The organism is Aeromonas enterica, assembly GCF_054052465.1.
On the sequence record NZ_JBSTYL010000005.1, the window covers coordinates 57672 to 271941 of the forward strand.

Here is a 214270-nt window from a genome sequence, read left to right on the forward strand (position 1 = left end):
TCTTGCTCCAGCACCCAGCCGTGGTGGTCACGCAACTGGCTGACAAAGCCCGGATGATGGGCACCAAGGGCCCACTGCTCCACCTGCGCCTCGCTGTAGTGCTCGGGGCCGCGTTGGCGCACCGACTGCTCGAACAGGGTGAGCAGAGCGGGGATATGCTGTTCGGTCAGCGGGCCTATCTTGGGCTGCTCTGGCATGATGTGGCTCACAGTGTTGGTGCTTGTGGTCGTTTGGCCTTGGGCAGGCCGGCGATGACCCGCTCGTAGGAGTGGTGCACCCAGCCTTGCCAGAGATCGTCGGCCAGGGTATCGCTCAGGGTTACCGTATTCCAGTGCTGCTTGTTCATGTGCCAGCCGGGCTTGACCTCGGGGTGGATCTCCCGCAGCAGCAGGGCGAGGTCGGGCTCGCATTTGAGGTTGATGGTGAGCGGCTCTGCCTGCCAATCCACCAGCGCAAACATCTTGCCGGCGATGCGATAGACCAGGATCTCCGGGCCGAAGGGGGTGTCCTCCTGAGTGCCCGGCAGGGTCAGCAGAAAGGCTCTCAAACTCGTCAACTCCATGGTCACGCTCCTCGCCAGTTGCCATGCAAACGTATTTTTTAGATGAAAATATCTGCTAAGATGCGCGCCTACTATACCCCAATGCCGTCGATGAGGGAGTCGCAAGATGCTGTATCACAAGACCTTCGAGCTTGGCCCCGACAGGGATTGGGTGGTATTCGTGCACGGCGCGGGTGGCAGTTCCTCCATCTGGTTCAAGCAGCTGCGCGCCTATCGCGAGCACTTCAACGTGCTGCTGCTGGACCTGCGTGGCCACGGTCAGTCCCATCAGCTGCAACAGGTGGTCAAAGGCCATTACAGCTTTCGGGAAGTGACCGAAGACATCGTTCGTCTGCTCGATCATCTCAATATCCGCCGCGCCCATTTCGTCGGCATCTCCCTCGGCACCATCCTCATTCGCCATCTGGCGGAGCTCTGCCCGGAGCGGGTCAAGAGCATGGTATTGGGCGGCGCCATACTGCGGCTCGACATTCGCTCCCGGGTACTGGTGCAGCTGGGGCGCCTCGGCCAGCACATTCTGCCCTACATGTGGCTCTACCGGTTGTTCGCCTTCATCATCATGCCGCGCCAGCACCATCAGGAGTCGCGCAACCTGTTCGTGCGCGAGGCCCGCAAATTGTGCCAGAAGGAGTTCAAACGCTGGTTCCGCCTCGCCACCGAGGTCAACCCGCTGATGCGCTACTTCAAGGAGCGCGCCCTGCCGATCCCGACCCTCTATGTGATGGGGGAAGAGGATCACATGTTCCTGGCGCCGGTGCGCGAGCAGGTGGCCCGCGATCCCTACAGTCAGCTCGAAATCATCGAAAACTGCGGCCACGTCTGCAACGTGGAGCAGCCCGATCACTTCAATCGTCAATCCCTGGCGTTTCTCTCTACCCAGGCGAGCGTATTGCCCGTCGCGCCGCTAGAGGCCTGATCCCACCCATCCCGGGTTAGTGCAGTCCCCTCAGACGAAGTAGTGGGCGATATCCAGATAGCGCTGGCGGATATGCTCGATCAGCAGCCGGATCTTGCGCGGCGGCTGGCGGGTGAAGGGATAGACGGCATAGACGCCGAGTTTCTTGCCCACCTGATCGGGGAAGAGATCCACCAGTTCGCCGTTCATCAGATCGTGATAGACCAGGCAGCGCGGCACATAGACGATGCCGCGTCCCCCCAGCGCCGCCTTGCGCAGGGCGCCGGCGTTGTCGGTGCAAAAGCTGCCGGAGACCGACAGCAGATAGTTGCCGTCCTCCCCCTTGAAGGCCCACTCCGATGCCCCCGTGCTCTGGTAGGCGTAGCGCAGACAGTTGTGTGCCAGCAGATCGCCCGGTTCGCGCGGCGCCCCAAAGCGGCGCACGTAGGCGGGGGCGGCGCAGATCACCCACTGGGAGTCGAGGATGTGGCGGGCAATCAGGCTCGAGTCATCCAGATAGCCGGTGCGGATCACCAGATCGAACCCCTCTTCCACCAGATTGACGAAGCGGTTGTCCAGCGACATCTCCACCGTCAGCCCCGGGTGCTGCTGGCAAAAATCGGCCACCGCATCGGCCAGCAGCAGCTCGCCGGAGATGGTGGGCACCGACATGCGCACATGGCCGCTCACCTTTTCACCAAATCCCGCCACCGCGTCGAAGGCGTCCAGTGCGGCGGCCTTCACATTTTTGGCACCCTGATAGAGCTCCTTGCCCGCCTCGCTCAGGGTGAGGCGGCGGGTGGTGCGATAGAGCAACTGCACCCCGAGTTCTTCCTCCAGGCGGCCAATCCGTTTACTAACTACCGAATTTGTAATGGAATTTTGTTCAGCTACCTTGCTGAATGAGCCAGCTTCCACCACTTGGGCGAAGAGAATGAGGTCGTCTGTACGAGCCATATTGATCAACTTTTGGAATGAATGTTGTTCATTATTTCCATATATCGCGAAAAAGGAACAGAGTAAGGTCACGTCCGATTAACAAAACAACAACAAGGTGCGCCTCTGCACCGCTCGGACAAGGATGCAATGATGACAGACACACTGCTGGCCCTGGTGGCCTTCTCGCCGATCCTGGTGGCCGCCGTGCTGCTGGTCGGTCTCAACTGGCCCGCCAAGCGCGCCATGCCCATCGCCTTTCTATTGACCGTCTTGATCGCCCTGTGGGGCTGGCAGATGAGCCCGACCCGGGTGCTCGCCTCCACTTTGCAGGGGTTGGTGATCACGGTGACCGTGCTCTGGATCGTGTTTGGCGCCATCCTGATGCTCAACACTCTCAAACACACAGGCGCCATCACCGCCATTCGCGGTGGCTTTACCAATATCTCGCCGGACCGGCGCATCCAGGCCATCATCATCGCCTGGTGTTTTGGCGCCTTTATCGAAGGGGCCTCGGGCTTTGGCACCCCGGCCGCCATCGCCGCCCCCCTGCTGGTAGCCATCGGCTTTCCGGCGCTGGCCGCCGTGCTGCTCGGCATGATGATCCAGTCCACCCCGGTATCATTCGGCGCAGTGGGCACTCCCATCCTGGTGGGGATCAACAAGGGGCTCGACAGCCAGGCCATCGGCCAAACCCTGAGTGCCGGTGGCAGCAGCTGGGATGTCTACCTGCAGCAGGTGACCACCAACGTGGCCCTGATCCACGCCACCGTCGGCACCCTGATGCCGGTACTGATGGTGATGATGCTGACCCGCTTCTTCGGTCGCCATCGTAGCTGGACCGAAGGGCTCTCCATCCTGCCGTTCGCCCTCTTCGCCGGACTCGCCTTCACCGTCCCCTACGCCCTGACCGGCATGCTGCTCGGCCCCGAGTTCCCGTCCCTCATCGGTGGTCTGGTAGGGCTGGCTCTGGTGATAACGGCGGCGCGAGCCGGCTTTCTTGTGCCCAAAACCGGGTGGGATTTTGCCCCTGAAACAGAGTGGCCGATTGAGTGGCTGGGCTCCCTCAAGCTCGATCTCAAAGAAGCCGCAGCCCGCCCCATGTCGCTGCTGCTGGCCTGGCTGCCCTATGTGGCGCTGGCGCTGTTGCTGGTGGCGAGCCGGGTGAGCCCGGAGTTCAAGGCGAGCCTGTTGTCGGTGAGCCTCGCTTTCAGCGATCTGCTGGGGGAGAAGGGAATAAGCGCGTCGATTGAGCCGCTATACCTGCCGGGGGGCCTGCTGGTGCTCTGCGCCCTGCTGACCACCCTGCTGCAATCGCGCTCCTTCGCCCCCTTCGGGCGGGCGCTGGGGGAGTCCAGCCGCACCCTGATTGGCGCCGGCTTCGTGCTCATTTTCACCGTGCCCATGGTGCGCATCTTCATCAACTCAGGCGTCAACGGGGCGGAACTCGCCAGCATGCCGGTGACCACCGCCAATTTTGCCGCCGGGCTGGTGGGGGAGTTCTTCCCGGCATTGAGCGCCACCATAGGGGCGCTGGGGGCCTTTATCGCCGGCTCCAACACCGTCTCGAACATGATGTTCAGCCAGTTCCAGTTTGAGGTGGCGCAGACGCTCGGCGTGTCGACCGCGGCCATGCTGGCGCTGCAGGCGGTGGGGGCGGCGGCCGGCAACATGATCGCCATTCACAACGTGGTGGCGGCGTCGGCCACCGTGGGCCTGCTGGGTCGCGAGGGGGAGACGCTGCGCAAGACCGCGCTGCCCACCCTCTACTATCTGCTGGCCACCGGCCTTATCGGGTTGGCGCTCATGTACAGCTTCCATATCTCTGATGCCCTGCTGCAGTTGAAGTAAAAGGAGAGCAAGCAATGAAGGTAATGCGGGTCTATCCGGCCAAGCCGGCCGATGTCTATCTCTACGCCACCTGTCTGGTGGACCTGTTCGACCCGGTGGCGGGGCTCGATGCCATCGCTCTGCTCGAGCGGGAAGGGGTAAGGGTGCACTTTGTCGAGAAACAGACCTGCTGCGGGCAGCCGGCCTACACCTCGGGCCATGAAGAGGAGGCGCGCCAGGTGGCGCAAAGCCAGATGGCGCTCTTCCCCGAGCCATGGCCGCTGGTGGTGCTGTCGGGCTCCTGCGGCGGCATGATGCACCATCACTATCGCCGGCTCTTTCCAGAGAGCCGCCAAGTGGCCGATTTCTGCGAGCGAGTGTTCGAGCTGACCGAGTTTCTGGCCCAGATTTGCCGGGTGCGCTGGCGCGGGGTAAGGGCGGCGAGCATCGTGATGCACACCTCCTGCTCGGCCAGACGCGAGATGCAGGTGCACAGCCGGGCCCGCGCCCTGCTGGGTCAGCTTGAGGGCGTCACTCTGCACGAGCAGGCCTACGAGAGCGAGTGCTGCGGTTTTGGCGGCGCCTTCTCGGTGCGCCACCCCCACATCAGCCAGGCCATGGTGGAGGACAAAACCCGCCACCTGCTGGCCACCGGTGCCGACATCCTGGTGAGCGCCGACTGGGGGTGTCTGCTGAACATCAAGGGCTCCCTGGCCTATCAGGGCAAGATGCTGCCCGCCATGCATCTGGCCAGTTTCCTGCTCGCCCACAGCGAGCCGGTGTCAGAAAAAGAGGGGGCACATCATGAGTGAGCACGCCAAGTATTCGCCGCGCCGCTTCCATCCTCAGGCCGAAGCCGCCCTGGCCGACCCTGTGTTGCGCCAGAACTTTCGCGGCGCCATGGATTACCTGCGCGACAAGCGCCGCGATGCTTTCGCCGATCCGGTCGAGGAGGAAGCGGTGCGCGATGCCGCCGAGCAGATCCGTCAGCGTTGCCTGTCGCGCCTGCCCGAGCTTTTGGAGCAACTCGAAGCCAACTGCGAGCGCAACGGCATCAGGGTGCACTGGGCCCAGACGCCGGATGAGGCCAACGCCATCATCCTCGGCATTGCCCAAAGGCACGGGGTAAGTTCCATCGTCAAGGGCAAGTCCATGGTGAGCGAGGAGGTGGGCTTCAACCACGAGATGGCGCGTCACGGCATCCGCTGCCTTGAAAGTGACATGGGGGAGTTCATCGTCCAGCTCGACGGCGATACCCCGTCCCACATCATCATGCCCGCCATCCACAAGAACAAGCAGGAGGTGAGCGACACCTTCGCTCATAACCTAGAAGGCTTCACCCCTACCACGGACGTGGATGCGCTGATCCAGACCGGACGGCGGGCCCTGCGTGAAGAGTTTCGCCGCGCCGGCATGGGGCTCTCTGGCGTCAACTTCGCCGTGGCCGAAACCGGCAGCTTGTGTCTTGTCGAGAACGAGGGCAACGGACGCATGTGCACGACAGTGCCGAAAGTCCACGTGGCCATCACCGGCATCGAGAAGGTGGTGGAATTTTTTAGCGACGTGCCGCCCCTTTACAGCGCCCTGACCCGCTCGGCCACCGGCCAGGCCATCACGACTTATTTCAACGTCATCAGCGGCCCGCGCCGGGCAGGGGAGCAGGACGGCCCGGACGAGGTGCACCTGGTGCTGCTCGACAACGGCCGCAGCCAGGCTTACCTCGACGAGGAGCTGCGCAAGACATTGCAGTGCATCCGCTGCGGCGCCTGCATGAACCACTGCCCGGTCTACACCCGCATCGGCGGCCACGCCTACGGCACCATCTACCCGGGTCCCATCGGCAAGATCATCTCCCCCCATCTGCTGGGGCTGGAAAGCACCCAGGATCTGGTGACCGCATCGAGCCTGTGCGGTGCCTGCGGCGAGGTGTGCCCGGTGCGCATCCCCATTCCCGACATTTTGCAGCGCCTGCGCCGAGAGGCCAAACACGACGCTATGCCTGACCACGAACCGCTGGCGGGGCAGGGGGCGGCCAAGAGCCGGCTCGAGACTCTTGCCATGCAGGGCTTTGCCTTTGCCGCCACCCACCCGCGCCTCTATCATGCCGCGACCGGTGTGGCCGGTCGCCTGCGGGGCTTGATCCCCAAACACTTGGGCCCCTGGACCCAGTGCCGCGAGGCCCCCAAACCCGCCCCCCAGAGCCTGCATGCCCTGCTGCGCCAGAAGAAAAAGGAGTCCTGAGATGTCGAGCAAAGAGGCCATATTAAGCCGCCTGCGCGGCGCTGCCACCCCCATTGCCCACGCCCCCCATGGCTGGCAGCCCTGGCGCGGGGCAGATGACGGCGCACGGCGCGAACGCTTCCTTTCTGGGATCACCGCCAGCCACGCCGAGATCCTCACCGTCAAGGAGGCAAACCTTGCCCGGGATCTGAGTGCCTGGCTGGATGGCGAACAGATCAAAAACCTGGCCTGTGGCCAGGGGGGCCGCTGGCAGGAGTCGGTTGTGACCGCCTGCGCCGGGCGATCTGTATTGACCCCGACGGGGGAGTTTGCCGGCTGGAAAGACGACCTGTTTGACGTCTGTCAGGCGGGCATCACCCACTGCGCGGGCGCCATCGCCGATACCGGCAGCTTGGTGTTGCTACCGGATGGCGGCGAGCCGCGCACTATTTCGCTTGTGCCCCCCTGTCATATCGCGCTGCTGGCGGCGTCCACCATCGCCGACAACCTGGCGGGGCTGGTGGACGCCGGGCGCTGGCAGCAGGCCATGCCCACCAATCTGCTGCTGGTCTCCGGCCCCTCCAAGACCGCCGACATCCAGCAGACCCTGGCCTACGGCGCCCACGGCCCGAGCCGCCTCTTGGTAGTGCTGGTGGAGGATTGCTGATGCCCTGGAACCAATTTGACGCCGCCGTGCTCTCGCGCATCCCGCCGGAGCGCCTGGTGAGCGATCCTGACTTGCGCCTCGCCCACGGCACGGACGCCAGCTTCTACCGGCTGGTGCCCGAGCGCATCATGCGCCTCGACTCCCTCGATGAGGTGCGCTTCGTGCTCGGGGTGTGCCGCGAATTGGGCCTGCCGTGCACCTTTCGCGCCGCCGGCACCAGCCTCTCGGGCCAAGCCCTGAGCGATTCGGTACTCATCACCCTGACCGACAGCTGGCGCGGCCACCGCATTCTGGACAAGGGGGCGCGCATTGCCCTGCAACCCGGGGTGATCGGCGCCGATGCCAACCGCTATCTGGCGCCTCTGGGCCGCAAGATTGGGCCGGATCCCGCCTCCATCAACGCCTGCAAGCTTGGCGGCATCGCCGCCAACAACGCGAGCGGCATGTGCTGTGGCACCGCCCACAACAGCTATCACACATTGCACGCCATGACCCTGCTGCTTGCCGATGGCTCCGTGCTGGACAGTGGCGATCCGCAAAGCCGCGCCGCCTTTGCGGCCAAGCGCCCTGAGCTGCTCACGGGGCTCACCGCCCTGCGCGCCGAGGTGCTGGCGAATGAGGCGCTTGCCGCCAACATTCGCCACAAGTACCGGCTCAAGAACACTACCGGCTACGCCATCAATGCCCTGCTCGACCATGAGGACCCCATCGATATCCTCACCCACCTGATGATCGGCTCGGAGGGGACCCTCGGCTTTATCGCCGAGGTGGTGCTCGATACCGTGCCGGAATACCCCCACAAGGCCTCGGCCCTGCTGGTGTTTCGGGACGCCGAGCAGGCGTGTCTGGCCACCTCGCGCCTGAAAAGCGCCCCGGTGGCGGCGGTGGAGCTGATGGATGGGCGCTCCCTTCGCTCAGTGGCGGGCAAGCCCGGCCTGCCGGACTTTATCAAGACGCTGGATCTGGCTGCCTGCGCCTTGCTGATCGAGGTGCATGGGGAATCGAAAGAGGAGCTGGTCGATCGCTGCGAGCAGGTGATGGGCATGGCCGCCGAGTTCGTTCAGGTCGCCTCTGTGCCCTTTACTGGCGGCAGCGCCGGCCTCTGGGCCATTCGCAAGGGGCTCTTCCCGGCGGTGGGGGCGGTGCGTACCACCGGCACCACCGTCATCATCGAGGATGTCGCCTTTCCCATCGAGCGTCTGGCCGAAGGGGTGGCAGGGCTGCAGCAACTGTTCGATCGCTTCGAGTACGGTGAAGCCATCATCTTCGGCCACGCGCTTGAGGGGAACCTGCACTTCGTCTTTACCCAGGGGTTTGATGATCCGGCGCAGGTGGCCCGTTACGGCGCCTTTATGGATGCGGTGGCAGAGCTGGTCGCGGTGCGCTTTGGCGGCTCGCTCAAGGCCGAACACGGCACCGGCCGCAACATGGCCCCCTATGTGGAGCTCGAATGGGGGCCGGAGGGGATGGCGCTGATGCGGCGCATCAAGGTGCTGCTGGACCCCGATGGCCTGCTCAATCCCGGCGTCATCATCAACGACGACCCCAACGCCCACCTGGCCCACCTCAAGCCCATGCCGGCGAGCGATGCCATCGTCGATCCGTGTATCGAGTGCGGCTTTTGCGAGGCGGTCTGCCCCTCGCGCACCTTGTCACTGTCGCCGCGGCAGCGCATCGTGCTCTACCGCGAACTGGCCCGCCGCGCCCGCGCCGATGAGCCCTCCAACCAGCTGACCCGGCTGTTTGATTATCAGGGCATCGACACCTGCGCCGCGACCGGGCTCTGCGCCGATCGCTGCCCGGTCGGCATCAATACCGGTGCGCTCATCAAGAAGCTGCGCACTGACAAATACCGGCGCTTCGTGCCCATCGCCCGCTGGAGCGCCGATCACTTCGCCGGCGTTACCCGCACGGCCCGTGGGGCCCTCGGCCTCAAAGCCATTGCCGGCAAGCTGCTGGGGGAGAAAGCGCTGGCCGGATTGGTGAGCGGGGTTCGCCATCTGAGCCGTCAGCGCACGCCCGCCTGGCTGTCGACCCTGCCGGGCCCGAGCCGCTATCGGTGGCCGTCAGGGGAGGGGAGCAGTGATGGATCCATCGAGCGCGCTGTGGTTTATCTACCTTCCTGTGCCAGCCGGGTATTCGGCCAGCAGGAGGATGCCCCGTCACTACCGGACGTGGTGTTATCCCTGCTAAATAAAGCGGGTTGCCGGGTGATAGTGCCGCAAGGCATCGAGGGGCTCTGTTGCGGCATGCCCTATGACAGCAAGGGGATGGTCGAGGTGGCTGCCGCCAAGCGTACTGAGCTGGTGGCGGCGCTGTGGCAGGCAAGCGAGCAGGGGCGCTGGCCCGTGCTGCTCGACACCAGCCCCTGCGTGCAACGGCTGCTCGACACCAGCCCCTGCGTGCAACGGCTGCTCTCGGGGACGCTCGGCAAGAGCCTTCGGGTGTTTGAGCCCGCTACCTTTGTGCTGGAACACCTGCTGCCCCACCTTGAGCTGACCCCCATTGATGAGACAGTGATGCTCCATATCACCTGCAGCAGCCGGCGCATGGGTCTGGGGGAGAAGATGCTGGCGCTGGCCCGCGCCTGCGCCCGCGAGGTGATCGTGCCTGAGCATATCCAGTGCTGCGGCTTTGCTGGCGACAAGGGGCTGATGACCCCGGAGCTCAACGCCGCCGCCCTCGCCAGCCTGCCCGCCCAGGTACCCAGCGATTGTCGGCAGGGATTCAGCAACAGCCGCACCTGCGAAATGGGGCTCAGCCAGCACGCCGGCATTCCCTATCACAGTATCCTTTATCTGGTGGATCAGGCAGCGAGATAGGAAAACAACAACGGCAGGATAAATATCCTGCCGTTTGACTCAAGGAGTTTCATAATATCTATCCAATCCTGACACATCTGGCTCAGAAAGATGGGTGTCCAAGATATACTGTGAATTCACCTTGCGCAGTTTGGTAAGATTATAGTGCGTAGGCCAAGGGGCCATTTAGGCTAATAAACTGCCTAAGCTCTTGAAGTGATAAATTTATTTCAATAGAGCCCTCTGCACCTGGGGCTACTTCATACTCATCGAAGCATAGAGTTAAATAATGGCCATCGAAATAGTAACATTGATCATCTTTTAAACCTTCAAAATATTCCCCATACCCTCTAGCTTTAAGGGCTTTGTCTGCAAGTTTATCTACGCCTTCCTTGTAACCGGCGACAAAAAGATCTTTAAAATAAATTTGGCCGCCAGTAGTTATGTTTATGTTCGAGCTTACAATTGTATTTCCAGCTCCGCCTGCGCCATGAGAATAATATGTTCCCTTATATAGAACACTTAGTAAATTACCTTCCAATGCATATTTTTCAGTTGTCACAAACCAGTTTTCTTGTTCATATTCTACATCTACACGTGCAGCATGTTTCAAATGTGCATTAACTCTATCTTCTATCAACTGATCTGATAGTCCTGATATCTGAATATAATCAGCTTTAACTTCGGCAGTCCACTCTGGATTGGTTGGATTGGTTGGATTGGTTGGATTGGTTGGATTGGGCCGCTTATACTCTAGTTTTTTCTTCTGAAACGTAACATTATTGCCAGTTTTGTCCAAGGTTGACTTTTGGAGTATCAATGAAGTGAGGTTTTGCTTACAACTGCGCACGTCGGTAAGTTGCCCAGCTAATTCATCGTAGGGGACTCCTTCAAATTCACTAATATTTGACTTATAGTTACCATCAGCGGTTACAGTACCACCAATTAATTTTACAAGAGCTTCTCCTTGTCCTTTAAGTTGAGCTGTTATTTGTGATTGTGTAACTTTACCGCTAGCATGAATTTCTTCACATTGCCGTGAAGCGAAGTCTGCAATTTCATCGAGTGTTGCGGACTGCAATGACGAAGATGAAAAAAGCACAAAAGGTAGGCAGTGAATGATCTTCATAAATTCTCCTCTTTTTTAGGTGTGAAAAGTTTCAAAAAATAACAATATAATATGGGTTGTGTTTATTTTACATTCTTTTAATTACACTCAAGATTTTCTAAAAACATCTTAAACAAGAGGTTTTTGTATAGTGGGGAACTAAACTGGCATGTCCTTAAGAAGAGTTACACCACCTTGGTGCAAATAGTTTTTTAATGCATTGAGTTATATGTATAAAGTAGTCTTGGGAACTATAATGGAATATTGTAGTATTATTATGTAAGGGACTTTCTAGTATCTGCATTGTATATATAAGAGCCATAATTTGATTGCAGTACACATAACTGGTGGCCATCATTGCACTACCTTGTTTATTAGAAAATATATCTTTTCTACACAGGATAGCTACCGCACTGGGTCTTACCTCCCAGTGCGTAACGATTAACCAAATTGAAGAGTAATACCTCGTAAGTGAGCCTCGGTTACTTATTGTGCTGAAAGGGCTGGATGCGTATGGTACCAAATTTAGATCTATTTGTTGAGCAAAAGGTCTTACTGAGGCGGGGGATTGACACGTTATTTTGATGAGGATCAGAAAGCGAAGCGGGGGAGGCAGTTTGGAACTGAGCGTAATGGAAACGGTGCACAGAGATAGTAATGCGAAGCAGGCTTAACCCTCGCATATAAAAGCAGAGAAGAAACGCGGCAGGCCCTTTGCTCAATACCCCGTCATCTCCAGATAGCCAACTCCCTTGGCATCTCCCGAGACAGAGACCGCCCCCTCCCAGTAGTCAAAGCGCCCCGTCATGGCCTGATCGGGCTGGCGCGCCTGAATGGTGAGCGTCATATCGGCGGCTTCCAGTTGCCACTCGATGGGGTAGGCTTGCCCCTTGGGGCCGCGCCAGGTCTTGCCGGGGGTGAGGCGGATGCGATCTGGGCTTAATACCCGACTGCTGCCATCGCGCTCAATTAGGATGCCGTAGCGGTTCTCCGGCTCGGTGCGTCCGGCCTTGGTGCGCAGGCGAAACAGCATCAGCTCGCGGCCATCTTCAAATTGCAGCGAAAACCAGTCCCAGCCCGATTGCCACTGGGCCAATACCGAGCTGCTCCACTCGTGATCAAACCAACCCTCACCGCTGACGTTGCGGATCTCACCATCCAGGGTCAAGGTGCCGCTGATGGTCAGGCGCGGGTAGGAGTAGTAGAAGGAGGCGTTGCCCGGGCTCTTCTCGCTGTAACCCTGTTTGCCCTGCAGTACCGCCGGCTTGGCGGCGCTCACCTGCAAATCAAGATCCCCCGCCTTGCTCTGCACCTTGAGGGTGGCGGGAAAGAGCGATTCCCCTTGAGAGGCCAGCACCCACTCTTTCAGCCAATACTGACCGCCGCTGGCACCGGCGAGCCCTGGCCCCTGGCGGCTGGTGCGCTCGTCCTGCTGGTGGCTGCCTTTGCTCAAGTCAGTGATGGCAAACTGGGCCAGCCAGAGCTGGGGAGCAAGCCAGGGGTTGTCGGATTTTATCTCCTGCTCGATGCCTTGCCTGAACAGGGTCCACTGCATGCCGTAGCCGCGCCCCTGTTCGTCTTTCAGGTTGCCGGTGAGATACCACCACTCGGAGCGGTAGTTGGGGTGGGCACCGTGATCGGTGGGCAGGTTGATGGACTGACCCGGCAGGGCCTTTTTGAAGTGATCGTTGCCGCCGCCAAGGATGGCGCCCAGATCGTTGGCACTGATCCCGGTGCCATACAGGGTGCAGATCAGCGCCAGCGACCAGATGTTGAATGTTTTCATACCACTCTCCTTGCGGCGTACCAGGAGGCGAGGGCGCCACAGACGGGGGCGAGCAGGAGCGCCGTGACGGCGTGCAGGGGGGCGGCCTCGAAGGCCAGCCGCCAGCCGAAGGCGCGGGGGTTGACCACCTCAATCAGCACCCAGGCAAGGCCATAGCCCACCGGCAGGGCCAGCAGCGCGGTGAGCAGCCCGAGGCCCGCCCCTTGCCACACCAGCAACCGGCGGCAGTGGCGGGGGCTCAAGCCAAGGCTCTGCAGGGTCTGCAACTCGCCGCGCCGGGCCAGCCCCAGCACCATGAAGGCCGAGCCGATGCCGACGAAGGCGATCCCCAGGATCAGCAACTTCAGTAGCTCGGTCACCACGAAGGTCTGGTCGAACACCTTGAGGGCGGCGGCGTGGATGGCAGGGGCGGGCAACAGGTTCACCCGCTCGCCAAACTGGGCCCGCAGGTGATCGGCGAGGCGATCCACGTGCGGGCTGAAGAGGGCCAGGGATTGCACCTTGCCCCCTTCGAAGGCGTGCAGTATCTGCCCCTTGTCGCTGCCGTAATCCTGATAGATGCCGGTGACGGTGAACGTTCGCGCCCCTTGCTCGCCGCTCACCTCAAGGCTTTGGCCCACCTTGACCCCTAGGCGCACCGTCAGCGGTTCGCTCGCCAGCACCTCGTCGGGGGTGGCGGGCCAGCGTCCGGCCAGCAGCGGATAGGCGGCTTTGAGCTCGGGGATAAAGTCCATCTGCGCCCACTCGATGGGCTGCCCCTGCCAGCGGGCCGGGTGCACCGAGCGGCGCGAGGCAGCGCGCACGTCCGGCGCGGCGAGAATGGTGTTGAGGGTCTGCTCGCTCAGGGCGCCCTTGTTGCCGGCCACCCCCTTGGGAGCGGTGACATAGAGATCGGCGGCCAGGCGCTGGCCGAGCCAGATCTCCACGCTCGAGCGAAAGCTCGACACCATGACGCCGATGCCGATGGCCGCCGCAATGGCCAGTTGCAGCGCCATCACCGCGATGGCGGTGCGATCCAGGTGATAGAGGGTTTCGGCCACCCCGAGCCGGGCGTTGAGGGAGCCGTACTCGCGTCGGCGCAGCCGGCCCAGCACGGCGCGCAGCACATCGGGCAGGGCGAGCGCCATGGCCAGCAGCCAGCCGCCTGCCACGAAGAGGGCGCCGCCAAGCCCGGTTTCTGGCCGCCATAGACACAGGGCGCAGAGCAGCAAGATGACGATGGCGAGCTCCCGACGTGGCCAGGGATGAGCCGGCGGGCGGCTGTTGCCTTCTCGCAGCTCAAGGGGGGATTGGCGCAGCAGTTGCCACCAGCCGGGCAGGTTGGCGGCCAGCGTGCCAGCCAGGCCGATCACCAGCGCCTTGCCAAGGCTGGCGGGGGAGAGGCGCAGCAAGTCGATGGGGTTGGGGCCATAGAGATCGGCCAGTGCCTGGGTGAGCTGCCCCATCAGGGCGAGGGCCAACAGGCTGCCGAGCAGCAGCCCGAGCAGGGTACCGATGCTGGCGAGGATCAGGATTTCCAGTGCCAGCCAGCGCAGCAGTCGGCGCGGCGGCATGCCGAGGATGATGAGCTGGGCCAGCTGGGGGCGGCGCACGCTCTGCACGAAGCGCTGGGCGTTGAACACCAGAAAGAGCCCCACCGCCATGGCGAGCAGGGAGAGCGCCGTGAGGTTCAGAGCCAGCGCATCGCCGAGCTGGCTGGCATCGAGCGCCGGGCTGATGGGCTCAAGCCACAAGGGCTGGGCGGCGAGCCCGGTTCCCTGCGCAGCCAGCAGGGCGCGTTGCAAGGCAGTGGCCTCTTGCTCGCTTAGTTTGAAGACGATGCGATCGAGTCGCCCTTCCTTGCCCAGCAGGGGCTGGGCGAGGCCGATGTCGGTCACCAGCAGCCGCTCCATGGGCACGGCGCCGGGCTCGAAGGTGCCGGCCAACGTGAGGGTCAGCGGGCGGGGGGGCGCCCCTTCACCGCCACCCAGCACGAAGCGGCGGATCTGGCCCGGTTGCCAGCCAAGGCGGCTCGCTTCGGGGGCGGCCAGCCAGACGCTGTCGGTGCGATTTAACGAAAAGCTGGGGTCGGTATCCGGTGTGGCACCAAACAGCTGGCGCAGGGGGCCGGGGTTGAACAGATCCATCCCCAGCAGCTGGAAGCTGCGCCCCTGCTCGTCCTTGAGCCAAGCGTGCAGCTGCGGCATGGCATTGAGAGCGGGCAGGCTGCGCACCAGTTTGACGTAGAGCTGCTCGTCCAGCCCGCCGTCCGGCGCTAGCCGGTAGTTCGCTTCCCCCGCCAGCTGGCTGCGGGCGGCGACGAAGTTGGTGCGGGCGCTGTGGTTCAACAGCTCGATGGCCACCACCAGGGAGACCCCGAGGGTGAGCCCGACCAGGCTCATCAACAGCAGCCAGGGGTGAGCGCGATAGAGGCGCAGCAGCGCCTTGAGCGGCAGCGGCAACATCACTGCCCTCTGTGGCGGGCGTCAGTCATGGCGGCTCCCCTTGAGCGCGACCAGCTGGCCCCCTTCAAGGCGCAGCACCCGATCCGCCAGGGCGCCATAGGTGGGGTTGTGGCTCACCAGCAAGAGCCCGGCGCCGGTGCCCCGCACCGCCGCCATCATCAGTGCCATCACCTGCTCGGCGTTGTGTTCATCGAGACTCCCGGTGGGTTCGTCGGCGAGCAGCCACTGGGGCTGGTGAATGAGGGCGCGGGCCAGCGCCACCCGCTGGCGCTGGCCGCCGGAGAGTTGCTCCGGCCAGGCGTGGCGCTTGTGGGCGAGATCGAGGCGTTCTAACAAGAGGTCAATTCGTGTCTCATCGCGTGGCAGGCCGTTGATGGCAAGCGGCAGGCAGAGATTCTCCTCCACGTTCAGGGTCGGCAGCAGGTTGAAATCCTGATAGACGATGCCAAAGTGGCGGCCGCGCAGGCGAGCCCGATTGTCCGGGGACTGATTGTCGAGGCGGGCCTCTCCCAGCCAGATCTCCCCCTCATCCGGGGGGATGAGCCCGGCGATCAGGTTGAGCAGGGTCGACTTGCCACAGCCGCTCTGCCCCAGCAGCAAGGTGATCTCGCCGGCGGCCAGGGTGAGATCCAGATGATGGAAGAGCGGCAGGCGTTCACTGCCGTTATCGAAGCTTTTACAGAGGTTGCGCAGGGTCAGCATGGGATAACCGCTTGATGGTCAATGGCTTTCATTATGCTATCTACGCTACCACGGTCGGGAATGATCAACACGCCTCGCAGCTGATCAAGAGCGCCAGTTAGTGATCACCCCAGCAAAAGAGGTGAGGATCCTTGCTGGATCCCGCTTGCCAGAGGTGGTTAGAATAGGAGCTTCCATGGGTCACAGGATGAGCAAGGATGTTACACAAGCAAGTCAGTTTTATCATCGATAGCAAGGGCAACAAGCAGGCTGCCGTCGTCCCCATCGAGATTTATAACGAGCTGATGACCCTGCAAAAGGCGCTCTCCGACAACAAGCCGGGGGAGCGCGAGCTGTACCACTTCAATGGCAAGGGTGCCGAGGCCCACGGATATCCGGTGGGCAAACGGCAAAATCCCGGCTTCATGGTGCTGGCGGGCTCCACCGCCAATGGCGAGGATGCCGCCTCCCTGCGCGAAGCCGTGATCGAACTGCGTCAGGAGTTGCTGGGCAAGGGGATCCTCACCACCCGCAGCGAAGGCGGCCTGGTGTTCACCGCCGATCAGCTGTTCAACAGCCCGAGCCTGGCCGCCAGTCTGGTGGCAGGCAACAACCGCAGCGGCCTGGATGCCTGGCAAAACAGTGCCGGTTACACTCTCAAACAGTCGGGCTTTGGCAAGAAGTAATTTCCCGAAGGTGCCGACGCTGGGCCTCCCTGCCGCTCCCGGAGACCGCACAACGGACATGAAAACGCCGCCCTCTTTGGTGTTGAAGAGGGCGGCGTTGTCTTGTCTGGGGTTTATTTCTTGCCAGTCAGCAGCCAGTAACTGATGGCCGAGCCAAAACCGCAGCTGGCGATGGCGATGGCCATGGGCAGCGGGGACGTTGGCGGATTGAGGTTGACCAGAATGCCCACCACGGCGCCTATGCCAAAGCGCAATGTGCCGGCCAGGGCCGAAGCCGTGCCCGCGGATTGAGGGAAGTGACCCATCAGGCCCGTCATGGCGTTGGCCCCCACCAGACTGATATGACCGACGAACAGCACCACCGGGATGACGATGCCCCACAGGCCACCGGTCTGACTCCAGGCGTTGTAGATGAGCAGGGCGCCGGCGCAGGGCAGCATCAGCAGGCCGTATTGCAGCATGCGCTCGGCGCCCACCCCTTTCACCAGCCGGCTGTTGACGAAGGTGACCACCATCATCAGCAGGATATTGAGGCCGAACAGCCAGCCGTAGTGCTCGGTCGGCACCTTGAAATACTCGATGTAGACGTAGGGTGAGGCACTCAGGAAGGCGAACATGCCGGAGCTGGAGAGGGAGCCGCACAGCACATAGCCCATGGCGCCGCGATGGGTGAGCACACCCCAGTAGTTTTTCAGAATTTGGCCGAGCTTGAGGGGCTGGCGATGTTCAGGCTTGAGGGTCTCCTGGATTTTCCACTGCATCACCACGCAGATGAGCAGACTGATGCCCACCAACAGCCAGAAGATCACCCGCCAGTTGCTGTGGGCGCTGATGTAACCGCCCACCACGGGCGCCACCAGCGGCGCCAGCGTCATCACCAGGATGACGAACGACATGGCGCGAGAGAAGGCATCCTTCTCGAACAAGTCGCGCAGCAGGGCATTGACCACCACGGAACCGGCCGCACCGCCCGCCGCTTGCAGCATGCGCCAGGCCAGCAGTTCAGGCAGAGAGTCCGCCATGGCGCAGCCCACCGAGGCGATGGCAAACATCACCAGTCCCGCCAGGATCACCGGCTTGCGACCATAGCTGTCGGCGAGCGGTCCGTAGAACAGCTGGCCGATGGCGAAACCACCGAGGAAGGCGCTGATGGTGAGCTGAGCCCCGTCGATGCTGGTGGCCAGATCCCGGGCGATGGCCGGAATGGCGGGCAGGTACATGTCCACCGCCAGCGGCGTCAGGCCGGCCAGGGCGCCAAGCAGGATAAACAGAAAACGGGGAGAGAGGGGGGCGTGGGGCATAGGGTGTCCGGTTGTCTACCTTGGTTGCGCAATGCAGGGAAACAACGAGTCTATCAGCTTTCACCACGCCGGGCATGGCGTTCCTGCGCCTCGTCACCGTGACCGGGCGGCCCTGACCTTGATGATGATACCAGCCAGTGCCAGCCACCAGATCAGCCAGGCCACCAGCGACAAGCCATAACCGAGGCGCTCCGGCCAGCGGGCACTCAGGGTCACGGTGAGCTGGTAGTTGCCGGCGGGCACCCGGACCTGCAACAGTCCGTTGGGGGTATTGTCGACGATCAGGGACGCATCATCGTCGATCCTGGCCTGCCAGCCCGGATAGTAAAATTGGTGCAGCACCAGAGTTGCCGGGCTCCTGGCATTCACGGTTAGTACGATATCGCGGGGATGCCAGTTCAGGATCTGCCACGTTACGCCCTGCTGCTGTGTGGTGATCTCGGGCTGGAACTCATCCTTCCAGGCCAGCAGGGTAGGGGAGAATAGGCTGCGGGGTACCTGTCTTGGCCGGTATTCCCGGGCGCTGCGCTTGCTGTCGAATTCCGCATCCAGCACGGTTTTCTCCGGACGCTGGGTGAGGGGGGACGCGTGAATATAGATCGCCTGCGATGCCATGGTGAGGGTGAGCAGCCCCCACCAGAGCCACTGCCAGGGACGATGGGCGGGAGGCGCCAGTGCCACCACGGCCACGGTGGCGATGACCAGGACAAGGTTGAAGCGCCAAGGGAATTGCACCAGTTGCAAAGGCATGAGCAACTGCCAGAGTGGTTCACTCACTGAGAGCATCATGAGAAAGCAGACGGTGCCGATCACGCCCCAGCTTTGCAGCTCGGGATGATGGGGTGCACGAGTGGCGGCCCACGCCACCAGCAACAGGACGAGGGTCAGCATGCTCAGCCAGGTGAGGTGACCGCGAAAGCGCCAGTCATCCAGGCTTTGGGGAAGGCGATCGAGAAAATTGCGCTGAAACTCGAAGATGCCGGTACGCATTTGTTCCATGGAGATCGCCCCCTGATCCAGCAGGGCGGGCAACAGCAGCAGGCTTGCCATGGCCAGTCCCCATCCCTGTGCCAGCAGGCTGGACCAGATGGGGCATATCGTTTGATTGTGCCAAGCCTGCAGCAGGCTGCGTACCGCCAGCAACACCAGGATGATCAGTAGGCTTGGCAGGTGGGAAAGCGCCAGCATGGCCACGGCGAAAGCCAGCAGGAGCAAGCCGAAGGGGGCATGTTTGAATAGCCTGTCCTGCCCCAGCATGGCCAGTGGCACCCAGACGAAGGCCCAGCTTTCGGCCAGTGCAAAGCGGGCATAGATGTCGATGGCCAGATGGTAGGGGAGCGCCATGTAGAGCAGGCTGGCCCCCAGGGCTCGCCGGGGGGACGCAAAGGTGCGCAGCCAGAGATAGGCAAACAAACCCGAAAGCCAGAGTGCCAGGCTGCTGCTCCAGAGCAACGGTGTCATGGCCTCGTGGTCGAGGGGCGTGGGTCCGGCGAACAAGGCACTGACATAGTAGGGCAGGGGAGGATAAAAGAAGAAGGTGGGGCTGCCAAAGCCGCCATTCATGGCCATCAGCCAGCGAGGATAGAACTCCCCCTGCCACAACTGAACCGCAAAAAAGTGGCTGGAGAGCAGATGATGAAACAGATCATGCCCCTGGCTGCCACCGCGTAGCCAGAAGAGCAACAACATGAGACCTGTGGCTATCAGCAATATCAGGGGAATGCTGTAGCGCGTCAGCAATCCGTACATATCGGGACTCGCTGGTGATGGCCGCAGGGAGAGTCGGGTCGATACGCCGGCTCCCTTCTGCGTCTGACGTTCTACCAGAGGCCAGCATCCCTCTACTTGGTGGAAATGGCAAGCCAGAGGCCCGGCTCGGCGCGAAAGCGGGGTGCAAACCAGATCTGCCGGTTTGGTGCGGGCAGGTCGCCAGCCAGGATGGGCCGTCGGCTGAGGCGACAGGCCCCTTCGGCAAGCGCAAGGGCCGCATCCCCTTTGTACCAGCCGTCGGTGACGGGCAGGGCCGTGGTTTCGCGCAGCAGCCTGACTCCCCACTGGGTCACCAGCGCCGGGCACGCCCGCTCGGCCAGCTGTGCCGCTTGCACCATGGCGGGCGGCTGGGGAGAGGTGAGGGTGATACAAAACAGCAGCAGGGCTGCCAGGGTGGCAAGCCATTCGGCGCGGCGCGGCAGCCAACCTGTCAGTAGCACTATGCCGAGCAGGGTGAGGGGCGCCAGATGGCGGGGATTGTCCGGGTTCTGGCCAAACAGGGTCCAGAGCAGCAGGGCCAGCCAGCCAAGATACCATACCTGCTTGGCTGGTGCGGCCTTGCGCCGAACCGCCGGCCAGAGCGGCATCAGCAACAACCCCATCGGCAGCGGCCAGAGCGGAGTGAACTGCGCGCTGAAGGTGCGGGCCCAGCTCAACAGCCGATCACCGTGGGCCGCCGCCGTGTTGCCCCAGAGAGTAAAGTGGCCATCGGTAAAGCGCAGCCCTTCGCTGAAATAGGCCAGGCCATCGGCCTGCCAGACAAACAGCAGGCTGAGCAGCCCCACCATCGCGATAGGAAGCACAAACCGGATCCGCTCTCCCTTCTGCTCCATCCCTAGCCAAAGCGGCAGCAGGGCCAGCATGAAATAGGAGGGACGCAGGGCCAGCAGCAGGCCCACCAGCAGGCCGCCCAACGTCAGTTTGCGATGCTGCAAGGCCAAGAGAGCCCCGAGCCATGCCGCCAGCGCAGGCCCGTCCGAGAGGCCGGAGAGCGCCAGCGTCGGCGTCAGCGGCAGGGCCAGCACCAGCAGCCAGACGGGGGCCAGCAGGCTTTGGCGCTGCCACAATCTGACCGCGAGATACGCCGCGAGCGGCGCCAGCAGTCCTGTGCCCATCAAGCTTGCCCACTGCACCGCGCGGGCCGGATCATCAACGGCCAGATTGATCAGTCGCGCCAGCCAGATAAAGGCGGGGTAGCCCGGAAAGTGGGGCGAGAACTCCAGCACGCTGAAGCGCACCACTCCGTGGGCAAAGTTCAGGGCATCGTCGGAGTCGAGGGCCACCGGAAAAGCAAGCAGCCAACCCAGCCAGACCAGTTGCAGCAGGATCAACAGCCAGAGGGGGGGTGAGCAGGGGGAAACCCAACGCCGAGACCTTGCCTTCCCCCTCATCTCCAACCCTTCTCCCGCCGGGGGATGAGGGGGCAAACCGGTGTCCGGGTGCATTTATCGGCAGGCTGTGCGTAGGGTGGGTAGAGCGAAGCGAAACCCACCGTTTGTCGAAGCGCGGTGGCGCAATGATTGGCAGATGGTCATCAGAGCGGTGCCAGCACGGCCATCAGCGCTTTTTCCGCCTCGGCGAAGGCGGTGGCATCGGCGAGCTTGGCACCTACCCCGAATACCCCCGGGTTGCCGATGGCGTCCAGCACCCTGGCCAGCGCCTGGTCGGCGGCCTTGCGATCCCCTTCACTCAAGGAGGGGAGGATCAAATCGAGGAAGCGCTTGCTCTTGACCACCAGCACCTTGGCGGTCTGGTAGTCGCCAAGGTTCTGGCTGGCCCCCTCGAGGCGGCGCTCGATCTCCGCCTTGTAGGCCCGGTTGAGCAGGGCAGCGGTGGCGGCGGCATCTTTGGCCTGAATGGCAGCGGCCAGCGGTGCTTGCAGCTCGACCTTGTGGTGCTCTTCCAGATAGGTCAGCTCTTCGGCGATCTCGCTCAAGGTGGCGCTGGCATCTTTGCCGTCAGTGGCGGCGCCGAGCAGCGCCTCGCGCGCATCGATCAGCGGCTCCTTGCCGGTGGCGGCGTAGGAGTACGCCTGGGCTTGTCCGATACCTGTCAGCAGCGGGCCCGTCAGCAGGGCAAGGGCAAGTAAACCTGGTCGGATGGTCATCCTGTTCTCCTTGTTGTGCCAATGGCGCGGCGGTCAGGCCACGCTCTGGGTTTCGATCACGGTGTTTTCGTTGCGATGATTGAAGATGGCATGCCGTCTGTCCACCCCGTCGATCACCATGTCGGCGGCCATCATCCCCATCTCCATGGCGGTGTCGGTGAAGATGTAGCGGAATGTCCCCTGACGGCCGCTCATGATGAGGTTGGCTATCGGCATCAGCGCCTGAATAGCGGCGTTGCGGCGTGCCTGATAACCGAGATCCATCAACGGATAAGCGTACTCGCTGCGCGCCTCGAAGGTCTCATCGCCAAGCTTGGCGGTATCGACACCAAGGCTGGCAAGATCAGCGGTGACCCGGCCGCGCAGATCGGCCAGCGGCGCCTGCCAGGTGGCATCCCCCGGGTTGCAGGGGATCTCCAGCATCACGGATGTTTGCCCCATCGGCGCCATAAAGGGGCTACGGCGGCGCGGTTCCTGCAGACGGGTGGCCAGAATATGGGGGTCGGAGAGGTACTGCCAGGTGTTGTCCGACAGGTTCTCCTGTTTGAGCGGCATATTGACGAAACGCAGGGATCGGTAGTGCAGATCGCACGGCAAGCCCAGATGCTGGCAGGTGAGCGGCAGCGGCAGGGTGGAGATCACCTGATCAAATTGCTCGCTCTGCTCCACGTTATCTTGTGACCAATAAACCCGTTCGATGCGGCCATCGGTCTGCTCGAGGCGGGTAATGGTGGCGTTGGTCTTGAGTTCGACTCCCTCTGCCATCAGCCGCTCGCCCAGGGTGGTGAAGATCTGGCCGAAGCCGTACTTGGGGTAGCGGTACTTGCGGGCATAGGTGCGCACCGAGATGCTGCCGTTGCGCCTTGGCAGCAGGCGGCGCGCCACGTCTTTGAGATCGATCAGGCTGATGCGCTGGCCGGCCCAGTCGGCGGAGAGCCGGTCAGGGTTGATACCCCACAGCTTGGCCGTGTAGCCCTCGAAGAACTGGCGATAGAGGGTGCGGCCGAAGTGGCTCTGGATCCACTCGGCAAAGCTCGCCTTGTCAAAGTCGTCCGGCTTTTTGGCAAAGGGCAACAGCAGCAAGTCTTTCACCGCGCCAGCCATCAGCGGCAGAGGGGCTGTCTTGATCAGGTTGGTGAGGTTCAAGGGGTAATCATAGGTGCGCCCGCCAAAGCGGATCACGCTCTTGCGATCGGCGTGGAGCAGATCGTCCCCCATCAGTTCGTCGATAAAGGCAAGTAGCTCGGGGTTCTTGGTGATGAAGCGGTGACCGCCGTAGTCGAAGCGATAGTCGCCATCCTTGCCAGCAAAGGTCTGGGTGGCGCACATGCCGCCCACCACGGGTTCCTGCTCGAACAGGGTGACCGCAAAACCGGCCTGGCAAAGACGCCAGGCGGCCATCAAACCGGCGGGGCCTGCGCCCAGTACTGCAATCTTCTTGTTGTCGCTCATGACTGTGTATCCGAAAAATCTGGCTGAAGAGAAAAGGGAAAGAGGGTGAAAAAGGCGGCCCTATCCCGTGAGCCGCCTTGCCATATCCAGAGCTCGTAAAGAAGCGGGCTTACCCCTGGACTTTGGGGCGATAGTTGCGATGCCAGACGGTGACGAAGACCAGCAGATAGGCGGCCCAGGTCAGCAACTGCAAGCCGGCCGGTGAGGCATTGTAGCCAAACAGGGCGCGCAGGAAGGTACCGAATACCCCCTGATCGTCGAGAATGTGACTGATGTTGAACACAGGCGTCGTCCAGAGGGTGATGACCCCCGCCGCCTGCAACATGTTGACGGCGGACGACAGCAGCCCGGCGGCTATGATGATGATGAGCAGACCGGTCCAGCGGAAGAAGGGGGCCAGCGCCACCTTGCGAGTGGAGCGCAGCAGCCCCCACACCAGCACCACAGAGATCAGCAGCCCCGCCAGCGCCCCCATCAGTCCCTCGTGCAGATCCACCCCTTGCCCGGAGTAGACCAGGGCCGAGAAGAAGAGCACGGTTTCAAACCCTTCGCGCATCACGGCCAGGAAGGCGAGCAGCACCAGACCAAACAGGTTGCCGCCGTCGATGGCGGCATCGATGCGCGCCGTCATGGCCCCGACCTGGGACTTGGCCTGCTTCTGCATCCAGACCGCCATGTAAGTGAGCACCAGGGTGGCGAAAATCAGGATCCCCGCCATCAGCAGGTGGTTGTAGCGCTCGCTCTCGAACTGGCTCACCACCACCTGAAACAGGAAGGCGACCACCAAAGAGGCGACGAGGCCTAACCCCACCCCCAGATAGATGAACTTGTTGTAACGGCTCGCCCCCAGCTTGGCGAGATAGGAGAGGCAGATGCCTACCAGCAGAAAGGCTTCCAGCCCCTCGCGCAGGGTAATGAGAAAACTTGCAAACATCAGGATTCAGGCTCCGTGTCAGGCGTAGGGGAGGTGGGTTGCAAGGTGAGTTGCAACCGGTTGAGCATCACTATGGGTGGCTCCGGGAGGCTCGGCTCGGCGGCGCGCACCGCATCATTGACCCACTTGGGGTAGGTGCGGAAATTGAGTCTGATATCAGCCTTGAAGGGCCCCTGGGCATCCGCCGGCAGTGGCCAGGCTTCATCGCGCCAGCCATCGGCCGGGATGCGGGTATCCGCCAGCAGCTTGGCGTAACGCCAAAACTTGAGCCCCACCGGCTTGCCCTCAGCATCGCCGAATACTTTTCGAAACAGCCGCGCGTCCTCGGGCACGGCGCCATCCACCGGCTGGCCACTTTGGAGCACCGTCTTGCCGCTGGCGTCGGTGACCGTCAGCTCCAGCCAGAGTTCGCGAAAATCGGCGACCCCGGTGGGCAGGGCGTGGCCGGCGCCGGTATTGGCGACCCGCACCACCAGTTGGCGGCGCTCGGCAGCCCCTTCGATGCGGGCCGAAAGGGGTTCGATACGGGCAGAGAGGGTAGAGCTTGAGCGGAGCAGCGCCAGGCTCTCTTGCTCGAGGGTTGCACTTCTCAGCCCCACCAGCTGGTGCTGGGCGCCGGTGAAGTTGTGGCGATAGAGCCGTTCTTTCACTGTGCCGTTTTCGGTGGACTGGCCGGCCACCGGCGCGCCGCCGTTGCCCGGCTCCGGGTTCATGTGGCAGTCGATGCAGGTGCGCCGCTTGGCGGGATCGGCCGCCTTGGCGAAGCTGGAGTTCTCCCACTCGTCCCAGGTATTGACGATGTTGGCGCCGGTGCCGGGGGCAAACTCGTTGTGGCACGACTTGCACAGGGCCGCATCCCGGTAGAAATCCTTCTGGTAAGAGGCCTTGTGCATGGCGGGGCGGGCGTTGATCTGTCGCTCCGCCAGCCAGTGCTGGAGGCTGCCACCGGCGGCATCCTCGAACACATAGCTCTCGCGGTCTTTCAGATTCACGGTAAAGGCGCTGTTGCCGCCGGCATCCTCGAGCCGGGTGATGCGATGGCAGAGCACGCAGCCGGTGCCTTCCTCTACTACGGGCTCGCCTTTCTGGTGGGCCGCGATCAGCGAGGCGCCGCCCTGCTCGAACATATGGGAGCCCTTGGGCAGATCCATCTGGCCTGTCATCACCTGCTGGGGCATATGGCAGCCCTGACACCACTGGCCAAACGCTTCCCCTTCGGTTTCACGGGCCAGCGCCTGCACCACCTTGTAGTAGGGGTGGGAGTTGCCCATCAGCCGGTGGTTGCTCTCGCTCCAATCTTTGAAGGCCTGTTGGTGGCAGTTTTGGCAGGAGGCTGAGTTGAGCCACTCCTTCGGGTGAGTGGTTGGCGCCTTGGCGGGATCCGTGCGCGGTGCATCGAGCCGCAGCCAGTTGGCGAGATAGGGGAGGTTGCCATCGGCGGTGACGAAGGCGTGTAAGTCCTCCATCATCGCTTTCACTTCCGGTTGCGGCCTCGCGGGGTCAACAGGCTCGGCCCCATCGCGGGTGTCATGGCCCATGCCGCCCTGGGTCTGCTGGGTCATGCGCAGGTATTCGCCGATAAAGTCCCCCGCCACCATGTTGGCGAGATTGGCGTGACCATTGATGGCGTTGTCACCGCTCTTCTGGCGATGGGCTGCCATCAGATAGCGGTTGGTGAAGTTGAACCCATCCAGATGGCAGGAGTTGCAGCTCATCCAGTTGTCCCCCGCCATGGGGAAGCGTGAGTTTGCGGCGGTGTTGCCAAGGTTGAATAGCCGCTCGCCGCGCTGAAGCGGCTCGGGACGGGGATCTGTCTCTACCAGCTTGGCGAAGTGGGGAACATCCACCGTGACCCGGGCAAACGGGCCGCTGCCGCCGCTATTAAGGCGGGTGAGATCCTGCCCCATGGCGTTGTGTACCAGAATGTGGTCGCCGTCGATCAGCAGATCCCGCGGATTCTGGCCCGGCAGGTGGCGAAGGAGCTGGGTCGCCTTGGCGCCCCCCTGGAACTTCTTGCGGCGGTGGCGGTTGCTGTTCTGCTTGCCGCTGCGCGACAGGTCGAACACCAGCAGATCTTCCGAGCCCGCCTGGGTCAGATAGACCCGCTTGCCATCGGCGGCGAAGCGCGCCGCAAACGGGTTGGAGACGATCTGGCTGCGGTTGCCGACGCTTGGCAGGTTGATCTGCAAAAAGAGCTGCTTTCTTTCATCTACCCGCTCTTTCTCTTCATCGAGATTTATGATGGAGACTGCCGGAAAGACGGTGCTCTGAAACTGGAAGGGGTGATCGAAACTCCACAGCACGTGGGGTAGCCAGGCTTCGCTGCCATCGGGGGAGAGGGCGATGCCATCGAGCAGGCGTGGCAAGCCCTGAGAGTCGCTTGGGGTGGCGCTGTGAGTCTCGGCCAGGGTTATTAGCCGCGGTTTGGGCAGGGTCGTGCCTTTGGCATCCTTCTCAAGCCTGGCGAGATCATAGATGGCGAGCTGGCCGGTCATGGCGTGGGTGAGCAGCAGGCGATCGTCGTCGGTCAAGGCCAGCCCGCGCGGGGTCTCGGCAGTGGCCACATCCAGCTGCAAGTTGCCCGCAGTGTCGTAGGCTTGCAGGCGACCGGCTTCAAACAGCGTGACCCAGAACCACTTTCGCTTGGGATCGAAGATGACGCCGTAGGGTCTATGGCCGGTGGGGATCGTCTTCGCAAGCGTAAGATTATCACCCAGCAGCAGCAGCCGATCGCCGCTGTAGTCGCTGACCAGCAGGGTGCCGTCGCCGGCGCGCGCCAGCTGGCGCAGATCGCCGCCAAATTGAGCCTCTTTGAGACGCTTGCCACTGGTACGTTCAAGCAGGGTGACAGAACCTGCGCTGAGGTTGGCGGTGACGAGGCGCGGGCTCTTGCCCTCTTCATAGGCGATCATGGCCGCGCCCATCTGTTGGGCGCTGGCAATTGGACTTCCCAGCAGCAGGAAGAGGACCGGCAGACAGGATAAGAACAGCTTCAGCATGGGATCAAGAGCGCCATTTCAAGATGGTCCAGCGCCAGGCGTGGCGCAGCACCAGGGGTGTCAGTGCCAGGGCGCTCAGCCAGTGTGCCCAGCTGGCGAGGTTGCCCATGCCATCGCCCGGGGTACCGTGCAGGATCAAGATAAGACCGCTACCAAGGCAGACCAGTAGCAGGCCTTCGATAATGCGACCGGTAGTGCGCAGGAAGGGCTTGCGGCTCTTGTTCAGCAGGCTGCGATGGGAGAGCCAGAAGGCGCCAAACAGCAGCGGAAACAGGGTGAGGGAGAGCATTAGATGCAGCAACAGATTCCAGCGTGCCAATGACCAGTGAGGGGTCAATGGTTCCCACAACAACAGGCCGGAGAAAAACATCAGATAGAGGGAGCCCTCGGCGGCCTGATGGTGATAGGCCAGCCATTGCCCGAACTGTCGTGGTGAGAGGGAAAGGCTTGTCATAGATGCTCCAACGCCCGGGCAGTCCAGCCCGGGAGAGAAAGTTTACAGTGCAGTAAAGGTAATGAAAAGAGTTATCAATTCTACTCTTGATGAATAAATTCTGAATGAAAACAGGGCTGGGTTACTTGTGATCCGCCAGCCGTTCCGTGATGGCGTAGATGAGCGCTGCGGTGGAGAAGGCGAGAAACACGATTACTGACCACTTCATTTCGATCTCGTTGCCGGTACCATCGTTCAGGAATGCTTTGAGTACCTCGATCCCGGCGATGGTGACCAGGGAGTTGATGACAATGAGTTTGAGGGACGCGAAGGTGATCTTGCTGAGCCAGTTGTTACCAAGTGCCTCGCGCTGCTCCGGCGTCTTGATGAACTGCACATAACCGCAGATAGCCACCAGGATCAACATTTGCGCCACCAACACGAAGTCCACCAGGGTCAGTACCCCTGTGATGAGATCCAGATAGTGAATATCGATAATGTCGCGGCACAGCTCATAGAGTTGCATGGCAAATTTCACCATCAGCAGAGCCACGCAAACCAGAATGCAGACATAAAAAGGGAACATCATCAACCGGCTGCCATTGAGCATGACGTTGAATCGACGCATGGAAACTCCTGAGTAGGGGAAAATTGTGCTGATTATGGCGCGAAACCGGCGGTCAGCGAATGTTTTTGACTGGCATCGTCGCAAGGGCGTCAGCTATCACGCTGAGCTCAGCTTGTACGCTGGGTGGTATATCTGGGATACATGCCCGGTTGTTATTCGATGTTGATGTGGTCCTTGGTGTCGGCATCGCTATCGAGCCACACGTTTTCTTCCGTCAGACGGCGATCGCCCTGAATGGTGAAGGTGAGGGTGCCTTGTTTGAACAGCCGTGCACCATCCGCGCGCTTGCCTTGACCGGCTTGCCATTGACCCAGACCTGTTCCTTGTCATCGGCTCGGATCGTGGCAACGGTGGCGCCTTTGCTGTTTTTGGCCACCCATTGGCCGGCATAGGGAGTCAAAGCTGCTTTGGCATTCGTATTCACGTGCGGGGTCGTGCTGCCAAAGTTGGCCTTGGCGTTCTCGGCCTTGCCCTTGGTGATATCGCACTCTTGCAGTTCGGAGATCTGGGTACCGCCGGCGTGTTCGAGTTGCTGACGGTATTTGGCACTGATGGCATGGACTTGGGTGAGCAGGGCTACGCTGTGTTCTCAAAGTGAACGAATTTCAGTCACAGCCATTTTCAGCCAAGAATTGAGCCCTTAAAGATGCCCAATTTAGTCGCTTTGAAGTGAGCAAGTGTTGTATTTCTGGACAGAAGGCTGTTTTCGACATGTCACATTTTATATTTATTAATTTTAGTGGAAATTAATAAGCTCAATAGCAGACCAAATAAGATCTCAGCTTCATGATTCCTTGTGAATCACCTTACCTGATCCATACCATAAATCTGAAACATGCTTTTTCAGACAGTCGTAGCTTTCATCGTTGTATCTATCGTCAGTGGGGAACGTTCAATCACCACTTTGGCACGGCGGGTGCCGTTTGGGTTTGTGGCGATGTTCTGATTAGTGTTTCTAATATTATAAATAGTTATTAGAAGACTTATTTTTATTCCATCTCATAACAACCAACTAAATGTATAATAAATGAATGTTATCTATATGTCTGATTTTAAAGGCCACAAATTATTCTGGTCGCCAGTATGTAACTGGTAACTAAGTTGTTGAACAAAACTGCATATCAGTCACATCGATTTGTGACTGCACTATATTTAAGCCGCAGGTCAGGCAAGAGGTTTTTATGAAGTTTGTTATTACTTTATTTTTAATATTATACTTCTCATTTGCTACTGCTGGTGACAAGCCACTTCACTTTGCGTTGTTTACTCAACGGGCAGAGGGAGATGCTTTTTGGGGTGTGGCAGAAAATTTTGCGAAGGCAACTCAACAACAACTAAATGTTAAGATTACTGTTTATTACGCCCATGGCAGTAAGCAGAAAATGCTGGAAAACTTACAAATAGCCAATCGTGATCATGTCGATGCAGTATTGTTTCCTAACTTAAAAATGTCTGCTTACGACCTGATCGAACAGGCTGAAAGTTTGCATCTACCCGTTTTTCTTTTTAATGCTGATATTGAAGAGCGTCATCGTAAAACGTCTGGAAATCCAGGTCAATTTTTCCACTACTGGCTAGGAAGTATGATGCCTGACGACGAAAATGCAGGCTATCTTCTTGGAAAGCAATTAATAGGACGTGCCCGTCAATTGACGTTAAATGAAAAAAATGGACATGTTTATATTGTGGCAATAAACGGAACAATAACAGACTCTCCGGCAATAGATCGTCTTAACGGCCTAAAGCGTGCCATAGCAGAAGATGGCAATGCAACTCTGCAACAATCAGTTTATTCCTTTTGGGAAAAGGACATCGCTCGAACACAAGCAACACATCTACATTTACGCTACCCGAATGTGCGAGTCTTTTGGGGCGCTAGCGACCTAATTTCGATCGGTATTAGCGAGTCATTGTCTCAAAGTGGATGGATTCAGGGTAAAGACTATGTTACCGGTGGGATTGATTGGTCTCTAGAAGGTCTTAAGGCTATTCAGAAAAATCAAATTCAAACTAGTATAGGAGGGCAATTTATGGAAGCTGCCTGGGTTGTCATCATGTTGCATGATTATTTTAATGGTATACCGTTACCAATTGAAAATAATTTAAAATTCAACTCAAAGATGGTTTTACTTCCATCTCGATCACTCCCTATATTACTTGATAGGCTTATGCATGATAAATGGGGTGATATTGACTTTCGTCATTATTCCAGATTTTATAATCCTCAAATGAAGGAGTATCAACTCGATCCTACGGCTATTCTTAAGGACTTGGAATCCATACATAACAATAATCAATGAATAGCGATGAAACAATACCTTAGTATATCTCTGGATAAAATGGCCTTTACGAAAGCCATGTGGGCTGTGTTCTTAAAGTGATGATAATATAAATTTGTATGTTCTCAAAAGCTTAAAATCTATGTCGCGTCTCGCCGTTATCAGTTGATCGATGCACGAAAAGGGCTTGAATAGATCCTTTTTACTCGTCGTCGTTTGAGCAGGCTCCCTACTCGCAAACCAGGCTAGGTACTCGATGGCACTCTCTGGAGCCTTCATTTCTGTGCTCCTTGGCGAAATCTAGAACGTTTCGGCCCATGGAATTCTATCAACAACACCTTTCGCTGTTGGTAGAGCACAGGCCTAAATAGATACCATCCTTGAAGCGTTGCAACTGCATCTCAATGAAGAAGGGCTCGTCGACTTCGACCTGTGGTGCCTTACGACTACAATGTCAGGGCGCCCAAAGATGCAGTTGGAGCACGTAAAGAACACCCCAGTTAACCAAGCTCTTGGCCACCGATGTGGCGATTTTGGCAGTAAAGTCCACTTAGCCACAGATGGTCATGGTTTGCCGCAGGGTTTCTGCCTCAGTTACTCAAGGGTATTAATTGTGGACAGACTTTCGTCCTGTACTGTGTCAACGGCCACCCGTTGTCACTGGGGCTTGATATGGGGGATATATCGGGTTGTGCCGTGCGGCAACCTATGGGGGGAGTGTGAGGGCCAAGACGACCTGATACGCCCGCGACACAGAGCAAGCGAGATACATATGACAAGCATAAAAAAGCCCAGTCCTGAGACTGGGCTTTGGAATTTGGCTCCCTCGACAGGACTTGAACCTGTGACATACGGATTAACAGTCCGCCGTTCTACCGACTGAACTACGAGGGAATTGGCTCCTCCTACTGGACTTGAACCAGTGACATACGGATTAACAGTCCGCCGTTCTACCGACTGAACTAAGGAGGAATTGCCTGTCTCGTTGAGACGGTGCGGATATTAATAGCCTGTTGACCGAGTGTCAACCCGCGACCCGACGCAAAAATGGAATATGGGCCTGTTTGCCCAAAACTTGGTCGTTGTGGACTATTTTCAGCACAATCAGCAGCTTGAAGTGGACCTTTGCCTGCCACTTTTTCGTTTTGACACATCCGTGACTGGCCGCCCTCAATGGCGAGTCACACGGGTGGCTCGTTGAATGGCGGCGTATTGTGCCAAAGAAATGAAACCATGACGCAGACTCGGCAGGATGCGGTGTGGCTGATCGGCGGAGCGTGCTGGGCACCATCAAAATTTAGTTAGCAGGCGAAGTGAAAGATCGGCGTAATGGTGAGAAAAGTCGGGGATATGTGAGAATAAACGGCAATTTTGCGTGGTAACTGTCATTCATTGATCCCACCCATCGAAATATTTCATCGGCTGAGGTATGGTTGCTCAGGATACCATCGCCGTGTCGACAGCTCTGCCGGCCCTTGATGATGATCGGGCGCCGGTTCAATCCGGCCTTTGTCTCCCTCTTCTGGTATTACGACATACATGCACAACCAAGCTCCTTTGCAAAGCGTGAAGCTGGCCATTGCTTTACGCCAATCCTGTATTGATGAACCTTATAGCCTTCCCCGCTTTGGTCGCGATCTGATCGCTGGCATCACGGTCGGCATCATCGCCATTCCGCTGGCCATGGCACTGGCCATTGCCAGTGGTGTGCCGCCACAACATGGTCTCTACACCGCCATCATAGCCGGCATCGTCATCGCCGTGACCGGCGGCTCCCGCTTCTCCATCTCGGGACCGACTGCCGCCTTCGTGGTGATCCTCTATCCGGTGGCCCAGCAATTTGGCGTGGGCGGCCTCTTGATGGCGACCCTGATCTCGGGTTTCTTTCTAGTGGCCATGGGGGTGGCCCGACTTGGGCGCCTCATCGAATATATTCCGCCCTCGGTAACGCTGGGCTTTACCGGTGGTATCGCTATCGTGATCGCCACCTTGCAGATCAAGGATTTCTTCGGTCTGCATATAACCGAGATGCCAGAGACCTATATTGGCAAGGTCGAAGCGCTGGTCCATGCCCTGCCAAGCTGGCAATGGGGAGATACGCTCGTCGGGATTGCGACACTGGCCGTGTTGTTGCTCTGGCCACGGCTGCGGTTGCCGGTTCCCGGTCACCTGCCCGCCGTACTGGTGGGGGTGGGACTGGGGTTTGGTCTGCACTATTTCGGGGTTGATGTGGCCACTATCGGTAGCAAGTTCAGCTATACCCTGGCCGATGGCACTCAGGGCATGGGGATCCCGCCCATAGCCCCGACCCTGGTGATGCCGTGGGCTCTACCCGGGCCGGATGGTTCACCGGTTGAGTGGAACCTTGCCGCTATCGAACGCTTGCTCCCCGCCGCATTCTCCATGGCGATGCTGGGAGCCATCGAATCTCTGCTCTGCGCCGTGGTGCTGGACGGCATGACCGGCCGCAAACACAGCTCCAACGCCGAGCTGGTGGGGCAGGGGCTTGGCAACATAGTTGCCCCCTTCTTTGGCGGCATCACAGCTACCGCCGCTATTGCCCGCTCCGCCGCCAACGTGCGGGCGGGGGCGACCTCTCCCATCTCCGGCATAGTGCATGCGCTGGTGGTGCTGGCGGCCATCCTGGTGCTGGCGCCCTGGCTCTCCTGGCTGCCGCTCTCGGCCATGGCGGCCCTGCTGCTGATCGTCGCCTGGAACATGAGCGAGGCGCACAAAGTGGTGGAGCTGGTACGTCGCGCCCCCAAATCCGACGTGCTGGTGCTGCTGGTTTGCCTATCGCTCACCGTCATCTTCGACATGGTGATTGCCATCACCTTCGGGGTGATCCTGGCCTCACTCCTGTTCATGCGTGAAATCGCCAAGATGACCAAGCTGCACGATCTGGCGGATCACAAACGTTATGCCCACGAAGTACCGTCAGACGCCTTGCTCTACAAGATCAACGGTCCCTTGTTCTTTGCCGCCGCCGAGCGGGTCTTTGGCGAGCTGGTGGCCCAAGTCAAGGGACACAAGCTGCTGGTATTGCAGATGGAGGCCGTTTCCATTCTGGATGCGGGGGGCCTCTCCGCCTTCCTGCAATTTGAGAAGCAGATGGCCAAGGCCGGGGTGCAACTGCGGGTCGCTGAATTGCAGTTTCAGCCGCTCAAAACTCTGGCGCGCGCCAAGGTGCGTCCCGTACCCGGTCAGCTGGAGTTTTATGGCTCGCTGGAAGAGGCATTGAAAGGCGAACACAGCCACGAACAGCCGGCAACATGATCAAATGGGATGCAGGAGTGACAAGATTTTGCACAGTTGGCTCGGTTCTTGAGCAAACAGACTGAAAACCGCAAAATTGCGTTGACCACAAGATACTGCATCCCTTACATTACGCCCCGTCGCCGCAGCATGACCAGCAAGCGATGGTGCAACTCAGGCACCTGAAAATGTGAGAAAAATTTGGTGAGGTGTCCGAGTGGCTGAAGGAGCACGCCTGGAAAGTGTGTATACGGCAACGTATCGAGGGTTCGAATCCCTCCCTCACCGCCAAACGAAAACCCCAAGTGATTTAATCACTTGGGGTTTTTCTTTGTCTGAATTTTTTGATATGTCGTTCAGCAGGCCATTACATTAGATGTGGGCTGGTATGCGACCTCGTTGAATTACTCTGGATAATCATCATTGATGCGCAAGGGGTTTAAACCCACTGGCTTTTATTATCGATTCTCTCTGTGCGTTGTAGTTCGCGCCATTGGCGTGGCGAGTAACCGGTCCAACATTTGAACTTGCGACTGAACACTGCAATATCGGCATAGCCTAGGTTCAGTGCCAACTCGGTGATACTGAGCCGGCTGCACTGCAAATATTGCTGAGAAATTTCCAAACGAGTGTCCTGCAAGAGTGTGTTAAAACTGCTGCCCTGCAGTTTAAGACGTCTTTGTAGTGCGCGGCTGTGCAGGCCAAGAGCGGCGCTGACCCTTGAAACAGTGCATTCGCCACTGGGTAGCAAGCTGTTGATAACATCGCGAACTTGCGCTTGCAGATTGTTGGGATAATGGGCTTCAAGGTATTGGATCCGCTGTTGAAAATACTCGCGGATCAGCGTTTCATCCGGACGCGGCTTGAGTACCAACCAACTGGCTGGGAAGCGCACACCATTCATATGACTGTTGAATATCGGCTGATCGCCGCCTGACCATGATCCCGCTGTCGGTTTCGCCTGCTGCAGGTGTAACTGAAGTTGCGGACTTGTATTTCCTGCCAGATAGCGGACAGCACTATGGAGCTGGGCGCAGCTCAATTGCATCAGTTGCACTAAACCCATGGGGCTACTGAAATCAAAGTCGATGTGAAACTCCACTTGATCGTCATGGTGGTGTTTTATCAGACGTGAGCCGTGGGCATGCAAATGAAGGTGTTGGCCAGCAAAGGCCAATGCCTCTCCGAGACTCGGCTGCTGATGGCTGGACAAGGCCAATTCTCCGAAGACCAGCTGATTCTGGCCGACCGCCAGTCGCAAACCGAACCGTGGCTCTTGGCAAAGGTGGGCGCTGATATCCAATAGCGTCGCCAAGTTAGGATAAGCCAAGTAGGTATTGGGCTGGCGTAATTGAGCAGGGCTGAAGCCTGCTTGATGCAAAATCTCGACGGGATTTTTGCCCAGCTGGCTGACAAGTTTCTCGAAACCTTCAATAGCACCGCTGCGTATTAAAAACATGACATATCGCTCGTCCTCTAATAACACACCTAGATCAGTCACTAGATATCAAATGAGTGTCATATATTGTCAAGTTATCAATGACCTTTCCTGACTAAAATCATTTTCGCTGCGGTTTTTGGCGGCACCATCAACAACTACCTTGGAGAAAATGATGAGCGATATACAAAATGCGGCAATGGAACTCTTGATGACCATGCAAGCGGGTCCTGTGGTGGCACGTGACGATGCGCGCGAGGCGACGTTGCTGCTTGATGCAGACCTACCTCATGTGTCTCTACCAGATGGTTCAACCCTGCAAGTGTTGCATGTAGACCTCAATCAGAATCTGTGGATTGTACGCAACAGGTTCAAGCCAGGTTTTTGCGTAGACACTCACTACCACACGGGGCCGGTCTATGCGGTCACCCAGTCGGGCGAGTGGTTCTACCAAGAGTATCCGGACAAAGTGAACAAGGCGGGTTCCTATCTGTTCGAGCCAGCTCATTCGATCCATACCCTGACCGTTTCCCCGGATGCCAAGGAAGATGCGGTGGTCTGGTTTGCCATCTTTGGCAGCAACGTCAACATCAATGCCGAGGGTAATGTGGTCAGCATCATAGACGCCAAGAAGATCCTCGCCGCTTACCGTGCACTCTGCTCATTGGAAGGCAAGAGCTGCGACAAAGTCATCGTGATTGGCGAATAAGGGTCCCAATGAGCCACTTGACCACCGCGTTTGTTATCGGTGCAGGCGGCTTCATCGGCCGCCATCTGGTACACCAATGGTGCATTGCCTCGCCAACGCCGCTGGGGTACTGGCTCCCAGGAGTTTGCCCCACTTTTGTGGTGCGGGCACTGGCTCCAACGCTTGAGATTGTCGGGCACTTGCTGAGACAGCTGCAGCGCCCCTTGATCACGCGGCAGGCTTATCGACTGACAGGTGGACCCAATGTGTTTTCCACTGAAAAGAGTCGGTGCCTGCTGGGCTATGCGCCGGTAATGCCCTTTGAGGTTGCCATGAAGGAATTGGAGGCGCATTTTTCCACCCGTAAGGGCCAGCAAATATTGCAAGCATGACGTATTTCGCAGTTTTGCTCAGGCTTGCCTTTGCATAAAAAAAAACACAAGAGTGCAACACATGAAGAATTGGCAGTATGGGGCTCCCAAGAGGGCCTATATATCCGGCGGTGGCAGTGGCATAGGTTTGAGCCTCACCAAAGCCTTGCTGGCCGATGGCGCCAGTGTCGCGCTTTTTGACTTGCAAGTCAGCGATGAAGTACTTGAGCAATTGCGCGATCTTTGCAACGGCAACCAGCAAGTTATCGTTTTGTTAGTGGATATCACAGACCCATTGGTGATAGAAATGGCCATAGGCAAGGCTGTTGCCAAATTGGGTGCACCGGATTTTGCCTGTAATTGTGCCGGTATTCTGCGCACTGCCGTGTTCACCGAGATGTCTTATGCCACCTTCGAGCAGGTGATCAGAGTCAATTTGCTCGGTAGCCGAAATTTCTCAGCCGAGGTACTAAAACACATGGAGAGGGGGGGACACCTGGCGCTGGTGGCATCACTTTCAGGGGTAGTCGGCAGTTATACCCAAGCGGCCTATGCCGCGTCCAAGTTTGGTGTGGTCGGACTGGCTGAGGTGTTACGAACTGAACAGAAGCTACTGGGCATAGATGTTTCCGTAATATGCCCAGGCGAAATACAAACCCCACTGCTGGCTTATGAACGTCAGCATGGTAACCCCATCACCAAGACACTGAATGAGTTTGCCGGTGTCCTCTGTGTTGAGGACGCCGTGGCCGGGATCCTTGCTGGACTGAGAAAGCGCCAGTTTATGATTACTCCCGGTTTCAGGGCCAAATTCACCCGGGCGCTAGCACGCAAATGCACCGGCTTTTTTCACTGGCTGGTTGATCGCAATCTGGCCAGAGCCTATGCCCAAGAACAGAAACAGACTCGTCAGCGGGCCCCATAACCCTAAAACGAGAGCGAAAACTATAGGTAATGTTTGTTTACCCAGACCCTGTTTGGCTCTGTTACATCAAACGGGGGTGCCAGATGATTCGGCGCTATGAGTGCCCCGGACTTTCGGGGAAGTTACCGAGTGACACGACTTGCCAATGATGCTGACTGGAAGGGAATGGTGATGAGCAGATCATCACGCTTTCTATTCGTTCCGTTCACGCCGCGTTGGTTTGGGAAACAACCCTCGTGGAACCTGCTCATGAGTGAGCGTGATAGCGGGCAGTTGCAAACTCTGTCATGAGCAAAAAGTTGCGTTCATCTTGGTCTCAATAACCAAGAGTGCAATGTTTTGTAGGGATATATTCCAATTACGCAACTAATTGCGCCATTAAGATGGGTGGCGAATGTGGGTTGTAGTTAACTGGTTGTTTTATATGTGGAAAATGTTTGGCATGGTCACTGCTAATAGATTTGGTCGAGTGCTATCTCATTTCACCAATCTATCAGGAGTATACCCATGCCAACTCCATGTTATATCAGCATCGAAGGTAAAACTCAGGGCAATATCACCGCCGGTGCCTTCACTTCCGACTCCGTCGGCAACATCTTCGTACAAGGTCACGAAGACGAAATGCTGGTACAAGAGTTCCAGCACGTTGTCACCGTGCCGACTGACCCGCAATCCGGTCAGCCTGCTGGCCAGCGTGTCCACAAGCCGTTCAAGTTCACCGTCGCGCTGAACAAAGCCGTGCCGCTGATGTACAACTCCCTGGCCTCCGGCGAGATGCTGCCGAAAGTGACCCTGAAGTGGTACCGCACCTCCATCGAGGGCAAGCAGGAGCACTTCTTCTCCACCGTGCTGACCGATGCCACCATCGTCGATATCGACTGTCAGATGCCTCATTGCCAGGATCCAGCGAAGTCCGACTTCACCCAGTTGCTGCAGGTCTCCTTGGCCTATCGCAAGATCGACTGGGAGCACACCGTTGCCGGCACCTCGGGGGCAGACGACTGGCGCGCGCCGCTCGAAGCGTAACGGGACACACAAGGGCACTGCTTGCGGTGCCCTTTTGTCATCTGCGTATTTGACGAGTACCTGCAGTCGCTTGTTATCCGCATTTCCATCCAGCGATTTTTTCTTATGTCTGTTTGCTCTGCGCAAGCGGGCACAAGAAAAAGGACGAGTTCACGTCTTGCCGCACGCCGTCAAGGGCGTGCGGTAGCCATGGTGTCAGAAACGCCGGGGCGATGGCGGATTTCTCACACGGTTTGAATGGCTCCCGAATGTGCGGGGCCGCATGACATCTCAGGGGCGTTCACCGATGGCCGACAGCACAGGATTACAATTTACCGTCAAGGTGGGGGTGCTGCCCGAGAGCACCTTCGTGGTGGCGGAGTTTGCCCTGGAAGAGGGGCTCAACCAGCCATTTCGCCTGCGCCTCGAGCTGGCAAGCCCCGAGCCCGACGTGGATTTCGGCGCCGTGCTGGACCAGCCCTGCGAGCTCTTGGTGTGGTACAACGGCGAGCTGCAGCGCCGGGTGTGCGGGGTGGTGAGTGACTTTGCTCAAGGGGACAGCGGCTTTCGCCGTACCCGTTACCAGCTGCGGGTGCAACCTGCCCTATGGCGGCTCTCTTTGCGTCAGAACTCCCGTATCTTCCAGGCGCAGAAGCCCGACGAAATCCTCTCCATCCTCTTGCAAGAGCACGGCATCACCGACTACGCCTTTGCGCTCAAGAACGAGCACGCCAAGCGGGAATACTGCGTCCAGTATCGGGAGAGCGACCTCGACTTCGTCAATCGCCTCGCCGCCGAAGAGGGGCTGTTCTACTTCCACGAGTTCGAGCAGGGCAAGCACAGGGTGGTGTTCGCCGACGACGCGGCGGCCCTGACCGCCGGCCCCGAGCTCTTCTTCAACCTGGGCAACCGCTCGCTGGAACAAGGGCCCTATGTGCGTCAGTTCCACTACCGGGAGGCGGTGCGCCCCTCGGATTTGGAGCTCAAGGACTACAGCTTCAAGACCCCGGCTTATGGCCTCTCCCACCAGAAGGTGGGGGCGGAGCTCTCCCATCAGCGCGACAGCTACCAGCACTTCGACTACCCGGGCCGCTACAAGCTGGACCCGAGCGGTAAGGCCTTTGCCCAGCACCGACTCGATGCCCTGCGCAACGACGCCGTCACCGGTAGTGGCAAGTCCAACTGCGCGGCCCTGCTGCCGGGGCAGACTTTCGCCCTTACCGAGCACCCGAACGGCAGTCTCAATGCCGATTGGCAAGTGGTGCGCGTCAGCCACACCGGATTGCAGCCCCAGGCGCTGGAAGAGGAGGGGGGCAGTGGGCCCACCGTCTATTACAACGAGTTTGGGGTGGTGAAAGCGAGCACTACCTGGCGGGCCCGTATTGGCAGCCAGGAAGCGCCCGACAGGCCCATGGTGGACGGCCCGCAAATCGCTATCGTGGTGGGCCCGGAGGGGGAGGAGATTTACTGCGACGAGCACGGTCGGGTGAAGCTGCAGTTCCCCTGGGACAGATACGGCAGCTCCAACGACCAGAGCTCCTGCTGGGTGCGGGTGAGTCAGGGCTGGGCGGGCGGTCAGTACGGCATGATGGCCATCCCGCGCATCGGCCACGAGGTCATCGTCTCCTTCCTTGAAGGGGACCCGGACCAGCCCATTGTCACGGGTCGCACCTTCCACGCCACCAACAGGCCGCCCTACGAGCTGCCGGCCCACAAGACCCGCACCGTGCTGCGCACCGAGACCCATCAGGGGGAGGGCTTCAACGAGCTGCGCTTCGAAGACCTGGCGGGCCAGGAAGAGATCTACATCCACGGTCAGAAAGACCTGAACCTGCTTATCGAGAACGATGCGGCCTGGCATATCAAGCATGACGAGCATAGGGACATCGACAATGAGCGGGTGACCCGCATCAAGGCCAATGACCACCTGACGGTAGAGGGCGAAAAACGCGGCCAGATCAAGGGGGACTATTCGCTGACGGTGGATGCGTCCATGCACCAGAAGTTCGGGCAGAGCTGGCTCACCCAGGCCGGCCAAGAAGTGCATGTCAAAGCCGGTGCCAAGGTGGTGCTGGAAGCGGGATCTGAAATTACCGTCAAGGTCGGCGGCTGCTTTATCAAGGTCGATGGCGGCGGTGTCACCCTGGTCGGCCCCACCATCAAGATGAATTCCGGCGGCAGCCCGGGCTCGGGCTCCGGTTGGGCGGGCAAGTCTCCCATCGATCCCCAGGGGGTTACCGTGCCTCCCCCACCCAAGGTGCCGCTGAGCCCGGCTCAGCTCGCCACCATGAAGAGTGCGGCTCCTTTCTGTGAGGAGTGCGAGAAGTGCAAGGAGGGGGCTTGTGAGATCTGAGATCATCTCGTTACCCGAGTGGGTCGGCACACACAGCTCATTCCCTCTGTATGCCGTGCTGGCGGGGGCCAGCGATGCCGCCCCCTTGCAGCACTACTACCAGCTGGATGGCCGTCATACCCCCCGTGGCCTCTATCTCGGCACTGCCTATGCAGACTGGCACCCCGTCATGCCCTATCTGGTGGCACTGGATGAGGGCAGTGCCTTTCTGGAGTGGGCGTCCAGCACCTCGGCCCGTGATTGGGGATTTCTGCTCTCTACGGCGCAACCCGCCGACACACTCTATGCCCATCTGCAAGGGCTGACCCAGATCCTGCACCAGGGGGAGGCGGTGTTTTTTCGTTACTGGGATGGCGTTTACCTGGCGTCGATCATCGAACAACTGGGGGATCGCTTTACCTCCCTGTTGCCCGAGTTGCGTGAGCTCTGGATCTGTGGCAGAGCCTTTGAATGGGCCCCTTCAGAGCCCTTGGCGCCACGCCCTTTCCCTTGGTGGAGCCTGCCCAAATCGTTGGCCGCGGCGCTGGCGAAACGAGATCCAGCCCCCCTTGTCAACAACCTGATGCAGCAGCTTGCCGATCAGAATGGCCAGCTCTACTGGTCCTTTCCCGAAGCCAATTTACGACTCAAGGTTGCCCGCTTTGTCGCACGCAATCCCTTAAGTGATTCCGAATTATTCCCGGCGCTTGAAGCTGCGCTGTGCAAAGAGGTGCAAGCATGAACAATGCCGGCCAAGCCGTCTTCAATCAGGTACTTGCCGACTATCGCAATGCCCTGAAAGAGTACCGCAAGGATGCGGAGAGTTTCTTTCTCGGCGACATGCTCGGCATGGACATGGAGCAGACCATCAAGGTCGGCGACAAGACGATCAAAGCCTCATCCAGCAGCAGTAAAACCCAATCTGTCGTAACCCAGTGCCCGCTCAGCGGCACTTTGCGCCTGGTCCATCTGTTCGAGTCTGTGCGCTTCATCCCCATTGGAAATACCCCTTACAAGGTGGAAGCCGGCAACATGAGCAGAACGGGTTTCATCCCCGAGGCCGTGGTCAAGGAGGGCAACCTGGATGCCAAGGGCATTGCCGAGATAGGCAAGCTCACCCCGGGTAAATCCTATCGGGTGACCTTCTATCCCAATGTGAAGAAGAGCGATCTCGATGCGCTGTTTGCATCCTATGCGCCGGTACAAAAAGACCTCGAAGCTTGGCTCACTCAGGAGTGGAACGGCGAACACAAGGCCGCCTGGGGCCGTTACAGCACGACCGGTGCCGGATTTGGCAGTCATTCCCTGGCCGCAGCCAGCGGCATTGGTAAAGCCCTGGTCGGGGTATGGGATGATCTCAAGACCATCTACGAACTGCTGGCCGATCCGGTGGGTAATGCCAAGAAACTGGCCGAGTTCGGCGTCGATGCCGCCGCCATGGCGGAGGCGGGTGCCTCCCAGATGGAGGCGGCCATGCTGGTGCTGCAGGATGAGGCTCTGCTTTATCTCTATGCCTATGCCCTGGTGAGCTGGGTCAAACTGCTGCCGCCGGATCAGCAGACCGAGTTTGGCGCCCAGGTGATCGCCTCTGTGCTGATAGACGTCATCGTCGGTGTGGTGCTGACTGGCGGCGCCGGCCTGGCGGCCCGTTACGGTGCCAAGACCGTCTCCATGGCCAAGAACAGCGATCGGGTGATGCGCCTAGTGACCTCTCTGGTCACGCTCTCCAAGAAGCACAATCTGGCCCAGCATGCCCAGACCGCCAAGAAGGTACTGACGGCCGGTGTGGCCAAACTCAATCCGGCCAAGAAGGCCGATCTCAATCTGGTAGGGGATGGCAAGGTCCTGACTCAGGTCGAGCAAGCGACGGCCGCCAAGCGAAAATTCCAGTCTCATACCGAGGTCCAGCAGGTCAACAGTACGCCGGATGTGTCCACACCGGCAAAAACGCCATCCGGTCAATCCAGCCAACCTGAGGCACAGACCTGCAAGAACAACTGCCCTGTCTCCATGGTGACAGGAGAGGAGTTGCTGGCGCTGGAAGATGCGCTGCTGCCCGGCCTGCTGCCCTTTACCTTTGGTCGCCTCTACCGAACTTCGGCGGTAGAGCAGCACTGCGGTATGGGACCTGGCTGGAGTCACTCTTTGGCACACCGGCTCGAACGCCGCGGTGAGACCCTGATCTGGCGTGATAACGAGTCGTTAGCCGTCGAGCTGCCGCTGCCGTCGACAACGAAGCCCATGATAACCAACCGGGTGTCGGAGGCGGCAGCCTACCTGGGGGATCAAACCGATGAGGTGATCCTGGCCAAGGCCGGCTCCCCCTTCCTGCATTTTATCTGGCAGGGAAATGAAGGCCGATTGACGGCGATGTCGGATGTCTATGGCAATCGCCTGACAGTGCGTCCGGATGCCGAGGGTCGCCCCTGCTGGGTTGAGCACGATGGTGGCTTGGCCCTGCGACTCGTCTACCAAGAAGGTCGTCTCACCGCCATCGAGTTGCAGCGATTCGATGGCATCAACTGGCAGCCGCAGGCCACCCTTCAGCGCTATCACTACGATGACGCTGGCCATCTGGTGGCCGCCGAAAATGGGGCAGGAGAGAGGGAGCATTATCGTTATCGCAGCGATGGGGTGATCCTGGAGCGTCGTCTCGCGGGTGGGGCCGGTTTCTTCTGGGAGTGGGAAGGTGAGGGGAGCAGCGCTCGCGCCATCCGTCACTGGAGCGACGTCGCCCGCTTCGATGTCAGCTATGGCTGGGATGATGACAAGGGAGAGGTGACCGTCAACAACGCCGACGGCAGCCTGGAGGTCTACCAGCATGACAGCAATGCCCGCCTGGTGCGCCAGCAGGATCCGGACGGTGCAGTCACTGAATTTGTTTACAACGACAAGGGCCAGAAGGTGCTGGCTCGCGATGCCCTGGGGGGCGAGACCCGGTATCAGTATGACGATGCGGGTTTGCTCTCCCTCGAGGTTGCCCCGGATGGCAACCAGACGGCCTACAGCTACTGGGATGGCCGTGTTCGCAAAGTCGTACAAGGGGATCGTGAGTGGCGTTTCGAGCGCAACGAGCAGGGCGATGTGGTTGCCAGAGTGGATCCCCTCGGTCGGCAGACCCGTTATGGCTACACGGCACAGGGCAAACTCAGCTGGGTGGCGCAACCCGATGGCAGCCGTGTTGAACTGGTCTGGAATCGCCTTGGCCAACTGATCGAAGAGAGGGGGGGCGACGGCGGCATCACCCGTTGGCGCTATGATGAACGGGGTCGCCAGATCCTGGTGCGCGACCCGCGCGGGGCCATTACTCGCTATGAGTGGGATGCCGCCGATCGCTTGCTGGCCGTACATCTGCCAGGCGGTGGTAGCCGCCGTTTCGAATACAACCCTTATGGCAAGGTAACGGCGCAGTGGGATGAGCAGGGGCGCGAGACCCGTTTCGAATATCATCCGGGCCTGCATCTGGTGAGCCGGCGTATCAACCCCGACGGCAGTGAACTCAAGTATCGCTACGACAATACCAAGCTGTTCCTGAGCGAGATCGAGAATGAACACGGCGAGCAGCACCGCATCCACTACGCCCCCAACGGGCTGGTTGAGCGGGAAACCGGTTTTGATGGCCGCACCACCGCCTATCGCTACGATCTCAATGGTCACCTCGGTGAGAAGGTGGAATTTGGCAGGCAGGGGACAGAGCTGGTTACCCGCTATGAGCGTGATGCCATGGGGCGACTGCTCAGGAAGCTGCTGCCGGATGGCCGTGAAATCCAGTTCTCCTATGACCAGCATGGCCAGCTGACCCAGGTCCATGATGGCGTCTGGCCGCTTGCCTTTGAATATGACAGGGGCGGCAATCTGGTTGCCGAGCATCAGGGGTGGGCTTCCAGCTACTTCCAGCACGACGTCATGGGGCAGCTCGCCCAGTGGCGGCTGCCGGACGGCAATCGTCTCGATTACCACTATCTGAACGGTGCCTTGAGTGGCGTCGATCTCAATGGAAATGAGCTGACTCGTCACCAGATGTTGGCCGGGCTGGAGATGCGCCGCCGCCAGGGGGTGCTGACCCAGCAATATGAATACGACGAGCAGGGGCGTCTGACCGCCTTGCGCCTGCAGCGTGAGCAGCGGACCGCCCGTGAGCGGCGTTACGGCTATGACCGCACCGGTAACCTGCTGCAGATCAATGACAGCGTGCAAGGGGAGCAGCGCTACCGCTACGACCCGCTGGATCGGTTGCTGGAGGTGCGCGGTGAGCTGACCGAACGCTTCCTGCACGATCCGGCGGGCAACCTGTTGAGCCAGACTCAGGGGGCTCAATTCGAGCCTGCGAGAACCCAGGGTAACCGGCTGCTGTTCAGTGGCGATCGCCACTTTGAATATGACGAATTTGGTCGTCTGGCCGTCGAACGACGCGGCAAGGGCCAATCATTGGTGACCCGCTATGAGTACGATTGTCAGCATCAGCTGATTGCGGTCGAGCTTCCTGATGGCAGCACAGCCCGCTACGACTACGATGCCTTTGGTCGCCGCATTCGCAAGACGCTCAATGGGCAGAAAGGGCAGGGCGCCGAGCTGGTGACCGAGTTCTTATGGCAGGCCAACAATCTCATCGCCGAGAGCCGCAGCGACGGCATCTATCGCAGCTTTGTCTACGAGCCGGGCAGCTTCAAGCCGCTGGTACAGCTGGAAGGAGAGGGGGATCAGGCCGAGGTTTATCACTACCAGCTGGATCATCTGGGTACTCCCTTGGCCCTGACTCATCACGACGGCCACACCGCCTGGCAGGTGCGTTATCGCGCCTATGGCAACGTCTGGAAGCAGGAGCTGGCCGAGGTAGAGACCCCCCTGCGCTTCCAGGGCCAGTATTACGACGAAGAGACTGGGCTGCATTATAACCGTCACCGTTACTATCAGTCCGACACTGGTAGATTTATCACCCCCGACCCGGTGGGATTATTAGGCGGTTTGAATTGCTATCGTTATGGTCTCAATCCTCTTCGTTGGGTCGATCCATTGGGTCTTACGGGGGTGGATGGTGTATGTCCAGATACTAATTCAGTGCTAAAGAAGCCAAATAATACGGCTAATGCAGTGAAACCTGATGACATACCGATGACTCAAAATAAATATGATGAAGTCATCAACTTGGAGCGTGGTAATCGACCGGAAAATCCACGTTCATATCTTCCGGATGAATATGTTAGTGCTCATGGAAAATTATTTGAAGACCAGGGGGGAGCTTTCTTTTCATTTGGTGATTGGTGGAGTAAGGAATATAGGTCACTTCCCGCTAATAAATTTGTTGGCTTGCAAAGTGAAATGGAAGATATTTTCAATAAGGCAAGTGCCATATCAGATAGAACGGATAGAATGCGCTATCTTGATAGAGCTCTTGCATTAGGCGTTGGTGATGATGCACATGTTTTAGCTAGGCTGGCTAAAAAGGATATATATTATATTCGCATTAAACCAGGCGACAGTCGTTTTCAATACAATATGCCGACAGGTAATGAAGGTGGTGCATATCCAAATCAGTGGGTGCCAGGAGGGAAAACTAAAGGAGGAACACGAGAGTCTGTTCTGGTAGGTTCTGAAAATGTGCATCATGGTGGTAGTATGGAAGAAATGGCCAACCTGTTTGGTTCTTGGGAGAAACTGTGATGTTGCAGGCTAGATATAGAGATAATGAATTTGTTGAAAAATTCATCGCGAACCCAGTTTCCTTTTTTAAAGGAGAGGGCCGGTTCCTTTATAGAGATCGAGATAGAGATATTCATCAATATGGAGCTTCAATGTCCCTACTATTAGGGGAGTATGTAAATAAAAACCTGATATCTATGAGTGAGTTTGTAAATGGTTTCTCGGTTTTTGTTTCTTCGTTAAATACTACTCGCCATGATCTTTATCATTTTCTGTGTAACATATTAGCATTCAATCGATGTATGTATGATGATGGAGAGATTGATCGTGACTTATTTATACCAGGTGGCCCTCTCCATACAGTATCCAAAAAGTATTTATCACGTATTGATGATGACTTTTCTCAGGAAGGTTTTTTTAATGACATTAACAATGGTTCCGAGCCTTGTTATGCTATAAATAGATTTTATCCTCAATCTGGTGGCTGTTTGTTATTAAAACATAGGCTGAATGAGTTAGTTAGAGGAGGGTGAATCTTATTGCAATAAAAGTCTTTAAATTCTTGGGGGAGTATACTGCTGGGACACTGAGGTTTTTTATTTATGAATTTGCACTTATTAGATGTAAGAGCAGGGGTTTATTTGTAACGTTTATATAAAAGTCATTCTTTAATTCATCAGAGATATAAATGAATAAAAAAAGTATCTTGCTGGCAATTGCTACAAGCTTGCTTGCTGGTTGTGCCACTGCTCCTATGACAAAACAGGAGCTTCAGCAAGCCGCCCGGCAGGGCCAGGGCAAGGCGCAATATGAGCTGGCCAATCGTCTGGTTGCCAAGCCGGATTATCCAGAGGCCATGCGCTGGATGAAGCAGGCCGCGGAGCAAACCGGGCCTTTGGCGGCGGATGCCGATATTCGTGGTAAGGCGGCGCTGCAGGTGGGGAGCTGGTATCAGGCGGGACTGGGTGAGCCCAAGAACCCCAGGCTGGCCCATGACTGGTGGCAGCGTTCGGCCAAGCTGGGCAATTGGGACGCCAGCTATCAACTTGGCAAGGAGTGCCAGCGTCAGCACCAGGATAAGCTGGTGAGCGCGTGTCTCGACTGGTTCGAGCAGGCTGCCAAACGGGATCATGCTGGTGCTCAGTTGGTTCTGGGTGAGTGGTACGCCAGCCAGCCCGACGCCGATGCCGATGCGGTTCAGTGGCTGGAAAAGGCCGCCGAGCAGGGGAATCGTGACGCCCAATATCGGCTCGGCCTGCGTTATGAGCAGGGCAAGGGGGTGAGCAAGCGCCCCGACCTTGCCCAGCGTTGGTATGAAAAGGCTGCCGCCCAGCAGCAGCCGGATGCCTTGTTGACTCTGGCTCGCCAAGCAAATACGACAGAGGCGTTTCCCCTTTATCAGCGTGCCGCCAATGCGGGTTCGCCATCAGCTCAGCTGTGGCTGGGGCAGGCCTATCTGGCGGGTGAACAGGTGCCTCAGGATCTGGCGCTGGGCCGGTACTGGCTGGAGCTGGCCGCAGGCCAGGGCTTCCATGAGGCCGAATACCAGTTGAGCCTGCAGCAGACGGATGCGGTTGCCCGTGAACATTGGCTGACCCTGGCCGCCGCGGGTGGGGTGAGTCAGGCTCAGCTTGAGCTGGCAGTCTTGCAGCAGGAGAGGGGAGAGCTGAAGGCGGCTCGCCAGAGCCTTTCCCTTGCCGCTGGTGAAGGCAATGTGGATGCCCGCTATGCCTATGGTGAGATGCTGAGGCTTGGTCTGGGAGGCAAAGAGGATTATGCGCAAGCCCTCAAACAGTATCGATTGGCTGCCAACGCCCGTCATAGATCGGCCCAGTATCGCATGGGGATGATGCGTGAGCAGGGATTGGGGGCGCCTCGCAATCGGCTGCATGCTTATGCGTGGTATCTGCTCGCGGCTACGGATGGTAACAATGATGCTACCAAGGCGCGTGATGAGCTTGAGCAAGGCATGACAGAAAAGGAAAAGAGTGCCGGTCAGAAACTGGCTCAGCACTGGTTTACTCAGTAGCAGAAGCCAATAGGGTAGACCATCATGTTGATTTGTATCATTAAATGATTTGTCACTTGGTTAATAAAATGAAACTTGTCAAAAGGCTTTATTGAACATTAACTTTATTATTCCCAGTGTGCAGATAAGGCTATCCATTACGAATGTCTATCATCAATGCCAGAGAGGTTTTACGTCATGCGCCAATTATTGACGTCAGTGGTGTGTGGCTTACGTAATTTACTGTGTCAGCTTTTGTCGTGTCCGCGCGCAAATAAACAAATTTAGTTGCTTTTTTCATATTTGAATTTTTCTTTAATTTTTTATTTCACATATCAAGCAGGTATGCTGATTGTTTTAATTTTTCTTTTGCGGTTGATTGTAAGTTGTTGTTTTTATTGTGTTTTATTTGTTTTTTGTAGAAATTTATTAATGTCGTGTTGACGTGGGTAAATATATAAATATACCATTTGTCGCAAATGGCACATAAGCCAAAATGACCTCTAACAAAGAGTAGAGGCGATCGGGTTGTTGTTATAGATAACAAGACGCATATTGCGCTTTTGATTATTAGAGCTTTTGCTTGAATGTGTCGAAAGTGTGTCGTCAGCTAATGAACTTATCACTGAATCTTTCGATGGTTCGGTCAACTGTCATTTTTGACAGTTGTTGGTAAGGGCGTTGGCTATAAGCTTTAGGGTCTTGGTTGACCCTTAACTTGGTATTTAGAGCATGGGAAAAGGAATTGATGGCGCCACTGTTGCGCCCAAAGAACGCATCAATATCAAATATGTACCGGCAACTGGTGGTCAGCAGGCGGAAATAGAACTTCCGTTGACCATGATGGTGGTTGGCAATATGAAGGGCCGTACTGAGGAAACCCCTCTCGAGGAGCGTCAGACCGTCTCCATCGACAAGAATAATTTCTCTTCCGTCATGAAAGAATCAGCGCTGGAACTGCAGTTTTCCGTTCCCAATCGCCTGGAGGAAAACAGCCAGGACGAGCTGCCGGTTTCGATCAAAATCCAGTCTCTGGAGGACTTCACCCCTGACCGCGTGGCTCAGCAGGTACCCGAGTTGCGCAAGCTGCTGGAATTGCGTGAAGCCCTGGTTGCACTGAAGGGACCATTGGGAAATATTCCCTCCTTCCGCAATCGTTTGCAGGATCTGCTGTCCAGTGATGAGGCTCGTGAGCAGTTGCTCAAGGAGCTGGATTTGATTAAGCCTGCCGAGTGATCGGCTGGTTGGATTGATTGACGAGAAAGGAATAAAACATGTCTTTGGTCGAAGAACAGGTTCAAGCGGGGGCGAGTGCCGTCCCCTCGTCCTTGCTGGACGAAATCATGGCGCAGGCTCGCATCACCCCGGTCGATGAAGGCTACAGTGTCGCCAAGCAAGGCGTTGCCGCCCTGATCGCCAATATCCTTGATAACGGTACCACAAGCGATCCTGTCAACAAGGCGCTGGTAGACAGCATGATTGTCGAGCTCGACAAGAAGCTGAGCAAACAGATGGATGTGATCCTGCACGCCAATGCATTGCAGGAGATGGAGTCTTCCTGGCGTTCACTCAAGTTGTTGGTAGATCGCACAGATTTTCGTGAAAACATCAAGATCCAGGTGTTGCATGCGACTAAAGAAGAGTTGCTGGAAGACTTCGAGTTTTCACCCGAAATTACCCAGTCTGGTCTCTACAAGCATGTTTATTCCAGCGGTTATGGTCAGTTTGGCGGGCAGCCCGTCGGTGCCGTGATTGGTGATTATGCCTTCACTCACAGCTCACCCGATATCAAGCTGATGCAGTATGTCAGCGCCGTCGGCGCAATGGCTCACGCTCCCTTCATATCCTCGGTTGCACCTGCCTTCTTCGGCGTTGACAATTTTACCGATCTGTCCTCCATCAAGGATCTCAAATCGGTCTTCGAAGGCCCGTCCTACACCAAGTGGCGTGCACTGCGCGAGTCGGAGGATGCCCGCTATCTGGGTCTGACCGCCCCGCGTTTCCTGGCACGTTTGCCGTACGATCCGACCGAAAATCCCATAAAGGGTTTCAATTATCAGGAAGATATCAGTTCGGATCATGACCACTACCTGTGGGGCAACACCGCCTATCTGATGGGAACCTCCCTGACCGACAGCTTCGCCAAGTATCGCTGGTGCCCGAACATCATAGGCCCGCAAAGCGGTGGTGCCATCCATGATCTGCCGGTGCATGTGTATGAGGCCATGGGTCAGCTGCAAGCCAAGATCCCGACCGAGGTGTTGATCACCGACCGTCGTGAATATGAGTTGTCAGAAGAAGGTTTCATCACTCTGACCATGCGCAAAGACAGTGACAATGCGGCTTTCTTCTCTGCCAACTCGGTGCAAAAACCCAAGGTGTTTCCGAACACCAAGGAAGGCCGGGAAGCGGAAACCAACTACAAGTTGGGCACCCAACTGCCCTACATGTTCATCATCAATCGCCTGGCGCATTACATCAAGGTGTTGCAGCGTGAGCAGATTGGCTCCTGGAAGGAGCGTCAGGATCTGGAGCGTGAACTGAATGGCTGGATCAAGCAGTATGTTGCCGATCAGGAGAATCCGCCGGCAGACGTCCGCAGCCGTCGTCCGCTGCGCGCAGCCCAGATCAAGGTGCTGGACGTAGAAGGTGAGCCGGGTTGGTACCAGGTTGCCATGGCCGTACGCCCGCACTTCAAGTACATGGGAGCCAGCTTCGAGCTGTCTCTGGTGGGTCGACTGGACAAGGAATAATGCCCGATGCCGTATCTCTCTTCCTGGGATAGAGGAAATGCGGCCAGTCTGTTTGATCGTATCCGGGGGGAGGGACTTGCTTCCTCCTCCCGCACGGAATCTGAGGAATTGATTGCATCTGTCAAACGGCAGCTCGAGCAGGTCCTCAATACCCGTCCCGGTAATTGCCGCAGTGCTCCCGAGCTGGGTGTCATCGATCTCAATGACGCCACTCAGGGCAGTGCGGACATCAAGGGGCGGATCCGTGAGGCGATCCGGCAATGTATCCGCCATTATGAACCGCGGATCATTCATGTGGATGTGCGTTCACCTGACCATCAGGCGAGTCCGCTTGAGATGTCGTTTCTGGTGACGGCCCACGTGAGACTGGAGCATATCGAGCACGTTACCTCGTTTAACGTCCATATGGACAGTCACCGTCACTACCGCATGGTCTGATCAATGTCGCTGGAACATTACTTCAGGGATGAGTTGGCATTTTTGCGTCTGCAAGGGCGCGAATTTGCCGATGCCTATCCCGAACTCACCCGTTTTCTGTCGGAGCAGAATACCGACCCGGATGTGGAACGCCTGCTGGAAGGCTTTGCGTTTCTCACGGGCAATCTGCGCGCCAAGATCGAGGATGAGTTTCCCGAGCTGACTCATGGTCTGCTCAATATGCTCTGGCCCAACTATCTGCGCCCCGTACCCAGCATGACCATCATGCAGTTTTCGGTCATTCCGGGAGCCATCGCCCAACCGGCGCTGGTCAGGCAGGGCTGTCAGCTCGACAGCCTGCCTATCGATGAAGTGACCTGTCATTTTCAGACCTGTCACGATACCTGGGTCTATCCGGCAGATGTTCGCCATATTTCGGCGCAAAGTGGTAACGATCTCTCCACCATCTCGCTGGATATCGCGCTGCATGCCCCCTTGCCACTGAGTGAACTGCAGCTGGACAAGCTGCGTTTTTTCCTCGGTGGCGACAGCTATACCGCCTATGAGCTCTACTTCTGGCTATCCAACCAGCTCTCTCATATCGAGTTGGAGATCGATGGCAAGCGCTTTCGTCAGGAGGCCAAGGCACTCAAATCGGTTGGCTTCGAGCGTGACGATGCGCTCCTGCCCTATCCGAACAACGTTTATTCCGGCTACCGGATCCTGCAGGAATACTTCTGCTTTCCGGAAAGCTTCCTCTTCTTTGAACTCTCAGGCGGCGAGTGGCCGACGCAGCCGCTGCCGGTCAGTGAATTCAAGATCCATTTCTGCTTCGATCGGCCCCTGCCAGCTGAGCTCAAGATCCGCCCCGACTCCTTCATGCTCAACTGCGTGCCGGCCATCAACTTGTTCCAGCACGACAGCGAGCCCGTCAACCTCAATGGCCGTCAGGCGGAGTACCCGCTCAAGGCGAGCTATCGCCATGCGGACAGCTTCGAGATCTTCTCGGTCGATGAGGTCGAGGGCTGGGTCGAGGGCAACCTGGGGCGCTCCCGCGGCACACCGCGCATCTATCAGCCGTTTGAGAGTTTTCAGCACCAGATTGAGCGGGCAAAACACAGGTTGGCGCTTTATTATCGGGTGCGGGTCAAGGAAGCGGTCAGTGGTGACGGGTTTGAACACAGCCTCTCGTTCGTGCGCGGGGATGAAACCACTACGGTCGATCTGGACGAATCCATTTCTGTCACCCTCACCTGTACCAATCGTTCCCGCGCGGCTCGCCTCAAGGTCGGCAGCATCTGTGTGCCGACCGGCAGCGCGCCCTCGTTTGCCACCTTTCGCAACCTGATCAGGCCGACCCGGCCGCTGCGCCCGGCACTCGATGGCAGCCTGCATTGGACCCTCATCTCCAATCTTTCCCTCAACTACGTTTCCTTGCTGCGGCGGGATGCGCTGGTGCAGGTGCTGCGCACCTATGATTTTCCTGCGCTGCATGACAAGCAGGCGGAACAGGCGTCACGCAAGCGGCTGGCGGGGATCGAGGAGATCGAAACCACCCCGGTCGACCGTCTGGTGCGGGGCATGCCGGTGCGCGGGCTCAAGTCGGTACTCTCCATTCGCCAATCCGCCTTTGGCAGCGAAGGGGAGCTCTACCTGTTCAGTACCGTGCTGGCGCACTTCTTCTCGCTGTACGCCAGTGTCAACGCCTTCCACCTGCTTGAGGTGGTCAATCTCGACAACAAGGAGCGCTATCAATGGCCAGTCCAGATCGGTCAGCACTCCCTGATGTGACCTCCGCCGGAGACGCGCCTCGCTTCAACTTCTTCCAGCTGGTTGAGCTGCTCAACCGGCTGGATGGTACCGATCAGGAGCGCGGCCTTGATCATCTGCCAAGTGACGAAAATATCCGCTTCAAGGCGACAGCATCGCTGGGCTTCCCCACCAGCGACGTATTGCAGATAGGTCGGGATGGCAAGGGGCGTCATGAGCTGGAGGTGGCCTTCCTCGGCCTGCATGGCAGTCAGTCGCCGATGCCCGGCTATTACTTGGACTCGCTGGCGTGGGAATACGCGCAAGGAGAGCAGAAGCTGGGTCTGTTTCTGGACTTCTTCCATCACCGCCTGCTGACCCTGCTGCACAGGATCTGGCGCAAGTATCGCTATCACGTGCGATTTCAGGACAACGGCGAGGATGGTTTTTCTCGCCTGATGTTTGCCCTGGTGGGGCTCGGCAACGAGGCGGTCTGTCAGAGTCTGCCGGTCAACCGCGCCAAGATGCTCTCTTACGCGGGCATGCTGGCGAGCCCCAGCCGCTCCCCCGAGGTGGTGGCCGGTCTGGTGGCACACTGTTTCGATCTGGTGGATGTGAAGGTGAGTGCCTGGCAGTGGCGCAAGGTGCCCATTCAGCAGGATCAGCAAAACCGGCTGGGCGGTGCTTGCGCCACTCTGGGGGATGACTTCGTCATCGGCGACAAGGTGAACGACTGTGCCGGAAAGTTTTTATTGAAGATCAATGACCTGAGTTTTAGTCAGTTTCTCGGGTTTCTCCCGAACGGGGAGCACTTTCACGCTCTGGTGACCTTTGTCTCCTTCATCCTGCGCGACCAATTGGCCTGGGATCTGCGACTTGGCTTCGGCCAGGAGCAGGCCCGGGGGTTGCGGTTGGGTGAGGAACAGAGTGCGCGCCTGGGGTGGAGTACCTTTCTCGGTCAACCGCCGAGTGACCCGTTCGTGACCATTTGTGTGCAGGAATGAGTGCAGGAGTGAACGTGGACGATTTTAACCAGCAACTTTCCCTGGTGGTGCTCAACAGCGAGCAGCTCGACGGCAGCCAGCAGGTGCAGTACCGCTTCGACGAGATAGGAGGCACCCTCGGGTCCTCCGAGCAGGACGACTGGCAGTTGAGGGACAGACTGGGGGCCGTGATGCCGGCCCACGCCAGAATCGAGCTCAACGACGGTCGCTTTTGCCTGTGCGACCTGAGCGGTCAGACCTATATCAACGGCGCCACCTCGCCCATAGGGCGAGCTCGCAAGGTGCATCTCGAGCAGGGGGACGAGCTGATCGTCGGCCCGTTTCGGCTACGGGCTTATTTGGGGGCTATTTCCCCCGAGCAGAGCCTGCAGCAGGTGCTGGGCAATCGCCCTTCCGAGCAGCTCGACGAGTGGCTGGTCAGCGATGAGCACGGCGCTCAGGCCATGGTCGATCCGCAGGCCCTTGCCACGGACCCCTTGCTGGCATTGCAGCAAGAGCAAGTGGTGCCGTCTCCGCTGGCGGACTCTCGCCTGCAGACACCACTGCATTCACAACCGGATGTGGATGCCTCCCCTCTTGCCCCTTTTTCTGCTGTCGAGAACACCATGAACCAAGAATTTCTGGATATGCCCACCATAGAGAATCATCCCGACTACCAGCTTCCGCTGGAGGGTGTGGACCACGTGGCTCTGACCCCCTTGATGCGAGGCCTGGGTCAATCCCTGCAACTGCAGGATACCCAGCAGGCCCACGACATGCTCGAAGAGATGGGCAAAACAGTGCGCGCCATGGTGGAAGGGCTGCTGCAGTTGCAGACCGATCAGGCAGCGCTGGCAGACAAGCATTTGCGTCCCATCGAGGACAACCCGCTGCGCCTTGGTCTCGACTATGACGAGACCCTGGCGGTGATGTTCGCCGAGCAGAAGAGCCCGGTGCATCTGACTGCGCCGGCGGCGGTGGCCGAGAGTCTGCGCAATGTGCGCATTCACCACGTGGCAAATCAGCAGGCTATCGGCGCGGCGCTGGACAGCATCTTGCAGGCGTTTTCGCCAGAGGCGCTGCTCGGGCGGTTCGAGCACTACCGCCGTACCGGTGCACCGGGTGTGGCTGATGAAGGTTGGGCCTGGAACATGTACCAGCACTACTACCGCGAGCTCACCTCTGCCCGTCAGCAGGGCTTCGACAAGCTGTTCCATCAGGTCTATGCCCAGGCATATGACCAGGCCGTGCGTCAGCAACAGGGACTGATTTGATGATACGTGCGCTGATGCTGGGGGCCTGTCTGTTGGTCCTGGCCGGTTGTACCACCATGGGCAAGATGGCCGACGTGGCCATGGATCCTGACATTCAGGTGGGCAGTAATGGCGACCAGCCTTCCACGCTGGGGTTGAGCCTGTTGGCGGAGCCCGACGTCAACCCCAACGAGAGCGGGGAAGCTGCGCCGATCGAGTTTCAGGTGGTGGTGCTGGCTGAAGACTCCAAGCTGCTCGCCACCGATTACGACCAGGTGACGGCAGATGTGGAGAAGGCCCTTGGCAAGAACTACCTCGACCATCAGGACTACACACTGCTGCCGGGCCAGTTCAAGTATCTGCCTCCCATCAAGCTCGACGAGAAGACCCGTTACATCGGGGTGATCGCACGTTACGCCGATCCGGACAGCGCCGAGTGGCGCAAGGTCATCAAGGTCAAGAGCATGGGCGGTGCCTATCAAATCCTGGTTCATCTGCGTCTGGATGAAGTGGAACTGCAAAAAGAAGAAGAATAGCCATGTCGAGTCGAAATCGGGTTATCTGGCGTGAAGGGCTCTTTATCAAGCCCCAGCACTTCCAGCAACAACAAAGACATTCTGAGTATGCACTGCACGCTCGCCTGAGCGCACTGTCCGACTATTTCTATGGCTTGCAGTCGCTGGCCATCAACGAGGATTACCTGGGGTTTGGCCGTGTTGCCCTGGTGGGGGCCACCGGCATTTTGCCCGATGGCACCGTCTTTAATATTCCCAATGACGACATGCTGCCGGTACCCCTTGAAATTACCGATGCCTCGGTGGCCAACCAGAAGGTCTATCTGGCGCTGCCGCTCTCGGTGAACGGGGTCTGCGAGGTCAATCAGGGCGGCCAGGTCGCTACCCGCTTGCAGGCCCATCGCCACGATGTGCGCGACCTGCACAGTGAAGGGGGTGATGTGGTCTCCCTCGAGGTGGGGCGGGTCAGCCTGCGGCTGATGTTGGAACGTGAAGATCGCAGCGCCTATGCCTCGCTCGCCATTGCCCGCATTTTGGACAAGCGCCCCGACGGGGGGCTGGTGCTGGATCCCAACTTCATGCCCTGCAGCATCAGCGTCTCTGCCATCCCGACCCTCAAGCGTTTTCTCGGTGAGTCGGCCGGGCTGGTCGCTGAGCGGGCCCGCAGCCTCTCCCAGCGTATCGCTGCCCCCGGTCAGCAAGGGGTTGCGGATGTGGCCGAGTTCATGATGCTGCAACTGCTCAACCGGGCCCAGCCCCAGCTGTCGCACCTCTCGCGTCTTGGCACCCTGCATCCGGAGCGGCTGCACGAGGCGTTGGTGCAGCTCTGTGGAGAGCTGATGACCTTTACCGATGAGTCCCGTCTGCCGCCTGAGTTTCCCGCCTATCGTCACGATGATCAGCAGGTGAGCTTCGAGCCTGTGATGCTGGCCCTGCGTCAGGCGCTCAGTACCGTGCTGTCGCCGCGCGCCGTCTCCATCCAGCTGCGCAAGCATCAGTACGGCATCATGGTGGCCATGGTCAACGAGAGCGAACTGATTGTCAGCGCAGACTTCGTGCTGGCGGTGCGCGCCCGCATGCCTCAGGAACAGTTGCGCAAGCAGTTGCTGCAGCAGACCAAGGTGGCTTCCAGCGACAAGATCCGCGAGCTCATCAGCCTGCAGTTGCCCGGCATTCCGCTGTTGCCGCTGCCGGTGGCGCCGCGTCAGCTGCCCTATCACGCCGGTTACAGCTACTTCCAGCTCGATCGGCAAAGCCCGGCCTGGCAGATGCTGGCGGTGGGCAACACGCTCGCCTTCCACATCGCTGGCGATTTCCCGGAGCTCGACATGCAGCTCTGGGCCATTCGCAGTCAGTGATCGCATCAAGGAATAAGCAGAGATGACCACGGACATTATCAAGAACGAACAACTCAGCGACCTGCTGTTCGATCATGCCGAGCAGCTGGACATGGATTCGGACTACTGGTTCCGCCTGCGCGGCCAGAGCATCAACCCGATGATAGATGCGGTGACCCCCTTGTTGGGGCTGGTGCAGCGGGTGCGCCTGCTGTCGCGCTACGACAGGGTGCCCGAGCTGTATCAGCGGGTGGTGACCGAGATCCAGGCCATCGAGCAGGAGTTGATGGCCCAGGGTTACGAGAACGGTGTCGTCCTCTCGTTTCGCTACATCCTCTGCACCTTCATCGACGAGGCCGTGATGGGCCGCGACTGGGGTAGCCAGAGCGAGTGGTCCGAACACTCATTGCTGACGCGCTTTCACAACGAGACATGGGGCGGCGAGAAGGTGTTCGTACTGCTTACCCGTCTGCAGGAAGACCCGGTGCGCTACCGCGACATCCTGGAGTTCATCTATCTGTGCCTGTGCCTCGGCTTCGAGGGTCGCTACAAGGTGATGAGCAAAGGACAAGGCGAGTTCGAGCGCATCGTCAAACAGTTGCACAAGCAGCTTGCTCCCGAGGCGAGCGGTGAGGCCCCTTGCGTGTTTCACCTCGACCTCGGTCGTCAGGCTTCCCGCTATCAGCTGCGCAAGCAGATTTCCCTGCGCAGCCTGTTCATGGGCGGGACCCTGATCCTGGCCATCATCTTTGGCCTCTATCACTACCAACTCAATAACCAGACTCAGGACGTGCTGCGTCAACTGGGCGAATTATTAAAATAAATACTTAAAGGAGAGCACGCCTTGATTCGTATAGAGCTACCGGTACTGGTGGAAAGACTCAACCCCATCTGTCGTCACATGCTGGAGGAAGCTGCGGCCCTCTGTGTCAACCATCAGGGGGCCGAGATCCGCATCGAGCACCTGCTGCTGAAGATGCTGGAGACCCCGCTGTCCGATGTGCGCCAGATCCTGAAGCGGGCCGAGGTGGAGGTCGAAGATCTTCGCATTCTGCTGCAACCCTCTGCCGCGGATACTGGCTATGGCCAGGCCTATCCCTCCTTCTCACCGCTGCTGGTGGAGTGGCTGCAAGACAGCTGGCTGCTGGCTTCGGCCGAGCTGCAACACGCCCAGCTGCGCAGCGGCGTCATGCTGCTGGTGCTCTTGATGACCCCGCAGCGCTACCTGCCGGGGTCGGTGACGCGGCTTTTGGCCAACGTCAATCGCGAGCTGCTGCGCCAGCAGTTCGATGAGTGGGTCAAGGAGTCCGCCGAGACGCAAGTGACCGTCTCTGCCAGCGGGACTGCCACCCAGGCCGCTTTGCCGGCCGATGCCAGCCTGCTGGCCCGTTTCACCGTCAACGTCACCGAACAGGCCCGTCAGGCCAGCCTGGATCCCGTGCTCTGCCGGGATCACGAGATCGATCTGATGATCGACATCCTCTCTCGACGCCGCAAGAACAACCCCATCGTCGTGGGGGAGGCCGGGGTGGGCAAGAGTGCCCTCATCGAGGGGCTTGCCCTGCGCATCGTAGCGGGTCAGGTGCCCGAGAAATTGCGCGAGGTGGAGCTGATGACGCTGGACCTTGGGGCCATGCAGGCCGGCGCTTCGGTCAAGGGAGAGTTCGAGAAGCGCTTCAAGGGGGTGATGCAGGAGGTCAAGGATTCGGTGCGTCCTGTCATCCTCTTTATCGATGAGGCCCACACCCTGATCGGGGCCGGCAATCAGGCCGGCGGCATGGATGTCTCCAACCTCATCAAGCCGGCATTGGCCCGGGGCGAGCTGCGCACCATCGCCGCCACTACTTGGGGTGAGTACAAGAAATATGTGGAAAAAGATGCCGCCCTCTCGCGCCGCTTCCAGCTGGTGAAGGTGGGTGAGCCCAATGCCGAAGAGGCTACCGTGATCCTGCGCGGCCTGCGCAGCATCTACGAGAAGGCCCATGGGGTGCTGATCGATGAAGAGGCGCTGCAGGCGGCCGCCCAGCTCTCCGCCCGTTATATCTCTGGTCGTCAGCTGCCGGACAAGGCGATCGACGTACTCGATACCGCCTGTGCCCGGGTGGCCATCAACCTCACCACGCCGCCGCGTGCCGTCAGCCATTTGCAAAACGCGTTGCGCCAGCGTGAGCTTGAGATCCGCCAGCTGGAACGACAGAGCCTGATAGGTCTCGGTGACAATGATGATCGCCTTGCCGAACTACGGTCCGCCCAGCAGACCTGCCGCGAGTCGCTGGCCGAGCAGGAGGCCCAGTGGCACCAACAGCAGGGGCTGGTGCACCAGATAGTCGAGCTGCGCGCCGCCCTGCTGGCCGATCAACAGGATGAGATGCTGGCCAGAGAGGCGCTGGATCTGGCGGATGCCCCCCTGGATCCACAAGCTGCCGCCGAGGAGCTTGCGGAGCTTGAGCGCGAGCTGGCCGCTCTTCAGCAGGGGGAAGTGCTGGTCTCCGCCCACGTTGACAAGACCCAGGTGGCGGCGGTGATCGCCGAGTGGACCGGGGTACCGCTCAATCGCATATCGCAAGGGGAGCTGGATGTGGTAACTCGCCTGCCGGAGTACCTCGGAGATCTCATCAAGGGACAGGATGTGGCGGTGGCCCACCTGCACAAGCACCTATTGACCGCCCGCGCCGACTTGCGTCGTCCGGGTCGTCCGCTGGGAGCCTTTCTGCTGGTGGGACCGAGCGGGGTCGGCAAGACCGAAACCGTGTTGCAGATTGCCGAGCTGATGTTTGGCGGGCGCCAATATCTGACCACCATCAACATGTCCGAGTATCAGGAAAAGCACACGGTGTCGCGCCTTATCGGTTCGCCTCCCGGCTATGTCGGCTTTGGCGAAGGAGGTGTACTGACCGAGGCGATTCGTCAGAAGCCCTATTCGGTGGTGCTGCTGGACGAGGTGGAAAAGGCACACCCGGATGTACTCAACCTCTTCTATCAGGCGTTCGACAAGGGTGAGCTGGCTGACGGGGAAGGGCGCATCATCGACTGCAAGAACGTGGTCTTCTTCCTTACCTCCAACCTCGGCTTCCAGACCATAGTCGACCACGCCGAGCAGCCCGACGCACTGCTGGATGCCCTCTATCCCGAGCTCGCCGCCTTCTTCAAACCGGCGCTGCTGGCACGGATGGAGGTGATCCCCTATCTGCCGCTGGGCCACGACACGCTAGTACAGATCGTGGGTGGCAAACTCAACCGGCTGGTCAAGCTGCTCAAGGAGCGCTTCGGTGCCGAGGTGGTGCTGGAAAACGAGGTAGCCGAGGAGATACTGCGTCGTGCCAATCGCAGCGAGAACGGCGCTCGCATGCTGGAATCCGTCATCGACGGCGCCCTGCTGCCGCCTGTCTCCCTGCAACTGTTGCAGCGTCTCTCGGCCGGTGAGCCCATCAAACGAGTGCGTTTCTCTGTGAGTGATCACCAGTTCGTGGCCGAGGTGGAGGGCTGATCATGGAACAAGCCCTCGCATTTTCCCTTGCGTTGACGCAGCAGCGCGATGAGCAGCACCTGTGTCACTGGTGGATCTCGACCCTCAATGCCAGTTTTCAGCCCAAGGGGATCCTGCTCGGCATGCTGGATGTGAGCGGGCGCCAGCTCGAATGCACCGGTTGGGTCAAGGGACAAACTGTGGCACTGGCGCTGGCGGTGGATGATTTTTCCCACCCGCTTGCCTATGTGCTGCACAAAGCCCTGCCCCGTACTTGGGATTCCCTGCACGGCGGTGCCCGCATCGAGCACGCCGCGTTTCGTACCCTGCTGGCCAACCTGGGTCAGCAGTGCGGCTTGCATGCATTTCCGCTGTTGGACGGCAACGGCAAGCCGTTTGCCGTGCTGGCCATGATGGACAGCGGCGATGCATTGCAGGAGTGGACGCAGCGCCCCGAACTGGCTCAGTTGTCGCAGGTATTCTGCAACCAGCTCACCCTCATTCGCGATCTGGGCCGCAGTCGGCGGGATCAGGGGGTGCTGCGCGACTCTCTGCGTCAGATGAAGGGAGAGGGGGAGCGGTTGCGTCAGCATGAGAAGCTGCTCGGCGATCAGCTGATCGGCCAGTCGGCGGTGATCCGCGGGCTGCGCGAACAGATAAGCCAGGCTGGCCAGCACAAGCTGACTGTACTGATCCAGGGGGAGACTGGCAGCGGCAAGGAGGTGGTGGCACGGCTGGTGCACCAGTGTTCCGATCGCGCGGTCAAGCCGTTTGTGGCCATCAACTGCGCCGCCATTCCTGAAAACCTCATCGAGAGCGAGCTGTTTGGCTATCAGAAGGGGGCATTCTCTGGTGCGCTCTCCAACAAGACCGGGCTGGTGGCCCAGGCCCATGGCGGTACCCTTTTCCTGGACGAGGTCGGCGACATGCCCGCCGCCATGCAGGCCAAGTTGCTGCGGGTGCTTGAAACTCGCAGTTACCGGCCGCTCGGGGCCGAGCAGGAATACCACTCCGATTTTCGCCTCATCGCCGCGACTCATCAGCCGCTCACCCGCCATGTGGAAGAGGGGGGGTTCCGTGCCGACCTTTACCACCGTCTGTGCCAGTGCCTGTTGCTGATCGCGCCTCTGCGCGAGCACATCGAGGATGTCCCCCTGCTCTGCCAACACTTCATTGCCCAGTTCGCACAGCAGGATGGCAAGGCGCTGGCGGGGTTGCAGCGCAAGTTTTTGAAGCAGCTGCAAACCTATGACTTTCCCGGCAACGTGCGCGAGCTGCGCAATCTGCTGGAGGTAGCCTGTGCCCACACCCGAGCAGGGGAAGAGGTGGTGCTGGAAGCCTTGCCCCCCGAACTGAAAGAACGGGTCTGCGTCGAATTGCCCGGTTCCATGGATGACTACAACCACATTCGGGATCTGCGCCGCGCCATGCAGCAGTACGAGGCATCCGTCATCGAGGCGCGCCTGCGCCACTTCCAGGGCAACCGCATGCTGGTGGCCGAAAGCCTCAATATTCCCAAGCGCACTTTGGATCACAAGTGCCAGAAACTGGAGGTGAATTGATGAGCATCCTCGGCTTGTTGCCGCTGCTGCTGGCCACCAGTGGGGCGGGGGCCCAACTCGACATGCCACGCTGGCAGGCATGCCGCCGTGAGCCCTCGCCGCTGATCAGGCTCGCCTGTTATGACGCCATCGGCAATGGCACGGCTCAGACGAGCGAGGGGAGTGCCCCCAAGTCCGCCGCCTGGCAGGCCATTTGGGCACAAGAACAGGCTCGCACACCAGACAGCCCTCCTTTCCTGTTGCAGCAGGATGAGGGCCGAGGCAGCGAGACACTCACTCGCCCTGCGCTGCGCGGGGCTACCCTGGCCATCGGGTGTGTCGACAGTATCACCCATATCCGGCTGCGGCTGGACACCCCCTGGGCAGGAGATAAGGTCCAGATTGAACTGGACGGCCAGCCAAGCAGCAGTGCTCAGAACTGGTTTATCCGGGATCAGGGGCTGTTGCTCGAATATGGCCGCGGCCTGCCCGCCATCGAGGAGCTCAAGCGCTGGATTGGCCATCGAGAGCTGCAGGTACGGGCCGATAACGGCGCCCTGTTGCGAATCGATCTGAGCGGTTTGAAAGAGGCGTTGCTTCCGCTGCGCCAGCAGTGTCGCTGGTAGGGGGCGCCATGAGCTATCAACACCCCTGGTGTCAGCGCCTGCTAACCAGCCTGCCGGATGAGCAGATCAGAGGCGCCGTACTGGCCGATGAGCCGCGCTGGGATTATGTGGAAACCGAGCTGGTCAAGCTGGGATCCCTGGCCCACAGCCAGGTCGATCTCAATGCGGTGGCCGAGGCATGTCTGGCGCTGCTGGAGACACGTACCAAGGATATGCGGGTGCTGGCCCAGCTGCTGCGCTGCCTGCAACATCCGGCCAAGGCGACGCCGCTGGGGGCTGCGCTCAGTTTGCTGGAAGCCTGGATCAAGGCTTATTGGCCGCTGGCCTGGCCCGGCAATGCCAGCCAGAAACAGCGCTTGATGGTGCAGATCGTCAAGCGTTTCGAGGGGGCCCTGCCGCGGGTGAGCGAAAGCGCCTCTGCGGCGGAGCTGATCCAGCTGCTGGCCCAGGCCGAGCAGCTGAAGGCGTGCTGGCTGGCCCAGTGCCCGGACAAGGGCGAGCTACTCGATCCCTTGTTGATGGGGCTGAAGCGGACCCAGCGCCAGCAGGTGGCACAAGCCCAGGCGGATGCCAAGCCAGAGTGCGGCGGGCCCGTGGTCACGGCGGCCAGCATGGCGGGCTCCATGCTGCTCAGTGGCAGTGCCAAGGGGTCGGGCATCGAGATCGACAGCTCCAATGACAGGGCCTGGCGACAGACCCAGCTCAAGGTGGCCGAGTTGCTCATTGAGCGTCAGCCTGAGGCGGCGGTGGGCTATCGCCTGCGCCGTCACGCCATCTGGGCCGGGATCACCACGCCTCCCATGAGCGACCAGGGCCATAAAACCCAGTTGGCCCCCATGTCGACGGACATGGTGGATGAATACCGCGCCGCCCTGGCCACACTGGATCGGGCCGTGCCGGATCTGGCGCTCTGGCAGCGCATCGAGCAGAGCCTGACCCTGGCGCCCTACTGGTTCGAGGGACATAGCCTCTCGGCCGAAGTGGCGCAGAAGCTGGGATTTGGCGCTGTGGCCCAGGCCATCGCGCAGGAGCTAGACGGTTTCTTGCAGCGGCTACCAGCCTTGCGGGACCTCGCTTTCAGCGATGGCAGCCCGTTTCTGCCCCCCGCGTGCAGCCGCTGGTTGCAGCCCGCCAAGGTGGTTGGGGGCGAGGGGGAGTCCAGCCTGGCCGAAGAAGTAGCCTTGCGTCATGGGGAGCAGGGGGTGGCCGCCGCCCTCACTCTGCTGGATGAAAGGATGGCGCAGTTGAGAGAGCCAAGAGCCCGCTTCCATGCCCAGTTGGTGCAGGCGGAGCTGTTGGCGCAGGAAGGCATGGAGGCGCTTGCGCGCCAGCACTATCAACACTTGTGGCAAGAGGCGAGTCGCCTGGGGCTGTCGCATTGGGAGCCCGGGCTGGTCAGTCGCCTGGAAAATCAGGCGGCACCCTTGTCGAAATAAGTGCCGAAATGAGTCATTGAGTCGGAGTTGGATCACATTTTATGTTCAAAACCATCTTTACCTTTCTGCGGCAACAGCTGCCGAAATTGAAACCTTCCTGGCCCCTGCTCTGTGTGGTGCTCTGGGTCGTCGCCCTCATCCTGGTGTGGTGGCTGGGGCCCCGTGTCGAGATCCGTGATGTCAAGCCGTTCGAGCCGCTGTGGGGGAGGGTGGTGTTCACCCTGCTCTGGCTCTGGCTGCTGCTGGGGGTTCTCTCCTGGCGCATCTGGCGCAAGATGCAGCAACTCAAGGCCGAGCGTCAGCACGAAGTGGTGCTGGAGCAGGATCCGGTCAAGGGGCTCATCGACAAGCAGACGCTGTTCCTGGATCGCTGGCTGCAGGCGTTGAATACCCATCTGGGCAAGGGGGCGCTCTATGCCATGCCCTGGTATCTGGTGCTGGGGCTGCCCGGCAGCGGCAAAAGCAGCCTGATCCACAGAGCCAACCCGGCCAACAAGCTCAACCCCAGACTCGACACCGAACTCAGGGATGTGGCACAGGAGCAGCTGGTCGATTGCTGGCTGGGGGAGCAGGCAGTGATGCTGGATCCCGCCGGCGTGCTCTTGGCTCAATCCGAAGCTGAACTGGATCCGCTGGCACGCAAGCATGAGCGGCTCTGGCTGCATCTGCTTGGCTGGCTCAATGAACATCGCCGTCGTCAGCCCCTCAATGGCCTGGTGCTGACCGTGGATCTGGCCTGGTTATCCCACGCCAGCGTCGCCGAACGCAAAGCCTATGCCCAGCTGATGCGCTCGCGCCTGCAGGAAGTGTCGGCCACCATGAATACCCGCTTGCCGCTCTACGTTACTTTCACCAAGCTCGATCTGCTGCGTGGTTTTGATGTGGTCTATGAGCAACTGGGCAAGGAAGCCCGCGAGGCCGTATTGGGGGTGACTTTCAACCCGGGCGCGGATTGGCAACAGGACCTTGCCCTGTTCTGGGATAAGTGGGTGGACAACCTCAACCAGAATCTGCCCGAGCTGATGCTGGCCCGACTCGATGCCGCCCAGCGCAACGCCTTGTTCTCGTTCGTGCGCCAGCTGGCAGGCCTCAAAGACTACGTGACCAGCCTGCTGGCCGAGACCCTGGCCATCGAGGAGAGCAAGCCGCTGCTGGTGCGCGGAGTCTACGTCAGCTCCGTCTATCAGCAGGGAGTGCCGTTTGATGCGTTTGCCCAGGCTGCGTCGCGTCGCTACAACCTGCCCGAGCCGATTTACTCGGCCCTGCGCGGGGAGTCCAACACCTATTTCGTGCGCAAGCTCTTCTCCACCATCATCTTCCCCGAGGCCCATCTGGCCGGCGAGAACCGGTTGCATACCCTCTATCGCCGTCGCCGCATGGCCATCGGTCTCGGTTGCCTGTCGCTCTTCTCGGCGGCGCTTGTCGGTGGCTGGCACTACTTCTACCGGGTCAATGAAGAGGCTGGCCGCAATGTATTGACCAAGGCGCAAGCCTTCATGGAGACCAATGAGGTGGCTGATGCCCGCGCCTTCGGGGTGAGCCAGCTGCCGCGCCTGAACCTCATCCGCGAGGCGACCCTCTCCTTTGGCAACTACCGTGAACGCACCCCGCTGTTGGCGGATCTGGGGCTCTATCAGGGGGACGAGATCGGCCCCTATGTGGAAGGTTCCTATCTGCAACTGCTGAGCCTGCGCTTCCTGCCGGCCCAGATGCGAGGGCTGCTGGCGGATCTCGAGCAGGCGCCGGCCGGCAGTGAGGAAAAGCTTGCCATCCTGCGAGTGATGCGGATGTTGGACGACGCCTCCGGTCGCAACAAGGCGCTGGTGATGCAATACATGGCCAGTCGTTGGCAGCAGGCTTTCCCTGGGCAAGGTGCGGTGCAGGAGCAGTTGATGGGACACCTGGATTATGCCCTCGACCACACCAACTGGTATGGTGCAAGGGCTGACCGGGATCAGGCCGCCATCACCGCCTTCGTACCGTTCAAGGAGCCTATCTACGGCGCCCAGCGCGAGCTTGGCAAGTTGCCCATGTATCAGCGGGTTTATCAAAACCTGGTAGTGAAGGCGGGCGATGTGCTGCCGCCGGATCTCAGCGTACGCGATGAGGTGGGACCGACCTTCGACACTGTATTTGCCCTGCGCAGCGACAATGCCGATCAGGTGCCGCGGCTGCTGACCTGGCCCGGGTTCAACGATTTTTTCCTCAAGCAGGACAAGGCGCTGATCGATCTCACCGCCATGGATGCCTGGGTGTTGGGCCAGCGCAAACTGAGCCAGCTGAGCGAGGCCGACCGCAAGGAGATCACCCGTCAGGTCAACGACCGTTATGTCGCCGACTACGTCAACCAGTGGCAGAAACTGCTTGCCAATCTGGACGTGCAGACCCTGGAGAGCCCTGAACAGGCGCTGGATGTGCTCTCTGCCATCACAGGCAACGATCAGCCATTCCAGCGGGTGCTGGCTTCTTTGGATGACAACACGCGTATTCGCAAGATCTCTGACGTGGAAGGGGACCCTGCCCAGGCCATCAGCGCCCGCATCGGCCGCCCCTTCATGACCACCAATGGTGCATTGACCGGGCGTGGCGAGCAGGGGCCGCTCATTTCGGAAGTGAACCAGAAGCTGGTGGAGCTGCAACACTACCTGGAGCTCATCGTCAACGCCACCGAGCCGGGTCAGTCTGCCCTGAAGGCGGTGCAACTGCGCATGGCCAACAAGTACGCCGATCCTGTATTTGCTCTGCAGCAGTATGCCCGCAGCCTGCCCGCTCCGCTGGATCGCTGGGTGGGCCAGCTCTCCGAGCAGAGCTCGCGGCTGGTGATCGACTTGGCTATGTCCTCCCTCAATCAGGAGTGGCAGGACAAGGTGCTCACCCCCTTCAACAGCCAGCTGGCCGGCCGCTATCCATTCGATCCGGGCTCAGCCAAGGATGTGCCGCTCTCCGAGATGGAACGCTTCTTTGCGCCGGGTGGCACGCTGGACAGCTTCTATCAGGTCAATCTCAAACCCATGGTGGAGAGCGGTCTGATGGAGGGGGAGTTCAGCTCGCCGATCCAGGCCGAGTTGGTCAAACAGCTGGACAGAGCCGCTCGCATTCGCCAGATCTTCTTCAGCCAACAGGGCAACCTGGAAGTGCAGTTCGCCCTCGAGCCGATCGAGCTCACCGCCAACAAACGGCGCAGCGTGCTGAACCTGGATGGTCAGTTGTTGGAATATGCCCATGGTCGTCGCACCAAGATCCCGCTGGTGTGGCCCAACACCATGCGTGACGGGGCCGAGAGCAAGATCACCCTGGTGCCGGCCGCCCGCGAGCGTTCACCGCGTAGCGAAGGATTCGTCGGTCCCTGGGCCATGTTCCGCCTGATGGGCAAGGGAGAGCTGACCCAGGTCAATGAGGCCACCTTCGATGTGCGCTTCCCGGTGGATCAGGGGGCCATGACCTATCGCGTCTATACCGACAGCGCCCAGAACCCCTTCACCGGCGGCCTGTTCAGCCAGTTCAGATTGCCCGAATCCCTCTACTGATCATGTCGGGGGGAGCTTGTGCCCCCCGCATTTTGGAACCCGATATGTCACAGAATCAACAAGGTCAGCAGGCGCTGAAAGTGGGGCGTGACCCCAGGATGCTGCCGGAATACGAGGCGCTGCGGGCTGAAATCAACAAGCTCAGCCACGCCTCCCGCCCCGAGGTGGACTGGCGCAAGATCCATCAGCTCGCCAGCCTCATCTTTGAAAAGCACGGGGTGGATCTGCAAACCGCCATCTACTTCACTTTGGCGCGCTCTCGCCTGCAGGGGCTGAGTGGCTTCACCGAAGGCTGCGAGTTTCTCGCCAACCTGATCGTCACCCAGTGGGAGAGTTTCTGGCCGCCGGTGCATCAGGAACGGGCCCGCATCGAGATGCTTGACTGGTTCATCGCCCGCATCAGCGATGTCATTCGCCAGTACCAGATCAGCCATGAAGACAAGCGGTTGATCTACCGCTGCGAGCGGGCGTTGCAGCTCATCAGCGAGAAGTTGCACAACGCGGGCTTAAGCCGCATTCCCCGGGTCGAGAATCTGGTGCACTTCATCGAGGGCTACACCCATCTGTTCGATGAGACCGAGATTGTCATTGTCTCGGATGAGCCTGGCCTCAAGGAGGAGCTGCAGATCCCGCCCATGGTGTTCTTCAAGTCCGACATGGAGATCGACCATGGCAGTGCCGCCTCGGCGGCGACCCCGCACCTGCCTCAGGGCAGCATTCTGGTGGGGCGCGAGAAGGGACAGATGAAGCCGACCGTGCTCAAGATTGAACAGCACCGCAAGCAGCGGCCCGCCTGGTTCTGGTTTGGCTGCGGTCTGCTTAGCTGCGCCCTGCCTGTGATGGGCTGGTTTGGCTGGCAGCATCAGCAGCAGGAGAAAACCGTGGCGGCCCAGCGCCTGGTGCAGCCAGCCGCCGAGCTGCCCAGAGCGCTTAGTTATGACGACATTCGCCAGGCACGCATCGTGCTGGGGGAGCAGACCCTGCAGGGCATGGAGAGCGAGCTGGTGGCCCGCTACCAAAGCCAGCTGACCCGGCTGGAGCAGACCTCGCCGCTCTACTGGTATCGCTACGGGGAGGGACTGCGCAGCTCGCTGCAGATGCTCTATCCCGACTCGCTGGCGGTCAAGGCGCTGGACAAGCAGTGGCAGACTGCGCTTACCGGTCAGCAGGGAGATGCCATCAGCGTGCCCACCTATCTGGATGCCCGCGCCGGGGTAGATGCCTTGCTTGATCAACTGCTGGAGCTGGAACGTCAGCGCAAGACGGTGACCATCTCCTACCTCAAATCCCAGCTCTACGAGGTGCAGAAGAACCTGATGCAGAACATTCCGTTCAGCCTGCGCCTCGGCGAGCTGGAGGCGAGGAAGGCCTCCCAGGAACCCATCACGGCAGCCGAATTGAAAAGCCTGGAAAATGACCTGAAAGTGCTCAACATCCGGCTCTATCAGTTGCAGCAGGGCGTTGACGGCAGTTGAACATACTGGCTTGAGCAATAGATTGCGCAAGGAACAGCAAATATGACTGGCAGGGCAAGGTTCGCCGTGTTGTCTGCCCTGTTTTGCGCAATTTTTTGCAGTAACGCCGTTAAACTGTGTGATTTGTCAGAATAGTTCACTGATTTTTAACGTGATTAATGGCAAAGCAGCCATGGCATAGAGGCTGCTGGGTCGCTAACTCAGGTGTTTCTGCGCCCCGGCTCATGATGGTGAGCCAGCGCCATGGCGGGAGCCATTACGGCGGCTCCCTTGCCCACACGGAGAATTCATATGTGCCCTTCTATTGCATTGCTCGGTGACATGGGCACCGACCACGAGGGATTTCACCCATCCCCGGTGATTGCCGCGAGTCCGGACGTCTTTCTCGACGGCAAGCCGGTGGCCCGGCAGGGCGATCCGCTGGCCCCCCACGACAAACCCAACAATCCTCCCCATCCACGCAGCATCTCGGGGGGCATAGGTTCCGTCCTGGTCAACGGCAAGCCCATCGCCGTGACCGGTACTGCCATTGGTTGCGGTGGTGTTGTGATTGGCTCGGGCAGCGGACAGGCAGGATAAGGAAAGGCGTTATGGCAGACAGCACAGGATTACAATTTACCGTCAAGGTAGGGGCGCTGCCCGAGAGCACCTTCGTGGTGGCGGAGTTTGCGCTGGAAGAGGCGCTGAATGGTCCCTTTCAGCTGAGATTGGAATTGGCGAGCCCCGAGCCCGACGTCGACTTCGGCGCCGTGCTGGACCAGCCGTGCGAGCTCTTGGTGTGGTACAACGGCGAGCTGCAGCGGCGGGTGTGCGGGGTGGTGAGCGATATGGCGCAGAGGGACAGCGGCTTTCGCCGCACCCGCTATCAGCTCATGGTGCAGCCGGCATTGTGGCGACTGGGCCTTCGCCAAAACTCCCGCATGTTCCAGGCGCAAAAGCCTGACGAAATCCTCTCCATCCTGCTGCAAGAGCACGGCATCACCGATTACGCCTTTGCGCTGAAAAACGAGCACGCCAAGCGGGAATACTGCGTTCAGTATCGCGAGACCGACCTCGATTTCGTCAATCGGCTGGCCGCTGAAGAGGGGCTCTTCTACTTCCATGAATTCGACGCGGGCAAGCACCGCATCGTGTTTGCCGACGATGCTGCGGCCCTGACTGCCGGCCCCGAGCTCTTCTTCAACCTCGGTAACCGCTCGCTGGAACAGGGACCTTATGTGCGCCAGTTCCACTACCGCGAAGCGGTGCGCCCCAGCGATGTGGAGCTGAAAGACTACAGCTTCAAGACCCCGGCCTACGGCCTCTCCCACAAGAAGATGGGGGCGGAGCTTGAGCACCAGCGCGATACCTACCAGCACTTCGACTACCCCGGTCGCTACAAGCAGGATGACAGCGGCAAGGCCTTTGCCCAGCACAGGCTCGATGCGTTGCGCAACGACGCGGTGGCGGGCAGTGGCAAGTCCAACAGCGCGGCCCTGCTGCCGGGCCAGTATTTTTCGCTGACCGAGCACCCGAACGGCAGCCTCAACACCGACTGGCAAATTGTGCGCATCAGTCACACCGGCTTGCAGCCGCAGGCGCTGGAAGAGGAGGGGGGCAGCGGCCCGACCGTCTATCACAACGAATTCGGGGTGGTGAAAGCGAGCACCAGCTGGCGAGCTCGTATCGGCAGCCCGGAAGCCCCTCACAAACCGATGGTGGATGGCCCGCAAATCGCCATAGTGGTAGGCCCCGAGGGGGAGGAGATTTACTGCGACGAGCACGGCCGGGTGAAACTGCAGTTCCCGTGGGACAGATACGGCAGCTCCAACGACCAGAGCTCCTGCTGGGTACGGGTAAGCCAGGGCTGGGCAGGTGGCCAGTATGGCATGATGGCGATACCGCGCATCGGCCATGAAGTTATCGTCTCATTTCTGGAAGGGGACCCGGACCAACCCATTGTCACCGGTCGCACCTTTCATGCCACCAACCGGCCACCGTACGAGTTGCCTGCCAACAAGACTCGCACCGTGCTGCGTACCGAAACCCACCAGGGGGAGGGGTTCAACGAGCTGCGCTTCGAAGACCAGGCGGGACAGGAAGAGATTTACATCCACGGTCAGAAAGACCTGAACGTACTTATCGAAAACGACGCGGCCTGGCACATCAAGCATGACCAGCACACCGATATTGACAACGAGCGGGTGACTCGCATCAAGGCCAATGACCACCTGACGGTGGAAGGCGAGAAGCGCGACCAGGTGAAGGCGGACTATTCCCTCACCGTCGATGCCTCCCTGCACCAGAAGCTAGGGCAGTCCCTGCTGGTGGAAGCTGGTCAGGAGGTTCATATCAAGGTGGGCGACAAGCTGGTGCTGGAAGCCGGGGCTGAAATCACCCTCAAGGGCGGCGGCAGCTTCGTCAAGGTCGATCCGAGCGGCATCAAGCTGGTGGGCCCCGCCATCAAGCTCAATGCCGGCGGCAGCGCTGGCTCCGGCTCCGGCTGGGCGGGTCAGGCCCCCGTTGTGCCCAAGGGGGTAGAAGTGGTCAAGGCTCCCGAGCTGGTTGAGCTCATCAAGGCCATCCCCACCGAGAAGGCGATGGAGGCACTCTTGAAAGAAGAGAAGCCAGGCGCGTTCTACCTCTTTTCTGAATAAGGAAACAGCATGAAGTTTGCATTTCCCATCCTCACTGCCAAAGGGGAAGAGTTCAAAGACGTCAAGGCACTGACGGCACTGATCAATGGTGAGAAGTCCGGTCACTATCTTCTTGGCAACCACAACAAATGGCATGGCGGCATTCATATCAGCGACCAGAGTGCTCCTTGGTGCAAGGACAAATACCCCGTCAGAGCTATTGCAGATGGTAAGGTGGTAGCATTTCGGATGATGACGGATTACCTGACCTCTGAATTTCAGGGTGAGTCCTTGCGTTATTCCAACTGCTTCTGCCTGGTACGGCACGAATATTGTGAAATCAATGCAGAGACCAAGGCAAAAAACGAGTTCACCTTTTATTCCCTCTATATGCACTTGCTGCCCTGGGATCAGTACCAAACCGCCGAGACGCTGGTGCTGAAAAAGGGCTGGAATGCACGTAATTCCGTTCCCCATGCCAGCCCCGATGCCGAGCAGCAGAGTGCCGATGCTGCCTTGCCCCGTTTCACGCTGCCCAAAGAAACCGAACTGGAAATGGACAGCAGTGTGCCATCCCAAAAGGGGCATGTCGGGGGCAAGGAGTATGATTTCATCAAGGTAACCATCAAGAGCAAGCTTTCCACTGCCCAGATGAAAGAGGCCGAGAGGGCGGGCGTATTGGTCAGTGAAGGGAGCTCGGTCTGGATCGCCAATAGCCCGGATGCTGTCGAGGTGATCAAGCCCAATGTGCCTACTTGGCTATTCGATCAGATAGAGGCCGAATTATTGAATAATATGGCCGGGCGTGCAGATCCGGTCTCGGATGATAAAAGCGGTCGCTTGATGGCGGGCAGTGGCAGCGTCTCACTGCCTGCGGGTACCAAAGTGCAGTATGATGCCCACCAACTGGAATTCCATTGGATTGGTGATAAAGCACGTAAGATGGCGAGATGCAAATATGTGATGCCGAGTACCGATGGTGCTGCGGGTAGCTGTGGCATGGCCTGGGTATGCGTTGAGGATGAATTTATCAAGGTGAATGCGCGTACACCTTCTCACCTCGGTGAGCTCTATGTGCTGCCATCCCCCGTGGCCATCGCGGCGGGGGAGACCATAGGTTACCTCGGTCTGGTGGAAACGCCGGGCTCTCTGATTGGAGGCAAAAAGAGCAAGCATCAGGTCCATCTTGAGGTGTTTACTCAGGATCCTCGTCTGGACGATGTTCTGGCCAACAAGGCGGGAACGAAAGGCGGTGCTACCTATGCCAAGGTCCCGGCGGGGCTGGTCTTGCACGAGAAGAAAAAGCAGGACGATAAAGATCTTTGGGTGGCAACCGATGACAAGAGTCTGGAAGAATTGGTTGAGTCACCCAAGCTAGAAAAGGATGCTGCAAAGCAGGAGTGGCTCTGTGTTTCGTCAGGGGAATATGTCAAGAAAGAGCAAGTCGAGTTGCTGAGCCAACATGACTGGCTGAAGATTGGTTTTAAAAAGGTCGATGGTTCAGGTTCCGACGGCTATCTGGATCCCGATGCACCTCCAGCCTTTTTTACCGATCTGGTCAAGAGCTTTGATACGGATAGCAATGGCGAACTCAGCAGTGAAGAGATACAGGCGGCCCTGCAAAACAACAGCAATGCAGAGCAGCTTCACAAGCTTATCGTCAAGCATCCCAGCGAATGGTACGAAAAATCCTCGGCCAGCAGTTATCTATGGTTGGAAAAGTTGATGGCCGCAATTGGTCTACCTGATTTTGACAAGTTAGTGGATCACGAAAAACAGCGCATCGATAAGCTGGAGTGGATGCAGAGTGCCACGAAATTAAGAATGGATAAGGAGATTTGGCATTTATATCCATTCTCTATCACTCCTTCTGTGAACAGCATGTGCAGTTGTGAAAGGGATATATCCGTGCAAGAGGTTATGGATATTGTAGATAAACTTCGCCAAGTAGATAAGATTCCATCTAAAGAGTTATTCAATGATTCGAGATGTACTCTAGATATATCTGATCGTACATATGAACGTTTAACAGCTGAAATGAATGCTATTTTTAGAAAGTATGATATATCTACGTGTATAAGAAGGATACATTTCATAGCTCAAGCATTCCACGAGACGGATCGTTTCAGGACAACAACTGAATATAATGCTGAAAGAAAAGATTATGCTCCATATGTCGGGCGAGGTATGTTACAGCTAACTCACAGAAGCAATTATAAATTCTATGATGCTTATAGTAATAAAGGAATTCTATCTGATATAGATATGGTTAGTAATAGCTTGGCTATCAGTTTCGATTCGGCAGGATGGTTCTGGCGTAGAGGAAAGGTTTTGAGTACCAGTGATACTTGGAAACCATCTTCATCAGATTCGATAGTGTCACGTTATAGTGATGTTATTTTGATAAAAAAAGAATTGATATCTGTTTTGTTCAGTGATGGTACCAAATCAAAATATGGGACTTTTGATTTGGGAATTCTTGCTGACGATGACTATACCGATGTAATTAGCTACCTTATCAATGGTGGGAAAAATGGGTTGTTGGAGAGAAGGAAATATGTTGGTGCTCTCAAAGGGATATTTAAGTATGAACAATGTAAAAATAGCAAATAAAAGTTGTTTTTTATGGTTTTTTACATCATTCATGCTGTCACAGTCTGTGTTTTCCAATGTACTGACACCTGAAATTACTGATGGTAAATCTTATTCAATAGATATCAATAAAAATGGCGTTAGAGATAAAATAATTACAGAGGAAAATGGAGAGCTATTATATGTAATAAGCTCTTCTGGAATGCCTCCTGTAAAGGGCTCTAATTTAACAGTTGATGGGTATTCTGTTTTTGATGACATTGCATCGCTACCTGATGATGAGAAAGGATTTTTTATTATTAATAGGGGAGGGAATTTTGGTGCGTACATTAAAAATAGAGTGTCATTAATCAATGGTAAATATTTTTTAACAGAGGTCATGGCAGAGACATCAAATAACATTGATGGAATAATATTTAGCGAAGTGAATTGTAAATCAGACCTATACATTCCGTTTGAGAACATTTCTTCCAGCGATGTCAAGCAGGTTCTTCTCTCTCCGGATGAGAAAGATTTTTCCAAACAATGTCATGAAGTTAAAAAATCTTATTTTATGTTCCCTGAGTTAGAGGCTTTGACAAAATCTGGAAAAATCTCATGGAGCCTCCAATCTGCCGAATTTTTCATCGAAAAAAATAACATCACAAAAGATAATGTTGTGACATACAACAATATTGCATATTATATTTTCGAGTCATCTCAAGATAACCCTGTTACGTTGTATATTTTGGATGAGATTCTACGTAAGTTTCCCGAGAGAGCTGTTGCGCATTTAAATAAAGCAGATTATTTAGCTGCACATTATAAATGTAAAGAGGCCAAAGAGTCGTATAACAAATACATTATGTTGATGAAGAACAATGGTAAAGAGAGCAGAATACCGAAGAGAGTGATTGATTATCAAGCCAAAGGCGAGTGCATGTAATTTTTATGTACGGCAGTATTATCTGACACCGGCCTCAAGCTGGTGTCTTGTTTACGCCATTTTAGAAAGTACTTCTTTCGATATCAATTCCAAGCCCTTCTTGAGCATACTGTAAGAGATGCTCCATCGTTCGGCCCTGATGAGGCCGTTGCTGTTGCTATGCGGTCTGCAGCTTTGGTTGTCCGATGCTCAAGTCGCTCCAGCAGTTGCAGGATCTGCTCGTAGGGATGATGGTCAGGACATTCGCAGAACTCATGCCCACTGTCCGACAGGATGGTATAGACCTGTGTCTGATGAGCTTCGAAGAAAGGAGGTAATTTATTTCTACTGGATTTAAATAGGGTATTTTTGAAGACAGGAAATGGGGTGGCTGATGGGGCTCGAACCCACGACAACCGGAATCACAATCCGGGACTCTACCAACTGAGCTACAGCCACCACTGAAAATTTCCATTAATACTATCCATCCTAGGGAGAGAGGATTCATTAATGGTGCGCCCTGCAGGATTCGAACCTGCGACCCACGGCTTAGAAGGCCGTTGCTCTATCCGACTGAGCTAAGGGCGCTCTGTATCGATCAGCCAAGGTGGCTCATCGATGAACTTGGTCGGTGATAAAGGATTCGAACCTTTGACCCTCTGGTCCCAAACCAGATGCGCTACCGGACTGCGCTAATCACCGAAAATTTCTTGTCCAGCATACCGATAGCGGCGGTACTGGGCAACGGGCGGGCATCATACCCAAGCGGGAAAGGCAGCGTCAACGTATTTTTCCGCTAGTAAATTCAAGTGCCTACTTATTGCCCGCCCAGTGAGCGCTGCTAACACCCGCGCCAAAAAAATGCGACAATGCGCGGCAGTTGAACACATGGTGAGTGAAGAACGATGTCTGCCAAAATCATTGATGGAAAACAGGTTGCGCAAACGATTCGCAATCAGGTCGCAGCGCAAGTCCAACAGCGGTTGGCACAAGGGAAGCGGGCGCCAGGTCTGGCGGTGATCCTGGTCGGGGTGGATCCGGCGTCTCAGGTCTATGTCGGCAGCAAGCGCCGCGCCTGTGAAGAGGTGGGGTTTATCTCCCGCTCTTACGATCTGAGCGCGACGGCGAGCCAGGAAGAGCTGCTGGCCCTGATCGATCGGCTCAATGATGATGCGGACGTAGACGGCATTCTGGTGCAACTGCCGCTGCCGGCCCATTGTGATACGACTCAGGTGCTGGAGCGTATTCGTCCCGACAAGGATGTGGATGGCTTCCACCCGTACAACGTGGGCCGTCTGGCGCAACGTATTCCGGCGCTGCGCCCCTGTACGCCCAAAGGCATCATGACGCTGATTGAAGCAACCGGTGTAAAAACGCACGGTCTGCATGCTGTGGTGGTCGGGGCATCCAATATCGTCGGCCGGCCGATGACGCTGGAGTTGCTGCTTGCCGGTTGTACCACGACGACCTGTCACCGCTTCACTCAGGATCTGGAAGATCAGGTGCGTCGTGCCGACTTGCTGGTCGTGGCGGTAGGCAAGCCGAATTTCATTCCGGGGGAGTGGGTCAAGCCGGGGGCTCTGGTGATCGACGTGGGCATCAATCGTCTGGCCGACGGTTCTCTGGTGGGGGATGTGGAGTTCGAGACGGCACGTAATCACGCCGCCTTCATCACACCGGTTCCGGGGGGCGTTGGTCCCATGACGGTGGCGAGCCTGATGGAAAACACCCTGAGTGCCTGTCAGGACTACCACGACTAACCCCTGCTGCACTGGCTGGTGAAGCCTGTGTCTGACAAGCTTCACGCGTGCAATAGCGCACTGCAATAAAAAACCCGGCGACCTTGCGGTTAGCCGGGTTTTTTATTTATCCAGTTCGACTCTTACATGTTCTGTGCTTCGTTTGGCACGATGACAGAGGCGTGATTTCCTTTCGGCCCCTGCTGCAGTTCGAAGTTGACTGCCTGACCTGCTTTCAAGGTCTTGTAACCTTCCATTTGTATCGTGGAGTAGTGGGCGAAGATATCTTCACCACCCCCTTCCGGACAGATAAACCCAAATCCTTTTGCGTTGTTAAACCACTTGACTGTTCCGGTTGCCATACATCTACATCCTTTTATTGATTACCCTGAAGTCGTTGAGTAACCTGCGCCAGCCCTTTATAACTAGTAGCATATGCCCATAGCAGACGGGCGCCGATTAGCAAGTAACCAATTTAGTCTAACTTTTGAGCGAGTCAAGGAGTTGTTAACAACTGATGTGATCTGGTTAACAAGTCTATTGACAATCTTGTGTTAGACGGTAGTAATCTAGAGGTACCGAAGCGCGATTATGAGCAAGCAGAAAGAACTCTTTGCTAATGAAGAGATTGCACAAGCAGAGAAAACGAAGCTGCAACCGCCACCCATGTACAAGGTCGTCCTGAACAACGATGACTACACACCGATGGAGTTTGTGGTGGAGGTGCTGCAAAAGTTCTTTGGTATGGATTTGGACAAGGCCACTCAGGTGATGCTGAGTGTGCATTATAGTGGTAAGGGGGTCTGTGGCACTTTCACCGCCGAGATTGCCGAAACCAAAGTGGTCCAGGTCAACACCTATTCACGTAACAACGAACATCCACTGCTGTGTACCATGGAAAAGGCTTGAATCTGATGACTTGATGGCGATGACGACACCACATTGTTGCTGTACTGAGGGGAGGTGCCTATGTTGAATAAAGATCTAGAAAAGACGCTGAACGAGGCTTTCAAACTGGCCCGTGACGAGCGCCACGAATTCATGACCGTCGAGCACCTGTTGTTAGCCCTGTTGGATAACAGCTCAGCCCATGAGGCGCTGAGTTCATGTGGTGCTGATGTGGAACTGATGCGCAAAGAGATCAGCGCATTCATCAGTCAAACAACCCCGCTTATTCCCCGCGATGATGAAGATCGCGAAACCCAGCCCACGCTTGGCTTTCAGCGGGTGCTGCAGCGTGCCGTGTTCCATGTCCAGTCTTCTGGCAACACCGAAGTCAGTGGCGCCAACGTGCTGGTCGCCATCTTCAGCGAGCAGGAGTCTCAAGCTGCCTATTTCCTGAAGAAAGCCGAGATAAGCCGGCTGGATGTGGTCAATTTTCTCTCCCACGGGGTGCGTAAAGACAGCAAGCCGGATAACAGCGGTAACAACGCCGAGTCTGATGACGATGTCTCTGCCGCCCAGATTGAGAGCTTTGCGACCAACCTGAACCAGCTGGTGCTGGAAGGACGTATCGACCCGCTCATTGGCCGCGACCAGGAGCTGAGTCGTACCATTCAGGTACTGTGCCGTCGTCGCAAGAACAACCCGCTGCTGGTAGGTGAGGCTGGTGTAGGCAAGACCGCTATCGCCGAGGGGCTGGCCTATCGTATCGTCAAGGGGGATGTTCCCGAGGTGATTGCTGGCAGCACCATCTATTCACTCGACATGGGCTCTCTGCTGGCGGGCACCAAATACCGTGGTGACTTCGAGAAGCGCCTCAAGGTATTGCTCAAACAGATTGAGCGCCAGGAAGGGGCCATTTTGTTCATCGACGAGATCCACACCATCATAGGGGCCGGCGCCGCCTCAGGTGGCCAGCTGGATGCGGCCAACCTCATCAAGCCGTTACTTTCCAATGGTTTGCTGCGCTGTGTCGGGTCGACGACTTACCAGGAGTATTCCCAGATCTTCGAGAAAGACCGCGCTTTGGCCCGCCGATTCCAGAAGATCGATATCGTCGAGCCAAGTGTGGATGATACCACTCGCATCCTGATGGGGCTCAAGAGCCGCTACGAATCGCACCATGGCGTGCGTTACACCGTCAAGGCGATCCGGGCTGCGGTCGAGCTGTCGGCCAAGTACATCAATGACCGTCATCTGCCTGACAAGGCCATCGACGTGATCGACGAGGCGGGGGCAGGGCAGCGGCTGCTGCCGGTGAGCAAGCGCAAGAAAGTGATCAATGTGCCGGAAATCGAAGCCATCGTCGCCAAGATAGCCCGCATCCCGGAGAAGTCAGTCTCTTCCTCCGACAAGGAAGTGCTGAAGAACCTGGAGCGCAACCTCAAGATGGTGGTGTTTGGCCAGGATAAGGCAATTTCTGTGCTGACCGATTCCATCCGCTTGTCACGTTCAGGTCTTGGCAATGAGCGCCGCCCTGTGGGTTGCTTCCTGTTTGCCGGCCCGACCGGGGTGGGCAAGACAGAAGTCACCCAGCAGCTTGGCAAGGCGCTCGGGGTGGAAGTGCTGCGTTTTGATATGTCCGAGTATATGGAGCGACACACAGTCTCACGTTTGATTGGGGCACCTCCCGGTTATGTCGGCTTTGAACAGGGCGGCTTGTTGACCGATTCAGTGCTCAAGCATCCGCACTCAGTGGTGTTGCTGGACGAGATCGAGAAGGCGCACCCTGATGTGTTCAACCTGTTGCTGCAGGTGATGGACAACGGGACCCTGACGGATAACAACGGGCGCAAGGCGGATTTTCGCAACGTGATCCTGGTGATGACCACCAACGCCGGTGTGCAGGAGACCCAGCGCAAGTCCATCGGCTTCCAGCAGCAAGACATGAGCCACGATGCCATGGCGGTGATCAACAAGACGTTCAGCCCGGAATTCCGCAACCGGCTCGATCACACCATCTGGTTCAACCATCTGGACATGACGGTGATCCATCAGGTGGTCGACAAGTTCATTGTCGAGTTGCAGGTACAACTGGATGCCAAGGGAGTGTCTCTTGAAGTGTCCGAGGGTGTCCGCCACTGGTTGGCCGAGAAGGGATATGACAGGGCCATGGGGGCCAGACCCATGGGACGGGTCATCCAGGAACACCTCAAGAAACCCTTGGCCAATGAGATCCTGTTCGGATCACTGGTTGATGGGGGGGTAGTGAAGGTTGAGTTGGTAAATGACAGCCTCAGCTTTGATTTTCAGGTCAATATTGAAGCTGTCTCCCACTAAGCACCGATAGTTAGAAAGCGACAAAAAACCCCAACCGAGAGGTTGGGGTTTTTTGCTGAATTCCTGGCTTAGCGAGAGCGGAAAACAATACGTCCCTTGGAGAGATCGTACGGAGTCAGAGCTACCGTTACTTTGTCCCCAGTCAGGATACGGATGTAGTTTTTGCGCATCTTGCCGGAAATATGAGCGATAACCACGTGACCATTTTCCAGTTCCACACGGAACATGGTATTGGGCAGGGTTTCGAGAATGGTGCCCTGCATCTCAATACTGTCTTCTTTAGCCATTGAATCCTCTTGATAAGCCACAACAAAAATCCGCTGGATCATGCCGGATTTAAGGCTATGTGTAAAGTTTACTCGGGCTTGGTGTCGATATTTTTCCATTCCCCCTGGATCAGGCGCTCGTGGGGCAGGTATTGGCGCTTGTAATTCATCTTGCGACACTCCTCCACCAGATAGCCGAGATACAACCAGGTACGACCCGTACGCCTGACCAGTTCCAATTGACTCAGGATGGCGAAGGTGCCGAGGGAGCGATCGGCATGGGCAGGATCGAAGAAGGTATACATGGCACTCATGCTGTGGGGCAGCAGATCCGTGGTGGCGACCCCGATCAAGCGGTTGTCCTTGCGCATCTCCAGATAGAGGGGCGGCATCCAGTCACAGTGCAAAAAGCCCTTGTACTGGGTTCGGCTCGGGGGATACATGCTGCCATCATGGTGGCGCTCGCGAATGTAGCGCTCGTAGAGCTGATAATATTCGGGTTTGTCGTCGTAGCTGAGCACCAGCTCGAGATCTTGGTTCAACTGGCGGATCCGCTTCTGGCTGCGGCTCGGCACGAAACGCTCGCTGTGGATACGCAGGGATTGGCAGGCACTGCAGGCGGGGCAGTGAGGTCGATAGATGTCGTTGCCGCTGCGCCGAAATCCCGCCGTCAGCAGCCGCTCATAGCCGCTGGCATTGAGCAGGTTGTGGTCCATCAATACCAGCAGTTGCTCCTGCTCATGGCCCAGATAGCTGCATTGATGCTTGGGGGTCAGCCCTACCTTGAGGATCACTTCTTCTGTCATAGGCTGATGCTCCCCGGTTGCCAGCAGTTCTCTGCCAATGGCTGTCGGCTCAGTTGGGCCAGGGCCGTCAAGAAGGTGGCCCTCGGCCACTCCTGGATCCCCATGGTGACCAGGAAGTCATTTTGCATCTGGCAGTCGATCAGCGCGCCGCCATGGCGGGCGAAGTGCTGACAGAGCGCCATCATGGCCAGTTTGGCGCCGTTGTCGATGCGACTGAACATGGACTCGCCACAGAAGAGGCGGCCGAGGGAGAGACCATAGAGACCGGCTTGCAGCTGGCCATCCTGCCAGATCTCGACTGAGTGGGCATGGCCAAGGCGGTGAAGTTGTCGATAGGCGTCGATCATGGGCGTGCTTATCCAGGTTCCACTGGCACTGCGACGGGGGGCGGCGCAGGCCGCTATTACCTCATTAAAGGCGCGATTGATGGAAATATCGAATGAGGTACGGCGGATAAATTTGCGCAGGCTGCGATTGACGTGCAACTGTTCCGGAATGATGACCCCTCTGGGATCCGGTGACCACCACAACAGCGGCTGGTGGGGCTCATTCCACGGGAAGATCCCCTTGTGGTAAGCTGCCAGCAATCGGTCAGAGGAGAGATCTCCCCCGATCGCCAGCAGGCCGTTGGGTTCTTCCAGGGCGTGCTCGGGGTCGGGAAACCAGCACAGCTCATCATCCAATTGGGTAAGATAGCGAGACATAAGGCGAAGAGGTTCACAGATGAAGGCCATTATCCTGATAGTATCCAGCTTGTTCTGCTTTGTCACTGCGCCCGCCTGGGCCCAGGTCTACGAGCGCAACACGGCGCGGCCCGTGGATCAGGTGGTGTTTGGCCAGGTCGAGACGGTGCGCAACATCACCCAGCGTCAGATCCTGGAGTCCGAGCACTCCGGCTGGAAAACCCTGGGGGGCGCCGTATTGGGCGGCTTGCTTGGCAACCAGTTTGGCGGCGGCCACGGCCGTGAAATTGCCACCGCAGTCGGCGCGCTGGCCGGGGCGGCTGCGGCGCAGCAGTATCAGTCTGGCGGCACCGTGGTGGAGAACAAGCTGGTGGAGCTGCTCATTCGCAACGAGCAGAACGGGCTCATCAATGTCATTCAGGATTATGATCCGGCCATGGTCTTCATGAACGGTGACAAGGTGCGCATCCTCTATTTCAACGATGGGGTGCGGGTCGACAAGACCTATTGAGTGGAACCAGGAAGGAAGTAGGGGAGAGGGAGAGCAACCCGACGATATCCACAGGGAGGATCCGTCGGGCGGTACTACACGGTGCTCATCTGCCGAGTTTTGCTCAGGCCGATGAGTCCTGAGACACTATCTTGTCGCGACCTGTGTTCTTCGCCTGATAGAGCAGGCGATCCGCCTCGCTCAGTGCCTCGTCCATGGAGACGCGCCCGACCTTGATCACCCCGAAACTGGCGCGAGCAAACAGCGGTATCTCCCGTGACAACGGCTGTTGACGCAGTTGCTGGCGCAGCCCCTCCAGCCGTTTGAGCAGCACTGGCACGGTGCAAGAGGGCACCATCAGGGCAAACTCCTCGCCGCCAAAACGGGCGATCATGGCGTCAGGGAAGAACTGGGTGAGCAAACGTGTCAGGTGGCAAAGCAGCTGATCGCCGATGGCATGACCCCAGTGATCGTTGACCTGCTTGAAGTGATCCACATCGAGCACGCAGAGGGCGAGCGGCGTCTCCTGGCGCTGATGATCCTCAAACCACTTCTGTCCTTCGTTGAACCAGTAGCGCCGGTTATAGAGCCCGGTCAGGTAGTCGCGGTTGGCCGACTCCTGAATGCTGTTGAACTGCTCAAGGGCTTCCAGATTATGGCTTACCCGGCACTGCAACTCTTCCGGTTCAAACGGCTGGTTGAGAAAGTCGTTGGCACCCTGCTTGAGGTAGCGGGCAGAGAGGCCGCGCTTGTCCGACACCGAGATCCCGATAATCGCGAGCTGCTGCTTGCTGTAGCGCTCCCGCAGCATGCGCACCAGGCTGATGCCGTCGATCTCCGGCATGTAGTAGTCGACCAGCACCAGCCGGATAGCCGGGTTCTGTTCAAGCTGGGCCAGGGCATCGCGGGCATGGCTCGCCTCATGTACCTGCAGTAACTGCTTGCGCAGCTGGGCCATGGTGCGATGGCGGGAAGTGCGTGAATCATCGACCACCAATACCTCAATTTTCTGATTGAGATAGAGGCGATGCACCAGGCTGACCGCGTATTGCAGTGAGTGGCGCGAATCCTTCATCACGTAATCCAGCACCCCGGCCTCCAGCCAGGCTTCCCGCTTGTCTTCGCTGATGTCGGCAGTGAGGATCACCACCGGCAGGCCCAGTTCCAGCAGCACCTTGACGGCTTCCCCGTTGGGGGCATCCGGCAGGGTGAGATCCACCAGGGCCACCACATACTCTTTCCCCTGGCAATGACGGGCGCCCTCCAGGGTATCGAACGCATCGATTTCCAAACCTGTTTGCTGTGCTATGGCCTGGATCAGCATGCGGCGGATCGTCAGACTGTCTTCGACAATCAATATTTTCTGTTTCATCCGGCTCCTTAAAATAAAAAGGCATGCCTCACGGCATGCCTTTTATATCCCTTGCGCTTATTGCGCGTCCAGATATCGCTCGGCGTCGAGGGCCGCCATGCAGCCGGTGCCGGCAGAGGTGATGGCCTGACGGTAGGTGTGGTCGGCGACGTCTCCGGCGGCAAAAACCCCTTCGATGCTGGTCTGGGTGGCAAAGCCGTCCAGCCCGCCACGCACTTTCAGATAGCCGTTTTGCATCGTCAGCTGGCCGTCGAAGATCTGGGTGTTGGGCTGGTGACCGATGGCGATGAAGACCCCCATCAGCGGCAGATCTGAGGTGGTGTCATCCCGGGTGCTGCGCAGACGCACGCCGGTCACCCCCATGTCGTCGCCCAGCACTTCGTCCAGGGTCTGGTGGGTGTGCAGCACTATGTTGCCGCTAGCCACTTTGTCGTGCAGACGCTTGATCAGGATCTTCTCGGCGCGGAACTCGTCGCGGCGGTGAATGAGGTGTACCTTCTTGGCGATGTTGGCCAGATAGAGCGCCTCTTCCACGGCAGTATTGCCGCCGCCGATGACGGCCACTTCCTGGTTGCGATAGAAGAAGCCGTCACAGGTGGCGCAGGCGGAGACGCCGCGGCCCTTGAAGGCCTCTTCGGAAGGCAGCCCCAGATACTTGGCGGAGGCACCGGTGGCGATGATCAGCGCATCGCAGGTGTACTCGGCGCTGTCGCCCTTGAGGCGGAACGGACGCTGGGTCAGTTCCACTTCATTGATGTGATCAAACAGGATGCGGGTGTCGAACTTCTCCGCATGCTCTTTCATGCGATCCATCAGGGCCGGGCCGGTCAGCCCCTCGGGGTCACCGGGCCAGTTTTCCACTTCGGTGGTGGTGGTCAGCTGACCGCCTTGCTGCATACCGGTGATGAGCAGGGGATTGAGGTTGGCGCGGGCAGCATAGACGGCGGCGGTGTAACCGGCCGGGCCGGACCCCAGGATCAGCAGTTTGCTGTGAGTGACTTGGCTCATGATGTGATTTCCGAGACGTGATGAGTTTGCGCGATTGTAGGTAATTCGTGATCCGGGGTCAAAGGCCAGTGAGTCGATTGTGGCAATCGACCGTCGGTGCGGGCTGGTGTGCGTTCGGGCATAAAAAAAACCGCCCATCGCGGGCGGATTCTGACTCATCGACTCCCCGGGCGGGGCGGCGATCAGTTCAACAGGGTCAGCGGATCGGTACAGGCCAGGCCATGGGCCTCGGCCACCTCTTTGCAGGTGACGTGACCCGCCATGATGTTGAGTCCGTGGCGCAGGTGGGCATCCTTGAGCAGTGCCTCCCGATAGCCTTGTTCCGCCAGCTTGATGATGAAGGGGAGGGTGGCATTGTTGAGGGCCACGGTTGAGGTGCGGGCTACTGCCCCCGGCATGTTGGCGACACAATAGTGCACCACCTCGTCGACCAGGTAGGTGGGATCTTCATGGGTGGTCGGATGGGAGGTCTCCACGCAGCCGCCCTGATCGATGGCCACATCGACGATGGCAGAACCCGGTTTCATGCGGGCAATGTGGTCACTGCTGACAAGTTTTGGCGCAGTGGCGCCGGGCACCAGCACACCGCCGATGACCAGATCCGCCGTCAGCAGATGACGCTCCAGGGTTTCGCGGTTGGAGTAGACCACCTTGGCAGCTCCCTGGAACTCGCTATCAAGGCGGCGCAGGGTGTCGACATTGTTGTCGAGTATGGTCACATCGGCACGCAGGCCAATGGCCATGCGGGCTGCGTTCGACCCCACCACGCCACCGCCTATGATCACCACCTTGGCCGGCTCGACCCCAGGGACGCCGCCGAGCAGCATGCCACTCCCGCCACGGGATTTTTCCAGCGCCTGGGCGCCTGCCTGAATAGACATGCGTCCGGCCACTTCCGACATGGGGGCCAGCAAGGGCAGGCCACCACGGCCGTCGGTGACGGTTTCGTAGGCGATGCAGATGGCACCGCTCTTGAGCAGCTCCTGAGTCTGGGACAGATCGGGCGCCAGATGCAGGTAGGTGAAGAGGGTCTGGCCCGGGCGCAGCATGGCGCGTTCGACGGCCTGGGGCTCCTTGACCTTGACGATCATCTCGGCTTTGGCGAAAACCTCTGCGGCGGAGGCCAAAATTTCGGCACCAGCAGCGCGATAATCTGCATCACCGAAGCCAATGCCGTTTCCAGCGCCGCTTTGGACGAAAACAGTATGGTTTCGTGCTGTTAGTTCACGTACACTGGCCGGAACCATGCCTACGCGATATTCATGGTTTTTTATTTCTTTGGGTACACCGATAATCATGCTATCCCTCGTCTATCGATTGGTGTTTTATGTTGCAAAAATGTTAAGCAACATTTGCGCCTAGTATATTCAGGTATTGACAGGATTTGTGACCATAATTATAAAATGACTGGTGATTCTTACCAAAAAATAGCCAAAGGATGGAATAAAATGATGGAAGCTAAGAGTCGGCTAAAGGATTTGGACAGGATTGACCGCAACATTCTGAATGAACTGCAAAAGGATGGCAGGATTTCGAACGTTGAGTTGTCCAAACGAGTTGGCCTGAGTCCTACACCGTGTCTGGAACGGGTTCGTCGCCTCGAGCGACAAGGTTATATCGAGGGATATGCCGCTATTCTGAACCCTCATTATCTGGACGCGTCTCTGCTGGTGTTCGTGGAAATAACCCTCAATCGCGGGGCGCCGGATGTATTTGAACAGTTCAACAAGGCTGTTCAGGTGCTCGAAGAGATCCAGGAGTGCCATCTGGTCTCCGGTGATTTCGATTATCTGCTCAAAACCCGCGTCAGTGACATGTCGGCCTATCGCCGCCTGTTGGGGGAAACCCTGCTGCGTCTGCCCGGTGTCAACGACACCCGCACCTATGTGGTGATGGAAGAAGTCAAACAGAGCAGTCGTCTGGTGATCAGCACTCGTTGAGTCGGGTTATGCTGTGGCTTGCCAGGCTTATTGACAAGTCACGACAGTCAGAAACGAGCGGCCGGTCCGCTCGTTTCTTCTTATCGCGTTGGTTGTGAATATGGCCCAGCCCATCAGGCACTGGCTGACAATCGGTGGGCTTTTCAGGGATACTAGGCCCCCTTATCCCCTGCATTACATGTTTTCAGAAAGGAGCCGGAGTTTGGCCGATAAAAAGCTGTTTACTCCTTTATCAGGTACACAACGGATCTTCGAAGCCGTCTTGATCGCCATCACCCTGATGGCTGCCTATCTCTTGCTTGCCCTGTTGTCCTATCACCCTGCTGATCCCGGTTGGTCCCAGACCTCCTGGCAAGGGGAGGTGAAGAACCTCGCCGGTAGCGCGGGGGCCTGGCTCGCCGACATCACCATGTTCACCTTCGGGGCCTTTTCCTATCTGGTTCCGCCTCTGGTTGTCCTGCTGGGCTGGAGCCTGTTCTGGCGCCCGAGCCGGCTGCTGGACGTGGATTACCTTACCTTGTCGGTACGGATAGTCGGCTTCGTGCTGACGGTGCTCGGCATGTCTGCCATTGCCAGCATGAACTTCAATGACATGCAGAATTTTTCCGCAGGTGGTCTGGTGGGGGATGTGATCTCCTCCGCCGTGGTACCGCTGTTTGGCGGTGTCGGTGCCAACCTGATGCTGCTCTGCTTCGTGGCCACCGGCATCACCCTGTTTACCGGCTGGTCCTGGCTCACCATAGTCGAGCGGATTGGTGCCACCTGCACCGGTTCGGTCAGCGCGGTCTACCACTTCCCTGCCACTCTGGGGCGCTGGTTGACCGGCGGCTGGCGTCAGCCTCGTAACGAGGGGCCGGATCCCCTGCTGGAAGGGGGGTTGGGGGCCATCGAGCTGGAAGAGGATGAAGAGGACGATCCTCACACCAGCTGGACCCGCAGTCCCAAGAGCAAGGGCCAGAAGGCCAAGTCCGATGAGTGGCTGCCCGAGCTTGATGATGACACCTTCCAGTTTGATCCCCAGTTTGACGATGAAGACGACGAGCCGGCACCCGTGGCCAAACCCAAGCGCGCCGCTGCTGCCAATGCCCGTCGCCAGCCGGCCCTGACCACGGCCGATGACGAGGATGAAGAGTTCGATCTGCCCTGGGCCGAGGGTGACGACGATGTGGCCGCACCGGTTGCCGCTGCGCCGAGCAAGCCCAAGCGTCGTCCACAGCCTGGCATGGCACCTTTGCCGAGCCTCGAGCTGCTGGACCGCCCGCCTGCCAAGACCCAGATGATGAGCAAGGACGAGCTGGACCGCATGGGCCGTCTGGTGGAGGCAAAACTGGCCGACTACAACGTGCAGGCCAAGGTAGTGGGTGTCTATCCGGGCCCTGTCATCACCCGTTTCGAACTGGATCTGGCGCCTGGCATGAAGGCGAGCAAGATCACCAACCTGTCGCGCGATCTGGCCCGCTCTCTCTCCGCCAGCAGCGTGCGGGTGGTGGAAGTGATCCCGGGCAAGACCTTCGTCGGCATCGAGCTGCCCAACCGGGTGCGCCAGACCGTCTACCTGCGCGAGACTCTCGACTGCGAGGCCTTCCGTGACAGTCGCAACCCGCTCACCATGGGTCTGGGTCAGGACATAGCCGGCGAGCCAGTGGTGGTGAATCTGGCCAAGATGCCGCACCTGCTGGTGGCCGGTACCACAGGCTCGGGCAAGTCGGTGGGGGTGAACACCATGATCATCTCCATGCTCTACAAGTCATCGCCGGACGATCTGCGTTTCATCATGATCGATCCCAAGATGCTGGAACTCTCGGTCTACGAGGGGATCCCGCACCTGCTGACCGAGGTGGTCACCGACATGAAGGATGCCGCCAACGCCCTGCGCTGGTGCGTGGGCGAGATGGAGCGTCGCTACAAGCTGATGTCGGCAGTCGGGGTGCGCAACCTCAAGGGCTACAACGACAAGGTGCTGGCCGCAGCCGCCGAGGGCGAGCCTCTGCGTGATCCCCTGTGGCGTCCGGGTGACTCCATGGATCAGATGCCGCCCGAGCTCGAGAAGCTGCCCCACATAGTGGTGGTGGTGGACGAATTCGCCGACATGATGATGATCGTCGGCAAGAAGGTGGAGGAGCTGATCGCCCGGATCGCCCAGAAGGCGCGGGCCGCCGGTATTCACCTCATTCTGGCGACCCAGCGACCCTCGGTGGATGTCATTACCGGCCTCATCAAGGCCAACATCCCGACCCGCATCTCCTTCCAGGTATCGAGCAAGATCGACTCGCGCACCATTCTGGATCAGGGCGGTGCCGAATCCCTGCTCGGCATGGGTGACATGCTCTACATGCCGGCCGGTACCTCCAACCCGACCCGGGTACACGGCGCCTTCGTCGATGACCACGAGGTGCACAAGGTGGTGGCGGACTGGAAACTGCGCGGCGAGCCGAACTACATAGAGGAGATCCTCTCCGGCGAGTCGGGCGGCGAGGGTGGCAGCGGCGAATTTGGCGGGGGCGGCGATGAAGAGCTGGATCCCCTGTTCGACGAGGCGGTGGCCTTCGTGGTGGAGTCCCGCCGTGGTTCCACTTCCAGCGTGCAGCGCAAGTTCAAGATTGGTTACAACCGGGCCGCTCGTCTCATCGAGCAGATGGAAAACCAGGGCATCGTCAGCTCACCGGGTGGCAACGGTCAGCGCGACGTGCTGGCACCGCCCCCGGTACGAGACTAAGCCTCATCCCACTATCCTGGCCATGCCCTCAGCGGGCGTGGCCTTTTATCGAGATCGTCGTTATGAAAAGCATGATGAAAAAACAACTGTTGATGGGAACCGTGCTGCTGGTCGCCAGCAGCCAGGTGTGGGCCGACGCGGCCAGCGACCTCAAGCAGAAGCTGGCGGGTGTCAGCCTCTTCTCCGCCAAGTTTGCCCAGACCGTCTATGACAGCAAGGGCAAGGAGCTGCAAAAGGCCGGCGGCGACCTGCTGGTGCAACGTCCCAATCGTTTCAACTGGCATACCACCTCGCCGGACGAAAGTCTGATCGTGGCCGATGGCAAGGACGTCTGGGTCTACGATCCCTTCGTCGAGCAGGTGACAGCCCTCAAACTCAAAGATGCGGTGCTCAATACCCCCTTCATCCTGATCGCCGGCAACGACGACAAGTTCTGGAAAAACTACGACGTGACCCAGCAGGGGGACGTTTACACAGTCACCAGTCGCAACAAGGATGAGCTGATCGCCTCCTTCCGCGTCACCTTCGATCGCGACAACAACATCAGCCGCTTCGATGTGAAAGAGGCCCAGGGGCAGTGGAGCGAGTTCAGCTTGAGCCAGTTCAATCGCAAGCCGGTGCTCAAGGGCAACGAGTTCGTGTTCAAGATCCCCAAGGGGGTCGAGCTGGACGACCAGCGCTGATGAGTAATCTCTTTGTGGATGTCTCGTCGGGCCGTCTCCTGCTGGCGGCCCCTATGACGCAGGATGGTAAACGCAGATGAGTAATTTATCCCTGGATTTCTCGTCGGATTTTCGCCCGCTGGCGGCCCGGATGCGGCCGCAAAACCTCGACCAGTACATAGGTCAGCAGCATATCCTGGGGGCTGACAAGCCCCTGCGCAAAGCCATCCTGGCCGGGCATTGCCACTCGATGATTTTGTGGGGCCCGCCCGGTACCGGCAAAACCACGCTGGCCGAACTGATGGCCCACTACTGCCAGGCTGAGGTGGAACGCCTCTCTGCCGTCACCTCCGGCATCAAGGAGATCCGCGCCGCCATCGACAAGGCGAAGGAGAACAGCTGGCGCGGGGTGCGCACCATCCTCTTCGTGGATGAGGTGCACCGCTTCAACAAGAGCCAGCAGGATGTGTTCCTGCCCCACATCGAAGACGGCACCATCACCTTCATCGGTGCTACCACCGAAAACCCCTCGTTCGAACTCAACAACGCACTGCTCTCCCGCGCCCGGGTCTATCTGCTCAAGCGGCTGGAAGAGGACGATATCCTCGCCATGATCGATCAGGCGATGACAGACTCCCGCGGCCTCAATGATCCGACCCTGACTTTTGCCCCCGGGGTGAAGGAGGCGCTGGCCAAAGCGGTGGATGGGGACGGGCGCAAGTCTCTCAACTATCTGGAGCTGCTGGCCGACATGGCCGAGACCGATAGTGCAGGGGCGCGGGTGATCGACAGCGCTCTGCTCGCCGCCGTGGCGGGGGAGCATGTGGCACGCTTCGACAAGGGCGGCGATCACTTCTATGACCTCATCTCGGCGGTGCACAAATCCATTCGCGGCTCGGCCCCCGATGCGGCTCTCTACTGGTACGCCCGCATGGTGAGCGCCGGCTGCGATCCCTTGTATATCGCCCGCCGCTTGCTGGCCATCGCCTCGGAAGACGTGGGCAACGCCGATCCGCGCGCCATGCAGGTGGCGCTGTCAGCCTGGGATTGTTTCCATCGCATCGGCCCGGCCGAAGGGGAGCGGGCCATCGCCCAGGCGATCGTCTACCTTGCCTGCGCCCCCAAGAGCAATGCGGTCTACACCGCCTGGAAGGCGGCGCTCAACGACGCCAAAAACCTGCCCGACTTCGAGGTGCCCGCGCACCTTCGCAACGCACCGACCAAGCTGATGAGCGAGCTCGGCTATGGCGCCGAGTACCGCTACGCCCACGACGAGCCGGGGGCCTATGCCGCCGGCGAGGCGTATTTGCCGCCGGAATTGGCGGGCAAGCAGTACTATCAGCCCACGGATCGCGGTCTTGAGAAGCAGATAGCCCAGAAGCTTGACTACCTCCATGAGCTGGACCGGCAGAGCCCGCGACAAAGGGACAAGTAGCAGGCCGGCGCTTGCGCCTCGACCCGCCCTGTCAGCAGACGTGTAGTCCGTGAATGTGCTTGTTCAAATGAGGCAGTTCAGGTACCGATTTGCCTCTGTGGCCAGGAATGGGGAGCGAGGGCGGATCCCCGAGCCTTGCCAGCCAGCAAGGTCCGTGAAAACGACACAAATAGTCCCTGTTCGGGCGGGGGGGCGGTCTGATACACTGGCCCTCTGACCCCGCTTGTCTCGGCCTTGCGCCATCTTCTTGATTTCGAAGGCCTGTTTTTGAAGGCTCGATCCTGAAGACGATAGGGGTGCGCCAACCGATGTTAACTTCCGGATCTGTTCTCTCGCCCGGTCATGATGACCCAGGCCCAGATCCCATTTTAAAAAAGTAGGTAAACCATGCTGGATCCCAAATATCTGCGTAGCGAGATTGACGAAGCTGCCGCTCGTCTGGCGACACGTGGCTACGTTCTGGACGTAGCGGCTGTCAATGCTCTGGAAGAGAAACGCAAGGATCTGCAGTCCCGTACCCAGGAGCTGCAGGCCGAGCGCAACGCCCGCTCCAAGTCCATCGGTGAGGCTGCCCGTCGTGGTGAAGATGTGGCCCCGCTCAAGGCCGACGTGACCAAGATCAACGACGAGCTTGAAACCAGCAAGGTCGAGCTGGATGCCCTGCTGGCCCAGCTGAAAGCCATCTCCGACGCCATCCCCAACCTGCCGAGCGAGACCACACCGGTGGGCCGCGACGAGAACGACAACGTGGAAGTGCGCCGCTGGGGTACCCCGCGCGTGTTCGACTTCCCGGTACGCGATCACATCGATCTGGGTGAAGCGGCCAAGGGCGTGGACTTCAAGAACGGCGTCAAGCTGTCCGGTGCCCGCTTCGTGGTGATGAAGGGCCAGATTGCCCGCCTGCATCGCGCCCTGGCGCAGTTCATGCTGGACCTGCACACTCTGCAGCACGGCTACACCGAATGCTATGTGCCTTATCTGGTGAACCCGGACAGCCTGTACGGCACAGGTCAGCTGCCGAAGTTCTCCCAAGATCTGTTCAATACCGGCATCGAGGGCGAAGGGGAAGACGAGGGCAAGCTGCGCAAGTTCTCCCTGATCCCGACCTCCGAAGTGCCGCTTACCAACATGGCCCGCGACGAGATCTTCGACGAGCAGGAGCTGCCCATCAAGATGACGGCCCACAGCCCTTGCTTCCGTTCCGAAGCCGGTTCTTATGGCCGTGACACCCGCGGTCTCATCCGCATGCACCAGTTTGACAAGGTCGAGATGGTGCAGCTGGTTCACCCGGAAAAATCCTGGGAAGCGCTGGAAGAGATGGCCGGTCATGCCGAGAAGGTGCTGCAACTGCTGGAGCTGCCGTATCGCGTGATGGCGCTGGCCACTGGTGACATGGGTTTCTGCGCCGCCAAGACCTACGATCTGGAAGTGTGGCTGCCGGCCCAGAACACCTACCGCGAGATCTCCTCCGTCTCCAACTGCACCGACTTCCAGGCGCGCCGCATGCAGGCTCGCGTGCGCATCGACGGCAAACCCCAGCTGCTGCACACCCTGAACGGCTCCGGCCTGGCAGTGGGTCGCACCCTGGTGGCCGTGATGGAGAACTACCAGCAGGAAGATGGCCGTATCGCCATCCCGGCTGCGCTGCAATCCTACATGGGTGGCCTGACCCACATAGGTTAAGCACACTCGCATGAGCACAACGCCATGGCCATGCCATGGCGTTGTGCGTTTGGGCGTCAAATCCTCGTGTTGGCGCCCAAAAAAGTGCTTCATCCGGCCCCCGGCCGAACATTTAACACATTTTTATCAAGCATTGCGCAATCGTTTTTGTTAGACTGCGCCGCAATTTCGCAGGACACTTTTTCCTATGGTCTGGATTGATTACGCCATCATCGGCATCGTCGGTTTCTCCGCCCTCATCAGCTTGGTGCGCGGCTTCGTCAAGGAAGCCATGTCACTCGTCACCTGGTTTATCGCCTTCTTCATCGCCAGCCATTTCTATCCCGATCTCGCCATCTACTTCACCTCGTTCAGCGACCCTCTGGTGCGCAACGGCCTGGCTATCGCCGCCCTGTTCGTGGCGACCCTGATCCTGGGCGGCGTGGTGAACTACGTGGTGGGTCTGCTGGTGGAAAAGACCGGCCTGTCAGGAACGGATCGGGTGCTCGGCATCTGTTTCGGCGCCATTCGCGGGGTACTGATCGTCAGTGCCCTGCTGTTTTTTATGGATACCTTCACCAGCCTCTCCCAGAGCGACTGGTGGGTGGCGTCCAAACTGGTTCCCGAGTTCAAGCCGGTGATCCAGTGGTTTTTCGGGTTCATGCTGAACTCGTCCAGTTTTCTTAAACAGGTATAGTGACTTCGAGGTAGCAAAGACATGTGTGGTATTGTCGGTATAGTTGGCACCACCCCCGTCAATCAGGCCCTCTACGACGCCTTGACGGTGTTGCAGCACAGGGGACAGGATGCCGCCGGGATCGTGACCATAGACAGTGGAAACTTCCGGCAACGCAAGGCCAACGGCCTGGTGAAGGACGTGTTTGAAGTGCGCCACATGCAGCGTCTGCAAGGGAACATCGGCATAGGTCATGTCAGATATCCCACCGCAGGCAGCTCAAGTGCCGCTGAAGCCCAACCTTTTTACGTGAACTCCCCCTACGGCATGGTGCTGGCCCACAACGGCAACCTCACCAACGCCAAGGAGCTCAAGGAGCAGCAGTTCAAGGTGGCCCGTCGCCACATCAACACCACCTCCGATTCGGAAGTGCTGCTGAACGTGCTGGCCCACGAACTGGATCTCTGCGACAAGATGGCGCTGCGGCCGGAGGATATCTTCGCTGCGGTGCGCAAGACCCATCAGCAGATCCGCGGCGCCTATGCCGTGGTCTCGCTGGTGATCGGTCACGGCCTCATCGGCTTTCGCGATCCCAACGGCATTCGTCCGCTGATCCTGGGTCGTCGGGCCGATGAGCAGGGCCAAGTGGAGTACATGCTCGCCTCCGAGAGCGTGGCGCTGGACGCCATCGGTTTCGAGACGGTGCGTGACGTCGCCCCCGGTGAAGCCATCTACATCACAGAGCAGGGCCAGCTCTTCTCCGAGCAGTGTGCGGAAAATCCGCAGATGAGCTCCTGCATCTTCGAATACGTCTACTTCGCCCGTCCCGATTCGTGCATCGACAAGGTCTCCGTCTACGCCGCCCGCCTCAACATGGGTCGCAAGCTGGGCCAGAAGATTGCACGGGAGTGGGAAGATCTCGATGTGGATGTGGTCATCCCCATCCCCGAGACCTCTTGTGACGTCGCACTGGAGATAGCCCACACCCTCGACCTGCCATACCGTCAGGGCTTCGTGAAGAACCGCTACATAGGTCGTACCTTCATCATGCCGGGCCAGACCCAGCGCAAGAAGTCGGTGCGTCGCAAGCTCAACGCCATCAGCTCCGAATTCAAGGGCAAGAAGGTGTTGTTGGTGGATGACAGCATAGTGCGCGGCACTACCTCGGAGCAGATCATCCAGATGGCCCGTGAAGCGGGGGCGGCCAAGGTTTACTTCGCCTCGGCGGCACCCGAGATCCGCTTCCCCAACGTCTATGGCATCGACATGCCCACCGCCAACGAGCTGATCGCCCACGGCCGTGAAGTGGAAGAGGTGTGTGCGCTTATCGGTGCCGATGGCCTTATTTTCCAGGATCTGGAAGATCTGGAAGAGGCGGTGCGGGAGATCAACCCCGAGCTACGCCATTTCGAGACCTCGGTGTTCAACGGTCACTATGTCACCTCCGACGTGGATCAATCCTATCTGGACCACCTGAACGCCCTGCGCAGCGATGACAACAAGGCGGTACGTGAGTGGCAGGAAGGCACCAGCAACCTGGAAATTTTTAACGAAGGCAGTTAAACGTTTTCGCTTGATATGGCAGATATGAGATGGGGGCCCCGGCCCCCATTGTCGTATCCGGGTGGCGGGGTAGAGCTGTTATCTGCTTTAAAAATAATCACTTATACCGCCGGGTGTGGGCAGTGGCGGCGGGATCCGCTAGCATGGGCAGCCGCGCGCCAATCGCGCCGCCGTATCAACCAGAACAGACGAGAATTCAGATGGATGACTTGCTAGCCCCCGTGCGCCAGTTTTTGCAGTGCGAGACCCCGGATGAGTGGGTGGCGATGGCGCGGGATCCGGCCCGTTTGCCAACCCTGCTCATCGATCACGCCAACTGCGAGAACAAGGCTGCGCTCACCGCCCACAGCCTGGTGCGGCGCTACTGCCTGCCCAAGGGCAAGCGCCATCTGCTGCCCAAGCTGGAATTTTATCGGGAGCTGGATGCCATCCCGGAGAAGGCCGAGATCCTGGGCAAGCGCAGCATGGGGGAGTCCGACCGTACCGTGTTCGAGGAGCTGGCCCGCAATCCGCTGCTGTTTCCCATGGTGCGGCTCATCCAGGAGGAACTGCATCACTTCGAGCAGGTGCTGGAGATCATGCAGGCCCGCGGCATCGAGTACGGGCCGGTGACGGCCTCCCGCTATGCCCGCCAGTTGATGCAGCATGTGCGTACCCATGAACCGGCCACCATTGTTGACAAGATGATCATCGGCGCCTACATCGAGGCCCGCTCTTGCGAGCGGTTTGCCAAGCTGGCGCCCCATCTGGACGAAGAGCTGAGCCGCTTCTATGTCTCTTTGCTGCGCTCCGAGGCGCGCCACTATCAGGATTATCTGAGCTTGGCCGAGCAGTATGCAGGGGAGGATATCAGCGAGCGGGTGGCGTTCTTTGGCAAGCTGGAAGCCGAGCTTATCTCCTCTCCGGATCCGCAATTCCGGTTCCATAGCGGGCTGCCTGTCAGATCTGACAGTTGTTGACGCGAAGAACGCTGCCTACCATGACCATGTTCCTACTACGAGCGACGCATTCATTTTTGAGCGCAATTCCCGGCCCCTGAGCCGGGATTTTTTTACGTTTTTTCAAGCGGATGACGAAGAGGATTGGCCGGCGCCAGGGTTGGTACCGGCCAAGAGATCAGCGGCGGTATTCGTTGTTGTAGTTTTGGATCAGGCGGCGAGTCACCTCGTGCTGGGGGTCGGCAAACACCTTGAGGGTTTTGCCACGCTCCACCACCCGCCCTTCGTGCATCACCAGCACCTCGTCACTGATGTGACTCACCACCCCCAGATCGTTGGCCACCAGCACATAGCTCAGTCCCATGGTCTCCTGCATCTCCAGCAGCAGGTTGATGATCTGGGAGCGTACCGAGATATCCAGGGTGGAGAGTGCCTCGTCGGCCACTACTATCTTGGGATTGAGAATGAGCGCCCGCGCCAGCGCCACCCGCTGCTGCTGACCGGCGGAGAGCATCTGCGGATAGAAAAGGGCGTGATCCGGCAGCATGCCCACCATGCGCAGGGTCTGTACCACCTTGTCGTGACGTTCCTCGTCGCTCATCTCGGTGTTGAGCCGCAGCGGCGTCTCCAGGATCTGGCCGACCCGGATCTTGCGATTGAGAGAGGAGTTGGGGTCCTGGAAGATCATCCGCAGCAGCTTGCAGCGGGTCTGGTAGTCGCCATGTACCAGGGGCTGACCCTCGATGGCGATGTCGCCGGCGGTCGGTTCTATCATGCCCGCCAGGATCCGCGCCAGGGTGCTCTTGCCGGAGCCGGCTTCGCCGACGATGGCCAAGGTCTGGCCGACCTCGAGGTCAAACGAGAGCGGCTTGATGGCTTCGACCGCCCGGCGCCGAAACAGGCCGGTGCGGTTCTGGTAGGTCTTGCTAAGGCCTCTGACCTGCAGCAGGGAGGGTTCGATCACTGTCCTGGCTCCTTGGTGGCAGCGCATGCTGCCACGGGCTGATAAGGTCTTGGATTCATTTTTTTGGCTCTTCCATGTTCAGCGGGAAGTGGCAACTGAACTGATGGCCCTTGATCTTGCTCATCAGCGGCATCTGTACGCACTGCTTCTGGGCGTAGGGGCAGCGGGGGCCGAGCCGGCAACCTATGGGCAGATGCTGCAGCGGCGGTATCACCCCGGGCAGGGTTTCCAGCCGCGATTTGTGACGCACCAGCTTGTCAAAGTCGGGAATGGACTTGAGCAGGGCATCGGTATAGGGGTGGTGGGGAGTCTCCAGGATCTGTTCCCGGGTACCCACCTCCACCATCTGGCCGCAGTACATCACGTTGATGGTGTCGGTCAGATTGGCAATGGCCGCGATGTCGTTGCTGATGATGAGGATGGTGGTGTTGCCCAGCTTGTTCATCTTGTCCAGCAGCCGCAGGATCTGGGAGTGGGTGGTGGACTCCATGGCGCTGGTGGGCTCGTCCGCCACCAGCAGGCGTGGCTTGTTGGCAATGGCCATGGCGATCATCACCTTCTGGCACATGCCGTCCGACAGCTCGTGGGGATAGGCCCGCATCACCTTGCGGTGATCCTTGACGCCGACCCGGTGCAGCAGGGCAATGGCCTTCTTCTTGCGCCACTGGAAGCGCTGCCAGAACTGGCCCTCGAACGAGTCGGTCGGGATCGCTTCTTCCAGCTGGGTACCTATCTCTTCGGAAGGATCCAGACAGTTGATGGGGTCCTGGAAGATCATGGCGATCTCACGACCCATGATCCGGCGTCGCTCCTTGGGGGCCATGGTCAGCAGATCCATGTCGTTGAAGCGCATCCGGTCGGCACGCACCGTCCAGTTGTCTTTCTGGATGCCGACGATCACCTTGGCCACCAGGCTCTTGCCGGAGCCCGATTCCCCCACCAAGCCACGGATCTCTCCCTCGGTCAGGGTCAGGCTCACCCTGTCCACTGCCTTGACCTTGCCCTGGGGCGTGTCGATTTCGATGGTAAGGTTGCGAATATCTAGCAAGGGCATTAATCATTCCCCTCTTTGAGTGCTTCGCGAATGCCTTCACCCACTAAATTGGTGACCAGCACGCTGAACAGGATGGCCATGCCTGGCAGGGTGACTGTCCAGGGGGCGAGATAGATAAGATCGCTCGAATCGGCCAGCATGGCGCCCCATTCCGGTTGGGGTGACTGGGCGCCGAGGCCGAGAAAACCCACCGCCGAGATATCGAGAATGGCGGCGGAGAGGGTGCGGGTGGTCTGGGCGACCAGGGTCTCCACTATGTTCGGCAAAATGGCCAGACGCATTATCCTGAGCGGTGGCGAACCGTCGAGGCGGCTGGCGATGATGTACTCCTTCTGCATTTCGGTGTGGACCGCGTTGTAGGTCGCCCGGATGAAGGGGGGGATCAGTGCCAGCGTGATGGCGATCAGGGTATTGAACAGGCCCGGTCCCAGGATGGCGACCATGATGATGGCCAGCAACAGAGAGGGGATGGAGAGCAGGGTATCGAGCAGGTGGTGCAGCACGCTCGATTTGAGCCCCTTGCTCATGCCGCCCAGGATGCCGATGGCGGTGCCGACCACCATGGCGATCATCACCACCAGCAGGGCGTTGCCGAAGGTGAGCCGCGCTCCCGCCACCAGACGGGAGAGGATGTCGCGGCCCAGATCGTCGGTGCCGAGGAAGTAGTCGATGTTGCCGCTGTTGGCCCAGGAGGGGGCCAGCAGCAGCCGGGAGCTGTGCTGCTCGTCGATACCGTAGGGCACCACCAGCGGGCCGAACAGGGTGATGAGCAGCAGGATCACGAAGCACCAGAGTCCGCCCATGGCCAGCGGATTGCGGCGATAGGAAGCCCAGGTCTGCTCCAGCGGGGAGAGGATCTTGAGCTCGGGGTAGAGGTTATTCTTGTCTTGCATAGGGTTCCTGGCTCCAGGTCATGCCATGAGCACGTTTAGTCTTGTTTTGCATAGAGTTCTTTGCGCCGTGCCGGATAGATGAGGGTGGTGAGCAGCTCGGTGCTGACGCTGATGAAGATGACGAAGCCGGCGACCACCAGAGTGGCGCCCCGGATGGCTGCGTAATCCTGCAGGGCAATGCTGTTGATCAGCCAGCGGCCGATCCCGTGCCACTCGAACACCACCTCGGTGATCATGGCGGAGGTGAGCACGCTGCCCAGTTGCAGGCCGAGCAGCGGCAGTACCGGTGGCAGGGCGTTCTTGAGGCCATGGCGCCAGACGATTTGTCGGCGGGAGAGGCCACGGCTGGCTGCCGCCTTGATGTAGTTCTGCTTCATCACGTCGATGAGCGAGCTGCGCACGTGGCGGATCACCTCGGTGGTGGGCACTACCGCCAGCACCAGTGAGGGCAGGATCAGGTGGCGCAGGGCATCGTACAGCGCCGCCTGGCGCCAGGGCTCGTGGCTCATCAGCACGTCAAATACAGCTATGCCGGTGATGGCGGGCACGTCATAGAGCAGGCTGATCTGGCCCGAGGCGGGCAGCCAGCCCAGATCCAGCGAGAAGAACATGACGACCAGCAGTGCCAGCCAGAATACCGGCACCGCATAGCCGATGAGGCCGGCGGTCATGATGGAGAGATCCAGCGGCTTGCCCTGATAGAGCGCCGCCAGGGTGCCGAGCGGAATGCCCACCAGCAGCGAGATGGCAAAGGCTGCCATACAAAGGATCAGGGTGGCGGGGAAGTAGTGGCGGATCTCGTCCAGCACCGGCAGACCCGAGACGCTGGAGAGCCCCAGATCCCCATCCAGGATGCGGCGCAGAAAATCGGGATAACCGCTCCAGAAGCTGGCCTGCTGGCCGATGAGGCGAAAGTCCAGCAGGTAGGCGACGAAGGTCAGCGCCAGCAGGGTAATGAGCAGCAGGTTGATGCGACGCAGTATATAGAGAAACATGCTTACTCCCTGTGGGCTTGATTGAAGACGGTGCCGCCAAAGGGCATCAGAGAGAGCCCCTGAATGTCACTGCGACTGACCTGGGTGCGTAGGGCATGGGCCAGCGGGATGAGCGGCACCTGTTCGTTGAGCAGGGTCTGGGCGTAATAGTAGTTGCGTAGCCGGAATGCCAGCTGTGGCGTGGTGACCGCATCGTCCAGTAGCTGATCGAAAGCCGGGCTGCACCAGCGGCTGTAGTTGTTGCCCCGCTCGACGGCAGCGCAGCTCAGCAGTTGGCGGAAAAAGTTGTCGGGATCGGCGTTGTCGGCAATCCAGCCTGACAGCAGGCTGTCATATTGGCCGCGGGCGAGACGAGCCTCGATGACGGGCCACTCCTGCTGCACGATTTTCAGCTTGATGCCAATCTTGGCCAAGTCGCTTCGCATCAGCTGGGCGGTCTTGAGGGCATCCGGGTTGTAGGGGCGTGAGCCTGGCTGAACCAGTACCTGCATCTCGAACCCCTGCTCCAGCCCAGCCTCCTTGAGCAACTGGCGCGCCCGCTTCAAGTCAGGCTGGCGCATCGGCAGGGAGGGATTGTAGCCCCAGGAGAGGGGCGGCAGCAGGCTGTTGGCGGCCTGGCCCGTCTCGAAATAGACCGCCTGCAGCAGGTTGTCTATGTTGATGGCACTGGCGATGGCTTGACGCACCTGCACCTTGTTGAACGGCGGTTTGCGGGTGTTGAGGGCCAGGAAGGCGACGTTCATGCCGGACTGTACCGACAGGCTGAGATCCGGATCCGAGTCGATCACCGACAGCTGGCTGGCGGAGGGTGTACTCATCACGTCACACTCGCCGGTCAGCAGCTTGGCGAGCCGTTTGGAGGATTTGGGGGTGATATCGTAGATGAGTTGTTCGATCTTGGCTTCGCCGCCCCAGTAACCGGGATGGCGCAAGTAGCGCACGTATTCGTTGCGGCGATACTCCTTGAAGCTGAACGGCCCTGTGCCGATGGGACGGCTGTCGAGCAGGGCCGGGGTGCCGGCTTTTTGCATTTGATCGGCATATTCGGCGGAGAGTACGATGGCGTAGTCGCTGGCCAGGGTGGCGAGGAAAGAGGCATCCGGCCGATTAAGCTCGAACACCACCTGCAGCGGTCCCTTCTTGTAGACCCGCTTGATCAGCTGATCCAGCCCCAGGCTGTAGAAATAGGGATATTCTCCGCCGGAGACGTTGTGATAGGGGTGCTGCTTGTCCAGCAGGCGCTGATAGGTGAACAGCACGTCATCGGCGTTGAAGGTGCGCGATGGGTTGAACCAGGGGGTGTGATGGAAGGTGACGCCCTTGCGCAGGGTCAGGGTGTAAAAGAGGCCATCCTCGCTCAGGGTCCAACTGGTGGCCAGTCCCCCTTCCAGTGCCAGCGTGTTGGGGTTCACCTCCAGCAGACGATCGTAGAGCGGGCGCGAGCTGGCATCCAGGGTCACCCCAGAGTTGGATACTTGGGGATTGAACGTTTGGGGCGAACCTTCCGAACAATAGATGAGTCCCATCTTGGACGTGTCGTCTTGTTTCTGACAACCGGTAACCAGTACCAGCAATCCAAGCAGCAAGGGTTTGAGCATTCTCATTGTAGAACCATGTTTTTATACGAATGTGCCAGCGTGAACGCTGGCGAGTTGCAGGCGCCGGCTTGAACCAGACTTCCTTTGGAATTAATCCGCATCGTTGTCACCGTCCAGCAACTGGTATTTGCGCAGCATACCGCGAAACTGGTGATAGCTCAGGGTAAGTAATTGGGCGGCTTTGCGCTGATTATACTGGGATTGCTGCATGGCTTGCTTGAGTAAATTAATCTCGTATTCCGCCACTGCGTTTTTGAGATCCAGCGGCAGGTCGGGAGGCTCAGGGACCGTCACTTGTGCGCGCTCATCGACGGTAGTGACCAGACTTGCCCGGGGACGGGGGCGCCAAGGGGAGTCGAACGGGTTGAGCACCAGTTCGGACAGTGGCAACTGGGGATTGCCTTGGCGGTAGATGCTGCGCTCCACCACGTTTTTCAGCTCCCGCACGTTGCCGGGCCAGGGGTAATCGAGCAGCAACTGGGTCGCCTTGCGAGAAAAGCCGGCAAACAGTGGATAGCCCAGTTCCCGGGTCATGCCGTGGGCGAAGTGCTCCGCCAGCATCAATATATCTTCTCGTCGCTCTCGCAAGGGAGGCAGGGTAATGACATCAAAGGCGAGCCTGTCCAGCAGATCGTGGCGAAAGTCCCCTCTGTCGGCCAGTGCCGGCAGATCCTCGTTGGTGGCACACACCAGCCGAACATCCACCTTGAGGGCCTTGGCCCCGCCCACCCGCTCAAACTCGCCGTATTCGATAACCCGCAGCAGCTTCTCCTGCACCCGGGCGCTGGTGGTCGCCAGCTCGTCAAGGAAGAGGGTGCCGCCATCTGCACGCTCGAAGCGGCCCTGATGGCGCTTGGCGGCGCCGGTGAAGGATCCTGCCTCGTGACCAAACAGCTCGGTCTCCAAAAGGCTCTCGCTCAGGGTGGCGCAGTTGATGGTGACAAAGCTTTGATCCCAGCGCGCCGAGAGATAATGTAGGCGATGGGCGATCAGCTCCTTGCCGGTCCCGCGCTCGCCGATGATCAGCACGGGTTTGCGCAGCGGGGCGAGCCGTGAGGCCTGCTCAATGATCTCGAGAAATGCGTTGGATTCCCCCAACAGGCTTTCTGTGGCCGTGGTCATAGTGATCCCTGTCCGTTGTAAAAGCTGGTCAATCTTACCAAAAGTTGGTGATTCTTATCATCATTTGTGCGGGACGTCTTGAAACTCGATGCATGAGCCCCATATAAATCAACAAGTTAAATTCTGTTCCAGATTGGCACACAAGTTGCCATTGTCAATGGAGAAACAACGCATGCCAACCACAGGAGTTTTATCATGAGTATTTTTTCCCGTCTGGCCGATATCATCAATTCCAACCTGACGGCCCTGCTCGACAAGGCAGAAGATCCCCAGAAGATGGTGCGCCTGATCATCCAGGAGATGGAAGACGAACTGGTGAAGGAGCGCTCCAATCTGGCCCGCTTCCTCGCCAGCCAGAAAGAGATTGGCCGTCAGGTCAACCGCCATCAGGAGCGGGTTGACGAGTGGCAGGGCAAGGCCGAACTGGCGCTGGCCAAGGGCCGTGAAGATCTGGCCCGCGCGGCCCTTATCGAGAAGAAGAAGCAGACCGAGCTGGCCGAGACGCTCTATCGCGAGCAGCAGGCGGTGGACAGCGGCATCGACAAGCTGGGTGACGAAATACGCCAGCTGGAAGCCAAACTGGAAGATGCCCGCAGCCGTCAAAAGGCGATGGCCATCCGTAGCGAAGCGGCTAGCAGTCGTCTCAACGTGCAGAGCCAGGTGGCCCGTGGTGACAGTCAGGCCGTGGTCAGCAAGTTCGAGCGCATGGAGCGTCGCATCGACGAGATGGAGGCCCGCGCCGATTTGGGTCAATCTGACAAGGCTCTGTCCCAGCAGTTTGCCGAGCTTGAAGTCGATGATCAGATAAGCAAAGAGCTCGAGGCAATGCGCCAGAAACTGGGCCAGGGCGAAGGTAAAGGGGAGTAACAGATGGAAGATCTGCTGGGCGTATTGATGGTCCCCATGGTGGTTTTCATGGTGGTGGTGGCCCCCATCTGGCTGGTGTTGCACTACCGAGCCAAGGGCCGGATCGGGGTCGGCCTGGCCGATAGCGAGCGGGAACAGTTGCAAGGGCTGCTGGTGCGCGCCGAGAAGATGCAGGAACGGGTCGGTGCACTGGAATCCATTCTGGACGCGGAAGTCCCGGGTTGGAGGAACAAGGTATGAGTCCATCGAATCGGGAGGGACGCAATCTCTATCGCGACCCTCAGCGGGGCAAGATAGCGGGCGTCTGCGCCGGCCTTGCCGACTACTTCGGCGTGGAGACCTGGATCGTGCGGTTGCTGGCCATCAGCGGTCTCATTTTTGCCGGTTTCATCACCTTCACCGCTTATATTGCTGCCTGGTTTCTGCTCGACAAGCGGCCAGTCACACTTTATGGAAACGAAGAGGAGGAGTTTGGCGAGGTGCGGATGAAGGCGCGCAGCTGGCAGGCTGGCGTCACCCCTCATCAGGCACTGGGCCGTATCGCGCAGGAGCTCGATACCCTGGAGCCCAGACTGCAGCGCATCGAGAAGCTGGTGACCTCCAAAGAGTTCACTCTACAACGGGAGTTCAGCAAGCTGTGACTCATGGCCCTGCCTCGCCGATGGAGCGGGGCCTGTCTTGAACGGGATCCGAAGACCCGACATGGCTGGCAGACAAACCTGAAACCGACGATCGAATTGAGGGATTGAACAAGCCTTGATACGCAACACACTGGAACAAAAGTGGTCGCTCTTGCAGCACAGGGCCACAGACGTGGTGAACCGGGTACGGGATCGCCATCTGCGGCTGGCGGTGACCGGCCTCTCGCGCAGCGGCAAGACGGCGTTTATCACTGCGCTGGTCAACCAGCTTGAGCATGCGGCCATCGATGGCCGCTTGCCGTTGTGGGATGCCCTGCGTCAGGGACGGATCCTCGGCGCCCGCCGGGTGCCGCAGCAAAATGCCCATATTCCCACGTTTGCCTACGAGCGCGGCCTCGACGCCCTGTTTGGCGATCCGCCCGCCTGGCCCGAGCCCACCCGCGGGGTGGCCGAAGTGCGCCTCGAAATTCGCTATCGCACTCGCCATCCACTGCGCAAGCATCTGGGGGAGATCTCCACCCTCTACGTGGATCTGGTGGATTACCCGGGGGAGTGGTTATTGGACTTGCCGCTGCTGGAACTCAGCTACGAGCAGTGGAGCGAGCAGGTGCGCGACCAGCTGCGTCGCCCCGAGCTGCAGGCACTCGCCGCCGGCTGGCTTGAGCCACGCTGGCAGGCTGAACAGGCTTTCGAAGAGCGCCCGGTCGCCGAGCTGGCTGAACGCTACACCGACTATCTGCATGCCTGCAAACAAGAGTTGGGATTGCACCTGATCCAGCCCGGCCGTTTCGTATTGCCGGGGGAGTATGCCGGTGCCCCCCTGCTGCAGTTCGTCCCCTGGGTGTGGGATAGTCCCGTTGGCGAGCCCGCCGATGGCACCCTCTACGCTACCCTCAAACAACGCTTCGAGCAGTACAAGCAGCATCTGGTGCAGGGCTTTTACAAGCAGCACTTTGCGGGGTTTGATCGCCAGATAGTGCTGGTGGACTGCCTGCAACCCCTCAACGCCGGCGTCGCCAGTTTTGGCGACATGCAGCAGGCCATCGCCCGTATCATGGAGAGCTTTGCCTACGGCAAGAGCAACTGGTGGCGGCGACTCTTCTCGCCGCGCATCGACAAGCTGCTGTTTGTGGCGAGCAAGGCCGATCATGTCACCCCCGAGCAGCATGGGCCCCTGGTCTCTTTGCTCCAGCATCTGGTACGCAGTGGCCGCGGGCAGGCGCGCTTTGAGGGGATCACCACAGAGTGTCTGGCGCTCGCCGCCATCAAGGCGACCGAGGTGGGCAAGGGGGTGGCCAATGGCCGTGAGTTCCCCGCCATTCGCGGCACCAGTCTCACCGGCGAGCCGCTCTTGCTCTTCCCGGGAGAGGTGCCTGAACATATCCCGCCTGCTCAGTGGTGGAACAACCAGGGGTTCGATTTTCAGGCGTTTCGCCCCTTGCCCATGAGTGCCCATCAGGCGTTGCCCCATATCCGGCTCGACGCCGCGCTGGAGTTTCTGCTCGGGGACCACCTCGAATAACCCAGGCTGTGTGGCAATGCTGATAGCTAAGGCAGGGCTGCACGGCCGCGTGGAGGAACAAGCAAACAGATGAACGATCAGACAAAACCGACGGTGGCCGACCCGGCGCCGTTGCAGGGCAAGGTGATCCTCGAACCTGCGTTGACGGTGGCAAGCGATGAGCGACCACCCGCCTCCGCCCAGCGACTGGAAGAGGAGAGCTTCGAGCGCCTCGACGAGCTTGATGAGTTCACCGAGGTGGAGCCTGCCCTCACCATCAAGCCGCGCCGTCGACATCGACTGCTTGGCTGGGGGCTGGGGGCGGTTGGTCTGCTCTCGTTGGGGCAATATGGCGTCTTTCTCTATGACCAGTTTCTCACTACCCCGCTCTGGGGCAGCGCCTGGTTGCTGGCCTCCGGCCTGGTGGCCGTGGGCACTTCGGGCGTGGTGGGGCGTGAGTGGCTGCGGCTGTGCACCCTCAAGCGGCGCCAGGATGTGCGCTCGCGTGCCGACGATCTGCTGGCCCGTCAGGGGGTCGGGCAGGGGCAGGTTTTTTGCGAGGCGCTTGCCGAGAAGAGCGGCGACAAGGGGCGTGAGGGTTACCAACGCTGGCTGAGTCAGCTCGACGAGAGTCACAGCGATCGGGAGGTGCTGACGCTCTACAGCCAGCTGGTGCTGGCCGAGCGAGACAAGCTGGCCCAGGCGCGGGTGGCCAAATGGTCGGGAGAGGCTGCGATGCTGGTGGCCCTGAGCCCCCTTGCTACTGTCGACATGATGCTGATGCTGTGGCGCAACCTGCGCATGATAGAGGACATCGCCGATGTCTATGCCATCGAGCTCGGTTACTGGAGCCGCATCCGCCTCATTCGTCAGGTGTTTCGCAACATGCTCTACGCTGGCGCCACCGAGCTGGTGACCGAGGTGGGGATGGACTTGCTGGGGGCCGAGCTTACCGCCAAGCTCTCCGCCCGCGCCGCGCAAGGGGTGGGGGCGGGTCTGCTCACCGCCCGTCTGGGTTTGCGCACCATAGAAGCGTGCCGCCCGCTGCCCTGGTGCGCTGACGAGAAACCCAGGCTCGGGGAGCTGCGCAAGCGGCTCATCGGCCAGCTGGCGGGGTATCTCAACAAGTCCCGAGGCAACGGTCTGTAACAGCATAATGAGTTGTCACAAATTGTTTACAATTATCAAGTGCAGCCGACCCCAGGGTCGGCTGCTTTTTTAAGGGGCAAACCGTTACAGTGATCCCATCAGTCAAACATGAGTCGCCGCTGCTTGGGTTACCGGGTGGGCGTACAGGATGGAACCTTTCATGGCAAGTCTCTACACAGCACACCAGCCGGACCCTCAGGGCGTCATCCATTACACGGATGAGGAGCACGGCACCTGGCAGATCCTGATCGAGCGCCAGCTCGCGGTGCTCGAAGGCAAGGCGTGTGACGAATACCTGGCGGGGCTGGCTCGTCTCGATCTGCCCCGTGATCGCATCCCCCAGCTGGCCCAGATCAACGCCGTATTGCAACCCGCCACCGGCTGGTCGGTGGCCGCCGTACCTGCGCTTATCTCGTTTGATCGCTTCTTTGCCCTGCTGGCCAACCGCCAGTTTCCGGTGGCCACGTTTATTCGCCGCCGGGACGAGCTGGACTATCTGCAAGAGCCCGACATTTTCCACGAGATCTTCGGCCATTGCGCCATGCTGACCAACCCCGCCTTCGCTCACTTCACCCATGTTTACGGCCAGCTCGGCCTGCAGGCAGGCAAGGAGGAGCGAGTCTTTCTGGCGCGGCTCTACTGGTTCACGGTGGAGTTTGGCCTGCTGGCAACTCCGGCGGGGCTGCGCATCTATGGTGGGGGCATTCTCTCCTCCATCGGCGAGACCGCCTATGCCCTTGGCGGTCAGCCCGTGCTGCAACCGTTCGATCCCATCGAGGTGCTGCGTACGCCGTATCGCATCGACATCATGCAGCCCACCTATTTCGTGTTGCCCGAGCTGGCCGATCTCTACCGCCTAGCGGATCAGGGCATCATGGCCATGGTGTCCGATGCCCGCCGGTTGGGGCTGCGTCCGCCCCGTTTCGCACCGGCTGGCGGCAAACAGGCGAGCTGAATTGATCAGACCCATTTTGTTATCCGATCCCCATTGATGAACAAGGAGAACCCCATGTCCGAACTGGCAAGCCAGCAGTGTGAAGCGTGCCGCGCCGATGCCCCCAAGGTGAGCGAACAGGAACTCGCTGAGCTGATGCAGCGGATCCCCGACTGGCAGCCGCTGGTGGTGAAAGGAGAGCTGCAGCTGCGGCGCGAATTTACCTTTCGCAACTTCAAGGAGGCGCTCGCCTTCACCAACCGCCTGGGGGAACTGGCGGAAGCAGAGTTCCACCATCCGGCGATCCTGACCGAATGGGGCAGGGTGACTGTCAGCTGGTGGACCCACAAGATAGGCGGGCTGCACCGCAACGACTTCATCATGGCAGCGCGTACCGACCAGCTGTTCAACTAAACGGCAGTAGATGGCGCGGGCCTGCCCGGCGAAAGCGGGGCGGGCCCGCATTTTTATGGGCTGGCGCTCGCACTGGCGGGATCGAGTCTGTATTATTCGGTCATTCATAGAGTTAGCTAGGAAGTGTGTTCCGAATGCGTCTTGAAGTCAGCTGTGAAGACCGCCTGGGCCTGACCCGGGAACTGCTCGACCGTCTGGTGGAGCACAATATCGATCTGCGCGGCATCGAAATCGATACCTCAGGCATCATCTATCTCAACTTTCCCGAGCTGGAGTTTCGTGATTTCCAGCACCTGATGCCGGAGATCCGTCGCATTCCCGGCGTCTATGACGTCAAGACCATCCCCTACATGCCCTCCGAGCGCGAGCACCACGAGATCGAGGCCCTGCTCAAGGCGCTGCCTGATCTGGTCTTCTCCCTCGATGCCAAGGGCAAGGTGACCCAGGCCAATCAGTCGGCACTCACTACTCTGGCTCTGCCGGTAGAAGAGATACGTGGCATGGCCCTTGGCTCCCTGGTCAAGGGCTTCTCCTTCAGCCGCTGGCTGGAGGCGAACGAGATCAAGCCGCAGACCTGCAAGCTCAGCTTCAATGGTGAAGAGTATCTGGCGGATCTGATGCCGCTGTTCGTGGCCGAAGAGAAGGGGCGTCAGGCCCTGGCCGGCGCCGTGGTGGTACTCAAATCTGCCCGTCGGGTCGGCATGCACTTCAGCGCGCTGCACGCAGTGGAAGTGGGGGGCTTTGAACACCTGCAGGCCGAGAGTCAGAAGATGAAGCAAGTGTTGTCGGAGGCGAGCAAGCTGGCGATGCAGGACGCACCACTGCTCATCGTCGGCGAGACGGGCACCGGCAAGGAGCTGCTGGCCCGTGCCTGCCACGGCGCCAGTCTGCGCTCCAGCCATCCCTTCATGGCCCTTAACTGCGCCGCCATGCCGGACAACGTGGCCGAGAGCGAGCTGTTCGGTTATGCCCCCGGCGCCTTTGGCAACAACACCGAAGGCAAACGTGGCGTGCTGGAGCTGGCCAGCGGTGGCACCCTGATGCTGGACGAGATCGGTGACATGTCCCCCCATCTGCAGACCAAGTTCCTGCGGGTGCTGCAGGATGGCGTGTTCCGCCGGGTGGGGGACGAGCAGGAGGTGAAGGTCAACGTGCGCTTCATCTGTACCACCCAGAAGCAGTTGCTGGATCTGGTGCACGACGGCAAGTTCCGGGAAGATCTCTACTACCGCCTCAACGTGCTGAGCCTGGCGCTGCCACCGCTGCGCGAGCGCAAGGCGGACATCATGGCGCTGGCCCAGCAGTTTGTCTCCCGCTTCGCCAGTGAATTGCAGCGGCCCCGCCCGCGTTTTACCCGCAACATGGCCGAGTACCTGACGGCCTACCGCTGGCCGGGCAACGTGCGCCAGTTGCGCAACTGCCTCTATCGGGCCATGACATTGCTGGAAGGGGACGAGATAGGCCCGGAGCATGTGGATCTGCCGGTCGCTGCCGATGCCATGCCGCTCATCGACGAGTGGTTCGAAGGGGGGTTGGACGAGGCGGTGAAACGCTTCGAAAGCCGGTTGCTGGAGCGGCTCTATCCGGCCTTTCCCTCCACCCGCCAGCTGGCCAAACGGCTGGGCGTGTCGCACACCGCCATCGCCAACAAGTTGCGGGAATACGGGATCAGCAAGAAGTAATCCCATGAATGTCCCCTATGGCAGGGCTCACGCAGGGGGGCCCTCTTTATTATTGTGCTACCGGTCTGGCCAGGCCCTTGCTCTGCGGGTTGTACCTTGTCATGCTGCTGACAAGTTCAATACTATCTCCAACCGGCTCCCACCTTCGGTCATATGCCATGCGTGGGCACTGAGGTGGCTGTAAGCGCAGGCATGATGCACTCTCTTTCACTGGTTCGAATCATGGCGTGGTTGATGCCGCTGATCTGTTCGCTGGCCCTCGCCACTGAACCTGTTTCGCTCACCTCTGCCGAGCTGCGTGCCGAGCAGGTGCGCCAGACAGTCCTCGATATTCTGAGCTATACCCGTTGGCCGACCGAGCCAGGCGAGCTGCGATTGTGTGTGGCGGCGCCGACGGAGTATGCAACCGCGCTTTTTTCCATCAAACAGCAGGCCAACGGCCGGCTGGTCAGCGTCCATCGCTACGATGTCGATGACGAGATGCTGGGGAAACGCTGCGACGTACTCTATCTGGGAGTCTTGTCCCCGGAGCTGCGTTTGCCGCTGTTCGAGCGGCTGCGTGGTCACGCTATCCTCAGCATCAGTGAGCAGAGCGCCGAATGTGTCGCCGATTCCGTGTTCTGTTTGCAAATTGGCAAGGAGCGGATCCGGTTTCGAGTCAATCTGGATGCCCTGGCCAGGAGTGGCGTGCGAGTGCATCCCGCAGTATTGAAGCTGGCCAAGGCGGATGAGGAGACACCATGATAGGGCTCTTTCGTCCCCCCTCTCAGCGGCTCACCTTGCGACAGAGTCTGGGGCGCACCCACCTGGTGACGTCCCTGACCGCAGTTTGCATGGCGGGGTTGCTGCTGACCGGCATCGCCTTGCTGGCCTTGCGTCTCTACGCGGATCACAATCTGGAGTTGGTAGCCCGCGCCATCAGTTATACCAGCGAGGCTGCGGTGGTATTTCGTGATGAAGAGGCCGCCAAGGAGGCGTTGCAAGCCATAGTCACCCATGAGGATGTGGCGCAGGCCAGCATCTATCTGCCCACGGGCCAGCCGCTGGCAAGCTGGAACCGGACCATGAGCACCCCCTGGTTTGGGCTGGAGCAGTATCTGGCCAGGCTCATACTGCCGGGCCCGGTTGATCAGCCCATGATGCGGGGCGGGGTGGAGATAGCCCGCATCCATCTGGTCGGCCACGGCCAGTATCTGCTGTTGTTCCTGTTGCAGACTTTGCTGGCCATGCTGGTCTGTCTCGTCCTCAGTGCACTGGGGGCGCTCTATGTGGCGCGCCGGATGCAAAATTCCCTCACAATGCCACTCAGGGAGCTGGCACAGGTGGCCCACAGTGTCAGCCGTCGGCGCATTCTGGCCATGCGGGTCCCCGAGGCGCATATCGCCGAGCTGCACGAGCTCGGCCAGGACTTCAACTCCCTGCTCGACGAGCTGGAAGCCTGGCAGGCTCATCAGCGGCGGGAGAACGCCAGCCTGCTGCACCGGGCGACCCACGATGCCTTGACCGGCCTGCCCAATCGCGCGCTTTTCGAGGCTCGTCTGGATCAAGCGGTCACCACGGGCCGGCTGCATGACGAGCGCTTCGCACTGCTCTACCTCGATTGTGATCGCTTCAAACAGATCAACGATACCCTGGGCCATGCCGCCGGCGATGACGTGCTGATCGCCCTGGCCAGACGAGTACAACATCAGCTCAGGCCGATGGATCTGGTATGCCGGCTGGGGGGGGACGAGTTTGCCATCCTGTTGACCCCGGTGCTGCAAGAGAGCGAGGCGCTGGATGTGGTATCCCGCATCCAACAGGCCATGGCCGACCCCGTGGTGCTGGAGGATGGTCGCCAGCTGGTGGCGGCCATCAGCATAGGCATGGCCCTCTATCCGGATCAGGGGTTGACAGCTGGCGAGCTGTTGCAGCAGGCCGACAACGCCATGTACCAATCCAAGCGGCTGCGTCGGGAGCTTGCACTCCATGACCAGCTGGAATTCGATGTTTCTGCAGAGGAAAAATAACAATGAAGATCCATGTCCTGATGAAAACCGCTCTGATCGGCCTGCTGTTGAGCGTGCTGGTGGGTTGCCAAAGCACCCCCCAAGGCCTGACGGCAGAGCAGATCGCCGTACTCAAGGAGCAGGGCTTTCGCCTGACCGACGAGGGGTGGACGCTGGACTTCTCCAACCGGGTGCTGTTTGCCAACAACGTGGAAGCCCTCACCCCCAAGACCCGTGTCCTGGTGGAAAAGCTGGGCAAGACCTTGCTGGGTGTCGGCCTGAACAAGGCTCGGGTAGACGGCCATACCGATTCCAACGGACCCGAGCTCTACAACGATCAGCTCTCACTGAAACGGGCGAAATCGGTGGCCGAGGTACTGGTGTCGGTCGGTATGCAGCCTGCCAATCTGGACATCCGTGGTCGTGGTGAGCGGGATCCGGTGGCAGACAACAAGACCGCTGCCGGACGGGCCGAGAACCGCCGCGTTGCCATCGTCATCAGCAACGAATAAGCCGGTTGTGTGGATAAAAAAAGAGCGCCTTATGGCGCTCTTTTTTGTGCTCTGGCTTTACTGCTCGAGCTTCTCGCGGTCGTGGTGACTGCGCAGGCGGATGTTGATCATCTCCACCGTCAGCGAGAAGGCCATGGCGAAGTAGATGTAACCCTTGGGAATGTGCAGATCCATCCCCTCGGCCATCAGCGCGAAGCCGACCAGGGTGAGGAAGGAGAGGGCCAGCATCTTGATGGTGGGGTGCTGATCGACAAAATCCCCGATGGCCTTGGCGGCGAACATCATGATGAAGACGGCGATCATGATGGCCAGCACCATGACGGGCACGTGATCTGCCATGCCCACGGCGGTAATGACCGAATCCAGGCTGAAGACGATGTCGAGGATGGCGATCTGGATCAGGGTGCTGACGAAGCCGGACGCAACCGCGATTGAGCCTTCTGGCTCCGCCGCGCCTTCCAGGGTGGCGTGGATCTCGTGGGCACTCTTGCCAATGAGGAACAGGCCCCCGAGAAGCAGGATCAGATCGCGACCCGAGATGGCCTCGCCCAGCACGGTGAACAGCGGCTCGGTCAGGCGCATAACCCAGGCGAGCGACAGCAGCAGCAGTATGCGGGTGCCCATGGCGAGGCCCAGACCCAGGATCCGCGCCTTCTGACGTTGCGCCTCCGGCAGGCGGGCGACCAGGATGGAGATAAAGATAATGTTGTCTATGCCCAGCACGATTTCGAGCAGGGTCAGGGTCGCGAGTGCAACCCAGGCAGAGGGATCAAGAACCCATTCCAGCATGATTGAACCTTGGTTAAAAAATTGAAGCAGCGCATTCTAGCAGGCGCAACATGGCTTGTCCCAGCGCCTTGAAAAGATAAAATGGCGGGCGATTTGAGGGAGAAATCTATGTTTCGTTTAGGACTCATCATTAACCCGGTTGCCGGCATTGGCGGCGCGGTCGGTCTCAAGGGCAGTGATGGCGTGGTGGCCAAGGCACTGGCGCTGGGCGCCGTGCCCAGAGCGCAGGAGCGGGCGCGGCAAGCCCTGCTGCCCCTGTGCGGTCTCGCCGACTCATTCGAGTTGATCACAGCCGCAGGCGAGATGGGTGCCGATCTTGCGGCGTCGCTCCAGCTGTCTTGTCGTATCGTCTATTGGCCCGCCGCCGACACCACCACGGCGGCTGATACCCGCACTGCCGCCGAGCTAATGCGCGAGGCAGGCATCGATCTGCTGCTGTTCGCCGGTGGCGATGGCACGGCGCGTGACATCTGCGCTGCCGTGGGAGAGTCGTGTCATGTACTCGGCATTCCGGCGGGCTGCAAAATTCACTCCGGCGTTTATGGGGTGACCCCGGCCGCCAGCGGTCGGGTGGTGGCGCGGATGATCGCTGGCGAATTGCTGAGCCTGGTGGATGCCGAGGTGATGGACATCGACGAGGAGGCGTTTCGCGCCGGCAAGGTGCGGGCTCGCCACTACGGCCAGTTGCTGGTGCCCGGCGATCTGCGCTACGTGCAGGCGGTCAAGCAGGGGGGACGGGAGTCCGAGGAGCTGGTGCTGGCGGATCTCGCCGCCGGTGTGGTCGAGCAGATGGAACCCGATACCCTCTACCTGATGGGGTCGGGCAGCACGGTCGCCGCCTGCATGGCAGAGCTGGGGCTGGAAAATACCCTGCTCGGTGTGGATCTGGTGGAAAATGGCCAGCTTATCGGGCAGGATCTGTCCGCCGCCGAGATCCTGACCCGGATCCGCGGTCGTCACTGCCGACTGATCATTACCCTGATCGGCGGACAGGGACATCTGTTCGGGCGCGGAAATCAGCAACTGAGTCCAGAGGTGATCCGGGCTGTCGGGCGGGGCCAGATCCAGGTCCTGGCCACCAAGGCCAAGTTGGCGGCCCTCGCGGGCAGGCCGCTGCTGGTGGACACCGACGACCCGGCACTGAACCGGTCGTTAAGTGGTTATCTGCGCATAACCACGGGATACAAGGATCAGGTCATCTACCCGGTGGCCAACCCGGAATAGGGCATCAAGGATGCGGCTGGCCTGGCGCCAGAGAGCCGTGATCAACCGGATAGCGGTTCCACTCCCCCGAATTATTTTGCCGGCAATTTTTTGCCAGCCACTCTGAAAATGAGGCTGCGTTACATGACGATTCATGATTTTGAGCACAAGTTGTTGGGACTGATAGACAGCATGGTGGCCACGGCGACCGAAGATGAGCTGTTTGCCGGGGGTTATCTGCGTGGCCACATCTCGCTGGCGGTGGCGCGAGCCGAGCTGGAGGGCAAGAACCTGGTGCGGGATGTGAAAAGCTATGTGCTGCGCAGTCTGAACGAAGCCATTCTGGAGGGTGAGCTCTCCGAAGAAGATGAGAAGCTGGTACAGGCAATGTGGATTCGTTTGCAGCAACAAGCAGAAGCTTGATCGGATACACATTTCAAACAGAAGTTTGAGTTTATCCTTCCCTGAGGTTAGTGAAACGTTAATAATAAGTTTCGCCTTTTGTTTCAGGGATTAAACTATGGCCTCCTCTTCACGTATTGCCAACAAACTGCCGCTCGAGATGCTCTATCACTGGGAGCGGCAGTGTCCTGACCGGGTTTACCTTCGTCAAACCATCAACCGCGAATACGTCGACTTTACCTGGGGTAAAGTGGCCGACGAGGCGCGCCGCATGGTGACGGCACTGCGTCATCTGGGGCTGGTTCCTGGTGACAAGGTGGCGTTGCTCTCCAAGAACTGCGCCCAGTGGTTCATTGCCGATCTGGCCATGCAGATGGGGCAGTATGTGAGCGTACCCATCTATCCGACCGCCAACGTCGACACCATCGAATATGTGCTGCGCCACAGCGAGGCCAAGGCGATCTTCGTGGGCAAGCTGGATGACTGGAAGAGCCAGGAGGCGGGTGTCCCCGCCGATCTGCTGCGTATCGCTTTTCCCTATGACAGCATGCCAGCCAGCCACCAGTGGGATGATCTGCTGGAAGCGCACGAGCCCATTCCTGACAGCCCGGTGCAGGCACCGGACTCCCTGCTGAGCCTGGTCTATACCTCCGGCAGCACAGGCAAGCCCAAGGGCGCCATGCTGAGTGTCGAACGTTACGCCTGGTCGTGCGAGAAGCTGGTGGAGGCGGTCGGGCTGTGTGACCAGGACCGTGGTTTCTCCTATCTGCCGCTCGCCCACATCACGGAACGCGTTTATGTCTATGGTGGCAGCCTCTATGGTCGCGCCGAAATTGCCTTCCCCGAGTCCCTCGATACCTTCATCGAGGACGTCAAGCGCTGCCGTCCCACCGTGTTTATCTCTGTGCCGCGGCTGTGGGCCATGTTCCGCATCAAGATCCACGAGAAGCTGCCCCAGAAGAAACTCGAGCTGCTGCTCAAGATCCCATTCGTTTCGGGCCTCATCAAGCGCAAGCTGCAAAAGGGACTGGGACTGGATCAGGCGCGGGTGCTGGGCTGCGGTTCGGCGCCGGTGTCACCAGCCCTGCTCGAGTGGTATCACAGCATCGGCATCGAGATCACCGAGGCCTGGGGGATGACCGAGAACCACGCATTCTCCACTCTCAACTATCCGTTCAGGGCCGACAAGATAGGCACAGTCGGCAAGGCGGGGCCCGGCGTCGAGATCCGCATCTCGGATGAGGGGGAGATCCTCTGCCGTTGCGACGGCATGATGCTGGGTTACTACAAGGATCCCGAACACACTGCCGAGGCCATCGACGGCGATGGCTGGCTCCACACCGGCGACATGGGCAAGCTGGACAGGGAAGGTTACCTTACCATCACCGGTCGGATGAAGGATGTGTTCAAGACCGCCAAGGGCAAGTACGTGGCACCCGTGCCCATCGAGGGGCTGCTGGGGCAGGAGCCCATCATAGAGCAGCTGTGCGTGATAGGTTACGGCATGCCCCAGCCGGTGGCGCTGGTACAGCTGGCCGAGAGCGCCATGAAGGGTAACCGGGACACCATCAACGCCCAGCTGGAGGCGGCGCGCAACCGGGTCAACGAGCAGCTGGAATCCCACGCCAGAATTCGCGGTATCCTGGTGGTGAAGAGCCCCTGGAACATAGAGAACGGCGTGCTCACCCCCACCATGAAGATCCGCCGCCACCTGCTGGAGCAGAAATACGCGGACATCGGTGAAGCCTGGTCCTCCTCCCAGAGCATCATCTGGGAGTCCTGACCCTCAGCGAGCAGCAGAAACAACAAGGGGAGCCAGTGGCTCCCCTTGTTGTTGGGCGTCTTTTACCTCAGACGGCCTGGTATTCCAGCTCGACCGAGCCCAGCGCCTTGAGGGTGGACTGGGCGGAGTCCCGCTGGCTGATCTGGCCGTGTTTGTTCTCCAGCAGCACGGCGCGGCGGATGGTGGCAAGATCTTCACCGTTGAGCACCGCATGGGCGCAGGCCATCTGCATCGGCGGCAGGCTGGGATTGAAGGCGGCGTTTTCGGCGTAGCGGCCACAAAAGAGGCGGCCATCGGCAAATTGCAGCGCCACGGCGGCGTAGCCCTGACTGTAGGGGGCGTAGCTTTGGCGGGCGGCGGCCAGCGCGGCTTGCCACAGCGGATCTTCGCTCTCAAGTTGCAGCTCGTCGTGGGCTTGCGGGCTCATCAGCGCGTCCGTGATGTCGAGATCCGCCGGCCCGAACGAGTGGGGCAGGAAAGATTGCAGGGCGCTCAAGTCATCGGGCAGAGAGACTTTCAGGATCTTGGCGGTGCTCAGCTCGTTCATGAACTGGCGGCAGTGGCCGCAGGGGGTGTAGTTGACAGTGATCTCGCTGATCCCGGTCTCGCCGCCCAGCCAGGCGTTGGAGATGGCAGACTGCTCGGCATGGACCGAGTGGAACAGCCCCTGGCCGGCGAACTCCATGTTGGCGCCGAAATACCAGGTGCCGCTCAGGCCGCAGGCGATGGCGCCGACAAAAAATTTGGAGATGGGAGCAACCGAGCAGGCGGCGGCCAGTGGCAGCAAGGCCAGGCGCAGGGCGCGATCATCGAGACCGGTGGCGGCTTTCAGGGTAGCAACCTGCTCCGGCGTGAAACGGGCATTGAAGCCGGTGCTATCCAGCATGGGCTGCACGGCGGCTTTGAGCGGGGCGGGCAGGGTATCGAGTGGCTTGGCAAAACGGGGATGCATAGTGTGTCCTCAAAGGCCAATTGGGGGGCCATTGTAGGGAGCAAGCTCGGCAAAATGTGTGAGCATGCTCACGCCCTGACGGGCAAAAGGAGAGGGATGGTAAAGGAAACGTTTGTCTTGCGCAAACTGTGCGTCAGCTCGCACTGTGGCGGGCCGCAAGGCCCGCACAACCGAAAATCGGTACGACTCAGCTCAACCAGTGGTAAATGGCAAACAGCAGGGGAGCCACGGCGGCGGTGAGGATGCCGCACACCACCATGGCGAGCGACGAGAAGGCCCCCTGGGTAATGCCCTTCTCGGCGGAGGTAGCGGTGCCGATGGCGTGGGCGCAGGCCCCCATGGCCAGCCCCTGGGCTTCGGGGTCGGTCACTCGCATCAGCGCGAGCAGCGGGTAGCCGATGAGTGCGCCAACAATACCAACGACCACCACCACGGCGGCGGCGATGGCCGGAATGCCACCGAGGGACTGGCTGACGCTCATGGCCAGCGGGGTGGTGATGGATTTAGTGGCCAAGGATGCCAGCAATGCTGGATCGGCGCCCATAAAATGACCGACAGCCAAGGTAGTGCAGACCGAGATCAAGACGGAGGCCAGAGTACAGATTAGGATGGGCTTGAGCTTGGCCTGGATCTGGCGGGCTTGCTGGTAGAGGGGCAGGGCCAGCGCCACCACGGCGGGTTCCAGCAGCGCCGTGATGGGGCGGGTACCGCTCTCGTACTGATCCAGCGGCAGATCGAGCCAGAGCAGCAGGCCTATGATGACGGCGGTGGGCACCAGCACGGGATTGATGATGGGCCACGGCAGGCGGCGATAGAGGGCTCGGGTGGCAAAATAGAGCGCCAGGGTAAGGGGGATGGCAAACCAGAAGATCATCTGTTCATCCTCTGGTAGAGCCGACCGACGGTGCCGAGGATCAGAACTATCCCCAGCACTATGCAGAGCATGATGAGGCCGAACGACTGGCGTAGCGGCTCGAGCCAGGCCACCAGCCCGACCGCCACCGGCACGAACAGAATACCCATGTGGCGCAGCAGCAAACCGGCACCTAGCTCGACCCAGTGCAGTTTCACCAGTTGCAGGGAGAGTAGCACGAACAGCAGCAGCATGCCGATGATGCTGCCGGGGAAGGCGAACGGCAGTATGGCTGCCAGGGTTTTGCCTGCCAGCAGGCAGGCGACTATGACCAGAAAGTCACGAAGGTACAGCAAGGCACGTTGCGCGATCACGTTAGCCCCAACTTGGTAACTGTGAATGAATGGGGCAGTTTACCAGAGCAGCAGGGTCGCGGCATTAAAACAACAACAGCTGAAACCGGTTAGTTCTCAGCTGATTATATTGAAAATTTTATGATAGATGCACTTTTCGAACGAACAGGCTCTGAACTGTTTTATGTTGTTTATGAATGACAAGGAGTAGCCATGACATCCCTTTTGTCCCGTGTGCGTCAACTGGCAGCCGATAGCTGTCTGCCCCCGGACTTGTTGCAAACCCGCCAGTGGGAGGGGCCAGTATGCCGGGTCAGGCTCGACAACACAGGCCCTGATGCCACGCCGGTCGGCCGCTGGATGCTGTTTGACGGCAAACTTGGCCTTCCGACCGATGCCCTTGTATATGGTGAAGGGTTTCAGATGCTGGCCCAGACCATGGGCAGCTGGCATACCCCGCAGCCGGTAGGCCGCTGCCCCGATGCCGGCGTCTATCGCATCAGCGATGATGACGGTTACCACACGGTTCACAACCTGCTGCTGGTGGAACATGACAAAGGCTGGCTGCTGCTCGCCTTCGCCAGCTGCCACCGTTTTGGCGGGGAGTTTCGCCTCTATCCCGATGGCCGTCTGCAGATCCTGATGAATTGCGAGGACCGCCCGTTGCCTGCCGGCCACCACTGGCAGAGCGAGGCACTTGTCTGCCTGGAGGGGGCGGATCGCGAAGCGCTGTTGGCCGAACTGGCACAGCGGATTGAGGCTGAGCATGGCTCACTGATCGGCCAGGTCGGCGAGCGTCCCAGTGGCTGGTGCTCCTGGTACCACTACTATGCGGACGTGAGCGCTGCCGACATTCGCGAGAATCTGGCGGTGCGGGCCGAGCACTTTCCGGCCCTGCGCTACGTGCAGATCGACGATGGATATCAGGCGAAGATGGGGGATTGGCTCACCCCTTCGCCCAAGTTCGAACAGGGCGTGGCGGCCCTGGCTGCGGAGATCCGCAGTGCCGGTTGCGAGCCTGCGCTCTGGGTTGCCCCCTTTATTGCCGAGCCCACCTCGCAGGTGTTTCAGGATCACCCGGACTGGTTCGTGAAGGGGGATGACGGCCTGCCGCTTCCCTCCGAGCGGGTCACTTATGGCGGCTGGCGTTGTACTCCCTGGTATGTGCTGGACGGTACCCACCCCGAGGTGCAGGCTCACCTCGCGCGGGTGTTTGGCACCCTGCGCGAGCAGTGGGGCATTCACTACTTCAAGCTGGATGCCAACTTCTGGGGCGCCATTCACGGCGGCCGCTTCCATGATCCTTCCGCCACCCGGGTCGAGGCCTATCGGCGCGGCATGGCGGCCATCTTGCGCGGGGCTGGCGAGGGCGCCTTCCTGCTCGGCTGCAACGCCCCCATCTGGCCGAGCCTCGGGCTGGTGCACGGCATGCGGGTGAGCGATGACGTGGAGCGCAATGGCCACCGTTTTCGCCAGATTGCCCGCGAGGCTTTTTGCCGCGCCTGGCAAAACGAGCGGCTGTGGGCGCTGGATCCTGACTGCATCTGCCTGCGGGATCTGCCGAGTCAGCAGGCCAGCCCTGCCGAGTACCGTTTCCATCTGGCGGCGCTGGTGGCGAGCGGTGGCATGATGCTGGCCGGAGACCGGTTGCAGGATCTTGATGCAGCACAGGCGGCGCAGCTGCACAAATTGCTGGCTCTGTGCGCGGCCCGTGCTCCGGCCGCCCGCTTTGAGTCAATGGAGTTTGTCAGTGGTGAAGTGAGTCTGCCACAAGGAGGCTCCCTGCTCTGCCTCTTCAATTGGGAGGGACAACCCCAGGAGTTTTTGCTGCCGGAAGGGGGATGGGATTTCTGGGATGAGGGGGCAGTCGGCACCGCGATCACTCTGCAAGCGGGCGAGGGGCGGGTGATCCGCTACCGTTGATCACACTGGCAATAATAATTCAGGCTCCCATGGGAGCCTGAATTATTGGTAAAGGGTCAATATGTCGGAGTTTGGAGTCAATAACGCCACTCGAGGCCGATGGCGTAATTGGCTGCGCCATAGCCCGGGATCTCGTTGCTGGAGAGCAATGCCTTGAAGGCGAGCTGCGGACTGAGCGGTATGCCGAGCCCCATGCCGATGGCGACCTCGTCATTGGTGTTGCCCATCATGTCGGCCCGGATCATGCGATAGAGCGACATGTCCTGGCTCATGTGCACATAGCTCTGGGAGGCGCGGTTGTAGAGTTGGCCAAACACCTCCAGCTGGAAACCAGCCTGGGGGGTGATGGCCAGCGGTACGCCGACGAAGTTGTATAGATCGGAACGGTTGAAATAGCTGTTGGTGATCTGGGGAGTGAAGTCGGTCTGCTGATAGAGCTGGCTGAAGTTGCTTTCGATCAGCTGATAAGTCTGCTGCGGCAATTGCAGCAAATAGTCGGGGACATCAAAACGAACGCCCGCCATGCCGGCCGAAGGCAGCAGGGAGCAGACGAGCAAACCGAAACCGGATAATCCTGAGCGCATCAGATGAGGCATCCCCAAGGGTCGATAGCCAAAGGCCGTTAATGCAATGTTAGCGCACAAATAATTGAAACTTCGGGAGTCTTTGCTCCCCTTCCCATTATGTCTTGGGCGAGGGGAGCGTACAGTCATTTAACCGTGAGGTGAGTCACATCTCACAGATCTTCGAGGTAGTGATAGAGGCTCTTGAGGATGGCAAAGTTCCGATCGTTCCCCTGATTCTGTTCGGCCAACGCTTCGAGGCGCGGCACATAGTCGGGTAGACGGCGGCTGAAGTAGTCGCTGCAGTGCAGGCGCCAGCGCTTCTGCTCCGCTTCGCTCAAGGTGTGCGGCCAGTTGCGGGCGCGGTAGCGGAACAGCATCTCGGGCAGCCGTGAGTCGGTAAAGGCAAATTCCCGCTCGCCCAGCAGATCCGCCGGGGTGGCACGTACCAGATCCATGGTGGCCTTGTCGCCGTGGCCGAAGAAGCCGGCGTAGAGCTGGGTATCCGGATCCGAGTCGTTGTTGCCCGCGAACTCCTGATTGAACACCTCCACCAGTTTTTCCCGTACTTCGGGATGAGCCCGCAGCAGATCCAGGCTCTTGCGGCACTGCTCCCGGTCGATGCCAAGCTGGTCGGCACGCTCGGAGGTCAAGGTGGCCGCCGGCGCCAGCACCGGGCACTTGTTGATGTGCACCAGTTTCACCGGAATGGCCGCCAGATCCCCCAGCTCGTCCTTGCGGGTATAGAGTCGTTCGCGGATCTCGTCGCTGGTGAGCTCGATGAGCGGGGTTGGGTCGCGGGTCAGATCCACCATGATCACCGCGTTCTGGTTGCTGGGATGCCAGGCGAGCGGCGACACCCAGCTGACGCACCCCTGCCAGGGGGAGAACATGCCGGAGACATGGGTCAGCGGCTTCATGGTCACCACGTCGATGAGCGCCTTCACCTTGTTCTTGTTGCGAAGGTCAAACAGATACCCGAACAGCTTGGGCTGGGCCTTTTTCACCAGCTTGGCCATCTCTATGGTGGCCAGCACGTCGGAGAGCGCATCGTGGGCATTGGCGTGGGCTACGCCGTTGGCCACCGTCAGCTTCTCCAGCCTGAAACTCGGCTTGCCCTCTTCGTCAAATGCCCACTCGATCCCCTCCGGGCGCAGGGCATAGCAGGCCCGCAGCATGTCGAGTATGTCCCAGCGGGAGTTGCCGTTCTGCCAGCTGTAGGCGTAGGGGTCGTAGAAATTGCGATAGAGGGTGTAGCGGGTCACCTCGTCATCGAAGCGGATGCTGTTGTAGCCCAGCACGCAGGTATTTGGGGTGGCAAACTGCTCGTGGATCTGGGCAATGAAATCCGCCTCGCACAGCCCGTCCTTCATCGCCTTTTGTGGCGTGATACCGGTGATGAGGCAGGCCTCCGGCTCTGGCAGATAGTCCGCTGGCGGCTTGCAATAGATGACCAGCGGCTCACCGATGAGGTTGAAATCCGCATCGGTACGAATACCGGCGAACTGCGCCGGCCTGTCCTTCGCCGGGCTGATGCCGAAGGTCTCGTAATCGTGGAAGTAGAAGGTGGGCGCTGTGCCGGATTGTGCTGTTTTGCTCATAAGTTCCGAGATGGGTGTCCGATGCGGTGGTGCCACGCACCTGAGTGGGCGGTGCCATGCACCACAATTGCCTGCATGGTAAACCATAGCGCAGACAGAACGAAGGGCAGGCAGCCCGGCTGCCGGTTTATTGAACATTCAAGGGCGCCGGATCAAGGGGCCGAGCATGATCGCGGATTGCACACTCAGGTGACTCATCGGGATGCCCCCAGCGCCACCGGCATCAGGGTATGCAGGTCCAGCAGGGTGAAGAAGCCGCCTTCGTCGGGATACCAGCCGCCGGTGTCTATGTAGTAGACGTTGCCAAGGCGGGCCGGGAGGCCCACCGGGGTGTGCCCCACCACCAGGGCGACGAGATCCTCGACACCGCTCTCGTCCAGCCGCTCTATGCGGCGCCTTGACCAGAGGCAGACGCTCTTGATGGCCCTAAGCCTCCCGACGCTCACCCCCGCATCCAGTGTGTCCAGCAGCCCCTGCCAGGAGGAGAAGGGGCAATCGGCGTGGAGCAGCCCGACCGGGCCGGCCGGAGTGGCCACTTCGATGGCGATAGGCAGGGTGCGGTAGTGGGCGGCGAACGCCGCCTGCTCGCCTGGAGTCAGTTGCTGAAACCAGCCGCCGCCGTTCTGGATCCAGTTCTCCCGATCGCAGCTCTCGTAACGGCAGACGTAGTCGTCGTGATTGCCGCAGACAGGGTGGAACCAGGGCCTGGCCAGCCATTCGAGCACAGCGGTGCAATCGGGGCCGCGATCCGTCAAGTCCCCCACGGAGAAGAGGCGATCCCGAGCGGGGTCGAATCCCGCCTGGTTCAGGGTCTGCTCCAGCCGCGAAAAGTAGCCGTGGATATCGCCGACGGCGAGATTCCGCCCCAGAGGATTGCGGGAGAAGCGTCTGATCAGCGGGGACGGGTTCATGGCTAGCCTCCTTGCCTGGTCGGTACGCGGCAACGGCGGTTGCGCGATGACGCGTTCATGACCCATGGATAGTTGCAGCATGGCACGCTCTGCCGCAGCCTTGAAGAGGCAAACGCCTGCGTGCCTGAGTGCGCCGCATCACCGGGATAAAAAATGCCAGTCGGTGTCGACTGGCATGCAAGGTATGGCCTGACGGATGCTCGTCGTCGGGATCAGAGCAGGTCTTCGAGCTGGTACTTCTTGAGCAGGGTGTCGAAGGTGCCGTCGGCCTTGACACTCTCGATGGCGGCATCGAACCGGCTCTTGAGCTTGTCATCGTTTTTGCGCAGGGCCACCGCCACCCCTTCACCCAGCGTCTTGTCCTGGGTGCCGTTGAACTGGGGGCCGACGAAGGCGAACTGTTTGCCCATCTCCTTGTCGAGGAAGCCGACCTTCAACTGCACCATGTTGCCGAAGGTGTAGTCGGCGCGGCTGGACTGCAGATCCAGCATGGGGGACTGGGCGTTGACGTAGCGCTTGATCTTGGCCACGTCACCGTAGCGAGCGGTGATGAAGTTGTCCTGAGGGGTGCCCTCCTGCACCGCTATCACCTTGCCCTTGAAGTGCTCAGGGGTGTCGGCAAAGCCGGCCGCCTTGTCGCTGCGCCCCACGAAGCGGTTCTGCATCATATAGTAAACCTGGCTGAAGGCGACCTTCTGGCGTCGCTCGTCCGTAATGTTCATGGAGGACATGATGGCGTCGTACTTGCGCACCTGCAGGCCGGGGAGCAGAGCATCCCAGGGTTGGTTGATCACCTCGCACTCGGTCTTCATGGCCGCGCACAGGGCATAGGCGAGATCGACCTCGAAACCGCCGAGCTTGCCGCTGCTGTCGACCATCTCGAACGGGGGATAGGTGGCGTCGGTGGCGATCACCAGAGGTTTGGCGGCCGCCTGGCCGGCGGTGGCCAGGGCCACCAGCATCATCAGTGTATTGAGTTTCATGGTCAGTCCCTTGCAGTTGTACGTCTGTGGCGTCATGCCGATGGTCTTGAATGTACCGGCCTTAGGGGCCGACGGCTATCTTGCGATGGGTGAGGGCCGGTAGCTGGCTGCGCACCCTGCGCTGGGCCGCCAGATCCAGGGTGGCGATGGCCAGCCCCTGACCCTCCTCTACCTGGGCCAGCACCCGGCCCCAAGGATCGATGATCATGCTGTGGCCGAAGGTGCGGCGTCCACCCGGGTGTGTTCCCCCCTGAGCCGATGCCAGCACGAAGGCGAGGTTTTCCACCGCCCTTGCTCGCAGCAGCAGATCCCAGTGCGCGAGCCCGGTGGTGTGGGTGAAGGCCGCGGGCAGGGCGATAAAGTCGGGGGCAGGATCCTGGCGAAACAGCTCGGGGAAGCGCAGGTCGTAGCAGATCCCGAAACGCAGCAGGCCCCAGGGCAGGGGATGGCTCACCACCTCCCGGCCCGGGCTCATGGTCGCGGCCTCGTCATACTGCTCCTGGTCGGTACAAAAGCCGAACAGATGCAACTTGTCATAACGGCTCGCGAGCTGCCCTTGCGGGTCGATGAGCAGGCTGCTGTTGTGCATCTTGCCGGGCTCATCGCTTTCAAGGGGCAGGGTGCCTGCCAGCAGCCAGATCCCGAGCTTCCGGGCCAGCCCCTGCGCCCAGGCCAGCAGGGGATGATCGTCCACGGGGGCGGCCAGGGAGACCCGCGCTCGCTCATCTTCGGGCATCAGGTAGAAATATTCGGGCAGCAGGACCAGCTCGGCCCCCTCGGCGGCCGCCTGGTGCAGCAGGGCCTCGGCCTGGGTCAGGTTGTGGTCGAGATCATCCCCGGAGACCATCTGCAGAACGGCAACGCGCAGTGAATCCATATTGCCTCCTAGACGCCGCACAGGCGCTCGGCGCCCGCCAGTAGGGTGTCGTCATCCTTGGAGAAGGAGAGACGGATGACCCGCTGATCCGTGCCGTCGTGATAGAAGGCGGAGACGGGTATGGTGGCGACCCCGTGATCGCGGATCAGCCGCTGCACGAAGAGGCTGTCCGGCTCGTCGCTGATCCGCTCGTAGCTCGCCAGCATGAAGAAGCTGCCCGCGGAGGGGAGCAGGGTCAGGCGGGAGTCCGCCAGGGCCGAGGTCAGCAGGTCGCGCTTGCGCTGGTAGAAGGCCGCCAGCCCCTGATAGTGGGCCGGTTGCTGCAACAGGTGGGCGAAGCCGTACTGCATGGGGGTGTCGGCGGCGAACATGGCGAACTGGTGCACCTTGCGGATCTCCTCCATCAGGGGGCGGGGAGCCACGCAGTAACCCACCCGCCAGCCGGTGACGTGGAAGGTCTTGCCGAAGGAGAAGACGGCGACGGAGCGCTCCACCAGCTCCGGATAGCGGATCACGCTCTGGTGCAGGGCGCCGTCGAACACCACGTGCTCGTACACCTCGTCCGAGAGGATGAGAATGTCGGTGCCGCGCACCAGGCGGGCGAGGTGCTCCTGATCCCCCGCCTGCCAGACGATGCCGGTGGGGTTGTGGGGGGTGTTGAGCACTATCATGCGGGTGCGCGGTGTGATGCTGGCGGCCACCTCATCCCAGGGGATGGCGAAGCTTGGCGCCTTGAGGGCGATCACCACAGGGGTGGCCCCCTGCAGCTGGATCATGGGGCGGTAGCTGTCGAACGCTGGCTCGAACATGATCACCTCGTCCCCCGGGTGCACCAGGGCCGTGATGGCGCAGAACAGGGCTTCGCTGGCGCTGGCGGTGATGGTGACTTCCTCGCCGGCGTCATAGTGGTGGCCATAGTTGGCCGCTATCTTGGCTGTGAGCTGCTCGCGCAGGGCGGGTAGCCCCGTCATGGGGGCATACTGGTTCTCCCCGGCCAGCATGGCTTCGTGTGTCACTCGGATGAGCTCGGGATCGCAGGGGAAGCTCGGTGCCCCCTGGGAGAGGTTGATGCTGGGATGGCGGTCGGCCAGATCCCCGATCACGCTGAAGATGGTGGTACCCACCTGGGGCAGTTTGCTGACAATGCGGGGGGAGGACATAGCGCCATCACTTGAGAGTGTGTGAAAGATGTCCCTTTTTAGCCTCGCGGACCCTTGCCGGACAACGGATTATTCGGCATGTTACGCATGAGTTTTTCTCAAGCATGGAGCCTTGAATGTTGACCAGCCAGCCCCGTAGCCAGTTACCCCTGTATGGCTTGCAGGTTTTCGAGTGTTCTGCCCGCCATCTGAGTTTCACCCTGGCCGCCGACGAGCTGTGCGTGAGCCAGGGGGCGGTGAGCAAGCAGATTGCCCAGCTGGAGGCCCGTCTCGGTCATCTGCTGTTCGTGCGCGGTACCCGCTGCCTCACCTTGACCCCGGCAGCCGAGCGGCTGCTGCCTTTCATCAGTGAGGGGCTGGCCCGCATGGGGGAGGGGCTCTGTGCCCTGCAAACCCTGCCCCATGAGCAGGCCATCAGCATCAAGGTGCCCTCCTGCGCCAGTCGCTGGCTGCTGCGACGGTTGCAGGACTTCGAGGGGGAGGCGGTGGAGGTGCGCGGCAGTCACAGCCACGGCATCGATTTCTCCCGCGAGCCCTTCGATCTCGCTATCGTCTATCAATCCTGTCAGGCCAGATACTCCCACAGCCAGCCGCTGTTTCGGGAGCGCTTGACCCCGGTCTGTGCCCCCGCCTTTGCCGCCAAGCACCGTCTATTCGAGCGCGATTTGAGCGAGCTGCCCCGACTGCCCCTGCTCCATGCCAGCACGGATCGGCGGGACTGGCGCAACTGGTTTGCGGCCTTCCTCGATACTCCCTGGCAACCTCAGGGCGGCCAGCTGTTCGATACCCTGGACCTGGCGATGAATGCGGCTCTGCAGGGCTTTGGCCTCTCCCTCGGGGACCCGACCATAGTGGCCGAGGAGCTGGAGAGCGGCGCCCTGGTCGCCCCCTTTGCCCCCGTGTTGGAGACGGACCACGAATACGCCCTGCTCGCCCGACCCGACAGCCAGCGCCAGGGGGTGGCTCGCACCTGTCACTGGTTGCTGGAGAGCCGCGACCATTCCTGATCGCCGTCAGCGCCTCGTCTGGCGGGGTGACATCTGTGCGCGCAATCAAAGAAACAGCCCCGCTGGCGGGGCTGTTGTCATGCTGGTGGCCGCTGGCCGATTAAGGCGTTAGCGGCAGATCTTGTAGTAGACCTCGTTCCACTGCAGGGCCTGCTTGAGCTCGGGAATGCGGGTGTGCTCGTCGATCACCACTAACTCTATGCCCATGAGATCGGCGAAGGTGCGCAGCTGCTCGATATCCACCGACTGGGTGAACACAGAGTGGTGAGCGGCCCCGGCCAGGATCCAGGCCTCGGCGCTGGTCTGCAGGTCCGGCATGGGCTGCCACAGGGCGCTGGCCACCGGCAGTTTGGGCATGGCTTCTGGCAAGTCCACCACTTCCAGCTGATTGACCACCAGCCGGAAGCGGTTGCCCAGATCGATCAGGCTGGCGTTGACCGCCTTGCCGGCGGGGGCTGCAAACAGCAGGCGGGCCGGGTCGGCCTTCTTGCCTATGCCCAGATGCTGGGCATCCAGCACGGGTTTATCGGCGGCGATGGAGGGACACACCTCCAGCATGTGGGCCCCCAGCACCAGGTTGTTGCCCGCCTCCAGGTGGTAGGTGTAGTCCTCCATGAAGGAGGTGCCGCCCGCAAGACCGGCCCCCATCACCTTGAGGGTGCGCAGCAGGGCCGCTGTCTTCCAGTCCCCTTCCGCGCCGAAACCGAAGCCTTGCTGCATCAGGCGCTGACAGGCGAGCCCCGGCAGCTGGTGCAGGCCATGGAGATCCTCGAAGGTGGTGGTAAAGGCGCCAAAGCCGCCGTCGGTGAGGAATTTCTTCATCCCCAGCTCCTGGCGCGCCGCCTCATAGAGGGAGGTGCGCAGCACCCCGCCCGCCAGCACCGCCTCGGTCAGGGTGTAGGTCGCCTCAAATTCGGCCAGCAGTGCCTCGATATCGCTTGCGGGCACGGCGTCGATGACCTTCACCAGATCGCCGACCGGGTGGTAGTTCACCTGATAGCCGAACTGGATCTGGGCCTCAATCTTGTCGCCCTCGGTGACCGCCACGTTGCGCATGTTGTCGCCGAAGCGGGCGATCTTCAGATGGCGGCTGTCGTGAATGGCGGCGGCGACGCGCATCCAGTTGCCCAGCTTGCGGTGAGCCTCCTCATCCTGCCAGTGACCGACCACCACGGTGCGCGGCAGCCGCAGGCGAGCCCCCATGAAACCGAACTCACGGCCGCCATGGGCGGTCTGGTTCAGGTTCATGAAGTCCATGTCGATCTCGCTCCACGGCAGATCCCGGTTGAACTGGGTGTGGAATTGCAGCAGGGGTTTTTGCAACTGGCTGAGGGCCGGGATCCACATCTTGGCGGGGGAGAAGGTGTGCATCCACACCATGAGCCCGATGCAGCGCTCATCGTGATTGGCATCCCGGGCCACCGCGCTTATCTCGTCGAGGGTGGTGCCGGTGGGCTTGAGCACTATCTTGACCGGCAGACCGGCGCGCTCGTTGAGCTGGCTGGTGATGGTGTGGGCGTGATCGGCCACCTGCTTCAGGGTGGTGGCGCCATACAGGTGCTGGCTGCCGACCAGAAACCACACTTCCAGCTGTTTCATGAATTCCATCTTGGTGTCCTCTGTTTATGCTTTTGTCTGGCCGTAATAGGCGTGCTTGCCGTGTTTGCGCTGGTAGTGTTTCTCCAGCAGGTAATCGGGCAGGGCGTTGGCCTGCGGGTTTATCTGGCCGGTGAGCCAAGCCATGTGCGCCACCTCTTCCAGCACCACGGCGTTGTGCACAGCATCATCGGCATCCTTGCCCCAGCTGAAGGGGCCGTGGTTGGCCACCAGCACCCCCGGCATGGTGAGAATGGGTGTCTGTTTGAGGGTCTCGACGATGAGATGACCGGTCAGCCCCTCGTAATCTTCCTCGACCTCACCCGGGGTGAGCAGGCGTGAGCAGGGGATCTCGCCGTGGAAGTAGTCGGCCTGGGTGGTGCCGAAAATGGGGATGGGGCGGCCCGCCTGGGCCCAGGCGGTGGCGTGGGTGGAGTGGGTATGTACCACGCCGCCAAGCTCCGGATAGGTGCGATAGAGCACCAAATGGGTGGCGGTGTCGGAGGAGGGGCGCAGGGCCCCCTCCAGCTGTTTGCCCGCCAGATCCAGCACCACCATGTCCTCGACCCGCATCCGCTCGTAACTGACGCCGCTTGGTTTTATCACCACCAGATTGCGCTCTCTGTCGATGCCGCTCACGTTGCCCCAGGTGAAGGTCACCAGGCCGTGGCGCGGCAGATCCAGGTTGGCGGCGAGCACCTGCTCCTTGAGGGTGTAGAGGTTCATGCAGTTATCCCCCGGTTGTAGAGGGGTTCTGCAGCGGCGCCCCAGGCGAGGTAGCACTGGTAGAGGCGCTCATACTCGGCGACCCGCTCGGGGTGTGGCTGGTGGGTGCGTTCCACGGCGCTCGCCATGTGGCGCTGGGCCTCGGCCACATCACCATGGATCCCGGCCGCCACGGCGGCAAAGATGGCCGCGCCGAGAGCGCAGCACTGATCCGAGGCCACCACCTGGATGGGGCGATTCATCACGTCGGCACAGGTCTGCATCACAGTGGCCGACTTGCGGGCGATGCCGCCCAGGGCGATCACCTGCTCCACCGGCACCTGCTGACGGGTCATGCACTCCATGATGCTGCGGGCCCCGAAGGCGGTGGAGGCCACCAGGGCGCCGAACAAGTCGGGCGCATCGGTGCCAAGGTTGAGCCCGGTGACGGTGCCTTGCAGGCGCTGGTTGGCGTAAGGGGTGCGCCGGCCGTTGAACCAGTCGAGCACCACCGGCAGGTGGGCCAGATCGCGCTGCTGCTCCCAGGCGGCGGCGAGGCTTGGCAGCAGCTCCCGCTTGTGGGCTTCGATGGCGGTGCGCAGCTCGGGGTATTGGGCGGCGAGGCTGTCCAGCGGCCAACTGAGTTGGCGCTGATACCAGGCATAGATGTCGCCGAACGCCGATTGCCCTGCCTCCAGCCCCACCATGCCCGGCACCACGCTGCCGTCCACCTGGCCGCAGATCCCGGCAATGGCCCGATCGCCTATGGTGGCCTCGTCGGCGATCAGGATGTCGCAGGTGGAGGTGCCGATCACCTTGACCAGCGCATTGTTGCCGGCCCCGGCCCCGACCGCCCCCATGTGGCAGTCAAAGGCGCCGCCGGCGATCACCACCTCGCAGGAGAGGTGCAGCCGCTCGGCCCACTCGGGGGTCAGGGTGCCGACTGGCAGATCGGCGGTCCAGCTGTCGGTAAAGAGGGGAGTGTCGAGATCCTGGGTCAACAGCGGATCCAGCGCGTTGAGAAACTCGGCAGGGGGCAGGCCGCCCCAGCTCGGGTGCCAGAGAGACTTGTGGCCGGCGGAGCAGCGTCCGCGTTTGATGTCGGCCGGGGCCTGGGTGCCGCTCAGGATGGCGGGCACCCAGTCACACAGCTCGACCCAGTTGCAGGCGGCGGCGCGCACTGCCGCATCGGCTCGGGAGACGTGCAGGATCTTGGCCCAGAACCACTCGGAGGAGTAGACCCCGCCGATGTAGCGGCTGTAGTCGAGGAACTGGCCGCCGTGGCACAGCGCCGTGATGGCCTCCGCCTCTTCGATGGCGGTGTGATCCTTCCACAGCACGAACATGGCGTTGGGGTTGTCGGCAAACTCCGGGCGCAGGGCCAGCACACGCCCGTCTCTGTCGATGGGGGCCGGCGTCGAGCCTGTGCTATCCACCCCGATGCCACGCACGGCGGCGCGCTGGGTAGGAGTGAGCTGACTCACCACCTGCACCACCGCCAGCTCCATGGATTCCAGATAGTCGAGGGGGTGGTGGCGGAACTGGTTGGTGACCGGCTGGCAATAGTGGCCTGCCTGCCAGCGTGGGTAATAGACGACATGGGTCGCGAGTTCAGCGCCGTCGTGGCAGCGCACGGCGAGTGCCCTGACCGAATCGCTGCCGAAGTCGAGTCCGATGGTGATCTGCTCGGACCTGGGGTGCTCAGACATAGGTGCTCCTGACCATCAATGAGGGGTAACTGGGGAGGAACCATAGGAGATGGCGCGGACGGGCGGTTAGCCATTGGCTGCTGGAAATATGGATTTAAACGCTGTCAGCGCAAGAGGGTGACGGCTGTCCAGGATCCCGAATATGACTTTTTTGCTGAAAACATAGACAAAATAGCTGCAATTTCATGGCGTGATCCTGCTCTCCATTTTTTGTTGTGAAAACGATTACAACTTGGTTCGCTCAACTAGCAACAACAATAACGTCATGTTTGGACATGTTTTTATGTGGCAGCTTGAGGAATGGACCCGATGGCCGCGCTTCATGGATACATGGATTGATAGAACACCTGGAGACACTCGCATGAACAAAATCGTTAAAAGCATGATCGCAATGGGATTTGCCCTTGGTATGGCAAATTCTGCTTTCTCGGCCGAGGCGCTGAAGCTGGGTTATCTGGTCAAACAGCCGGAGGAGCCCTGGTTCCAGACCGAATGGAACTTCGCCGACAAGGCGGGCAAGGATCTCGGTTTCGAGGTGATCAAGATCGCCGTCCCCGATGGCGAGAAGACCCTCAATGCCATCGACAGCCTGGCAGCCAACGGCGCCAAGGGCTTCGTTATCTGTACCCCTGACCCCAAGCTCGGGGCTGCCATCATGGCCAAGGCCAACAGCATGGATCTGAAGGTCATCACGGTGGACGACCAGTTCGTCAACGCCAAGGGCCAGCCCATGGAGCAGGTGCCGCTGGTGATGATGGCTGCCACCAAGATTGGCGAGCGCCAGGGTCAGGAGCTCTACAAGGAGATGCAAAAACGCCAGTGGGACGTGAAAGCGACCGGGGTACTCGCCATCACCGCTGACGAGCTGGATACCGCCCGTCGCCGGGTCGAGGGCTCCTTGAGCGCGCTCAAGGCCGCCGGTTTCCCCGATGCCCAGATCTACCGCTCACCGACCAAGGCCAACGATATTCCAGGGGCGCTGGATGCCGCCAACTCCATGCTGGTGCAGCACCCCGAGGTGAAGAACTGGCTCATCGTCGGCATGAATGACAACACGGTGCTGGGCGGCGTACGTGCCACTGAAGGGCAGGGCTTCAAGGCTGCGAACGTCATCGGTATCGGCATCAATGGGGTGGATGCGGTGAACGAGCTCTCCAAGTCCAGCGCCACCGGTTTCCTCGGTTCTCTGCTGCCGAGCCCCGACGTGCACGGTTACAAGAGCATCCAGATGCTGCATGACTGGGTCGTCAACGGCGCAGAGCCGGCCAAGTTCACCGAAGTGACAGACGTGGTGCTCATCACCCGCGACAACTTCAAGGTCGAGTTGCAGAAGAAAGGTCTGTGACAGGCGCCGTCCAACCCCTGACATCGATACCGGCATGGCGCAGTGGCGTCATGCCGGTTGGCTGGAGTGAACACATGAATCAAGTTCCTTATCTGGAGTTTTGCGGCATCAGCAAGGAGTTTCCTGGCGTCAAGGCGCTGCAGAATGTCTCCTTCTCCTGCCAGCAGGGCTCGGTGCACGCGCTGATGGGGGAGAACGGTGCAGGCAAATCCACTCTGCTCAAGATCCTGAGCGGCTTTCAGGCCCCCACCACAGGGGTGGTGAAGCTGGCCGGTCAGGAGCGGGTATTTCAGAGCACGGTCGATGCGCTGGAGAGCGGGATCGCCATCATCTATCAGGAGTTGCATCTGGTGCCCGAGATGACCATCGCCGAGAACATCTATCTCGGCCAGCTGCCGACCCGGCGCGGGGTCATCGATCGGGAGAAACTCTATCAGGATGCGGCCAGGCAGCTGGCGCGCCTCGGCATGGACGTCTCCCCCGAGACGCCGCTCAAGTACCTGTCGCTGGGCCAGTGGCAGATGGTGGAGATCGCCAAGGCGCTGACCCGGGATGCCAGCGTCATCGCCTTCGACGAGCCGACCAGCAGCCTCTCATCCCGCGAGATTGAGCAGCTGTTTCGGGTCATCCGTCAGCTGCGCGACGAGGGCAAGGTCATTCTCTACGTCTCCCACCGGATGGACGAGATCTTCGCCCTGTGCGACGCCATCACGGTGTTCAAGGACGGCCAGTTCGTGCGCACCTTCGCCTCCATGGCCGAGGTAGACCGGGATCTGCTGGTCAAGACCATGGTGGGACGCGAGCTGACCGATATCTATGGCTACAGCCCAAGGCCGCTTGGCGAGGCGGGCCTCAAGGTGGAGCACCTGATGGGGCCTGGGCTCAAGGCGCCGGTGTCGTTCGAGGTTAAACGCGGGGAGATCCTCGGTATCTTCGGGTTGGTGGGGGCCGGGCGCAGCGAGCTGATGAAGCTCATCTTCGGCGCCGACAAGATGCACAGCGGCGAGATAGCGGTATTTGGCAAGCCGGTGGTCATCGGCAGCCCCATCGACGCCATTCGCAGCGGCATCATGCTCTGTACCGAAGACCGCAAGGCGCTCGGCATCATCCCCATCCACTCGGTGCAGGAGAACATCAACATCAGCGCCCGCCGCCACAAGGCGTGGGGGGGCTTCTGGATCAACCAGAAATGGGAAGACGAGAACGCGAGGCTCAGGATCCGCGACATGCGGGTCAAGACCCCGTCTCCCCATCAAGCCATCATGAACCTCTCCGGCGGCAACCAGCAGAAGGCCATTCTGGGCCGCTGGCTCTCCGAAGACATGAAGGTGATCTTGCTCGACGAGCCGACCCGCGGCATCGACGTCGGGGCAAAAAACGAGATTTACAACGTGATTTACGATCTGGCCAAGGTGGGTATCGCCGTGGTGGTGGTCTCGAGCGAGCTGCCGGAAGTGCTGGGCATCGCGGATCGGATCATGGTCATGCGGGAGGGGGAGATCGCCGGCGAGCTCTCCCACCATGAGGCCGACGAGGTCAAGGCGCTCAATCTGGCCATGCCGGCCCGTTAATCCCCCGTGACTGCAACGCGATAGCACCCGGAAACTTCAGGAGAAATACCATGACAACAACTACCTCTGTCGGTCAGGCCGCGACCGTCTCTGCGACGAGCGGCTCCAGAGTGCAACTGGCCCGGATCTGGGATCAATACGGCATGCTGGTGATCTTCGCCATCCTGTTCCTGCTGGCCTGCGTGCTGGTGCCCAACTTCGCCAGCCTGATCAACATGCGCGGGCTCGGGCTGGCCGTCTCCATGTCGGGCATGGTGGCCTGCGGCATGCTGTTCTGCCTCGCCTCCGGCGAGTTCGACATGTCGGTCGGCTCAGTGGTGGCCTGCTCGGGCGTCGCCTGTGCGGTGGGCATCAACGCCACCGAGAGCATCACGGTCGGCATCCTGGCCGGCATGTCGGTGGGGGTGCTGTTTGGCCTCATCAACGGCATAGTGGTGGCCAAATTCAAGATCAACGCCCTGATCACCACCCTGGCCACCATGCAGATGGCGCGGGGGGTAGGCTACATCATCTCGGACGGCAAGGCGGTCGGCATAGTGGAAGAGGGCTTCTTCGAACTCGGCAACTCAGCCCTGCTTGGGATCCCGACGCCGGTCTGGTTGACGGCGCTCTGCTTCGTGCTGTTTGGGCTGCTGCTCAACAAGACTACCTTCGGTCGCAACACCCTGGCCATGGGGGGCAACGAGGAGGCCGCGCGCCTGGCCGGAGTCAACGTGGTGCGCACCAAGATCATCATCTTCACCATGACCGGGCTGATTGCCTCCATCGCGGGCATCATACTCGCGTCGCGCATGACCTCGGGCCAGCCCATGACCTCCATCGGCTTCGAGCTGGTGGTCATCTCCGCCTGCGTGCTGGGGGGCGTCTCCATGAAGGGGGGGATTGGCAAGATCTCCTACATCATCGCCGGTGTGCTGATCCTGGGGCTGATGGAGAACGCCATGAACTTGCTCAACATCTCCCCCTTCGCCCAGTACGTGGTGCGTGGCCTGATCCTGCTCGCCGCCGTGCTGTTCGACCGCTACAAGCAGGTACGCAAGGCGCGCGTTTGACCTCCCTCCAACCGATGCAGGCCCGCAGAACGCGGGCCTGCTTGCCGGTAACCCCATGACGCAAGGCCCATGCCATTGTGAGCCAGTTCAACAATTTCACACGACGCTGACCGCCAGATAGCGCGTTCCCAAGGTGAGTCTTTACAATGGCCCAAGCCGATTTTTTTACCCAAGCGCTGTTTTCCGCCATGTCCTCGATGCAAAAAGAGAAACCGAAACAACTCAACCCCCTGTTGCCGGGCTATGCCTTCGACGTCTTCCTGGTCTCGGGCATGACCCCCATAGAGCAGGGGAGTGCACTCGACTTCATCATCGACCGCCCCCTGGGCATGAAGGGCTTTATCGTCAATCTGACCATCAGGGGCAAGGGGCAGATCTTTCAGGGGGATCAGGCCTTCACCGTGGAGCCCGGTGACCTGCTGCTGTTCCCGCCGGCGGCCGTGCACTATTACGGCCGGGCGCCGGATGCACGGGAGTGGTATCACCGCTGGGTCTATTTCCGGCCGCGGGCCTATTGGGCCGACTGGCTCAAGTGGCCGCAGGTGACGGAGCGGGTGGGACGTCTGCAACTGGCGGACAACCAGTTGCTCGCCGAATTTGACGCCCTGTTCCTCGATATCGAAGAGACCCATCAGCAGCTCAGACCCATGTCGGAACAGCTGGCCATGAACCTGCTGGAGCGGCTGCTCATTCGCTGCTACGAGGCCTCATCCCTCAGTGCCTACCCCACCATCGACCACAGGGTTCACCAGGCGTGCCAGATCTTAAGTGAATCGCTCTGCGCCGAGATCTCGGTGGAGGCGCTGGCGGAGCAGGTGTTCTTGTCCCCCTCACGGCTGGCGCACCTGTTTCGCGAGCAGGTGGGGGTGAGCATAGTGCGCTGGCGCGAGGATCAACGGATCATGCGAGCCAAGCTGCTGCTGCAGACCACTCCCATGTCGGTGGCCACCATAGGTCAGCAGGTGGGATATGACGATCAGCTCTACTTCTCGCGGGTGTTTCGAAAGCGGGTGGGGGTCAGTCCCACCGAATACCGCAAATGCGCCACCCCGCTGTGACGACCTTTGCTTGATGGTGCTGACCGTTTCGCCTCATGAACTACAGCCGCATAACGGTGCGGCCGTCGGGGGATGAGGTGGTGCTTCCCGTTCCGTCACTCCTCATCAATGGCGGCGAAGCGCTTCACCAGATAGTCGATCAGCGCCCGCACCGAGGGGAGCAGGCCGCGCCGGGAGGGGAAGACGGCGTGGATGATCTCGGGCCTTGGCTCCCATTCGGGCACCACTTGCACCAGCTCACCGGCGGCCAGCTGTTCCCGCACCATCAATAGCGGCAACTGGGCCACGCCGACCCCGGCCAGGGCGGCGCTGCGCAGTGCCACCATGTCTGTGGTCACGAAACGGGGCTGGTGGACGATACTGGCATGGGCATCATCCGGCCCGAACAGCGACCAGTGATGGCTCTGCTGCAAGGTGCCCAACCGCATGCTGGGCCAGCCGTTCAGCTCGGAAGGGGTGGCGGGAAACCCATGTTGTGCTATGAGTGCCGGGCTCGCCACCAAGCACTGCCTGCGATCCGCCAGCACCCTTATCACCAGCTCGCTGTCTTGCAGCGGCGGCGGCCTGACCCGGATCGCCACATCCACCCCTTCTGCGATGAGATCCACCCGCCGGTTTGTTCCCTCCAGCTGCACGCTGACCTGCGGATGGTGCGCCATGAAATCCGCCAGCATGGGGCCGACATGGGTGTGCAGCAAGGCGATGGGGCAGCTCAGGCGGATCAGGCCGCAGGGCTCGGCGCGGGTCACCTCGATGGCGGTTTGCGCTGCCTCGGCTTCCACCAGCATCGCCTTGCAGTGCTCGTAATAGGTGCGGCCCAGCTCGGTCACAGCGAATTGGCGAGTCGAGCGCTGGATCAGGCGCACGCCGAGCCGCTCTTCGAGCAGTGCTATGCGGCGGCTGAGCCGGGATTTCGGCATACCGATGGCCCGTCCGGCGGGGGCAAAGCCGCCGTGATCCACCGCCTGGACGAAGTAGTAGAGGTCGTTCAGATCCTGCATAGGGTGCTCTCATCGTTCCAAAAATAGGACGCTGATGCCCAATTTAGCAGTCTATCCACCTGTTCGTCTCGAAACTATGCTGTCTCCAGTGTTCAATTCCACCGGATATGTCAGGAGCGACAGATGAAAAAGATCCTCGGCGTCTACAGCGCCCCCCGTCCTCACTGGGTAGGCGACGGCTTTCCCGTACGCTCCCTCTTTTCGTACAGCAGCCACGGCAAGCAGCTGAGTCCCTTCCTGCTGCTCGACTATGCCGGCCCGGCCAATTTCACGCCGACCAGCCAGCCGCGCGGCGTGGGTCAGCATCCCCATCGCGGCTTCGAGACGGTGACCATCGTCTACAAGGGCGAAGTGGCGCACCGGGATTCGACCGGTCAGGGCGGCGTGATTGGCCCCGGCGATGTGCAGTGGATGACCGCCGGTGCCGGCATCCTGCACGAGGAGTTTCACGCACCGGCCTTCAGCGAGTCGGGCGGTGAGCTCGAGATGGTGCAGCTGTGGGTGAACCTGCCCAGCTGGCACAAAATGACGCCGCCCGGCTATCAGGCCATCTTCGATCGCGACATTCCAACGGTGACACTGGCCAGCGGCGCGGGCTTGGTACGGGTCATCGCCGGGGAGTTTGAGGGGCACAGCGGCCCGGCTCGTACCTTCAGTCCGCTGTATGTCTGGGATCTGCGGCTGGTGCAGGGTAGCGTCAGCACACTCGAGTTGCCCGAAGGCTGGACCGGCGCGCTTGTCGTGTTGAAGGGGACTGTGCAGGTCAACGGCAGTGCCATCGCCCGGGAGGCGCAGATGGTGGTGCTGGACAGGGCCGGACGGCAGGTCATGATCGAGGCAAACAGCGAGGCCGTGGTGCTGCTGCTCAGCGGTGAGCCCATCGAGGAGCCCATAGTGGGTCACGGTCCCTTCGTGATGAACAGCCATGAGGAGATAGTGCAGGCCATCGATGACTTCAACAGCGGCAGATTTGGCCTGATGCCGGAGTGATCAATTAACAAGGCCCTCGCATGAGGGCCTTGTTTTTATTGCGCCATGGGTCAGCGCTGGCGAGCCTTGAATCTGGGGTTGCTCTTGCAGATAACGAACAGCTTGCCGCGGCGGCGGACAATCTGGCAATCCGGGTGGCGCGACTTGGCTGATTTCAGGGAGGAGAGCACTTTCATGACTTGTCTTTTCCTTTGTTGAAGAATTGGCCAAAACGCTGGCCGAAGCGGGCGACCTGACCTTCCTTGCTGACCTGCTTCTGCTTGCCGGTGTAGAAGGGGTGTGATGCGCTGGAGACATCCAGGGTCACATAGGGATAGGTGTTACCGTCTTCCCACAATTTGGTGCGATCTGTCTTGAGGGTGGAGCCCACCAGAAAATAGGTATTGGCGGTCAGGTCGTGGAACAGCACCTGGCGGTACTCGGGGTGTATGTCGGGACGCATGATACTCGCTCGATGAATTGATATGTTATCTTATAACAATTAAATCATGCTCCTGTTGAGAATGAATATCAACAAATTTTTGGAATGACACTGAGGGTCCGGGCTGGCATAGAGGCAAAACCGGCTGGCATGCACTGCCGGGGAGCGGGGAAACCCGGTTATCTGCCGTGTCGCTGCGACTTTGATTGAAGGCCTGTCTGGGGAAGCAGATAATGCCCCCTTTACTTTTGATTTTTACTGTATAAAAATACAGGTATAAATCATGGAGACTTATCCTATGCGTCTGGAAATCATCATCGACAAGAAACATCAGATCCCTACCACCACCATGGAGGCGCTGCGTCAGGAGTTGCTCAAGCAGTTGGGCGAGAAATTCCCCGACCTGCATGTGCGGGTCGCGCCGGGCGGCGCCATGGCGATGACGGTCAGCCGTGCCAGCAAGGAAGACAAGGAGCTGGCAGAGGCCATGGTGCAGGAGGTGTGGGAGAACGCCGACAGCTGGATGCCGGAAAACGCCGCCTCCTGAGGCTCTCTGGCAGCCGCGTGAGTCGTGTATGGCAGGTGCCAGCAAGACTCAATCCGGATCAAAAAAAACGCAGCCATGAGCTGCGTTTTTCGTTTCTGACTACTCGGGGATTGGCCTGTTCATGCGTGCAGGAAGGGGGGAGTCTGCGCCTTACAACCCAGCCCAGCGTTTGAGGCTGTTGACCTGCACTCGCTGATCGGCCTGGGCGATGTCGCCATTGGCGCGCAGCGCCTTGATGGCCTCGGGCAGGGCGGCGCGCACCTCGGTGGCCGTCATGCCGGCATGCAGGTCGGGGTGATAGGCGAGCTTGAGCAGCACATAGTCGAGCCCGGTCGGGAAGCTGTCGATGCTGTTGTCGTTGAAGATGGAGGGAAATACCTTGTCCGAGTCGTTGGGGAGGCCCATCACCTGAGTGAGCTCCTCCACCACGCAATCGAGAAAACGCCCCTTGGCCCGGCTGTAATCCACCGGAATGATGATGGTGGCGCGGGCTATCTCATGGCGGGCATTGGTGGCGAAATTGGCCATGCACAGCCCCTCCTTGAGCGCCGTCTTGATGGAGGCATCCTGGCCCATGGTCCGGCTGGCCCAGCTCGCCATCTGCGAGCGCTGGGTCATGATCAGGGTGATGTTGGCTTTGTCGTTCACCAGCGAGATGGGACGACCCATGATGCTGGCCAGATGCTGGCTCTGGATCTTGACCACCTCGGCCTGCAGCGGCTTGTCGCCAAATTCGTTGATGAGTTTGAGACGAATGGGTTGCTGCCAGCGGGAGAAGCGTACTCCCTGCTCGTGGCCATATTCCCGTTTCATGGCGATTTCGAAGAAGCTCTGTGTCAGATAAGCATCGCTCTGCCAGCGTTCGGTGGCGAGCAGGGGAAGCGGCGGAAGCAGCATCACCAGGCCCCACACACCCATCAAGCAGCCCTTGAATGTGCGAACAGGGGGCGACAGCGGATGGCGCAATGGGCCCATGTTTCCTCCTTGAAACGGCAATCGATCAGCGCGCGGCGCGCTCAAGATCGCGCCAGGTGAGCCAGAGCCTGAGATCAAACTCCAGTTGATGATAGTCTGGCTCCATGTGCTGACAGAGCTGGTAGAAGGCCTTGTTGTGATCCTTCTCCTTCAGGTGGGCCAGCTCGTGCACCACTATCATCTTCAGGAAGGCGGGGTGAGCCTCCTTGAACAGGGCGGCGATGCGGATCTCGTTCTTGGCCTTGAGCTTGTTGCCCTGCACCCGACTGACATAGGTGTGCAGGCCGAGGGCATCCTTGATCACGTTGATCTTGCCATCGAAGATCACCTTGGACAGCGGCGCCGAGCTTTTCAGATAGCGGTTCTTCAACTCCATGGTGTAACCCAGCAGCGCCTTGTCACTCTGGATCAGGTGGCTGTCCGGGTAGCGTTTTTCCAGCATGTCGCCCAGCTTGCCGGCCGCGATCAGCTGTTGTACCTGGGCCTTGAGCGGGTCCGGGTAGCCCCCGAGATAGGTCAGTTCCACCATGGTTTGTCACTCGTCACATCCAAAAAGAGCGCCATTGTAGTCATCCCGCGTCGGCTTGGGTAGGGCTTGCTCCCTTCCCGGTGGTGTTCGTCCAAGCAAAAGGGCCGTCATTGCTCACAATGACGGCCCTTGCTGGCAATGGTGCGGGATCAGCGCCTGCGATAGAGACCCGGGTCAACCTCTTCATACTGGCTCACCAGATATTGATAGAAGGCGAGGCTGGAAGGGGAGCTCGGTTTTTTCAGCTCGTCGGCAATTCGCTCCGGCTTGGCGATGATGAACTTGGGGCTCTGGCGCTTGATGTCGGCCAGCACACGTTCACGCACGTCGTAGGGCGGATTGACGTTGGCAAAGAAGAGGTAGGCGGAGGCCGGCTGGCGATCGGTCCACAGATAATATTGCGGCTGTATGCCATCGACCCAAATCTTGTCGGTCGGGCCGGTTTCGGCCTTGATCCGATCGACCCGCACCTGGGCCGGCGGGTTGAACGGCCTGCCCTTCAGGCTGCCTTCCCAGGCGTTGTTGAGCAGCAGGGCCAGCATGGCCAGCGAGGCGAGCCAGGGGGTGGCACTGCGTACATCCCAAGCGCGCCACAGGGGTACCAGGATCAGCACTGGCAGGGCCCACAGCAGGCTGTTGCCGAGCACTTCCCGTACCCGCTCCAGCGACCACTCCTTGGTGCTCCAGCCGTAACCGAGCTGTTGGGCCAGCAGCCAGCTGGCGGTCAGCACCACCAGCGAGATGCAGAGCAGGCCGAGGCCATCGGCCTGCTGTTCGCTGCGATCCAGCAGGCAGGCGAGTGGCAGCAGGGCCAGCGGCAGATAGAGCACGTCGTAGTGATCGAACACATGACCGGAGACGGAGTTGGCGATCAGGGTAAACACCACGCCAAACAGGGTGGCGCACAGGGCGGGCAGATACCACTCTTGCCGCCGGCCCATCATCAGTATGATGAAGGCGGGCAGCAGCATGATGAGGCCGGTGCGCAGCAGGCCGACACTGCCCACATCCGGCGAGAAGCCGTTGCCGTAACTGCCCTCGAAGAAGATGTCGAAGGCGTAATACTTGAATTCGGCCAGCAGGTTGTAGTGCTGGAAGTAGGCGAACAGGGGGCCGCCTATCAGGGCCAGTCCCAGCAGGCTGGAGAAGAGCAGAGCGAAGGCGCAGCGCCACTGTTCGCGCAGGCACCAGTGGCAGAACAGCACCAGATACCAGGCGCCCCAGAAGGCGCCGTTGTTGGTGCGCATCCAGGCCACGATGGCGAAGGTCAGCGCCGCCACTAGGGCCGGTCCCCAACTGAATCGCTTGTCCAGCAGCATGGTGATGAAGGCCCATTGGGCGAGGAGGGCCAGATGGAAGGTCCAGTCCTCGGTCATGTTGCCGTAGTAATAACGGGTGCTGTAGAGCGCCAGTACCGCCAGCATGGTGCCGAGGCGGGCGCGCAGCGAGAGGCCGAGCTGGCCGAATGCCTGCCAGCTGGCCAGCAGACCGAGCCAGCAGAGCGCCCACTCCAGCAGCCAGATCCCGAAGAAGCCGGCCAGGTTGTAACCGAGTGCATCGAGGGCAAATATCATGGGGCCCTTGATGTCGATCATGTCCCGGTAAAGCACGCCCCCCTCACTCCACATCTTGCCCATGACAGCGAACAATGATGCATCGAAGCCGGGGGCCATGCCATGAAACAGCGGGTTGCGCAGGCAAAACAGCAAGGCCAGCAGACCGGTGAGCAGGATCACCAGTGGCCTAAGGCCCGGATTGACACGAGGAGGAGTAAAACGGATGACATGATTCATGGGTGACCTGTTCCTGCTGGGAAGTCTGAAAGCGGGCCTATCTTGCCGAGCCTGACTGCGCTATGCAATGGGCGAGGGAGATGAGCTGGAAATAATTTGCAAAAGTGCCGCCTTCTGGCAAGAAAAGCGGCACTTTTTATGACAAACGCGGCAGAAGCGGTGGCCTGAGTCCCCCAAGGGTCACGACACGATGCCAGGGCCCTGATACGCCAGCAGCGGCGGCATGACACTCAGCTCGGGCAGATAGCGGGCCCAGCGGATGAAAGCATCGGCCAGCGTGATGCCGAGCTCCTGATTGTGCTGGGTCAGGGTGCGGGCCAGCGCCGTGTAGCCCTCCTTGCCGGAGGCGGTATAGGCGCTTGATACCCCCCGATAGATGGCATCTGCCTCGACCGGCTGCCACTGACCTGGGCTTGCCTCCCACTCCAGCCGGGTGATCCTGGCCCCCTTGGGCTTGTCTGCCTGGTAGCTGAAACGAACCCCGGCAGTATAAGGGAAGCTGCCGCTGCCATTGCCCGTCACGCCGTTGTTGGTGGCGTTGTCGATGGCTCCTTCCAGTGCTTCTGCCAGTTCATGGCCGTGCACCCGATAGAGGGTGAGCGGAATGGCGAACGGCAGCAGGCGACCGGCGATGTCCGCCTCGCTCAAGGGGCCGGGTTCGAGGGAGCAGCGCACCCCCCCCGCGTTGTGCAGGGCGAAATCCACCTGACCGACCTGCTCGCGGGCGCCGGTCAGCATGGCGTGGGCTACCAGGGGGGCAACCTGGCTGCCGGCGAGCAAATTGGCATCGGGCAGGCGCTGATGGTGCAGCGGCCCGGCGAGCCGGGTCACGATGCGCTGGGTCATTGTCTCGAGCTCGGGCCGGTAGCGCTTGGCCAGATGCAGCTCAAGTGCGGGAGCCGGCTCGCAGAAGTGCAGTCCGGCGGGCGGCTCAGAGTCAAACGGCCAGGGTTGCCAAGGCAACCACTCCAGCTGGCCCTGGCTGCGCCGCACCCGGCCGCCTGCGTCAAATTCCAGCTCGCATACCCCGAGGCAGAGGGCGCTGTGGGCCGCGTGCAATATGGCGACGTCGTTTACCATCAGCGGATAGCTGCCGTCGCTCTCGAGCCCGAGCGGAGCCAGATCCCCCAGCTGACTGTGGGTGTGGCCGCCTATGATGAGGCTGAGTTCGGGAAAGCGGGCCGCCAGACGCTTGTCCTGCTCCAGTCCCAGGTGGCTCAGCAAGATGATGTGGTGGATGCCTTCGGCCTTGATGTCGCTGATCGCGGCGACCAGCGTCTCCTCGATGCCGTGAAAATGGGTACAGGCGTCCGGGTTGGCGATGGCGGCCATCTGCGGCAGCGTGATGCCGAGCAGGGCGAAGGGTACTCCGTTTATGATGCGCTTGTGCCAAGGGCGGCTGGCATCATGCAGCATGGGCAGACCCCTCAGTCGCAACGGGGTATCGGCCGGTTCCTGACTGCTGTCCAGATTGGCTGCCAGCACTGGGAAGTCGAGCTGGCGCAAAAACTCCACCAGAGGACCGTTGCCCAGATCGAACTCGTGATTGCCGATCACCATGGCATCCGGTTGCAGCAGGCTCAGCAGATCGGCGTTGGCTCGCCCCTTGAAACGGTTGAAATAGAGCGAGCCCTGGAAGGTGTCGCCGCCGTGCAGGAACAGGCAGGTCTGACCCGCCGCGTCAGCCTGCTGACGCAGGGCGGTGAGCCGGGAAAGGATGCGGGCATAGCCGCCACACTGGGTGCGCCACTCGGACTCGCCAACGGGGGAGAAGCGCATGGGCGCGCCATCGAAATGGGAGTGGCAGTCACTGAAATGGGCAAGTTGAACCGTAATACTCATTTCGGTCCTCCTTAGAGAAAAAAAGAGCCCAGAGTCTACTCCAAGCTCGGGGGAAGATACCAGCCCGGCAGGACGCCGGGCTGGTGAGGAAAGCGCCAAATCAGGCGGGGGCCCGGGTCAGGCTCCCCCGCAGGTTCAGGTCGAATGTCAGGCGGGGACCATGATCTGGGTGGCGAGGATCACCACTACCAGGCCGACGGCAACCGGCACCGAGGTGCGCTTGACCACCTCGAACGGGGAGAGATTGCCCATGCCCGCACAGGCGACCACCACGCCGGAAACCGGGGATATGGTACGACCCAGGTTGGAGGCCTGCAGCATGGGGATGACCAGATAGGCGGGATTGACGCCGAGGCTGGTGGCCAGATGCGGGATCAGCTCCACGAAGGCGTAGAAGGGGGCGTTGCCGGAACCCGTGGTAAAGGCGGCCAGGGTGGTGATGACCACCAGTACCAGCATGATGACGATGCCGCCGGTGCCAAAGCTCTGTGCCAGATCCAGGAGGTTGGCGATGAAGCCGAGCCCCATCAGACCCTGGGCAAACACACCGGCACCCACCAGCAGCATGACCACGCCGGCAAAGGCGTCAGCCATGCTACGCCAGCACACCTGCAGACCGTCGAGCAACGCCTTGCCATCGCGCTTGCGCAGCAGTTCCAGCAGGGCAGCCAGCACCAGACAGATGACGATGATGGTCACTATGTCGAGCTTGGGACCCAGTTTTCCGTCAAACAGCAGCACGCCTATGATGGGGGTGAACGGCAGTATGGCGTAGAAGCCGGGGGCGTCCGTGATGAGATCGCTCGGGGCGACAGGCTCGTTGTGCTCGCCCGATTTCTGATCCAGATAGCGCTGCCAGAAGAAGTGGGTCACCGCCATGGCGGCGATGGCCACCAGCGAGATGGGCAGGGTCAGCTTGAAGGCAAAGTCGAGCAGCTCCATGTTGGCGGCCTGGGCGGCCATCACCACATCCCCGGAGGTGGGCGCCAGAATGATGGCTGCCGGGGAGGCGCACACCGCCGCCGCCGCGCCACGGGAGATGCCCATGTTGACCATCAGCGGGAACAGGGTGGCCATCAGCAGCACGCCGAGGCCGGTTGCCGAACTCACCGCCAGCGACATGGCGCAGGCCACCAGATAGGCGGCGACCAGCAGTATGTAGGGGGACTTGATGATGCCGAGCGGCTTGCTGGCCAGCTTCACCAGTATGGTGTTGGCGCCAATGTGGCTCATGTAACCGGCGAAGCCGCACAGCACCATGATCAGCATGCCAAGGCCACCACCACGATCCACCAGCAGGAAGCGCACATATTCAAAGACGTCGGTGGCCACATGACCGGTGGAGGTGACGCTGGCAGGCAGTACGGCTTTGCCCATCAGGGCGGTAATGGTCAGCAGCAGCAGACCGCCACTGAGCAGCACCCCGGTGGCCGAGTAGCCCTTGAAGATGTAGCGACCCACGGCCAGAGTGACCAGGGTGCCAATAAGGAGTTCCATCATAGAGTGAGTTCCTGAGTACGAAATGAGGGTGGATACATTTTTGGCGTCAACTTGGGGGTTAATCTGGCCAATGACGAACTGTATCAACATAAAACTCGGCGATTATTATCCAATAAGGATTAAGCCACCATGATGTCCATCATCACTTGTGATCTTGCTTGCAAATCAATGAAGGCGCGGGGTTGCGACTTGTCAACCTGACACTTAGGCTTTGTGACGGGAGTAGGTGACAGTCGCGGGGATCGCGGTTAATCTCCTGCTTCGAGTATTAATACGTTGATTATTAATTAAAATAACACCCCGGTCATCAACGAGGTCAAGGCAGCAGAAATGGGAATGGTCAGCAAAGTTTTCATGGTGGCAGCCTTGCTGTATGCCGCCACGGCAGGGGCCGAAAGTTCCCGTTATACCGGTATCAAGGTCGAGCCTGACATCAAGGTCGACTTTCAGTTTTACCGGGTTTTTGGCGCGGATGTCGCCAGCGTAGCCCGCCAGATAGTAAAACAGGGAAAGGCCCAGGCCAGAGGCCATATCGGCATGGCCAGCTACCAACTTTCCTGGCAGTTGCAGACCCGCCCCGAGGCCGATCGCTGTGCGCTGGAGCAGGTCAGGGTCACCACCCGGATCAAGGTGATGGTGCCAAACTGGATGGACAAAGCCAAAGCCACCGCCGCCGAGCGTCAGAAGTGGGACAAGCTGGTGGCCGCCATGTTCGATTACGAGAGCCGCCACAAGGACATCTTGCTGGAGAGCGTCAGCCAGCTTGGCATCCAGTTGGCACAACTGCCGGTGGAGCGCAATTGCGCCGCCCTGCAATATCAAGCCTGGCAACAGGGGCAGGGGGTGCTGGCCAGCTCGCGCGATCGTTTCGCCCGGTTGCAGCAGCAGACGGATCACGGTCGCAAACTGGGGCTGATCTGGCCCAAGGGCATCTAGCACGTCGGCCAGCATTGCCAGAGATAAAAACGGGCTCCCGATGGGGAGCCCGTTTTTATTAGAGTGGCGTCGCCAACCGGGCTGGCGGTCAGTTGAGGGGTTTGCCCTTGAGCAACTTGCGCACCCAGTAGCGCGCCGGATGGAGCGCTTCCAGCAGATCGACGGGCAGAGGCAGGGGATCGCCACAAATTTCGCTGGCCAGCAGCTCGCCGCAGAGCGGCGCCGAGCAAAGGCCCCGCGAGCCCAGCGCCCCCAGCACATACAGACCGGGATGCAGCGGCAGCGGCGCTGCGTTTTGTTGATCACGCTGAAGCTGGGCGTAGTGATCCGTCAGGCTTGCCAATCTGGCGATTGGCCCCACCACCGGCAGATGATCCCGGCTGGCACAGCGCACGCCCACCCGCGCCTCATTGCCACTGATATCGACTTCGGCTGGCCAGGTCTGCTGCGGCAGGCAGGCTTGCAGCCGCGCCTGGTTCTGAGCCTGCTCTTCGGCACTGAATGCGAGGGTGCTCTGGTTGCGGCCATAGCTGGCCCCGATGCAGTGCTGGCCGTGGTGGGCCGGGGTGAGGTAGCCATCGTAACAGAGCACCGTCTTGAGCTGGCTCAGGGGGGTGGTGGTTGGTACATGGCTCACCTGGCCGCGCACCGGATAGAGCGGCAGCTCGGCAAAGGGGATCAGGGCGGGCAGCTGGTGACCGGCGGCCACCACCAGGGTGGGTGCCTGCCACTGACGGCCCGTGTCGCTCTCCACCCGCCAGCCATCCGCTCGCTCATCAATGGTCGTGATGGGGGCGCCGTATTCGACCTGCAGCAGGCCGCTGGCCTGCGCCTCCTTGATGGCCGCGCGGGTGAAATCGGCCGGACAGAGCCAGCCTCCCAGCGGATAACTGACCCCTGCATGACCCGAGGGCAGACCGCATTCGCGTTTGGCTTCTGTGATCGAAAGAGCGTGCATCAGCTCGGGCGGGAAGGCGCCCTGATTCATCTTGATGAGCTTGGCGGTGGATTTGTCGTCATAGCCAAGCTGTACCACACCGCACAACTCAAAGGCGATGGGATGGTGCTCGGCCAGCGCCAGCAACCGCTGGCGCGCATAGCCAAAGGCCAGTGAATAGAAGCGCGACAGCGCATCGTGCTCGCCATTGAGCAAAGGATAGAGCGCGCCCTGCCGGTTGCCGGAGGCGCCGGTGGCAAGCTCGCGGCCTTCGCACAGCAGGGTCACCTTGCGACCGCGCTCCACCAGCGAGAGCGCCGTCATGGCCGAGGCGATGCCACCGCCGATGATCAGTACCTCGCCGATCCGTCCGTTTGGTCTTGCATACCAAGGGACTATGGTGCGTTGCGGTGTCTTGTCTCTCCGCTCACCCACCAGCATGGCCCACTTGCTGCCATGGCCCTTGACTTTCTTCATGGCAAATCCGGCTGCCATCAGGCCACGGCGAACAAAGCCGGCGCAGGTAAAGGTGGATATGGTTGCGGTGGGGCGAGCAAGGCGGGCGAGGCCGTCGAACAAGTCTTGCGTCCACATCTCGGGATTTTTTGCCGGTGCGAATCCATCCAGATACCAGGTATCCACCAGTCCTTGCTCCCCATGAGGCACCTGCGGCAACATATCCTTGATGTCGCCAAACCAGAGATCGAGCCGGATACGGCCCTTGGCAAACAGCAGGCGATGGCATCCCGGGATCGGCAGCGGCCACTGGGCGATGAGATCCTCACTCAAGGAAGCAAGCTCGGGCCAGGCTGCCAGCGCCTTGCTCAGATCGCGCTGGGTGAGGGGGTATTTCTCGAAGCTGATGAAGTGCAGATGGGCGTCGTTGCCGGTTTGGGGCGCCTGTTCCAGGAAGGCGGCCATTGTCGCCAGAAAGTTAAGGCCTGTGCCGAAACCTGTTTCACCTATCACGAAACTGTCACTATCGTGGTGCGAAAATCGCGCTGGCAACCGATTTTGCTGCAAAAAGACGTAGCGGGTTTCACTTAGACCGTTATCATTGGAAAAGTACACATCCCCGAACTCACTGGAGACTGGAGTTCCCGCTTCATTCCAGTCCAATCGGGCATGATGTAAGGATGTTTGACTCACGTTTTCCTCTGCTCGCGTCATAAGAACGCGGGCATTCTACGTGAAAGCAGACCAGTTTGGCAGCCGAAAGCGGGTAGACTTGGCGCCAGTTTTTCCAGACGAGATGAATTAATGAGAAGAGCAGTGATCACCGGTATCGGCGTCATCTCCAGTATCGGCAACAACAAGGAAGAAGTGCTGGCCTCCCTGAAAGCAGGTAAATCCGGCATCACCTATTCCGAGCAGTTCGAGCAGCACAATCTGCGAAGCCGTGTCTGGGGTAACATCAAACTCGAGCCGTCTGAACTGATCGACCGTAAAGTCATGCGTTTCATGGGTGACGCTGCGGCCTATGCCTATCTCTCCATGCAACAGGCCATCGATGATGCCGGTCTGCAGGAAGATCAGGTCTCCAACGAGCGTACCGGCCTGGTGGTCGGTTCCGGTGGTGCCTCCGGCAAGAACACCTCAGAGTCCTGCGATATTGCCCGCGAAAAAGGCGTCAAGCGGGTGGGCCCCTACATGGTGCCGCGCACCATGTCTTCCACCACCTCCGCTTGCCTGGCCACACCGTTCAAGATCAAGGGTGTCAACTACTCCATCAGCTCCGCCTGCGCCACCTCTGCTCACTGCATCGGTCACGCCATGGAGCTGATCCAGCTGGGCAAGCAGGATGTGGTCTTCGCCGGTGGCGGTGAAGAGCTGGACTGGTCCTCCACCATACAGTTCGACGCCATGGGCGCCCTGTCCACCAAGTACAACGATACCCCGGAAAAAGCGTCCCGTACCTATGACGCAGACCGCGATGGTTTCGTCATCTCCGGTGGTGGTGGCATTCTGGTGATCGAAGAGCTGGAACATGCGCTGGCTCGTGGTGCTCACATCTATGCCGAGCTGACCGGTTACGGAGCCACCTCCGATGGCTACGACATGGTCGCCCCGAGCGGTGAAGGCGCCGTGCGTTGTATGAAGATGGCGATGCAGGGTGTTGGCAAGGTGGATTACATCAACACTCATGGCACCTCTACCCCAGTTGGTGACACCAAGGAGCTGGAAGCCATCCAGACCCTGTTTGGCACCAAGGGTCCCAAGATCTCCGCCACCAAGGCGATGACTGGCCATGCACTGGGCGCCGCCGGCGTGCACGAGGCCGTCTACTCCCTGCTGATGATGGAGCATGGTTTTATCGCCCCCAGCATCAACATCGAGACTCTGGATGAGAAGGCCGAAGGTTTGCCCATCGTACGCGAGTACGAAGAGGCGGATCTCAATACCGTCATGTCCAACAGCTTCGGCTTTGGCGGTACCAACGCATCCCTGGTATTCAGCAAGTTCAAGGCTTGATGAGTCGATGATGTGAAAAAAGGCGCCGCAAGGCGCCTTTTTTATTGGCAATCGGGCACCCCTCAGGCGGGGTCGGTCAAGGGCAGCCGCATATAGACGGCGCCCTCGCCGTACTCGTCCAACGATTTGGGGGTGTTGGCGGGCACAAAGCCCTGCTTGCGCCAGAAGGCCGGCGCATCCTGTACCGCCACCAGACCGGCATGCGTGTAGCCCTCATCGTTGGCAAAGGCGAGGGCGGTCTCCAGCAGCCGCTGGTCAATGCCCTTGCCGCGCGCCTGCGCTGATACAGCCAGATCGTGCAGATAGAACTCGTCGTTCCCTGCCAGCATCTGCATGGAGACCGAGAGGGAGGGGGGCTGGTGGGCACGCCAGGGATGGCAGAGCAGATAGCCCAGCACCTTGCCCTGATATTCGGCTACCCAACAGCAGTCGGGAGCCAGTTCGGCCTTGTTGCTCATGACCTCGAGGGGTTCAGGGTCCAGCTGATGATAACACTCATCCTGAATGGCCATGATGGCGGGCCAGTCATTGGCCCGGGTAGTGCGGATCTGGATCATAGTCATGAGGCATCGCTGCCTGGGTACGCTGATTAAATAAGGTGTGCGTCAGCCAGCGTACCAGAATGTGACCATGAACTGAACGGTAATCTCCAAACGATACCCTTTGTAAAGGGCCTCTTAACGAGCAGCCTGCTTGCTGACCAGCTTGATCAGGCGATAACGCAGGGAAGAGGCGTCCGCCGGCACATTGGTGAGCTGCTCCTTGCTGACGGTCAGCTGGTACTGGTAGCCGGGTTCAAACTGAAAGCCTTCTATCTGCTGATAGAACAGGCTCCAAGGCTGCTGCTCGTCGTTGCGAACCTGCATGCACTGCATGGGGCCGACACCGACGCAGTCGACCAGCTGGCTGTTGATGTAGAGGGTTTCCCCCTGTGACGGGGTCGGTGCGCTCTGACAGGCGGTGAGCAACAGGGCGGCGCTGATGAACATTGGTCTCATGATGGACTCCTTCTGATCGAAAGGGGCATTAGAGCGGCAATTAAAAAGGCGGTCAATGACCGCCTTGGTAACAAACCATGTCGATTCAGCGCATCAACGCTGCTCGAGCGGGGTGAACTCACGCTGCGGCATACCGGTGTAGAGCTGGCGCGGACGGCCAATCTTCTGATCCGGATCCGAGTGCATTTCGTTCCAGTGGGCAATCCAGCCGATGGTACGGGAGATGGCGAAGATCACGGTGAACATGGACATGGGGATGCCGATGGCCTTCATGATGATGCCGGAGTAGAAGTCCACGTTCGGGTAGAGCTTCTTCTCGATGAAGTAGGGGTCGGAGAGCGCGATGCGCTCCAGCTCCATGGCCACGTCCAGCAGCGGATCCTTGATCTGCAGCTCGGTCAGTACCTCGTGACAGGTTTCGCGCATCACGGTGGCACGGGGATCGTGGTTCTTGTAGACCCGGTGACCGAAGCCCATCAGACGGAACGGATCGTTCTTGTCCTTGGCCTTGGCGATGAACTCGGGGATGCGCTCCACAGAGCCTATCTCTTCGAGCATCTTGAGGCAGGCTTCGTTGGCGCCACCATGAGCCGGGCCCCACAGGGAGGCGATCCCGGCGGCGATGCAGGCAAACGGGTTGGCACCGGAGGAGCCGGCCAGACGCACGGTGGAGGTAGAGGCGTTCTGTTCGTGATCCGCATGCAGGGTGAAGATGCGGTCCATGGCGCGTTCGACGATGGGGTTGACCTTGTACTCTTCGGTCGGCACGCCAAACATCATGTGCAGGAAGTTGCCGGCATAGGAGAGGGCGTTACGCGGCTGCATGAACGGCTGACCGATGGAGTACTTGTAGCACATGGCGGCCAGGGTCGGCATCTTGGAGAGCAGCCGGAAGGCACAGATTTCGCGATGCTCTTCGTTGTTGATGTCGAGCGCATCGTGATAGAAGGCGGACAACGCACTGACCACGCCACACATGATTGCCATGGGGTGGGAGTCACGACGGAAGCCGCGGAAGAAGAAGGCGATCTGCTCATGCACCATGGTATGGCGGGTGACCAGACGGTCGAACTCGGTGTACTGCGCCTTGGTAGGCGCTTCGCCGTACAGCAGTATGTAACAGACTTCAAGGTAGCTGGCCTGGGTGGCCAACTGGGCGATGGGGTAACCACGGTGCAGCAAGACACCCTGATCGCCATCGATATAGGTAATGGATGATTTACAAGCACCGGTGGCCATAAAACCGGGGTCAAAGGTGAAGTACCCTTGCGCGCCCAATTTTCTGACGTCAATCACGTCGGGTCCGACAGTCCCCGACAGGATCGGTAGTTCTACCGGGTCTTTACCGGGCAGATGTAGGGTGGCTATCTTATCAGCCATAGCACGTCTCCTTTGCTCTTTTATAATTTGATTCCAGCTCTACTTTATTACGAGTTTGATGACGCTGGCAAAGGTTCTGACCCGTACCAGGGCGGCTGGAGCGCCTTATTTGAAACAGAGTTCAGGGGCGTTGTCAATTTTGCTGGATGATCATTAACGAGTTGTTAAATGAGTTGTGAGATCTGGTTTACGGTTTTGGGTTTTCTTTGTAGCTAATTGATTGTCATTGGTTAAGCCCGCCGATATACTGCGCCTCGTGGGTGATGGCTGTCGGTGTTTGAAACGCTTGCGCAAAGTCGGATGCGATATTGAAAATGTTGTTTTTGGCTTTTCTGAGTCGTTTTGGTAACAAAAAACCAACAAACGCCACTCCATGCCCTCATAAGCGTGTAAAAACAATAACTAACGTGCTCAATGGAGCTGAGTGGGCAAAGCCGTGAAAAATAAACAGAGACCTGTAAACCTCGACCTACAGACGATCAGCTTTCCTGTCACCGCCATCGCTTCCATCTTGCATCGTGTCTCAGGGGTGATCACCTTTGTGGCGCTCTCTATCTTGCTGTGGATGCTTGGTACTTCACTCGCCTCTCCCGAAGGATTTGAAACCGTGGTGTCCATCATGGACAACTTCCTGGTCAAATTCGTGTTGTGGGGGATCCTGACTGCGCTGGCTTACCACATTGTGGGCGGTCTGCGTCATCTGGTCATGGACATGGGCTATTGGGAAGAGCTGGAATCCGGTAATCAGAGTGCCCGTGTGGCCTTCGTGATCACCGCGGTTTTGGCGGTATTGGCGGGGGTACTGGTATGGTAACCAATTCTGCAACCTTCGGGCGCAGCGGTGTTCATGATTACATCCTGATCCGCGCCACCGCCCTCATCATGACCTGTTATGTCCTCTATCTGGTTGGCTTTGTTGCGTTCAATGACATCAGCTACGAGGTGTGGACCGGCTTCTTCGCCAAAACCTTCACCAAGGTATTCACCCTGTTGACCCTGCTGTGCGTATTAATCCACGCCTGGATCGGTCTGTGGCAGGTACTGACTGACTATATCAAGCCGGTGGGGCTGCGCGGTGCGCTGCAATTTGCCCTGGTAGTGGTGCTGTTTGTCTATCTGATGACCGGCTTCGTTGTACTGTGGGGGGTGTAAGGTGACTATTCCAACTCGTGAATTTGATGCGGTCGTGATCGGTGCCGGTGGTGCCGGCATGCGCGCCGCGCTCTCGATTGCCCAGTCCGGCAAGAGCTGCGCTCTGTTGTCCAAGGTTTTCCCGACCCGTTCTCACACGGTTTCTGCCCAGGGCGGGATCACGGTTGCGCTGGGCAATGCCCACGACGACAACTGGCAATGGCACATGTATGACACCGTCAAAGGCTCCGATTATATCGGTGACCAGGAGGCGATTGAATACATGTGCAAGACTGGCCCCGAGGCCGTCTATGAATTGGAGAACATGGGCTTGCCCTTCTCCCGCTTCGACAACGGCTCCGTCTATCAGCGTCCGTTTGGCGGCCAGTCCAAGAATTTTGGTGGCGAGCAGGCGGCCCGTACTGCGGCTGCGGCCGACCGTACCGGTCACGCCTTGCTGCACACCCTCTATCAGCAGAACGTCAAGAACAAGACCACTGTCTTCTCCGAGTGGTATGCGCTGGATCTGGTGAAAAACCAGGACGGTCACATCGTTGGCTGTACCGCCATCGACATGGAGAGCGGCGAAGTCGTCTATTTCAAGGCCAAGGCAACCGTGCTGGCCACCGGCGGTGCCGGTCGCATCTATCAGTCCACCACCAACGCCCACATCAACACGGGTGACGGCGTCGGCATGGCGCTGCGCGCCGGCGTCGGCGTGCAGGACATGGAGTTCTGGCAATTCCACCCGACCGGCATCGCCGGGGCAGGGGTGCTGGTGACCGAAGGTTGTCGTGGTGAAGGCGGCTATCTGCTCAACAAGGACGGCGAGCGCTTCATGGAGCGTTACGCGCCGAACGCCAAGGACCTGGCCGGTCGCGATGTGGTGGCCCGTTCCATCATGATCGAGATCCGTGAAGGCCGCGGCTGTGACGGCCCCTGGGGTCCGCACATCAAGCTCAAACTGGATCACCTCGGCAAAGAGGTGCTGGAATCCCGCCTGCCGGGCATCTGCGAGCTCTCTCGCACCTTCGCCCACGTGGATCCGGTCAAGGAACCCATCCCTATCATCCCGACCTGCCACTACATGATGGGCGGCGTGCCGACCAACGTGAACGGTCAGTGCCTGACCCAAGATAAAGATGGCAACGACGTGCCGGTGGTCGGTCTGTTTGCGGTGGGCGAGATCGCCTGTGTTTCCGTGCACGGTGCCAACCGTCTGGGCGGCAACTCCCTGCTGGATCTGATCGTGTTTGGCCGCGCAGCGGGCATGCATCTGGTCAACACCCTGGGCGAGATGGAACATGGTCGCGAAGCGTCCGAGTCTGATCTGGCCGCCGCGCTGGCCCGTTTCAATCGCTGGGAAAACAACCGCGACGGGGAAGACCCGGTTCAGATCCGCAAGGATCTGCAGACCTGCATGCAGAACAACTTCTCCGTGTTCCGTGAAGGTGACGCCATGGCCGAAGGGCTGGCCGAGCTGAAACGCATCCGCGAGCGGCTGAAGAATGCCCGTCTGGACGACACCTCCAAGGAGTTCAACACCCAGCGCATCGAGTGCCTGGAGCTGGACAACCTGATGGAGACAGCGTTTGCCACTGCGGTGGCGGCCAACTTCCGTACCGAGAGTCGGGGTGCCCACAGCCGCTTCGATTTCCCGGATCGCGACGATGAGGGCTGGCTGTGCCATAGCCTCTATCACCCGGACACAGAGTCCATGACCCGTCGCGCTGTCAACATGTCTCCGAAAACCCGTGAGGCATTCCCACCCAAGGTCCGGACTTACTGACCGATGGTGGAGACAAGCACCATGAAGAGCAGACAGTCGGCTTATCGCAGCATTTGCCGGTCTGTGAAGAGGTGGGAGGCATTCCCATCTCTATTCTCCAAGGTGCGGACTTAACGATTGCGGAGCCAAACAACATGAACGTCACATTCTCTGTCTACAGATACAATCCGGATGTTGATAACGTCCCCTATATGAAGGAATATCGTCTTGATATTCCTGAAGGTTCCGACATGATGGTGCTCGATGCACTGATCCAGTTGAAAGAGCTGGATCCCACGCTCGCCTTCCGCCGCTCATGCCGCGAAGGAGTCTGTGGATCAGACGGTCTCAACATGAATGGCAAGAACGGTCTTGCCTGCATCACCCCGCTCTCCGATCTGCTGAAGAAGGGCAATAACGTCGTTATCCGCCCCTTGCCTGGCCTGCCGGTGATCCGCGATCTGGTGATCGACATGACCCAGTTCTACACCCAGTGGGAGAAGGTCAAGCCCTTCCTCATCAACGATGAGAAATTGCCGCCCGTGCGTGAGCACCTGCAATCCCCCGAAGAGCGCGCCAAGCTGGATGGCCTGTACGAGTGTATTCTCTGTGCCTGCTGCTCCACCTCTTGTCCCTCCTTCTGGTGGAACCCGGACAAGTTCATCGGCCCGGCCGGGCTGCTAGCCGCCTATCGCTGGCTGGCCGACAGCCGCGACACCGCCGCCAGCGAACGACTGGGTAACCTGGATGACGCCTTCAGCGTGTTCCGTTGCCACGGCATCATGAACTGCGTGAACGTCTGTCCCAAGGGCTTGAACCCGACCAAGGCCATCGGTCAGATCAAGTCGATGCTGCTCAATCGGGCTGTTTAGTATCAGGGCCAGGGCGTCACGCGCCAGGCCCGACCTCTGGATAGCCATCCGACCCTGTGGCTGGATGGCTATTTAAACCCTACAAGCTGCGCTGCAGTGAACAAGATGTACAAGGGATAGAAATGCATAACGGCGTGATGAAGGCCTGGTTGGAGTCATCTCACCTGGCTGGTGCGAATGCAAGCTATATTGAGGATTTGTACGAATCCTTCCTGGAAGACCCCGAATCCGTAGCCGACGAGTGGCGCAGCCTGTTTGAACAGCTGCCCCAGGTCAATGGTCATGCGGTTGAACAACCTCACTCCCGAGTCCGCGATTATTTCCGTCGTCTGGCCAAGGATCCCTCCCGTTACAGCGCCCCCGTGTCCGATCCGCAAGTGGATGCGAAACAGGTGCGCGTGCTGCAACTGATCAACGCCTTCCGCTTCCGTGGTCACCAGAATGCCAATCTGGATCCCCTTGGACTCTGGACCCGTGAAACCGTTGCCGAACTGGATCCTGCCTTCCACAACCTGCAGGGTGCCGACATGGAGGCCACCTTCAATGTGGGCTCCTACGCCATTGGTCGCGAGACCATGGTGCTCTCCGATCTCTACGCCTCGCTGAAGAAAACCTACTGCAGCAGCATAGGTGCTGATTACATGCACCTCACCTCCACCGAGGAGAAGCGCTGGCTGCAGGACAGACTCGAATCCATCGAGGCCAAGGGCAGCTACAGCATTGAGGAGAAGACCCGTTTCCTCGAGAGCCTGACCGCCGCCGAAGGACTGGAAAAGTACCTGGGAGCCAAGTTCCCCGGTGCCAAGCGTTTCTCCCTGGAAGGGGGCGATGCCATGGTGCCCATGCTGAAAGAGCTTATTCGCCGCGCCGGTGAGCAGGGCTGCAAAGAGGCCGTCATCGGCATGGCCCACCGTGGTCGCCTGAACGTGCTGATCAACGTGCTCGGCAAGCGTGCCCAGGAGCTGTTCGACGAGTTCGCCGGCAAGCACGGTGAATCCTGGGGCACAGGGGATGTGAAGTACCACATGGGCTTCTCCTCCGACTTCGCCACCCCGGGCGGCAACGTGCATCTGGCGCTGGCCTTCAACCCGTCCCACCTCGAAATTGTCAACCCCGTGGTCATCGGCTCGGTCCGTGCCCGTATGGACAGACGTGGTGACAAGGATGGCTCCAGCGTCCTGCCCATCACCATTCACGGTGACTCGGCCATTGCCGGGCAGGGCGTAGTCGCCGAGACCTTCAACATGTCCCAGACCCGTGCCTACGGCGTAGGCGGGACTGTGCGCATCGTCATCAACAACCAGGTGGGCTTCACCACCTCCAACATGCGTGACGTGCGCTCCACCGAATATTGCACCGACATCGCCAAGGCGGTGCAGGCCCCCGTGCTGCACGTCAACGGTGATGATCCGGAAGCCGTGGTGCTGGTAACCCAGATTGCACTGGATTACCGCAACACCTTCAAGCGCGACGTGGTGATCGAGCTGGTCTGCTACCGTCGTCACGGTCACAACGAGGCGGACGAGCCGAGTGCGACCCAGCCCTTGATGTACCAGAAGATCAAACAGCATCCGACCCCGCGCAAGATCTACGCCGATCAACTGGTGGCGGAAGGCAGCATCAGCCAGGAACTGGCCACGACCCAGGTCAATGACTATCGCGATGCTCTGGACAAGGGGGAGCGGGTGGTCAAGGAGTGGCGTCCGATGGAGCTGCACTCCGTCGACTGGACCCCGTACCTGGGCCACGACTGGGCCATGCACTATGACGCCAGCCTGGCGCTTGATGAACTCAAGTCACTGGGTGAACGGGTCAGTCAGTATCCGGCTGCCCATGTGTTGCAACGCCAGGTCGAGAAGATTTACGAAGACAGACGCACCATGGCCGCCGGTGACAAGCTGGTGGACTGGGGCTTTGCCGAGACCCTGGCCTACGCCACTCTGGTGGACAAGGGCTCCCGCATCCGCATCACGGGGCAGGACTCCGGCCGTGGCACCTTCTTCCACCGTCACGCCGTGCTGCACAACCAGAACGATGCCAGCACCTATACCCCGCTGTGCAACATTCATGACGAGCAAGGCCCGTTCGAAGTCTTCGACTCCGTCCTCTCCGAAGAGGCGGTACTGGCGTTTGAATACGGTTATGCCAGCGCCGAGCCGGCCGGCCTCACCATCTGGGAAGCCCAGTTTGGCGACTTCGCCAACGGCGCCCAGGTGGTGATCGACCAGTTCCTCTCCTCCGGCGAGCAGAAGTGGGGCCGCATGTGCGGTCTGACCATGCTGCTGCCGCACGGTTACGAGGGGCAGGGCCCGGAGCACTCCTCCGCCCGTCTGGAGCGTTATCTGCAGATGTGTGCCGAGCACAACATGCAGGTGTGCGTGCCCTCAAACCCGGCTCAGGTTTATCACATGCTGCGTCGCCAGGTGATCCGCCCGATGCGTCGCCCGCTTATCGTGATGTCGCCCAAATCCCTGCTGCGCCACCCGATGGCGGTGAGCAAGCTCGAGGATCTGGCGCAAGGCACCTTCCAGAATGCCATCGGCGAGATAGATGCGCTGGATCCGAAAGGGGTCAAGCGGGTGGTGTTCTGCTCCGGCAAGGTCTACTACGACCTGCTTGATGCCCGTCGCAAGGGCGAGCAGCAGGATGTGGCGCTGGTGCGGATCGAACAGCTCTATCCCTTCCCGGAAGCGGAAGTGCGCGCCATCCTCGCCGATTACGACCACGTCACCGATTTCGTCTGGTGTCAGGAAGAGCCGCAGAACCAGGGCGCCTGGTACTGCACCCGTCACCACTACGATGGTGTGCTGCCAAGCGGTGCCCGTCTGCGTTATGCCGGTCGTCCGGCCTCTGCCTCACCCGCCGTCGGTTATATGTCGGTCCACACCAAGCAGCAGAAAGCCCTGGTGGAAGACGCCCTTACTCTGGCCTAAGCCCTGAACAAGAAGTAACAAGGAACTGATTACATGACTATCGAGATCAAGGTACCGGACCTGCCGGAATCAGTGGCGGATGCCACCATCGCCACCTGGCACAAGAAACCGGGTGATCTGGTTGCCCGTGACGAAGTACTGGTTGACATCGAAACCGATAAAGTCGTGCTGGAAGTCCCCGCGCCGGAAGCCGGCGTCCTCGGCGACATCCTGCAAGCGGAAGGGGCGACCGTGTTGTCCCGCCAGCTGATCGCCATGCTCAAGCCGGCTCCCGTGGCCGGTGAAGAGACCAAGGAGAAGCCGGTGGAAGCGGTTGCCGACGACAGCGCCGATGGCCTGAGCCCCTCGGTACGCCGTCTGGTGGCCGAGCATGCCATCGACGTGACCAAGCTGACCGGCACCGGCAAGGGTGGTCGCATCAGCAAGGAAGATGTGGAAGCCTTCATCAAGGGTGGCAACAAGCCTGCCGCCGCACCGGTCGCTGCTGCCCCCGTGGCTGCGGTTGCGCCGCTGGTCGGTCGCACCGAGAAGCGTGTGCCCATGACCCGTCTGCGCAAGCGCATCGCCGAGCGTCTGCTGGAAGCCAAAAACACCACCGCCATGCTGACCACCTTCAACGAGATCAACATGGCGCCCATCATGAAGCTGCGCAAGCAGTACGGCGAGATCTTCGAGAAGAAGCACGGCATCAAGCTCGGCTTCATGTCCTTCTACGTGAAGGCGGTAGTGGAGTCCTTGAAGCGCTACCCGGAAGTGAACGCGGCGCTGGACGGTGACGACATCGTCTATCACAACTACTTCGACGTCAGCATCGCCGTCTCCACCCCGCGCGGGCTGGTGACGCCTGTGCTGCGCGATTGCGACAACATGAGCCTGGCCGACATCGAGAAGGCCATCAAGGATCTGGCGGGCAAGGGCCGCGACGGCAAGCTGACCGTGGATGAACTGACCGGCGGCAACTTCACCATCACCAACGGTGGCGTGTTCGGCTCCCTGATGTCCACCCCCATCATCAACCCGCCGCAAAGCGCCATCCTGGGGATGCACAAGATCCAGGACAGACCCATGGCGGTCGATGGCAAGGTCGAGATCCTGCCGATGATGTACCTGGCCCTCTCTTATGATCACCGCATTGTCGACGGTCGCGAGTCGGTGGGCTTCCTGGTCTCCATCAAGGAACTGCTGGAAGACCCGACTCGTCTGTTGCTGGATGTCTAGGCAATCAGCAGCATTCTGAGCGAATTAGAAAGATAACGAGGGGCCGCCCAGGCCCCCATTCACAGGGGATTGAGAAACACGAACCCCGGACGGAAATACCTACAACACGGATAGAGCATCTATGAATCTGCATGAATATCAGGCAAAAAAGCTGTTTGCCGAATATGGCCTGCCGGTCTCCGAAGGTTATGCCTGTGCTACCCCGCAGGAAGCGGCTGAAGCGGCCGACAAGATTGGCGGCAATACCTGGGTCGTCAAGTGCCAGGTCCACGCCGGTGGCCGCGGTAAAGCGGGCGGCGTCAAGCTGGCCAAGAGCAAGGACGAGATCCGCGCCTTTGCCCAGAACTGGCTCGGCAAGAACCTGGTGACCTATCAGACTGACGCCAACGGTCAGCCGGTCACCAAGATCCTGGTGGAATCCTGCACCGACATCGCCAAGGAGCTCTATCTGGGCGCCGTGGTCGATCGTGGCAGCCGTCGCGTGGTCTTCATGGCCTCTACCGAAGGTGGCGTGGATATCGAGAAGATCGCCCACGAAACCCCGGAACTCATTCACAAGGCCGCCATCGATCCGCTGGTGGGCCCGCAGGCCTATCAGGCGCGCGAGCTGGCCTTCAAGCTGGGTCTGGTCGGCGATCAGATCAAGCAGTTCACCAAGATCTTCTTAGGCTTGGGCCAGATGTTCCTGGATTGCGACTTTGCCCTGCTGGAAATCAACCCGCTGGTGATCACCGCCCAGGGCAACCTGCACTGCCTGGACGGCAAGATCAACATCGACGCCAACGCCCTCTATCGTCAGCCCAAGCTGCGCGAGATGCACGATCCGTCCCAGGATGATCCCCGCGAAGCGCATGCCGCCCAGTGGGAGCTGAACTATGTGGCGCTCGATGGCAACATTGGCTGCATGGTCAACGGTGCCGGTCTGGCTATGGGCACCATGGATATCGTCAACCTGCATGGCGGCTCACCTGCCAACTTCCTGGACGTCGGCGGCGGCGCCACCAAGGAGCGCGTGACCGAGGCCTTCAAGATCATCCTCTCCGACAGCAAGGTGCAGGCTGTACTGGTCAACATCTTCGGCGGTATAGTGCGTTGCGACATGATCGCGGAAGGCATTATCGGCGCCGTCAAGGAAGTGGGGGTCAAGGTGCCCGTAGTAGTGCGTCTGGAAGGCAACAATGCCGAACTGGGTGCCCGTAAACTGGCCGACAGTGGCCTCAATATCATCGCCGCAACGAGTCTGACTGACGCAGCTCAGCAAGTGGTTAAAGCAGCGGAGGCCAAATAATGAGCGTTCTGATCAACAAAGACACCAAGGTGATCTGCCAGGGCTTTACCGGCGGTCAGGGTACCTTCCACTCCGAACAGGCGATTGCCTACGGTACCCAGATGGTCGGCGGCGTGTCGCCAGGCAAGGGTGGTACCACCCACCTGGGCCTGCCGGTGTTCAATACCGTCCGTGACGCGGTCGAAGTGACCGGCGCCACTGCCTCCGTCATCTATGTGCCGGCCCCGTTCTGCAAGGACGCCATCCTGGAAGCCATCGATGCCGGCATCAAGCTCATCGTTACCATCACCGAAGGCATCCCGACTCTGGACATGCTGCAGGTCAAGGTGAAGCTGCAGGAAACTGGCGTGCGCATGATTGGTCCGAACTGCCCGGGCGTCATCACCCCGGGTGAGTGCAAGATCGGCATCATGCCGGGCCACATCCATAAGCCGGGCAAGGTGGGCATCGTTTCCCGCTCCGGCACTCTGACCTATGAAGCGGTCAAGCAGACCACGGACGAAGGCTTTGGCCAGTCCACCTGCGTCGGCATCGGTGGTGACCCGATCCCGGGTTCCAACTTCATCGACATTCTGGAGATGTTCCAGAACGATCCCAAGACCGAAGCCATCGTGATGATCGGCGAGATCGGCGGCAGCGCCGAGGAAGAGGCCGCAGCCTACATCAAGGCCCACGTCACCAAGCCGGTGGTCTCCTACATCGCGGGCGTCACCGCGCCGGCTGGCAAGCGCATGGGTCATGCGGGCGCCATCATCGCCGGTGGTAAAGGCACGGCAGCAGAGAAATTTGCCGCCCTGGAAGATGCCGGCGTGAAAACCGTGCGCTCCCTGGCCGATATCGGCAAGGCCCTGCGTGAAGTGACCGGCTGGTAATTCTTCAGCCGGTTATCTCTAATGAAGATGCCGCCCAATAGGGCGGCATTTTTATTACAAGAATTTTTTATAACCACCTAGAGGAAACCAATCATCTATGGCTTGATTCAAGTCAAGCATCAATGCAAGATTGATGTATTAAATCAGGATTCCATCTATCAAAAAATAGGAAGGTGAAACGTGCCATATGATTTGACGAAAAGATTAGTCGTTGGCCTGTCTTCTAGTGCGCTGTTTGATCTTCAGGAATCTGATGAGATATTTCGGACAAAAGGGGAGGAGTCTTACAGAGAATATCAACGGGAAAAGCAAGATGAACCATTGAGCAAAGGTGTTGCATTTCCTTTTGTTCGTCGCTTGCTTAAGCTAAATACGCTATGCCCACAAGACCCTTTAGTGGAAGTCATATTGCTTTCCCGAAATGATTCAGACACGGGGCTTAGGGTAATGAACTCGATTGAGCATTACGGGCTTGGTATTACTAGAGCTGTATTCCTACAAGGTAGATCACCTTACATATACATTCCTGCATTTGATATCGAATTGTTTTTATCTGCTAATTATCAAGATGTTCGACAAGCAGTGCTTGCCGGATATCCAGCGGGTCAAATTTTGAGTGGTGATATCAAAGATGATACTGAAGACCTAGAACTTAGAGTGGCATTCGACTTTGATGGAGTTATTGCGGATGATGAAGCAGAGGGGATTTATAAAAGTTCAGGGCAGTTAGCTGATTTTCACTCTCATGAATCCGAACTGGTTGATGTGCCGCATAATCCTGGCCCTCTTAAAAATTTTCTGCAGCGTATATCAGACATACAAAAACTTGAATCTGACAAGAGGAAAGAAGATTCAAGCTACTTGCCGATGCTTAAGGTATCAATCGTGACAGCGAGAAATGCACCATCTCATAAGCGCGTTATTAATACAATGCGGTCTTGGGGGATTTCTGTAAATGAAGCATTCTTTATGGGCGGGGTCGAAAAATCAAAAGTATTAAATATATTAAGGCCACACATGTTTTTCGATGATCAAAGATTGCATTTACAGTCATCATCTATCTTACCGTCTGTACATATTCCGTTTGGTATTGCAAATACAGACTTGGCCATTTAATAGAATCTAGTATCTTGGGTGTTGCAGGTTCTGCCGCTATCTACCGTGGGGTAGGTTGGCGCAGAAAGTTGCAAAGCCCAACGTTTGCCGTAGATAGTCGCCAACCTTGAAAAATCGGGCCATAAGGCGTATAACCACGCGCCTTACTGGTCTATTTAGCGAGCCCCTTTCATGCAGCAAGTCGAGAAAATGCAGCCAACTCCTTTTTGGCAGGAAAAGAGCCTGCAACAGATGACCATGACCGAGTGGGAATCCCTGTGCGACGGCTGCGGCAAGTGCTGCCTGAACAAGCTCATTGACGAGGATACCGACGAACTGGTGTTCACCAATGTGGCCTGCGATCTGCTCAACACCAAGACCTGCCAGTGCTCCGATTACGGCAACCGCTTTCAAAAAGAGCCCGATTGCCTGCAGATCACTTTCGACAAGATTGCCGAGTATGACTGGCTGCCCTCGACCTGTGCCTACCGGTTGCTGGCCGAGGGGCAGACCCTGCCCGAATGGCATCCGCTGATCACCGGCAGCCGCAGTGCCATGCATCAGGCCGGTCAGTCGGTGCGCGGCAAGGTGGTCCACGAAGCCCACGCCGGCGACTGGATCGATCACATCATTACCTGGGCGAGCTAAATTCAGGCCAGCTAAATACTGGCGATGTATATCCGGGCCACTTAAGCCCGGCACGCAGTGGCCAGAACATGGCGGCGCGGGAAAATGAAGGGGCAGGGGAGTCACACTCTCCTGCCCCTTCTGCGTACTGGCGTGCCGGGCGGCCTCTATTTGTCGGCCTTGCCCGCCGCGTTCGCCAGACTGGCCAGCCGTTTGTCATACCAGGGCACAGGGCGCCCTTCATCCTCCGCTCGCTCCTTGCGCCGGATGGCACCCCGCACCGCCATGGCTCCCAGCCAGCGAAACGGCTCGGGCGGAAAATAACCCCGTGGGCCGCTCACCAGCGCGCATTCACGCCACGGCTTGTCCTCTTCCCGCACCTTATCTCTTACCAAAGCCGCCAGGATCTGGCCGCCCATCCAGCTCTGCGCCACCCCGTTGCCGGAATAGCCGAGGCCATAGACAATATTGGGTTGTTCGCGCCAGTGGCCGAAGAACGGAAGCCCATCCACCGAGCGATCGGAGGCGCCGCACCAGCTGGCGGCGACGGGTACATCCTTGAGGGCCGGAAAGAAGCGGCGCAGGGTGCGGGTAAGGTGGGCAAGATAGCGGCTCGGCTCATTGAACTGTGCCAGATGGCGGTTGGCAAAGGCGAAGGTGTTGCCTCCCTTGCCCAGCATCAGCCGCCCTTGCGGGGTAGAGCGGTAGTAGTGCACGAAGGTGCGGCCATCCACTACGCTGCGACCGTGATCCAGCTGCTGAGCCGCCAGCGCCTGTGGCGCCGGGTCTGTGATCACCATGTCGGAGGAGACCAGCACTATACTGCGGCGAAACTCGCGAAAGTGTGCCGTCATGGCGCTGTTGAGGGCCAGCACCACCTTGCGGGCACGGATCTCGGCTTGTGGGGTATAAACTCGGGCTGGCTGGCCTGCCTCGAGGCGCTGCATGGGGGAGCTTTCATACACCTCGATGCCCAGCTCGCGTGCCACCCGCAGCAGCCCACGTACCAAGAGCGCCGGTTGCACCGAACCTGCGTGGGGGCTGTAGAGCCCCTCCAGATGGACGTGGGAGCTACATTGGCTGGCCAGCTCCTCGTCTGCAATCGCGTTCCACTGGTTAAGACAGGCCCGGGTCAGCTCATCCAGCACCGGGGTCATCAGACCGCGCTGGGTCTCGCTGGTGGCGGTGTAGCAGGTGCCCTCGACTCTCAGCTCCGCTTCTATTCGGTGTGCTTCGCAGAAGCGGGCGATCTCGTGCACCGCCTGCTCGGAAGTTCGCACCAGCCTGGCGGCCTGCGCTTCGCCAAACAGTCGCTTTAACGTCAAATACTTGGCTGACCAGGTGAGCAGGCAGCCGCCATTTCGCCCCGAGGCGCCACTGCCACACAGATCTTTTTCCAGTATCAGGATGCGAAGGTGTGGCTCGGTCAGTTTGAGCTGGATGGCGCTCCACAGCCCGGTAAAGCCACCGCCAACGATGCAGATATCAACCTCGTGCTGGCCGTGAAGGGGCGTGGGGGGCTCGGGCTGTTCGGCGGCCAGGGCTTCGGCCAGCCAGAAGGGGTAAGCGGGCATGATGACTCCTCGATAAGGTTAGTGCTGGCGCCAGCGCTGGGTGCGATCCAGCAGGGTGCGGCTCAGCCAGACCTGCACCAGCTTGACGGTGGCGGCGGCCAGCAGGATCAGGGTGGCCATGGCGGCGGCAGCAGCGGTGTCGCCGGAATCTTCCATGTTGAGCACGGCGATGGAGGCGAGCACGCTGTCGCTGGAATAGAGGAAGATCACCGCCGAGGTGGTGGTCATGGCGTTGACGAACAGATAGATGAAGATCTCCAGCAGGGCAGGCAAGGAGGCTGGCAGGGTCACTCGCCAAAAGGCCTTCCAGAGCGGGATGCGAAGAGAGGTGGCTACCAGTTCCAGCTCTTTGGGCAACTGCTTAAGGCTGGTCAAGGCCGTCATATGGCCCACGGTGTAATAGTGGATGATGCAGGAGAGCACCATCAGCGGCAGGGTGCCATAGAGGCTGCCGAGCAGGCCGCCAGCGCCATTGAAGAAGAAGATGTAGCCGAGCCCAAGCACCATACCCGGTACCGCCAGCGATAGCATGGCCAGCAGGTGCATCAGTTGGCGAAGCCACGCGAAGTGGCGCCCCTTCTCCTGTGCCCAGGCCAGCACCATGATCAGGGCTGTGCCGGTCACGGCGGTGAGAAAACCGAGTTGGAGGGTATTGATGAAGGGTTGCCAGCCATAGACGCTGTTGTTGTCAAAGGCGTAGTGATCGAGGGTCAGGTCAAGGTTGTAGGGCCAGAATTGCACCAGAGAGCCGTAGACCGCCATTCCCACCAGGGCCAGAAACAGCAGGGCCCAGAGGGTACACCAGCCGAGTGCCAGCAGATCTCGTATCCGATGGGGGGCGGGCTGATAGGGGACGGCGCGGGTGCTGTTCTGCTCCTGCATCTTGCTGCGTACCCTGTGCTCCAGCGCAAAGCTCAGCAGGGCCGGCAGCAGCAGGGTGACGCTGGCTACGGCTCCCAGAGAGAAGTTCTGCATCCCGATCACCTGGCGATAGATGTCGGTGGCCAGCACGCTGTATTGGCCGCCGATCACTTTGGCCACCCCGAAATCGCAGATGGTGAGCGTAAAGACGGCGATAGCGGCGCTGAGCAAGCCATAACGCACGGTGGGCAGGGTAACCGTGAGAAAGGTACGCCAGCCGCTGCTGCCAAGTACTCGAGCCGCTTCATAGAGGCGGGCATCGCTGTGGCCGAGCGCCGTGATAAGGATCATCAGGGCGTGGGGAAAACACCAGAAGCCGAGGCCGATGACGATGCCGATGGGACCATAGATGCTCTCACCGCCGAGCAACCCCTTGGCGATGCCTTGATTGCCAAACCAGTAAACCAGACTGATGGCGGGCAGCAGGGAGGGCATCAGCAAGGGTACAAGGCCGATGAGGCGAAACAGGTTTTTGCCTGGCATGCAGGTGCGGGTGAGGGCATAGGCATAGCCAAAGGCGATGGTCACCACCAGTGTGGTGATCAGTACCCCGAGCACAAGGGTATTACCGAGGGTGCGGCCCAGATGAGGGGAGTCGATATAGGCCTTGAAATTGGCCAGCCCTACCCAGAGACCGCTCTCATCCTGCAGGCTTTTTTGCAGCATGGTGAGCAGCGGCAGCAAGAGGCCGCCAATCAGCAGGGTTATGCCGAGCAGGAGCAGCACGAGCAGGAGCAACTGATCGCGGCTCCAGCCGGTGCGCAGTCGCTGCCAGAGGGAGTAGCGGGGGAGAGCGTCTTGCCCCGTCAAGGCTTGGATTACGGGATAAGGGGTCATGCACTCTCCTCCTCAAATAGCTGCATTGCGTCGGCGGGCCAGTGCAGGGAGCAGTGCATGCCGCTGCGCCAGGCTCCGGTTTCGTGATGCGGCATGTCATGGGTGGAGCGCTCTACCAATACTTGCTGTGGCCCGAGATAGGTCTCGGCGGTACAGATCAGCCGCTGGGCGGCGCCAAGAAACTCCACTTGTTCGATCTTGGCCTGCAGGCCTTGCCCACCCGAGGCTGTGATAGCAATGGCCTCGGGGCGGATGGCCACCTGCAACTTGCTGCCAGCGCTCGCCTGGTTGGTGAGCGACAGGGGTTGTTCATTGAGACGTACCTGATGAGGGCCGAGCACCAGCGTATCGAGGAAATTCATGGTGCCAACGAAGCTTGCGACGAAGCGGCTTGCTGGCTGGTGGTAGATCTGCTGCGGTGTGCCGACCTGGATGATGCGGCCACTTTCCATCACCACGATGCGATCTGCCATGGTCAGGGCTTCTTCCTGATCGTGGGTCACCATGATGGTGGTGATGCCAAGGCGCTGTTGCAGAGCGCGTATCTCACTGCGCAGATGAGTACGCACCAGGGCATCCAGCGCGCTCAGCGGCTCATCGAGCAGCAGCAGGCCGGGGGAGAGGGCCAGCGCCCTTGCCAGGGCGACCCGCTGTTGCTGGCCGCCGGAGATCTGGCTTGGATATTTGTGGGACTGGTCCGAGAGGCCGATCAACATCAACCAGCGATCAACCTGCTCCTTGATGGCATCGCGTGCCAGCCCCTGATTTTCGAGGCCGAATGCGATGTTCTGGGTCACCGTCAGGTTGGGAAAGAGCGCATAGGATTGAAATACGATGCCAAAGTCGCGCTCCTGTGGCGGCAACAGGGAGATATTGCGCCCCCCTTGCCAGATCTGGCCGCTGTCCGGCAGATCGAGGCCGGCGATGGCTCGCAGCAGGGTGGTCTTGCCACAGCCAGAGGGACCTAGAAAGCAGATAAACTCCCCCTGCTCAATGGTTAAAGAGATCCCCTTGAGTGCCTGGAATGCACCGAACTGCTTGTTGAGATGTTGAATGTCCAGATAGGGCTGGGTCATGGTTCGACTCGCTACTGATTTGGTATATACCAGAATGCCCGTCAGGTGTGACTGTTCCATGACTGTCAGATGACAGAGCGGTGACAGCGGAATGACGAGGAACGCCGGGCAGGATGCGCTTGGAGGTCCAGCCAGGCTGGCAAGAAAAAGATCGAAGGCCAACGAGCGCTGGCCTTCGGTGGTGATTAACCGGAATGGATCCGCGTAGTTACTGTTTGGCTTCCGATTTGCCGTCGAAGCTCGCGTTCCATTGGGTCAAGATGGCGTTGCGCTCGCGTGCCGCCCAGCCGAAGTCATTTTTGATCATCTGACCGTTAATGTCGGCCGGATAGCCAGCTCTTGGCTTGGCGACATCCGGGATGGCGACCACCGCAAAGGATTTGTTGTAGAGGGCATTCGCCTGTTTGGTGGCGGCAAAGTCGAGCAGTTGTTTGGCCGCGTCCAGTTTGGCGGTGCCCTTGATGATGGCGGCGGCTTCCATATCCCAGCCAGAGCCTTCGCTCGGGAACACCACCTCGATGGGAGCGCCCTTGGCTTTGAGGCTGGTGGCCGGGAAGTCAAAGGAGATACCTATCACTGTCTCGCCGCTGGCGGCCAGCTTGCAAGGTGCCGAGCCGGAGTGAGTGTAGCGGTCGATGTTCTGGTGCAGCCCGTTCATGAATTGCCAGCCCTGCTGCTCGCCCATGGTTTGCAGCCAGCCGGCGACGCTCAGGTAGCCGGTACCGGACGAGCTGGGGTTGGGCATGATGACCTTGCCCTTGTAGATGGGCTTGGTGAGGTCGGCCCAGCTTTGCGGTACCGGGATCCCCTGTTTCTCGGCTTCGACCTTGTTGAAACAGATGGCGCTGAAGAAGGCGTCCAGACCAATCCAGTGTGGCTCGGCCTTGCTGTCGCGAAAACGGCTGTCAAGATTCTCCAGTCCCTTGGGGGCGTAGCCGGTCAGCATCTGCTGCTGGTCGAGTTGCATCAGGCTGGTGGCTGCCAACCCCCACACCACGTCAGCCTTGGGCTGGGCCTTCTCGGCCATCAGCCTGGCGGTAACCACGCCGGTGGAGTCGCGCACCCACTTGATATTGATATCCGGGTACTGGCGCTCGAAGGCTGTTTTCAGCTCGCCGAGCTGCTCCGGTTCGAAGGCGGTATAGACGGTGAGATCGGTTGCGGCCAGTGCCGGGGCTGTCATGGCGGCCAGTACGACTGTGGTCAGCAAGGGGGTTCCCTGTTTCATCCTCTTCTCCATCAAAGTTGGTATAAGCCAGATTGGTCGAACAAGAGGCTAGGGGATTTTTATGACGTTCAGGTGACGGCCACGTGACGTTTTGCCGGCATCAATCCTGAGTATCCACCTCGATCTCCACGCTGTCATGGCGCCAGTACTCCAGATCGAAATCGAGCACCCTGCCGTGTTGATCGAAGTTGAGCCGCTCCAGTCTCAGAGCGGGCAAACCGGCGGTGGCCCCCAGCGCTTTGGCCACCTCGTCGGGCAGGGCTGTGGGGAAAAAGCTCACCTGCATGCGGGCATAATGGAGATCGTAATGGCGCTGGTAGATCTCGGTGAGGCTGCCATTGAGATCCAGTGCCAGCAGGCCGGGTACCCGGGCAGGCAGGCAGTGGTTTTCGCAGTAGCAGATGGCGCGCCCATTGGCATAACGCAGCCGCTTGAGCAGAAAGAGGCTGTCGAACGGCTTGAGCTGCAGCCGCGCCATCAGGGCTGGCGGCACCGCCTGACGGCCCTTTTCCAGCAGCTCGGTACGCGGTTCGCCGCCCTGTTCCTGCACTATCTGGTGGAAGTTGGAGGTACGTCTGGGGTTCAGGCGAAAGCGAGGTGGAGTGATGAACCAACCCCGGCGATCCTCCCGATAGATGAGGCCGTTCGCCTCCAGCTGCACCAGCGCCTCGCGGATGGTGACCCGGGTGGTGCCGTAGAGTTCCCCCAGCAGCCGCTCGGAGGGGAGCTTGTCATTAGCCATCAGACCGCCGGCCAGGATCTGGTTGGCGAGGGCATCCTTGATCTGCAGGTATTGGGGTTTGCTCATGGTGATCCTTGGCTGATATTGAAATAGCTTGGTAGAGACCAGAGTCGTCTCATCGCTCAGGCCCACTAGATTATCGCGATCATGGCGGTGAACATGAATTTTTTGTTGCACGTAACCCCACCCCTTTGACCTCGGCGGGGGAGTTACCCACAATGTGCTCATTCTGGTATATACCAAATGGAGCAACATCATGACCCACATTCCTGCGGCCCCTGCCGCCGTCGATTACCTGCTGCTAACCCCGGGCCCTCTCTCGACCACGGCCAGCGTGCGTGCCGCCATGCTGCAAGACAGCTGCACCTGGGATGCGGACTACAACCTCGGAGTGGTGGAACCCATTCGCCGCGAGCTGGTGCGCCTCGCCACCAGCCCGGAATATGAAAGTGACTACAGCGCCGTATTGCTGCAAGGGAGCGGCAGCTATGTGGTGGAGAGCGTGCTGGGCTCGGCGATAGGTAGCGATGAGTGCCTGCTCATCATCAACAACGGGGCCTATGGCGCCCGCATGGGGGAGATGGCCCGCTGTCTCGGCCTGCGTCACCATGAGCTCGACTGCGGCGAGACGGCCCGCCCCGAGCCTGCTGCCATCGATGATATGTTGGCGCACCACCCCGAGATCACTCATCTCGCCATGGTGCACTGCGAAACCACCACCGGCATGCTCAATCCACTGGAGGAGGTGGCGGCGCTCTGCCAGCGCCGCGGCATTCGCCTGATCGTCGATGCCATGAGCAGTTTTGGCGGCATCCCCATCGACATGGGGCGCCTTGGCATCGAGTTTCTCATCAGCTCCGCCAACAAGTGCATCCAGGGGGTGCCGGGTTTTGGTTTCGTCATCGCCCGCCGTGCCGCGCTGATGGCCTGCGCCGGTCGGGCGCGCTCCGTCTCGCTCGATCTGCATGCCCAGTGGCAGACCATGGAGCAGCAGGGGGGCAAGTGGCGCTTTACCTCGCCCACCCATACCGTACTCGCCTTCGCCCAGGCCTTGCGCGAGCTGGAGGAGGAGGGGGGCATCGCCGCCCGCCATCAGCGTTACAGCGAGAATCAGCGCACGCTGGTCGACGGCATGGCTGAACTGGGGTTCAAGCCCTTGCTGTCCGCTGCCTGGCAATCGCCCATTATCACTGCTTTTTACTCGCCAGATCACCCCGATTACCGCTTCGTTGACTTCTATCAACGGCTCAAGGCGCAGGGCTTTGTCATCTATCCGGGCAAGGTCTCCCGGGCCGACTGCTTTCGTATCGGCAATATCGGCGACGTGACCCCGGCGCGGGTGCGCGCGCTGCTGGCGGCCATGGCCAACGCCTGCTACTGGCAAGGAGAAGCACAATGATAACGCGTGACGATCTGCACGGCAGTGGCCGTGCCGACAGCGAAGGGGATATCAACCTTGGCGAGGGACGTCAGCGCTGGTGGGCGGCTCAATGCGAGCCGGTACGCGAAGGGCTGGCGGAGGATAGTCGCTATTTTTTGCATCAAGCCCTCTCCAGTCCCTGTCTGGATTTGTTGGCCGGGGCGCAGGGGAGCCGGTTGATCAGCACTTCTGGCAAGCAGTACCTCGATTTTCATGGTAACAGCATCCATCAGCTCGGTCATGGTCACCCCAAGGTGGTGGCCCGGGTGCAGCAGCAGCTCATCGATCTGCCCTTTGCACCCCGCCGTTACACCCATCAGGTGGCCATCGACTGTGCCCGTACCTTGGCTGAGCTGGCACCGGGGGATCTCAACCGGGTGTTGTTTGCCCCCGGTGGCAGCGAGGTAGTGGGGATCGCCCTCAAGCTAGCCCGCTTCATCACCGGCAACAGCAAGGTGGTATCGCTGTGGGATGCCTTTCACGGCGCCTCGCTCGATGCCATTTCGGTGGGGGGCGAGGCCTGCTTTCGCGCCGGCATGGGGCCCTTGATGGCAGGGGTGGAGCGCATACCTCCCCCCACCCGCTACCGTGGTATCTGGTATCGCGGCGAGGGGGAGGATCAGCACTATGCCGATTACCTTGAGTACGTCATCGAGAAGGAAGGGGGGATTGGTGCCTTTATCGCCGAGCCCATCCGCAACACCGATGTGCAGGTGCCATCAAAAGCTTACTGGCGACGGGTACGGGAGATCTGCGATCGCCACAATGTGCTGTTGATTGTCGACGAGATCCCCAATGCCCTGGGCCGCACCGGCCACTGGTTCAGTTTCGAGGAGTTCGGCATTGAGCCCGACATCATTTGTCTTGGCAAGGGGCTGGGGGGCGGGGTGGTGCCATTTGCCGCACTTATTACCCGGGATCGTTTCAATCAGGCAGCGGCCATTTCACTCGGTCACTATACCCACGAGAAGAGCCCGATCGGCTGCGCGGCAGCGCTCGCCACCATTGAGACGATCCGTGAAGAGGGGCTGCTGACCAAGGTGCAGGAAGACGGCTGCTTTATGGCCGCCGAGCTGGCAAAACTGGCCAAACGCAACCCGCTGATCGGTCAGGTGCGCGGTATCGGACTCCTGTGGGCGCTGGATCTGGTGGTCGATCACCAGAGTCGAACGCGTGACAGCCTGGCTGCCGAGCGGCTGCTCTACCGCTGTCTTGAGCTCGGCCTCAGTTTCAAGGTATCGCAGGGCAATGTCATTCAGCTCTCGCCGCCACTCAACATCGCCCGTGCCGATCTGGTGCGTGCCATCAATATTCTCGATCAGGCCCTTGGTGAGATCGATGTTTCACAGCAACAGGAAAGCAACCATGACTGACATGCAGACAGTTTCTCATCCGGCTACCGACGTCGAAGCGTTGATCCTCGACTGGGCCGGCACAGTGGTCGACTTTGGCTCCTTTGCCCCCACCTCCATCTTCGTCGAGGCCTTTGCTCGTGCCTATGACTTCACGGTCACTCTGGAGGAGGCACGCCAGCCCATGGGGTTGGGCAAGTGGGACCATATTGCCGCGCTGGGCCGTTTGCCTGCAGTGGACGCCCGCTGGCAGGCTCGCTTTGGTCACCCCATGAGCCATGCCGAGGTGGACCATCTTTATCACACCTTCATGCCGCTGCAGATTGCTGCTGTGGCTCGTTTTGCCGCCCCCATCCCGGGCGTGTTGCCGGTGCTGGACGATCTTCGCGCCCGGGGGCTGCGGATCGGCTCCTGCTCCGGCTACCCCCGTCCGGTGATGGAGGCACTGGTGCCGGCCGCGGCCGCTCACGGTTATCGGCCGGATCATTGGGTCGCCACCGACGATCTCAAGGCGGGCGGGCGCCCCGGCCCCTGGATGGCGCTGGCCAACGTGATTGCGCTCGGGGTAAGCGGGGTGCATCGCTGCATCAAAGTCGATGATGCCGTACCCGGGATCAGCGAAGGTCTGAACGCCGGCATGTGGACGGTGGGGCTGTCGGTTTCCGGCAACGAGTTTGGCGCCACCCGGGAAGAGTTTGACGCCATGAGCGAGGCCGCGATCGCCGCCCGGCGCGCGCCGGCCGAGGCCAAGCTGCGGGCCGCGGGGGCCCATTACGTGATCGATACCCTGGCGGATATCACTCCCGTTATCGCCGATATCAACCGCCGGCTGGCAGAAGGAGAGCGGCCCTGATCAAGGGCCGTGAGGGAAGGGGGGGCTTGGGTTGCCATTAGCCTTTCAAGCCGCGGGCCCCTGCAGAGCAGACATAAAAAAACCGGCGCCTTGGCGCCGGTTTTTGGTCACTGCGACTCTTGCTTAGCAATAAGCGATTACAGAGAAGCGGTGAAGGTACGGGTGATGACGTCTTGCTGTTGCTCTTTGGTCAAAGAGTTGAAGCGAACGGCATAACCGGATACACGGATGGTCAACTGCGGATATTTCTCCGGGTTTTCCATGGCATCTAGCAGCATTTCACGGTTCATCACGTTCACGTTCAAGTGCTGACCGCCTTCCAGGTTGGTCTCGTGATGGAAGTAACCGTCCATCAGACCCGCCAGGTTGGATTTCTGCGCTTCCATGTCTTTGCCCAGGGCGTTCGGCACGATGGAGAAGGTATAGGAGATACCATCTTTGGCGTAAGCGAACGGCAGCTTGGCGACGGAAGTCAGGGATGCAACGGCACCCTTCTGGTCACGACCGTGCATCGGGTTGGCACCCGGGCCGAACGGCGCACCGGAACGACGGCCATCCGGGGTGTTACCAGTTTTCTTGCCATACACCACGTTGGAAGTGATGGTCAGTACGGACTGGGTAGCCACGGCGCCACGGTAGGTGTTCAGCTTCTGAATTTTCTTCATGAAGCGTTCTACCAGGTCACAGGCGATGTCATCGACGCGAGCGTCGTTGTTGCCGAACTGCGGGTATTCACCGTCGATTTCGAAGTCGATGGCAACGCCATCTTCGTCACGAACCGGCTTGACCTTGGCGTACTTGATGGCAGACAGGGAGTCAGCCGCAACGGACAGACCGGCGATGCCGCAAGCCATGGTGCGATACACGTCACGGTCGTGCAGCGCCATCAGGGAGGCTTCGTAGCTGTACTTGTCGTGCATGTAGTGGATGATGTTCAGGGCAGCCACGTACTGCTTGGCCAGCCAGTCCATGAAGTGATCCAGACGATCCATCACGTCGTTGTAGTCGAGGTACTCGCCCTTGACCATTTCGGTCTTCGGACCGATCTGGATCTTGAGCTTCTCGTCCATACCGCCGTTGATTGCATACAGCATGGTCTTGGCCAGGTTGGCACGAGCACCGAAGAACTGCATCTGTTTGCCGACGATCATCGGGGACACACAGCAAGCGATGGCATAGTCATCGTTGTTGAAGTCCGGACGCATCAGGTCATCGTTCTCGTACTGAACGGAAGAGGTCTCGATGGATACCTTGGCGCAGTACTTCTTGAAACCGACCGGCAGCTTCTCGGACCACAGGATGGTCAGGTTCGGCTCAGGGGACGGGCCCATGGTGTACAGGGTGTTCAGCATACGGAAGCTGTTCTTGGTGACCAGGGTACGGCCATCAACGCCCATACCAGCCAGAGTCTCGGTTGCCCACATCGGGTCGCCGGAGAACAGTGAATCGTATTCAGGGGTACGCAGGAAGCGAACCATGCGCAGCTTCATGACCATGTGGTCCATCAGCTCCTGGGCTTCTTGCTCGGTCAGCAGGCCTTTCTTCAGGTCACGTTCGATGTACACGTCCAGGAAGCTGGAGGTACGACCGAAGGACATGGCAGCACCGTTCTGGGACTTGACTGCCGCCAGGTAGGCGAAGTAGGTCCACTGGACGGCTTCTTTGGCAGTCTTGGCCGGAACAGAGATATCGCAACCGTACTTGGCGGCCATGACTTTCATTTGTGCCAGGGCACGGTGCTGCTCGGAGATCTCTTCGCGCAGACGGATGGTGGCTTCCAGGTTGACACCGTTTTCCAGGTCGGCCTGCAGGGACTTGAACTGGGCCAGTTTGTCGGCCATCAGGAAGTCGATACCGTACAGGGCAACACGGCGGTAGTCACCGATGATACGGCCACGGCCGTAGGCATCCGGCAGACCGGTGATGACGCCAGACTTGCGGCAGTTCAGGATGTCTTTGGTGTAAACGTCAAACACGCCCTGGTTGTGGGTCTTGCGGTACTCGGTGAAGATCTTCTCGACCATCGGGTCCAGCTGACGACCGTACACTTCGCAAGAGGTCTTGACCATCTTGATACCGCCGTTGGCGATGATGGCACGCTTGAGCGGCTTGTCGGTCTGCAGACCTACAATTTGCTCCAGACCCTGATCGATATAGCCAGCATCGTGAGCGGTAATGGTGGAGGGCAGGTCGGTATCAAAATCGACCGGCGCATGGGTGCGGTTCTCGATTTTGATGCCTTCCATGACCTTGTCCCACAGCTTGGTGGTAGCTTCGGTCGCGCCAGCCAGGAAGGACTCGTCACCTTCATACGGGGTGTAGTTCTTCTGGATGAAGTCACGGGTGTTGACAGAGGTCTGCCATTCACCGGCTGCGAAGCCTTCCCATGCTTTTTGGAACTGTTCGTTAAGTTCTGCCATTTTCATTACCTCACACGGTATTGATGTAGTATCCCGCAATCATCCTTAATGATGACGACGGAAGATAAACCAGTAAGTCAGACCAACCATGACGCCACCACCAATGATATTACCAATGGTGACGGGAATGAGGTTGTGTAGGACGAAGTTGGATACGGTCAAGTCGGCGAAGGTCGCCGGATCCTGGCCGATGGCCTGCCAAAATTCCGGGCCTGCTACCGCATGGATAGCGATACCGACCGGGATCATAAACATGTTTGCGATGCTGTGCTCGAAACCGGAGGCCACGAACATGGCGACGGGGAGCAGCATGACCATCACCTTGTCGGTCGCACTGCGGGCGCCGAAGGCCATCCACACGGCGAGACACACCATGAGGTTACACAGGATACCGAGGGCGAGGGCCTCGAAGAAGGTGTGGTGGATCTTGTGCTGGGCCACTTTCAGGGCATTGAGGCCCCACTGACCATCTGCCGCCATGTATTCGGCCGACATGATGATGAGCGCGACTATGATGAGACCGCCGATGAGGTTGCCGAAGTAGACCAGACCCCAGTTCTTGAGCAGTTGACCCCAGGTGATGCGATTCGCTGCCTTGGCGACCAGCGTCAGGGTGGTGGAGGTGAACAGCTCGGCACCGAGCAGCACACACAGAATAAGGCCGAGGGAGAAACAGAGACCGCCGACCAGCTTGCTGAGGCCCCAGGCCACATTGCCGGCACCCGTGGTGACCGTGATGTAAAAGACAAAAGCGATGGCGATGAAAGCGCCTGCGGTGATGGCCAGTGGGATGACCTTGTATGCCGGCTTGGTCGCCTTGGCATAGGTTATATCTTCTGCCAGTGCAGCGATGGCTTCTGGCTTGAGACAATCAAAGGGAGATTCTGCTTTCAATTCTCATGTACCTGCTGTTTTGCCTGTGGAAATCATAACAAAGGGCCAGATCGTCAAAATTGACTCCGATCAAGAATTGCAGATTGTGAATGTAATTTTACTACAAAAATTTGAGTCCCCTGGAAGCCTCCCTTTACACCAGGTTTCAGCTGAAACAGAAATTATGATTTTTTAATTTGATGATTTTAAAGAATTTATTTGTCAAGCGAGAAAAAAGGTACTGGCAAGACATCTTTGCATCTCCCCCACATCATGGACTCGGCGTTGGCAACCCCCTAAGAGGTATTTTTTGTTTTTTATTTCATCTTTGAATAACAAATCCCCAGCCGGGGAACCATAAAACAGAAGGGGCCATCAAGGCCCCTCCAAATACTACCACATCAGGCCCAATGATGGGCTCGCTTGGCTTTTTGCAACTTCTCGTAGGCCGCCAGCAGCTTCTGGTGCTGCGGGAACTGAGCGAGCGACAGATCGGCCGCCGTCAAGCCGTGGAAACGCGCGTCACCGCTGGCGTTGGCCCAGGCATCGGCCAGGGTCTGTTCGCCATACATGCGGGTAAAGACGGCGCGGTACTGCTCCGGATCCCGCTCCTCATCCAGGAACAGCTCGACGCAGGCGCGCAGGGCACGGTAGTAGTTGGCGCGATCCGCCGGGAACACCGACTGGTTGAACTCCATGGTCCAGTCGATGAGATCCAGTGCCGTCTCCAGCTCACCGGCGGCCAGCGCCAGCATGGCTTTCAGCTCGCCCACCCGCAGGGTATGCAGGGCTGTGCCCTTGGCGGCGGCAATGCCGAGCAGCTCGCGCACCCGGGTGCGCTCGTCGTGCCCCTCTTCGTCCAGCTGGTCGAACAGCGCCATGTATTGTTCGGCATCCCACGCCAGCGACGGCAGCGCCAGGATCACTTCCCGCAGGTTGGCCCCCATGTTGTTGTTGGCCAGCAGCAGATCTTCGGCCGGATAGATGTCGGACATGCCTGGCACCAGGATACGGCAGGCATAGACACCCAGATGCTCGTAGTCGGCGATGTAGACCGGTTGCTCCAGCTCGTGGAAGATGCCGATCAGGTGGTCGAACTCCTCCTGCGAAGTACCGCGAAAATCCCAGTCGGCGAATTCAAAATCCGCATCCTGTTTGAACAGATCCCAGCTGATGAGGCCGGAAGAGTCGATGAAGTGGGTCTCGAGGTTGTGGTGATCCGCTACCTGCTCGTTGTCGAATGAGGGCGGCACGAACACGTCCAGGTCTTTGAGGCCACGGCCCTGCAGCAGCTCGGTGACGGTGCGCTCGAAGGCCACTTCGAAGCGCGGGTGGGCACCGAAGGAGGCAAAGCAGGTGCCGTTGCCCGGGTTGAGCAGCACCACGCAGATGACCGGATATCGGCCACCGAGGGAGGCATCGAAGCTGTAGATGGGGAAGCCTTCGGCTTCCAGCGCATCGATGGAGGCCTTGATGCCGGGATAACGGGCAATCACCTCATTCGGGATCAGCGGCAGGCTCAGGGCCTCGGCGATGATCTTGTTCTTCACGTGGCGCTCGAACACCTCGGACAGCGCCTGGGTGCGCGCCTCGGTGCGGGTGTTGCCGGCGCTCATGCCGTTGGAGACATAGAGGTTGCCGATGATGTTCATCGGGATGTAGACGGTCTGGTGATCGGACTGGCGCTCGAACGGCAGCGCGACGATGCCGCGCTCCTCGTTGTTCGACTGCAGATCCACCAGCATGTCGGCGGTCACTTCGCCGTCCGGGTTGTAGAACTTGCGGGTGAAGCTGTCGAGCAGGCCGGCAGGGAACTGATCGCCCTCGATGGGGAACCACTTCTCGTTGGGATAGTGCACGAAGTCGCCGTTGGCGACCTGCTCGCCCAGATAGAAGTCGGCGAAGAAGTAGTTGGTGGAGAGACGCTCGAAATATTCGCCAAGGGCCGAGGCCAGTGCCGCCTTCTTGCTGGCACCCTTGCCGTTGGTGAAGCAGAGGGCGCACTCCTTGTCCCGGATGTGCACGGACCAGACGTTGGGCACGGGATTGAGCCAGGAGGCCTCTTCTATATCAAACCCCAGGGCTTGCAGCTTGGTCTGGAAGCGGTCGATGGAGTCTTCCAGTGCCGCGTCCTTGCCGGGAATAAAAGTGTGGTCGGTCATCACAATATCCTGATTTTTATTGGCTCATGTTTGGCCGCAGATAATAGCAGGGGTCGGCGCGTTTGGCAGGCAAAAAACGGGGCAAGGGCCCCGTTTAGCTATCCACAGATCCGGGATCTGCTGTCGGTATCAGCCGATAAACTTCAGACCTAGGATACCGCCGATGATCAGCAGCAGGCACAGCATGCGGGCCAGGGTGGCGGGCTCGTTGAACAGCCAGATCCCCATCAGCACGGTGCCGACCGCGCCTATGCCGGTCCAGACCGCATAGGCGGTGCCGAGCGGCAACTGTTTGACCGCCATGGCGAGCAGGAGCACGCTCACGCCCATGGCACTCAGGGTCAGCAGGGTAGGGAGGGGGCGGCTGAAACCGTCGGTGTATTTGAGGCCAATGGCCCAGGCGACCTCGAACAGGCCGGCCAGCAACAGGAGTAACCAGGACATAAGGATATTCCGCAGAAAGCAGGGTCGTCCCTGCACATCATGAGGCCCCGGGGTCGTCCCCAGGGGGCAGTGGCTGCCAGTCGGTTTCAATCATGCCCCAAGCTGACGCTGGGTGCCAAGAGATCGCATCAGCCGGGAGCTGGCTGGCGGATATTGCAGCGAACGGCACAGAATATTGCGCAATTCGACTTGCGCCCGTCGTCACAATCCGTAATGTGGATAGACGCATTTTTCGCAACCCATATTTTGTGAATCGCTTGTGAACGGCCCGCGCCGGACAAGGGGTTACGGGTTTCAATACACAATTTTCTATAGCAGCTATCCAGGGTAGGACATTATGAAAAAAGTAGGTTTGGTCGGTTGGCGTGGCATGGTGGGTTCGGTACTGATGAGCCGGATGCAGGAAGAGAAGGATTTTGCCCGCATTCAACCCACCTTCTTCACCACCTCCCAGGCCGGTGAGGCCGCCCCCAACGTCGGCGTCGATGCCGGTACCCTGCAGGACGCCTTCGATATCGAAGCGCTGGCCAAGCAGGATATCATCATCACGGCGCAGGGCGGCGACTACACCAAGGATGTCTATCCACGCCTGAAAGCCGCCGGCTGGCAGGGTTACTGGATTGACGCCGCCTCTTCCCTGCGGATGGAGAAAGACGCCGTCATCATTCTGGATCCGGTCAACGGCGACGTCATAGCACAGGCGCTGGACAAGGGGCTCAAGACCTTCGTTGGCGGCAACTGCACCGTCAGCCTGATGTTGCTGGCCCTCGGCGGTCTGTTCAAGGCCGATCTGGTGGAGTGGGTGAGCGTGGCCACCTATCAGGCCGCATCGGGCGGCGGCGCGCGCCACATGCGCGAGCTGGTTACCCAGATGGGCCTGCTGCGCGATGAAGTGGCGGTGGAGCTGGCGGATCCCGCCTCTGCCATCCTCGACATAGAGCGCAAGATCACCGAGAAGACCCGCTCAGGCACCCTGCCGGTGGACAACTTCGGCGTGCCGCTGGCCGGTGGTCTCATCCCCTGGATTGACACCAAGCTCGATAACGGTCAGAGCCGCGAAGAGTGGAAGGGCCAGGCCGAGACCAACAAGATCCTGGGCATCGAAAACGCCGCCATTCCGGTGGATGGTCTGTGCGTGCGGATCGGTGCCCTGCGCTGCCACAGCCAGGCCTTCACCATCAAGTTGAAGAAGGACGTGCCGCTTCCCGAAATCGAAGCCCTGCTGGCCGCTCACAACGACTGGGTGAAAGTGATCCCCAACGATCGCGACATCACGGCCCGCGAGCTGACCCCGGCCGCCGTCACCGGCACCCTCAGCATCCCGGTGGGGCGTCTGCGCAAGCTCAACATGGGCCCTGAGTATCTGGCCGCCTTTACCGTGGGTGATCAGCTGTTGTGGGGCGCCGCCGAGCCGTTGCGCCGCATGCTCAACATATTGCTTGATCGCGGTTGATCCCACTTGGGTGAGTGTGAAGCAGGGGGCCGCGGCCCCCTGTTTTTTTGCCTGTTTCAACGCGAAGATCGTGGGTTTTCTGGTGCAATGGTGCATTCACCTTGATTGAATAGGCATCCATCAATGAATGCCGCGTTTACGGCAACAGCCAGGCGTGCCATTTCTTGCTGCAAGTCGCGTGCACCGATGAGTCGTGCCACCCCGCAGCAGAGTTTGCTGGCGATGGATAGCTACCCGCGGCCAGGCACCAGCCTGGCTGGAGTGCATACCTTGCGTGACGTTGTGATCAACTATCAGGTGCTGGTTCCTGAGTTCCCCCCCTAGGCTGGCCGGTGCAGCGGATCTCTTCCGCCCCCTGACAAGCGGCTCTCCACTCCTTGATGCAAACAGCCCGCCCCATTCACATGGGGCGGGCTGTTTTTTGAGCCGTGAAAGGTGGCTAGGGCATCAGGCGACGGCCAGCGCCGCCGCCAGATCGGCGATCAGATCGTCGGCGTCTTCCACCCCGATGCTGAAGCGGATCAGGTCGTCATTGACCCCGGCGGCGAGGCGGCTTGCCTCATCCATGGCGGCGTGGGTGGTACTGGCCGGATGGCAGGCCAGGCTCTCGAGATCGCCCAAACTCACAGCCTGCACGAACAGTTGCAGGTTGTCGAGCAGGGTGGCGCAGCGGGCAAAGCCGCCTTCCAGCTCTATGCTCACCATGCCGCCAAAGCCGCCGGCGAAGGCGCCGAGGGCATCGTGGCCCGGATGGTTGGCAAGCCCCGGGTAGATCACCTTCTTCACCGCCGGATGGGCGGTCAGGAAGTCGGCCACCTTCTGGGCGTTGTGCAGGTGAGCGTCCATGCGCAGGGGCAGGGTCTTGACCCCGCGTTGCAGCAGGTAGGCCTCCTGCGGGCCGATGGGGGAACCGATGTGCTTGAGGGCCACGGTGCGAATCGACTTCATCCGCGCGTGAGAGCCCGCCACCACCCCGGCGATGATGTCGCCGTGGCCGCCCAGATACTTGGTGCCGCTGTGCATGACGATGTCGATGCCAAGCTCGAGCGGGCGCAGCAGATAGGGGGTGAGGAAGGTGTTGTCACACACGGTGATGGCGCCCACCTTGCGGGCCGCTTCCACCACCACCCGAGGATCCACCACCTTGAGGGTGGGGTTGGTCAGGGTTTCGAACAGTACCACCTTGGTGGCGGGGCGGATGTTGGCCAGCAGATCCTGATCGCTCTCGTAGGCGGTGACCTTGATGCCGGCGCGGCTGAAGGTCTGCTTGAGAAACGCATCGGTGCCGCCGTAGAGCGGGCCGATATAGGCCACTTCATCACCGCTGTCGGCCAGGGCATACATGATGGCGCTCACCGCAGCCATGCCGCTCGCCACCACCAGCGCCTCGTCGGCTCCTTCGAGTGCCGCCAGCTTCTGCTCCAGCTCGGCGGTGGTGGGGTTGCCAAAGCGGCTGTAGATGAAGCCGGGGGCCTGACCGGCGAAGCGCTCCTTGCCCGCCTGGGCGTTGAAGTAGCTGAAGGTGCTGCTCTGGTAGAGCGGGGTGGTGAGGGCGCCGGTCTGGGGATCGATCCGCTGGCCGCTGTGCACGCTCATGGTCTTGAATTTCATTGTATTGCTCCGTCATTGCCAGGCTGTGGCCCAACTGCTTGTGTCATCTGAAGGGGCGCCGTGGCGCCCCCGTCTATTAGGTATGGCAGCGTCAGGCGAGTTGTGGCTCGCGCCGATCGCGCTTTGCCGTCTGTTCGCTGCTTGTCTGCGGATTGGCCGACGGCGGGGCGACGCCATAGTGGCGGGCCGCCACATCCGGGTGGGAGCGCAGCCTCCCTTTGAGTACGTTCTCCCCCACCTGATAAAAGAGCGTGTTGGTCGGGTCGCTCTCGGGCCCCTGTGCCTGCGCCGCCAGCGCGGGGGAGAGGCTGAGCAGCGGCACGGTCGCATCCAGTCGCGCCGCCATGAAGAAGGCGCAGGAGAGGCGCGATACCCCGGGCGGCGGGCTCTGCACCCGGTGCAGGGTGGCCTTGAGGTAGCCGTTGGAGGCGAGTTCCAGCAGCTCGCCGATGTTGACTACCAGGGCGCCCGGCAGGGGCGGCGCCGAGATCCAGCCGTCGGCCGTCTCCACCTCGAGTCCGGAGTGATGATCCTGCATCACCAGGGTCAGGTAGCCGGGATCCTTGTGGGCGCCCACCCCCTGACCGCTGCCCCCTTCGGCTTGCCCCGGGTAGTGGATCAGTTTCATGTGCTGATGGGGCGCCCCGCGAATGCTCTCGTCAAACACCCCGGCCGGCTGCTCCAGCACCTCGGCGAAGGCGGCCAGCAGGGTGAGGGTGATGGCGCTCAGCCGCTCCTGCCACGCCAGTAGCTGCGCCTGCATGCCGGGCAGGGCGGCGGGCCACTGGTTGGGGCCGATGAGCCGCTGCCAGGGATGCTGCAGGTTGGCGGCATCGAGGGCGGCCTCTTCATTCATGATGTCGAACTGCTCGCGCAGATCCGGCCGCGCCCGGGTGAGCTCGGCCCCCACCTGGTTGTAGCCGCGAAAGTGGGGGGAGTGCACCATCTGCACCGCCAGCTTCTCCTGCTGTGGCAGGGCGAAGAAGCGGGCCGCCAGCGCCAGGGTCTCTTTCTGCTGCGCCTCGCTCAGGCCATGGCCGATCAGATAGAAAAAGCCCACCTCGCGGGCCGCCCGGCCAAGAGTTGCCAGCATCTGGCAACGGGTCTCGGGAGCGCCGTCGAGCGCGGCGAGATCGATGATCGGCAGTGGTGAATGTTCCATGTGCACCTCCTCATTTTTTGAGCGTCGGGACGTTTCCCGGTCACTCAGTACAAACACGACAGCGCGCCGATCGGTGGTGAGCCACCGGGCCGATCGGTAAAGATGGCGCCATTTGGATTGAGGGTGATGCTACTGTTCGGCGTTATAAGACGGAAACAACAAATTATTCTTAGTTATATACAAAAATCGAAATAGAATTCGACGCCCATTCGACTGGTTGTTTATTGAGCGGTCCACGGGGTCGTGTACCGACAGTCCCATAAGCGCAGCGGGCACCCGGTTATTGCGAAAGCAAGCGGCTGGTGGGCACAAGCACTTACTGGCGGGAGTGGGCCTAGCTATCGGAGACGCGAAGCAAGAAGGGAGGCTGATACCTCCCTTCTTGCTGTGTGCTATGCGCGGGGATCAGGCAGAGGCCTGATCGGTGAGCGTGCTCACTCAGTAGCCCAGGGTAAAGCGCTGGCGCAGGTGAGCCGGTTTTTCCACTTCGTTCAGCACGCCATCGGCCAGATCGCCTACCGTGATCCCGGCAGGCTTGTCGCCGCTGAAGAGCACCTGATCGCCACCGAGGCGATAGCCACCGCGCTTGTCGCCGGGTTCGAGGAACACGGGCGGGGAGACGAAACGCCAGTCGAGGGTGGTTTCACGGCGCAGGGCGGTGAGACCGTCGCGGGCCGCCAGGGCGCCCTGCTTCCACTCGGCCGGGAAGTCTGGGGTATCCACCAGCTGTACGCCGGGGGCGATTTCCAGACTGCCGGCGCCACCGATCACCAGCAACCAGCTGTTGGCGTCTACGGCGGCGGCTACGATGGCGCTGGCCCCCTTGAGGTACTGGTCATAGATGTCCGGGGCGGTCCAGCCCGGGTTGTAGGCGCTGATCACCCGGTCGTGCCCCTTGATCACCTCGGCCAGTGCCTGTGGGTTCTGGGCATCCACGGCGACGGCAGTGACCTGCGGGTGAGCGGCTATCTTGCTTGTGTCGCGCACGATGGCGGTGACGTGATGGCCGCGGCTGACGGCTTCATTGAGGATGGCTGAACCGACAAAACCGCTGGCACCGATCAGGGCAATTTTCATGGGGAACTCTCCTTCACTGTTGGAATGGGGCTATCCTACTCCCTCGAATATGATTTAATAATCACCTGTAAAATGCATTCACTTATAAGCTGAATTTAATAATGGAACAGCTCAGACGTTACGCCATCTTCGCCGCCGTGGTGGAGGCGGGCAGCATGACGGGCGCCGCCAAGGCTCTTGGCATGACCCCCTCCGCCGTCAGTCAGCATATCAGTCAGCTGGAGAGCCTGCTCGGCCTCACCCTGCTGCACCGTTCCACCCGCCGGCTCAATCTGACCGAGGCGGGGGAGGTGGTGTGGCAGGGGTGCCAGTCGCTGCAACAGACGCTGAACCAGACCGAGCTGCGCCTTTCCGAGGTGCGCGACAGCCTGCTCGGTGAGGTGCGGATCACGGCGCCCGTGGGGATGGCGGGCCAGCCGCTGGCGCGGGCCTTGTCACCCCTGTTGCAGGCCCATCCCGGCCTGTGCATCCAGATCATCGCCGACGACGAGAAGCGGGATCTCATCGCCGAGCGCATCGACGTGGCGCTGCGGGTTGGCGCCCTGTCCGACTCCACCCTGGTGGCGCGCAAGCTGGGTCAGACCCGGATGCTGCTGTGTGCCTCGCCCGCCTATCTGGCGCGCAAGGGCACACCGCGCAGTCCGGCAGATCTGCTGGAACACGACTGGCTGGCGGCGGACATGCTGAGCGGGGGCATGACCTTCTTCGACGACAAGGGGCAGGGTCACAAGGTCAAACCCAAACCCAGGGTGGTGTGCAACAACGTGCTGCCGCTGCGCCAGTTCACTCTGGCGGGGCAGGGAGTCTCGCTGCAACCCGAGGGGGAGATCGCCGAAGATCTGGCCTCGGGTCGCCTGCTGGAATTATTGCCAGGTTTTCGGGTGCCGCCCATGGAGATCCATGCCATCACCCCGCAGCGGGAGATCCCGGAGAAGGTGCGACGGGTGATCACGGCTCTGCGCAGTCACTTCGCCGAATCCTCGGGGGCCGTGCCGGCGCGCCCCTGAGCCGGGTGACAACCATCTCGTCCCGACTGGCCAAACACAGAGGGCAGCCTGCTGTCTGCCCTCTGTCGTTCCCCTTGATCCCGGCGCTATTTCATATAGAGGCCGCCGTTGATGGCCAGGGTTTCCCCCGTGATATAGGCGCCCGCTTCACTGGCGAGAAAGGCCACGGCAGCAGCGATCTCCTCCGGCTTGGCGAGGCGGCGCATGGGAATGTCGGCCTTGATGCTGTCAAGGATATCGCTGCGGATCGCCTCCACCATGGGGGTGGCTGTGTAGCCGGGGGCGATGGCGTTGACCGTGACCCCGAAGCGGGCCCCTTCCGCCGCCAACGCCTTGGTGAAGCCCAGCATGCCCGCCTTGGCCGCCGAGTAGTTGACCTGACCGAACTGCCCCTTCTGGCCGTTGACCGAGGAGATGTTGATGATGCGGGCATCGCGCTGCTCGCACATGGCGTCGAACAGCGGCTGGGTCACGTTGTAGAGGCTGCACAGATTGGTGTGGATCACCTCGAACCACTGCTCCGGCGCCATGCGCTTGAAGGCGCCATCCCGGGTGATGCCGGCGTTGTTGACCAGCACGTCCACCCGGCCTTCGTCCTGCAACAGGCGACCCAGGGTCTCGCGGCACATGGCGGTATCGACCACGTCCAGCGGCAGCAGCCGCACCTGCTCCGGCCGATAACCCTGTTCCCCGTACCAGTCGTGGGCCGCCGCACCGTTGCCGCTGGAGTGGGTGGCTATGATGCGATACTCCTGGGCCAGCAAGGCGGTGGTGATAGCGGATCCTATGCCGCCACGGGCTCCGGTGATCAAGGCAATTTTTTTCATCTTGGCTCTCCCTGAAAAAGATTCGAACGAGGACTTTATTGGCTTTCCAAGCTAATTGATATATTTGTTTTCAAACAATCTGACAGGGAAAGGCGTCACTTTTGTGACAAGCCAGCCAAGCAGGCGTGACGGCCTTGTTGAAGGCACAGGTGACGACATGGCGTTGAGCCGCAAAGGGCGTGTGCTGCCCGCCGGCGGCCGCAGGCCACTTGCCGCCGGGAGGGCGGCCATGTTTAATGTGGCCACTTGGGCGAGTGTGCCCTTCTGCTGGCAGCGATCCCGACCACCCAATGACACCGACCTTCCCCCTTGTATCCCCGGGCTCCGCGCCACAGGCGAGCGCCCATTTCACCCGCACCGAGCGGGTGCTCGACTATATCCACGCCAACCTGGATCAGCCGTTGTCGCTGGAACAGCTGGCCGAGCAGAGCTGCTGGTCGCGCTGGCAGTTGCAGCGGGTCTTCTTGCACGAGACGGGGCAGACGGTGGCCCACTATGTGCGCAAGCTCAAGCTGAGCCTGGCGGCGGAGGCGTTGCTCACAAGTCGCCAGCGGGTGCTGGATCTGGCGCTCTGCTACGGCTTTGGCTCCGAGGTGAGTTTCAGTCGCGCCTTCAAGCAGCAGTTCGGCTGCTCGCCGCTGGCCTATCGCAAACGGGGTCTGCGGCTGGGGTTGCGCACCCCGCTGGTACGGGTCCACACGCCGCTCGCCAGCGCCCCCAGACTGGTGCAGGTACGGGTCGAGAGCCAGCCGGGTTTCATGTTGCAGGGGGTCAAGGGGCTGATCCGCGGGCTCTTTGCCAGCGAGCCCGATTTCCAGCAGACGGTGCCCGCCATCTGGCGTACCTTGCGCAGTGCCGGCGGCCTGGACAAGGCCTGCGATCTGATCGGCGTGGTGGATGTGTCAGGCGCGGGAGAGCCGCTGGCCTACTGGGCGGGCGTGGCGGCAGAGGAGGGGAGCGAACCACCGAGCGGGCTGGCTCGTCTGGCCATCCCGCCCCAGGAGTACGCCGTGCTCAGCCACGTGGGCCCCATCAGCCAGCTGGGGCAGACCCTCAACTGGTTTATCCTGCACTGGCTGCCCGCCTCGGGTTATCGGGGGCTGGATGGTTTCGAGCTGGAGCGTTACACCCCCGACTTCGATGGCCAACAGCCTTATGCCCGCATGGAGTACTGGTTGCCCATAGCGCCCCGCCAGGGCTGAACCCTGTGAGCGGTTTGGCGGCAGGGCGCCCATCTTCCGGTCTGCATAAAGCACTGTGGCGCCTCGCCATTGACCGCCATTTCATTGCAGCCTTCCCTCAGAAAAGATAGCCATTTGAATTCAATGCCTTTTTTCCATCGACATGGCAGGTCGTCGGATGGGGCTTATCGTGCCCCTTTTTTGCCGTTTTTCCTGCCAACATGCCCCAAATTGTTAATTCAAGGGCAAATTGACCCAATAAAATGCAAATGAGATTTGTTACTATTCAATCATTGCATTCGAGGATCAGATGTACGCCACTCACCCCCCTTTGACCCTGGTCGCCGCGACCCTCTCCGCCCTGTTGGCAGGCCCCGTGCTGGCCGCACCCACGTCCAATGCGCAAAACGCAGTGGCCGATGAAACCCTGACGGTACTGGGTCAGACCTATCGCAACACGGCGACCAAGACCCGGCTCGACCCCATGGAGACGCCCCAGGCCATCTCTGTGGTGGACGGCGAGACCCTGGAGCAGCGCGGGGTAAGCTCGGTGAGCGAGGCGCTGCGCTACGTGCTCGGCGTCAATACCGAGCTGCGCGGTGGGGCGGTCAACCGGCTGGATCTGTTCAATATCCGTGGCTTTGACAACTACCAGAACTTCTACGACGGCCTGCTGCTGCAATACAACGACTGGAACCTGCAACCCCAGATAGATCCGGTGGCCATAGAGCAGCTGGAGGTGTTCAAGGGGCCCACGTCCGTGCTCTATGGCAGCATGCCGCCGGGGGGCATGGTCAACCTGATCGCCAAGCGCCCCCAGCGGGAAGCCAGGCACAGCGTCGGCGTGGCGACGGGCACAGGCACCCTCAAGGAGCTGACCCTCGACAGCACGGGTGCCATCAATGATCAGCTTGCCTATCGGCTGGTGGGACTGGCCCGTCAGAAAGACGGCCAGGCGGTGACCTCAGAGGAGGAGCGCTACGTGCTGGCGCCGTCCCTCGACTGGCAGTTGAGTGACCGTACCCTGCTGAACCTCAACCTCTATTACCAGAAAGACCCGCAAGCCGGTATCTACACCACAGTGCCGGCCAGCGGCTCGGTCAAGTCCAATCCTCTGGGCCAGCTTGGCAGCGATACCTTCCTTGGCGATGAAAACTGGAACCACTACAGCCGGGAGGTGACCCTGCTCGGCTACAAGCTGAGCCACGACTTCAACGCCAACTGGCAGCTGCTGCAAAACGCCCGCTACATGGACGCCTCGGCCAACCAGCAGAACACCTACAATGCGGCATTGGCGGCGGACAACCGCACCCTGGCCCGCAACGCCTATCTGACCGATGAAGACTCTCGCAGCTTTGTCATCGACAACCAGCTGGCGGGCAAGGTGATGACCGGCGGCGCCCAGCACAACCTGCTGCTCGGGGTCGATTACCAGTATCTGGATGCCCGTATTCTCTACCGGGACACCCTCGACTATTCCGCTCCTGCCATCGACATCTTCAACCCGAACCACAGCCAGGTAGTGCCGGCGGCCCTCACCTTCAACTATCAGGACAGCAAGACCATCCGCCAGTCCCAGACCGGCGTCTATCTGCAGGATCAGGTGCGTCTGGACAGGCTGGTGGCCATCGGCGGCGCCCGCTATGACAGCTACCGGATGGATACCGACAGCCAGACCCTCTATCAGGGGGCGGCGAGCAACACCCTGGCCCAGATAGATCAGGACAACCTCTCGTTGCGCCTCGGCGCCTTGTACGAGCTGGATTATGGCCTCTCGCCCTATGTGAGCTATGCCGAGAGCTTCGAGCCGGTGGCGGGTTCGGACAAGAATGGCCAGGCGTTCAAATCGGCCACAGGCCATCAATGGGAGGGGGGACTCAAGTTTCTCGCCGAGGACATGAGCAAGACCTTTACCGCTTCGGTCTTCCACATCACCAAGCAAAATGCCCTGGTGACGGATCCGGACAACGTCTACGGGCCCAAGCTGCAGACCGGCGAGATGGTCTCCAGGGGCGTCGAGCTGGAGGGGCGAGTCGATCTCACCAGCCGGCTGGATCTGGCGCTGAGCTATACCCGCCAGGACATGGAGATCACCCGCGACACCACCAGCCTGCAGGGCAAGACCCCGGTCTGGGTGCCCAGGCAGATGGCCTCCCTGTGGAGCAACTACCTGCCGGGTGGCCAGCTGGAGGGGATGCGGGTTGGCGCCGGCCTGCGTTACGTGGGGGAGGCCCAGCTTGATGCCGCCAACACCGATACGGTGCCGGATTATCTGCTGATGGACATGTCCGCCTCCTACGATTTGGCCCAACTCAGCCAGCGCCTGCAAGGGGTGGAGGCCTCGCTGAGCGCCAGCAACCTGTTCAACAAGACCTACTACTCCTGCTACGACCAGAACAACTGCTGGTTCGGGGCAGAGCGCAACGTGGAGGCGCGACTCAAATACGTATTCTGACCCTGCGCCCCGGGCCGCGTCCGGGGCATGTTCATCTTCTAGCCGCCGCAGATGATCGTCCGCGCGCCTTGCCCTGCGGGCTCGGCGCGCTGGCCGTGCACACGGAGAGCCGTGCGCTGGCGGATCATGGCGCCCTGTTTGCGGCAGCCAGCGGGCTTATTCCTTCGCTCAAGGGGCGGTTGGTGGGGGCGGGGGACTCGCCCCCTTTGCTGGCAGCTTCCCCTCATTCAACCCCGGCCGAGGTAGCGGCGGCGCTGCATGATCACTGGCGTCTGGCGCACCCGGAGGCGGGGCCCGCCTACTGGCTGACCCGCAGCTGGGGCATACTCGGCTGGCAGTCCATCTATCTCGCCATGGTGGCCGTCTATCGGGTGGGAGCCGTGCCCGCCCTGGATCGCATGGGGCAGGGCTATCAGGAGGGGCTGGTGTCCGGCTTCAGCCTGCCGGCGGAGCCCATGATCAAGGGGGAGGTGAAGACCCTGATCAAGGCGGCGGGCGAGCGGTTGCAGGCCCACTGGCAGGCGCTGTTCACGCTGCTGGGCGGGGTGCAACGGCTGCGCCCCGGTTTCGTGCGCCCGCTCCTGACTGACGATCTGCTGGCGGCCCTGGTGCGGGTACCCGACTTCTTCACCCATGTTAGCCGTGAGCAGGTGAACGAACACGCACCGCGCTGGCTCGCCGCCTGCGGTCTGCCCGCCGAGCATCTGGCGGGGTGGCGTCCGGCGTCATGGCCGCAAGATGGCGCTTTTCCTGGCTATGTGCGCCAGCGTTGCTGCCTGCACTACAAGCGCCGTGATGGGGACCTTTGCGCCAACTGCCCGAGGCGGCAGGGGGCCGCAAGTTGCGGCGAGGGATCCTGAGGCGCCTGAGATCAGGCGAATCGAGCAGCGTGAACGCCGCCCCGGAGGCGGCTTTTTTACGCCTCTTTCTGCTCACCCATCTTGCTGCGAATGCGCTCGAACAGGCTCTGCAGGCAGGGCTGGTCCTTGTCGGCGGCGCGCACGGCCCCATACATATGGCGGCGGATGCCCTGTCCCAGCGGCCTGGCTTCAAGCAAGCCCTGACGCACAAACTCCTCGCTGGCCCAACGCGGCAGGGCGGCGACTCCGAGCCCGGCGGCGGCCATCTGCAGCATGACGGAGGTGTTGTCCACCAGCTTGCAGCGGGCGGGCTCGACCCCTGCGGGTTGCAAAAAGCGGCTGAACACGTCCATGCGGGCGCGCTCCACCGGGTAGACCAGCAGCACCTCCTGCTTGAGATCGTCCGGGGTGATCCGGGTCCGGTGACAGAGGGGGTGGTCCGGCGCCATCACCAGGGTGAGATCGAAGGCGAACAGCGGCTCGAAGTGCAGATCGCCGCGCGCCTGCACGTCCGAGGTGAGCAGCAGGTCGAGCTGGCCGCCGAGCAGGGCGCTGATGGCATCAAAGCCCGGCACCGACTCCACCTCCAGATCCACCCCGGGCCACTGGCGGCGAAAATCGGGCAAGAGTGGCAGCAACCACTGGATGCAGCTGTGGCAATCCAGCGCCAAGTGCAGCCGGCCCGCGTCGCCGCTGTGCAGGGCCTGCAACTGCCGCTCGGTCAGGGCCAGCGCCGGCAGCACCTGGCGTGCCAGACCCAGCAACTGATGGCCCGCCGCCGTCAGCACCAGTGGGCGGCTCTTGCGCAGGTAGAGCTCCAGGTTGAGGCGGGTCTCCAGCTCTTTGAGCTGATGGGAGAGGGCCGACTGGGTGAGGTTGAGGGTCAGTGCGGCGCCGGCCAGCGAACCCTGCTCGGCCAGCGCGGTCAGGGTTCTCAAGTGCTTGATTTCCAGGCCTGAATTGCTTGGCACTGCCATAACATGGCTCCTTGTTGCATCAATCGCGGATTTCTTGAGAGGCTGTTGAAAAGGATTCAATAGCCAACGCCACCTTATCTTGTCATTTTGGATGTGTAAACATCTGGATGGCCAAATCATCCAGTTTCCCATCAGATGAACGAGCATAAGGAATTGGACCTATGACACGAGCACACACCCTGGGCTTCCCCCGTATCGGCGCCAAGCGCGAGCTGAAATTTGCCCTCGAATCCTACTGGCGTGGCGAGACAATTCAGGCGGAACTCATCGCCACTGGCAAGAGCCTGCGTGAACGTCACTGGCAGGCCCAGCGCACCGCCGGGGTCAACCTGCTGCCGGTGGGGGACTTTGCCTGGTACGACCAAGTGCTCGGCACCAGCCTGCTTGTGGATGCTATCCCCGAGCGTCATCGCCATGGCGACACCGATCTCGATACCCTGTTCCGGGTGGCCCGAGGCCGTGCGCCGACCGGCCCGGCGGCTGCCGCCGCCGAGATGACCAAGTGGTTCAACACCAACTACCACTACCTGGTGCCCGAGTTCAGCCGCGAGCAGCGCTTCAAGCTGGGTTGGAGTCAGCTGTTTGACGAGGTGGAAGAGGCCAAGGCGCTGGGGCTGCCGGTCAAGGCGGTGCTGCTGGGGCCCGTCTCCTATCTGTGGCTCGGCAAGGAGAAAGAGAGCGGATTCTCCCGTCTCGAACTGCTCGATCGCCTGCTCATCGTCTATCAGGAGATCCTGGCCAAGTTGGCCGCGCAAGGGGTGGAGTGGGTGCAGATAGATGAGCCGGCGCTGGCGCTGGACCTGCCGGATGAGTGGCGACTGGCCTATCTGAATGCTTATGAGCGCCTGAGCGGCCCTTGCAAGCTGTTGCTCACCACCTATTTCGGTTCCGTGGCCCATCAGCGCGACATCATCACCAGCCTCAAGGTGGACGGCCTGCACCTGGATCTGGTGGCGGCGCCCGAGCAGCTGGAGACCCTCATTCCTCATCTGCCGGCCCAGTGGGTCATCTCCGCCGGGGTGATCAATGGTCGCAACGTCTGGCGTGCCAACCTGGCCAAGCTGGCACCGACCCTGAAAGCATTGAAAGCCAAGCTCGGCGAGCGGCTCTGGGTGGCCTCCTCCTGCTCCCTGCTGCACAGCCCGGTGGATTTGACGCTGGAATTGGAGCTGGATCCCCAGACCCGCAGCTGGTTCGCTTTCGCCCTGCAAAAGTGCTATGAGCTGGGGCTGCTCTCCGACTATCTCGATGGCGGAGCACTGGACAAGATCACCGCCTACAGCCAGCCCATCGTCGATCGGGAGTCCGATAGCCGGGTACACAAGAAAGCGGTGCAGTCCCGTCTGGCGAGCCTGACCAACAGCGATTTCGACCGCCAGAGCGCCTATCCGGTGCGGGCGCTGGCGCAGCGCAATGATCTCAAACTGCCGCTCTTGCCCACCACCACCATAGGCTCCTTCCCGCAGACCTCGGAAATTCGGGTGCTGCGTCAGGAGTGGCGGGCCGGTCGCATCGACGACAAGGCTTACGAGGTGGGCATCCAGGCCCAGATCAAGGATGCCATCGAGCGCCAGGAAGCCATCGGGCTGGACGTGCTGGTGCACGGCGAGGCCGAGCGCAACGACATGGTGGAGTATTTCGGTGAGCTGCTGGACGGCTTTGCCATCACCCGCTTCGGCTGGGTGCAGAGCTATGGCTCCCGCTGCGTCAAGCCGCCGGTGATCACCCGGGATATCGACCGCCCGACCCCCATGACCCTGGAGTGGACCAAGTTTGCCCAGAGCCTGACCGACAAGCCGGTCAAGGGCATGCTGACCGGGCCCGTGACCATACTCTGCTGGTCCTTCCCCCGCGAAGACGTGAGCCGCGAGCAGTCCGCTCTGCAAATTGGGCTGGCCATTCGCGACGAGGTGGCTGACTTGGAAGCCGCCGGCATCAAGATCATCCAGATCGACGAGCCGGCGATCCGCGAGGGCCTGCCCCTGCGTAAACAGGATCATCAGGCCTATCTCGACTGGGCGGTGCGCGCCTTCCGCCTGAGCGCCAGCCCGGTAGTGGACAGCACCCAGATCCACACCCACATGTGTTACAGCGACTTCAACCTCATCATAGAGGCGGTGGCGGCGCTGGACGCGGACGTGATCACCATAGAGACCAGCCGCAGCCAGATGCAGCTGCTCGAAGCGTTCGAGCGCTTCAACTACCCCAATGAGATCGGCCCTGGGGTCTACGACATCCACTCCCCGAACGTGCCGAGCCAGGGCTGGATTGAGGACCTCATCCGCAAGGCGGCCAAGCAGATCCCGGCCGACAGGCTCTGGGTCAACCCGGATTGCGGTCTCAAGACCCGCGGCTGGGAAGAGACCACAGCCGCCCTCACCGTGATGGTGGAAGCGACCAGAGCCCTGCGGGCAGAACTGGCCTAGTCCGGCAGCCATGCTGGCTAGCAAACAATCAGCAAATAACAACAGAGTACGGGCATAACGAAAAAAGAGGGAAGGCGCACGCCTTCCCTCTTTTATGTTATTCGGGTTGATGCCGTGTCGAGGCAGGTGGCTAAAGTACCGTCAGCAGGTGGGTGGGGGCGGGTGCCAGGTACCAGGTACTGCACATGGGAGGGCGTCGGGTGTAGATCCCGTGGGGCTTGCTCGCGTGCCAGCGCCTCCGTCAGCCAGTGGATATCGAGGGGGATTGCGTTGCGATCACTTATCACCAGATTGAGGTGCTGGGCCCCGAGACAACCGTAGCGCGCGGGGTCGGTCTGGGTGAAGAGTCCGAGGCATGGCACGCCGCTGGCGGCGGCAAGATGCAGCGGCCCTGTGTCGCCGCTGACGAAGAGGGAGAGGCCGCTGGCAAAGCGGGCCACCTCGCTCAGGCTGCTCAGGGACACCTGCACATCCCCCAGTAGAGGGTGGGGGTCGGCGGGGTCCCCCAGCTGGATCAGCAAGGCATTCGGGCTGTGACGACGCAGATCGCCGAGCAATCGTTGCCACTGTGGGAGGGAGAGCCCTTTACCCTTGCGGGCTCCGGTGAAAAAGCCGATGAGTGGGCGACCAGGGTGGGCCTGCTGCAGGACTACCAGATGGGGGCTGGTGCTGTGCAGCAGACTGCCGAGCTCAATCTGATCGGCGGGGTTGCCGTGCATGCCCAGCAGTTGCAGTGGCTGGTGGGCGTAGTGGCAGTCGCTGTTGGAGGTCAGGGGTTGCTCAAACAGGGCATCGCCCTTGGCATCGTCAAAGCCGAGTTTCTCGCGGGCCTTTACCCAGCTGGCGATCAGGTGATCCGTGCTGGAGGCAAACGGTACATAGACCCTGTCATAGTGCTGACGGCGCAGGCGCCACAGCACGGGCAGGGCCGCGATCAGGTGCTTGCCCTGCAATCTGACCTGATGAATCTGTTGCAATTGCAGGTCGGCCAGAAAGGGGGTCAGTTGACCACCGCTGCACACCAACTCTATGTCGGCGTTGGGGTGGATACTGTGTACCTTTTGCAAAAAGGGTAGCAAGAACAGATTGTTGCCAATGCGGTTTGTGCTGCGAATGATGAGGATCCGTCGGGCAGGCTGATTTGTGGCTGGCAGCTTGCCTTGTCTGGCAAGCCAGGCAAGGGCTGCCCGTTCCAGCCCGGCGGTCCAGCAACGGCGCTTGCCGTCGAAGCGGCGCAGGGCATCTCTGATGGTGCTCATAGGTAGTGGCTCCGTGCATGAAGATGAGTTCAAGGTGACACGACGATTCTTAAGCTGACGTTAAGAGAAGAGAAAAATTGGGTTGTCACTCAGTTTTTTGTAAGAATTTGTTGCTGGATCACAGTTTTGGTCGGTCTCTGGGTACAGAGGTGATGTTTGTATGACTCTCATGAGGCCTTGGCTCACCGATAGTCGGGGGGCTGCATCTGCCTGTGGTATTTGATACAGGGTTATCGCTAAAATTGCGCATTTAAAATAAATGTTATCTTCGCAGGAGCCCTATGCAGTTCAGGGATTTCTTTCCGGCATTGACCAATACCAGTCTCAAAGGGAGTTGTTACGGTGCCCTGGGTGCCTTCGTCGGGCTGTTTGGCACAGCTTTGTTGTGTCAGTGGGGGCTGGGGCTCAAGGTCCATTGGCTTATCGCTCCCATAGGGGCTTCCGCCGTGTTGCTGTTTGCCGCGCCTGCCAGTCCCCTGGTCCAGCCCTGGTCCATAACGGGGTATCGGCGCTGATGGGGGGCTCAGTGCGAGTCTGGTGCCGGACATGGTGGCGACCCTGTTCAATCTCGCTCGGCCCCCAGTCCAAGCAGGGGCCGACGAACCCGCACACAGGTAAACAAAAGGCCCCTTGCGGGGCCTTGTTATTGGCACCTTGGCACAGTTCTAGGGTGTCGGGTAAATGGTCTTGCCCTGAAACACCGTCTGCTCGACCCGGGTGCCGGCGATCTGCTCCGGCGTGCCGGCCTCGACCAGGGTAAACAGATCCCGGTCGAGCACGATGAAGTCGGCGGATTTGTCCGCCTCGATGGAGCCGGTGATCTCCCCCTGGCGCACCGCCCTGGCGCCGTTGATGGTGTAGGCGGCCAGCATCTCGGCCAGCGAGATGCGCTGGCTGGCACGAAATGCGTCGTTGCTGCCGGCCGCCCGCATGATGCCGGCGGCCATGTTCTCAAACGGGCGGGGATCCCGGCTGTCGACTGGCGCGTCGCTGCCCGCCACCAGGATGGCCCCCGCCTTGCGGCTGCTTTCGACCGGATAGAGGGCTTCGTGCAGATAGCCCTGAGGATCGTAAAGTGCCTCGCTCAGGGGCTGACCGGCCTTGGTTGGCTGGATGAAGGGGGTCACCAGCATGTCGTAGGCGAGCTGGGGTGTGGTCCAGGCGAAGGTAAAGGTGAGATAGAGCCCGAGCTCCCCCAGCCTTTTCTGATCGTCAGGGTGCACAACCTGCAGATGGGCAAGGGTGTGGGGAATGCCCCGATCACCGTTGCTGGCACGGGCGGCGACCAGTGCATCGAGCCCGACCCGGGTGCTGCGGTCGCCGATGCTGTGCATGTGGATGCCGAAACCGGCTCCGTCCAGTGCCGTGACGTAACGCTTCAGATCTGCCTCCCGGTAGTTGACTATGCCATTGCTGCCGGCATCCTCGCTGTCGGCGGTGATGGTGACCTGGCCGCTGTCTGGATCCAGCGCCAGATGGGGATTCTGGTAGTTTTCCAGCATGCCGGCGTTGGGCAGGAAGGGGGGTTGAGTGAAGGGATCCCCCTCCAGCACGCCATCGAGGAAGATCTTGACCGCATCTGCCTTGATCAGGGGGTTGCCCGCAAAGGCGCTTCTGACCTGAGTGGCCTTGGCCAGGTGCCCCTCTATGTCCAGCTTGCCGCTGTAGTCATCCTCGTGAAAGCAGGTGGCAGCGGTGATGCGCATCTGCAGTAGCCCCCGTGCCTGCATGCTGAGCAGGCGTTGGCGGATGAAGTCGGTGGCACAGGCGTCCTGTACACCCGTGATGCCGCGCGACGCCATCAAAGTGGCGATGGCCGGCAATATCTGCTCGTACTGGGCGGCGGCCCGCTCGTCACTGGCGCTCAGTACACCGCTGTCCGGCACAGGGATGGCACTGCGGGCCCCCTCCCGGATGACGCCGCTGGTCAAGTCCACATAGGGGATGAACCGCTCGAACACCCCGCCCGGCGCCAGGGTGGTGGGGTTGAAGCCCACCTGATTGCCATCCTGATCTTCGGCGCTGGCCAGTGCCTGCGAGTTGTAGGCGCTGGCGTGACCGTCCGCCCCGAGCAGCACCACAGGGTTGTCCGGCGCCACGGCATCCAGGGCGGCCAGCAGGGTGGCATGAGTGGCGGTCGGGGTATTGCCGTCATAGGGCGACCATTGGTTGACCACCAGCCAATCCCCGGACGCCGCGGCATAGCGGGGCAGGCACTCCCTGACCTTGGCAGCCAGCTGATCCAGGTTGACGCTCTGGCCGTCAAGATCGCACATGGGCAGTGCCACCGTGCCAAGCAGGTGGATGTGGTTGTCGTGCAGGCCGGGCAGCACCATGCGCCCCCGCAGATCCACCTGGCGGGTGGCGCTGGTCATGAAGGGGCCGGCTCCCAGGCGCGAACCGACGTAGCGGAACTTGCCATCCTCGACCACCATGGCCTCGGCCAGGCTGCGTTGTCCGTCCTGGGTGTAGATCTTGCCGTTGAAGTAGAGGGTGCTGGCAGCACCCGGCTGGCTGGTGTCCTGCTGACAACCGCCGAGCAGGGTAACCGTCAGCAGGGTGCCAAGCCCCCAGCGATACTTGCGTTGTTTGCCATCCATTGCGTGCTCTCCTCGTGTGATTGCAGTGATTACTGCAAATATGAGCACCCTTGTTTATTGCAGCTGCGCCGAAAAATGCCAGCGATTACTGCATTATTTTTGACTTGTGTTTACCTTGTCGCATCATGTAGTTATGGCAATCAGTCATCATGACGGGAGAAACGGGATGGCGGAACATTCGTTGCCGGATGGGCTTTGCATGCGGCGTCAGCCCAGGCAGCAGCGCAGTCAGGAGGTGGTGGTACGCATTGAGCAGGCCACCTTGGCGCTGCTGCAGGAGCAGGGGTTCACGGCCCTCAATACCAATGCCATCGCAGCCCGCGCCGGAGTGGGCATCAAGTCGCTCTATCACCTCTATCCCAACAAGGAGGCGATTATCTGCCGGTTGGCGATGGACTGGCTGGCGGCGGTGTGCGAGGCGCAGGCGGCGATCCGCCAGCAGGCCGATGACTGGCCGCAGACCCTGGCCATGCTGGATCAGGCGCTGGACGCGCTGGATGATCGCTTCGTCGGTTACGGGGCGCTGTGGCAGGCAATGGACCTCATTCCGGCCCTGCATGGGCTCGAGCAGGAGCACGAGCGTGGCCAGCTGGCGTTCTGGCACGAGCGTCTGCGCCATTTTGGCTGCCGCTGGCCCGAGCCCGAGCTCACCACCCTGATCCGTTACTTCTACCGGACGGCGGATGTGGTCAAGCAGTGCGCCAAGGAACAGGGAAGGCAGGGGGAACCGATGTGGCGGCTGCATCGCTACTGGCTGCAGCAACTGGTGGCGAGCGCCATCGCCGAGCCGGATCCCGCCCGGGTGTGGCAAGCGCAGCCCGGTTTGGTACTGGGTGCCGCCGCAGAATGAGAAACATGATCAGAATGAGTTGAATAAGATGGGGGAGTGCCAGGCACTCCCCCATCTGGTTAGCGGTAAAGAGACGGGCGATGGCATTCAGCCGTAGCGGGCCAGGGTGAGCCCTTCGTCGCTGATGGCGGCTGTGCTGCCACTGATGAGATCTGCCAGCAGCTGGCCAGAGCCTGCCGCCATGGTCCAGCCCAGGGTGCCGTGGCCGGTGTTGAGCCAGAGCCCGGGGATGGGGCTTGGGCCCACCAGCGGGGTGCCGTCCGGTGTCATGGGACGCAGTCCGGTCCAGAAGTCGGCGCGGCTGATGTCGCCCCCCTCGGGGAAGAGATCGCCGACCACCATGGCCAGGGTGTCGTGCCGTTTCGGGTTGAGGGCCAGGTTGTAGCCCGACAGCTCCGCCATGCCGCCGACCCGGATCCGCTCATCGAAACGGGTGATGGCCACCTTGTAGGTTTCGTCCAGCACGGTACTGCGCGGCGAGGCCTCGGCGTTGATCATCGGCAGGGTGAGGGAGTAGCCCTTGACCGGGTAGACTGGCAGATCGAGCCCGAGCGGGCGCAGGAACCCGGTGGCATAGCTGCCGAGGGCACAGACGATGGCGTCGGCCTTGAAGCGTTGCTCGCCGGCCCGCACCGCCACGGCGCGTCCCTGCGCCAGCTCGATCTCGTCGATGGCGCAGTTGAACACGAACTTGACCCCAAGTCGCTGCGCTTCTGCAGCCATGGCCTTGGTGAAGCGGAAGCAGTCGCCGGTCTCATCGCCCGGCAGGCGCAGGCCGCCCACTATCTTGCCGCGTACCCGGGCCAGCGCCGGCTCTGCTCCTTCACAGCCAGCGGCATCGAGGGACTGGTAGGGCACGCAGTACTCTTCCAGCACCTCGATATCGCGCTTGCTGGCATCGAGCTGGGCTGTGCTTCTAAACAACTGCAGAGTGCCGAGCTGGCGCCCCTCGTAGTCCAGTGCCAGCTCGTCACGCAGCAGCTTCATGCAGTCGCGGCTGTATTCGGCCAGACGTACCATGCGTCCCTTGTTGACGGCGTAGGCCGCTGGAGTGCAGTTGGCGAACATCTTCAGCATCCAGCGCAACTGGAAGGGATCCGAGGTCGGTCGCACCGTGAAGGGGGCATGTTTTTGCAGCAACCATTTGGCGGCCTTGAGGGGAATGCCGGGGGCCGCCCAAGGGGCCGCGTAACCGGGGGAGATTTGGCCGGCATTGGCGTGGCTGGTTTCAAGCGCCACCCCGTCGCGCCGCTCCAGCAGAGTCACCTTGTGACCCGCCTTGGCCAGATACCAGGCGCTGGTCACGCCGACCACGCCACCACCGAGCACCACTATGTCCATCTTGTCTCTCCTTGACTGGGGCCATCACCATAATCAGCCGCCACAGGATATTCAACCGACGTAGATATAATTGGGATATATATCTATTTACATTTATTTAACTGGTTTTCAATGTTGAATTTTGTGGACTTGTTGGCGTTAGCTGTGGCAGTCAAAGCTGCTCGAGATGGATCAGGTGATCTTCTGCCGTCGCCAGGATGGCCTGCTGCTGTGCTTCTGGCTGGCCATCCCAGTTGGCATAAGGCAGCGCGAGGCGCGGGTTGCCGCCCAGCTTGTCCCGATGGCGCCATAAAAAATGCCAGTAGAGGCTGTTGAACGGGCAGCTGTCCGGGCCGCTGCGGTCCTTGACCCTATAGTGGCACCCCTTGCAGTAGTGGCCCATCCGCTCCAGGTAGGCACCGCTGCTGGCGTAGGGTTTGCTGCCCATCAGGCCGCCATCGGCAAACTGGCTCATGCCGCGGGTGTTGGGCAGCTCCACCCACTCGATGGCATCCACATAGATACCGAGATACCAGGCATCCACCTCGTCAGGATTGATCCCCGCCAGCAGGGCAAAGTTGCCGGTCACCATCAGCCGCTGGATATGGTGGGCGTAGGCGTGCTCCAGAGACTGGCGAATGGCATGGCGCACGCAGGCCATTCTGGTTTCTCCATGCCAGAAAAACCTGGGTAGCGGCCGCTCGGCCTCCAGAAAATTGGTGCGCTGATACTCGGGCATCTTTGCCCAGTAGAGGGCGCGCACGAACTCGCGCCAGCCGAGGATCTGGCGAATAAAGCCCTCTACCTGCGCCAGGGAAATGGTGCCCTGATTGGCCTGCCAGTGGGCTTGCGCGGCGCGGATCACCTCGAGCGGGTGGAGCATCTTGCTGTTGAGTGAAAACGACAAGCGGCTGTGAAACAGGCTCCAGCCCCGCTCGCTCAGGGCATCCTGATAGCGGCCAAAGTGGGGCAGGCAGTGCGCCAGAAAATGTGCCAGCAACTCGCGGCTCTGGCGTCGGCTGATGGGCCAGGGCAGTCTGCTGGCATCTGCCTCGCCAATGGTGCTGACCCCGTGGCGGGTCAGCATGGCGTCAATCTCGCTCACCTTGTTGGCAAAGGTGAGGGGAGCCGGAACGGGCTGGCTCTTTGGCAGTTTGGCGCGGTTTTCGGCATCAAAATTCCAGCGCCCGCCAAGGGGTTGGCCGTGTTCATCGAGCAGCACCTGGTATTGCTTGCGCAGGGCGCGGTAGAAGAACTCCATCCGGCTGTGGGGATAGCGCTGCCAGCCATCGCGGGGGGTGAGAAAATGCTCGCTATCCACCTCGCGGGTCGGGATGGCAAGGCCAGCCGCCCATGCTTGCAACTGGCTGGCTAGGCGCCACTCATCCGGGCTCTGCCAGGCAAAGCTGCTTGCCTGATGTTGCGCAAGCTGGGCGGCCAGCAAGGTGGGCAGGTCGGGCCAACGGGTGCTCTCATCAAGGGTCAGGTAACAGACGTGATGGCCCGCTTTGGTGAGGGCTGCGGCGAAGGCGCGCATGGCGGCAAAGAAGGCCAGCACCTTCTGGTGATGGTGGCGGCAGTAGTCGGTCTCCTGGCGCAGTTCAGCCATCACATAGCAGACCGCCGGATCCGGCGTGCGAAACCAACTGTGGCTGGCGTTGAGTTGATCGCCGAGCAGCAGGCGCAACTCCATCAGGTTTGCTCCCCTTTATGGCTGCGGCAGCGTTTGCTGCAGTAGCGCACAACTTCCCAGCTGTGCGCCCACTTGCGCCGCCAAGCGAAAGGACGCTGGCAGACTAGGCAGATCTTCTCGGGCAGATGGGCTTTGCGGTGCATGGGCGCTTCCTGGCCTGGATGATGAATGGAGTGAACAGCAGGTTGGGAGCTTAACGAAGCGGGGAGCTGGGGGGATCACTGTTGCCCGTATCGAGTCGGATGAATGGGCGCTTTGTGAGCAGGCGCACAGCCCGACGGTGCGCCTCTTGTCTGCCAATTAACCTGCCGTTAACGTGGCGAGGCTGCCTGCTGGCAGCACCCATCAATGGATCTTATTGGCCACCGACTGTTTACAACCAACATGGAGGGGAGTGATGCCAATCATGACAGCAACGCCCCGGGCAGCTTGCCTGCTCGCCCACTGGTATACCCAGGATCCCATTCTTACCTTCGACTTTCCTCACTGCTGAAAGGCGGCCTCTTCGCGCTAGTACCCCCACGAGCGAAGGCTCTCTGCCGGACGAATTATTCGTTGCGGCCCCTGTGACAACCTCTTTATTCAATGCACTGGCCGAGAGCCGGTGAGGAGTTTTTTATGCGTCGAATTCCCGAACCGTTTCGTATCAAGATGGTCGAGCCCATCAAGCAGACCACTGGCGCCGAGCGCCGTGCCGCCCTCGAGGCTGCAGGCTGGAACCCCTTCCTGCTGCTGGCCGAGGATGTCTATATCGATCTGTTGACCGACAGCGGTACTGGCGCCATGTCGGATCGCCAGTGGGCCGGCATCATGATGGGGGACGAAGCCTATGCGGGCAGCCGCAACTTCGTCGAGCTAGAGCGCACGGTGCGCGAGATATTTGGCTACCAGCATGTGATGCCCACCCACCAGGGGCGAGGGGCGGAGCAGATCCTCTTCCCCGAGTTGGTCAAGCGCTGCCAGGGTAAGGCACCTGTGTTCATTTCCAACTACCACTTCGACACCACCAAGGCCCATGTGGAGTTGGCCGGGGCGCGAGCCATCAACCTGCTCACCCCGAAAGCCCTCGACACCACGGCCCCCTACGCCTGGAAAGGGGATTTCGATCTCGCTCGCCTGAGCGACACCATAGAGACAGTGGGGGCCGGCAACGTGGCCGGGATTATCATCACGGTTACCTGCAACAGCGCCGGTGGCCAGCCGGTCTCCATGGGCAACATGGAGGCCGTGGCCGAGCTGGCGCGCCATCACCAGATCCCGGTGGTGATCGATGCCGCTCGCTTTGCCGAGAACGCCTGGTTTATCAAGACGCGGGATCCGGCGTTTGCCAACGCCAGTATCGGCGAGATAGTGCGACGAATGTTTGCCCTGGGGGACATGTTCACCATGTCGGCCAAGAAGGACGGGCTGGTCAATATCGGCGGTCTCTGCTGCTTCAAGGAGGATCTCGACCTGTTTCGCGCGGTGCAGGTGCGCTGCGTGGCGATGGAGGGGTTTGTCACCTATGGCGGCCTCGCCGGGCGGGACATGGCGGCGCTCGCCATCGGCCTGCGCGAGGGGATGGATGAGGAGTATCTGACCTATCGCATCAGTCAGGTGGCTTATCTCGGTGAACGGCTGGCCGAGGCGGGCATCCCCATCCAGACCCCCACCGGCGGCCATGCGGTGTTCGTTGATGCCAAAAAGCTGCTGCCCCATATCCCGGGGGATCAGTTCCCGGCCCATGCCCTGGCCTGCGCACTTTATCTGGAAGGGGGTGTGCGCGGGGTGGAGATAGGCTCCCTGCTGCTGGGGCGCGATCCCGCCACCGGCAAGCAGGAGGCGGCGGACTTTGAACTGTTGCGTCTCACCATTCCGCGCCGGGTCTACACCCGGGATCACATGGACTACGTGGCCGACTGCCTGATCGCGGTGAAAGCGCGGGCCAGTGGGATCCGCGGCCTCACCTTTGACTATGAGCCGCCGCTGCTGCGCCATTTCACCGCGCGGCTCAAGCCAGTCTGAGCGCCTGCACTTCGGCGCCGTAGCCTGCGGACTTGCTCACAAGGCTCAACAACAAAAGCCCCCGCACCTAGGTGCGGGGGCTTTTTTGGCGATGATTGCCGGGAGCGTTACTGGCTGCTGAACAGTTTGGTCTGGGGGCTGGATTGCGCAGTCAGGCTCATGCGGCCCGAGGTTTCCAGCCAGGATCTGATCCGTTTGGCATCGGCCACCCGGGCGTTGGGTGTCTCGGCGTTGAGCAGCACCAAGATGACTGGCTCATGGTTAACTTGAGTTGCCATTACCAGGCAACGACCCGCCTCGCGGATGTAACCCGTCTTGGAGAGGGTGACGGGCCAGCTGCCTTCACGGACCAGTCTGTTTGAGTTGAGGTAGTGCAGCTGGCGCTTGCCGTTGCGCACCATGCGCTGATCGGTGGAGGAGTACTGACGAATGAGTGGGTAGGCGGAGGCGGCGGCCACCAGCTTGGCCAAGTCATGGGCGCTGGAGACGTTGCGAGGGGTGAGGCCGGTACTGTCGGAGAACTGGGTACTCCACATGCCGAGCATGCGTGCCTTGGCATTCATCGCTTCGACAAAGGCGCGCTGGCCGCCCGGGTAGTTTCTGGCCAGCGCCGAGGCGGCGCGGTTCTCCGACGACATCAGGGCGATGTGCAGCATGTCGGCCCGGCTCAGGCGCGAGCCCACCGCCAGTCGCGAGCCCGTGCCCTTGAGGCGATCCACGTCGGCCATGGTGACGGTCAGCATCTCGGAGAGGCGCTGATTGGCATCGAGCACCACCAGCGCCGTCATCAGCTTGGTGATGGAGGCAATCGGCATCACCCGGTTGGCGTTGCGCTCCGACAGCACTTCACCGGTACGCGGGTTGGCCACCACGAAGGCGGCCGAACTCAGCGTCAGATCGTTGCGCTGTTCCAGAAAGCTGGCGGGGGACTGGGATGTGGCCGCAAACGGATTGGCCTGGGCGCTCTCCATGCTGACGGGAACGAGGAAGGCACCGAGCAACAGGGTAAGAAAAGGGCGAGTAATCATGATTTGACGCTACCGTACGACTGACAGGGATATTTGGCTAAGTTATATGACGGTAATTGACGCTTCACAACGTCTAATGGCCCGATATTTCCATTTTATGGGATCTTTCGCCTTTAATTGCGCCTGTTGACGGCCAAATGGCGATCCGATCCGGGCAACACACAGCCATGGGCGAGTCTGATGATCATCAACTTCACCGTCATGGTGGCGCACCATATGCCTGTTATGGCCACGGGTTACCACTCTTTTTACGTCTTATTGCGCTTCTGGGGGCCTAACAGTACGTTAATCTCCCTTGCCGTTGAGCAAGCGGCGCCGTCCGGGTTGAGAGTCCCTGTATTTTCAGGCCATTGTCGCCACTCGCATCAGCGCCGAGGGCGTGTGCTCGACAAAATAGTGCCAGACATGGTCATAGAGCGCCTGCTGGCCGGGAAAACTGACCAGCCCTTTGGCCTCGGCCAAGGTGCACCAGCGATATTCGGTGTGTTCGTCATTGAGCACCACCCCTTGATGGGGCGGGCAATAGATCACAAAAACAGGCACCACCATCACAGTATTCGAGGCCGCCTCGTAAAACTGTTCCAGATATTGGCCGTTATACAGGTCGGAAACGGCAATCCCGGTCTCCTCGCCAAACTCGCGCACTATGGTCTGCCAGCCGGTTTCACCTGCCTCGACCGTGCCCGCCACATGGCACCAGAAGCCGCCCTTGACCCGCTTCATCAGCAGCAATTTGGTCTCGCCATCGATTTCCGATAACGCCACGCCGGAGACGGCGTGACAACGAATGGGGATCATGTGTGCACCTTGTCGTTGTTGAATCAGGGTTTGCATTATGGGGTTGAGCCATGGCGTTTTTGCAAGCAGCAAAAATGGGCAAGCATGGCACTGATAACACAATGAACCTCCGTGATCGCCGGCCATCGGATGGCGTGGTTCGGTCGCCTCTTGATCTGAAGATGGTGACCCGTCCAGCGAGGGGCCGCCCGGCCATCTGCCATGTTTCGTCATCCTCCCATGATGCGGGCGGTCTGAATGGCCTGGATCAGGGCCGCACGGTTGATGCGGGTGCGCTCCTCGTCCAGCAACTGCTGCCAGAGGGCGATCGCCTGGGTGTAGCGGCCGTGCAGGAAGTGATCGGAGGCGAGCAGCATCAGGGCGCTCACCTCGCCCTTGTCCTGTTTGAGCGCGCTGCCCAGCAGGCGCTGCGCCTCGGGGGTGAGCTGCTGGCCCGCCTGGTAGTAGAGCACGGTGGCCTGGGCGGCCTGGGTCGCCGCGCTGGCGCCCCCTTCTTGCAGGGCGAGGCGCTGGTAGGCGAGCAGGGCGTTGGCGTACTCGTCCCGATAGAGATAGAGCTGGCCGAGCGCCGCCCAGCCGCCGAGATCGGCAGGGTTGGCTTGCAGACGCTGGTGCAGGGCGCCCAGCTCCTTGTCCTGCAGATCCCGCGGGCTCAATCCCGCCAGCGGATCGGGGCGCGACTGATAAGCCTGCCACGCCTGATAGCGGCCGGTGCCGGCATAAATACCGGCCATCAGCGCCAGCAGCAGGGCCCCAAGCAGTATCCAGGCGCGCAGCCTAAGCTGCGGACGGGCGGTGCGATCCCTTACCAGTCGGTCGCGCAGAGCCTGCTCGGCGGTTGGGGTGGCATTGGCGAGGCGGGCCAGCTCCAGCTCCCGGTAGAGGCGGCTGTGAGGGGCGAGCCCCGCCTGCTGCTCGGCCATGATCAGCCGGTTCAGCTCGGCTCTGGGGTCGTGGGCGAGCGCCCCCTCGGCGCTGTCGCCGATAAGTGGCACCCGCGCCGTTTGCCGGCGATACAGGCTCCTGCGCAGGCGATTGAGCGCCAGCAGCAGCAAGAGGGCGGGGCCGCCCCACAGCAGTGCCGTGCTGCTCTTGAAGGGGGGATCGTAGCGCACGAAGTCGCCGAAGCGCTCCGTCATGCGGGCGATCACCTGCTCATCGCTCTGTCCTTCGTCCACCCAACGGTAGACCTCGAGCCGCAGATCCCGCGCGATGGGGGAGTTGGACTCCACCAGGTTCTGGTTCTGGCACTGGGGGCAGCGCAGGGCGCGGGCCAATTCCTGAGCGCGGATCTGCCGCTCGGGGTGGCGAAACTCATAGGTGTCGACCCCGCTGGCAAGGGCCCCGAGGCTCAAGGCCAGCAAGAGCGGCGCGATCAGGGCGTGGCCGAGACGGCTCATGGCTTGCTCTCCCGCACTTGTCTCTCCGCTTCGGGCTGGCTGGCGGTGTTGCTGCGGGCCTCGGCAAGCAGGGGGGCAAACTGGCGTTGCCAGATCTCCCGAGTGAGCAGGCCGGTATGACGGGTCAGCAGGGTGCCGTCGCCGGCGAAGAGATAGGTCTCCGGCGTGCCATAGACGCCGAGCTCCAGCGCGAGTCGGCCGTCGGGGTCGGCCAGCACGGCGCGATAGGGGTTGCCAGCCTGTGCGAGCCAGGCGCGGGCGGCATCCCCCTTGTCTCGGTAGTTGAGGCCGTAGAGGGGCACGGCGCTGGCCAGATCACCCAGCAACGGATGCTCGGCGCGGCAGTTGGGGCACCAGCTGGCCCAGACGTTGAGCACGAAGGGCTCCCCCTTGAGTGCTGCGGTGTGGATGGGGGCGCCACCAAGCAGATCGTCACTCTGCCAGGCAGGCAGGGTGCGCCCTGCGACGGCCTCATCCTGGCTGTAGGGGTTGTTGCCAAGGCCGAGCCAGAGCAGGGCACCGAGCCCCAGGGTGAGCACGAGCGGCACGAACAGGCGCAGACGAGCGTTCATAAGGACTCCTGTTCAAGCCGAGGGTAGGGGGCGGTAGCTGGGGCTGGATGGCTAGCCAGCAGCGGCCGGCGGGCGAGCAGGCGGAGGGTGCCACCCGCCATCATCAACAGGCCACCGAGCCAGATCCAGCGCACCAGCGGCTTGTAGTGCAGTCGCATGGCATAGGCGCCGGGCCCCATCTTCTCGCCGAGCACCACGTAGAGATCGCCGAGCATTCCCCACGCGATGCCGGGCTCGTTCATGTTCATGGTGCGCACGCTGTAGTGACGCCGCTCTGGGGTGAGCCTGTCGACCTCTTTACCGTCCTTATGCACGCTGAGAGTGATGCGCTCGGCGGTGTAGTTGGGGCCGATCAGCGGCTCGCTCCCCTCATAGCGAAACTCGAAGGCGCCGAGCCGATAGGGCTTGTCGGCGGCGAGTACTGCCCCCCCCTCCTGACTGTGGTGACTCACCTGCGCAATGCCGAGGGCGCACACCGCCACCCCGAGGTGGGCCAGCAGGCTGCCGAGCCGATTGAGGGTGAGCTCACGCAGCGACGTCGGTTGCAAGAGCGGGAGCAGCAGGCTGGCCATCAGCCATAGGCCCAGCACGTTGGCCGCGAGCCCCAGCCAGCCGCCCCGCAGTGGCTCGGGATAGGCGAGGCTCAGCAAGGTGCCGCCCAGCAAGCCGAACAAGCATGGGAGCAGCGCCTTGATGCGGCGCTGGGCTGCCAGATGCTGCCAGCGCAGGCGCGGCAGCTGGGTCATCAGCGCCATCAGGCAGAGGGCCAGCGGCACGAAGATGGTATTGAAATAGGGGGCGCCCACCGAGAGCGAGCCCAGATGGAGCGACTGGAACACCATGGGGTAGAAGGTGCCGAGCAGCACGCTGGCGCAGGCCACGCTGAGCAGCAGGATGGCGGCGCCGAGCAGCCCCTCTTTTGACAGCAAGCCAAAGCGGGCATAGGGGGCGCGAATGTCCGCCCGCAGGGCAAACAGGGTGAGGGCGCAGGTCAATAGCAAGCCGAGCAGCAACAAGAGGGTGAGGCCTCGGCTGGGGTCCACCGCAAAGGCGTGCACCGAGGTGAGCACCCCGGAGCGCACCACGAAGGTGCCGAGCAGGCTCAGCGAAAAGGTAAAGATGGAGAGCAGCAACACGGCGTGGCCGTAAGCGCCGCGCTTCTCGCACACCACCAGGGCGTGCAGCAGGGCGGTGCCGAGCAGCCAGGGTAAGAGGGAGGCATTTTCCACCGGATCCCAGAACCACCAGCCGCCCCAGCCGAGCTCGTAGTAGGCCCACCAGGAGCCCAGCACGATGCCGGCGGTGAGAAACACCCAGGAGCTGAGCGCCCAGGGGCGGCTCCAGTGGGCCACGGCGCCATCGAGCCGACCCGAGTGCAGCGCCGCCATGGCGAAGGCGAAGTTGACCGCAAAGCCGACGTAACCGAGATAGAGCAGGGGCGGGTGGATGATGAGGCCGATATCCTGCAGCATGGGGTTGAGGTCGCGCCCCTCCAGCGGCCCCGGGAACTGGCGGTCAAACGGGCTGGAGAAGATCAGGGTATAGAGGCCGAACAGCCCGACGATCAGCCCCATGATGGCCAATACCCGTGTTGTGATCAGCGGATCGACCCGCTTGGAGCAAAGAGCCACCAGAGTGCCCCACAGCCCCAGCGCAAAGACGAAGAACAGCATGGAGCCCTCGTGACCGCCCCACACGGCCGCCAGCTTGAAGCCAAGGGGCAGGGCGCTGTTGGCGTGCTGGGCCACATAGACCAGGGTGAAGTCATCGAGGCCAAAACAGCCGGCGAGCAGCAGCAGGGCGGCCAACAGCAGGAGCGCGACCAAGAGGGCCAGCGGTGTTGCGCAGCCCAGCAGCGGGCGTGAGGCGAGCCGCAGCCCCAGCCAGGGCAGCAGCCCTTGCAGCAGGGCGAGCCCGGTCGCCAGCAATAGTGAGAGATAGCCGAGCTCCGCCAGCACATAACCTCCAGTCAATCATTCGTCTATGTTATGCCGCAGCGTCTGCACCGTACCGGCGCTGGGGAATAACATCCACATTGCTGGCAACAACCAATCGCAACAAATAAGCGCCAGTCACCCGAGGGTGGCTGGCGCTGGTGATCATACCGTTATACGACTGTCATTTGACCGGCATAAAGCACGAAGTAGCGCAGCAGCAGGATCCCCACCAGGGTCAGGCTGCAGACCAGCACCAGATAGCCATTTTTGGCCCGCAGCGGCGCGGGGGCCAGCAGGGCCAGCAACTGGGGCAGCAGCATGCCGATGCCCACCACCCCGAGCCAGAACACCTGAGCCCAGAAGCCGCTGCCGATGGCGGCCCACATGGCGGCCTCCTTCTGGCCGCCACCGAAGTAGAGGCCGGTAAAGAAGCAGACCAGCAGCAACACCTCCACCGCCAGCACTGGCCGCTCGAAGCGGTGCACAAAGCTCACCCCCTGGCTGTGATGGTTCTCCTTGAACAGGGTGACCGCCAGCAAGATGGTGGAAGCGATGCCGGAGCTGACGCCGGAGATGAGGAACAGCACCGGCAGCACCGGGTTGTTCAAGAGCGGATAGGTCTTGAGCGCGGAGAGCAGAAAGCCGGTGTAGGCCCCCAGCAGCACGGCAAGCAGCAGCAAGAGCGGCGCCAGCAGCCGCTCGATGCGGGCGAGCCAGCCAATCAGGCCATCCACAAAGGCGAACTTCTCTTGCAGCAGGTGACTACGCAAGGTCTCGATCTCGGCCCGAAATACCACCGCCAGCCAGGCAAACAGCACAGCCATATAGACCTGAAACAGCATGACCCCCATGGACATCACGGAGTCGAACTGGTAGTGGAACATCAGCTTCCAGAAGGTCCAGGGGCGGGCCAGGTGGAAGATAAGGATCAGTAACCCCAGCACCACGCTCACCGGCGCCAGAATGGCGGTCGCCTTGATGATGCCGCTCTCGCTGCCGGCCCCCTTGCGGCGCAGCAGCACCGAGAGGGTGGTGGCCCCGGCGGAGATGCCGAGCAGAAAGAGATAGATGGCTATGGGCCAGTCCCAGACAAGTGAAGGGAAGTGAAACGCCTCTTGTATGGTCATGACTTTATCTCCCCTTTGGGCACGCGGTACATCTTGGGCGAGGTGCCGAGTGCCTGCTTGTAGCGATAGGTGGTCTCCTTCACCAGCCGTTTGGCGATGGGGCTGTCCGGGTCATCCAGATTGCCGAACACCAGCGCCTTGGTGGGGCAGGATTCCACGCATGCCGGCTCCTTGCCCGCCGCCAGGTTAGTCTTGCGGCAAAAGTCGCACTTATCGGCAACCTTGGTCACAGGGTTGATAAAGCGCACCTGATAAGGGCAGGCGGCCAGACAGTACATGCAGCCGACGCAGAGATCCGGGTTGACGTCGACGATGCCATCCTCCTTGCGGATATGGGAGGCACCGGTCGGGCAGACGTGCACGCAGGGAGCGTTGTCGCAGTGCTGGCAGGACTTGCGAAAGAAGTGGTACTCGGCATCGGGGAAGGTGCCGATGGGGCCGGAGCGGATGATCTCGAGGCGCGAGACCCCCTCTGGCACCTGATTCACCTCCCGGCAGGCATCCATGCAGGCGGTACAGCCGATGCAGGCCGTCTCGTCGTGGATCATGCCGTAGCGGACCCCGTCGATGGTCTGGCTGTGGGCGAGGGGGGTGGCAAGGGAGCGGGTGTTGGCACGAGCAGTCCCCGTCATCATGATGAGGGCCCCCGCGCTCATCCCCGCCATGAAGTGACGGCGAGAGCAGCTCATTGTGCCTCCTTGCCCGAGGTGATGTTCGCCTTGGCCGCCTTGACGGCCTCATGCTGCTTGCTGTGGCAGTCGACGCAGAGCTTGATGCGGGACTTCTCCGGAATAGCCACCATGGGCTCCTTGGCCGGGTGCAGCTGGTGGCAGCTGGTGCAGGTGAGCTTGGTGGCGTGCACCTCGTGGGCCCAGAGCGCCTCGCGCAGCGTTTTGGGTTCGTGACAGCTCATGCAGACCCCGTTCTGCTCGGCGATGGGGTAGCTCTCGGTACTCTGTTTGTCCTTGAAGCTGTCGCTAAAGCGCATCACATCCTTGACCCCTTCCCGGTGTTTGGGGGAGGGCTGACCATGGCAGTTGGTGCAGGTGACCGGCGCCAGGTTGTTGGGGTTGGTCGCCTGGCCGTGCTTGCCGTGCATGCCGTACGCCTGCTCCTTGTGGCAGTCGGTACAGGCGGCATCGGGATTGCGCAAAAACTCCACGTCGTGGGTGGCGGGGAGGGCCGCAGGCGCGCCAGCCGCATCGGCGGCCTGGCCCTGCAGGCTGGTCAGCAGCATGGCTGCCATCAGCATCAGTCGTAAGAAATCCATCGTTAAATCACCCATAGGAAGCCTCCATCCGGCTGCGGGGGGCGCCCCCCCGGGCCCCCCCCCCCGCGGGTGTGGGGGGCCGGCCGCCCCC

179 protein-coding genes, 6 tRNA genes and 2 pseudogenes (1 of these 187 running past the window's edge) are annotated in these 214270 nt (G+C 60.2%); 99 read left to right on the forward strand and 88 right to left on the reverse strand.

The features are described from left to right. Together ACW5XD_RS07670 and ACW5XD_RS07675 are read right to left on the reverse strand one after the other, a co-directional pair. Positions 1 to 197 carry the beginning of a GNAT family N-acetyltransferase gene (locus tag ACW5XD_RS07670; RefSeq protein ID WP_456494370.1) on the reverse strand. 280 nt of this gene lie to the left of the window's left edge, so only the first 197 of its 477 coding nucleotides appear in the window; it begins with the start codon at positions 195 to 197; its stop codon lies beyond the left edge, outside the window. A gap of 8 nt (positions 198 to 205) precedes the next feature. Then, a complete protein-coding gene (locus tag ACW5XD_RS07675; RefSeq protein WP_456494371.1) occupies positions 206 to 562 on the reverse strand; it encodes an MmcQ/YjbR family DNA-binding protein in 357 nt (118 codons plus the stop codon). A gap of 106 nt (positions 563 to 668) precedes the next feature. Between ACW5XD_RS07675 and ACW5XD_RS07680 the strand changes: the two genes are divergently transcribed. After that, positions 669 to 1478, forward strand: coding sequence for an alpha/beta fold hydrolase (locus ACW5XD_RS07680; protein ID WP_456494372.1), 810 nt, complete (start codon positions 669 to 671; stop codon positions 1476 to 1478). 30 nt (positions 1479 to 1508) lie between these two features. Here ACW5XD_RS07680 and ACW5XD_RS07685 read toward each other — a convergent pair whose 3' ends face one another. Further along, complete coding sequence (locus ACW5XD_RS07685) at positions 1509 to 2486, reverse strand: LysR family transcriptional regulator (RefSeq protein ID WP_456494373.1); 978 nt, start codon at positions 2484 to 2486, stop codon at positions 1509 to 1511. A gap of 60 nt (positions 2487 to 2546) precedes the next feature. Here ACW5XD_RS07685 and ACW5XD_RS07690 point away from each other — a divergent pair, with 60 nt between their 5' ends. The 5 genes from ACW5XD_RS07690 to ACW5XD_RS07710 are packed head-to-tail and all read left to right on the forward strand — an operon-like array spanning position 2547 to position 9932. After that, positions 2547 to 4244 carry an L-lactate permease gene (locus ACW5XD_RS07690; RefSeq protein ID WP_456494374.1) on the forward strand — a complete coding sequence of 566 codons (1698 nt, stop codon included), beginning with the start codon at positions 2547 to 2549 and terminating at the stop codon, positions 4242 to 4244. 14 nt (positions 4245 to 4258) lie between these two features. After that, positions 4259 to 5035 (forward strand): (Fe-S)-binding protein, encoded by a 777-nt coding sequence (locus ACW5XD_RS07695; protein ID WP_456494375.1) that lies wholly within the window; start codon positions 4259 to 4261, stop codon positions 5033 to 5035. Next, positions 5028 to 6464, forward strand: a complete 1437-nt coding sequence (locus ACW5XD_RS07700; protein WP_456494376.1) for a LutB/LldF family L-lactate oxidation iron-sulfur protein — start codon at positions 5028 to 5030, stop codon at positions 6462 to 6464. Before ACW5XD_RS07695 ends, ACW5XD_RS07700 begins: the two co-directional genes overlap by 8 nt. 1 nt (position 6465) lies before the next feature. Continuing rightward, positions 6466 to 7110 carry a LutC/YkgG family protein gene (locus ACW5XD_RS07705; RefSeq protein WP_456494377.1) on the forward strand — a complete coding sequence of 215 codons (645 nt, stop codon included), beginning with the start codon at positions 6466 to 6468 and terminating at the stop codon, positions 7108 to 7110. Continuing rightward, positions 7110 to 9932: an FAD-binding and (Fe-S)-binding domain-containing protein gene (locus ACW5XD_RS07710; RefSeq protein ID WP_456494378.1), complete on the forward strand. Its 2823-nt coding sequence runs from the start codon at positions 7110 to 7112 to the stop codon at positions 9930 to 9932. The genes ACW5XD_RS07705 and ACW5XD_RS07710 overlap by 1 nt, the downstream gene beginning before the upstream one ends. A gap of 139 nt (positions 9933 to 10071) precedes the next feature. Here the strand turns inward: ACW5XD_RS07710 and ACW5XD_RS07715 are convergent, their stop codons facing one another. The 4 genes from ACW5XD_RS07715 to ACW5XD_RS07730 form a co-directional block, all read right to left on the reverse strand. Next, positions 10072 to 11040: an RsiV family protein gene (locus ACW5XD_RS07715; protein ID WP_456494379.1), complete on the reverse strand. Its 969-nt coding sequence runs from the start codon at positions 11038 to 11040 to the stop codon at positions 10072 to 10074. A gap of 697 nt (positions 11041 to 11737) precedes the next feature. Further along, positions 11738 to 12805 (reverse strand): lipocalin-like domain-containing protein, encoded by a 1068-nt coding sequence (locus ACW5XD_RS07720; RefSeq protein ID WP_456494380.1) that lies wholly within the window; start codon positions 12803 to 12805, stop codon positions 11738 to 11740. Next, positions 12802 to 15249 carry an FtsX-like permease family protein gene (locus ACW5XD_RS07725; protein WP_456494381.1) on the reverse strand — a complete coding sequence of 816 codons (2448 nt, stop codon included), beginning with the start codon at positions 15247 to 15249 and terminating at the stop codon, positions 12802 to 12804. The genes ACW5XD_RS07720 and ACW5XD_RS07725 overlap by 4 nt, the downstream gene beginning before the upstream one ends. A 21-nt stretch (positions 15250 to 15270) precedes the next feature. After that, complete coding sequence (locus tag ACW5XD_RS07730) at positions 15271 to 15951, reverse strand: ABC transporter ATP-binding protein (RefSeq protein ID WP_456494382.1); 681 nt, start codon at positions 15949 to 15951, stop codon at positions 15271 to 15273. Positions 15952 to 16148: 197 nt separating this feature from the next. Between ACW5XD_RS07730 and ACW5XD_RS07735 the strand changes: the two genes are divergently transcribed. Beyond that, positions 16149 to 16616 carry a DUF4357 domain-containing protein gene (locus tag ACW5XD_RS07735; protein ID WP_456494383.1) on the forward strand — a complete coding sequence of 156 codons (468 nt, stop codon included), beginning with the start codon at positions 16149 to 16151 and terminating at the stop codon, positions 16614 to 16616. Positions 16617 to 16729: 113 nt separating this feature from the next. Here ACW5XD_RS07735 and ACW5XD_RS07740 read toward each other — a convergent pair whose 3' ends face one another. The 9 genes from ACW5XD_RS07740 to ACW5XD_RS07780 all read right to left on the reverse strand — a co-directional run bounded on the left by ACW5XD_RS07740 (position 16730) and on the right by ACW5XD_RS07780 (position 28240). Then, positions 16730 to 17917, reverse strand: coding sequence for a Bcr/CflA family multidrug efflux MFS transporter (locus ACW5XD_RS07740; protein ID WP_456494384.1), 1188 nt, complete (start codon positions 17915 to 17917; stop codon positions 16730 to 16732). A 93-nt stretch (positions 17918 to 18010) separates the two neighbouring features. Then, a complete protein-coding gene (locus ACW5XD_RS07745; protein ID WP_456494385.1) occupies positions 18011 to 19666 on the reverse strand; it encodes a hypothetical protein in 1656 nt (551 codons plus the stop codon). 92 nt (positions 19667 to 19758) lie between these two features. Further along, positions 19759 to 21021, reverse strand: a complete 1263-nt coding sequence (locus ACW5XD_RS07750; RefSeq protein WP_456494525.1) for a hypothetical protein — start codon at positions 21019 to 21021, stop codon at positions 19759 to 19761. 200 nt (positions 21022 to 21221) lie between these two features. Next, the gene (locus tag ACW5XD_RS07755) at positions 21222 to 21794 is read right to left on the reverse strand and encodes a hypothetical protein (RefSeq protein WP_456494386.1); all 573 of its coding nucleotides are present in this window, start codon (positions 21792 to 21794) and stop codon (positions 21222 to 21224) included. A 33-nt stretch (positions 21795 to 21827) separates the two neighbouring features. Next, positions 21828 to 23246, reverse strand: coding sequence for an NAD(P)/FAD-dependent oxidoreductase (locus tag ACW5XD_RS07760; RefSeq protein ID WP_456494387.1), 1419 nt, complete (start codon positions 23244 to 23246; stop codon positions 21828 to 21830). Between the two features lie 109 nt (positions 23247 to 23355). After that, positions 23356 to 24180 carry an FTR1 family iron permease gene (locus ACW5XD_RS07765; RefSeq protein WP_456494388.1) on the reverse strand — a complete coding sequence of 275 codons (825 nt, stop codon included), beginning with the start codon at positions 24178 to 24180 and terminating at the stop codon, positions 23356 to 23358. Beyond that, positions 24180 to 27179, reverse strand: coding sequence for a YncE family protein (locus ACW5XD_RS07770; protein WP_456494389.1), 3000 nt, complete (start codon positions 27177 to 27179; stop codon positions 24180 to 24182). The genes ACW5XD_RS07765 and ACW5XD_RS07770 overlap by 1 nt, the downstream gene beginning before the upstream one ends. Positions 27180 to 27183: 4 nt before the next feature. Next, positions 27184 to 27633 carry a hypothetical protein gene (locus tag ACW5XD_RS07775; protein WP_456494390.1) on the reverse strand — a complete coding sequence of 150 codons (450 nt, stop codon included), beginning with the start codon at positions 27631 to 27633 and terminating at the stop codon, positions 27184 to 27186. Positions 27634 to 27754: 121 nt separating this feature from the next. Further along, the gene (locus ACW5XD_RS07780; RefSeq protein WP_456494391.1) at positions 27755 to 28240 is read right to left on the reverse strand and encodes a YqhA family protein; all 486 of its coding nucleotides are present in this window, start codon (positions 28238 to 28240) and stop codon (positions 27755 to 27757) included. Between the two features lie 268 nt (positions 28241 to 28508). Here ACW5XD_RS07780 and ACW5XD_RS07785 point away from each other — a divergent pair, with 268 nt between their 5' ends. The 3 genes and pseudogenes from ACW5XD_RS07785 to ACW5XD_RS07795 all read left to right on the forward strand — a co-directional run. Continuing rightward, on the forward strand, positions 28509 to 28838 hold the full coding sequence (locus ACW5XD_RS07785) for a hypothetical protein (protein WP_456494392.1): 330 nt from the start codon (positions 28509 to 28511) through the stop codon (positions 28836 to 28838). A gap of 583 nt (positions 28839 to 29421) precedes the next feature. Beyond that, on the forward strand, positions 29422 to 30540 hold the full coding sequence (locus ACW5XD_RS07790) for an ABC transporter substrate-binding protein (RefSeq protein WP_456494393.1): 1119 nt from the start codon (positions 29422 to 29424) through the stop codon (positions 30538 to 30540). Positions 30541 to 30714: 174 nt separating this feature from the next. Beyond that, positions 30715 to 31114: pseudogene (locus ACW5XD_RS07795) on the forward strand (IS5-like element ISAs34 family transposase); the annotation flags it as partial. Between the two features lie 223 nt (positions 31115 to 31337). Here the strand turns inward: ACW5XD_RS07795 and ACW5XD_RS07800 are convergent. Then, positions 31338 to 31413 (reverse strand) — tRNA-Asn (locus ACW5XD_RS07800). Between the two features lie 2 nt (positions 31414 to 31415). Beyond that, positions 31416 to 31491: transfer RNA gene (locus ACW5XD_RS07805), tRNA-Asn, on the reverse strand. Between the two features lie 567 nt (positions 31492 to 32058). Between ACW5XD_RS07805 and dauA the strand changes: the two genes are divergently transcribed. Both dauA and ACW5XD_RS07815 read left to right on the forward strand, forming a co-directional pair. After that, on the forward strand, positions 32059 to 33795 hold the full coding sequence (dauA, locus tag ACW5XD_RS07810; RefSeq protein WP_456494394.1) for a C4-dicarboxylic acid transporter DauA: 1737 nt from the start codon (positions 32059 to 32061) through the stop codon (positions 33793 to 33795). 182 nt (positions 33796 to 33977) lie between these two features. Then, positions 33978 to 34065, forward strand: a tRNA-Ser gene (locus tag ACW5XD_RS07815). Between the two features lie 148 nt (positions 34066 to 34213). Here the strand turns inward: ACW5XD_RS07815 and ACW5XD_RS07820 are convergent. Then, positions 34214 to 35260 carry an AraC family transcriptional regulator ligand-binding domain-containing protein gene (locus ACW5XD_RS07820; RefSeq protein WP_456494395.1) on the reverse strand — a complete coding sequence of 349 codons (1047 nt, stop codon included), beginning with the start codon at positions 35258 to 35260 and terminating at the stop codon, positions 34214 to 34216. Positions 35261 to 35387: 127 nt separating this feature from the next. Between ACW5XD_RS07820 and ACW5XD_RS07825 the strand changes: the two genes are divergently transcribed. From ACW5XD_RS07825 to ACW5XD_RS07960, 28 genes are all read left to right on the forward strand, one after another. After that, complete coding sequence (locus ACW5XD_RS07825; RefSeq protein WP_456494396.1) at positions 35388 to 35921, forward strand: 2,4'-dihydroxyacetophenone dioxygenase family protein; 534 nt, start codon at positions 35388 to 35390, stop codon at positions 35919 to 35921. An 8-nt stretch (positions 35922 to 35929) separates the two neighbouring features. Next, complete coding sequence (locus ACW5XD_RS07830; RefSeq protein WP_456494397.1) at positions 35930 to 36292, forward strand: hypothetical protein; 363 nt, start codon at positions 35930 to 35932, stop codon at positions 36290 to 36292. 61 nt (positions 36293 to 36353) lie between these two features. Beyond that, positions 36354 to 37196: an SDR family NAD(P)-dependent oxidoreductase gene (locus tag ACW5XD_RS07835; RefSeq protein WP_456494398.1), complete on the forward strand. Its 843-nt coding sequence runs from the start codon at positions 36354 to 36356 to the stop codon at positions 37194 to 37196. A 507-nt stretch (positions 37197 to 37703) separates the two neighbouring features. Further along, complete coding sequence (gene hcp1, locus ACW5XD_RS07840) at positions 37704 to 38222, forward strand: type VI secretion system effector Hcp1 (RefSeq protein ID WP_456494399.1); 519 nt, start codon at positions 37704 to 37706, stop codon at positions 38220 to 38222. A 286-nt stretch (positions 38223 to 38508) separates the two neighbouring features. After that, positions 38509 to 40554, forward strand: coding sequence for a type VI secretion system tip protein TssI/VgrG (gene tssI, locus ACW5XD_RS07845; protein ID WP_456494400.1), 2046 nt, complete (start codon positions 38509 to 38511; stop codon positions 40552 to 40554). Further along, entirely contained in the window at positions 40544 to 41275 is a 732-nt protein-coding gene (locus ACW5XD_RS07850) for a DUF4123 domain-containing protein (protein WP_456494401.1), read from the forward strand. The genes tssI (ACW5XD_RS07845) and ACW5XD_RS07850 overlap by 11 nt, the downstream gene beginning before the upstream one ends. Next, positions 41272 to 46194, forward strand: a complete 4923-nt coding sequence (locus ACW5XD_RS07855; RefSeq protein WP_456494402.1) for an RHS repeat-associated core domain-containing protein — start codon at positions 41272 to 41274, stop codon at positions 46192 to 46194. The genes ACW5XD_RS07850 and ACW5XD_RS07855 overlap by 4 nt, the downstream gene beginning before the upstream one ends. Beyond that, positions 46194 to 46706: a hypothetical protein gene (locus ACW5XD_RS07860; RefSeq protein WP_456494403.1), complete on the forward strand. Its 513-nt coding sequence runs from the start codon at positions 46194 to 46196 to the stop codon at positions 46704 to 46706. The genes ACW5XD_RS07855 and ACW5XD_RS07860 overlap by 1 nt, the downstream gene beginning before the upstream one ends. Positions 46707 to 46927: 221 nt before the next feature. Next, positions 46928 to 48202, forward strand: coding sequence for a tetratricopeptide repeat protein (locus ACW5XD_RS07865; RefSeq protein WP_456494404.1), 1275 nt, complete (start codon positions 46928 to 46930; stop codon positions 48200 to 48202). Positions 48203 to 48913: 711 nt separating this feature from the next. Next, complete coding sequence (gene tssB / locus ACW5XD_RS07870) at positions 48914 to 49417, forward strand: type VI secretion system contractile sheath small subunit (RefSeq protein ID WP_456494405.1); 504 nt, start codon at positions 48914 to 48916, stop codon at positions 49415 to 49417. Between the two features lie 38 nt (positions 49418 to 49455). Then, entirely contained in the window at positions 49456 to 50934 is a 1479-nt protein-coding gene (gene tssC, locus ACW5XD_RS07875; protein ID WP_456494406.1) for a type VI secretion system contractile sheath large subunit, read from the forward strand. A gap of 6 nt (positions 50935 to 50940) precedes the next feature. Beyond that, a complete protein-coding gene (tssE, locus tag ACW5XD_RS07880; RefSeq protein WP_456494407.1) occupies positions 50941 to 51372 on the forward strand; it encodes a type VI secretion system baseplate subunit TssE in 432 nt (143 codons plus the stop codon). A gap of 3 nt (positions 51373 to 51375) precedes the next feature. Continuing rightward, entirely contained in the window at positions 51376 to 53142 is a 1767-nt protein-coding gene (tssF, locus tag ACW5XD_RS07885) for a type VI secretion system baseplate subunit TssF (protein WP_456494408.1), read from the forward strand. Beyond that, positions 53106 to 54104 carry a type VI secretion system baseplate subunit TssG gene (tssG, locus tag ACW5XD_RS07890; RefSeq protein ID WP_456494409.1) on the forward strand — a complete coding sequence of 333 codons (999 nt, stop codon included), beginning with the start codon at positions 53106 to 53108 and terminating at the stop codon, positions 54102 to 54104. The genes tssF and tssG overlap by 37 nt, the downstream gene beginning before the upstream one ends. A gap of 14 nt (positions 54105 to 54118) precedes the next feature. After that, the gene (gene tagH, locus ACW5XD_RS07895) at positions 54119 to 55357 is read left to right on the forward strand and encodes a type VI secretion system-associated FHA domain protein TagH (RefSeq protein ID WP_456494410.1); all 1239 of its coding nucleotides are present in this window, start codon (positions 54119 to 54121) and stop codon (positions 55355 to 55357) included. Further along, positions 55357 to 55872 carry a type VI secretion system lipoprotein TssJ gene (gene tssJ / locus ACW5XD_RS07900; protein ID WP_456494411.1) on the forward strand — a complete coding sequence of 172 codons (516 nt, stop codon included), beginning with the start codon at positions 55357 to 55359 and terminating at the stop codon, positions 55870 to 55872. Before tagH ends, tssJ begins: the two co-directional genes overlap by 1 nt. 2 nt (positions 55873 to 55874) lie before the next feature. Continuing rightward, positions 55875 to 57209 carry a type VI secretion system baseplate subunit TssK gene (tssK, locus tag ACW5XD_RS07905; protein ID WP_456494412.1) on the forward strand — a complete coding sequence of 445 codons (1335 nt, stop codon included), beginning with the start codon at positions 55875 to 55877 and terminating at the stop codon, positions 57207 to 57209. 22 nt (positions 57210 to 57231) lie between these two features. Next, a complete protein-coding gene (gene icmH, locus ACW5XD_RS07910; RefSeq protein WP_456494413.1) occupies positions 57232 to 58011 on the forward strand; it encodes a type IVB secretion system protein IcmH/DotU in 780 nt (259 codons plus the stop codon). 21 nt (positions 58012 to 58032) lie between these two features. Then, entirely contained in the window at positions 58033 to 60675 is a 2643-nt protein-coding gene (gene tssH / locus ACW5XD_RS07915; protein WP_456494414.1) for a type VI secretion system ATPase TssH, read from the forward strand. 2 nt (positions 60676 to 60677) lie between these two features. Then, positions 60678 to 62216, forward strand: a complete 1539-nt coding sequence (locus ACW5XD_RS07920) for a sigma-54 interaction domain-containing protein (RefSeq protein WP_456494415.1) — start codon at positions 60678 to 60680, stop codon at positions 62214 to 62216. After that, the gene (gene vasI, locus ACW5XD_RS07925) at positions 62216 to 62821 is read left to right on the forward strand and encodes a type VI secretion system-associated protein VasI (protein ID WP_456494416.1); all 606 of its coding nucleotides are present in this window, start codon (positions 62216 to 62218) and stop codon (positions 62819 to 62821) included. Before ACW5XD_RS07920 ends, vasI begins: the two co-directional genes overlap by 1 nt. 8 nt (positions 62822 to 62829) lie before the next feature. Continuing rightward, a complete protein-coding gene (gene tssA, locus ACW5XD_RS07930; RefSeq protein WP_456494417.1) occupies positions 62830 to 64257 on the forward strand; it encodes a type VI secretion system protein TssA in 1428 nt (475 codons plus the stop codon). A gap of 41 nt (positions 64258 to 64298) precedes the next feature. After that, positions 64299 to 67784, forward strand: a complete 3486-nt coding sequence (tssM, locus tag ACW5XD_RS07935; RefSeq protein WP_456494418.1) for a type VI secretion system membrane subunit TssM — start codon at positions 64299 to 64301, stop codon at positions 67782 to 67784. A 44-nt stretch (positions 67785 to 67828) separates the two neighbouring features. Then, complete coding sequence (locus ACW5XD_RS07940) at positions 67829 to 69259, forward strand: VasL domain-containing protein (RefSeq protein WP_456494419.1); 1431 nt, start codon at positions 67829 to 67831, stop codon at positions 69257 to 69259. Positions 69260 to 69550: 291 nt separating this feature from the next. Continuing rightward, positions 69551 to 69838 (forward strand): type VI secretion system PAAR protein, encoded by a 288-nt coding sequence (locus ACW5XD_RS07945; RefSeq protein ID WP_456494420.1) that lies wholly within the window; start codon positions 69551 to 69553, stop codon positions 69836 to 69838. 11 nt (positions 69839 to 69849) lie between these two features. Next, a complete protein-coding gene (gene tssI, locus ACW5XD_RS07950) occupies positions 69850 to 71895 on the forward strand; it encodes a type VI secretion system tip protein TssI/VgrG (protein ID WP_456494421.1) in 2046 nt (681 codons plus the stop codon). 9 nt (positions 71896 to 71904) lie between these two features. Next, complete coding sequence (locus tag ACW5XD_RS07955; RefSeq protein WP_456494422.1) at positions 71905 to 74487, forward strand: glycoside hydrolase family 19 protein; 2583 nt, start codon at positions 71905 to 71907, stop codon at positions 74485 to 74487. Then, positions 74462 to 75391 (forward strand): hypothetical protein, encoded by a 930-nt coding sequence (locus ACW5XD_RS07960; RefSeq protein ID WP_456494423.1) that lies wholly within the window; start codon positions 74462 to 74464, stop codon positions 75389 to 75391. Before ACW5XD_RS07955 ends, ACW5XD_RS07960 begins: the two co-directional genes overlap by 26 nt. Positions 75392 to 75442: 51 nt before the next feature. On the opposite strand, the pseudogene ACW5XD_RS07965 reads toward ACW5XD_RS07960, so the two are convergent. The 4 genes and pseudogenes from ACW5XD_RS07965 to ACW5XD_RS07980 form a co-directional block, all read right to left on the reverse strand. After that, positions 75443 to 75702: pseudogene (locus ACW5XD_RS07965) on the reverse strand (IS481 family transposase); the annotation flags it as partial. 51 nt (positions 75703 to 75753) lie between these two features. Next, a tRNA-His gene (locus ACW5XD_RS07970) sits at positions 75754 to 75829 on the reverse strand. Positions 75830 to 75881: 52 nt separating this feature from the next. Next, positions 75882 to 75958, reverse strand: a tRNA-Arg gene (locus ACW5XD_RS07975). A gap of 37 nt (positions 75959 to 75995) precedes the next feature. Next, positions 75996 to 76072: transfer RNA gene (locus ACW5XD_RS07980), tRNA-Pro, on the reverse strand. 203 nt (positions 76073 to 76275) lie between these two features. Between ACW5XD_RS07980 and folD the strand changes: the two genes are divergently transcribed. Next, positions 76276 to 77130: a bifunctional methylenetetrahydrofolate dehydrogenase/methenyltetrahydrofolate cyclohydrolase FolD gene (gene folD, locus ACW5XD_RS07985; RefSeq protein WP_456494424.1), complete on the forward strand. Its 855-nt coding sequence runs from the start codon at positions 76276 to 76278 to the stop codon at positions 77128 to 77130. 122 nt (positions 77131 to 77252) lie between these two features. On the opposite strand, the gene cspD is transcribed toward folD, so the two are convergent. Further along, a complete protein-coding gene (gene cspD / locus ACW5XD_RS07990; protein ID WP_005300025.1) occupies positions 77253 to 77471 on the reverse strand; it encodes a cold shock-like protein CspD in 219 nt (72 codons plus the stop codon). A gap of 229 nt (positions 77472 to 77700) precedes the next feature. Here cspD and clpS point away from each other — a divergent pair, with 229 nt between their 5' ends. Both clpS and clpA read left to right on the forward strand, forming a co-directional pair. Further along, positions 77701 to 78018 carry an ATP-dependent Clp protease adapter ClpS gene (gene clpS, locus ACW5XD_RS07995; protein ID WP_005310725.1) on the forward strand — a complete coding sequence of 106 codons (318 nt, stop codon included), beginning with the start codon at positions 77701 to 77703 and terminating at the stop codon, positions 78016 to 78018. A 60-nt stretch (positions 78019 to 78078) separates the two neighbouring features. Beyond that, on the forward strand, positions 78079 to 80331 hold the full coding sequence (gene clpA / locus ACW5XD_RS08000) for an ATP-dependent Clp protease ATP-binding subunit ClpA (RefSeq protein WP_043556842.1): 2253 nt from the start codon (positions 78079 to 78081) through the stop codon (positions 80329 to 80331). Positions 80332 to 80399: 68 nt separating this feature from the next. Here the strand turns inward: clpA and infA are convergent, their stop codons facing one another. From infA to aat, 3 genes are all read right to left on the reverse strand, one after another. Beyond that, positions 80400 to 80618, reverse strand: coding sequence for a translation initiation factor IF-1 (gene infA, locus ACW5XD_RS08005; protein ID WP_005300033.1), 219 nt, complete (start codon positions 80616 to 80618; stop codon positions 80400 to 80402). A 68-nt stretch (positions 80619 to 80686) separates the two neighbouring features. Further along, positions 80687 to 81403: an arginyltransferase gene (locus tag ACW5XD_RS08010; protein ID WP_456494425.1), complete on the reverse strand. Its 717-nt coding sequence runs from the start codon at positions 81401 to 81403 to the stop codon at positions 80687 to 80689. After that, positions 81400 to 82107, reverse strand: a complete 708-nt coding sequence (aat, locus tag ACW5XD_RS08015) for a leucyl/phenylalanyl-tRNA--protein transferase (RefSeq protein ID WP_456494426.1) — start codon at positions 82105 to 82107, stop codon at positions 81400 to 81402. The genes ACW5XD_RS08010 and aat overlap by 4 nt, the downstream gene beginning before the upstream one ends. Before the next feature lie 19 nt (positions 82108 to 82126). Here aat and ACW5XD_RS08020 point away from each other — a divergent pair, with 19 nt between their 5' ends. Continuing rightward, complete coding sequence (locus tag ACW5XD_RS08020; protein ID WP_043135952.1) at positions 82127 to 82597, forward strand: outer membrane lipoprotein; 471 nt, start codon at positions 82127 to 82129, stop codon at positions 82595 to 82597. A 103-nt stretch (positions 82598 to 82700) separates the two neighbouring features. Here the strand turns inward: ACW5XD_RS08020 and ACW5XD_RS08025 are convergent, their stop codons facing one another. The 3 genes from ACW5XD_RS08025 to ald all read right to left on the reverse strand — a co-directional run bounded on the left by ACW5XD_RS08025 (position 82701) and on the right by ald (position 86254). Further along, entirely contained in the window at positions 82701 to 83948 is a 1248-nt protein-coding gene (locus ACW5XD_RS08025) for a diguanylate cyclase (RefSeq protein ID WP_456494427.1), read from the reverse strand. Between the two features lie 57 nt (positions 83949 to 84005). After that, positions 84006 to 84956 carry a thioredoxin-disulfide reductase gene (gene trxB, locus ACW5XD_RS08030; protein WP_456494428.1) on the reverse strand — a complete coding sequence of 317 codons (951 nt, stop codon included), beginning with the start codon at positions 84954 to 84956 and terminating at the stop codon, positions 84006 to 84008. 182 nt (positions 84957 to 85138) lie between these two features. Next, on the reverse strand, positions 85139 to 86254 hold the full coding sequence (ald, locus tag ACW5XD_RS08035; RefSeq protein WP_456494429.1) for an alanine dehydrogenase: 1116 nt from the start codon (positions 86252 to 86254) through the stop codon (positions 85139 to 85141). 150 nt (positions 86255 to 86404) lie between these two features. Between ald and lrp the strand changes: the two genes are divergently transcribed. The 8 genes from lrp to miaE all read left to right on the forward strand — a co-directional run bounded on the left by lrp (position 86405) and on the right by miaE (position 96569). Then, positions 86405 to 86896, forward strand: coding sequence for a leucine-responsive transcriptional regulator Lrp (gene lrp, locus ACW5XD_RS08040; RefSeq protein WP_005300047.1), 492 nt, complete (start codon positions 86405 to 86407; stop codon positions 86894 to 86896). A 202-nt stretch (positions 86897 to 87098) separates the two neighbouring features. Next, the gene (locus ACW5XD_RS08045; protein WP_456494430.1) at positions 87099 to 89612 is read left to right on the forward strand and encodes a DNA translocase FtsK 4TM domain-containing protein; all 2514 of its coding nucleotides are present in this window, start codon (positions 87099 to 87101) and stop codon (positions 89610 to 89612) included. A 74-nt stretch (positions 89613 to 89686) separates the two neighbouring features. Further along, entirely contained in the window at positions 89687 to 90295 is a 609-nt protein-coding gene (lolA, locus tag ACW5XD_RS08050; RefSeq protein WP_456494431.1) for an outer membrane lipoprotein chaperone LolA, read from the forward strand. 76 nt (positions 90296 to 90371) lie between these two features. Continuing rightward, positions 90372 to 91709, forward strand: a complete 1338-nt coding sequence (locus ACW5XD_RS08055) for a replication-associated recombination protein A (RefSeq protein WP_456494432.1) — start codon at positions 90372 to 90374, stop codon at positions 91707 to 91709. A gap of 387 nt (positions 91710 to 92096) precedes the next feature. Beyond that, positions 92097 to 93392 carry a serine--tRNA ligase gene (gene serS, locus ACW5XD_RS08060; RefSeq protein WP_456494433.1) on the forward strand — a complete coding sequence of 432 codons (1296 nt, stop codon included), beginning with the start codon at positions 92097 to 92099 and terminating at the stop codon, positions 93390 to 93392. Positions 93393 to 93579: 187 nt separating this feature from the next. Then, the gene (locus ACW5XD_RS08065) at positions 93580 to 94068 is read left to right on the forward strand and encodes a CvpA family protein (protein WP_042869859.1); all 489 of its coding nucleotides are present in this window, start codon (positions 93580 to 93582) and stop codon (positions 94066 to 94068) included. Positions 94069 to 94089: 21 nt separating this feature from the next. Continuing rightward, the gene (gene purF / locus ACW5XD_RS08070) at positions 94090 to 95610 is read left to right on the forward strand and encodes an amidophosphoribosyltransferase (RefSeq protein WP_456494434.1); all 1521 of its coding nucleotides are present in this window, start codon (positions 94090 to 94092) and stop codon (positions 95608 to 95610) included. A gap of 200 nt (positions 95611 to 95810) precedes the next feature. Beyond that, the gene (miaE, locus tag ACW5XD_RS08075; RefSeq protein ID WP_456494435.1) at positions 95811 to 96569 is read left to right on the forward strand and encodes a tRNA isopentenyl-2-thiomethyl-A-37 hydroxylase MiaE; all 759 of its coding nucleotides are present in this window, start codon (positions 95811 to 95813) and stop codon (positions 96567 to 96569) included. A gap of 157 nt (positions 96570 to 96726) precedes the next feature. On the opposite strand, the gene ACW5XD_RS08080 is transcribed toward miaE, so the two are convergent. The 6 genes from ACW5XD_RS08080 to pspF form a co-directional block, all read right to left on the reverse strand. Then, on the reverse strand, positions 96727 to 97512 hold the full coding sequence (locus ACW5XD_RS08080; protein WP_456494436.1) for a peptide ABC transporter ATP-binding protein: 786 nt from the start codon (positions 97510 to 97512) through the stop codon (positions 96727 to 96729). A gap of 55 nt (positions 97513 to 97567) precedes the next feature. After that, positions 97568 to 98566, reverse strand: coding sequence for a peptide ABC transporter ATP-binding protein (locus tag ACW5XD_RS08085; RefSeq protein ID WP_456494437.1), 999 nt, complete (start codon positions 98564 to 98566; stop codon positions 97568 to 97570). Next, positions 98566 to 99459, reverse strand: a complete 894-nt coding sequence (locus ACW5XD_RS08090) for an ABC transporter permease subunit (protein ID WP_456494438.1) — start codon at positions 99457 to 99459, stop codon at positions 98566 to 98568. Before ACW5XD_RS08090 ends, ACW5XD_RS08085 begins: the two co-directional genes overlap by 1 nt. Before the next feature lie 35 nt (positions 99460 to 99494). Beyond that, entirely contained in the window at positions 99495 to 100454 is a 960-nt protein-coding gene (locus ACW5XD_RS08095) for an ABC transporter permease (RefSeq protein ID WP_456494439.1), read from the reverse strand. 2 nt (positions 100455 to 100456) lie between these two features. Further along, entirely contained in the window at positions 100457 to 102052 is a 1596-nt protein-coding gene (gene sapA, locus ACW5XD_RS08100) for an ABC transporter substrate-binding protein SapA (protein ID WP_456494526.1), read from the reverse strand. Positions 102053 to 102142: 90 nt separating this feature from the next. Further along, complete coding sequence (gene pspF, locus ACW5XD_RS08105; RefSeq protein WP_456494440.1) at positions 102143 to 103174, reverse strand: phage shock protein operon transcriptional activator; 1032 nt, start codon at positions 103172 to 103174, stop codon at positions 102143 to 102145. Between the two features lie 195 nt (positions 103175 to 103369). On the opposite strand from pspF, the gene pspA reads away from it, so the two are divergent. The 11 genes from pspA to ACW5XD_RS08160 all read left to right on the forward strand — a co-directional run bounded on the left by pspA (position 103370) and on the right by ACW5XD_RS08160 (position 112862). Then, positions 103370 to 104041, forward strand: a complete 672-nt coding sequence (gene pspA, locus ACW5XD_RS08110) for a phage shock protein PspA (protein ID WP_456494441.1) — start codon at positions 103370 to 103372, stop codon at positions 104039 to 104041. Between the two features lie 3 nt (positions 104042 to 104044). Next, on the forward strand, positions 104045 to 104281 hold the full coding sequence (gene pspB, locus ACW5XD_RS08115; RefSeq protein ID WP_042872204.1) for an envelope stress response membrane protein PspB: 237 nt from the start codon (positions 104045 to 104047) through the stop codon (positions 104279 to 104281). Then, positions 104278 to 104682: an envelope stress response membrane protein PspC gene (gene pspC, locus ACW5XD_RS08120; protein ID WP_456494442.1), complete on the forward strand. Its 405-nt coding sequence runs from the start codon at positions 104278 to 104280 to the stop codon at positions 104680 to 104682. The genes pspB and pspC overlap by 4 nt, the downstream gene beginning before the upstream one ends. A gap of 115 nt (positions 104683 to 104797) precedes the next feature. Continuing rightward, positions 104798 to 106204 (forward strand): YcjX family protein, encoded by a 1407-nt coding sequence (locus tag ACW5XD_RS08125; RefSeq protein WP_456494443.1) that lies wholly within the window; start codon positions 104798 to 104800, stop codon positions 106202 to 106204. A 69-nt stretch (positions 106205 to 106273) separates the two neighbouring features. After that, complete coding sequence (locus ACW5XD_RS08130) at positions 106274 to 107332, forward strand: YcjF family protein (protein WP_456494444.1); 1059 nt, start codon at positions 106274 to 106276, stop codon at positions 107330 to 107332. Positions 107333 to 107492: 160 nt separating this feature from the next. After that, a complete protein-coding gene (gene phhA, locus ACW5XD_RS08135; protein ID WP_456494445.1) occupies positions 107493 to 108287 on the forward strand; it encodes a phenylalanine 4-monooxygenase in 795 nt (264 codons plus the stop codon). A 54-nt stretch (positions 108288 to 108341) separates the two neighbouring features. After that, positions 108342 to 108680 carry a 4a-hydroxytetrahydrobiopterin dehydratase gene (locus tag ACW5XD_RS08140; RefSeq protein WP_456494446.1) on the forward strand — a complete coding sequence of 113 codons (339 nt, stop codon included), beginning with the start codon at positions 108342 to 108344 and terminating at the stop codon, positions 108678 to 108680. A gap of 134 nt (positions 108681 to 108814) precedes the next feature. Continuing rightward, positions 108815 to 110362: a transcriptional regulator TyrR gene (tyrR, locus tag ACW5XD_RS08145; protein WP_456494447.1), complete on the forward strand. Its 1548-nt coding sequence runs from the start codon at positions 108815 to 108817 to the stop codon at positions 110360 to 110362. A 192-nt stretch (positions 110363 to 110554) separates the two neighbouring features. Next, positions 110555 to 111106 (forward strand): YfiR family protein, encoded by a 552-nt coding sequence (locus ACW5XD_RS08150; protein ID WP_456494448.1) that lies wholly within the window; start codon positions 110555 to 110557, stop codon positions 111104 to 111106. Then, positions 111103 to 112371, forward strand: coding sequence for a diguanylate cyclase domain-containing protein (locus tag ACW5XD_RS08155; RefSeq protein WP_456494449.1), 1269 nt, complete (start codon positions 111103 to 111105; stop codon positions 112369 to 112371). The genes ACW5XD_RS08150 and ACW5XD_RS08155 overlap by 4 nt, the downstream gene beginning before the upstream one ends. A gap of 2 nt (positions 112372 to 112373) precedes the next feature. Next, entirely contained in the window at positions 112374 to 112862 is a 489-nt protein-coding gene (locus tag ACW5XD_RS08160) for an OmpA family protein (protein WP_456494450.1), read from the forward strand. 57 nt (positions 112863 to 112919) lie between these two features. On the opposite strand, the gene ACW5XD_RS08165 is transcribed toward ACW5XD_RS08160, so the two are convergent. Continuing rightward, positions 112920 to 113651: a TerC family protein gene (locus ACW5XD_RS08165; protein WP_456494451.1), complete on the reverse strand. Its 732-nt coding sequence runs from the start codon at positions 113649 to 113651 to the stop codon at positions 112920 to 112922. Positions 113652 to 113759: 108 nt separating this feature from the next. On the opposite strand from ACW5XD_RS08165, the gene ACW5XD_RS08170 reads away from it, so the two are divergent. The 3 genes from ACW5XD_RS08170 (at position 113760) to ACW5XD_RS08180 (ending at position 117039) form a co-directional block, all read left to right on the forward strand. Next, positions 113760 to 114875: an ATP-NAD kinase family protein gene (locus tag ACW5XD_RS08170; protein ID WP_456494452.1), complete on the forward strand. Its 1116-nt coding sequence runs from the start codon at positions 113760 to 113762 to the stop codon at positions 114873 to 114875. A 123-nt stretch (positions 114876 to 114998) separates the two neighbouring features. Then, positions 114999 to 115277, forward strand: coding sequence for a YfcL family protein (locus ACW5XD_RS08175; protein WP_042872229.1), 279 nt, complete (start codon positions 114999 to 115001; stop codon positions 115275 to 115277). Positions 115278 to 115374: 97 nt separating this feature from the next. Next, entirely contained in the window at positions 115375 to 117039 is a 1665-nt protein-coding gene (locus tag ACW5XD_RS08180) for an AMP-binding protein (protein WP_456494453.1), read from the forward strand. 67 nt (positions 117040 to 117106) lie between these two features. Here the strand turns inward: ACW5XD_RS08180 and cdd are convergent, their stop codons facing one another. From cdd to ACW5XD_RS08195, 3 genes are all read right to left on the reverse strand, one after another. Next, positions 117107 to 117991: a cytidine deaminase gene (gene cdd, locus ACW5XD_RS08185; RefSeq protein ID WP_456494454.1), complete on the reverse strand. Its 885-nt coding sequence runs from the start codon at positions 117989 to 117991 to the stop codon at positions 117107 to 117109. A gap of 187 nt (positions 117992 to 118178) precedes the next feature. Next, positions 118179 to 118865 (reverse strand): LrgB family protein, encoded by a 687-nt coding sequence (locus ACW5XD_RS08190; protein ID WP_456494455.1) that lies wholly within the window; start codon positions 118863 to 118865, stop codon positions 118179 to 118181. Beyond that, the gene (locus tag ACW5XD_RS08195; RefSeq protein ID WP_456494456.1) at positions 118862 to 119218 is read right to left on the reverse strand and encodes a CidA/LrgA family protein; all 357 of its coding nucleotides are present in this window, start codon (positions 119216 to 119218) and stop codon (positions 118862 to 118864) included. The genes ACW5XD_RS08190 and ACW5XD_RS08195 overlap by 4 nt, the downstream gene beginning before the upstream one ends. Positions 119219 to 119410: 192 nt before the next feature. On the opposite strand from ACW5XD_RS08195, the gene ACW5XD_RS08200 reads away from it, so the two are divergent. Beyond that, positions 119411 to 121120 carry a glycoside hydrolase family 36 protein gene (locus tag ACW5XD_RS08200; RefSeq protein WP_456494457.1) on the forward strand — a complete coding sequence of 570 codons (1710 nt, stop codon included), beginning with the start codon at positions 119411 to 119413 and terminating at the stop codon, positions 121118 to 121120. Between the two features lie 77 nt (positions 121121 to 121197). Here the strand turns inward: ACW5XD_RS08200 and ACW5XD_RS08205 are convergent, their stop codons facing one another. The 6 genes from ACW5XD_RS08205 to ACW5XD_RS08230 form a co-directional block, all read right to left on the reverse strand. Next, positions 121198 to 121704 (reverse strand): hypothetical protein, encoded by a 507-nt coding sequence (locus ACW5XD_RS08205; protein WP_456494458.1) that lies wholly within the window; start codon positions 121702 to 121704, stop codon positions 121198 to 121200. 152 nt (positions 121705 to 121856) lie between these two features. Next, positions 121857 to 123284 carry an exodeoxyribonuclease I gene (gene sbcB / locus ACW5XD_RS08210; RefSeq protein ID WP_456494459.1) on the reverse strand — a complete coding sequence of 476 codons (1428 nt, stop codon included), beginning with the start codon at positions 123282 to 123284 and terminating at the stop codon, positions 121857 to 121859. Positions 123285 to 123478: 194 nt separating this feature from the next. Continuing rightward, positions 123479 to 124195: a metallophosphoesterase gene (locus ACW5XD_RS08215; RefSeq protein WP_456494460.1), complete on the reverse strand. Its 717-nt coding sequence runs from the start codon at positions 124193 to 124195 to the stop codon at positions 123479 to 123481. A gap of 212 nt (positions 124196 to 124407) precedes the next feature. Continuing rightward, complete coding sequence (locus ACW5XD_RS08220; RefSeq protein WP_456494461.1) at positions 124408 to 125178, reverse strand: ABC transporter substrate-binding protein; 771 nt, start codon at positions 125176 to 125178, stop codon at positions 124408 to 124410. Positions 125179 to 125239: 61 nt separating this feature from the next. After that, positions 125240 to 126055 (reverse strand): carbon-nitrogen hydrolase family protein, encoded by an 816-nt coding sequence (locus tag ACW5XD_RS08225; protein ID WP_456494462.1) that lies wholly within the window; start codon positions 126053 to 126055, stop codon positions 125240 to 125242. 8 nt (positions 126056 to 126063) lie between these two features. Continuing rightward, positions 126064 to 127215, reverse strand: coding sequence for a methionine aminotransferase (locus ACW5XD_RS08230; RefSeq protein WP_456494463.1), 1152 nt, complete (start codon positions 127213 to 127215; stop codon positions 126064 to 126066). A 116-nt stretch (positions 127216 to 127331) separates the two neighbouring features. Between ACW5XD_RS08230 and ACW5XD_RS08235 the strand changes: the two genes are divergently transcribed. Then, positions 127332 to 128222, forward strand: a complete 891-nt coding sequence (locus ACW5XD_RS08235) for a LysR family transcriptional regulator (RefSeq protein WP_456494464.1) — start codon at positions 127332 to 127334, stop codon at positions 128220 to 128222. Positions 128223 to 128330: 108 nt separating this feature from the next. On the opposite strand, the gene araA is transcribed toward ACW5XD_RS08235, so the two are convergent. From araA to ACW5XD_RS08250, 3 genes are read right to left on the reverse strand one after another with little or no spacing between them, the layout of a single operon-like run. Further along, positions 128331 to 129830, reverse strand: a complete 1500-nt coding sequence (araA, locus tag ACW5XD_RS08240) for an L-arabinose isomerase (protein ID WP_456494465.1) — start codon at positions 129828 to 129830, stop codon at positions 128331 to 128333. A 15-nt stretch (positions 129831 to 129845) separates the two neighbouring features. Beyond that, the gene (locus ACW5XD_RS08245) at positions 129846 to 130544 is read right to left on the reverse strand and encodes an L-ribulose-5-phosphate 4-epimerase (RefSeq protein WP_456494466.1); all 699 of its coding nucleotides are present in this window, start codon (positions 130542 to 130544) and stop codon (positions 129846 to 129848) included. Continuing rightward, the gene (locus ACW5XD_RS08250; RefSeq protein WP_456494467.1) at positions 130541 to 132232 is read right to left on the reverse strand and encodes a ribulokinase; all 1692 of its coding nucleotides are present in this window, start codon (positions 132230 to 132232) and stop codon (positions 130541 to 130543) included. Before ACW5XD_RS08250 ends, ACW5XD_RS08245 begins: the two co-directional genes overlap by 4 nt. Positions 132233 to 132593: 361 nt before the next feature. Between ACW5XD_RS08250 and ACW5XD_RS08255 the strand changes: the two genes are divergently transcribed. The 4 genes from ACW5XD_RS08255 (at position 132594) to araC (ending at position 137258) form a co-directional block, all read left to right on the forward strand. Beyond that, the gene (locus ACW5XD_RS08255) at positions 132594 to 133577 is read left to right on the forward strand and encodes an arabinose ABC transporter substrate-binding protein (protein ID WP_456494468.1); all 984 of its coding nucleotides are present in this window, start codon (positions 132594 to 132596) and stop codon (positions 133575 to 133577) included. A gap of 74 nt (positions 133578 to 133651) precedes the next feature. Further along, positions 133652 to 135148 (forward strand): L-arabinose ABC transporter ATP-binding protein AraG, encoded by a 1497-nt coding sequence (gene araG / locus ACW5XD_RS08260; protein WP_456494469.1) that lies wholly within the window; start codon positions 133652 to 133654, stop codon positions 135146 to 135148. Positions 135149 to 135198: 50 nt separating this feature from the next. Next, positions 135199 to 136200 carry an L-arabinose ABC transporter permease AraH gene (gene araH, locus ACW5XD_RS08265; protein ID WP_043556881.1) on the forward strand — a complete coding sequence of 334 codons (1002 nt, stop codon included), beginning with the start codon at positions 135199 to 135201 and terminating at the stop codon, positions 136198 to 136200. A gap of 146 nt (positions 136201 to 136346) precedes the next feature. Next, the gene (gene araC / locus ACW5XD_RS08270) at positions 136347 to 137258 is read left to right on the forward strand and encodes an arabinose operon transcriptional regulator AraC (protein WP_456494470.1); all 912 of its coding nucleotides are present in this window, start codon (positions 136347 to 136349) and stop codon (positions 137256 to 137258) included. 95 nt (positions 137259 to 137353) lie between these two features. Here araC and ACW5XD_RS08275 read toward each other — a convergent pair whose 3' ends face one another. Continuing rightward, a complete protein-coding gene (locus tag ACW5XD_RS08275; RefSeq protein ID WP_456494471.1) occupies positions 137354 to 138259 on the reverse strand; it encodes a LysR family transcriptional regulator in 906 nt (301 codons plus the stop codon). Positions 138260 to 138382: 123 nt separating this feature from the next. Between ACW5XD_RS08275 and ACW5XD_RS08280 the strand changes: the two genes are divergently transcribed. Then, the gene (locus tag ACW5XD_RS08280; protein WP_456494472.1) at positions 138383 to 139249 is read left to right on the forward strand and encodes a pirin family protein; all 867 of its coding nucleotides are present in this window, start codon (positions 138383 to 138385) and stop codon (positions 139247 to 139249) included. Positions 139250 to 139299: 50 nt separating this feature from the next. On the opposite strand, the gene ykgO is transcribed toward ACW5XD_RS08280, so the two are convergent. Both ykgO and ACW5XD_RS08290 read right to left on the reverse strand, forming a co-directional pair. Next, positions 139300 to 139425: a type B 50S ribosomal protein L36 gene (gene ykgO / locus ACW5XD_RS08285; protein WP_005300174.1), complete on the reverse strand. Its 126-nt coding sequence runs from the start codon at positions 139423 to 139425 to the stop codon at positions 139300 to 139302. After that, entirely contained in the window at positions 139422 to 139691 is a 270-nt protein-coding gene (locus ACW5XD_RS08290) for a type B 50S ribosomal protein L31 (protein WP_017409631.1), read from the reverse strand. The genes ykgO and ACW5XD_RS08290 overlap by 4 nt, the downstream gene beginning before the upstream one ends. Positions 139692 to 139968: 277 nt before the next feature. Here ACW5XD_RS08290 and ACW5XD_RS08295 point away from each other — a divergent pair, with 277 nt between their 5' ends. Further along, a complete protein-coding gene (locus tag ACW5XD_RS08295; RefSeq protein WP_021140432.1) occupies positions 139969 to 140217 on the forward strand; it encodes a DinI family protein in 249 nt (82 codons plus the stop codon). 150 nt (positions 140218 to 140367) lie between these two features. On the opposite strand, the gene ACW5XD_RS08300 is transcribed toward ACW5XD_RS08295, so the two are convergent. The 5 genes from ACW5XD_RS08300 to dcuC form a co-directional block, all read right to left on the reverse strand. Further along, entirely contained in the window at positions 140368 to 141135 is a 768-nt protein-coding gene (locus ACW5XD_RS08300; protein WP_456494527.1) for a DUF2927 domain-containing protein, read from the reverse strand. Positions 141136 to 141217: 82 nt separating this feature from the next. Continuing rightward, entirely contained in the window at positions 141218 to 141721 is a 504-nt protein-coding gene (locus tag ACW5XD_RS08305) for a M48 family metallopeptidase (protein ID WP_005310875.1), read from the reverse strand. A 149-nt stretch (positions 141722 to 141870) separates the two neighbouring features. Further along, positions 141871 to 143514: a hypothetical protein gene (locus ACW5XD_RS08310; RefSeq protein ID WP_456494473.1), complete on the reverse strand. Its 1644-nt coding sequence runs from the start codon at positions 143512 to 143514 to the stop codon at positions 141871 to 141873. Positions 143515 to 143694: 180 nt separating this feature from the next. After that, positions 143695 to 145356 (reverse strand): bifunctional metallophosphatase/5'-nucleotidase, encoded by a 1662-nt coding sequence (locus ACW5XD_RS08315; RefSeq protein WP_456494474.1) that lies wholly within the window; start codon positions 145354 to 145356, stop codon positions 143695 to 143697. A 147-nt stretch (positions 145357 to 145503) separates the two neighbouring features. Beyond that, positions 145504 to 146856, reverse strand: coding sequence for an anaerobic C4-dicarboxylate transporter DcuC (gene dcuC / locus ACW5XD_RS08320; RefSeq protein WP_456494475.1), 1353 nt, complete (start codon positions 146854 to 146856; stop codon positions 145504 to 145506). 336 nt (positions 146857 to 147192) lie between these two features. On the opposite strand from dcuC, the gene ACW5XD_RS08325 reads away from it, so the two are divergent. Beyond that, positions 147193 to 147792 (forward strand): DUF922 domain-containing Zn-dependent protease, encoded by a 600-nt coding sequence (locus ACW5XD_RS08325; protein WP_456494476.1) that lies wholly within the window; start codon positions 147193 to 147195, stop codon positions 147790 to 147792. 88 nt (positions 147793 to 147880) lie between these two features. On the opposite strand, the gene mnmC is transcribed toward ACW5XD_RS08325, so the two are convergent. Further along, complete coding sequence (mnmC, locus tag ACW5XD_RS08330) at positions 147881 to 149899, reverse strand: bifunctional tRNA (5-methylaminomethyl-2-thiouridine)(34)-methyltransferase MnmD/FAD-dependent 5-carboxymethylaminomethyl-2-thiouridine(34) oxidoreductase MnmC (RefSeq protein ID WP_456494477.1); 2019 nt, start codon at positions 149897 to 149899, stop codon at positions 147881 to 147883. A gap of 90 nt (positions 149900 to 149989) precedes the next feature. Between mnmC and fabB the strand changes: the two genes are divergently transcribed. Further along, positions 149990 to 151201: a beta-ketoacyl-ACP synthase I gene (gene fabB / locus ACW5XD_RS08335; protein WP_456494478.1), complete on the forward strand. Its 1212-nt coding sequence runs from the start codon at positions 149990 to 149992 to the stop codon at positions 151199 to 151201. Between the two features lie 62 nt (positions 151202 to 151263). On the opposite strand, the gene ACW5XD_RS08340 is transcribed toward fabB, so the two are convergent. The 3 genes from ACW5XD_RS08340 to ACW5XD_RS08350 form a co-directional block, all read right to left on the reverse strand. After that, positions 151264 to 151758, reverse strand: a complete 495-nt coding sequence (locus ACW5XD_RS08340; protein WP_456494528.1) for a GNAT family N-acetyltransferase — start codon at positions 151756 to 151758, stop codon at positions 151264 to 151266. A gap of 120 nt (positions 151759 to 151878) precedes the next feature. Then, positions 151879 to 152199 (reverse strand): DUF4377 domain-containing protein, encoded by a 321-nt coding sequence (locus ACW5XD_RS08345; protein ID WP_456494479.1) that lies wholly within the window; start codon positions 152197 to 152199, stop codon positions 151879 to 151881. 93 nt (positions 152200 to 152292) lie between these two features. Continuing rightward, complete coding sequence (locus ACW5XD_RS08350) at positions 152293 to 153579, reverse strand: citrate synthase (RefSeq protein WP_456494480.1); 1287 nt, start codon at positions 153577 to 153579, stop codon at positions 152293 to 152295. 424 nt (positions 153580 to 154003) lie between these two features. Here ACW5XD_RS08350 and sdhC point away from each other — a divergent pair, with 424 nt between their 5' ends. The 10 genes from sdhC (at position 154004) to ACW5XD_RS08400 (ending at position 165404) form a co-directional block, all read left to right on the forward strand. Beyond that, positions 154004 to 154393, forward strand: coding sequence for a succinate dehydrogenase cytochrome b556 subunit (sdhC, locus tag ACW5XD_RS08355; protein WP_011705795.1), 390 nt, complete (start codon positions 154004 to 154006; stop codon positions 154391 to 154393). Beyond that, on the forward strand, positions 154387 to 154731 hold the full coding sequence (sdhD, locus tag ACW5XD_RS08360; protein WP_456494481.1) for a succinate dehydrogenase, hydrophobic membrane anchor protein: 345 nt from the start codon (positions 154387 to 154389) through the stop codon (positions 154729 to 154731). Before sdhC ends, sdhD begins: the two co-directional genes overlap by 7 nt. Before the next feature lies 1 nt (position 154732). Then, positions 154733 to 156499 carry a succinate dehydrogenase flavoprotein subunit gene (gene sdhA, locus ACW5XD_RS08365; RefSeq protein ID WP_042035497.1) on the forward strand — a complete coding sequence of 589 codons (1767 nt, stop codon included), beginning with the start codon at positions 154733 to 154735 and terminating at the stop codon, positions 156497 to 156499. A 134-nt stretch (positions 156500 to 156633) separates the two neighbouring features. Further along, positions 156634 to 157350 carry a succinate dehydrogenase iron-sulfur subunit gene (locus ACW5XD_RS08370; protein ID WP_043136189.1) on the forward strand — a complete coding sequence of 239 codons (717 nt, stop codon included), beginning with the start codon at positions 156634 to 156636 and terminating at the stop codon, positions 157348 to 157350. Between the two features lie 122 nt (positions 157351 to 157472). Continuing rightward, positions 157473 to 160283, forward strand: a complete 2811-nt coding sequence (gene sucA / locus ACW5XD_RS08375; RefSeq protein WP_456494482.1) for a 2-oxoglutarate dehydrogenase E1 component — start codon at positions 157473 to 157475, stop codon at positions 160281 to 160283. Positions 160284 to 160316: 33 nt separating this feature from the next. Then, positions 160317 to 161501 (forward strand): 2-oxoglutarate dehydrogenase complex dihydrolipoyllysine-residue succinyltransferase, encoded by a 1185-nt coding sequence (gene odhB / locus ACW5XD_RS08380; protein ID WP_456494483.1) that lies wholly within the window; start codon positions 160317 to 160319, stop codon positions 161499 to 161501. A 121-nt stretch (positions 161502 to 161622) separates the two neighbouring features. Next, positions 161623 to 162789 carry an ADP-forming succinate--CoA ligase subunit beta gene (sucC, locus tag ACW5XD_RS08385; RefSeq protein ID WP_456494484.1) on the forward strand — a complete coding sequence of 389 codons (1167 nt, stop codon included), beginning with the start codon at positions 161623 to 161625 and terminating at the stop codon, positions 162787 to 162789. Next, complete coding sequence (sucD, locus tag ACW5XD_RS08390) at positions 162789 to 163661, forward strand: succinate--CoA ligase subunit alpha (RefSeq protein ID WP_288029863.1); 873 nt, start codon at positions 162789 to 162791, stop codon at positions 163659 to 163661. Before sucC ends, sucD begins: the two co-directional genes overlap by 1 nt. 180 nt (positions 163662 to 163841) lie before the next feature. Continuing rightward, on the forward strand, positions 163842 to 164777 hold the full coding sequence (locus ACW5XD_RS08395) for a 5'-nucleotidase (RefSeq protein ID WP_456494485.1): 936 nt from the start codon (positions 163842 to 163844) through the stop codon (positions 164775 to 164777). Between the two features lie 189 nt (positions 164778 to 164966). Then, entirely contained in the window at positions 164967 to 165404 is a 438-nt protein-coding gene (locus tag ACW5XD_RS08400) for a YcgN family cysteine cluster protein (protein ID WP_456494529.1), read from the forward strand. Positions 165405 to 165550: 146 nt separating this feature from the next. Here the strand turns inward: ACW5XD_RS08400 and ACW5XD_RS08405 are convergent, their stop codons facing one another. From ACW5XD_RS08405 to phnR, 5 genes are all read right to left on the reverse strand, one after another. Continuing rightward, entirely contained in the window at positions 165551 to 166957 is a 1407-nt protein-coding gene (locus ACW5XD_RS08405) for an FAD-dependent oxidoreductase (RefSeq protein ID WP_456494486.1), read from the reverse strand. An 18-nt stretch (positions 166958 to 166975) separates the two neighbouring features. Further along, positions 166976 to 168715: a putative 2-aminoethylphosphonate ABC transporter permease subunit gene (locus tag ACW5XD_RS08410; RefSeq protein WP_456494487.1), complete on the reverse strand. Its 1740-nt coding sequence runs from the start codon at positions 168713 to 168715 to the stop codon at positions 166976 to 166978. Further along, positions 168712 to 169791, reverse strand: coding sequence for a putative 2-aminoethylphosphonate ABC transporter ATP-binding protein (locus tag ACW5XD_RS08415; RefSeq protein ID WP_456494488.1), 1080 nt, complete (start codon positions 169789 to 169791; stop codon positions 168712 to 168714). Before ACW5XD_RS08415 ends, ACW5XD_RS08410 begins: the two co-directional genes overlap by 4 nt. A gap of 208 nt (positions 169792 to 169999) precedes the next feature. Further along, on the reverse strand, positions 170000 to 171019 hold the full coding sequence (locus ACW5XD_RS08420; protein WP_456494489.1) for a putative 2-aminoethylphosphonate ABC transporter substrate-binding protein: 1020 nt from the start codon (positions 171017 to 171019) through the stop codon (positions 170000 to 170002). A 100-nt stretch (positions 171020 to 171119) separates the two neighbouring features. Then, complete coding sequence (phnR, locus tag ACW5XD_RS08425; RefSeq protein ID WP_456494490.1) at positions 171120 to 171827, reverse strand: phosphonate utilization transcriptional regulator PhnR; 708 nt, start codon at positions 171825 to 171827, stop codon at positions 171120 to 171122. A 190-nt stretch (positions 171828 to 172017) separates the two neighbouring features. Here phnR and phnW point away from each other — a divergent pair, with 190 nt between their 5' ends. From phnW to phnX, 3 genes are read left to right on the forward strand one after another with little or no spacing between them, the layout of a single operon-like run. Continuing rightward, positions 172018 to 173160: a 2-aminoethylphosphonate--pyruvate transaminase gene (phnW, locus tag ACW5XD_RS08430; RefSeq protein WP_456494491.1), complete on the forward strand. Its 1143-nt coding sequence runs from the start codon at positions 172018 to 172020 to the stop codon at positions 173158 to 173160. Beyond that, positions 173157 to 174554: an aspartate aminotransferase family protein gene (locus ACW5XD_RS08435; protein WP_456494492.1), complete on the forward strand. Its 1398-nt coding sequence runs from the start codon at positions 173157 to 173159 to the stop codon at positions 174552 to 174554. The genes phnW and ACW5XD_RS08435 overlap by 4 nt, the downstream gene beginning before the upstream one ends. Further along, complete coding sequence (gene phnX, locus ACW5XD_RS08440) at positions 174547 to 175386, forward strand: phosphonoacetaldehyde hydrolase (protein ID WP_456494493.1); 840 nt, start codon at positions 174547 to 174549, stop codon at positions 175384 to 175386. Before ACW5XD_RS08435 ends, phnX begins: the two co-directional genes overlap by 8 nt. Before the next feature lie 137 nt (positions 175387 to 175523). On the opposite strand, the gene pflB is transcribed toward phnX, so the two are convergent. The 4 genes from pflB to sugE all read right to left on the reverse strand — a co-directional run bounded on the left by pflB (position 175524) and on the right by sugE (position 181285). After that, positions 175524 to 177806 carry a formate C-acetyltransferase gene (gene pflB, locus ACW5XD_RS08445; protein ID WP_456494494.1) on the reverse strand — a complete coding sequence of 761 codons (2283 nt, stop codon included), beginning with the start codon at positions 177804 to 177806 and terminating at the stop codon, positions 175524 to 175526. Positions 177807 to 177851: 45 nt separating this feature from the next. Beyond that, on the reverse strand, positions 177852 to 178700 hold the full coding sequence (focA, locus tag ACW5XD_RS08450; protein ID WP_456494495.1) for a formate transporter FocA: 849 nt from the start codon (positions 178698 to 178700) through the stop codon (positions 177852 to 177854). Between the two features lie 380 nt (positions 178701 to 179080). Continuing rightward, on the reverse strand, positions 179081 to 180841 hold the full coding sequence (gene ycaO / locus ACW5XD_RS08455; protein WP_456494496.1) for a 30S ribosomal protein S12 methylthiotransferase accessory factor YcaO: 1761 nt from the start codon (positions 180839 to 180841) through the stop codon (positions 179081 to 179083). Positions 180842 to 180970: 129 nt separating this feature from the next. Further along, entirely contained in the window at positions 180971 to 181285 is a 315-nt protein-coding gene (gene sugE / locus ACW5XD_RS08460; protein ID WP_456494497.1) for a quaternary ammonium compound efflux SMR transporter SugE, read from the reverse strand. 337 nt (positions 181286 to 181622) lie between these two features. On the opposite strand from sugE, the gene asd reads away from it, so the two are divergent. Together asd and ACW5XD_RS08470 are read left to right on the forward strand one after the other, a co-directional pair. Next, positions 181623 to 182738, forward strand: coding sequence for an aspartate-semialdehyde dehydrogenase (gene asd / locus ACW5XD_RS08465; protein WP_456494498.1), 1116 nt, complete (start codon positions 181623 to 181625; stop codon positions 182736 to 182738). A 186-nt stretch (positions 182739 to 182924) separates the two neighbouring features. Further along, entirely contained in the window at positions 182925 to 183062 is a 138-nt protein-coding gene (locus tag ACW5XD_RS08470; RefSeq protein WP_456494499.1) for a hypothetical protein, read from the forward strand. A 123-nt stretch (positions 183063 to 183185) separates the two neighbouring features. On the opposite strand, the gene ACW5XD_RS08475 is transcribed toward ACW5XD_RS08470, so the two are convergent. The 3 genes from ACW5XD_RS08475 to ACW5XD_RS08485 all read right to left on the reverse strand — a co-directional run bounded on the left by ACW5XD_RS08475 (position 183186) and on the right by ACW5XD_RS08485 (position 186588). Further along, entirely contained in the window at positions 183186 to 184349 is a 1164-nt protein-coding gene (locus ACW5XD_RS08475; protein ID WP_456494500.1) for a trans-sulfuration enzyme family protein, read from the reverse strand. A gap of 91 nt (positions 184350 to 184440) precedes the next feature. Continuing rightward, entirely contained in the window at positions 184441 to 185511 is a 1071-nt protein-coding gene (locus ACW5XD_RS08480; protein WP_456494501.1) for an isopenicillin N synthase family dioxygenase, read from the reverse strand. A 438-nt stretch (positions 185512 to 185949) separates the two neighbouring features. Beyond that, positions 185950 to 186588 carry an NAD(P)-dependent oxidoreductase gene (locus ACW5XD_RS08485; protein ID WP_456494502.1) on the reverse strand — a complete coding sequence of 213 codons (639 nt, stop codon included), beginning with the start codon at positions 186586 to 186588 and terminating at the stop codon, positions 185950 to 185952. 101 nt (positions 186589 to 186689) lie between these two features. On the opposite strand from ACW5XD_RS08485, the gene ACW5XD_RS08490 reads away from it, so the two are divergent. Beyond that, a complete protein-coding gene (locus ACW5XD_RS08490; RefSeq protein ID WP_456494503.1) occupies positions 186690 to 187595 on the forward strand; it encodes a LysR family transcriptional regulator in 906 nt (301 codons plus the stop codon). A gap of 86 nt (positions 187596 to 187681) precedes the next feature. On the opposite strand, the gene ACW5XD_RS08495 is transcribed toward ACW5XD_RS08490, so the two are convergent. Then, a complete protein-coding gene (locus tag ACW5XD_RS08495; protein ID WP_456494504.1) occupies positions 187682 to 188422 on the reverse strand; it encodes an SDR family oxidoreductase in 741 nt (246 codons plus the stop codon). A 290-nt stretch (positions 188423 to 188712) separates the two neighbouring features. Here ACW5XD_RS08495 and ACW5XD_RS08500 point away from each other — a divergent pair, with 290 nt between their 5' ends. From ACW5XD_RS08500 to ACW5XD_RS08510, 3 genes are all read left to right on the forward strand, one after another. Beyond that, positions 188713 to 189624 (forward strand): helix-turn-helix domain-containing protein, encoded by a 912-nt coding sequence (locus ACW5XD_RS08500; protein ID WP_456494505.1) that lies wholly within the window; start codon positions 188713 to 188715, stop codon positions 189622 to 189624. A 289-nt stretch (positions 189625 to 189913) separates the two neighbouring features. Beyond that, a complete protein-coding gene (locus ACW5XD_RS08505; protein WP_456494506.1) occupies positions 189914 to 192058 on the forward strand; it encodes a TonB-dependent siderophore receptor in 2145 nt (714 codons plus the stop codon). Positions 192059 to 192153: 95 nt separating this feature from the next. Beyond that, complete coding sequence (locus tag ACW5XD_RS08510; RefSeq protein WP_456494507.1) at positions 192154 to 192918, forward strand: siderophore ferric iron reductase; 765 nt, start codon at positions 192154 to 192156, stop codon at positions 192916 to 192918. A 56-nt stretch (positions 192919 to 192974) separates the two neighbouring features. Here the strand turns inward: ACW5XD_RS08510 and ACW5XD_RS08515 are convergent, their stop codons facing one another. Next, the gene (locus ACW5XD_RS08515; protein WP_456494508.1) at positions 192975 to 193895 is read right to left on the reverse strand and encodes a LysR substrate-binding domain-containing protein; all 921 of its coding nucleotides are present in this window, start codon (positions 193893 to 193895) and stop codon (positions 192975 to 192977) included. Positions 193896 to 194056: 161 nt separating this feature from the next. Here ACW5XD_RS08515 and metE point away from each other — a divergent pair, with 161 nt between their 5' ends. After that, positions 194057 to 196321 (forward strand): 5-methyltetrahydropteroyltriglutamate--homocysteine S-methyltransferase, encoded by a 2265-nt coding sequence (gene metE, locus ACW5XD_RS08520; RefSeq protein ID WP_456494509.1) that lies wholly within the window; start codon positions 194057 to 194059, stop codon positions 196319 to 196321. 92 nt (positions 196322 to 196413) lie between these two features. Here the strand turns inward: metE and ACW5XD_RS08525 are convergent, their stop codons facing one another. After that, positions 196414 to 197580, reverse strand: coding sequence for a glycosyltransferase family 9 protein (locus ACW5XD_RS08525; RefSeq protein ID WP_456494510.1), 1167 nt, complete (start codon positions 197578 to 197580; stop codon positions 196414 to 196416). A gap of 281 nt (positions 197581 to 197861) precedes the next feature. Here ACW5XD_RS08525 and ACW5XD_RS08530 point away from each other — a divergent pair, with 281 nt between their 5' ends. Next, entirely contained in the window at positions 197862 to 198095 is a 234-nt protein-coding gene (locus ACW5XD_RS08530) for an HPP family protein (protein ID WP_456494511.1), read from the forward strand. A 150-nt stretch (positions 198096 to 198245) separates the two neighbouring features. On the opposite strand, the gene ACW5XD_RS08535 is transcribed toward ACW5XD_RS08530, so the two are convergent. After that, on the reverse strand, positions 198246 to 200180 hold the full coding sequence (locus ACW5XD_RS08535; protein ID WP_456494512.1) for an amidohydrolase: 1935 nt from the start codon (positions 200178 to 200180) through the stop codon (positions 198246 to 198248). A gap of 166 nt (positions 200181 to 200346) precedes the next feature. Between ACW5XD_RS08535 and ACW5XD_RS08540 the strand changes: the two genes are divergently transcribed. Continuing rightward, positions 200347 to 201030 (forward strand): TetR/AcrR family transcriptional regulator, encoded by a 684-nt coding sequence (locus ACW5XD_RS08540; RefSeq protein ID WP_456494513.1) that lies wholly within the window; start codon positions 200347 to 200349, stop codon positions 201028 to 201030. A gap of 87 nt (positions 201031 to 201117) precedes the next feature. On the opposite strand, the gene ACW5XD_RS08545 is transcribed toward ACW5XD_RS08540, so the two are convergent. The 3 genes from ACW5XD_RS08545 to ACW5XD_RS08555 all read right to left on the reverse strand — a co-directional run bounded on the left by ACW5XD_RS08545 (position 201118) and on the right by ACW5XD_RS08555 (position 204186). Continuing rightward, a complete protein-coding gene (locus ACW5XD_RS08545) occupies positions 201118 to 202371 on the reverse strand; it encodes a D-amino acid dehydrogenase (protein ID WP_456494514.1) in 1254 nt (417 codons plus the stop codon). A 151-nt stretch (positions 202372 to 202522) separates the two neighbouring features. After that, positions 202523 to 204043 carry a cryptochrome/photolyase family protein gene (locus tag ACW5XD_RS08550; RefSeq protein ID WP_456494515.1) on the reverse strand — a complete coding sequence of 507 codons (1521 nt, stop codon included), beginning with the start codon at positions 204041 to 204043 and terminating at the stop codon, positions 202523 to 202525. Then, positions 204043 to 204186 carry a DUF2256 domain-containing protein gene (locus ACW5XD_RS08555; protein WP_456494516.1) on the reverse strand — a complete coding sequence of 48 codons (144 nt, stop codon included), beginning with the start codon at positions 204184 to 204186 and terminating at the stop codon, positions 204043 to 204045. Before ACW5XD_RS08555 ends, ACW5XD_RS08550 begins: the two co-directional genes overlap by 1 nt. A 475-nt stretch (positions 204187 to 204661) precedes the next feature. Between ACW5XD_RS08555 and ACW5XD_RS08560 the strand changes: the two genes are divergently transcribed. After that, the gene (locus tag ACW5XD_RS08560; RefSeq protein WP_456494517.1) at positions 204662 to 206047 is read left to right on the forward strand and encodes a tryptophanase; all 1386 of its coding nucleotides are present in this window, start codon (positions 204662 to 204664) and stop codon (positions 206045 to 206047) included. Positions 206048 to 206154: 107 nt separating this feature from the next. On the opposite strand, the gene pbpG is transcribed toward ACW5XD_RS08560, so the two are convergent. From pbpG to nrfB, 8 genes are all read right to left on the reverse strand, one after another. Then, positions 206155 to 207075 carry a D-alanyl-D-alanine endopeptidase gene (gene pbpG, locus ACW5XD_RS08565; protein ID WP_456494518.1) on the reverse strand — a complete coding sequence of 307 codons (921 nt, stop codon included), beginning with the start codon at positions 207073 to 207075 and terminating at the stop codon, positions 206155 to 206157. Between the two features lie 342 nt (positions 207076 to 207417). After that, entirely contained in the window at positions 207418 to 207873 is a 456-nt protein-coding gene (locus tag ACW5XD_RS08570; protein ID WP_456494519.1) for an NUDIX hydrolase, read from the reverse strand. 209 nt (positions 207874 to 208082) lie between these two features. Further along, entirely contained in the window at positions 208083 to 209273 is a 1191-nt protein-coding gene (gene nrfF, locus ACW5XD_RS08575) for a heme lyase NrfEFG subunit NrfF (RefSeq protein ID WP_456494520.1), read from the reverse strand. Then, positions 209270 to 209845: a DsbE family thiol:disulfide interchange protein gene (locus tag ACW5XD_RS08580; RefSeq protein ID WP_456494521.1), complete on the reverse strand. Its 576-nt coding sequence runs from the start codon at positions 209843 to 209845 to the stop codon at positions 209270 to 209272. Before ACW5XD_RS08580 ends, nrfF begins: the two co-directional genes overlap by 4 nt. Further along, positions 209842 to 211803, reverse strand: a complete 1962-nt coding sequence (nrfE, locus tag ACW5XD_RS08585; RefSeq protein ID WP_456494530.1) for a heme lyase NrfEFG subunit NrfE — start codon at positions 211801 to 211803, stop codon at positions 209842 to 209844. Before nrfE ends, ACW5XD_RS08580 begins: the two co-directional genes overlap by 4 nt. A 149-nt stretch (positions 211804 to 211952) precedes the next feature. Continuing rightward, on the reverse strand, positions 211953 to 212909 hold the full coding sequence (nrfD, locus tag ACW5XD_RS08590) for a cytochrome c nitrite reductase subunit NrfD (protein WP_456494522.1): 957 nt from the start codon (positions 212907 to 212909) through the stop codon (positions 211953 to 211955). Then, the gene (gene nrfC, locus ACW5XD_RS08595) at positions 212906 to 213598 is read right to left on the reverse strand and encodes a cytochrome c nitrite reductase Fe-S protein (RefSeq protein WP_456494523.1); all 693 of its coding nucleotides are present in this window, start codon (positions 213596 to 213598) and stop codon (positions 212906 to 212908) included. Before nrfC ends, nrfD begins: the two co-directional genes overlap by 4 nt. Further along, positions 213595 to 214194 (reverse strand): cytochrome c nitrite reductase pentaheme subunit, encoded by a 600-nt coding sequence (nrfB, locus tag ACW5XD_RS08600; protein ID WP_456494524.1) that lies wholly within the window; start codon positions 214192 to 214194, stop codon positions 213595 to 213597. The genes nrfC and nrfB overlap by 4 nt, the downstream gene beginning before the upstream one ends. Between the last annotated feature and the right edge of the window lie 76 nt (positions 214195 to 214270).

What these genes read in the sequence shown, in the direction of transcription:
- ACW5XD_RS07675 (WP_456494371.1), bottom strand. Translation starts at nt 562, where the DNA reads ATGGAGTTGACGAGTTTGAGAGCCTTTCTGCTGACCCTGCCGGGCACT.
- ACW5XD_RS07680 (WP_456494372.1), top strand. Translation starts at nt 669, where the DNA reads ATGCTGTATCACAAGACCTTCGAGCTTGGCCCCGACAGGGATTGGGTG.
- ACW5XD_RS07690 (WP_456494374.1), top strand. Translation starts at nt 2,547, where the DNA reads ATGACAGACACACTGCTGGCCCTGGTGGCCTTCTCGCCGATCCTGGTG.
- ACW5XD_RS07695 (WP_456494375.1), top strand. Translation starts at nt 4,259, where the DNA reads ATGAAGGTAATGCGGGTCTATCCGGCCAAGCCGGCCGATGTCTATCTC.
- ACW5XD_RS07700 (WP_456494376.1), top strand. Translation starts at nt 5,028, where the DNA reads ATGAGTGAGCACGCCAAGTATTCGCCGCGCCGCTTCCATCCTCAGGCC.
- ACW5XD_RS07705 (WP_456494377.1), top strand. Translation starts at nt 6,466, where the DNA reads ATGTCGAGCAAAGAGGCCATATTAAGCCGCCTGCGCGGCGCTGCCACC.
- ACW5XD_RS07710 (WP_456494378.1), top strand. Translation starts at nt 7,110, where the DNA reads ATGCCCTGGAACCAATTTGACGCCGCCGTGCTCTCGCGCATCCCGCCG.
- ACW5XD_RS07715 (WP_456494379.1), bottom strand. Translation starts at nt 11,040, where the DNA reads ATGAAGATCATTCACTGCCTACCTTTTGTGCTTTTTTCATCTTCGTCA.
- ACW5XD_RS07720 (WP_456494380.1), bottom strand. Translation starts at nt 12,805, where the DNA reads ATGAAAACATTCAACATCTGGTCGCTGGCGCTGATCTGCACCCTGTAT.
- ACW5XD_RS07725 (WP_456494381.1), bottom strand. Translation starts at nt 15,249, where the DNA reads ATGTTGCCGCTGCCGCTCAAGGCGCTGCTGCGCCTCTATCGCGCTCAC.
- ACW5XD_RS07730 (WP_456494382.1), bottom strand. Translation starts at nt 15,951, where the DNA reads ATGCTGACCCTGCGCAACCTCTGTAAAAGCTTCGATAACGGCAGTGAA.
- ACW5XD_RS07735 (WP_456494383.1), top strand. Translation starts at nt 16,149, where the DNA reads ATGTTACACAAGCAAGTCAGTTTTATCATCGATAGCAAGGGCAACAAG.
- ACW5XD_RS07740 (WP_456494384.1), bottom strand. Translation starts at nt 17,917, where the DNA reads ATGCCCCACGCCCCCCTCTCTCCCCGTTTTCTGTTTATCCTGCTTGGC.
- ACW5XD_RS07745 (WP_456494385.1), bottom strand. Translation starts at nt 19,666, where the DNA reads ATGTACGGATTGCTGACGCGCTACAGCATTCCCCTGATATTGCTGATA.
- ACW5XD_RS07755 (WP_456494386.1), bottom strand. Translation starts at nt 21,794, where the DNA reads ATGACCATCCGACCAGGTTTACTTGCCCTTGCCCTGCTGACGGGCCCG.
- ACW5XD_RS07760 (WP_456494387.1), bottom strand. Translation starts at nt 23,246, where the DNA reads ATGAGCGACAACAAGAAGATTGCAGTACTGGGCGCAGGCCCCGCCGGT.
- ACW5XD_RS07765 (WP_456494388.1), bottom strand. Translation starts at nt 24,180, where the DNA reads ATGTTTGCAAGTTTTCTCATTACCCTGCGCGAGGGGCTGGAAGCCTTT.
- ACW5XD_RS07770 (WP_456494389.1), bottom strand. Translation starts at nt 27,179, where the DNA reads ATGCTGAAGCTGTTCTTATCCTGTCTGCCGGTCCTCTTCCTGCTGCTG.
- ACW5XD_RS07775 (WP_456494390.1), bottom strand. Translation starts at nt 27,633, where the DNA reads ATGACAAGCCTTTCCCTCTCACCACGACAGTTCGGGCAATGGCTGGCC.
- ACW5XD_RS07780 (WP_456494391.1), bottom strand. Translation starts at nt 28,240, where the DNA reads ATGCGTCGATTCAACGTCATGCTCAATGGCAGCCGGTTGATGATGTTC.
- ACW5XD_RS07790 (WP_456494393.1), top strand. Translation starts at nt 29,422, where the DNA reads ATGAAGTTTGTTATTACTTTATTTTTAATATTATACTTCTCATTTGCT.
- dauA (WP_456494394.1), top strand. Translation starts at nt 32,059, where the DNA reads ATGCACAACCAAGCTCCTTTGCAAAGCGTGAAGCTGGCCATTGCTTTA.
- ACW5XD_RS07825 (WP_456494396.1), top strand. Translation starts at nt 35,388, where the DNA reads ATGAGCGATATACAAAATGCGGCAATGGAACTCTTGATGACCATGCAA.
- ACW5XD_RS07830 (WP_456494397.1), top strand. Translation starts at nt 35,930, where the DNA reads ATGAGCCACTTGACCACCGCGTTTGTTATCGGTGCAGGCGGCTTCATC.
- ACW5XD_RS07835 (WP_456494398.1), top strand. Translation starts at nt 36,354, where the DNA reads ATGAAGAATTGGCAGTATGGGGCTCCCAAGAGGGCCTATATATCCGGC.
- hcp1 (WP_456494399.1), top strand. Translation starts at nt 37,704, where the DNA reads ATGCCAACTCCATGTTATATCAGCATCGAAGGTAAAACTCAGGGCAAT.
- tssI (WP_456494400.1), top strand. Translation starts at nt 38,509, where the DNA reads ATGGCCGACAGCACAGGATTACAATTTACCGTCAAGGTGGGGGTGCTG.
- ACW5XD_RS07855 (WP_456494402.1), top strand. Translation starts at nt 41,272, where the DNA reads ATGAACAATGCCGGCCAAGCCGTCTTCAATCAGGTACTTGCCGACTAT.
- ACW5XD_RS07860 (WP_456494403.1), top strand. Translation starts at nt 46,194, where the DNA reads ATGTTGCAGGCTAGATATAGAGATAATGAATTTGTTGAAAAATTCATC.
- ACW5XD_RS07865 (WP_456494404.1), top strand. Translation starts at nt 46,928, where the DNA reads ATGACAAAACAGGAGCTTCAGCAAGCCGCCCGGCAGGGCCAGGGCAAG.
- tssB (WP_456494405.1), top strand. Translation starts at nt 48,914, where the DNA reads ATGGGAAAAGGAATTGATGGCGCCACTGTTGCGCCCAAAGAACGCATC.
- tssC (WP_456494406.1), top strand. Translation starts at nt 49,456, where the DNA reads ATGTCTTTGGTCGAAGAACAGGTTCAAGCGGGGGCGAGTGCCGTCCCC.
- tssE (WP_456494407.1), top strand. Translation starts at nt 50,941, where the DNA reads ATGCCGTATCTCTCTTCCTGGGATAGAGGAAATGCGGCCAGTCTGTTT.
- tssF (WP_456494408.1), top strand. Translation starts at nt 51,376, where the DNA reads ATGTCGCTGGAACATTACTTCAGGGATGAGTTGGCATTTTTGCGTCTG.
- tssG (WP_456494409.1), top strand. Translation starts at nt 53,106, where the DNA reads ATGGCCAGTCCAGATCGGTCAGCACTCCCTGATGTGACCTCCGCCGGA.
- tssJ (WP_456494411.1), top strand. Translation starts at nt 55,357, where the DNA reads ATGATACGTGCGCTGATGCTGGGGGCCTGTCTGTTGGTCCTGGCCGGT.
- tssK (WP_456494412.1), top strand. Translation starts at nt 55,875, where the DNA reads ATGTCGAGTCGAAATCGGGTTATCTGGCGTGAAGGGCTCTTTATCAAG.
- icmH (WP_456494413.1), top strand. Translation starts at nt 57,232, where the DNA reads ATGACCACGGACATTATCAAGAACGAACAACTCAGCGACCTGCTGTTC.
- ACW5XD_RS07920 (WP_456494415.1), top strand. Translation starts at nt 60,678, where the DNA reads ATGGAACAAGCCCTCGCATTTTCCCTTGCGTTGACGCAGCAGCGCGAT.
- vasI (WP_456494416.1), top strand. Translation starts at nt 62,216, where the DNA reads ATGAGCATCCTCGGCTTGTTGCCGCTGCTGCTGGCCACCAGTGGGGCG.
- tssA (WP_456494417.1), top strand. Translation starts at nt 62,830, where the DNA reads ATGAGCTATCAACACCCCTGGTGTCAGCGCCTGCTAACCAGCCTGCCG.
- tssM (WP_456494418.1), top strand. Translation starts at nt 64,299, where the DNA reads ATGTTCAAAACCATCTTTACCTTTCTGCGGCAACAGCTGCCGAAATTG.
- ACW5XD_RS07940 (WP_456494419.1), top strand. Translation starts at nt 67,829, where the DNA reads ATGTCACAGAATCAACAAGGTCAGCAGGCGCTGAAAGTGGGGCGTGAC.
- ACW5XD_RS07945 (WP_456494420.1), top strand. Translation starts at nt 69,551, where the DNA reads ATGTGCCCTTCTATTGCATTGCTCGGTGACATGGGCACCGACCACGAG.
- tssI (WP_456494421.1), top strand. Translation starts at nt 69,850, where the DNA reads ATGGCAGACAGCACAGGATTACAATTTACCGTCAAGGTAGGGGCGCTG.
- ACW5XD_RS07955 (WP_456494422.1), top strand. Translation starts at nt 71,905, where the DNA reads ATGAAGTTTGCATTTCCCATCCTCACTGCCAAAGGGGAAGAGTTCAAA.
- ACW5XD_RS07960 (WP_456494423.1), top strand. Translation starts at nt 74,462, where the DNA reads ATGAACAATGTAAAAATAGCAAATAAAAGTTGTTTTTTATGGTTTTTT.
- folD (WP_456494424.1), top strand. Translation starts at nt 76,276, where the DNA reads ATGTCTGCCAAAATCATTGATGGAAAACAGGTTGCGCAAACGATTCGC.
- cspD (WP_005300025.1), bottom strand. Translation starts at nt 77,471, where the DNA reads ATGGCAACCGGAACAGTCAAGTGGTTTAACAACGCAAAAGGATTTGGG.
- clpS (WP_005310725.1), top strand. Translation starts at nt 77,701, where the DNA reads ATGAGCAAGCAGAAAGAACTCTTTGCTAATGAAGAGATTGCACAAGCA.
- clpA (WP_043556842.1), top strand. Translation starts at nt 78,079, where the DNA reads ATGTTGAATAAAGATCTAGAAAAGACGCTGAACGAGGCTTTCAAACTG.
- infA (WP_005300033.1), bottom strand. Translation starts at nt 80,618, where the DNA reads ATGGCTAAAGAAGACAGTATTGAGATGCAGGGCACCATTCTCGAAACC.
- ACW5XD_RS08010 (WP_456494425.1), bottom strand. Translation starts at nt 81,403, where the DNA reads ATGACAGAAGAAGTGATCCTCAAGGTAGGGCTGACCCCCAAGCATCAA.
- aat (WP_456494426.1), bottom strand. Translation starts at nt 82,107, where the DNA reads ATGTCTCGCTATCTTACCCAATTGGATGATGAGCTGTGCTGGTTTCCC.
- ACW5XD_RS08020 (WP_043135952.1), top strand. Translation starts at nt 82,127, where the DNA reads ATGAAGGCCATTATCCTGATAGTATCCAGCTTGTTCTGCTTTGTCACT.
- ACW5XD_RS08025 (WP_456494427.1), bottom strand. Translation starts at nt 83,948, where the DNA reads ATGAAACAGAAAATATTGATTGTCGAAGACAGTCTGACGATCCGCCGC.
- trxB (WP_456494428.1), bottom strand. Translation starts at nt 84,956, where the DNA reads ATGAGCCAAGTCACTCACAGCAAACTGCTGATCCTGGGGTCCGGCCCG.
- ald (WP_456494429.1), bottom strand. Translation starts at nt 86,254, where the DNA reads ATGATTATCGGTGTACCCAAAGAAATAAAAAACCATGAATATCGCGTA.
- lrp (WP_005300047.1), top strand. Translation starts at nt 86,405, where the DNA reads ATGATGGAAGCTAAGAGTCGGCTAAAGGATTTGGACAGGATTGACCGC.
- lolA (WP_456494431.1), top strand. Translation starts at nt 89,687, where the DNA reads ATGAAAAAACAACTGTTGATGGGAACCGTGCTGCTGGTCGCCAGCAGC.
- ACW5XD_RS08055 (WP_456494432.1), top strand. Translation starts at nt 90,372, where the DNA reads ATGAGTAATTTATCCCTGGATTTCTCGTCGGATTTTCGCCCGCTGGCG.
- serS (WP_456494433.1), top strand. Translation starts at nt 92,097, where the DNA reads ATGCTGGATCCCAAATATCTGCGTAGCGAGATTGACGAAGCTGCCGCT.
- ACW5XD_RS08065 (WP_042869859.1), top strand. Translation starts at nt 93,580, where the DNA reads ATGGTCTGGATTGATTACGCCATCATCGGCATCGTCGGTTTCTCCGCC.
- purF (WP_456494434.1), top strand. Translation starts at nt 94,090, where the DNA reads ATGTGTGGTATTGTCGGTATAGTTGGCACCACCCCCGTCAATCAGGCC.
- miaE (WP_456494435.1), top strand. Translation starts at nt 95,811, where the DNA reads ATGGATGACTTGCTAGCCCCCGTGCGCCAGTTTTTGCAGTGCGAGACC.
- ACW5XD_RS08085 (WP_456494437.1), bottom strand. Translation starts at nt 98,566, where the DNA reads ATGCCCTTGCTAGATATTCGCAACCTTACCATCGAAATCGACACGCCC.
- ACW5XD_RS08090 (WP_456494438.1), bottom strand. Translation starts at nt 99,459, where the DNA reads ATGCAAGACAAGAATAACCTCTACCCCGAGCTCAAGATCCTCTCCCCG.
- ACW5XD_RS08095 (WP_456494439.1), bottom strand. Translation starts at nt 100,454, where the DNA reads ATGTTTCTCTATATACTGCGTCGCATCAACCTGCTGCTCATTACCCTG.
- sapA (WP_456494526.1), bottom strand. Translation starts at nt 102,052, where the DNA reads ATGCTCAAACCCTTGCTGCTTGGATTGCTGGTACTGGTTACCGGTTGT.
- pspF (WP_456494440.1), bottom strand. Translation starts at nt 103,174, where the DNA reads ATGACCACGGCCACAGAAAGCCTGTTGGGGGAATCCAACGCATTTCTC.
- pspA (WP_456494441.1), top strand. Translation starts at nt 103,370, where the DNA reads ATGAGTATTTTTTCCCGTCTGGCCGATATCATCAATTCCAACCTGACG.
- pspB (WP_042872204.1), top strand. Translation starts at nt 104,045, where the DNA reads ATGGAAGATCTGCTGGGCGTATTGATGGTCCCCATGGTGGTTTTCATG.
- pspC (WP_456494442.1), top strand. Translation starts at nt 104,278, where the DNA reads ATGAGTCCATCGAATCGGGAGGGACGCAATCTCTATCGCGACCCTCAG.
- ACW5XD_RS08130 (WP_456494444.1), top strand. Translation starts at nt 106,274, where the DNA reads ATGAACGATCAGACAAAACCGACGGTGGCCGACCCGGCGCCGTTGCAG.
- phhA (WP_456494445.1), top strand. Translation starts at nt 107,493, where the DNA reads ATGGCAAGTCTCTACACAGCACACCAGCCGGACCCTCAGGGCGTCATC.
- ACW5XD_RS08140 (WP_456494446.1), top strand. Translation starts at nt 108,342, where the DNA reads ATGTCCGAACTGGCAAGCCAGCAGTGTGAAGCGTGCCGCGCCGATGCC.
- tyrR (WP_456494447.1), top strand. Translation starts at nt 108,815, where the DNA reads ATGCGTCTTGAAGTCAGCTGTGAAGACCGCCTGGGCCTGACCCGGGAA.
- ACW5XD_RS08150 (WP_456494448.1), top strand. Translation starts at nt 110,555, where the DNA reads ATGATGCACTCTCTTTCACTGGTTCGAATCATGGCGTGGTTGATGCCG.
- ACW5XD_RS08155 (WP_456494449.1), top strand. Translation starts at nt 111,103, where the DNA reads ATGATAGGGCTCTTTCGTCCCCCCTCTCAGCGGCTCACCTTGCGACAG.
- ACW5XD_RS08160 (WP_456494450.1), top strand. Translation starts at nt 112,374, where the DNA reads ATGAAGATCCATGTCCTGATGAAAACCGCTCTGATCGGCCTGCTGTTG.
- ACW5XD_RS08165 (WP_456494451.1), bottom strand. Translation starts at nt 113,651, where the DNA reads ATGCTGGAATGGGTTCTTGATCCCTCTGCCTGGGTTGCACTCGCGACC.
- ACW5XD_RS08170 (WP_456494452.1), top strand. Translation starts at nt 113,760, where the DNA reads ATGTTTCGTTTAGGACTCATCATTAACCCGGTTGCCGGCATTGGCGGC.
- ACW5XD_RS08175 (WP_042872229.1), top strand. Translation starts at nt 114,999, where the DNA reads ATGACGATTCATGATTTTGAGCACAAGTTGTTGGGACTGATAGACAGC.
- ACW5XD_RS08180 (WP_456494453.1), top strand. Translation starts at nt 115,375, where the DNA reads ATGGCCTCCTCTTCACGTATTGCCAACAAACTGCCGCTCGAGATGCTC.
- cdd (WP_456494454.1), bottom strand. Translation starts at nt 117,991, where the DNA reads ATGCATCCCCGTTTTGCCAAGCCACTCGATACCCTGCCCGCCCCGCTC.
- ACW5XD_RS08190 (WP_456494455.1), bottom strand. Translation starts at nt 118,865, where the DNA reads ATGATCTTCTGGTTTGCCATCCCCCTTACCCTGGCGCTCTATTTTGCC.
- ACW5XD_RS08200 (WP_456494457.1), top strand. Translation starts at nt 119,411, where the DNA reads ATGACATCCCTTTTGTCCCGTGTGCGTCAACTGGCAGCCGATAGCTGT.
- ACW5XD_RS08205 (WP_456494458.1), bottom strand. Translation starts at nt 121,704, where the DNA reads ATGCGCTCAGGATTATCCGGTTTCGGTTTGCTCGTCTGCTCCCTGCTG.
- sbcB (WP_456494459.1), bottom strand. Translation starts at nt 123,284, where the DNA reads ATGAGCAAAACAGCACAATCCGGCACAGCGCCCACCTTCTACTTCCAC.
- ACW5XD_RS08215 (WP_456494460.1), bottom strand. Translation starts at nt 124,195, where the DNA reads ATGAACCCGTCCCCGCTGATCAGACGCTTCTCCCGCAATCCTCTGGGG.
- ACW5XD_RS08220 (WP_456494461.1), bottom strand. Translation starts at nt 125,178, where the DNA reads ATGAAACTCAATACACTGATGATGCTGGTGGCCCTGGCCACCGCCGGC.
- ACW5XD_RS08225 (WP_456494462.1), bottom strand. Translation starts at nt 126,055, where the DNA reads ATGGATTCACTGCGCGTTGCCGTTCTGCAGATGGTCTCCGGGGATGAT.
- ACW5XD_RS08230 (WP_456494463.1), bottom strand. Translation starts at nt 127,215, where the DNA reads ATGTCCTCCCCCCGCATTGTCAGCAAACTGCCCCAGGTGGGTACCACC.
- ACW5XD_RS08235 (WP_456494464.1), top strand. Translation starts at nt 127,332, where the DNA reads ATGTTGACCAGCCAGCCCCGTAGCCAGTTACCCCTGTATGGCTTGCAG.
- araA (WP_456494465.1), bottom strand. Translation starts at nt 129,830, where the DNA reads ATGGAATTCATGAAACAGCTGGAAGTGTGGTTTCTGGTCGGCAGCCAG.
- ACW5XD_RS08245 (WP_456494466.1), bottom strand. Translation starts at nt 130,544, where the DNA reads ATGAACCTCTACACCCTCAAGGAGCAGGTGCTCGCCGCCAACCTGGAT.
- ACW5XD_RS08250 (WP_456494467.1), bottom strand. Translation starts at nt 132,232, where the DNA reads ATGTCTGAGCACCCCAGGTCCGAGCAGATCACCATCGGACTCGACTTC.
- ACW5XD_RS08255 (WP_456494468.1), top strand. Translation starts at nt 132,594, where the DNA reads ATGAACAAAATCGTTAAAAGCATGATCGCAATGGGATTTGCCCTTGGT.
- araG (WP_456494469.1), top strand. Translation starts at nt 133,652, where the DNA reads ATGAATCAAGTTCCTTATCTGGAGTTTTGCGGCATCAGCAAGGAGTTT.
- araH (WP_043556881.1), top strand. Translation starts at nt 135,199, where the DNA reads ATGACAACAACTACCTCTGTCGGTCAGGCCGCGACCGTCTCTGCGACG.
- araC (WP_456494470.1), top strand. Translation starts at nt 136,347, where the DNA reads ATGGCCCAAGCCGATTTTTTTACCCAAGCGCTGTTTTCCGCCATGTCC.
- ACW5XD_RS08275 (WP_456494471.1), bottom strand. Translation starts at nt 138,259, where the DNA reads ATGCAGGATCTGAACGACCTCTACTACTTCGTCCAGGCGGTGGATCAC.
- ACW5XD_RS08280 (WP_456494472.1), top strand. Translation starts at nt 138,383, where the DNA reads ATGAAAAAGATCCTCGGCGTCTACAGCGCCCCCCGTCCTCACTGGGTA.
- ykgO (WP_005300174.1), bottom strand. Translation starts at nt 139,425, where the DNA reads ATGAAAGTGCTCTCCTCCCTGAAATCAGCCAAGTCGCGCCACCCGGAT.
- ACW5XD_RS08290 (WP_017409631.1), bottom strand. Translation starts at nt 139,691, where the DNA reads ATGCGTCCCGACATACACCCCGAGTACCGCCAGGTGCTGTTCCACGAC.
- ACW5XD_RS08295 (WP_021140432.1), top strand. Translation starts at nt 139,969, where the DNA reads ATGCGTCTGGAAATCATCATCGACAAGAAACATCAGATCCCTACCACC.
- ACW5XD_RS08300 (WP_456494527.1), bottom strand. Translation starts at nt 141,135, where the DNA reads ATGGGTGTGTGGGGCCTGGTGATGCTGCTTCCGCCGCTTCCCCTGCTC.
- ACW5XD_RS08305 (WP_005310875.1), bottom strand. Translation starts at nt 141,721, where the DNA reads ATGGTGGAACTGACCTATCTCGGGGGCTACCCGGACCCGCTCAAGGCC.
- ACW5XD_RS08310 (WP_456494473.1), bottom strand. Translation starts at nt 143,514, where the DNA reads ATGAATCATGTCATCCGTTTTACTCCTCCTCGTGTCAATCCGGGCCTT.
- ACW5XD_RS08315 (WP_456494474.1), bottom strand. Translation starts at nt 145,356, where the DNA reads ATGAGTATTACGGTTCAACTTGCCCATTTCAGTGACTGCCACTCCCAT.
- dcuC (WP_456494475.1), bottom strand. Translation starts at nt 146,856, where the DNA reads ATGATGGAACTCCTTATTGGCACCCTGGTCACTCTGGCCGTGGGTCGC.
- ACW5XD_RS08325 (WP_456494476.1), top strand. Translation starts at nt 147,193, where the DNA reads ATGGTCAGCAAAGTTTTCATGGTGGCAGCCTTGCTGTATGCCGCCACG.
- mnmC (WP_456494477.1), bottom strand. Translation starts at nt 149,899, where the DNA reads ATGACGCGAGCAGAGGAAAACGTGAGTCAAACATCCTTACATCATGCC.
- fabB (WP_456494478.1), top strand. Translation starts at nt 149,990, where the DNA reads ATGAGAAGAGCAGTGATCACCGGTATCGGCGTCATCTCCAGTATCGGC.
- ACW5XD_RS08340 (WP_456494528.1), bottom strand. Translation starts at nt 151,758, where the DNA reads ATGATCCAGATCCGCACTACCCGGGCCAATGACTGGCCCGCCATCATG.
- ACW5XD_RS08345 (WP_456494479.1), bottom strand. Translation starts at nt 152,199, where the DNA reads ATGAGACCAATGTTCATCAGCGCCGCCCTGTTGCTCACCGCCTGTCAG.
- ACW5XD_RS08350 (WP_456494480.1), bottom strand. Translation starts at nt 153,579, where the DNA reads ATGGCTGATAAGATAGCCACCCTACATCTGCCCGGTAAAGACCCGGTA.
- sdhD (WP_456494481.1), top strand. Translation starts at nt 154,387, where the DNA reads ATGGTAACCAATTCTGCAACCTTCGGGCGCAGCGGTGTTCATGATTAC.
- ACW5XD_RS08370 (WP_043136189.1), top strand. Translation starts at nt 156,634, where the DNA reads ATGAACGTCACATTCTCTGTCTACAGATACAATCCGGATGTTGATAAC.
- sucA (WP_456494482.1), top strand. Translation starts at nt 157,473, where the DNA reads ATGCATAACGGCGTGATGAAGGCCTGGTTGGAGTCATCTCACCTGGCT.
- odhB (WP_456494483.1), top strand. Translation starts at nt 160,317, where the DNA reads ATGACTATCGAGATCAAGGTACCGGACCTGCCGGAATCAGTGGCGGAT.
- sucC (WP_456494484.1), top strand. Translation starts at nt 161,623, where the DNA reads ATGAATCTGCATGAATATCAGGCAAAAAAGCTGTTTGCCGAATATGGC.
- sucD (WP_288029863.1), top strand. Translation starts at nt 162,789, where the DNA reads ATGAGCGTTCTGATCAACAAAGACACCAAGGTGATCTGCCAGGGCTTT.
- ACW5XD_RS08400 (WP_456494529.1), top strand. Translation starts at nt 164,967, where the DNA reads ATGCAGCCAACTCCTTTTTGGCAGGAAAAGAGCCTGCAACAGATGACC.
- ACW5XD_RS08405 (WP_456494486.1), bottom strand. Translation starts at nt 166,957, where the DNA reads ATGCCCGCTTACCCCTTCTGGCTGGCCGAAGCCCTGGCCGCCGAACAG.
- ACW5XD_RS08410 (WP_456494487.1), bottom strand. Translation starts at nt 168,715, where the DNA reads ATGACCCCTTATCCCGTAATCCAAGCCTTGACGGGGCAAGACGCTCTC.
- ACW5XD_RS08415 (WP_456494488.1), bottom strand. Translation starts at nt 169,791, where the DNA reads ATGACCCAGCCCTATCTGGACATTCAACATCTCAACAAGCAGTTCGGT.
- ACW5XD_RS08420 (WP_456494489.1), bottom strand. Translation starts at nt 171,019, where the DNA reads ATGAAACAGGGAACCCCCTTGCTGACCACAGTCGTACTGGCCGCCATG.
- phnR (WP_456494490.1), bottom strand. Translation starts at nt 171,827, where the DNA reads ATGAGCAAACCCCAATACCTGCAGATCAAGGATGCCCTCGCCAACCAG.
- phnW (WP_456494491.1), top strand. Translation starts at nt 172,018, where the DNA reads ATGACCCACATTCCTGCGGCCCCTGCCGCCGTCGATTACCTGCTGCTA.
- ACW5XD_RS08435 (WP_456494492.1), top strand. Translation starts at nt 173,157, where the DNA reads ATGATAACGCGTGACGATCTGCACGGCAGTGGCCGTGCCGACAGCGAA.
- phnX (WP_456494493.1), top strand. Translation starts at nt 174,547, where the DNA reads ATGACTGACATGCAGACAGTTTCTCATCCGGCTACCGACGTCGAAGCG.
- pflB (WP_456494494.1), bottom strand. Translation starts at nt 177,806, where the DNA reads ATGGCAGAACTTAACGAACAGTTCCAAAAAGCATGGGAAGGCTTCGCA.
- ycaO (WP_456494496.1), bottom strand. Translation starts at nt 180,841, where the DNA reads ATGACCGACCACACTTTTATTCCCGGCAAGGACGCGGCACTGGAAGAC.
- sugE (WP_456494497.1), bottom strand. Translation starts at nt 181,285, where the DNA reads ATGTCCTGGTTACTCCTGTTGCTGGCCGGCCTGTTCGAGGTCGCCTGG.
- asd (WP_456494498.1), top strand. Translation starts at nt 181,623, where the DNA reads ATGAAAAAAGTAGGTTTGGTCGGTTGGCGTGGCATGGTGGGTTCGGTA.
- ACW5XD_RS08470 (WP_456494499.1), top strand. Translation starts at nt 182,925, where the DNA reads ATGAGTCGTGCCACCCCGCAGCAGAGTTTGCTGGCGATGGATAGCTAC.
- ACW5XD_RS08475 (WP_456494500.1), bottom strand. Translation starts at nt 184,349, where the DNA reads ATGAAATTCAAGACCATGAGCGTGCACAGCGGCCAGCGGATCGATCCC.
- ACW5XD_RS08480 (WP_456494501.1), bottom strand. Translation starts at nt 185,511, where the DNA reads ATGGAACATTCACCACTGCCGATCATCGATCTCGCCGCGCTCGACGGC.
- ACW5XD_RS08485 (WP_456494502.1), bottom strand. Translation starts at nt 186,588, where the DNA reads ATGAAAATTGCCCTGATCGGTGCCAGCGGTTTTGTCGGTTCAGCCATC.
- ACW5XD_RS08490 (WP_456494503.1), top strand. Translation starts at nt 186,690, where the DNA reads ATGGAACAGCTCAGACGTTACGCCATCTTCGCCGCCGTGGTGGAGGCG.
- ACW5XD_RS08495 (WP_456494504.1), bottom strand. Translation starts at nt 188,422, where the DNA reads ATGAAAAAAATTGCCTTGATCACCGGAGCCCGTGGCGGCATAGGATCC.
- ACW5XD_RS08500 (WP_456494505.1), top strand. Translation starts at nt 188,713, where the DNA reads ATGACACCGACCTTCCCCCTTGTATCCCCGGGCTCCGCGCCACAGGCG.
- ACW5XD_RS08505 (WP_456494506.1), top strand. Translation starts at nt 189,914, where the DNA reads ATGTACGCCACTCACCCCCCTTTGACCCTGGTCGCCGCGACCCTCTCC.
- ACW5XD_RS08515 (WP_456494508.1), bottom strand. Translation starts at nt 193,895, where the DNA reads ATGGCAGTGCCAAGCAATTCAGGCCTGGAAATCAAGCACTTGAGAACC.
- metE (WP_456494509.1), top strand. Translation starts at nt 194,057, where the DNA reads ATGACACGAGCACACACCCTGGGCTTCCCCCGTATCGGCGCCAAGCGC.
- ACW5XD_RS08525 (WP_456494510.1), bottom strand. Translation starts at nt 197,580, where the DNA reads ATGAGCACCATCAGAGATGCCCTGCGCCGCTTCGACGGCAAGCGCCGT.
- ACW5XD_RS08530 (WP_456494511.1), top strand. Translation starts at nt 197,862, where the DNA reads ATGCAGTTCAGGGATTTCTTTCCGGCATTGACCAATACCAGTCTCAAA.
- ACW5XD_RS08535 (WP_456494512.1), bottom strand. Translation starts at nt 200,180, where the DNA reads ATGGATGGCAAACAACGCAAGTATCGCTGGGGGCTTGGCACCCTGCTG.
- ACW5XD_RS08540 (WP_456494513.1), top strand. Translation starts at nt 200,347, where the DNA reads ATGGCGGAACATTCGTTGCCGGATGGGCTTTGCATGCGGCGTCAGCCC.
- ACW5XD_RS08545 (WP_456494514.1), bottom strand. Translation starts at nt 202,371, where the DNA reads ATGGACATAGTGGTGCTCGGTGGTGGCGTGGTCGGCGTGACCAGCGCC.
- ACW5XD_RS08550 (WP_456494515.1), bottom strand. Translation starts at nt 204,043, where the DNA reads ATGGAGTTGCGCCTGCTGCTCGGCGATCAACTCAACGCCAGCCACAGT.
- ACW5XD_RS08555 (WP_456494516.1), bottom strand. Translation starts at nt 204,186, where the DNA reads ATGCACCGCAAAGCCCATCTGCCCGAGAAGATCTGCCTAGTCTGCCAG.
- ACW5XD_RS08560 (WP_456494517.1), top strand. Translation starts at nt 204,662, where the DNA reads ATGCGTCGAATTCCCGAACCGTTTCGTATCAAGATGGTCGAGCCCATC.
- pbpG (WP_456494518.1), bottom strand. Translation starts at nt 207,075, where the DNA reads ATGATTACTCGCCCTTTTCTTACCCTGTTGCTCGGTGCCTTCCTCGTT.
- ACW5XD_RS08570 (WP_456494519.1), bottom strand. Translation starts at nt 207,873, where the DNA reads ATGATCCCCATTCGTTGTCACGCCGTCTCCGGCGTGGCGTTATCGGAA.
- nrfF (WP_456494520.1), bottom strand. Translation starts at nt 209,273, where the DNA reads ATGAGCCGTCTCGGCCACGCCCTGATCGCGCCGCTCTTGCTGGCCTTG.
- ACW5XD_RS08580 (WP_456494521.1), bottom strand. Translation starts at nt 209,845, where the DNA reads ATGAACGCTCGTCTGCGCCTGTTCGTGCCGCTCGTGCTCACCCTGGGG.
- nrfD (WP_456494522.1), bottom strand. Translation starts at nt 212,909, where the DNA reads ATGACCATACAAGAGGCGTTTCACTTCCCTTCACTTGTCTGGGACTGG.
- nrfC (WP_456494523.1), bottom strand. Translation starts at nt 213,598, where the DNA reads ATGAGCTGCTCTCGCCGTCACTTCATGGCGGGGATGAGCGCGGGGGCC.
- nrfB (WP_456494524.1), bottom strand. Translation starts at nt 214,194, where the DNA reads ATGGGTGATTTAACGATGGATTTCTTACGACTGATGCTGATGGCAGCC.